Here is a 222,663-nt window from a genome sequence, read left to right on the forward strand (position 1 = left end):
TTTCGCCATCCGCGAAGGCGGCCGTACCGTCGGCGCCGGCGTGGTTGCCAAGATCATTGCCTAATCGCCCTCCGAGGGGCACCAGCCAGTAGGGGTATAGCTCAATTGGCAGAGCGTCGGTCTCCAAAACCGAAGGTTGTAGGTTCGATTCCTACTGCCCCTGCCACCAGACAGAACGCTTGAAACCGGATTTCCGGTGCTGTTCGTCGGGTGGTTTTCAGGCCCACCGAAGTCCCGAGACTTCTGGTGGGCTTGCGTGTCTGGGGTCTTTGTTCCCTGAGACCTCAGAAAGTCAAGAACCGTCTGATATCCATGGCCACTTCCGAAGTTCAAACCGTCAACACCGGCGCCGACAAGGCCAAGCTGGCGGCTGCTGCCGGGCTGCTGCTGGCTGCCTTTGTTGGCTTTTACCTGCTGTCCGGCAAGGGTGCCCTGGCACAGTGGGCAGCACTGATCGTCGGTGTGGTGGCGGCTGTGGCTGTGTTCGGTGTGTCCGAGCCTGGTCGTCAGCTGGTGGCCTTTGGTCGCGAAGCCTGGCGCGAAACGCGCAAGGTGGTCTGGCCTTCCCGCAAGGAGGCCCTCCAGATGACGGCCTACGTGTTCGCCTTCGTGGTCATCATGGCGCTGTTTCTGTGGCTCACCGACAAGACGGTCGAATGGCTGTTCTATGACCTGATCCTGGGCTGGAGAAAGTAATGAGCGAAACGAATAGCCTGTTGGGAACGCCGACCGAAGGCATGCGCTGGTATGTGGTGCATGCCTATTCGGGCATGGAGAAGGCGGCCGAGCGCAATATCGTCGAGCGCATCAACCGCGCTGGCATGCAGGACAAGTTCGGCCGCATCCTGGTACCGACCGAAGAAGTGGTCGAGGTCAAGAACGGCCAGAAGCGCACCACCGAGCGCAAGTTTTTCCCTGGCTACGTGCTGGTGGAAATGGTGATGGACGATGAGTCCTGGCACTTGGTCAAGCACACCAACAAGGTGACCGGTTTCGTTGGCGGCGCCAAGAACCGTCCGGCCCCGATTTCCGAGGAAGACGTTCAGAAGATCGTCAACCAGATGCAGGAAGGCACCGACAAGCCCCGCCACAAGGTGGAGTTCGTGGTCGGCGAGTACATCCGCGTCAAGGAAGGCCCGTTCACCGATTTCAACGGCACGGTCGAAGAAGTCAACTACGAAAAGAACAAGCTGCGCGTGTCGGTGACCATCTTTGGTCGCGCCACGCCGGTGGAGCTCGAATTCAGTCAGGTCGAGAAGACCTGATCCTTTCGGATCTCAGGCGGATCAACCCGGCGCCTGCGATCTCTGTCCTTTCCGGGTTTCAACCGCGAGGAGGCTGCGCAATCCGCAGCCGTTTGCACTCGCAGGAGCTGAAATATGGCGAAAAAAATCGTCGGCTTCATCAAGCTGCAAGTGCCAGCTGGTAAGGCCAACCCCTCTCCCCCGATCGGTCCGGCGCTGGGTCAGCGCGGTCTGAACATCATGGAGTTCTGCAAGGCGTTCAACGCCCAGACCCAGGGCGTCGAGCCCGGTCTGCCGCTGCCGGTGGTGATCACCGCCTTCGCGGACAAGAGCTTCACGTTCATCATCAAGACCCCCCCGGCGACGACCCTCATCAAGAAGGCCATCAAGCTGGACAAGGGCTCTCCGGTGCCCAACAAGCAGAAGGTCGGCAAGATCACCCGCGCTCAGCTGGAAGAAATCGCCAAGACCAAAATGAAGGACATGACCGCTGCCGACATCGACGCAGCCGTCAAGACCATCGCCGGCTCTGCCCGTTCGATGGGCGTGATCGTGGAGGGCGTGTGACATGGCCAAGCTGACCAAGAAACAAAAAGCCTTCGAAGGCAAGGTCGACAGCAACAAGCTGTACGCCCTGACGGACGCTCTGGCGATCGTCAAGGAATGCGCCAATGCCAAGTTCGATGAATCCATCGACGTGGCCATCCAGCTGGGCGTGGACGCCAAGAAGTCCGACCAGGTGGTGCGCGGCGCCGTCGTGATGCCCAACGGCACCGGCAAGACCAAGCGTGTGGCCGTGTTCGCCCAAGGTGCCAAGGCCGAAGAAGCCAAGGCCGCTGGTGCTGACATCGTCGGCATGGACGATCTGGCTGCCGAAATCAAGGCCGGCAAGATGGATTTCGACGTGGTGATCGCTTCTCCGGATGCGATGCGCGTGGTCGGTACCCTCGGTCAGGTGCTGGGTCCCCGTGGCCTGATGCCCAACCCGAAGGTCGGTACCGTGACGCCCGATGTGGCCCAGGCTGTGCGCAATGCCAAGGCCGGTCAGGTGCAGTTCCGCGTGGACAAGGCCGGCATCGTGCACGGCACGATCGGCCGCCGCTCGTTCGACGCCGACAAGCTGCAGGGCAACCTGGCTGCTCTGGTCGACGCCCTGAACAAGGCCAAGCCGGCCACCAGCAAGGGTGTGTACCTGCGCAAGGTGGCTGTTTCGTCGACCATGGGTGTGGGCGTCCGCGTGGACACCCAGTCCATCTCGGCGTAATCGCAAGAGATTCCCGGGCAACTCCGGTTGCCCGGGCGTGGTGGGCCCGCCCGCCGGCCGAAAGGCCAGCAGGTGGGGCCATCCAAGACCGCTGGTGTCGCAAAGGCCTTCGGGCCAAGAGCGGCTTAATGGTGAAACGCCAGCGCAGATGGCGATCCCGCTGCAGATGGAACCCTTTCCTGAACAGTTGGTCGCTGCAATGAAGCGTGTGGAGGGCTCCGGCCCGAAGCACATTGAAGGAGTAGACCTTGAGTCTGAATCGCAGTGAGAAAGAAGCGGTCATTTCCGAAGTGACCAGCCTCGCCGCAAAAGCTCAAACGCTCGTGATGGCGGAATACCGCGGCATCACGGTCGCTGCCATGGACAAACTGCGCGTCAACGCACGCAGCAATGGTGTCAGCCTGAGTGTTCTGAAGAACACCCTGGCCCGCCGTGCTGTGGCTGGCAGCCAGTTCGAAGTGGCCGGCGACCAGATGACCGGTCCGCTGATCTATGGCTTCTCCGAAGACGCTGTGGCCGCCGCCAAGGTGGTGGCCGAGTTCGCGAAAACCAACGACAAGCTGGTGATTCGCGCAGGTGTCTACGGTGGCAAAGTCCTGGACGTCAATGGCGTGAAGCAGCTTGCAAGCATCCCTTCCAAGGAAGTGCTGCTGGCCCAGCTGTGTGGCTTGCTGATGTCGCCGATGTCCCGCACCGCCGTGGTGCTGGGTGCCCTGGCGGCCAAAAAAGGCGAAGGCGCTGCCGCTCCGGCAGCAGAAGCTGAAGCTGCTGCCGCCTGAAGGCGCAGTCAGTTCGTTTAACCAATTGTTAGGAAATCAAAATGGCATTCGATAAAGACGCATTTCTGACGGCGCTGGACAGCATGACCGTCATGGAACTCAATGACCTGGTCAAGGCCATTGAAGAGAAGTTCGGCGTGTCCGCCGCCGCCATGGCCGCTCCGGCCGCTGCTGGTGGTGGTGCCGCTGCTGCCGCCGAAGAGAAGACCGAATTCAACGTCGTCCTGACCGAAGCCGGCGCCAACAAGGTGTCCGTCATCAAGGCCGTGCGCGAAATCACCGGTCTGGGTCTGAAGGAAGCCAAGGACCTGGTCGACGGCGCTCCGAAGAACGTCAAGGAAGGCATTGCCAAGGCCGACGCCGAAGCCGCCGTCAAGAAGCTGGTGGAAGCCGGCGCCAAGGCCGAACTCAAGTAATTCGGTTCTGGTCAGGGGCTGGAGTGCTCGAAAGGGCCTCCAGCCTTTGGTGCTTTCAGAGCGCACCCAAAAGCGCCGTGGCTTCGCAGTGAATCCACCGTGTTTTTGAGTGTCTTCTGACCCCGACTGCAGAAGACCACTTGGTCCGGGCCCGCGTGCAATGCGCGGGTCGTCCGCCAACGGCAGGTAGTGGCCTGCCGCCAAGAACGTCACCCGCCGCCTTGCGCGCCGGAATGGCCGATCAGTCGCCGCAGACCTCAATCCCGGAGATCTCATGGCATCCGCATCGAAATACTCATACACCGAACGCAAGCGCATCCGCAAGAGCTTTGGCAGCCGCGAGAATGTGCTCGCGATCCCCTACCTGCTGCAGATGCAGAAGGACGCGTACACCGCGTTCCTGCAGGCCGATACCGCGCCCAAGAAGCGCACCGCCGAGGGCCTGCAGGCCGCCTTCGAAGCCGCCTTCCCGATCGTCTCGCACAACGGTTTTGTCGAGATGAAGTTCGTCGAGTACAACCTGGCCAAGCCGGCGTTCGACGTGCGCGAGTGCCAGACCCGTGGTCTGACCTTCGCGTCGGCGGTGCGCGCGCGCGTGCAGCTGATCATCTATGACCGCGAGTCGTCGACCTCGCAGTCCAAGGTGGTCAAGGAAGTCAAAGAACAAGAGGTCTACATGGGCGAAGTGCCCCTGATGACCGACAAGGGTTCCTTCATCATCAACGGCACGGAGCGCGTGATCGTGTCGCAGCTGCACCGCTCGCCCGGTGTCTTCTTCGAACACGACAAGGGCAAGACCCACAGCTCGGGCAAGCTGCTGTTCTCGGCGCGGATCATTCCCTACCGCGGTTCCTGGCTCGACTTCGAATTCGATCCGAAGGACGTGCTGTTCTTCCGCGTCGACCGCCGCCGCAAGATGCCGGTCACCATCCTGCTCAAGGCCATCGGCCTGACGCCGGAAACCATCCTGGCGAACTTCTTCGTCAATGACCACTTCCGCCTGATGGACAGTGGTGCCCAGCTGGCCTTCGTGTCCGAGCGCCTGCGCGGCGAAGTGGCCCGCTTCGACATCACCGACAAGTCGGGCAAAGTCGTTGTCGCCAAGGACAAGCGCATCACCGCGCGCCACACCCGTGAACTGGAACAGTCCGGTACCACGCACATCAGCGTGCCCGAAGACTTCCTGATCGGCCGCGTGGTCGCCAAGAACGTGGTGGACGCCGACACCGGTGAAATCATCGCCAAGGCCAACGACGAACTGACCGAGGCGCTGCTCAAGAAGCTGCGCCTGGCCGGCGTGCAGGAACTTCCCTGCATCTATACCAACGAACTCGATCAGGGCGCTTACATCAGCCAGACCCTGCGCGCCGACGAAACCGTCGACGAGTTCGCCGCCCGCGTGGCCATCTATCGCATGATGCGCCCTGGCGAGCCGCCGACCGAAGACGCTGTGCAGGCGCTGTTCCACCGCCTGTTCTACAACCCGGACACGTACGACCTGTCGCGCGTGGGCCGCATGAAGTTCAATGCCCGCGTGGGCCGCGACGAATCCACCGGCCCGATGGTGCTGTCCAACGACGACATCCTGGCCGTGGTCAAGATTCTGGTCGACCTGCGCAACGGCCGCGGTGAAGTCGACGACATCGACCACCTGGGCAACCGCCGCGTGCGTTGCGTCGGCGAACTGGCCGAAAACCAGTACCGCACCGGTCTGGCGCGTATCGAGAAGGCCGTCAAGGAACGTCTGGGTCAGGCCGAGCAAGAGCCGCTGATGCCGCACGACCTGATCAACTCCAAGCCGATTTCCGCGGCGCTCAAGGAGTTCTTCGGCGCGTCCCAGCTGTCGCAGTTCATGGACCAGACCAACCCGCTGGCCGAGATCACCCACAAGCGCCGCGTGTCGGCCCTTGGCCCGGGCGGTCTGACCCGCGAACGCGCCGGCTTCGAAGTGCGCGACGTGCACGTGACACATTACGGCCGCGTCTGCCCGATTGAAACGCCGGAAGGCCCGAACATCGGTCTGATCAACTCGCTGGCCCTGTACGCCCGCCTGAACGAGTACGGTTTCATCGAAACCCCGTACCGTCGCGTGGTCGATGGCAAGGTCACGAACCAGATCGACTACCTGTCGGCCATCGAAGAAGGCAAGTACGTCATTGCCCAGGCCAACGCGGCGCTGGACAAGGAAGGCAAGCTGACCGGTGACCTGATTTCTGCCCGTGAGAAGGGTGAATCCATCCTGACCCCGGCCGACACCATCCAGTACATGGACGTGTCGCCCGCGCAGATCGTTTCGGTGGCTGCTTCGCTGGTGCCCTTCCTGGAGCACGACGACGCCAACCGCGCACTGATGGGCGCCAACATGTCGCGCCAGGCCGTGCCCGTGCTGCGCCCCGAGAAGCCGATGGTCGGCACCGGCATCGAGCGCGTGGCCGCGATCGACTCCGGCACCGTGGTCACCGCCCGCCGCGGTGGTGTGGTCGACTACGTGGATGCGACCCGCATCGTGATCCGCGTGAACGACGACGAAGCCGTCGCCGGTGAAGTCGGCGTCGACATCTACAACCTGATCAAGTACCAGCGTTCCAACCAGAACACCAACATCCACCAGCGTCCGATCGTCAAGAAGGGTGACAAGCTGGGCAAGGGTGACGTGGTGGCCGACGGCGCCTCGACCGACCTGGGTGAAATCTCGATCGGCCAGAACATGCTGATCGCCTTCATGCCCTGGAACGGCTACAACTTCGAAGACTCGATCCTGATCTCCGAACGCGTGGTCGCCGAAGACCGCTACACCTCGATCCACATCGAGGAACTGGTGGTCATGGCACGCGACACCAAGCTGGGCGCGGAAGAAATCACCCGCGACATCCCGAACCTGGCCGAGCAGCAACTCAACCGCCTGGACGACTCCGGCATCATCTACGTGGGCGCCGAAGTGCTGCCCGGCGACGTGCTGGTCGGCAAGGTCACGCCCAAGGGTGAGACCACGCTGACGCCGGAAGAGAAGCTGCTGCGCGCCATCTTCGGCGAGAAGGCTTCCGACGTGAAGGACACCTCGCTGCGTGTGGACCAGGGCTCGCAAGGTACCGTGATCGACGTGCAGGTCTTCACCCGCGAAGGCATCACGCGCGACAAGCGCGCCCAGCAGATCATCGACGACGAGCTCAAGCGCTTCCGCCTGGACCTGAACGACCAGCTGCGCATCGTCGAGGCCGACGCCTTTGACCGTATCGAGAAGCTGCTGACCGGCAAGATCGCCAACGGCGGTCCGAAGAAGCTGTCCAAGGGCACCAAGATCGACAAGGCCTATCTGGACGACGTCGAGAAGTACCACTGGTTCGACATCCGCCCGGCGGAAGATGATGTGGCTGCCCAGCTGGAGTCGATCAAGAACTCCATGGAGCAGACCCGCCACAGCTTCGACCTCGCCTTCGAAGAGAAGCGCAAGAAGCTCACGCAGGGCGACGAGCTGCCCGCGGGCGTGCTCAAGATGGTCAAGGTCTACCTGGCCGTCAAGCGCCGCCTGCAGCCTGGTGACAAGATGGCCGGCCGTCACGGCAACAAGGGTGTGGTCTCCAAGATCACCCCGGTCGAAGACATGCCCCACCTGGCCGACGGTACGCCGGTCGACATCGTGCTGAACCCGCTGGGCGTGCCTTCGCGCATGAACATCGGTCAGGTGCTCGAAGTCCACTTGGGCTGGGCCGGCAAGGGCCTGGGCCAGCGCATCGGTGACATGCTGCAGCGTGAAGCTGCCACGACCGAGATCCGCGGTTTCCTGGAACAGATCTACAACGGCACCGGCCGCAAGGAAGAGCTGTCCAACCTGTCGGACAACGAGCTGCGCGTGATGGCGCAGGAGCTGACCAGCGGCGTGCCGTTTGCGTCGCCCGTGTTCGACGGTGCGTCCGAACAGGAAATCATGGACATGCTCAAGCTGGCCTATCCGGACGACATCGCCAAGGCCAAGGGCCTGACGCCGACGCGCACCCAGGCCCAGCTGTATGACGGCCGCACCGGCGACGCCTTCGAGCGTGTGACCACGGTGGGCTATATGCACTACCTGAAGCTGCACCACCTGGTCGACGACAAGATGCACGCCCGTTCCACTGGCCCGTACTCCCTGGTCACGCAGCAGCCGCTGGGTGGTAAGGCGCAGTTCGGTGGTCAGCGTTTCGGTGAGATGGAAGTGTGGGCGCTGGAGGCGTATGGCGCTTCCTACATCCTGCAGGAAATGCTCACCGTCAAGTCCGACGACGTGCAGGGCCGCACCAAGGTGTACGAGTCCATCGTCAAGGGCGAGCACGCGATCGAGGCCGGTATGCCGGAATCATTCAACGTGCTGGTCAAGGAAATCCGTTCACTCGGTATCGATATCGAGCTGGACCGCTCCTGATTCACTGAAGAAAAGGAAAGCATTTCATGAAATCCTTGCTCGACCTGTTCAAGCAGTTCACGCCCGACGAACATTTCGATGCGATCCGCATCGGCCTGGCCTCGCCGGAAAAAATCCGCTCCTGGTCCTTCGGTGAAGTCAAGAAGCCGGAAACCATCAACTACCGCACGTTCAAGCCCGAACGCGACGGCCTGTTCTGCGCCAAGATTTTTGGTCCCATCAAGGACTACGAATGCCTGTGCGGCAAGTACAAGCGCCTCAAGCACCGTGGCGTGATCTGCGAGAAGTGCGGCGTTGAAGTCACGCAGACCAAGGTGCGCCGCGAGCGCATGGGTCACATCGACCTGGCTGCGCCCTGCGCCCACATCTGGTTCCTGAAGTCGCTGCCGTCGCGTCTGGGCCTGGTGCTCGACATGACGCTGCGCGACATCGAACGCGTGCTGTATTTCGAAGCCTACGTGATCGTCGATCCCGGCATGACCCCGCTGAAGAAGTTCGCGATCATGTCCGAGGAAGACTACGACGCCAAGCGCAAGGAATATGGCGACGAGTTCATCGCCAAGATGGGCGCCGAGGGCATCAAGGAACTGCTGGAGTCGATCGACCTCGACATCGAGATCGAGAAGCTGCGCAACGACCTGACCGGCTCCGAGCTGAAGATCAAGAAGAACGCCAAGCGCCTGAAGGTGCTGGAAGCCTTCAAGAAGTCGGGCATCAAGCCCGAGTGGATGGTGCTGGACGTGCTGCCCGTGCTGCCGCCTGACCTGCGTCCGCTGGTGCCGCTGGACGGCGGCCGCTTCGCGACCTCCGACCTGAACGACCTGTACCGCCGCGTCATCAACCGCAACAGCCGTCTGCGTCGCCTGCTCGAACTCAAGGCCCCTGAAATCATCGCCCGCAACGAAAAGCGGATGCTGCAGGAAGCCGTGGACTCGCTGCTGGACAACGGCCGCCGTGGCAAGGCCATGACGGGCGCCAACAAGCGCGCCCTGAAGTCGCTGGCCGACATGATCAAGGGCAAGAGCGGCCGTTTCCGCCAGAACTTGCTGGGCAAGCGCGTCGACTACTCGGGCCGTTCGGTCATCGTGGTCGGCCCGACGCTCAAGCTGCACCAGTGCGGCCTGCCCAAGCTGATGGCCCTGGAGCTGTTCAAGCCGTTCATCTTCTCGCGCCTGGAGGCCATGGGCATCGCCACCACCATCAAGGCGGCGAAGAAGGAAGTCGAATCCGGCACGCCGGTGGTCTGGGATATCCTGGAAGAGGTCATCAAGGAGCACCCGGTTCTGCTGAACCGTGCGCCCACGCTGCACCGTCTGGGCATTCAGGCCTTTGAGCCGATCCTGATCGAAGGCAAGGCGATCCAGCTGCACCCGCTCGTCTGCGCGGCCTTCAACGCCGACTTCGACGGTGACCAGATGGCTGTGCACGTGCCGCTGTCGGTGGAAGCCCAGCTGGAAGCCCGCACGCTGATGCTGGCCTCCAACAACGTGCTGTTCCCGGCCAACGGCGAACCCTCCATCGTGCCTTCGCAGGACGTGGTGCTGGGTCTGTACTACGCCACCCGCGAGCGCATCAACGGCAAGGGCGAAGGCATGATCTTTGCCGACCTCGCCGAGCTGCAGCGCGCGCTGGACAGCGGCGTGGTCGAGATCACCGCCAAGATCAGCGTCCGCCTGACGCAGTGGAACAAGAACAAGGAAACCGGCGAGTTCACGCCCTACGTGACCCTGGTCGACACGACGGTCGGCCGCGCGCTGCTGTCCGAGATCCTGCCCAAAGGCCTGCCTTTCGAAGTGCTGAACAAGGCGCTGAAGAAGAAGGAAATCTCCAAGCTCATCAACGTGTCGTTCCGCAAGTGCGGTCTGAAGGAGACCGTGGTCTTCGCCGACAAGCTGCTGCAGAACGGTTTCCGCCTGGCCACCCGCGCCGGCATCTCGATCGCCGTGGACGACATGCTGGTGCCCAAGGAAAAGGCCGGCATCATCGAACGCTCCGAAGCCGAGGTGAAGGAAATCGCCCAGCAGTACGCCTCCGGTCTGGTGACCGCCGGCGAGCGCTACAACAAGGTGGTGGACATCTGGGGCAAGGCCGGTGACGAGATCTCCAAGGTCATGATGGCCCAGCTGGCCAAGCAGAAGACCATCGACCGCCACGGCAAGGAAGTGGACCAGGAGTCGTTCAACTCGATCTACATGATGGCCGACTCGGGTGCCCGCGGTAGCGCGGCCCAGATCCGCCAGCTGGCCGGCATGCGCGGCCTGATGGCCAAGCCCGACGGCTCCATCATCGAGACCCCCATCACGGCGAACTTCCGCGAAGGTCTGAACGTGTTGCAGTACTTCATCTCCACCCACGGCGCCCGAAAGGGTCTGGCCGACACGGCGCTGAAGACCGCGAACTCCGGTTACCTGACCCGCCGCCTGGTGGACGTGACGCAGGATCTGGTGGTGAACCAGGACGATTGCGGCACGACCAATGGCACGCTGATGCGCGCCATCGTCGAAGGTGGTGAAGTGATCGAGTCGCTGCGCGACCGTATCCTGGGCCGCACCACGGCCGAAGAAGTGATCCACCCCGAGACGCGCAATCCGCTGATCGCTGCTGGTGTGCTGCTGGACGAAGACATGCTCGACGAGCTGGAAGCGGCTGGCGTGGACGAAGTCAAGGTCCGCACCGCGCTGACCTGCGAAACCCGGTTCGGCATCTGCGCCAAGTGCTACGGCCGTGACCTAGGCCGCGGTGGCCTGGTGAACATCGGCGAAGCCGTCGGTGTGATCGCTGCCCAGTCCATCGGTGAACCCGGCACGCAGCTGACCATGCGTACCTTCCACATCGGTGGTGCGGCGTCGCGTGCGGCGGTGGCCTCCAGCGTGGAAGCCAAGTCGGCGGGCGTGATCGGCTTCAACGCCACGATGCGCTATGTGACCAACAGCAAGGGCGAGCTGGTGGTGATTGCCCGTTCCGGCGAAATCATCATCCACGACGAACACGGCCGTGAGCGCGAGCGCCACAAGGTGCCGTACGGCGCGATCCTGGCGGTCAAGGCAGACCAGTCGATCAAGGCTGGTGCGATCCTCGCCAACTGGGATCCGCTGACCCGACCCATCATCACGGAATTCGCCGGTCAGGTGAAGTTCGAGAACGTGGAAGAAGGTCTGACGGTGGCCAAGCAGGTCAACGACGTGACCGGTCTGTCCTCTCTGGTGGTGATCGATCCGAAGCACCGCGGCTCTGCCAAGGTGGTGCGTCCGCTGGTCAAGCTGCTCGATGCCCAGGGCCAGGAAGTGAAGATCCCCGGCACCGACCACTCGGTGACGGTGGGCTTCCAGATCGGCGCGCTGCTGGAAGTGCGCGACGGCCAGGACGTCGGCCCCGGCCACGTGCTCGCCCGCATCCCGGTCGAAGGCCAGAAGACGCGCGACATCACCGGCGGTCTGCCGCGGGTGGCCGAGCTGTTCGAAGCCCGCAGCCCGAAGGACAAGGGCATGCTGGCCGAGATGACCGGTACCGTGTCGTTCGGCAAGGAGACCAAGGGCAAGGTCCGCCTGCAGATCACCGATCCGGAAGGCAAGGTCTGGGACGAGCTCATCCCCAAGGAAAAGAACATCCTGGTGCACGAAGGCCAGGTGGTCAACAAGGGCGAGAGCGTGGTCGACGGTCCGGCCGATCCGCAGGACATCCTGCGCCTGCTGGGCATCGAGGAACTGTCGCGCTACATCGTGGACGAAGTGCAGGACGTGTACCGACTCCAGGGTGTGAAGATCAACGACAAGCACATCGAGGTGATCGTTCGCCAGATGCTGCGTCGCGTGGTTGTCGACAGCGTGGGCGATTCGAGCTACATCGCCGGCGAGCAGGTCGAGCGTTCGGAGATCCTCAACACCAACGACGCCCTGCGCGCCGACGGCAAGATCCCGGCGACCTACAGCAACGTGCTGCTGGGCATCACCAAGGCCTCGCTGTCGACCGACTCGTTCATCTCGGCCGCTTCCTTCCAGGAAACGACCCGCGTTCTGACCGAGGCCGCCATCATGGGCAAGCGCGACGAACTGCGCGGTCTGAAGGAAAACGTCATCGTCGGTCGCCTGATCCCCGCAGGCACCGGCATGGCCTATCACGAAGCCCGCAAGGTCAAGGAAAAGATGGACGACGAAGAGCGCCGTGCCATCGCCGAGGCCGACGCGCTGTCGCTGGCTGCTGACCAGGCGGAAGCCGCCGGCACCAGCGAATCGGCTGAGTAAGCCTTCGGACCGGACCTCCGTCCGGCCTGCCAGCGCCCCCGGTCGTCAGACCGGGGGCGTTTTTCTTTGTACGCGTGAACTGTGCTGTTGGGTGCGCCGGAGCCTTGGGCTATATTGCCCAGCGCCTGCCGGCGGTGTCCGGTGCCTGTCGTTCGATGGAGGTTGGAAGATGTCACCTGTTTCGTGGATCCTGCTGGTCGTTCTCCTGTTGATGTTGTTCTGGGCCATTGGCGCCTTCAACCGCCTGACGCGGCTCAAGAACGCAATCGCCAACGCCTTCGGACAGATCGATGTGCAGCTCAAGCGGCGCTACGACCTGATTCCCAACCTGGTCGAGGTCGCCCGCAAGTACCTGGCGCACGAAGCCCAGACACTCGAAGCCGTGATCGCCGCGCGCAACCAGGCGCACAGCGCCGAGCAGTCGGCGGCGGCCAGTCCGCTGAGTGCCGGCGCCATCGGTGCGCTCGGTGGCGCCGAGCAGGTGCTCGGTGGCGCGCTCGGTCGCCTGTTCGCCGTGGCCGAGGCCTACCCCGACCTCAAGGCGGACCAGACCATGCGCGAACTCAGCGAAGAGCTCGCCAGCACCGAGAACCGCATCGGTTTCGCAAGACAGGCCTACAACGACCATGTGCTGGAGTTCAACGATGCAGCCGCGCAGTTTCCGGCGCTGATCGTGGCGCGCCTGTTCAATTTCCAGCCCCAGCCCATGCTCGCCTCCACCACCAGCGAAGCCGAGCGGCAACCGGTCAAGGTCGCGTTCTGACGCGCCTGAGCCGCCGTGCTGATCTTTGAGTCGCAGCGGGAGGCACGCGGCCGCACGCTGCGGCTGCTGCTGGCGTTCGGTCTCACGGTGCTGCTGCTGGTGATCGCGGTCAACGCAGCGCTGGCGCTGGCGGTCGGCGTGTGCTGGAGCTTCTGGGTGCCCGGCGCGGGCTACCCGCGCTATTTCTTCGAGGTCAACACAGCGGTCACGCTGCTGTTCGTGCTCGGCGGCTGGTGGGTCGAAACCTCACGCCTGTCCAAGGGCGGGCAGGCGCTGGCCGAACAGATGGGTGCACGTCTGGCGCAGCCGGGCACCCACTTCGAGGAGCGGCGCTTCGCGCACATCGTCGACGAGATGGCGATCGCCGCTGGCATGAAGCGGCCGGCAGCGATGGTGATGGCGCGCGACCTGGGCATCAATGCCTTCGCCGCCGGCTGGGACGAGGATGATGCGGTGGTGGCGGTCACCAGCGGTGCGCTGGAGTTTCTTTCCCGCGAGGAGTTGCAGGGCCTGGTCGCGCACGAGTTCAGCCACATCCGGGAAGGCGACACGCGGTTGAACATGCGGCTGGTGGGCATGGTGTTCGGGCTGGAAATGCTGTTTCGCATGGGGCAGGACCTGGTGCCGTCCGATGTGCGGGAAGACCGCAGCCCGGTGCTGGCGGTGCTGGGGCTGGCCCTGATGGCGGCCGGCTGGCTGGGTTGGGTGGCCGGGCACGCGTTGCAGGCGGCGGTTTCCCGCCAGCGCGAGTTCCTGGCCGACGCGCGCGCGGTGCAATGGACACGCAGCCGCGACGGGCTGGGCGGCGTCCTGCGCAAGGTGATGACCCAGTGGAACGAGGGTGTCGAGTCGCGCCGCGTCGGCTCGGTGGTCCAGCACCTGTTGCTGGTGGGCACCGAGCAGGGCGGCATGGCACACTGGTTCGATTCCCACCCGTCCCTGGAAGAGCGCGTGCGCCGGATCTACGGCCGGCGCATGGAGCCGCTCCCGCTGGAGCGCATCGGCGAACCCGATGCGCCCCGAGGCGACACCACACCACCCGCACCCGCGGGTGTGGTCGCCCCCGGATGGACCCTGGGCTGAACCCGGCGCCTGAACACTTTGAACCACTCTTCTTCATCTTCTTCCGCGCCAGTCCGCCTGGCGCCGCCCCTGTCAGAACAACTGCACCACGTCGCGCGCTGCGTGCTGGCCGTGGAACAGGGCCGTTCCCTGTCCGAGGTCCTGCCGCAAGTGGCGGCGGGTCTGCGTCCCGGCGTGCAGGCTCTGTCGTTCCAGGTGCTCCGGCATCTGGGGACCGCCCGCGTGGTGGCGCAATCCCTGGCCCGACGCCCGCCGGCGCCGCCGGTGCAGGCCCTGTTGCACACGGCGCTGGCGCTGCTGATCGGCGACGGCCAGGGCAGCGATTACCCGGCGCATACCCTGGTCGACCAGGCGATCGAGGCCGCCAAGCGCGACCGCGACACGCGGATGCAGTCGGGGTTCCTCAATGCCTGCCTGCGCCGGTACCTGCGGGAGTCGGTGGCTTTGCTGGCGCAGGCCCAGCGCGAGCCGTCGGCACAGTGGAACCACCCGCGCTGGTGGGTCGAGCGCCTGCAGCGTGACCATCCCGCGCAGTGGGAGGCCATCCTGGCCGCCAACAACCGGCCGGGACCGATGTTCCTGCGCGTCAACCGCCGCCAGGTCGCGCGCGAGGACTACCTTCAGCAGCTGGCCGCCGCAGGCATCGCCGCGACCCCCTCGGGCAGCGATGGCGTGGCACTGGCCGCGGCCCAGCCGGTGGAGCGGCTGCCCGGATTTGCCCAGGGGTTCTGTTCGGTGCAGGACGGGGCCGCGCAACTGGCGGCCGGATTGCTGCTGGATGGACGCGACTGGGCGCCGACCGACCGCGTGCTCGACGCCTGCGCCGCACCCGGTGGCAAGACCGCCCACCTGCTGGAGCGGGCCGATCTCGACTTGCTGGCACTGGACGTGGATCCGCGCCGTTGCGACCGCATCCACGACAACCTGCAGCGCCTGGGCCTGCGCGCCGAGGTCAAGGCGGCCGATGCCGGCGAGCCGCCGGCCTGGTGGGACGGCAGGCTGTTCGACGCCATCCTGCTGGACGCTCCCTGCACTGCCTCGGGCATTGTCCGGCGCCATCCCGACGTGCGCTGGTTGCGCCGCGCCAGCGACGTCGAGCAGCTCGCCGCCGTCCAGCGCCGCCTGCTCGACACGCTCTGGCCGCTGCTCAAACCCGGTGGCCGGCTGCTGTATTGCACCTGCTCGGTATTCAAGGCCGAAGGACAGGACCAGGTCGCCGCGTTCCTTGGGCGCCACACCGATGCCCGGCATGTCCCCGTTGTGGGGCATTTGCTGCCGGGTATTGCCGTGGCCGGCGGGGAGTTCAACGACAATGCCTCGGGTGGATACGACGGCTTCTACTACGCGCGCCTGGACAAGACGCAGGCCTGAGGGCAAGACGCCCGGGGCAGCCGTCCGCCATGCAGTCCGCGCCTGGGCTGCCTGGCTGGTGGGGCTGCTGCTCGCGTTGTCGCTGTTTCCGGCCCTGGCGCGCGAGCCCGAGGTGCTGCAGAGCACCCTGCGGCGGACGGGTGACGGAGCCCAGCTCTCGGTCCGGCTGGGCCTGGAGCCGTCCCCTGCGGTGGAGGATGCCCTGCTCAAGGGCGTGCCGATCTACTTCGTCTGGCAGGCCGACGTGATGCGCGAGCGCTGGTACTGGACCGACAAGCGCATCAGCCAGGCGACCCGGACCGTGCGCCTGGCCTACCAGCCACTGACGCGGCGCTGGCGAGTCAGCTATTCCTCCGACAGCCCCGGCACGCCGGTGGCCGGGATCCAGTACCCCCTGCACCAGAACCACGACACCCTGGCCGACGCACTGGCGGGTGTGAGCCGTGTGGCCGGCTGGCCGATCGCCGAGCCGGGCCGGCTGGAGGACGGTGTGCGCTACACCGCCCAGTGGCGGTTCCGGCTGGATCTGTCGCTGCTGCCGCGGCCGTTCCAGATCGGCATGGCCAACCAGCCTGGCTGGGACGTCGAGGTGCAGCGCTCGCTGGAAGTGCCGTCCCGCAATGAGCCGGAAGGCGCGTCGATGGCGACCGAGGTGCGCTGATGTCGGCCGCCACCGACCTCGGTCCTGACGCGCGCGCCGACCACCGAACGGCCCGCCGGCGACGCTGGGCCCTGGTGGTGGCGCTGGTCTTCATGGCCGGGCTGGGCATGGTGCTGCTGTTCCTGCTTACGCTGGCCACCCGCAACCGCGCGTTCTACGAACAGAACTTCGGCTGGCTGGCGGCGGTTAACGTCGGGGTGGCGGTGCTGCTGGCGCTGATCATCGTCTGGCTGGCGGTGCGGTTGTTCATGCGCTACCGCGTGGGGCGTTTCGGCAGCCGGCTGCTGCTCAAGCTGGCGGCGATCATCGGACTGGTCGGGGTGTTGCCCGGCGTGCTGATCTACGCGGTGTCCTACCAGTTCGTGGCGCGCTCGATCGAGAGCTGGTTCGACGTGCGCGTGGAGTCCGCACTGGCCGCCGGCCTGAACCTGGGGCGCACGACGCTGGACACACTCAGCGCCGATGTCAGCGGCAAGACCCGCGTGGCGGCCGAAGAGCTGGCGCGCATGCCCAACTCGTCGGCGGTGCTGGCGATGGAGCGCCTGCGCAACCAGTTGGGCGCCAGCGACCTCATTCTCTGGAGCGGGGCAGGGCAGGCGCTGGCCACCGCCGGCGCATCGCGCTTTGACTTCACGCCCAACCGGCCGCCGCTGGCGGTGCTGCGCACCGTGCGGGCCAACCGGGTGGTGGCTCAGATCGAAGGCCTGGAAGAGAGTGCCGAGGCCGGCGACGCCGCCAGCGCGGCCCCGGCCTCCGCGCAGGCGCGCATCAAGGTGCTGGCCCTGGTCAGTGCCCCAGGTTTCGGGCTGGACGATGAGCCGCGCTACCTGCAGGTGACGGTGCCGTTGCCCGCGGCGCTGGTGACCGACGCGCTCGCGGTGCAGGTGGCCAACCGCGAATACCAGGAACGGGCGCTCGGCCGCGAGGGCCTGCGGCGCATGTACATCGGCACGCTGACGCTGGCGCTGTTCCTGTCGGTGTTCGGCGCGGTGCTGCTGGCAGTGGTGCTGGGCAACCAGATGGTGCGTCCCCTGCTGGTGCTGGCCGAGGGCATGCGCGAGGTGGCGCAGGGCAACCTCTCGCCCAAGTCCGCGCTGACCTCGAAGGACGAGCTGGCGGGCCTGACGCGCACCTTTGCCAACATGACGCAGGAGTTGTCCGATGCGCGGTCGGCCGTGCAGCGCAGCATGCAGCAGGTCGACGCTGCGCGCGACAACCTGCAGACCATCCTCGACAACCTCACCGCTGGCGTGGCCGTGCTCGACGAGCAGGGGCATCTGCGCAGCGTCAACCCAGGCGCCGCGCGCATCCTGCGCAAGCCGCTGGGCCTGTACCTGGGTTTTGCTTTGCCCGAAGTGCCAGGTCTGGAAACCTTCGGCGCTGGCGTGCTGCAGGAGTTCGAGCGGTTCCTGTCCGACGAGACGCCGCGCGAGGGCGGCCACTGGCAGCAGTCGTTCGAGCTGGGTCTGCCGGGCAGTACGCCGAACAGCGACGGCATCACCCTGATCGCGCGCGGCGCGCTGCTGCCCAACAACGAACGCCTGCTGGTGTTCGACGATGTGTCGGAGATGGTGTCGGCGCAGCGGGCGCAGGCCTGGGGCGACGTCGCGCGCCGTCTGGCGCACGAGATCAAGAACCCGCTGACACCGATCCAGCTCTCTGCCGAGCGGCTGGCGATGAAGCTTGACGGCAAGGTCCCGCCGGCCGAGCAGACCATCCTCAACAAGTCGGTGCGCACCATCGTCGACCAGGTCGACGCGATGAAGCGGCTCGTCAACGAGTTCCGCGACTACGCGCGGCTGCCGGCGGCGCAGATGCTGCCGACCGACCTCAACGCGCTGATCAAGGACATCCTGGTGCTGTACGACCACGCCACGGTGCCGGTGCGCACCGAGCTGGCCGACGACTTGCCACCCGTCATGGCCGACCCGCAACAGGTGCGCCAGATCCTGCACAACCTGGTGCAGAACGCGCAGGACGCGATGGGCGGCCAGCCGGATGCGACGGTGCTGCTGCGCACGCGCCGCGCCGACAGCGGACCCTGGGTGCGGCTGTCGGTGATCGACCAGGGGCCTGGTTTTGCCGAACACATCCTCAAGCGCGCCTTCGAGCCTTACGTCACCACCAAGTCCAAAGGCACGGGGCTGGGCCTGGCCGTGGTGCGCAAGATCATGGAAGAGCACGGCGGACGCGTCGACATCAGCAACCGCGTCAGCGAGAACCGGGTGACAGGGGCCCAAGTGTCGTTATCATTCGCAGTTGCGAATTGACAACATATTCCGAGGGAACCGAACCGCACCATGGCAACTATTCTGGTGGTAGACGACGAGCTGGGCATCCGCGACCTGCTGTCCGAAATCCTCAACGATGAGGGACACACGGTCGAGCTGGCCGAAAACGCCGCGCAGGCCCGAAGCGTCCGCACCCAGTTGCGCCCGGATCTGGTGCTGCTGGACATCTGGATGCCCGACACCGACGGCGTGACGCTGCTCAAGGAGTGGGCCAGCACCGGTCTGCTGACCATGCCGGTGATCATGATGAGTGGCCACGCCACCATCGACACGGCGGTCGAAGCGACACGCATCGGCGCCACGGCGTTCCTCGAAAAACCGATCACGCTGCAGAAGCTGCTCAAGGCGGTGGATGTCGGTCTGAACAAGCCGGCCCTCAAGCCCGCCGCGCCCGTGGCGCAGAAGCCGGGTGGACTGGCGATCGCGCCGGCCGAGCTGACGGTCGAGGCCGCCATGACCGGTGGCACCCTGCCGGAGATGGTGCTCGACATCGGACCGCAGTCGCAGCAGTCGTTCAACCTCGACAGTCCGCTGCGGGAAGCGCGAGACGAGTTCGAGAAGGCCTACTTCGAATACCACCTCGCCAAGGAGTCGGGTTCGATGACCCGCGTGGCCGAAAAAACCGGGCTGGAGCGCACCCACCTCTACCGCAAGCTCAAGCAGCTGGGCGTGGACCTGGCCCGCAGCAAGCGCAACGCACTCTGATCCGCAGCGCAGAAACTGCTGCTATAATCGAGAGCTCTTGGCCCGGTAGCTCAGTTGGTAGAGCAGCGGATTGAAAATCCGCGTGTCGATGGTTCGATTCCGTCCCAGGCCACCAAATCCCAAAACGCCCAGCCCTGCTGGGCGTTTTGCTTTGTGGCTTCACCGCCTCTCTGCCGTGAGATCCTCGATCCACATCGTCGACGTTGACCGCACCGAAACCTGGACGCGTTACCGCGCTGGGCTGTGTGATTCCTGCGTTGCCAACTGCTGCACCATGCCCCTCGAAGTGCGGCTGCCCGATCTGGTGCGGCTGGGCCTCGTCGATCCGTTCGAGGTGGAGCACGAAGCGCCCAAGCAGATTGCCAAACGCCTGGAGAAGGCGGGGCTGATCGACCACTTCAACTTCAAGCGCGAGGTGTTCACGATCGCACGGCGCGCCAGCGGCGACTGCCATTTCCTGGACGCCAAGACGCGCCGCTGCACGGTGTACGAGCAGCGGCCCGACACCTGCCGCAAGCACCCGCTGGTCAGCCCGCGCCCGAACCACTGCCCTTATGGCGCCAAGCGCACCGCGGGGTCTGGTCCTCTGCATGAGCGCTGAGTCTTTGCCACTGCTGTCGGCCGCCGATCTGGTGGTGCTGGCGGCGGTGGAGAGGCGCCCGGAATGTGCGGCTTGTGCGCCGCTGGTGTGTCCAGGCTGGGAGTCGGTGCCCTCGACGTTCGATCTGTCGACGCTGCAGCGCGTGGATACTTTGCGCGGCGAAGACGCCGAGGAGTCCACTCTCCTGGAACACCATCCGCGCGGCACCCACGGCTGGTCGGTCGATGCGCCGATTGCGCCGGCCTTCTTTCCCTACAACCGCTGCGAGGTCTGGACTTGCAAGGCCTGCGCGAGGCCGTTCCTGCGTTACACCGAATACGGCGGCTACTACGAAGACCAGCGCATCCGCGAGATCCGTGCGGAGCGGATCGAGGACGCGCGGCCCTGAGCGCTGGATCCGCGCGTCGCAGCTTCTGGGTGCCGCCGTCCGATGGCGGTCTATGAATGCGCCTCAGCGCCGCACAGCGCTTCGCTGCAGCAGAAATTGCAGCGCCGGGCCGACGGCGTCGCGCCCCTCGGCCGGACGGCGCACACCCCGGATGGTCCGGCCGCAGTCGGTGGGCTGGCCGGTCCAGACCGCGTCCATGGTGCGGCCATCGCCCGACTCGTCAAGATTGAACTCGCCGTCGGTCACGTCGCCGGACACTTCGGCCTCCAGATCGGCGCCGGGTCCCGAGCGCCGCAGGCGCCCCCGCACGCTGCCCGCGTACTCGGGGTGCGGGCCGAACATCACTGCGCCGGTGGAGGCGGGCTCGGCTTCCGTGGCCCCTTCCGGCCACAAGCTGAGTTGCCACAGGCCGAACAGATCGGCCGGGGTCAGGTCGTCGGCCGACGGGCACCGGGGCGACGGCGGTGGCGTGGTCGCCGTCTGCGCACCGGCGGTCGGTGCGAGCACGAACGGAAGGGTCAGGGCAAGGACCAGGGCCAGCGGTTTCATGGTGCCTCCGGCTTGGGGGCGTTGGCGACGCGTTGCGCAAACTCGGCCCGCAGCGCGCGCAGCTTCTCGCGCGGGTCTTCTTTCACGGTGGCCTGGTCCAGCGCCATTTCCTTGATGAAGCGGCTGGGTGTGCCGGGCACGCTTTCGCGGCCCTTCTTGCGGCGCTTGAGCCAGCTCACCGCCAGCGTGCGTTGCGCGCGCGTGATGCCCACATACATCAGGCGCCGTTCTTCCTGCACGCGCAGCGCCAGCAGATCGGCGCTGAGGTCGCTGTCGGCGTCGTCGGTCTTGAACGGCAGCAGGCCTTCGTTCACGCCGACCAGCGTCACGTGTGGCCACTCCAGTCCCTTGGAAGCGTGTAGCGTCGAGAGCGTGACCACATTCTGGTCCTGCTCGCGGTCGGACAGGGTGGAAATCAGCGCGATGGTCTGCACGACTTCCAGCAGCGACTTGCGTTCGGTCTCCACCTGCACGCCGCCGTCGTCTTCCATCTTGCCGCCGCAGCGTCCGGCGACCCAGTCGCAGAAGTCCATCACGTTGGTCCAGCGCGCGGCCGCGATCTTCTCGTTCTCTTCGCTGTCGTACAGGTGCTGCTCGTAGGCGATGTCCTTAAGCCAGTCGGTCAGGAAGGTGCGTGCGGCTTCATGGCCGATGGTGTGGCGAGCGCGGTATTCGAGGTCGTTCACCGCGCGGCCGAACTCGTGCAGCGTGTGGATGGCGCGGCTGTTGACTGCGCTGGGCAGCGAGTGCGAGAACAGGGCGTCGAACAGGCTGAGCTTGTACTGCGTGGCAAAGGTGCCCAGCTGGCCCAGCGTGGTGTGGCCGATGCCGCGCTTGGGCGTGGTCGCCGAACGCAGGAACGCCGGGTCGTCGTTGTTGTTGACCAGAAGGCGCAGCCAGGCGCAGAGGTCTCGGATCTCGGCCTTGTCGAAAAAACTCTGGCCGCCCGAGACTTTGTAGGGAATGTTGGCGCGGCGCAGCGACTGCTCGAACGAGCGTGCCATGTGGTTGGCGCGGTAGAGGATGGCGAAGTCGCGCCACTCCTTGTGCTGGGAGTTCGCGCGCAGGCTCTGGATGCGCGCCACCGCGCGCTCGGCTTCGTGCTCTTCGTTGTCGGCGTCCACCACGCGCACCGGCTCGCCCTCGCCGAGGTCGCTCCACAGGGTCTTGGGGAACAGCTTGGGGTTGGGGCCGATGACGTTGTTGGCCGCGCGCAGGATAGCGCTGGTCGAGCGGTAGTTCTGCTCCAGCTTGATCACGCGCAGCTGCGGGAAATCGATTGGCAGCTTCTTGAGGTTGTCCAGCGTGGCGCCGCGCCAGCCGTAGATCGACTGGTCGTCGTCGCCCACCGCGGTGAAGCGCGCACGCTCGCCCACCAGCAGCTTGAGCAGCTCGTACTGCGTGGCGTTGGTGTCCTGGTATTCGTCGACCAGCACGTGGCCGAGCTTCTTCTGCCACTTCTCGCGCACTTCTTCGTGCTGCCCGAGCAGCTTGAGCGGCAGGCTGATCAGGTCGTCGAAGTCCACGCTCTGGTAGGCCGTCAGGCGCTCTTCGTAGCGCGCCATGATGGTGGCCGTAACACGCTCGTTCTCGTCCTTGGCCAGCTTCAAGGCCTCGGCCGAGGTGAGGCCCGCACTCTTCCAGCTGCTGATGGCCCACTGCCAGCCGCGTGCGGTGTTGGCGTCGGTGGTGCCGCCGCAGTCCTTGAGCAGGCTGGTGATGTCGTCGGTGTCGAGGATGGAAAACTGCTGCTTGAGGCCCAGTACCTGTCCGTCCTCGCGCAGCAGGCGCACGCCCAGCGCGTGGAAGGTGCAGATCAGCACCTTGCGCGCATCGCGCCCGACCAGCTGGGCGGCGCGCTCGCGCATCTCGGCGGCGGCCTTGTTGGTGAAGGTGATGGCGGCGATGCGGTCGGCCGCCAGACCGGCCTGGATCAGGCGTCCGATCTTGTGCGTGATCACCCGCGTCTTGCCCGAACCGGCACCGGCCAGCACCAGGCAGGGACCGCCCAGGTGGTTCACCGCATCCAGCTGCGCAAGGTTGAGGCCGGGACCGGCGGAGGACGACATGGAGGCGGGGAAGGCGGGGGGCGAAGCGGCGAATGATACGGGAGCAACAGGGCAGCCCTCAGGGCATGCGCAGGCCGTATTTCTCCAGGTCGGCCGGGTTGCGTTCGTCGGTGTAGATGCCGCGGGCGGCGGGTTGCCCGCCGGCGTGGCAGGTGACGATCACGTTGGCGTTCGCCTGGGCTTTCTGCAACACCTCGGTGCCGCAACGGCCATAGACGCTTTCGACGGTGTCGAGCACGTGGCGTGCGTAGGGGGAGGCCAGCCTGCTGTCCAGGATCAGGTTGGCCATCAGCACCCCATTGGGGCGCATCACGCGGCGGGAGGCTTGCCAGAACTCCCGGGTGACCAGGTGGCTCGGAATGGCCGCCCGGTCGCTGTAGACGTCGACCACCACGGCGTCGAAGCGCCGCTCGGTGGTCGAGACAAAGTGGCGGGCGTCCTCGGCGATGAACTCGCCGTGCACCGGGCCGCGCAGGAAATGCTGTTCGGCGATGGACCGGATCGAGGGGTCGATGTCGACGTACGTGTAGCGGTTCAGTGGTTCCTGGTGCGACAGGGTGAAGCCGCCGGCGCCGAGGACGAGGATGTCCTTGTCGCGCAGCTGGAGTTCGTCCAGCAGGGTCTGCCGCAGTGCGCGGATGTAGCGGTGGGTGTTGGGCGGGGTGCTGTCGTCGACCTGTGAGGAGCGGGAGCCGTTGGACATGAACAGCCGGGGCTGGATCTGGCCCGGCAGGTCCAGTGGTCTGACCTGGTAGTCGGCATAGGCGGTGTCTGCTGCGGCGATGGGCGTGTGGTTGGCCCAGAGGACCAGCGCAGCGGCAGCCAGTGGAGCCAGTGCGTGAAGCCATCGCCGGTGCTGCAGGATCAGAGCGCCCGCCAGCAATCCCAGGGCACAACTGGCCACAGCGACCGAGACGCCGAACCATTGCATCACCAGCACCGACAGAGAGAGCGATCCGAGGAAGGACCCCAAGGTCGACCAGTACAGTGCCAGGCCGCTGGCCTGACCCACGTGACTGTGTTTCATCAGGTTGCTCAGGATGGGCACGGTCTGGCCCAGCAGCCAGGCGATCGGGCAGAGTACGGCGCCGACAAACACGAGATAGGCCATCAAGGCGGGCTGCAGGTGTGTGAACAGGACATTCACCGTCGGACCAGCCAACCCAACCCCGGCGATCACTCCGGCCAGCAGGAAGTTGCGGGCCACCCGGGGCAGGTGCCCGTCCACCACCTTGCCCCCGGTGGCGTAACCGATGGCCAGCGCGAGCAGAAAGAAGCCGATGGTGGGGGCGGTGACGACGATGGAACTGCCCACGTGGGGCACGAGCCGCCGCAGCGCGATGACCTCTGCGCCCAGTGAACAGAAGCCTTCGATGAAGACGATCAGGTAAATCAGCACGGTGACAGCGGACGCGAATGTTGTTCTGTCATTGAGTGTGCCCGACTTGTCAGAGGGCGGCCGCGCCACCCTGAGACAATCCCCCGCTGTGCTGAACATCCTGCTCGTCACCTTCCCCTTCTTTGCGCTTGTGGCGGCGGGTTATGTCGCCGCGCACCGGCGCATGTTGCCGCTGGAGGCGATCCCGGGGCTCAACGGTTTCGTGCTGTTCTTTGCGCTGCCCTGCATGCTGTACCGCTTCGGGTCGACGACGCCGATCGCGCAGTTGCTGGACCTTTCGGTGGTCGGCGTTTACCTGCTGTGCGGTCTGGTCATGGTGGCGTTTGCCATCGCGATGACCATGAACGAGCGCATCCGCTGGAACGACGCGTCGCTGGGTGCACTGGTGGCGGCGTTTCCGAACTCGGGCTTCATGGGCGTGCCGCTGCTGGTGGCATTGCTCGGGCAGCGCGCGGCAGGGCCGGCCATCCTGACCATGCTGGTGGACATGCTGATCACCAGTTCGCTGTGCGTGGCGCTGTCGCGGCTGGACGAAGGCGAGGGCCACGGCCGTGATGCGATGCTCGACGCCGGCAAGAAAGCGCTCAAGGGCGTGGCGGCCAATCCCATGCCATGGGCTATTCTGGGCGGGGCGCTGGCGTCCTACTGGCAGTTCCGCCTGCCCGGCCCGGTCGAGAAAACGGCCTGGCTGCTGGCCGATGCGGCCTCACCGGTGGCGCTGTTCACCATCGGCGCGGTGCTGGCGCGCTCGCAGATCCAGTCCAGCCACCCGATGCCGGTGAGCGACTACCTGCCGGTGGCGTTGATGAAGCTGCTGTTGCACCCGCTGCTGATCCTGGTGGTGGGCACGGCGGCGCGGCAGCTGGGCGTGCCACTGGACGGTGACGCGCTGACCATCGTGGTGCTGGTCGCGGCCCTGCCCAGTGCCAGCAACGTCTCGCTGCTGGCCGAGCGCCTGGGCGCGGACAACGGGCGCATCGCCCGCATCATCCTGGTGACCACCGTGGCGGCCTTCGTCACGTTTTCGGCCGCCGTTTCGTTGCTGACCTGATCCCTGACCCGTCCAACGCTGCGGTTGCGGCAGGCATTGGCATTGGCTATTTCATCGATTCAATCAATTGAATCGACATATCTATAGTCAAATCCTAAAGTCATGGCTCCCACCCACCAAGGAGCCCGTCATGACGCCGACACCCCCCGCCCGCAACGTCCACAACAGCTGGATGGATGTGCTCGCCGCCCTGGCCGCCACTTTCTAAGTTCCGATTCCGTCCCGGTTCACCGCCCCAACAGGAGATCACCATGAGCAACCCCGCATCCGAAGCCAAGTGTCCGTTCCACGCCGCCGGCGGCGCCCGCGCCACGCACGGCACCCGTTCCAACGCCGACTGGTGGCCCAACCAGCTGAACCTGGCCATCCTCCACCAGCACAGTCCCGCGTCCAGCCCGATGGACCCGGACTTCGACTACGCCCACGACTTCGGCACGCTGGACTACGCCGCCCTCAAGGCCGACCTGGCTGCGCTCATGACCGACAGCCAGCCCTGGTGGCCGGCCGACTGGGGCCACTATGGCGGCCTGTTCATACGCATGGCCTGGCATTCGGCCGGCACCTACCGCACAGCCGACGGTCGCGGCGGCGCCAGCACTGGCAACCAGCGCTTTGCTCCGCTCAACAGCTGGCCCGACAACGGCAACCTCGACAAGGCCCGCCGCCTGCTCTGGCCGATCAAGCAGAAGTACGGCAACGCCATCTCCTGGGCCGACCTGTTCGTCCTCGCCGGCAACGTCGCCATGGAGTCGATGGGTTTCAAGACCTTCGGCTTCGGCGGCGGCCGCCAGGACATCTGGGCGCCGGAAGAAGACATCTACTGGGGCGCTGAAAAAGAGTGGCTGGCCACCAGCGACAAGGCCGACAGCCGCTACAGCGGCGAAAGGGATCTGGAGAACCCGCTGGCCGCGGTGCAGATGGGCCTTATCTATGTGAACCCCGAAGGCCCGGACGGCAAGCCCGACCCGGTCGCCTCAGGCCGCGACGTGCGCGAGACCTTCGCCCGCATGGCCATGAACGACGAAGAAACCGTGGCGCTGATCGCCGGCGGCCACACCTTCGGCAAGGCACACGGCGCCGGCGACCCCAAACTGGTCGGTCCCGAACCCGAAGCCGCGCCGATGGAAGCCATGGGCTTTGGCTGGATCAACCAGCACGGCAGCGGCAAGGGCGGCGACACCACCACCAGCGGCATCGAAGGCGCCTGGAAACCCAACCCCACGACCTGGGACATGGGCTACTTCACCGTGCTGTTCAAGTACGACTGGGAACTGGTCAGGAGCCCGTCGGGTGCCCACCAGTGGCGCGCCAAGGACGTGGCGCCCGAGGACATGATCCCCGACGCGCACGACCCGTCGAAGAAGCACGCGCCGATGATGACCACGGCCGATCTCTCGCTCAAGTTTGACCCGGCCTACGAGAAGATCTCGCGCGATTACCTAGCCCACCCGGACAAGTTCGCCGACGCCTTCGCCCGCGCCTGGTTCAAGCTGACCCATCGCGACATGGGGCCGAAGTCGCTCTACCTTGGCCCCGAAGTGCCGGCCGAAGACCTGATCTGGCAGGACCCGGTGCCGCCGGTCACGCATCCGCTGATCGACGCCGCCGACGCGAAGGAACTCAAGGCGCGCATCCTCGCCAGCGGCCTCTCGGTGAGCGAACTGGTGTCCACCGCCTGGGCCTCGGCTTCCACCTACCGTGGCAGCGACCGGCGCGGCGGCAGCAACGGTGCCCGCGTCCGCCTGGCCCCGCAGAAAGACTGGGAAGTGAACCAGCCGGCCCAGCTGGCCAAGGTGCTGGCCGTGCTCGAAGGCATTCAGAAGACCTTCAACGCTGGCGCCACCAGTGGCAAGCAGGTCTCGCTGGCCGACCTGATCGTGCTGGCGGGCAACGCCGGTGTGGAAAGCGCCGCCCAGGCCGCCGGCCACGCGGTGCAGGTGCCCTTCACGCCGGGCCGCACCGACGCCACGGCCGAGCAGACCGACGCCGAGTCGTTCGCCGTGCTCGAACCGCAGGCCGACGGCTTCCGCAACTACCGCAAGGCGGCCTACCGTGTCTCGCCCGAAGAGATGCTGGTCGACAAGGCGCAGCTGCTCACCTTGAGTGCCCCGGAAATGACGGTCCTGGTCGGAGGTCTGCGCGTGCTCGGCGCCAACCACGGCGGCACGAAGGCCGGCGTCTTCACCCAGCGCCCGGGTCAGCTGATCAACGACTTCTTCACCAACCTGGTGGACATGTCCACCGCCTGGACGCCCAGCGGCAATCCCTCGACGGATGGCGCCTACGAAGGCCGCGACCGCGCCACCGGCGCCGTGAAGTGGACCGCCAGCCGCGTGGACCTGGCCTTCGGCTCCAACTCGCAGCTGCGCGCCATCGCCGAGGTGTACGCGCAGAACGACGGCGGCAAGAAGTTCGTGAAGGACTTCGTCGCGGCCTGGGCCAAGGTGATGGGGCTGTAAGCACCCCCTGCGCGGCGGACGCTGCTTCCCCCTCTCTCGCCTGCGGCGGGAGGGGGACGCACCCTGAGGCCCGGCGGAGCCGGTTCCTCGGGTGTCCTTGAAAACTTCCCCTCTTTTTTGGAGGGAGTTTTTCGTTCCGGGTAGCCGTTTTTGGCAATCGGTGCAGCTTGCGGTCTGGCCGCGACACCTGCTTTGGTGCATCGAATGTCCTGTGCCACCATGTCCTCATGTTCGGCCTGCTTGCTCCGCTGCTGGCACGGCGGCGCCCGGAAAGAGAGCGCCGCCACTGGGCGTGGCTGTTCGGTTTCGTGCGGCCGCGCAGGCGCGCCATGGCGGTGGTGCTGGGGCTCTCCGTCCTTTCGTCGGCGCTGGTGCTGTTGCAGCCGCTGCTGGTCAAACGCCTGATCGACGACGGCCTGATCGCGCGCAACCAGACGGTGCTGTGGACCACGGCGCTGGCCATGCTGGTCGCCGGCCTGGCGGCCACGCTGCTCGCAGGCTTCAACCGCTACCGCCACACCCAGCTGTCGGCGGCGGTGCTGTTCGACCTGCGGCACGACGTGTTCGCGCACCTGCAGCGGCTCTCGCCCGCGTTCTGGGCGCGGCGGCGCACGGGCGACGTGATGTCGCGGCTGGATGGCGATGTGGCCGAGATCCAGCGCTTTGCGGTCGACAGCCTGTTCGCGCTCTGGTCCAACCTGCTGGGCCTGGTCGGCGCGGTGGGCTGGATGCTGTGGCTGTCGTGGAAGCTCTCCCTGGTCGTGGCGCTGCTGCTGCCGCTGGAATGGTGGTGGCTGCGCCGCATGCGCCCGCGCGTGGCCGACGGCACGCGCACGCTGCGCGAGCGCTCGGGCGACGTGTCGAGCTTCTTTGTCGAGGTGCTGCCCGCGCTCAAGTTCGTGCAGGCCAGCCGGCAGGAGGCGCGCGAGGCACGGCGGCTGGACGGTCTGCACGGCGCCTACCTGTCGTCGCTGCTGCGGCTGCAGGTGCTGGAGTTCGCGACCCACGCCGTGCCCGGCCAGCTGACCGCATGGACGCGCGCGCTGGCCTTCCTGGTCGGCGGCGCCTGGGTCATCGACGGGCAGTGGGCGCTGGGTTCGCTGGTCGCCTTCTCGACCTACCTGGGCATGGCCAGCGGGCCGGTCAACAGCCTGCTGGGCTGGTACGTGGGGCTGCAGAAGGTGCGCGTGAGCCTGGACCGCGTGGCCGAGTTGCGCGACGAGCCTGTGGCGGTGAGCGACCCGGCCGAGCCGCGGCCACTGCCCGCGCCGCTGCATGGCGAACTGCGGCTGGACGGCGTGGTGTTCGCCCACCCTGGCAGCGACGGACCGGTGCTGGCCGGTGTGAGCGCGGTGATTCCGGCCGGCCAATGTGTGGCGCTGACCGGCGCCTCGGGCGCGGGCAAGAGCACATTGATCGACCTGCTGCTGCGCCACCACGACCCGCAGGCCGGAATGGTCACGCTCGACGGCATCGACCTGCGGGACCTCGCGCTGGCCGATCTGCGCCGCGTGGTTGCGGTGGTCAGCCAGGACATCGTGCTGTTCCGGGCGCCGCTGCTGGAAAACCTGAGCTACGCCTGCCCAGATGCCGACGAGGTGGCGGTGGCGCAGGCGGCGCAGCGCGCCGGCCTCTCGGACTGGATCGCCTCCCTGCCCGACGGCCTGCACACCACCGTGGGCGAACGCGGCCAGACGCTTTCGGGTGGGCAGCGCCAGCGCATCGCGATTGCGCGCGCGCTGCTGCAGAACCCGGCGGTGCTGATCCTGGACGAAGCCACCTCGGCCGTGGACGAAGCGATGGAGGCGCAGATCCTGGCGCAGATCGATACCTGCTTCGCGGGCCGCACGCGCCTCGTGGTCAGCCACCGGCCCAGCGCCTGGGCGGGCTGTTCGCTGCACCTGCATTTGTCGGACGGGCGCATCGCGGTGCGCGCGGCAGCGGGGGCCAGGCCGGCGGAGGTGGCGCATGGCTGAACCGGTGCGGGTGGGGGTGGTGGACAGCGGCTGGTCGCTGGCGCTGCGGGACCGGGTGGACGCGGCGCTCAGTCTGGTGGTCGAGGGTGGCGACGCGCAGGACCGCATCGGCCACGGCACGCGGACGCTGCAGGCGATGGCCCAGCTCGCGCCGTCCGCGCGCTTCGCTGTGGCCCAGGTGTTCGGCTCCGCGTTGCGCACCGACGGCGTGTCCGTCGCGCGGGCGGTCGACTGGCTGGCCGACCAGGGGGTGGCGCTCATCAACCTGAGCCTCGGTGTGCGGCAGGACCACGCGCCGCTGCGCGCCGCCTGCGAACGCGCGCAGGCGCGCGGCTGCCTGCTGGTGGCGTCCACGCCCGCGCGCGGCGAGCCGGTGTTTCCCGCGGCCTACCAGGGCGTCTTGCGCGTCATGGGCGACGCGCGCTGTGCGCCGGGCCAGCATTCCGCACTGCTGCTGCCGCACGCCGACTTCGGCGCCTGCGTGCTGCCGCCCGATGGCGACCGGGCGCACGCGGGCGCGAGCCTGGGCTGCGCCCATCTGAGCGGTCGCGTGGCGGCGCTGCTGGCGCAAGGCGTGGCGCACGACCGCGCCACCATCTGGCAGGCGCTGATCGACAGCGCGGCCTTCCACGGCCCGGAGCGGCGCAGTGCATGAGCGCCGCCGGGCCGCTCCCAAGGCGCTCAGCCCTGCAATGCGCAGCGCGGAGGGTCATCCGGTGAACGCCGCCGGGCCGCTCCCAAGGCGCTCAGCCCCGCAGTGCGCAGCACGGAGGGTTTTCCAGTGAACCCGCCGCTCGAACGCAGCATCGTGGTCCTGGGCGGCGGTCCGGCCGGCGCCGCCGTGGCGCTGGGCCTGCGGCGGCTGGGGCATGCGGTGACCGTGATCGGCGTGCCGCGCGCCTTCGACGCAATCGAGGGCGTCTCCGACCGCGTGGTGGCGGGCCTGCAGGGCGTGGGCATCCATGCCGCGCTGGCGGCCATCGAGGCGCCGTCGCCGCGCCGCGCCACCTGGGCCGGCCAGACCACCGCGCTCAACAGCGAACGGCTGGTCGATCGCGCCGCCTTCGACCGCCTGTTGTGGCAGGAGTTGCAGGACCACGGCATCGAATGCCTGGCGGCGCGGGTGCTGCGCTGGCAGCCGCAAGACGACGCCCACGTCCTGCAAGTCCAGCGCACGGGTGACGAACGGTCGCTGACCTTGCGGGCGCATTTTGTGGTCGAGGCGCGCGGGCGCCTGGCGCCGCATGTGTCGGCCGGCGTTGCGCGCGGACCGGAGACGGTGGCGCTGCTCTGGCGCGGGCAGGGCGCCCCCGGCGGTGACGCGGCGTCGGCGGTCGAGAGCCTGTGCGACGGCTGGGCCTGGTGCGCGCGCCTGTCAGGCGGTGGCGTCGCGTTGCAGCTGACGGTCGATCCTTCGGCGCTGACGCTGCCACCGCGCGCGCAACTGGGGGCATTCATCCGCGAACGGCTCGCATCGGTCGGGGCGGCCTTGCCGTTTCTGGATATCCCCGCCGACGAGGTGCACGCCTTGGCGCGCACCAGCGGTGCGGTGCTGGCGCCGACGGTGTGCGGCAACCACTGGCTGCGTGTTGGTGATGCGGCCATGGCGGCCGACCCGCTCTCGGGCAACGGCATCTTCCAGTCGCTCTCGTCCGCGCTGCAGGCGCCGATGGTCATTCACACCCTGCTCAATCACCCGGCCGATGTCGTGCATGCGAAGCGTTTCCACCAGGATCGGGTGCATGGCCTGTTCCAGCGTTTCGCCCGCATCGGCCGCGACTTCTACGTGCAGGAGCAGCGCTGGGCCGACGAACCCTTCTGGGCCGCGCGCCGCGCCTGGCCGGACAGCCTGCCCGCGCACGGCACAGCGGGCGCCGCCGCGCCGCGCATCGAGGCGCGGCCGGTGGTCGACCGCGACCGCATCCGCCTGGCCGAGGTGGTGGTGACCGACGAACAGCTGCTGGGGGTGTGGCACGTTGACGGTGTGGCGGTGGCGCCGCTGTGGCGCGCGGTACAGGCCGCGCCGGGGCAAGAGGTCGAAGCGCTGACGCCGCTCATGGGTGGGGCGCACGCGCGGGCGCAGGCGATGCTGCGATGGATGCGGGCGCAGGGCTGGCTTTGAGCCGGCGCACCGGTCTTTGGCTCAGTGCTTCACCGCGGCCTTGAGCGTGGCCGAAGGCAGTTCGCCGAACAGCGACCGGTACTCGGCCGAAAACCGCGAGGGGTGCCAGAAGCCCCAGCGCGCCGCGATGTCGGCCACCGGTGCGCGCTCGTCGGTCTGGCGCCGGATCGCGCGCCGCGCGCCGTTCAGGCGCATGTTGCGCAGGTAGCGCGCCGGGTTCGTGCCCAGCACGTCCTGGAACGAGTACTGCAGCGTGCGCCGGGAGACGCGGATGTGGGCGCACAGCTCGCTCACGGTGATCGGTTCGTCGACGTGTTCGCGCATGTAGTCGCGCGCCTTGTTCACCACATACTGCCGCGTGTTGGCGGTCAGGTCCTTGCCGTCGCGCTCGGTCGGTGCGCAGAGGTTGAGCAGGGTGCTGAACAGGCCTTCTTCCAGACAGCGGCGCATGGTGGCGTGGCGCAGCATGTCGGGTGAGTGACGGATGCTGAGCATCAGGCTGGCCAGCATGCTCGCCAGTTCGTCCTGCGGGTGCTTGCGGATCAGGCCGTTGTCCACGCAGGCGCCGGGCGGTGGCAGCTCGCCCACGCGCTGGCAGTAGGCGCCAAAGCGCTCCATGTCCACGGTGACCGCGGCCAGGGTCACGCGCTGCGGCGTGCGGAAGTGGAACTCCTTGCCGCCGCGCAGGAAGAAGTGGTGGTCGCTGGTGACCGGCGCGCCGCAGAAGCGGCCACCGTCGCCGGCATCGAGCAGCGCGGCCATCGTCATCGTGCCCGGTTGCGGCTGGCCGTACTGCTGCACCACCTGGTTGGTCTCTTCGCGGAACAGCTCGACGCCATCGAAGCAGTAAGACTCGAAGCGCCCGTCGAAGGCCCCGCTGCTCATCTGCTCGTAGCACTGCCCCCAGTCGGTCAGACAGGCCGCCTGCTCGTCGGCGTCGTGCGTGTTGTTCACGCGGATGCTCACGGTCTCGCCGGCCGGTCGTGGCAGTGCCGCCTGTCCTAGGAATCGGTTCATGGAACGCCCCTCGCTCGTGGGAGATGTTGCTCTGCACGCTCGTGGTGCGTGCTTGTTGTGCGGTGCAAAAAACATGCCGTTCGGCAGAGGCTCAAGCGTTTGCCAAAAGTGGATACGGCGCCATCGGGAATCCCCCTAGCATGAATTCACGCCGCCATGGCGCAGGTCATTTGTCGAGGAGAGAACCCCATGAAATGGATGCAGACACTCAGGTCGCTGGCGCCAGTGTGCGCGGCGCTCGCATGGACGGCAGCAGTGCCGGCCGCGGGAGCCGCCACGCTGTCGGCGCAGGACATCATCAACACCAAGTGCGTCACCTGCCACACGAAAAGCGGTGAGCAGGTCAACCGCCTGCAGCAGCGCAAGACGCCCGAAGGCTGGCTCATGACGCTCACGCGCATGCGCATCGTGCACAAGGCCGACCTCTCGCCCGACGAGGTGAAGACGGTGGTGAAGTACCTCGCCGATACGCAGGGCCTGGCCCCTTCGGAATCGCAGCCCGCGCGCTATGCGATGGAGCGGCGGCTCAACACGGTCGAAAGCCTCAAGACCGAACAGTTCACCCAGATGTGCGCGCGTTGCCATTCCGGTGCGCGCGTGATGCTGCAGCGGCGGCCGATGGCCGAGTGGGACAACCTGGTGCATTTCCACGTTGGCCAGTTCCCGACCATCGAGTACCAGGCCCTGGGCCGCGACCGCGACTGGGTCAACATCGCCTTCAAGGAGATGGTGCCGTTCCTGACCAAGAACTTCCCCTACGAGTCCAAGGCCTGGACCGACTGGAAAGCCAGGGCACCGGTGAGCCCGGTGGGTCGCTGGACCGTGGCCGGTCACTGGCCCGGCAAGGGCGACTACGCTGGCGTGATGGAGGTCAAGGCCGGCGAGGCGGCCGATCGCTACGCCGTGAGCATCGATGGCGCCTGGGCCGACGGCAGCGCCTTGAAGGGCAGCGGCTCCGCACTGGTCTACACCGGCTACGAGTGGCGCGCCGATCTCGACATCGGCGGCGTGAAGATGCGCCAGGTGCTGGCCCTCGACGGTGACCGCGCCAGCGGCCGCTTCTTCGAGCGCGAACAGGACGAGGTTGGTGGCGACCTCAGCGCTGCGAGGCAGGGCGCGGGCAGCGCGGTGCTGGCGCTGCAGCCGGCCCACATCCGCGCCGGCGAGACCGCCACGCTGCGCGTGGTGGGCACCGGGCTCGATGGCGACGTGAAGCTGCCCAAGGGTCTGAAGCTGGTCGAGACCGTCTCGCGCGATGCGCAGCAGCTGGTGGTCAAGGTCATGGCATCGAAGTCCGCGGCCACGGGCATGCAGCCGGTCCAGGTCGGCGCCGCGTCCGCGAAGCTGGCGGTGTACGACCGCATCGACTACGTGAAGGTCACCCCCGACTACGCCATCGGCCGCATCGGCGGCAACGGCGGTTCGACCCCGGTGGTCCAGGGCCGTTTCGAGGCCATCGCCCACTCCGCCGGCCGCGACGGTAAGCAGGGCACCAAAGACGACTGGGCCATCGGGGTGGTGCCGGCCAAGTGGTCGGTCGAACCCTTCGACGACACCGCCAAGGCCGAGAAGGACGTCGAGTTCGCCGGCACCATGAACGCCGACACGGGGGTGTTCGTGCCCGGCGCCGCCGGCCCCAACCCGAAACGCCGCATGAGCACCAACAACGCCGGCAACCTCAACGCGGTGGCGACGGTGACCGAGGGCAAGAAGACGCTGACCGGCAAGGGCCACTTCATCGTCACCGTGCAGCGCTGGAACAACCCGCCGCTGCCCTGATGTGCACACCCCAAGGAGCACGACATGAGTGAAACCCTGACATTGCGCGACCACAACCTGCACAAGGTGCGGGTGGGCGAGCGCACCATGATGCTGCACATCCCGACCAACGCGCTGTACGGCATCGACGAGATGACCGACACCGTGCTGGAGCGGGTACGCGCCGAGTCCCTCTCTGCCGATCAGCTGGTGCAGCAACTGCGCGGCCGGTTCGACGAGCAGGACCTGCGCGAGACCGTCGGCGAACTGCTGACGCTGGACCTGCTGAGCGACGGTCGCCCCGTGCCCGCCGCCAAACCGGTCACGACCGTGGGCAACCTGGCGATCAACACCGTGGTGCTGAACGTCAACACCGGCTGCAACCTCAGCTGCACCTACTGCTACAAGGAAGACCTCGACACGCCCGACAAGGGCCGGCGCATGTCGCTGGAGACCGCGCAGCAGTCGATCGAGCTGATGCTGGCCGAGTCGCCCAACGAGAAGCGCTTCAGCGTGGTCTTCTTCGGTGGCGAGCCGCTGTCCAACCTCAAGCTGATCCGCGCGGTGGTGGACTACTGCGAGGCCCGCTTCGCCCAGCTGGGCAAGCAGGTGGATTTCGTGATGACCACCAACGCCACGCTGCTGACCGACGAGATCGTCGACTGGCTGGACGCGCACCACTTCGGCCTCTCGATCAGCATGGACGGACCCGAAGCGATCCACGACCGCAACCGGCGCACCGTGGGCGGCAAGGGCACCTACCGCACCGTCAGCGACAAGGCGCGCAAGCTGCTGGCCCGCTACCACGCGCGGCCCGTCGGCGCCCGCGTCACGCTGACGCACGGTACCACCGAGGTCGAGCGCATCTGGGACCACCTGTTCAACGAGATGGGGTTTGCGGAGGTCGGTTTCGCACCCGTGACCTCGGGCGACATCGACACCTTCAACCTCTCGGTGGACGAGCTGCACGAGGTCTTCGCCGGCTTCAAGCGGCTGGGCGAGCGCTACCTGAGTGAAGCGCTGCAGGGCCGCACCACTGGCTTCTCCAACCTGCACCAGCTCATCACCGACCTGCACGAAGGCCAGCGCAAGGCGCTGCCCTGCGGCGCGGGGCTGAAGATGCTGGCGGTGGACCACGAGGGCGGACTCAACCTCTGCCACCGCTTCACCGGCTCCTCGCTGCCGACCTTCGGCGACGTCAAGACCGGCATCGAGAAAGAGGCCCTGGGCGCGTTCCTCGACCAGCGGCTGGACCGCAGCGGCACCGGTTGCGAGACCTGCCGCATCCGCAACTTCTGCGCCGGTGGCTGCTACCACGAGAGCTACGCCCGCTACCAGGACCCGATCCACCCGACCTACCACTACTGCAACCTGATGCGGGACTGGGTCGACTTCGGCATCGGCGTCTACAGCGAAATCATGGCCAAGAACCCTTCCTTCATCGACCGCTTCATCTCCCCCCGAAAGGTGCACTGACATGAAACACCTCCAAGCCATCAACCAGAAGGCCCAGCTGCTGGACCAGGCGGCCGAGCAGAACAAGGTCGAGGACGTCGTCGCGATGTCCAGCGTCGTCGGATGCGCCAGCACCTTCGACCCCGGCTGGGAAGTCGACGCCTTCGGCGGCGTCGCCTCGCTGTGCCAGCCGATGGAGGCCGACCTCTACGGCTGCGCCGACCCCTGCTGGTGGCCGGCCCAGGTGCCGGACACCATGAACACCTACCCGGACTGGAACAAGAAGGCCGCCAGCACCAAGGACGACTGGCGCAACCTCGGCTCCGTCTTCCCCAACGACTGACCGCCCGGAGAATCCGCATGAAAAACAGCTTTGCCCCCGGGTGGTGCGCGCTCGCGCTGGCCGCCCTCGCACCCGCCGCCGTGCAGGCCGCGCCGCTCAACGCCGACAAGCCGCTGGTCCCGGGCGACGAATACCTCGTCGTTGCCAGCAACCCCGACAACCTGCACGTGGTCGACCTCAAGGCCGACGCGCTCTACAAGAGCTGCGCCGTCCCCGGATCGGTCGCGCCCGGCACCATGGTCATGTCGCCCGACAAGACCACCGCCTACCTCGTGACCAACCACTTCGACGAAGTGCACGGCATCGCGCTCGACACCTGCCAGGTCGTCTTCCACGCAAAGATGGCGCAGAAGCCGGAAGAACGCGCCAAGGCGCTGTTTGCCCTCTCGGTCAGCAACGACAGCAAGCAGCTCTACGTGATCCAGACCCCGACCACGCTGCACAGCGACCATTACCGCATCGGCGAGCCGCGGCTGGCCGTGTACGACGCGAAGGCCGGCGAGGGCGCCAAACCGCTGCGCACCCTGCCCGCGCCGCGGCAGGTGACCGTGATGGCCACCGGCCACGACGGTTCGCTCTACATGGTCGGCCCGGACATCTACAAGTTCGATCCCGTGACCGGCAAGCAGACGGTCGCGATCCCTTCGCGAAACTGGAAGCGGCCGCACTTCGCGCCGCCGGACGTGCTCAGCGTCTGGCCGATGAAGAACGCCAACGACGACTTCACCATCCTCTACACGACGGCGAAGTTCAAGGGCAAGGACGGCGACATGGCCAACGCCGAGTTCCTCTACGGCTACTTCAACGTCAACCTCAAGACCGGCAAGACCGAGACCCGCGACTTCGCGCCGTTCACCGAGATCTACTTCACCGGAACCCGCTCGCCCAAGGATCCGAACCTGATGTTCGGCGTGCTCAACCGGCTGGCCAAGTACGACATCAAGCAGAAGAAGCTGCTCAAGGCGGCCGAGATCCCGTACTCGCACTACACGGTGTCGATGAACCGCGAAGGCAGCAAGGTGTACCTGGGCGGCACCTGGAACAATCTGACGGTCTACGACGCCGCCGAGCTCAAGCCGGTGACGACGATCGCGCTGCCGGGTGGCGACATGGGGGCGGCCTCGCCGCAGACCTTCACGCGCTGAGCGTGTCCTGACAAGGTGTGCGTGCCGGGTTCCCGGCGCATCAGGGCTGGGGTGTGTCCGGTAGGCTCGCCGGCACACCCCTTTTTTTGTGCCCCGGCACCGGACCCATGCCCTTCACCCTGCTGGTGGCCCGCCACGGCCAGACCGACCTCAACATCGACGAGCGCTGGCAGGGCAGGCTCGATCTCCCGCTCAACGCGACCGGCCAGGCGCAGGCGCGGCAGCTCGCGCGCGACCTGCCGGCCGGCATCGATGCCATCGTCGCCTCGCCGATGCAGCGCGCGCGCCAGACCGCCGAACCGGCGGCGCAGCGGTGGGGCCTGCCGGTGAGCTTCGACGCCGACTTCCGTGAGCGCGACTTCGGTGTCTTCGAGGGCCTGACCGAGGCCGAAGCCGCTGTGCAATTTCCCGAACTGATCGCCCGCCCGGCGGCCTACCGCTGGGACGAAGAGCCGCCCGGCGCCGAGTCCACGCGCGCGGTGGTTGACCGCGTGGCGCGCGGCCTGCAGCGCCTGCGCGAACAGCACGAGGGACGCACCGTGTTGTTGGTTTCGCACGGCTTCGTGGTGCGCTGCCTGCGCTTCCTCATCGATGGGGTGAACCCGGCCGACTTCTTCACCGCGCCGCGCATTCCCAACGGCAGCCTGCTCACACGCCAGCTGCCCTGAGTCCTCGGGTGGCGCCTGCTGCGGCGCGGTACGGGCCTGTGCGCTTGCGAACAGACGGCACCTCCGGCAAGTCCTAAAACTATGTTTCGCTGCACGCCGGGTTGTTCCGGCCGTGGGCTTCACACCGAGGACTTGCTCCATGACTTCACGCACTTCGACGGCCCGCGCGGCCGCCTTCATCGTCGCCGCCACCCTGTGCGGCGCCCATCCCGCCTGGTCGCAGGTGGCCGGCGGCAGCACCACGGTTGGCGTCAGCGTGGTCGAGTCGACCCAACTGGCCATGGGCTGGAGCGTCAAGGAGACGCTGCTGGGCAAGCTGATCTACAACGAACAGGGTGACAAGGTCGGCAAGGTCGAAGACCTGATCATCTCGCCCGACCGCAAGCTCTCGTATGTGATCGTGGGCGCGGGCGGCTTCGTCGGCATCGGCCAGCACGATGTGGCCGTGCCGGTGACGCAGATCGAAGACCGGGCCGGCAAGCTGGTCATGCCCGGCGCCACCAAGGTCCAGCTCAAGGCGATGCCCGCCTTTGTCTACGCCAGCGACACCACGCGGCGCGACCAGTTCGTGAGCGCCGCCGAGACCGACATCGCGCACGGCAAGGCCCGCGTGACCGATCTGGAAAAGAAAGCCGGCACGGCCGCCACCGACACCAAGGCCGCGCTCGACCTGCAGATCACCACGCTGCGGCTGGACGTGAAGTCGGCCGAAGGCAAGCTGACCGAACTCAAGCAATCGGGGCTGAACCGCTGGAGAGAGTTCGAAGCCGGCGTGAGCGCCGCCACCGCACGGCTGCGCAAGTCGATCGATTCGGCCGCCGGCTGAACCGCCAACTTCTTACCGACAGGACACCCCATGAACAAGATGCTCGTTGCCATTTTTGATTCCGAAGTCGCGGCCGACGCCGGCCTGCACGCGCTGCGGCGCCTGCACAGCGAAGGCGACATCACGCTCTACGCCACCGGCGTCATCGCCAAGGACGCCTCGGGCCTGGTCAGCGTCAAGTCTTCGCTCGATCACAGCAACGCCGGCGCCGGTCTGGGGCTGGCGGTGGGCAGCCTGATCGGCCTGCTCGGCGGCCCGCTGGGCATGCTGATCGGCGCCTCGACCGGCGCGGTGGCCGGCTCGGTGCGCGACTACTGGGTCGCTGGCGTGGGTCTGGACTTCGTCGAAGAAGCCGAGCGCCAGCTCAAGCCCGGCAAGGTGGCACTGATCGCCGAGGTCGACGAAGAATGGGTGACGCCGGTCGACACCGCCATGGAAGCCACGGGTGGCACCGTGTTCCGCCGCTCGCGCAGCGAGGCCGTCGAGGCGCAGTTCGACCACGACATCGAGGCGTTCAAGGCGGAGATCCGGGATCTGGAAGCCGAATCGGCCCACGCCAGCGACACGGTCAAGCTGCGCCTGCACATCAAGTTGGAAGCCGCAAGCGTCAGCCTCGGCGCGGCGGTGCACCGGGCCCAGCAGCAGGTCGAGATGATCAAGGGCGAGGCCGACGCCAAGGCCGACTCGCTCAAGGCCCAGATGAACGACGCCCGCAGCGACGTGCATGACCGCATCGAGAGCCGCGTGAAGCGGGTCAAGAGCGGCTACCACGCGCGCGGCGCCAAGCTCTCGCACGCCTGGAGCCTGACCAAGGAAGCGCTGAGCGCCTGACGGTGGCCAGAGCGGCCCGGTGGCTAGATCGACACCGGGTCGATGTCGACCGCAAACCGGATCAGGCCGCGCGCCCCCGGGATGCTGCGGCCATCCAGCAGCAGCGGCTGCCAGGCCGCGAGGAAACGCTGCAACGCGGCGCGCGAGGCGGCCTCGACCAGCAGCTGAGCGCGCTCGACGTTCGCCACGCGCTGGATCGTCAGCGGCACCGCCGGGTAGAGCGTCACTTCCTCGCGATGCGGCAATGCGGCGGCGGCTTCGGCGGCAGCGTTGAGGAAGGCCTGCGCGGCTTCCTGCGTGCGCGCGTCGGCGCGCAGCAGCGCCTGGAAGCCGAACGGTGGCATGCCGGCGGCCTCGCGGTCGGCCAGCTGCGCCGCCGCAAAACCCGGAAAGTCGTGTTTGCGCAGCGAGGCGAACAGCGCGTGGTCCGGGTGCCAGGTCTGCACCCACATCTCGCTCGCGCCCGCCTGCGCCGCGTCGCGCCCGGCCCGGCCCGCTGCCTGCATCAGCAGCGCGAACAGCCGCTCGGGCGCGCGGTAGTCGCTGGCGAACAGGGCCGCGTCGGCGTTGATGCTCGCGACCAGGGTGATGCGCCGGAAGTCGTGGCCCTTGGCGACCATCTGCGTGCCGACCAGCACATCGACCTCGCCGCTGTGCAGCGCGGCCAGTTGCTGCTCCAGACTGCCCTTGAGCCGCGTGGTGTCGGCGTCCATGCGCGCGACCTTGGCGGGCTGGCCGTCGGGGCGCTTCACGCTGGAGAGCAGCCCCGCGAGCTGTTCCTCGATCTGTTCGGTGCCGCGGCCCACCGGCGCGATGTCCAGGTTGCCGCAGTCCGGGCAGGCGCGCGGCACGCGCGAGGTGAAGCCGCAGTGGTGGCAGCGCAGCGTACGGTCGAGCTTGTGGAACACACGGAAGGCGCTGCAATTGGGGCACTGGCTTTTCCAGGCGCAGGCGTCGCACGAGAGCACCGGCGCATAACCGCGCCGGTTCAGCAGCACCAGGCACTGCTCGCCGCGCGCGATGCGCTCTTCCATCGCCGCCAGCAGCGGTGGCGCAATGCTCGCGCCCTTGGGCTGGTGGTTCATGTCGACCAGCCGCAGCTTCGGCAACGAACCGCCGCCGATGCGCGCCGGCATCTCCAGCCGCTTGTAGCGGCCCTGATCGGCCGCGTGCCAGCTTTCCAGCGACGGCGTGGCCGAGCCCAGGATCACCTGGCAGCGCTGACCGCGCGCCGCCAGCGCCTCGCTCTCGACCTTGGCGCGGTACACGGCGAGGTCGCGCGCCGAGTAGCGTGCGCCGTCCTGGCTCTTGTAGCTCGGGTCGTGTTCCTCGTCGACCACGATCAGGCGCAGGCCCGGCAGGCTGGCGAAGATCGCCATGCGCGTGCCCAGCACGATGCGCGCCGCGCCGCTGTGCGCCGCCAGCCAGCTGCCCAGCCGCTGCGCCGGCGTCATGCCGCTGTGCATCGACACCACGGCGCCGTCGCCGTATTGCGCCGCGAAGCGCTCGCGAAAGCGCGCCTCCAGCTGCGGCGTCAGGTTGATCTCGGGCACCATGACCAGCACCTGCGCCGCCGGGTCGGACGCCAGCGCGTCTTCGGTCATGCGCAGGTAGACCTCGGTCTTGCCGCTGCCGGTCGCGCCGAACAGCAGCACCGGTTCTGTCGCCGCCGGCAACGCCTGCAGCACGGCCTCCTGCTCCGGGCTCGGTGGCAGGACGGCCACCGGCGTGCCGGTCGGCGCCGGGTGGGCCGCGGCGGCCTTGGCCTGGCGCTTGAGGCGCCGCGCCAGCTGTGCGGCGTCCAGTTCGCGCAGCTGCGGCGGCAGCGCCGCCAGCGCCACCTCGCCCAGGCTGCGCTGGTAGTAGCGCGCGGCGAACGTCACCAGTTGCCGCCATGCAGCATTGAGCGGCGTCAGCCCCTCCAGCGCGCCGAGCACGGGTTTACCCTGTGAGGCGTCCATGCCCGGCGGTGGTCCGTCCGGGCCGTCCCAGGCCACACCCAGCACCTCGCGCGCGCCCAGCGGCACCCGCACCAGCGTGCCCGGCGCGAGCGACAGCTCACTTCGGTAGCTCAGCGTCGGCCCCAGACCGCTGTGGGCCGGGGTCGCCACGACCACGCTGGACCAAGTAGGCATATTTGGCGCTTTTTCCTCAGTTGAAGTGTCGGAAAACCGGGTAAGTCATTGATTTGTCATGTCTTCCACAGCTGTCCTCAAAATCTGTGGATAACTTTGTTGATAGTTGCGTTTTGCCGGGCCGTATCCCTTGTAAATCAAGGGCTTTCTTAAAATGCCCGTTAAAACGGCAAACCACAAACCTCAACAAAATCAACAACTTAACAGACTCACCCAAACAGGGTAGGCGGGGATGGTTACAGAAAGTACCTTCCGCACCGCAGCAAAAATTTTGTGTATAACCAAACCCTGTCAAGCGCCTTTTTTCAGAAAAATTTGAGCCAGGAGCCTTGACAGGGGCTCGCGGGGGCGCTCCGCTAGGCGGGGCGCGGTTTCCAGCGCGATTGTGGTCTTACGACTTCGCCCGCAGGCGCTTCGAATGGGCGTGCACTGCGTCCACCAAGACCTTGACATGGTCCGGTGGCGTGTATTGGCTGATGCCGTGTCCGAGGTTGAAGATGTGCGTCGGGCCGGTGCCCGTGCCCTGGTGCGGTGTGCCGAAACTCTCCAGCACGGCCGCCACTTCGCGGTCGATCGCTTCCGGCGGCGCGAACAGCACATTCGGGTCGATGTTGCCCTGCAGCGCCTTGCTGTCACCCACGGCCGCACGCGCCTTCGCCAGGTTCACCGTCCAGTCCAGGCCCAGTGCTTCGCAGTCCAGGCCCTTCATGTCGTCCAGCCACAGGCCGCCGCCCTTGGTGAAGACGATGCGCGGGATGGTCGCGCCGGAACTGTCGGTGCGCTTGAGTTGCGCCAGCACGCGTTTCGTGTAGGCCAGCGAAAACTCCTGGAACTTGCCGTCGGCCAGCACACCGCCCCAGCTGTCGAACACCATCACTGCCTGCGCGCCAGCGTCGATCTGCGCGTTCAGGTAGGTTGCGACCGAGTCGGCGTTGATCGCCAGGATGCGGTGCATCAGGTCTCGGCGGCTGTACATCAGGCTCTTGACCGCGCGGTAGTCGTCCGAACCACCGCCCTCGACCATGTAGCAGGCCAGGGTCCAGGGGCTGCCAGAAAAGCCGATCAGCGGCACCCGGCCGTTCAGCGCCTTGCGGATGCTGGTCACCGCGTCGAACACATAGCGCAGCTTTTCCATGTCCGGCACGGCCAGCGTGGCCACATCGGCCTCGGTGCGGATGTTGCGCGCGAACTTCGGACCCTCGCCCTGCTGGAACGTCAGGCCCAGGCCCATCGCGTCGGGCACCGTCAGGATGTCGCTGAACAGGATCGCCGCGTCCAGCGCATAGCGCTCCAGCGGCTGCAGCGTGACTTCGGTCGCGTAGTCCACGTTCGTCGCCAGGCCCATGAACGAGCCCGCCTTGGCGCGCGTCGCGCAGTACTCGGGCAGGTAGCGCCCGGCCTGCCGCATCAGCCACACCGGCGTGTGGTCGGTCGACTGGCGCAGACAGGCGCGCAGGAAAGTGTCGTTCTGCAGGGGGGCAAAGCTCATGGGGGGTGTCCGGTGCGGGGCTTCAAAAGGAAGCGGCGATTATCCCGCGCGGACCTTGCGGGCCGGTTTGCGCTGGCGCAGGGTTCAGGCGGGCCGCTGGGCGTACCCGCAAGGCCCTGAGCTGATGCGAGTCACCTGGCACACAAACGCTGTTGTCCACAAGACGCAAGCCTCCTCGGTTTGCAGGCCGTCGTGCAGATGAAAAACCCGTTCGCGCGCTTGGTCCGGCTGCCTGGCAGGCCGAGGAGGAACCCCGTTGGACTTGTCGGATATCCTGCGACTGTCTTTCACGGCATCGATTGGTGTTGTTTGCCGTAATGCGGGTTTTGATCAACGTTGGAGCTCACTTTGACGGGTACGCGAACCACCACTACGCCGGGTGAAGCGGCATCTGTTTCCGCCATCTGCTTTGGCTGGGCGATCCTGTCTTCTACCCAGTCGGTCGCGGCTGGATTCGAAAGCAGCTCTTTCAGCGATAGCAACATGCTCGGCCTCATCGGAATGGAGGTCGTTTTCGGCGCCCTGGCGCTGCTCGTGCTTTATCTGCGGGGCTACTCCCTCTCAAGCCTGTACCCTAGTCCTTCTCTTGCTGGCTTAGGTAAGGGCATCGGCCTGTATATCGCGAGCCTGATCGCGAGCTGGATCGCCATCGCACCATTCATCGCGAGTCAACCGTCGCAGCCCATCGATGCGCTCGTATCTAGCGCTTCCGTCTCTCTTTCTTCAGTGGTTGCCGTTGCCCTGGTCAACGGCGCCTACGAAGAAATCTTCCTGCTTGGGTTCCTATTGAAGGGGCTGCGCGGCTACGGCTTGTCAGTCGCCTTGGGCGTTTCACTGCTTGTGCGCGTGCTCTACCACCTCTATCAAGGCCCGCTGGGTGCAGTGTCAATCCTTGCGTTTGGCCTGGTTCTCAGCCTGTACTACGTCAAGACCAATGCGTTGTTTCCAGCGGTCTTCGCGCACGTGCTCGCTGACATCATTCCTTTCTTGTGAGCCAGTGAACCCGAACCCCTCGCTGGAGTGGACTCGCAAGAGCTTGCAAGTGGCCAGCGAGGCTCCCAGGTTGGGCATGCGACTCGCGGGCCAAGCACTACCCTAGTCTCAAGGCTGGTCCAGATCATGGCAATTGGCAACCGAATCACCTTCGCAATCATCAGCGCCGTGTTCGGCGCTCTGGTCAGTGTCGCGTGCTGGTGGCTTTACGGCCTGTCGCACTCACTCAACTACGACGGTCCGGGCATGGATCCTGTTCTGCGACATTGGCTCACCTATCTCACTGCTGCCTTTGCGGCACTCGGCTTCACCTTGCGCGAGCGGGCGGGAGACATCGCTGGTGACACGCTCAATGCCATCTTTCACTTCGAGATCAACGACACCTCGGGCAACACGTTGGGGGCCGCTGCTGCCAGCATCTACTTGACGATCGTCATAGCCGCCATCTGGTTTGCTGTTCCTTTATGAGCGCATTGCACCCCTGCCAATCCCGGAGAGAGCAGCATGTCTGATGATGAGTTTCAAAATTTTGTCGACGATTGCTTCAATCAGCTTGAGAAGAAGCAAGACTACCTGCAAGAGACCTTCGCCCTGGGTGCTCATGCACGATGGCATGTGGATCAGATCTCTGAGAAACTTCAGTTCTTTGATTCAACTGATCGGTTGGTGGTGCAGGCGACCGTGATCAATATCGGGAGCTTCGCTGCAAACTCCAACACTTGGAAATGGGCTTGGGCCAATGACTCTGTGCCTCCCGGACTCCGCAAGAAGTCGGAGCCCCTTAAGGAGCTTTCCACCGTCACTGGTCTGGACCTCTTTTCGTCAGTCGACCCCGTGTCAGTCGAGGATGAAAACATGGCTTGGGAGGTAGCTGCAATGTGTGTGCATCATCTCAATGCACTGGGAGCATACCGAGCGCCGTCTTCGTCTAGGCCGCTGGCCGTGTTCCTGGCGATTACCTCCATCGAGCACGTCCGAAAGGAGCGCTATGGCAACGCAATTGAATCGCACGAAGGACAACCCTTGGAGGTTGAAGACACCGCCCGGCACGTCGGAGTACACGATGCACATGGACGAGAAGGACGATAGGCCAATCATCGTCTGCACTGTCGGTAGCACGGTCCTGCACTACGACGCTCGATGCATTGAAGATCTCCACGCGATGCTCAAGAAGGCAGGAGACTGGGTCGAACTGGGCGGTGCCGATGGGCAGAAGCCCGCGAAGGAAGGCTCGGTCGAGGCTTGGGGCCGCGCGAGCACAAATCCAGTTGGTGGCTGGTACAGCTTGAAGAAGGGTCTGCGCGGGCGGTTCGGTGTGTATGTGCCGCCGCTCATGGAGGCGCTTGGCCTGTGCGAGCTGGAGCACAACCCGAAAGGCAATCGCATGCGAGCGCGGTGACTTCTAACCCTCCACGTAAACCAAGGGGATACCCATGATCGTTGTGCTCGGAAGTGTCCAGGTTCAAGAAGGCAAGCTTCAAGAAGCGCTCACTCTCAGCCAGGAACACGTCCTTCGCTCGCGTGAAGAACCGGGCTGTATCGAGCATGGCGTCAGCCAAAACGCCGAGAATGCCGGTCGCTTGGTGTTCGTGGAGCGTTGGGATTCCATGCAGTCGCTTCAAGCGCACTTCGCCGTTCCGGCATCTCGCTCGTTCGCCAAAGAATTGGCCGAATTGGCCTCCGCGCCTGCCACCATGGCCTTGTATGAGGCGAGCCAAATCGCGCCCAGCGGCAAGAGGGCGGCCTAGTCCGTCGCCCCGATGAGCGGTCGCACTTCCCGTCGTGTTGACTGGATGCCGTACCCTGCAGATGCGCAGATCATCCGGGACAGTGAAGCCCCTTTCATTCGTTGAGCCTCTCGAGAGCCGCCATGCCGAACCTCCGCGTCACTGAAATCAAGGCTTTCGTTCCGTCGATGGACTTCGAGGTCTCCAAGCAGTTCTACAAAGATCTGGGCTTCACCCAGGCATCCGAAGGGGGCGGCGTCGCTTACTTTCATTTCGGGCATGTGAGCTTCCTGCTCCAGGACTTCTGCGCCGAGGGGCTGGCCGAGAACTTCATGATGCACATCCTCGTAGAGGACGTCGAAGCCTGGTGGAACCATGTCCAGGCCAGTGGTGTCGAGTCGAAGTACGGCGTCGCGTGCACCGGCATCGAGGCGCAGCCCTGGAGAATGAAAGACTTCTGCCTCGCTGACCCGTCGGGCGTTCTGTGGCGTATCGGCCAGAACACCGATTGAACTGTCCACCGCCAGGAGCCGCCAAACCCAGATCCAACGCGAGGCGCCGACTCGAACGTAAGACCGCGCGAAAGCTTCGAAGACTAGCACAGACTCGCCATGAATTCTTCTGCTCTGTTTCCCGTCGAAGGTGGCTGCGACTGCAAGGCCGTCCGCTACCGCATGACTTCAGCTCCGCTCTTCGTGCATTGCTGTCACTGCCGCTGGTGCCAGCGGGAGTCGGGCTCAGCGTTTGCACTCAATGCAATGATCGAGGCCGACCGGGTGGTGAGCCTCGGCATGGACCCAGACCTGGTGCATACCCCGTCCAACAGCGGCCTCGGGCAGAAGATCGCCCGATGTCCTGTCTGCAAGGTCGCGGTCTGGAGCCACTATGCGGGCGCTGGTCCGGTCGTGAAGTTCGTCCGCGTGGGCTCGCTCGATCAGCCGGACCTGTTGCCACCGGATGTCCACATCTTCACGGCGTCCAAACAGCCATGGGTACTGCTGGACCCAGATGTTCCGGCGTTCGAGGAGTACTACGACCGGGATGCGATCTGGCCCGAGGAGAGCCTGGCCCGCCGTGCGGCGCTGCGACTTCAGCCTTGATCCGCCGCTGGCATCGCCGTCGGGTCCATCCAGAAGGTGCCCCACAGATGGCCGTCGGGGTCGGCAATGTCCCGGGAGTACATGAAGCCGTGGTCCTCGGGCGGGTTCGCGTCGGCCTGGCCGCCGTGCGCGGCAGCGGCCACATTCATCGCGTCGACCGCCTCGCGGCTCTCCAGGGCCAGTGAAAGCATCGACGCACTCGTCCCCGCGGGCGGAAACGGCCGCTGCGTGAGCGTGCGCCACTTGGCGTGGCTGAGCAGCATCACGCAGATGGCGTCGCTCCAGCGCATGCAGGCAGTGTCGACGCTGCTGAACTGTGGTTTGTCCTCGAATCCCAGCGCCTTGTAAAAGACGATCGAGGTGTCGAGGTTGCTGACCGGCAGGCTGATGTAGATCGTTTTGGTCATGGGGAGTTGGCGTGGGTGCAGGGTCGGATCAGAATCTCCATTGGCAGGAGTTTCTGCTGTACGACGATCCAACATTGCCGGATTCGACAGCGGTCACCGATACCATGCAGCGTTGTTTCAGCTTTCAAAGGGAGTTCACATGCGCCTTCGTTCTTTCTTCGTCGCCCTGTCTCTCGGTCTGTTGGCATTCGGTGCGTCGTCCGCCGAGGGGCTGATCGCTGTCAAGAGTCCCCGGAACGCCAAAGACACCATGTCCCGCCTCGAAGAGGTGGTCAAGCAAAAGGGTCTCAACGTGTTTGCGCGCATCGACCATGCCGCCGGCGCGGCCAAGATCGGCAAGTCGCTGCGGCCGACCGAGGTGCTCATCTTCGGCAGCCCGCAAGGCGGTACGCCGTTCATGGAGTGCGAGCAGACCGTTGGCATCGACCTGCCGCTCAAGGCGCTGGTCTGGGAAGACGCTTCCGGCCAGGCCTGGCTGGGCTACAACGACCCGGCATTCCTGGCCCAGCGCCACGCCGCCGCGCAGTGTCCGGCGGTCGAGAATCTTCGCAAGGCGCTGGCTGGCATCGCCGAGTCCGCTGTGGCGCAGTGAGCACCCATGTTCATTCGCCGCCAACTCGCGTTCGTCGCGATCACTTTGCTTCTGCTGAATCCGGCCATGGCCGCGCCTGCCCCGCCAGCTGTGCGGGCCGAGATCGACGCGGTCTTCAAGAAGCTGCAAGTGCCCGGGTGCCAGTTCAACCGCAACGGGTCCTGGTACACCGGTGCCGAAGCACAGAGTCACCTGATGAGAAAGCTGGAATACCTGGAAGACAAGGACCTGGTCAAGACCACGGAAGACTTCATCACGCTGGGAGCGTCCACCAGCAGTTCCAGCGGCAAGGCCTACCAGGTCCGTTGCGGGGATGCGGTGGCCGTGGAGAGCAAGGTCTGGTTGCTGGAGCAGCTCAAGTCGGTTCGCCGCGGGAAGTAGTGGTGCTCCCAAATGGCTGACCAACATCCGTCGCGCCATGACGCATGGCGCCATTACCGGGTTGGCTGCCCAGCAAGGGCTGGAAGGGGTCGGGACGGCGATCTCGCTCGTGCCTGGCGGAGGGAAGTGAACCATGGCCGTTGAAATCGAACGCAAGTTCCTGGTCACAGGCGCCGACTGGCGGACCGCCAAAGGTCAGCGCATCGTGCAGGGCTACCTCAACCGCGACAAGCAGCGGACGGTCCGCGTGCGCATGGCGGGGGAGCAGGCTTTTCTCACCATCAAGGGCATGACGTTCGGCGCTACGCGGGCGGAGTTCGAATACCCGATTCCGCTGGCCGATGCAGAGGCGCTGCTGGCCCTGTGCGACGGTCCGCTGATCGACAAGATCCGCCACCGCGTGGATCATGCGGGACTGGTATGGGAGGTCGACGAGTTTTTCGGCGACAACGCGGGACTGGTGGTGGCCGAGGTCGAGCTGTCGAGCGAAGACCAGTCGGTCGCACTGCCACCCTGGGTGGCGGACGAAGTCACCGCCGACAGCCGCTATTTCAACTCGAGCCTCGCGACGCACCCTTATTGCCAATGGCCTAGCCGGTAGCCGTATCCGATACCGGCAGTGGCAAATGTCGGCCCGGACAGTGCATGGCCGCGGTGCTTTGCACCGGTGCCCTGAACATGGCTCCGTCGTGCGCGACACAATCACCGATCAAAGCACTGGAGGAAGAGCGAATGAGCAAGAGCTTGCGACTGTCGGAGAAGTGGTTCCACCGGGGCCTGTGGCTGGTGGCGTTCCTGTTTGCCTGGTTTCTGACCGGTCTGGGCAGCACCATCGTCGGCGACTTGCCCCGGGTAGAGCAGTCGCAGTCGCTGGAGGACTTCATGGACCCGCAGCGCACGCCCGCGCTCAAGGAGTCGATCAAGTCCGCCCAGCGCGTCTCGGAAGAGGCGCAGGCCGCGCTGGAGCAGGCGCAGCTGAAGCTGCAGGCGGCCCGCGCCGACAACCGCGCGGCCCGCGAAACCTTCGACAACTGGCTGGCGACACGCAGCGTCACGCAGCGCTCCGAGCAGGACCAGGAAGTGCTGCAGCGCACCCGCGAGCTCGACGGTCTGCGCAAGCTGGAGCGTGATGCGCTTGCTTCGGTGGAGAAACAGCAGCAGATCGCGCTGGATGCGAAGCAGGAAGAGCAGCGCGCGCAGGCCGAACTGCAGACCCTGCGCAATGCGGCCAGCGACACGTTCGAGCAGGCGCAGCATGCCCAGGAGCTGCGTGTCTTCGGCTACCGGCTGGCGCTCACGCTGCCCTTGCTGGCCGTGGCGGGTTGGCTGTTCCGCAAGTACCGCAAGAGTTCGTCGTGGCCCTTCGTCTGGGGCTTCATCTTCTTCGCGCTGTTTGCGTTCTTCGTCGAGCTGGTGCCCTACCTGCCCAGCTATGGCGGCTATGTGCGCTACATCGTTGGCATCGTGCTCACCGTGATCGGCGGCCGCTACGCGATCCAGGCGCTGCAACGCTACCTGGAGCGCCAGAAGGCGGCCGAAGCGCAGCCGGCCCAGACGCGCCAGCGCGAGATGGACTACGACCTGGCGCAGGCGCGCATGGGCAAGAACATCTGCCCGGGCTGCGAGCGCACGGTGGACATGAAGGACGGCAAGACCGACTTCTGTCCGCACTGCGGGCTCTGTCTGTTCGACCGCTGCGGCCACTGCAGCACGCGCAAGAACGCGTTTGCGCGCTACTGCTTCTCGTGTGGCGCGTCGGCGAAGGAACCGGCGCAAGAGGCAGGCACGGCCGCAACCACCTGACGGTCGGCGGCCAGGCGCGACTTACTCGGCCACTGCGGCGTCGGCGTCCGGGTGCGCCCGGTTGAACTGCGCCACGTCGCGGATGTTCTTTTGCACCGCGACAGCGCCGAACAGCGACAGCAGGAAGGCCATGGCGTAGAAGCCCTTTTCGCTGGCGGCCAGCGTGGCGTTCCACAGGCCCACCGTCAGCAGCGCCACGGAGATGCCCAGCGACACCCAGCACAGGCCGTAGTAGATGCCGGTGACCGGGATGCCCTCGATGCGGTCACGCACCGACTTCTGCAGGGACACGGCGGAGAACAGGCCGTACATCAGCAGCGTGAAGTAGTAGCCCTTTTCGTTGAGCTGCATCTGGGCGTTCCACAGACCCATCAGGTACACCACGGCACCAACCAGCAAGGCAGCCCAGGAGGCTCCGATGAAAGCGCCGGTGGGGCGTTGGGCGACGTAGGCGGGTGCGGGCATGGGGATCCTCCAGGGTGGTTGTTCGGGGAAGGACTTTACCGGATGCCCGTCGCCGCCCGCCGCTCTTCGCGCACGAGCCGCCAGATCGCCCAGACCCCGAGCGCCGGCCCCGGGGCCAGTCCGGTCAGCAGCCAGCCAAGAGGCACGGACTGCGACAGCGAGACGAACAGCAGGATGCTCAGGATCGACAGCGCAAACCCCGCGCTGTTGGTGAGCGTGAGCACGCTGCCGACCGCCTGTGGTGGCGCGTTGCGCGCGGTCAGGGTCGAGAACTGCGGCGAGTCGCCCGAGACGGTGATGCCCCACACCAGCAGCCAGGCGTAGAAGGCGATATCGGGTGCGTGCATGAGCAGCGGCGCCAGCAGGCAGCACAGGCCGCTGGTGCCCAGCTGTGCGGCCGCCACACGTGCACTGCCAAACCGCGGCGCCAGCCAGCCGCCAGCGACGCAGCCGATGGCGCCGACGCCCAGCACCACGAAGGCGGCCCACGACAGGCTGGTGCCCTGCAGCCGCGTCGCCAGGATCAGCGGCATCAGCACCCACAACGTGTACAGCTCCCACATGTGACCGAAGTAGCCGAGCACCGAGCTGCGCACGCGCGCGTCGGTGCCGATGGTCGCCAGCGCGCGCCACTGCAGCGTGCTCACACGGGCCACGGCACCGGGCGGCTCGGGCAGCAGGGCAAACAGCAATACGCCGCCACCAGCTGCCAGCGCGGCCACGCCCAGCATCAGCGATGGCCAGGGCAGGGTGTCGCCGATGGCACGCAGTGCGTGTGCACTGGCCGAGCCCAGCACGAGTGCGCCGATCAGCAGACCCAGCGCCGGGCCCAGCCCGCGCGAATACCACTGCGAGGCGATCTTCATGCCCACCGGATAGATACCGGCCAGGCACACGCCGGTGAGAAAGCGCCAGACCAGCAGCGCTTCGTAGTGCGCCACCATTGCCCAGGCGCCCACGGTGCAGCCCGCCCCGGCCAATGCGCAGAACAGGAACACGCGGCGCGGCGCGAACCGGTCGGCAATGGCCAGCAGCGCGAAAACCAGCGTGCCGAGGATGAAGCCGAACTGGAGGGCCGAGGTCAGGGTGCCGACTGCGGTGGCCGGCCAGCCGAACTCGCGCTGCAGGTCGGGCATGACCGCGTTGACCGCGAACCAGAGCGAGGTGCCGGCGAACTGTGCCATCACCAGCACGGGCAGCACGTGGCGGGGCACGGCGGGCTGGTTCATGACCGGGTCCACCGCGCCCAGCGGTGCTGCTGCTGGCGCTTGAGCACCCGCCCCGCCCGCCACGGCCAGGAGGCGCGCACCTGTGCCAGCAAGGCTTCCTTCCAGACCGACCAGCGTGCCCACAGGCGCGCGAACCAGGCCAGGCGCATGAGGGCCGGCTGCGTCAGTGTGAAGAGGCGCGCCACCAGTGCGGTGCCCACCACCTTGGCGGTCAGGATGATCAGCAGACCGAGCACCGCCTGGCCCTGGCCGATCAGCCACAGCGCCGCCAGCTTGACCGGCAGCAGCAGGAGGGCAGGCAGCGCAAACAGGGCCAGCGCCGCGTAGGGCGGCAGCGAAGTCACCAGTCCTTCGATCCATCGGAAGCCAGGCCAGCGCCCGATGCGCGCCAGCAGACGCTGCAGCGGTTCCCAGCCCCACTCCTCGAACAGGATCAGCAGCGCCAGCAGCCACTGGAACGGCCAGAGCAGGGCGCGCAGCCAGACGGGCCGGGGGCGGCGTGGAGGCGGTGAGTGCATGGCTGCACTGTAGGGCAAGCCCGCGGTATCTCCGGGCAATGCCGCCGGCACCGCTTTACAAGCCTTTGCTTTCGGATGGTGGTTTCTTGACATGGACCGATGACCATGCGCGCACAAGCATGTGCTTGGGCCTTGAGGATCTGTATGGATGTCTTGAATGTGGTTCGTTCTGCACGCCGACCGCTGGCGGTGGCCAGCATGGCCGCGGTGGTCGCTGCGCTGGCAGCTTGTTATGTGGTGCCGATCGATCCGCGCACCGGGCAGGCTGTGCCGGCGCAGACACCGGTGGCGATGCCGGCGCCCGCAGCACCACTGGTGTTCACCGCGCGGCTCTACCCGGCCAACGATCTGGCCAGCGGATTCGGCGTCGTGCACGCCAGTGTCACCAACGACCTGCAGGGACGTGGAACGTTCAATACCGTCATCGGCGGCGAATCGTTCAGCGGAGAGGCAACACGCAAGGCAGGCTCCAGCCGAGAAGGCCTGGCCAACGGTGCCGGCAACCGGGGCGGGTACATCACCTGCGCCTACACGATGAACTCGGCGACCATGGGCTCAGGCACCTGCCGCCTGTCCAGCGGCGCGCTGTTCAGCATGCACGTGGGGAATTGAGCCCCCACGCTCCGCCGCTGGGCGGGGCGCTACTCGGCCTGTCCGACGGTCACTTCGGTGGCTGTCGGCAGGGCTGGTGCCTTGAGGTGGCCGACGTACTGCAGTGCCTGTTCTGTGCGCACCGATGGCACATCGCCTTCGCGCATGTGCAGCAGGTCGGCCGGGCTGATGAGGCGCGGGTCGGCGGAGGTCAGCGGCAATTGGGCGTGGCGGTAGGCTTCGAGCACGAACTGCGAACAGAAGAAGCGGTCGTTCTTGACCGCGCCCAGCTGGATCGCGGCGAGACCGCGGATGCAAAAGTCCCGCACCAGGCCGGGAATCAGCGGCAGCTCGCAGTACTGCCGTCCGATGCTGAACGGTGCCTGCAGCACGATGCCGGCGGTGTTGTACTTCTTGCCCACGTGCATGCGCGTGAATGCGTTCAGTGCCGTCACCTGCGCCTCGCCCATGCCCGGGTGCCGGAATGCCACGATGGTGGTCTCGTCGTCCATGAACTCCTGCGTGCTGCGCGTGCGCACGCCGGAACCCACCGCTTCAACAAAGGTGCCGTCGCCCAGATAGAGCGCGGCGTGGCTGACGGGCGCGAGCGTGATCAGTCGAACGCCCATCGAGACGATGCCGTTGGTCGAGCTGAGCACGATGTCGCCGGGGCGCAGGTCCTGTGGCGTGATCTGCACGCCACCGTTGGCGGGCGTGAGCAGCAGGCGCTGCTGCACGCGCAGGGCCGGCTGGCCGGGCTCGGGCGCGAAATCCACCTGGGTAGCGCAGCCGGTGGCAAGCAGGAGGAGGGCGGCGCCGGCGAGCCGGCACAGCAAGGTCACGAGCCGGGAGTGCATGGGTGTCAGACCCCGTGCGCGCGGTCGGCCTTGAACTGCTGGCGGAAGGCCTCGAAGCGGCCCGCGTCCAGCGCGGCGCGCACTTCCCGCATCAGGTTCAGGTAGTAGTGCAGGTTGTGCACGGTCGACAGCATCGGCCCCAGCATCTCGCCGCAGCGGTCCAGGTGGTGCAGGTATGCGCGCGAGAAACCGTCGCGCCCGCCGTCGGCCCATGGCACGCCGGCCTTGCCGGCGCAGGCGTAGCAGGTGCAGGTCGCGTCCAGCGGCTGGTGATCGGTCTTGTGGCGGGCGTTGCGGATCTTCAGGTCACCGTAGCGGGTGAACAGCGTGCCGTTGCGCGCGTTGCGCGTGGGCATGACGCAGTCGAACATGTCCACGCCGTCGGCCACGCCCTGCACCAGGTCCTCGGGCGTGCCCACACCCATCAGGTAGCGCGGCTTGTGGGCCGGCAGCCGGTGCGGCGTGTGCGCCATGATCTGCAGCATCTGTTCCTTGGGTTCGCCCACACTCACGCCGCCAATGGCGTAGCCGGGGAAGTCCATCTCGACCAGCGCTTCCAGCGACTCCTGGCGCAGGGGCTCGAACATGCCGCCCTGCACGATGCCGAACAGCGCGTTGGGGTTCTCCAGCCGCGCGAATTCTTCTTTGGAGCGCAGCGCCCAGCGGCGGCTCATCTCCATGCTTTTGCGCGCTTCGGCCTCGGTGGTCAGGTGGTCGTTGGTCTCGTACGGCGTGCACTCGTCCAGCTGCATCACGATGTCGCTGTTCAGACCGGTCTGGATCTGCATGCTCACCTCGGGCGACATGAACAGCTTGTCGCCGTTGACGGGCGACGCGAACGTCACGCCTTCTTCGGTGATCTTGCGCATCGCGCCCAGCGACCAGACCTGGAAGCCACCCGAGTCGGTGAGGATGGGCTTGTTCCACTTCTCGAAGCCGTGCAGGCCGCCGAAGCTCTTCATGACGTCCTGGCCGGGACGCATCCAGAGGTGGAAGGTATTGCCCAGAATGATCTGGGCGCCCATGTCTTCCAGGCTCGCGGGCGTGACACCCTTGACGGTGCCGTAGGTGCCCACGGGCATGAAGATGGGGGTCTCAACCACGCCGTGGTTGAGGGTGAGGCGGCCACGGCGAGCGTGGCCCTCGGTCTTGAGAACGTCGAACTGGAGCATCCGGCGATTGTCGCCGAGCGCTCCAGGTGACCTGCCGCCGGGCCGCCCCAAGGCGGGTCGGCCCCACGACCCGGTATTGACCGGGTCCCTCCCCGGTCAAGGGGCCAGCGACCCGCGCAGCGGCGGAGCGTGGGGGCGGCTTTTTATTTCTTGGCTTCCAGGGCCAGGATCCAGGACACCAGCTTGGCCGCGTCGGCTTCGGTGATTGCCACCTTGTTCGGCGGCATGGCCAGACCGCTGACCTTGTCCTTCCAGTGGCTTTCGTACGGGCTGGAGCCGGCGAGCACGGTGGCGGTCAGCTGCTGCTGTGCGCCTTTTTGTGCCTTGTACTTGGCCGACACATCGCGCCAGGCCGGGCCGATCGGTGCCATGCCATTGGGGCCTTTGGCGCCGGGTTCGATGTGGTGGCAGGTCATGCAGCCGGCGCCGGTCGCCAGCTTGATGGCCGCTTCGTCGTCGGCAGGGCCGGCCCAGGCCGACAGCGCCAGCAGGGCGGCCGACAGGGAAATCAGGGTGCGTTTCATGGATGGCTCCTTGGGTTTCTGGGGGAATGTCCTCAGGCTATCAGCCGTCCCGGGCCGCAAATTGATCCTTGTCAAGGCGGCGGGCGCTCCGTCTCAACATGAGACGGGCGGTGGCCGGTGCGCCACAGATGGCGCCAACCGGAGCTCAGGAGCCGCTTTTCTTCGGGGTCTCGGGGGCGACGACCAGCACGCTGCGGTTGCGGTCCTCGACGATCCACAGCCGCCCCTGCCGGTCGACCGTGATGCCTGCCGGTGTGCCCTGCGGGCGCAGGCCGGGCATCCCCAGCCAGCCGGACACGATGTTTTCTGCCGCGCCCGTTGGGCGGCCGTCGGGGCCGATGCGCCAGCCGACGACGCGGTGGCCCTGTGTGCGGTAGCCGTGCCAGACCGACAGCAGGCGCCCGCTCCAGGGCCGCGCAGCCTGTCCTTCTCCTGCAGGCGGGACGGCCAGCAGCTGCAATGGCGCGACATGGGCCGGCAGGGCCAGGAATGGCGGATGCTGGGCTGGGCGCTGGCAACGGCCCCGGTTTTCGTAGCCGCGCGCCAACACACTGCGGCCGCGCGCGTCGCTCACGCAATACGGCCAGCCGTAGCGCGCGCCGCGCGCCAACTCGTTCAGCTCTTCGGCGGGCGCGCTGGCGTCGGTGTAATCGATCGAGTTTTCAGCCTGCCAGACCCGCTCGGTGCCGCTGGCGTCCAGCGTCACGGCCAGCCCCAGCGAATTGCGCAGGCCGGTCGCGAACGGACGCAGGTGCTGGATCTTCTGTTCAGTGCCCTGCAGCGTCGCTTCATAGACTGCCGCCCGGGGTCGGTCGCCCTCGGTTTCCGGGCAGGGCAGTGGCTGTTCCTGCCGCTCGTTGCGGCAGGCATCGCTGGCCGAACCCAGGTTGAGATAGAAATTCCCCTTGCGGCCGAACGCGAGCTCCTTGAGCGGGTGGGCGCCGTCGGCTGGCAGGTCGCGAAGCAGGTCCTCGCGTGCCAGGGCAGCGGTGGGTGTGCGCCAGATGGTGCCGGCCTCGCCTACATAGACCTTGCCGTCGGGGCCTTGCACCAGGCCGTGCGGACGGTCGAGGCCCCTGGCCAGCACCTTGATCCGGCCAGCGTCGCCGGCCTGGCCGGCGGTATTCAGCTCCAGCAGGCGGCCGCGCTTGGGCTCCCAGTTGCCCATGTCGGTGATCCAGAAGCGTCCCGGGGCAATTTCGAGCAGGCGCCGCGGCATCTGCAGACCGTCGCGCGCATCGGCCACCAGGCCGACGCACCAACCCTTGGCCACGGTCAATGCGACACGCGGGTAACCGGCGCACAGCCCCTGGGTGGCGTAACGGGAGCTTTCTTCGGCGAACGCGGCAGGGACGAAGAAAGACAGCAGCGCCCCCAGACCGAGGGCGCGGGCTTTCCAGAAAAGCGGGGCGCGCATGGCGCCATTGTGGTCCGACTTTGGGCCGGCGAAGTCGCCGGCGCCGGATCAGCGCAGCGGCGCTGGCGTCGCTGCGGAGGGCTGCGGAGCGTCCGTCACCACGGCCGTCCGCTCGTCCGAACTGGACCATCCCCAGGCCAGCAGCAGGGCCAGGCCCACAGACAGCAGCAGGGCAAATCCCAGGCGGAACAGCATTTCGATCACAGAGAACTCTCGGCGGTGGTGACAGGTGGCCGCTATTGTGCCTGCTCGGTCCATTGCATTTGGGTGGCTCTTAGGTCTCAGGTGCTCAAACGTCACAAATTTCACCGAATCTGTAGCGCTTTAGTGCCAGAACAAACACGCGATGACGCGACTGTTGCCAGCGCTGACAGTTGCACGAACGCTACGGAGCGCCGAAACACTGCGCAATCAGCCCGCGCAACCACTGGTGGCCGGGGTCGCGATGCAGGTGGGCGTGCCACAGCTGGGCGATGGTGCTGGTCGGCAGGCGCAGCGACAGCGGACGCGCGACCAACTGGTGCGGGCCAGCCAGGCGCTCGGCCAGGCGCTGCGGCACGGTCGCCACCAGGTCGGCGCTGCCCAGCACATGGCCCAGTGCGACGTAGTGGGGCACCGTCAACTGCACCGTGCGCACCATGCCGAGTTTGTGCAATGCATCGTCGACCTGACCGTGCGCGGTGCCGGCCGAGACCACGCGCACATGGGCGGCTTGCCGGTACTGTGCGGCCGTGATCTGCGTGCGTGCCGCCAGCGGGTGGCCGGCGCGCATCAGGGCCACGTAGTGCTGGCGAAACAGCGCCTGCTGGAAAAAGCCCGCCTGCAGCTTGGGCAGCGATCCGAGGGCGATGTCCACCCTGCCAGCCGCCATGTCCTCGCCCAGGGCGGCGTCGGCCACGGTGACGGCCTGCAGCGTCACACCCGGCGCCTGCCGGGCCAGCGCGTCCATCAGCACCGGCAGGAAGTAGATCTCGCCCACGTCGGTCATGGCCAGCGTGAAACAGCGCTCGCTGCGGGCAGGATCGAACGCGGCGCGCACGTTCAGCGCGCCCTGCAGGGCCTGCAGTGCCTGCGCCACCGGTCCGGCCAGCTGCTGCGCATACGGCGTGGGCGCCATGCCCGTGGGAGTGCGCACGAACAGCTCGTCGCCCAATGCATCGCGCAGGCGGCGCAACGCGTTGCTCACCGCCGGCTGGCTCAGCCCCAGCGCGTCGGCCACGCGCGACACACGGCCGTCCTGCACCAGGCGGTCGAACACCAGCAGCAAATTGAGATCAAGGTCGGTGAGCTTCACAGCGCTTCCCATTCATGCGGTGAATAAAGCGTATCACTGGAATTCACTTGCCGGATGGGATTGCGCTCCCCATGATCCGGGTTCACAAGAACAGGAGACAACGCATGAACCCAGCCACGGGGCCCGACACCCTGCAGTGGGAAGGAGGCGGCACCAGCCGCATTCCCTTCGCCGTCTACACCGACGAACAGCGCCACCAGCGCGAACTTGACCGCTTCTTCTACCAGGGCCACTGGTGTTACGTGGGCCTGGAGGCCGAGATCCCCAACCCCGGCGACTTCAAACGCACCGTGGTCGGCGAGCGCTCGGTCATCATGACCCGCGCCTCCGACGGCCAGATCCACGTGGTCGAGAACGTCTGCGCGCACCGCGGCATGCGTTTCTGCCGCAAGCGCCATGGCAACCAGACCGAGTTCGTCTGCCCCTATCACCAGTGGAGCTACGCCCCCAACGGCGACCTGCAGGGCGTGCCGTTCCGGCGCGGCGTGCGGCAGGACGGAAAGGTCAACGGCGGCATGCCGGCCGACTTCAATCCCAAGGACCATGCGCTCACCAAGCTCAAGGTGGCGGTGCGCGGCGGCGTGGTGTTCGCGTCCTTCGACCACGAGGTCGAGTCGCTGGAGGACTACATGGGGCCGACGATCCTGCAGTACTTCGACCGCCTGTTCAACGGCCGCAAGCTGACCATCCTGGGCTACAACCGCCAGCGCATTCCGGGCAACTGGAAGCTGATGCAGGAGAACATCAAGGACCCGTACCACCCGGGCCTGCTTCACACCTGGTTCGTCACCTTCGGTCTCTGGCGCGCGGACAACAAGAGCGAGCTGCGCATGGACGCCCACCACCGCCACGCGGCCATGGTGTCCACCCGCGGCAGCATGGGCCAGGCCAGCGGCCAGGCGGCGCAGGTGACGCAGGTGTCCAGCTTCAAGGCCGCGATGGAACTGGAAGACAAACGCTTTCTGGACATCGTTCCCGAGCCCTGGTGGCAGCTGGGCGAGCAGATGCCCACCGCCGTGATGACCACGCTGTTCCCCAGCGTCATCTTCCAGCAGCAGGTCAACAGCGTGAGCACGCGCCACATCCAGCCCGACGGTCACGGCGCCTTCGACTTTGTGTGGACGCATTTCGGCTTCGAGGACGACACGCCAGAGATGACCGAGCGCCGCCTGCGCCAGGCCAACCTGTTCGGCCCAGCCGGCTTCGTGAGCGCCGACGACGGCGAGGTGATCGAGTTCTCGCAGCAGGCCTTTGAAAGCAAACCGCAGCACCGCGCGCTGGCGGAGCTGGGCGGGCGCGAGGTGGGCGAGACGGATCACATGGTGACGGAGACCCTGATCCGCGGCATGTATGAATACTGGCGGAAAGTCATGGAAGCCCCTCGGGAGAACGCAGGGGGTGCCGCATGAGCGCGCTCGTCAAAGTGGACTTCGAGACCTGGCAGGCGCTGCAGGCGCTCTACAGCGATTACGCGTCGGCGGTCGACAGCGGCCAGTGGGAACTCTGGCCCAACTTCTTCACCACCGACGGCGTCTACAAGCTGCAGCCGCGCGAGAACCATGAGCGGGGCTTTCCGCTGTCGACGCTGGCCTTCGACAGCCAGGCCATGCTGCGCGACCGCGTCTACGGCATCCAGGAGACGCTGTTCCACGACCCGTACTACCAGCGGCATGTGGTGGGCGCGCCGGTCGTGCGCGAGGTCGATGCGCAAGGTCGCTGGCACTGCGAAGCCAACTACGCGGTGTTCCGCACCAAGCTCGACGGCGCGAGCAGCGTGTTCAACGTGGGTCGCTATCTGGACATCGTGGTAAGCACGCCCGAAGGGTTCAAGTTCTCGCAGCGTCACTGCATCTACGACAGCGAGATGATTCCCAACTCCATCATCTACCCCATCTGAACAGGACAGCACTCATGAGCAACTGGACCGACGTGGCCGCCGAGGCCGATCTGTTCGAAGGGGCGGGCATTCCGGTGGCACCGGGCGGGCGCGACATCGCGCTGTTCTCCGTCGACGGCGAGGTGTTCGCCACCGACAACCTCTGCACCCATGGCAACGCCAAGCTGTGCGACGGCTTCGTGGAAGGCCACGAGATCGAATGCCCGTTCCACCAGGGGCGCTTCGACCTGCGCAGCGGTGCACCAACCTTCGCACCCTGCACCGAGGCCATCAAGACCTGGCCGGTGAAGATCGAGGCTGGTCGCGTCTTGCTGGATCTCGGCGCCTGAACGTCAGCTGGAGCTGCGCTCCAGCAGCATCGCGTCGCCGTAGCTGAAGAAACGGTAGCCCTGCGCCACCGCGTGGCGGTACAGCGCCATCACGCGCTCGTACCCGGCGAACGCGCTGACCAGCATCATCAGCGTGCTCTTGGGCAGGTGGAAGTTGGTGACCAGCACATCGACCACACGGAACTCGAAACCTGGCGTGATGAAGATGTTGGTGTCGCCCTGCACCTCGCCGCTGCGCGCCCAGCTCTCCAGCGTGCGCACCGTGGTCGTACCGACTGCCACGACGCGGCCGCCGCGCGCGCGGCAGTCGGCGATGGCCTGCAGCGTCTCGGGTGGGATCGCGTAGCGCTCGTGGTGCATCACGTGTTCTTCGATGCGCTCGGTCTTCATCGGCGCGAAGGTGCCGGCGCCCACGTGCAAGGTGACGTTCGCGCGGCGCACGCCGTGCGCGTCCAGCGCGGACAACACGCCTTCGTCGAAATGCAGCGCTGCGGTGGGTGCGGCCACTGCGCCGGGGACGCGCGCGAACACGGTCTGGTAGCGGCGCTCGTCGTCGGCGTCGTCCCCGTGCGTGATGTAGGGCGGCAGCGGCACGTGGCCGTGGCCCGCCATCAATTCGTAGGGTGTTTCGCCCGCCGGGCCTTCGAGGCGCAGGCGGAAAAGTTGTCCCCGCTCGTCGGGCCAGCGGCCCAGGAACACCGCGTCAAAACCGCCGCCATTCAACCCGCCGGCCAAGTGGAGCAGGCCACCCGGCTGGGGTTTCTTGCTCACGCGGATGTGGGCCACGACTTCCTGCCCCGAACCATCCAGCGCCTCGTGCGGCAGCAGCACGCGCTCGATCAGGATCTCGAACTTGCCACCGCTGGCCTTCTCGCCAAACAGACGTGCCTTGACCACCTGCGTGTCGTTGAACACCAGCAGGTCGCCGCTGCGCAGCAGGCCGGGCAGCGCGCGGAAGATGCGGTCAATTGGCTGTGGCCCGGTGCCGTCGAGCAGGCGCGAGGCGCTGCGTTCGGCGGCGGGGTGCTGAGCGATCAGGGATTCGGGAAGCTGGAAATCGAAGTCGGCGACGGTGAAGACGCGGGTCGGGGCAGGGCTGGATTCGGGCATGCTGCTTGAGGGCCGGACAAGGCCCGTTCCAAGTGGAAACAGGGAGGGGTGGATAAAAATACAGGCAGAATTCTCCCATGCCCGACGCTGCGCCGCCCACAGCCCCACGCAAGGAACTGTCCGCCCCGCAGAAGGCGATGCACAAGCTCGGGCTGGTGCGGGACATTGACCTGGCGCTGCACCTGCCACTGCGCTACGAAGACGAGACCCGCATCGTCACGCTGCGCGAGGCGCGCGATGGCGAAGTCGTGCAGGTCGAAGCCACAGTCACGAAACAGGAGATCACCTATCGCCCGCGCCGCCAGCTGCTGGTGACGATCGACGACGGGTCGGACACCTGCGCCTTGCGCTTCTTCAGCTTCTACCCCGCGCACCAAAAGACCCTGGCAGTCGGCGCACGGGTGCGGGTGCGCGGCGAGGTGCGTGGCGGCTTCATGGGCAAGACCATGATGCACCCGGCCTTTCACGCGGCTGGCGGCGAACTGCCCGACGCACTGACGCCGGTGTATCCGACCAGCGCCCAGCTGCCGCAGGCCTACCTTCGCAAGGCGGTGGTCGGCGGCTTGCGGCGCGCCGATCTGAGCGAGACCTTGCCGCTGCCGTTGCTGACTTCGCTGCAGGACGCGCTGCGCGGCCTGCGCGCTCCGCTCATGTCGCTGCGCCAGGCACTGGAGTACCTGCACCACCCGGGGCCGGACGTGTCGCTGGGGGCGCTGGAAGACCGCAGCCATCCGGCCTGGCAGCGCCTGAAGGCCGAAGAACTGCTGGCACAGCAACTCTCGCAGCTGACCGCCAAACGCGAACGCGATGCGTTGCGCGCACCCGCGCTGAGGACCACGGACGGTGGCCTGCACGAACAGCTGCTGGCGGTGCTGCCGTTTGCGCTGACCGGTGCCCAGTGCCGCGTGAGCGAGGAGATCGCGCACGACCTGGCGCGCGCCGTGCCGATGCACCGCCTGCTGCAGGGCGATGTGGGTTCGGGCAAGACCGTGGTCGCCGCGCTGGCCGCAGCGATCGCCATCGACAGCGGCTGGCAATGCGCGCTGATGGCGCCGACCGAGATCCTGGCCGAGCAGCACTTCGCCAAGCTCATCGGCTGGCTGGAACCGTTGCTTGCGCCCCTGGGCAAGCGCGTGGCCTGGCTGACCGGCAGCCAGAAGAAAAAGCAGCGCGCCGAGATGCTGGCCCTGATCGCCAGCGGCGAGGCCGCGCTGGTGGTCGGCACCCACGCCGTGATCCAGGACCAGGTGCAATTCAAGAACTTGGCCCTGGCGATCATCGATGAGCAGCACCGCTTCGGCGTCGCGCAGCGTCTGGCGCTTCGCAGCAAGTTGGGGGAGGGCATCGCCGCCGGGCCGCCCCAAGGCGATGCAGCCCCCCCGGGGGGCAGCGACCCGCGAAGCGGTGGAGCGTGGGGGCAGCCCGTATCTGAGCCGCATCTGTTGATGATGTCGGCCACGCCGATTCCCAGGACCCTGGCAATGAGCTACTACGCCGACCTCGACGTCTCGACCATCGACGAACTGCCACCGGGCCGGACGCCCATTGTCACCAAGGTGCTGTCCGACAGCCGCCGCCACGAGGTGATCGAGCGCATCCAAGCCCAGGTCTCCGAAGGCCGGCAGGTCTACTGGGTCTGCCCCCTGATCGAGGAAAGCGAGGCGATCGATCTCTCCAACGCCACCGAGACGCACGCCGAGCTTTCGCAGCTGTTGCCCGGTGTGCTGGTCGGGCTGCTGCACTCCCGCATGCCGGTGGCCGAGAAGAAGGCGGTGATGAGCCTGTTCAGCGACGGGCACATGGGCGTGCTGGTGTCGACCACGGTGATCGAAGTGGGGGTGGATGTGCCCAATGCTTCGCTGATGGTGATCGAGCACGCCGAACGCTTCGGCCTGAGCCAGTTGCACCAGCTGCGCGGCCGGGTGGGCCGCGGCGCTGCGGCGTCGGCCTGTGTGCTGCTCTTCACCCCGAACGAAGGGGGCCGTCTGGGCGAGACAGCGCGCGAACGCCTCAAGGCCATGGCGGAAACCAACGACGGCTTCGAGATCGCGCGCCGCGACCTGGAGATCCGCGGCCCGGGCGAATTCCTCGGCGCCCGCCAGTCCGGCGCCGCGCTGCTGCGTTTCGCCGACCTCGCGACCGACACCCACCTGCTGGAATGGGCGCGCGGGGCGGCCGCTGACATGCTGGCCCGCTTTCCGGAAGCGGCCGAGCGGCATGTCGGCCGATGGCTCGGGACCAAGGCCGAATACCTCAAGGCTTGACCCCCCCGCGCCGCCTGCGGCGCGGGGGGAGCAAAATATCCTCATGACGCTCACCGAACTCAAATACATCGTGGCAGTGGCGCGCGAGAAGCACTTCGGAAAGGCCGCCGAGGCCTGCTTCGTGTCGCAGCCCACGCTGTCCGTTGCGATCAAGAAGCTCGAAGAGGAGCTGGAGCTCAAGATCTTCGAGCGCAATGCCAGCGAGATCGCGGTGACGCCGCTGGGCGAGCAGATCGTGCGCCAGGCGCAGACTGTGCTGGAGCAGGCCGCGGCGATCAAGGAGATCGCCAAGCGCGGCAAGGACCCGCTGGCCGGGCCACTCAAGCTGGGCGTGATCTACACGATCGGCCCCTACATCCTGCCTTCGCTGGTGCGCCAGGTCATCGAGCGCACGCCGCAGATGCCGCTGATGCTGCAGGAGAACTTCACCGTCAAGCTGCTGGAGCAGCTGCGTCTGGGCGAGATCGACTGCGCGATCCTGGCCGAGCCCTTCCCCGACACCAACCTGGCCATCGCGCCGCTGTACGACGAGCCCTTCATGGCCGCCGTGCCGGCCAACCACCCGCTGGCGCGTCGCAAGACCATCACCACCGACGAGATCAAGAACGAGACCATGCTGTTGCTGGGCAACGGGCACTGCTTCCGCGACCACGTGCTGGAAGTCTGTCCCGAGTTCGCACGTTATTCGAGCGACACCGAAGGCATCCGCAAGAGCTTCGAGGGCTCGTCGCTGGAGACGATCAAGCACATGGTCGCCGCCGGCATGGGCGTGACCCTGGTGCCGCGGCTGTCGGTGCCGCGCTCGGCGCTGGACGGCTCCGCCGACAACTCGCAGGACATGGGCGACGCCGCCTTCGTGCATTACCTGCCGTTCGACGGCGACCCGCCGACGCGGCGCGTGGTGCTGGCCTGGCGCCGCAGCTTCACGCGCTATGAAGCCATCGCCGAACTGCGCAATTCCATCTACGCCTGCGAACTGCCAGGCGTCAAGAGACTTTCATGAATTCCGCTGCCTTGCCCGACCCGCGCCCGTCGAAGCTGGCGCTCTACCTTGACCTGATCCGATGGAACCGGCCTGCTGGCTGGCTGCTGCTGCTGTGGCCCTCGCTGTCGGCGCTGTGGATCGCGGCGCAGGGCTTCCCGGGTCTGCACCTGCTGGCCGTCTTTGTGGCCGGCACCGTACTCATGCGCAGCGCCGGCTGTTGCGTCAACGACGTGGCCGACCGCGAGTTCGACAGGCACGTCAAACGCACGGCACAGCGGCCGGTGACCAGCGGGCGGGTGGGCGTGAAAGAGGCGCTGACGGTCGGCGCCGTGCTGGCTTTCGTGGCCTTCCTGCTGGTGCTGACCACCAATGCCGCGACCATTGCCTGGTCCTTCCTCGGGCTGGTGCTGTCGCTGATCTACCCCTATGCCAAGCGCCACGTGTCGATGCCGCAGGCGGTGCTGGGCGTGGCCTTCAGCTTCGGCATTCCGATGGCGTTTGCCGCCGTGACGGAAAACGTGCCCTGGCAGGCCTGGGCACTGATGGCGGGCAACCTGTTCTGGGTGGTGGCCTACGACACCGAGTACGCCATGGTCGACCGCGACGATGACCTGCGCATCGGCATGAAGACCTCGGCCATCACGCTGGGCGACGCCGATGTGCCGGCGGTCACCGCGTTCTATCTGGTGTTCCTGGGCCTCTGGACCGCGGTGCTGTGGGGGCAGGTGAGTCCGTCGGTCTGGAGCGCGACGCTGCTGGTGGCGCTGGCCCAGGTGGTCTGGCACTGGCGGCTCGTCAAGGATCGCACGCGCGACGGCTGCTTCAAGGCCTTCCGCCTGAACCACTGGCTGGGGTTCACGGTGTTCGTCGGCGTCGTGCTGGGCATTGCCCTGCGCTGAGCCCTATTTGCCGAACTCGGCGCCCAGTTCGGCGGCGCGCGTCTGAGCGGCGACCAGGGCCTTCTCGAACAGCGCCTTCATGTCTGACGCTTCCATCGACGTGATGGCCGCGTAGGTCGTGCCGCCCTTGGAGGTGACGCGTTCACGCAGGGTCTGCAGCGGGTCGGTGGATCGCTGGGCCAGTGTGGCGGCGCCGATGAAGGTGCCGATGGCCAGCTGCTGCGCCACCTCGGGCGCCAGGCCCATGCGGGCGCCGGCGTCGCGCATCGCTTCCAGGAAGAAGAACACGTAGGCGGGGCCGGAGCCCGAGAGCGCGGTCACGGCATCCAGGTCCGCTTCCACATTCACCCACACCATCTCGCCAGTGGTGCGCACCACGCGCTCGATCAGGGTCTTGTCGTCGGCCGTCACGGCGGCGCGCGCCATCAGACCGGTCATGCCCAGGCCGACCAGGGCGGGTGTGTTGGGCATGGCCCGCACGATGCGTTCACTGCCCAGCCAGCGGGCAATGCTCTCGCTGGTGATACCGGCGGCCACGCTCAGATGCAGGGCGCCAGCGACAAAGAGGTTGGTGGCGGCCGCAGCGTCCTTGAAGGTCTGTGGCTTGACGGCCCACACGACCAGCTCTGACGGCTGCAGCTCGGCACTGGCAGCGCCCAGCACGGCCATGCCCGGGAACTGCTGCGCCAGCTTCGCGCGCTGCTCGTCCCAGGGTTCGACCACCTGCAGGGCGCTGGCGGGATGGCCCTGGCGGACCAGGCCGCCGATGATGGCGCTGGCCATGTTGCCGCCGCCGATGAAGGTGATGAGGGGATGGGTGGACGTGTTCATGCCGGAATTGTCGCCGCCCGCGGTGCTCAGGGCGCGGTGGTCTGCCTGACCGCGTGCTCCCATTCGGCCATTTTTTCGGCGGCCCGCTCGCGCGACAGCGTCGGGTGAAACGTGCGCTCGGCGCGCCACTGCTTCGACAGCTCGTCCAGCCCGGCGTAGACCCCGGCGTGCAGGCCGGCGAGGTAGGCCGCGCCCAGCGCGGTGGTCTCGATCACGGCCGGCCGCACCACCGGAATGCCCAGCAGGTCGGCCTGGATCTGCATCAGCAGGTCGTTGACGCAGGCGCCGCCATCCACCCGCAGCTCGTTGACCGGCACGCCGCCGCTGGCCACTGCGTCGCGGCTCATGGCGTCGAGCAGGGCGGCGCTCTGGAAGGCGATGCTTTCCAGCGCTGCGCGCGCGATGTGGGCAATGGTGCTGCCGCGCGTGAGGCCAACAATGCTGCCGCGGCTGTCGGGCTGCCAGTAGGGCGCGCCCAGGCCGGTGAAGGCCGGCACCAGCACCACGCCGCCCGCGTCGGGCACGCTCTCGGCTAGGGCCTGCACTTCGCTGCTGGACTGGATGGCGCGCAGGCCGTCGCGCAGCCACTGCACGACCGCGCCGCCGATGAAGACGCTGCCTTCGAAGGCGTACTGCGGCTTGCCGGGCGGCTGCGCGGCGGCGGTGGTGATCAGGCCGTTCTGGCTGGTCTGGAAGCGCTCGCCGTTGTGCATCAGCATGAAGCAGCCGGTGCCGTAGGTGTTCTTGGCCATGCCGGCCTGGAAGCAGGCCTGGCCGAACAGCGCGCTCTGCTGGTCACCCGCGACCCCGCCGATCACCAGCGGGCCGCCCAACCATTCGGGACGCACCTCGCCGAAGTGGGCGCTGGAGGGCAGGACGGTCGGCATCATGGCGGCCGGGATATTCATCGCCGCCAGCAGCTCCTCGTCCCATCGCTGCGTGTGGATGTTGAACAGCATGGTGCGCGCGGCGTTGCTGTGGTCGGTCACATGGGCCGCGCCGCCGGTGAGCTGCCAGATCAGCCAGCTGTCGACCGTGCCGAAGGCCAGCTCGCCGGCCTCGGCCTGGGCGCGCGCACCGGGCACGTGATCCAGGATCCACTGCAGCTTGGTGCCGGAGAAATAGGCGTCGATGCGCAGCCCGGTTTTCTGCAGCACGCTGTCGGTGAGGCCGCGTTCGCGCAGCGCCACGCAGGTGCTTTCCGCGCGGCGATCCTGCCAGACGATGGCGTTGTAGACCGGTTCGCCCGTCTTTCGGTTCCATACCACCGTGGTCTCGCGCTGGTTGGTGATGCCCACGGCGCGGATGTCGCCGGCCTTCAGCCCGGCCTTGGCCAGCGCTTCGCGCGCGGTCTCCAGTTGCGTGTTCCAGAGGTCGCGCGGGTCGTGCTCGACCCAGCCGGGTTGCGGGTAGATCTGGCGGAACTCGCGCTGCGCCATCGCGACCACACGGCCGGCCTGGTCGAACACGATGCTGCGCGAACTGGAGGTGCCCTGGTCCAGGGCCAGCAGATAGCTCATGGGATGTCTCGCCTCTTGTTTTGTCGAAAGGATCAGGCGGCGTCGCGGCCGGCGACCACGCACTCCACATCGCCCTGCGCCAGCAGGTCGTCGAACGGCGGCGGCGGCGGCTCGTCGGTGAACAGCACGTCCACGTCGTCCAGCCGCGCCAGCTCCACCATCGCCGGACGGTTGAACTTGCTGCGGTCGGCCGCGAGCCAGACCTCGCGCGACTGCTCGATGATGGTTCGCGCGACCTTCACTTCGCGGTAGTCGAAGTCGCGCAGCGTGCCGTCGGCCTCGATGCCGCTGATGCCGATCAGGCCGATGTCGACCTTGAACTGGCGCATGAAGTCCACCGTGGCTTCGCCCACGATGCCCTGGTCGGCGCCGCGCACCTGGCCGCCGGCCACGATCACTTCGCAGTCCGGGTTGGCGCTCAGCAGGGCGGCCACGTGCAGGTTGTTGGTGATCACGCGCAGGCCACGGTGCTGCATCAAGCCGTGGGCGACGGCTTCAATGGTGGTGCCGATGTTGAGGATCAGCGAGCAGCCGTTGGGCACGCGCTGCGCAATCGCCCGGGCGATGCGCATCTTGGCTTCCGACTCCATCGCCTGGCGCTGGCGGTAGGCGATGTTCTCGGTGGTGGAACCCGGAAGCCGCACACCGCCGTGGAAACGCGAGAGCAGACCGGCTTCGGCCAGGCGCTGCACGTCGCGGCGCACCGTCTGCAGCGTGACGCCGAAGCGCTCGGCCAGGGCGTCGATGGTCTGCGGTCCGTGGGTGCGCACCACGTCCAGCAGATGGGTGTGTCGGGGGGCCAGGTTCATGGACAGCGGGCGGTCGGAAATCGGATGGCTCCGAACATAACGGAAAAAGAAAACCGTTCGTTAAGGGTAAATACCGAACTTAGAAGAACAAAAACGAACAATAAAATCGCCAAAACGAAAACGCTCGAAAACAGAGCGTGTGCTTTCCTTCACGCTTCATCCTCGAAACCAGACATGCAACTTTCCCTGGAGCAAGTGGGCAAAACGGTCGGGCCGGCGGTCCACCTGTACCCCATGAGCCTGATTCCGGCGCCTGACGCAGTCACGGTGCTGCTGGGCGCGACGCAGGCGGGCAAGACCAGCCTGATGCGGATCATGGCCGGCCTCGATGTGCCGTCGACCGGGCGCGTGCTGGTCGACGGGCGCGACGTGACCGGCACGCCGGTGCGCGAGCGCAACGTGGCGATGGTCTACCAGCAGTTCATCAACTACCCGTCTATGACGGTGTTCGACAACATCGCCTCGCCGCTCAAACTGAGCGGCCAGTCCAAGGGCGACATTGACCGCCGCGTGCGCGAACTCGCCGAAAAGCTGCACATCGACATCTTCCTGAACCGCCTGCCGGCCGAGCTCTCGGGTGGCCAGCAGCAGCGCGTGGCCCTGGCCCGCGCCCTGGCCAAGAACGCACCCCTGATGCTGCTCGACGAGCCGCTGGTGAACCTGGACTACAAGCTGCGTGAAGAGCTTCGCGAGGAACTGACCCAGCTGTTTGCAAACGGCGATTCGACCGTGGTCTACGCCACCACCGAGCCGGGCGAGGCATTGCTGCTGGGCGGCTACACCGCGGTGATGGACGCGGGCGAGCTGCTGCAGTACGGGCCGACGGCCGAGGTGTTTCACCGCCCGCAGTCGCTGCGTGTGGCGCGCGCCTTCAGCGACCCGCCGATGAACCTGCTGGCGGCCGAGGTGGCCGACGGCGGCGCGCGCCTGAACGGCGGGCCGCTGCTGGCGGTGGCTCTGCCGCGGCATGCGACCCGTGCGCTGACGCTGGGCGTGCGCGCCAGCGCCGTGCGTGTGACGCCGCGTCCGGGCGACGTGGCCTTGCCGGGCAGTGTGGAGCTGGCCGAAATTTCCGGTTCCGACACCTTCGTCCACGTGCACACGGCGGTCGGCGAGATCGTCGCCCAGCTGACCGGCGTGCACGACTTCGCCCTGGGCAGCGCGATCACGCTGCATGTGAACCCTGCGCAGGTCTACGCCTTCGACCAGTCCGGCGACCTGCTGGTCGCCCCCGAGCGCCTCGAGGTGACTGCATGAGCCGCATCGATCTCGACCTTGCCCACTCGTACAAGCCAAACCCGAAGGAAGACGGCGACTATGCGCTGCTTCCCTTGAAGATGAGCTTCGAGGACGGTGGCGCCTACGCGCTGCTCGGTCCCTCGGGCTGCGGCAAGACGACCATGCTCAACATCATGTCCGGCCTGCTGGTGCCCTCGCACGGCACGGTGAAGTTCGACGGCAAGGACATGACCCGCGCCACGCCGCAGGAACGCAACATCGCGCAGGTATTCCAGTTTCCGGTCATCTACGACACCATGACCGTGGCCGAGAACCTGGCGTTCCCGCTGAAGAACCGCAAGGTGCCGGCGGACCAGATCAAGGCCCGCGTGGGACAGATCGCCGAGATGCTGGAGATGAGCCACCAGCTGGACATGCGCGCGGCCGGCCTCTCCGCCGACCAGAAGCAGAAGATCTCGCTGGGCCGCGGCCTGGTGCGGCCGGATGTATCGGCGGTGCTGTTCGATGAGCCGCTGACGGTGATCGACCCGCACCTGAAGTGGCAGCTGCGGCGCAAGCTCAAGCAGATCCACCATGAGCTCAAGCTCACGCTGATCTACGTGACCCACGATCAGGTGGAGGCCCTGACCTTCGCCGATCAGGTGGTGGTGATGACGCGCGGCAAGGTGGTGCAGCTGGGCACGCCCGACGCGCTGTTCGAGCGTCCGGCCCACACCTTCGTCGGCCACTTCATCGGTTCGCCCGGCATGAACTTCCTCGAAGCGCAGGCCGAGGGCGGACAGTTGCGGGTCGGTGGGCAGGCGCTGACTGCGCAGACATCGTTGCCCGACGGCGCGCTGCGCGTCGGCATCCGTCCCGAGTACCTCTCGCTGGCGCCGCAAGGGGCCGCTTCGACCCTGCCGGCCACGGTGCAGAAGGTGCAGGACATCGGCACCTATTTCCTGGTGACGCTGGACGCGGCAGGGCAGTCCCTCAAGGCCCGTCTCGCGCCCGATGCCCAGCTGCCCGCGGTCGGCGAGGCCGTGGGCGTGCAGGTGCTGGGTGAGCACACCTGTTTTTACAAGAACGAGGAGCTGGTGGCATGAGCCAGACAACCAAGCCCGTCAACCAGAAAGCCTGGTTCCTGATCCTGCCCGTCTTCATCTGCGTGGCCTTCTCGGCCATCCTGCCGCTGATGACGGTGGTCAACTACTCGGTGCAGGACATCATCTCGCCCGAGCGCCGCGTCTTTGTCGGCACCGAATGGTTCGCCAGCGTCATGCGCGACGAAGACCTGCACGCCGCACTGTGGAACCAGATGCGCTTCTCGCTGGCCGTCCTGCTGGTCGAACTGCCGCTGGGCATCCTGCTGGCGCTGGCCATGCCGGCCGAAGGCTGGAAGGCCTCGGCCACGCTGGTGATCGTCGCGCTGTCGCTGCTGATTCCATGGAACGTGGTCGGCACCATCTGGCAGATTTTCGGCCGCGCCGACATCGGACTGATGGGCCACGCCCTGCAGAACCTCGGCATCGAATACAGCTACACCGGGGACGCGACCCACGCCTGGCTGACCGTGCTGCTGATGGACGTCTGGCACTGGACGCCGCTGGTGGCGCTGCTGGCCTACGCCGGCCTGCGCTCGATCCCCGATGCCTACTACCAGGCCGCGCGCATCGACGGCGCCAGCAAGCTGGCGGTGTTCCGCTACATCCAGCTGCCCAAGATGCGCGGCGTGCTGATGATCGCGGTGCTGCTGCGCTTCATGGACTCGTTCATGATTTACACCGAGCCCTTCGTGCTGACCGGCGGCGGCCCCGGCAATGCGACGACCTTCCTGTCGCAGTACCTGACACAGAAGGCCGTGGGCCAGTTCGACCTCGGCCCGGCGGCGGCGTTCTCGCTGATCTATTTCCTCATCATCCTGCTGTTCTGCTTCGTGCTCTACAACTGGATGCAGCGCCTGGGCGAAGCCGAGAAAGAGGTGCAGTCATGAACGACAAGCGTTTCCAGAAGCGGTCCCTGTTCCTGATCGCGTATCTGGTCTTTGCCCTGTTGCCCATCTACTGGATGGTCAACATGAGTTTCAAGACCAACGAAGAGATCCTCAGCAGCTTCAGCCTCTGGCCCCAGGCCTTCACCTGGGACAACTACAAGCTGATCTTCACCGACGAGAGCTGGTATTCGGGCTACATCAACAGCCTGATCTACGTGGGCATCAACACGGTAATCTCGATCACCGTCGCGCTGCCGGCGGCCTATGCGTTCAGCCGCTACAGCTTCCTGGGCGACAAGCATGTGTTCTTCTGGCTGCTGACCAACCGCATGACGCCGCCGGCCGTGTTCCTTCTGCCCTTCTTTCAGCTCTACACGACGGTGGGCCTGATGGACACGCACATCGCGGTGGCGCTGGCGCACCTGCTGTTCAACGTGCCGCTGGCGGTGTGGATTCTCGAAGGCTTCATGTCGGGCATCCCGCGCGAGATCGACGAGACCGCCTACATCGATGGCTACAGCTTCCCGCGGTTCTTCCTGACGATCTTCCTGCCGCTGATCAAGGCCGGCGTGGGGGTGGCGGCGTTCTTCTGCTTCATGTTCAGCTGGGTCGAGCTGCTCATGGCCCGCACGCTGACCAGCGTGAACGCCAAACCCATCGTCGCCACCATGACGCGCACGGTGAGCGCCAGCGGCATGGACTGGGCGACGCTGGCGGCGGCGGGCGTGCTGACCATCGTGCCGGGTGCGATCGTGATCTGGTTTGTGCGGCACTACATTGCCAAGGGTTTTGCGATGGGGAGGGTGTGATGTTCGAGTGGATGGCCTGGACCACGCCGGTCGCTGTTTTCTTCATCTGCATTGCGCTCATGCTCGCGGGCATGACGGTGTGGGAGATCCGTTCTCCCACCACCCTGCGCAAGGGCTTCCTGCCGATCGCCACCACGCGAGGTGACCGGCTCTTCATCGGCCTGCTCAGTGCGGCCTACATCAACCTGGCTTTTGTCGGTCTGGCGGGCCACTTCGCGGAGTGGTTCTCGCTGGAGAACGAGCCCAGCATCTGGATCAGCTTCGTGCTGTCCATGGGCTTTCTCGCGCTGGTGATGCGCAAGGGCTGAACGTTTTCGAGGGAATACGGCCCGGCGCTGCCCCGGGGCCGTGGTCACCCAACCGCCATGAGGGGCAGCACCTGGTTCAACCATCCAAGAGGAGACATTCATGAAGTTCCGTTACACCACCCTCGCGCTGGCTGTTGCCTGTGCCGTGGGTTCCCATGCGGCATGGGCCGACGAGGCTGCCGCCAAGAAATGGGTCGAGAGCGAATTCCAGCCCTCGACCCTGAGCAAGGACCAGCAGCTGGCAGAGATGAAGTGGTTCATCGACGCCGCCGCCAAGCTCAAGGCCAAGGGCGTGAAGGAAATTTCGGTGGTGTCGGAGACCATCACCACGCACGAGTACGAATCCAAGACGATGGCCAAGGCCTTCAGCGAGATCACCGGCATCACCGTCAAGCACGACCTGATCCAGGAAGGCGACGTGGTCGAGAAGCTGCAGACCTCGATGCAGTCGGGCAAGTCGATCTACGACGGCTGGATCTCCGACTCCGACCTGATCGGCACCCACTACCGCTACGGCAAGGTCCTGAACCTGACCGACTACATGAGCGGCGCGGGCAAGGACTTCACCAATCCTGGCATCGACATCAAGGACTTCATCGGCACCAAGTTCACCACCGCGCCCGACGGCAAGCTCTACCAGCTGCCCGACCAGCAGTTCGCCAACCTGTACTGGTTCCGCGCCGATCTGTTCGAGCGCAAGGACATCAAGGACAAGTTCAAGGCCAAGTACGGCTATGACCTCGGCGTGCCGCTGAACTGGAGCGCCTACGAGGACATCGCCGAGTTCTTCACCAATGATGTGAAGACCATCGACGGCAAGGCGATTTACGGCCACATGGACTACGGCAAGAAGGACCCGTCGCTGGGCTGGCGTTTCACCGACGCCTGGCTGTCGATGGCCGGCACCGCCGACATCGGAGCACCGAACGGACTGCCGATCGACGAGTGGGGCATCCGCGTGGCCGACGACAAGTGCACGCCCGTGGGCGCCTCGGTCGAGCGTGGCGGCGCCACCAACTCGCCGGCCGCCGTCTACGCGCTGACCAAGTACGTCGACTGGATGAAGAAGTACGCGCCCAAAGAGGCCACCGGCATGACCTTCGGGGAAGCCGGCCCGGTGCCCGCACAGGGCCAGATCGCCCAGCAGATCTTCTGGTACACGGCCTTCACCGCCGACATGACCAAGAAGGGCCTGCCAGTCGTCAACGCCGATGGCACGCCGAAGTGGCGCATGGCCCCTGGCCCCAACGGCCCGTACTGGAAGCAGGGCATGCAGAACGGCTACCAGGACGTGGGCAGCTGGACCTTCTTCAAGGACCACGACGCCAACAAGACCGCCGCCGCCTGGCTGTACGCCCAGTTCGTGACCGCCAAGACCACCTCGCTGAAGAAGACGATGGTCGGCCTGACCCCGATCCGCGAGTCCGACATCCAGAGCAAGGCCATGACCGACATGGCGCCCAAGCTGGGCGGTCTGGTCGAGTTCTACCGCAGCCCCGCCCGCGTGGCCTGGTCGCCCACCGGCACCAACGTGCCCGACTACCCCAAGCTGGCGCAGCTGTGGTGGAAGAACGTGGCCCAGGCCGTCACGGGTGAAAAGACCCCGCAGGGTGCCATGGACAACCTGGCCAAGGAAATGGACGACGTGATGGGGCGCCTGGAGCGCGCGGGAATGGCCAAGTGCGCGCCCAAGCTCAACAAGAAAGAAGACCCCAAGAAGTGGCTGTCGGACAAGCAGGCTCCCTGGGCCAAGCTGGCCAACGAGAAGCCGAAGGGCGAGACCATCGCCTACCAGACCCTGCTGGACGCCTGGAAGGCCGGCAAGGCGCGCTGATGCGTCCCTGCTGAGCTGAGTTGTTGAACCCACCGCATGCGCCTCGCGGCGCATGCGGTCACCCCCCGATTCATGACACGCGCAGAACTGCTCCAATCGCTCGTCCGGCAGCCCGTCTACGACCTGGTGGTGGTCGGTGGCGGCGCCACCGGTCTGGGCGTTGCGCTCGATGCAGCGCTGCGCGGCTTTTCCGTTGCCTTGCTGGAGTCGCAGGACTTCGCCGGCGGCACCTCTTCCCGTTCGACCAAGCTGCTGCACGGCGGCGTGCGCTACCTGGCGCAGGGCAACGTGGCCCTGGTACGCGAGGCGTTGGCCGAACGCGCCACCGTGCTGCGCATCGCCCCCCACCTGGCCCAGCCGCTGCCCTTCGTGATGCCGTCCTACGGCTGGTGGCAGACGCCGTTCTACGGCATGGGCCTCAAGCTGTACGACCTGATGGCCGGGCGTGCCGGCCTCGGGCGCACGGCTTTTCTTTCCAGGGCCGAAACCCTGGCCGCGCTGCCGGGTGCCAACCCCGAGGGTCTGCATGGCGGCGTGCGCTACTGGGACGGGCAGTTCGACGACGCGCGCCTGGCGCTGGCACTGGCCCGCAGTGCGGAGGCCGCCGGTGCACGCGTGCTCAACTACATGCAGGTCACCGGCATCCGCCGCGTGTCCGATGCGCCTGGAGCGCTGACCGAGCTGGACCTGCGCGACACCCTGAATGGGGTGGCGCACCGACTGCAGGCGCGCTGTGTCGTCAACGCCACGGGCGTCTGGGTCGACGATCTGCGCGCGCGCGCCCGGCGCGAGGGGCAAGACCCGGTGCCCGAACGCATGGTCAGCCCGAGCCAGGGTGTGCACGTGGTCGTCGATCGCGAGTTCATGCCCGGCGACCACGCCCTGCTGGTACCCAAAACGCGCGACGGCCGGGTGTTGTTCGCCGTTCCCTGGCTGGGCAAGCTCATTCTCGGAACGACCGACACCCCACGGCAGGACCTGCCGCGCGAGCCCGAGGCGTTCGCCGAGGAGCTGGACTTCATCCTCGGGGAGGCCGGCCGGGTGCTGAGCCGCGCGGTACGCACGGAAGACATCCGCAGCATCTGGGTCGGCCTGCGCCCGCTGGTGGCGCCGCCGTCGACCGCCGAAGGCGGCACCAAAGTGCTGTCCCGCGAACACACCATCGTGGTCGACGGCAACGGACTGGTCACGGTCACCGGCGGCAAATGGACGACCTACCGGGCCATGGCAGAAGATGTGCTGGACCGGTGTTTCTCCAGTGGTCTGCTGCCGCGGCGCGATGGTGGCTTGAGTGAGGATCACCGGCTGATCGGCGCTCCCGCCAGCGCCGATGGCGCGGTACCGCTGCACCTTGCACCCGGCATGCATATTTATGGCAGCGAAGCGCCACAGGTGCGGCAATGCCAGGGCGCCGACCGCCCAATCGGCCTGGGGCTCACCGAGGGCATGGTGCGCCATGCCGTACGAAGTGAGCATGCGCACACTGTCGAGGATGTGCTGGCCCGCCGGTGGCGCGCACTGTTCCTGGATGCCCGGCTGGCGGCCGAGATGGCGCCCGATGTGGCAGCCATCCTGTCGGACGAAGGGGTTCCGGAACCGGCGCTCGGCCACTTTCTGCAGCTTTGCCACCACTATTTGCCGCACCGGGCGGCAAATTGATCGCAGCAAGCTGTTGACACGCCGCTTTCGCGGTGCAATAATCTGCGGCTTCGCTCTAAAAGGCGAAGCTATCTGCCCAGCGACGCGGGCTGATTCCTGAGGGAAGCAGCAAGCTACGACGGGCCCAAGACTGATCACTTCCGGCCGTGGTGGCTGGCAGGATTCAAGTTGGGACTTAAATCAAATGATCCAAACGCAATCTCGACTCGATGTTGCTGACAACACGGGTGCCAAGTCCGTGATGTGCATCAAGGTGCTCGGCGGCTCCAAGCGCCGCTACGCCAGCGTGGGTGATGTCATCAAAGTCAGCATCAAGGAAGCAGCGCCCCGTGGCCGCGTCAAAAAAGGCGAGGTTTACAACGCTGTGGTGGTCCGCACCGCCAAGGGCATCCGCCGCCAGGACGGCGCCCTGATCAAGTTTGACGGCAATGCCGCCGTGCTGCTCAACGCCAAGCTGGAGCCCATCGGCACCCGCATCTTCGGCCCGGTCACGCGTGAACTGCGTACCGAGAAGTTCATGAAGATCGTGTCCCTGGCCCCCGAGGTTCTCTGAGGATTCACCATGAACAAGATTCGTAAGGGCGACGAAGTCATCGTCATCGCCGGTCGCGACAAAGGCAAGCGCGGCAAGGTGTTGGATCGCGCTACCGAAGACCGCGTTGTGGTCGAAGGCGTGAACATCGTCAAGAAGCACGCCAAGCCGAACCCCATGAAGGGTGTGACTGGCGGCATCGTCGAAAAGACCATGTCCATCCACCAGTCCAATGTGGCCATCTTCAATGGCGCCACGGGCAAGGCCGATCGCGTGGGTATCAAGCAGCTGGCTGACGGCAAGAAAGTGCGCGTCTTCAAGTCCAGCGGCGAAGAAATCAAGGTGGCCTGACCATGACACGCTTTCAAGAAATCTACCGCGACAAGGTCGCGCCCGAGCTGATCACGAAGTTCGGCTACAAGTCCCCGATGCAGGTGCCCCGCATCACCAAGATCACCCTCAACATGGGTGTGAGCGAGGCTGTGGCCGACAAGAAGGTCATGGACAACGCTGTGGGCGACCTGACCAAGATCGCTGGCCAGAAGCCGGTTGTGACCAAGGCCAAGAAGGCCATCGCCGGTTTCAAGATCCGCGAACAGCAGCCCATCGGCTGCATGGTCACCCTGCGTGGCGCCCAGATGTACGAATTCCTGGACCGTTTCGTCACCGTGGCTCTGCCCCGCGTGCGTGACTTCCGGGGTATCTCGGGCAAGGCGTTTGACGGCCGTGGCAATTACAACATCGGCGTCAAAGAACAGATAATCTTCCCCGAGATCGAATACGACAAGGTCGATGCCCTGCGCGGCCTGAACATCAGCATCACGACAACCGCCAAGACCGACGAAGAGTGCAAGGCTCTGCTGGCTGGTTTCCGTTTCCCGTTCAAGAACTGAGGTGGCGCGTGGCTAAACAAGCACTACTCCAACGTGAACTCAAGCGCGAGAAGCTCGCCGCCAAGTTCGCCAAGAAATACGCTGAGCTGAAGTCGATTTCGACCAGCGCCAAGCACTCTGATGAAGAGCGCGACGCTGCTCGTCAGGCGCTGCAAAAGCTGCCCCGCAACTCGAACCCGACCCGTCAGCGCAACCGCTGCGAGATCACCGGTCGTCCGCGTGGCACGTTCGCCTATTTCGGCCTGGCCCGTGCCAAGGTCCGCGAAATGGCCTTTGCCGGCGAGATCCCCGGCATCACCAAAGCCAGCTGGTAAGCACTAGGAGAACCACAAATGAGCATGAGTGATCCTATTGCCGACATGTTGACCCGCATCCGCAACGCGCAGATGGTCGAGAAGTCCACCGTGTCGATGCCGGCCTCCAAGGTCAAGGCTGCGATTGCCCAGGTCCTGAAGGACGAGGGCTACATCGACGGTTTCAAGGTGACCAACGAAGCCGGCAAGAGCCAGCTGGAAATCGCCCTGAAGTACTACGCTGGTCGTCCTGTGATCGAGCGCATCGAGCGCGTGAGCAAGCCTGGTCTGCGGATCTACCGCGGCCGTGATGCACTGCCGCAAGTCCAGAACGGCCTGGGCGTCGCCATCGTCACCACCCCCAAGGGCGTGATGACCGACCGCAAGGCCCGCGCCACTGGTGTCGGCGGCGAAGTCCTGTGTTACGTCGCCTGATGCGGGCATTGAGGAGTAACTGAAATGTCGCGTATTGGTAAGCAGCCGGTTGCCGTCCCCGCTGGGGTCGAAGTGGCCGTCAAAGACGACCTGATCAACGTCAAGGGTGCCCTGGGCGCCCTGGCCCTGGCGCAAAACGCCCTGGTCAAGGTCGAAAACAACGCTGGCTCGCTGTCGTTCACCCCGGTGAACGAATCCCGCGAAGCCAATGCCATGTCCGGCACCATGCGTCAGCTGGTGAACAACATGGTCAACGGTGTGAGCAAGGGCTTCGAAAAGAAGCTGACCCTGATCGGCGTGGGCTACAAGGCCCAGGCACAGGGTGCCAAGCTGAACCTGAACGTCGGTTATTCGCACCCGGTCGAAATCGAGATGCCTGCCGGCATCAAGGTCGAGACCCCGTCGCCGACCGAAGTGATCATCAAGGGCGCTGACCGTCAGCGCGTGGGCCAGATCGCCTCCGAAGTGCGCGCCGTGCGCCCTCCCGAGCCCTACAAGGGCAAGGGCATCCGTTATTCGGATGAAAAGGTCGTGATCAAGGAAACCAAGAAGAAATAAGGACCAGGATCATGTTGACCAAAAAAGAGCAACGTCTCCGTCGGGCCCGTCAAACGCGCATCCGCATTGCGCAACAGGGCGCCGTTCGCCTGACCGTGAACCGCACCAACCTGCACATCTACGCCAGCGTCATCTCCGGCGACGGCTCCACGGTGCTGGCGTCTGCCTCCACCGCCGAAGCCGAAGTCCGCAAGGAACTGGGCGCGTCCGGCAAGGGTGGCAACACTGCCGCTGCCACGCTGATCGGCAAGCGCATTGCCGAGAAGGCCAAGGCCGCCGGCATCGAGAAGGTCGCCTTCGATCGCTCCGGTTTTGCCTATCACGGCCGTGTCAAGGCCCTCGCCGACGCAGCCCGTGAAGCCGGTCTGCAGTTCTGATCAAGCGGAATACTCAAAATGGCTAAATTTACGGCGAATGTAAAGAACGAAGCGAACGACGACGGCCTGCGCGAGAAGATGATCGCGATCAACCGTGTGACCAAGGTGGTCAAGGGTGGTCGTATCCTCGGTTTCGCAGCGCTGACCGTGGTCGGTGACGGCGATGGTCGCGTTGGCATGGGCAAGGGCAAGGCCCGTGAAGTGCCGGTGGCTGTGCAGAAGGCTATGGAGCAGGCCCGCCGCAACATGGTGAAGGTCGCTCTCAAGAACGGTTCGCTGCACCATGCGGTGCACGGCGAACACGGCGCTTCCAATGTCATGATGCTGCCGGCCGCCAAGGGTACCGGCATCATCGCTGGCGGCCCGATGCGTGCTGTCTTCGAAGTGCTGGGCATCACCGACGTCGTGGCCAAGAGCCATGGCTCGAGCAACCCCTACAACCTGGTGCGTGCCACGCTGGACGCACTGAAGAACTCGACCACCCCTGCCGAAGTCGCTGCCAAGCGCGGCAAGTCGGTGGAAGAGATCCTCGGCTGATTGGAACGATCATGACCACCCAAAACACCGTCAAGGTCCAACTGGTGCGCAGTCCCATTGGCACCAAGCAATCTCACCGCGACACCGTGCGTGGCCTGGGTCTGCGCAAGCTCAACAGCGTGAGCGAGCTGCAGGACACCCCCGCTGTGCGCGGAATGATCAACAAGATCGCCTACCTGGTGAAGGTGCTGTAAGCACCCGACCGAAGAGGACTCATTCGTCATGGAACTCAACACCATTCAACCCGCAGCGGGCGCCAAGCACGCCAAGCGTCGCGTCGGTCGTGGCATCGGCTCCGGCCTGGGCAAGACCGCTGGTCGTGGCCACAAGGGTCAAAAGTCGCGCTCCGGCGGTTACCACAAGGTCGGCTTTGAAGGCGGTCAGATGCCGCTGCAACGCCGTCTGCCCAAGCGTGGTTTCAAGTCTGCCCAGCTGCAGTTCAACGCCGAAGTCACGCTGGCCGATCTGAACACGGTCGACGCCGCCGAGATCGACATCCTCGTGCTCAAGCAAGCGGGTCTTGTTGCCCAGCTGGCCAAGCGCGTGAAGGTCGTCAAGACCGGTGAAGTCACCCGCGCTGTTGTGCTCAAGGGTGTCGCTGCCACGGCTGGTGCCAAGGCTGCGATCGAAGCTGCCGGCGGCTCGCTGGCCTGATCGGCATTCGACAAAGGCATCCTGTGGCAACTGGCTCCACGACCCTGGCCAAGACCGGAAAATTTGGCGACCTGCGTCGCCGTCTCGTTTTCCTGTTGCTGGCACTGGTGGTGTACCGGATCGGGGCACACATTCCCGTTCCGGGAATCGACCCTGCGCAGCTTGAGCAGATGTTCAAGGGGCAGGCCGGCGGTGGTGGCATCCTCGGCCTGTTCAACATGTTCTCGGGTGGCGCCCTCAAGCGCTTCACGGTGTTCGCTCTGGGGATCATGCCGTACATCTCGGCATCGATCATCATGCAGCTGATGACCTATGTGATTCCTACCTTCGAGCAGTTGAAGAAGGAAGGCGAAGCCGGTCGCCGTAAGGTCACCGCCTACACCCGTTACGGAACGCTGGGCCTCGCAATCTTCCAAGCCATGGGCATCGCTCTTGCGCTGGAAAGCCAGGCGGGTCTGGTGATCAGTCCGGGCATGGGTTTCCGCTTGACTGCTGTCGTCAGCCTGGTGGCCGGCACAATGTTCCTGATGTGGCTGGGTGAACAGATCACCGAGCGTGGACTGGGCAACGGCATCTCGATCCTGATCTTCGCCGGTATCGCTGCGGGCCTGCCCAATGCGGTTGGTGGTCTTCTGGAGTTGGTGCGTACCGGCGCCATGAACATTCTGGTGGCGCTGTTCATCATCGTGCTGGTGGGTCTGGTGACCTTCGCCGTGGTGTTCGTCGAACGCGGTCAGCGCAAGATCCTGGTGAACTACGCACGCCGTCAGGTGGGCAACAAGGTGTACGGCGGTCAGTCGTCCCACCTGCCGCTCAAGCTGAACATGGCTGGCGTGATTCCGCCAATTTTCGCCTCGTCCATCATCCTTCTGCCAACGACCATTGTGAGCTGGGTGAGCACCGGGGACTCGACCCGCTGGTTGCGCGACATCGCTTCGGCGCTGTCTCCCGGTCAGCCGATCTATGTGGCTCTCTATGCCGCAGCCATCGTATTTTTCTGCTTCTTCTATACGGCGCTGGTTTTCAACAGCCGCGAAACCGCCGACAACCTGAAGAAGAGCGGTGCCTTCATTCCCGGGATCCGTCCTGGTGACCAGACGGCCCGCTACATTGACAAGATCCTGCTGCGTCTGACGCTGGCTGGAGCGGTTTACATCACGGCAGTCTGCCTGTTGCCCGAATTCCTGATCCTGAAGTACAACGTGCCGTTTTATTTCGGTGGCACCTCGTTGCTGATCATTGTGGTTGTGACCATGGATTTCATGGCCCAGGTCCAGAACTACATGATGTCCCAGCAGTACGAATCACTGTTGAAAAAGGCAAACTTCAAGTCCTAAGTTCCGGTTCTGTCGTATGTCAAAAGACGATGTAATTGAAATGCAGGGCGAGGTGGTAGAGAACCTACCTAACGCAACCTTCCGGGTCAAACTGGAAAACGGACATGTGGTGCTCGGGCACATCTCCGGAAAGATGCGGATGCATTACATCCGGATCCTGCCCGGCGACAAGGTCAAGGTGGAGTTGACTCCCTATGACCTGACCCGGGCGCGTATCGTGTTTCGGGCGAAGTGACCTGTCGGCATTGAATGTTTTGAATATCTAGGAGAAGACTATGAGAGTTTCGGCTTCGGTCAAGAAAATGTGCCGCAACTGTAAGATCATCAAGCGCAAAGGCGTCGTGCGAGTCATCTGCACCGACCCGCGCCACAAGCAGCGTCAAGGCTGATTCGGAAGTTCAGAGGAACCAACATGGCTCGTATTGCAGGCATCAACATCCCGCCTCACAAGCACGCCGAGATCGGCCTGACGGCGATCTTTGGTATCGGTCGCACCCGCGCCCGCAAGATCTGCGAAGCGTGTGGCATCGACTACGCCAAGAAGATCAAGGATCTGAGCGACGCGGAACTTGAAAAAGTCCGTGACCAAGTCGGCACGTTCACCATCGAAGGTGACCTGCGCCGCGAGACCACGATGAACATCAAGCGTCTGATGGACATCGGTTGCTACCGTGGCTTCCGCCATCGCCGTGGTCTCCCCGTGCGTGGTCAGCGCACCAAGACCAACGCCCGTACGCGCAAGGGTCCCCGTAAGGCCGCCCAGTCGCTCAAGAAATAATCGGTTGAAAGAGAAACATGGCTAAAGCTCCCAGCAGTTCGGCAGCGGCCCGCGTCCGCAAGAAGGTCCGCAAGAACGTGGCGGACGGCATTGCGCACGTGCACGCTTCGTTCAACAACACCATCATCACCATCACGGACCGTCAGGGCAACGCTTTGTCCTGGGCTTCGTCGGGTGGCCAGGGCTTCAAGGGCTCGCGCAAGTCCACGCCGTTCGCCGCGCAGGTCGCGTCCGAAGTGGCTGGTCGTGCTGCCATCGAACAGGGTATCAAGAACCTGGACGTCGAGATCAAGGGCCCCGGTCCTGGTCGTGAGTCTTCGGTGCGCGCTTTGGGTGCCCTGGGCATCCGCATCACGTCGATCTCCGACGTGACGCCAGTGCCGCACAACGGCTGCCGCCCGCAAAAGCGTCGCCGCATCTGACCCTCCGTCAGGAGGTACCGCGCAAGCGGTACAATCAAAAGCTTTTTTGAGCGCCACCGCAGTCGCCTGCGGTGGCATTTTTGCTAAGCCCACCGCTTTTCCTCGCCAGGAAAAGCTCCCGCAATGACACCGTCTGGTGTGGGTTGCGGCAGATATTTTCAAGGAACCCAACGTGGCACGTTACCTCGGCCCCAAGGCCAAACTTTCCCGCCGTGAAGGCGCCGACCTGTTGCTCAAGAGCGCCCGCCGCTCTATCAGCGACAAGGCCAAGTTCGACTCCAAGCCTGGCCAGCATGGCCGCACCTCTGGTCAGCGCACCTCCGACTTCGGTCTGCAGCTGCGTGAAAAGCAGAAGGTCAAGCGCACCTATGGCGTGCTGGAGCGCCAGTTCCGCCGCTACTTCGCTGAAGCCGACCGCCGCCGTGGCAACACGGGTGCTAACCTGCTGTTCCTGCTGGAATCGCGCCTCGACAACGTGGTGTTCCGCATGGGCTTTGCCTCGACGCGCGCCGAAGCGCGCCAGATCGTGTCGCACAAGGCCATCACGGTCAACGGCAAGCCGGTCAACATTCCGTCGTACTCGGTCAAGGCCGGCGATGTGGTTGCCGTGCGCGAAAAGTCCAAGAAGCAGGCCCGCGTGATCGAGGCCCTGGAACTGGCCAAGCAGATCGGCTTCCCCGCCTGGGTGGAAGTATCGGCCGACAAGGCCGAAGGCGTCTTCAAGAAGACCCCTGACCGCGATGAGTTCGGCGCCGAGATCAACGAATCTCTGATCGTCGAACTGTACTCGCGTTAATTTCGTTCCCGGTCGTCGTCGCTTCTGGCGCGGCCGGGCCATGCTCCGTCTGCCTTATCGGTGTAACGAGCCGAGGGAACTGAAGGAAGTTTGAATGCTGAACAATCTGCTCAAGCCCAAAACCATCAATGTCGAGCAACTCTCGACCAACCGTGCCAAGGTGACTCTGGAGCCTTTTGAGCGCGGTTATGGACACACCCTGGGCAATGCCCTGCGCCGTGTGCTGCTGTCGTCCATGGTCGGTCATGCACCGACCGAGGTGACCATCGCTGGTGTGGTGCACGAGTACTCCTCCATCGACGGCGTCCAGGAAGACGTTGTCAACATGCTCCTGAACCTCAAGGGCGTGGTTTTCAAGCTGCACAACCGCGATGAAGTCACCCTGAGCCTGCGCAAGGATGGCGAAGGCATGGTCACGGCTGCCGATATCCAGACGCCGCACGACGTCGAGATCGTCAACCCCGGCCACGTGATTGCCACGCTGTCTGCCGGCGCCAAGCTGGACATGCAGATCAAGGTCGAAAAGGGCCGCGGCTATGTGCCCGGCAGCCTGCGCCGCAACGACGATGCTTCGCGTTCGCTCGGCCGCATCGTCCTCGATGCCTCCTTCTCGCCGGTCAAGCGCGTGAGCTACACGGTCGAAAGCGCCCGTGTGGAGCAGCGTACCGACCTGGACAAGCTGGTGCTGGAGATCGAGACCAACGGGTCGATCGGTCCGGAAGAAGCCGTGCGTGCCTCCGCCAAGATCCTGGTGGAACAGCTGGCCGTGTTCGCGCAGCTCGAAGGTGTGGAACTGTCGGCGTTCGATCAGCCCGCTCAGCGCAGCTCGCAGCAGTTCGACCCGATCCTGCTGCGTCCGGTGGACGAGCTCGAACTCACCGTTCGTTCGGCCAACTGCCTCAAGGCAGAAAACATCTATTACATCGGTGACCTGATCCAGCGCACCGAGAACGAGCTTCTCAAGACCCCCAACCTGGGTCGCAAGTCGCTCAACGAAATCAAGGAAGTGCTCGCCTCGCGCGGCCTGACCTTGGGCATGAAGCTCGAAAACTGGCCGCCGGCTGGTCTCGACAAACACTGAACCGTCATCAACGTCTGACGAACCCCCAGTACCTGATCCGGCTGGGGGCAAAACACTGAAAGGAAATCACCATGCGTCACGGACACGGACTTCGCAAACTCAACCGCACCAGCGAGCACCGCCAGGCGATGCTGCGCAACATGATGAACTCGCTGCTGACGCACGAAGTCATCAAGACCACCCTGCCGAAGGCCAAGGAACTTCGCCGCGTGGTCGAACCCATGATCACCCTGGCCAAGGAAGCCACTGTGGCCAACCGCCGCCTGGCTTTCAACCGCCTGCGCGACCGCGACGTGGTCGTGAAGCTGTTCGACGAACTGGGCCCGCGCTTCAAGGCACGTCCCGGTGGGTACACCCGCATCCTGAAGATGGGCTTCCGCGTGGGCGACAACGCTCCGATGGCGCTGGTCGAACTGGTGGATCGTGCAGAAGATGCTGCACCGGCCGCAGATGACGCGAAAGCGTGATAGAATATATGGCTTGACGCGGAGTGGAGCAGCCTGGTAGCTCGTTGGGCTCATAACCCAAAGGTCGCAAGTTCAAATCTTGCCTCCGCAACCAATCCGGAACTGACCAGAGTTCCTCAAAAAAGCCCGCCGAAGTTGTCTTCGGCGGGCTTTTTTGTTTCTGGCCTCCGTTGGTGCTGCGCTTCAGTCGGGCAGCACCGCCGTGACCTCGATCTCCACCTTCGCACGTACTTCCACCAGGCGGCTGACCTCCACGCAGGTCATGGCGGGGAAACACTTGCCCATCACTTCACGGTAGGCGGCGCCGAGCTCCCGCAGGCGCGCGTTGTACTCGTCGCGGTCGGTGATGTACCAGGTCATGCGCACCATGTGCTCGGGGCCTGCGCCAGCGCTGGCGAGCACGGCGTGCACGTTCTGCAACGCCTGCTTGGTCTGGGCAATGAAATCGTCGGATTCGAACACCTGATCGCCGTTCCAGCCGATCTGGCCACCGACGAAAACGAGGGTGCCTTTGGCAGCGACGCCGTTGGCGTAGCCCTTGGGGGTGGCCCAGCCGGGCGGTTGCAGGAATTGCATGGGGGTCTTTCTTGGGGTCTTCAGGCCAGGCCGTCGGTGGCCATCTTGCGCAGCGCAAAACGCTGCAGCTTGCCGGTTTCGGTGCGCGGCAGGGCGCTCACAAAGCGCACCTCGCGCGGGTACTTGTAGGGCGCAAGAGTGTGTTTGACGTGGTCCTGCAACGCCTTGGTCTGCGCTGTATCGCCTTGCTGCCCGGGTTTGAGCACGATGTACGCGAGGATGACCATGCCCCGCTCGTCGTCGGGCTTGCCGACCACACCGCATTCGGCCACCGCCGGGTGTTGCAGCAACGCAGCCTCCACCTCCGGGCCGGCCACGTTGTAGCCGGCGGTGATGATCATGTCGTCGGTGCGGGCCTGGTAGACGAAGTAGCCGTCTTCGTCCTGAAGGAAAGCGTCGCCAGGGAAGTTCCAGCCGCCCTGCACGTAGTTGGCCTGGCGGGCGTCCTCGAGGTACTTGCAACCCGTCGGGCCCTTGACCGCAAGCCGGCCGACCTGGCCGCGGGGCAGACCCTTGCCCTGCTCGTCGACGATCTTGGCCTGGTAGCCAGGCACAACCCGGCCGATGGCGCCGCGCTTGACCTCTTCGGGAGAAGCCGAAATGAAGATGTGGAACATCTCGGTCGCCCCGATGCCGTCGAGCATTTCCAGGCCGCTCGCCTCTTTCCAAAGCTGTCGCGTCGCGTCGGGCAGACCTTCTCCCGCGCTGACGCTGAGGCGCAGCTTCCCGATGCCGTGCTGCTTCGCGAACGCAGCCATCTGGCGGTAGAAGGTGGGCGCGGTGTAGCAGATGGTGGCGCCGACCTGGCCGATGAGGCGGACCATGGCTTCTGGCGTGTAAGGGATGCTCGGGAAATACACCGACGCGCCGGCCCACATGGGGAACACCAGAAGACCGCCGAGGCCAAAGGTGAAGGCCAGTGGGGGCGAGCCCATGACGATGTCGTCGGGCGTGGCGCGCAGCACATGGCGCGGCCAGGTTTCGCACGCGGCCAACACGTCGCGGTGGGTATGCACAGCGGCCTTCGGGCTGCCGGTGGTGCCGGAGGTGAAGGCCAGCAGGGCGATGTCGTCCGCGCTGGTGGGGCAGGGGGTGACCCGCTTGCCGGCGTGGCGCGCCAGTGCTTCGAGAGAGTCGGTCAGCACCACTGCGGCGTCGCCGGTGTTGAACAGGCGCAGCGGCAGGGCCGCTGTCACCGGGCGCTGTCCCAGCGCGGCCTTGAGTTCGTCCTGCAACTTCACGTCGCACAGCGCGGCCGAGGGCTCGGCCTTGTCGATGATCGCCTTGAGTTCTGTGGCACGCAACAGCGGCATGGTGGCCACCGCGATCAGACCACTCTGCACCACCGCCAGCCAGGCCAGCGCCATCGCGATCGAATTGCCGCCGCGCAGCAGCACACGGTTGCCGGGCTGCAGGCCCATCCCGGCCAGTACGCTGGCGAAACGGTCCACCTCGGCACGGGTCTGCGCGTAGGTGAGGGTGCGCTCGTCGCTGCGCAGGAACGGTCGGTCGGCATGGCCATTGGCCAAGGCGCGGTCAAACAGCGCCTGCACCACGTTGAGCTGCGCGGGCAGCGCCTGCAGCTCGGGCAGGTCGTAACGCAGCTCGGGCCACTGATCGGGTGGGGGAAGCCGGTCGTGCACGAAGCGGTCGGTCTGGGCGGATGGGTGCTGGGCCATGAATGTCTCCGTGTCAGGCCTTCAAGGCGTGTTTGCCCAGGATGAGCAGCTGCACTTCGCTGGCGCCTTCGTAGATGCGGAGCGAGCGGATGTCGCGGTAGAGGTGTTCGACCACATTGCCCACCTGCACGCCGCGCCCGCCGAACATCTGCAGCGCCATGTCGATGACCTTCTGGGCGTTCTCGGTGGCGGTGAGCTTGGCGCTGGCGGCCGCTGCGGTGTAGGCCGGGGTGCCGGCGCCGCTGATGGCGCTGCCATCGCGCATCCAGGCCGCGCGGTAGGTCAGCATTGCGGCAGCATCGATGAGCGCGCTCATCTCGCCCAGCCGGGCCTGCGTGAGCTGGAAGTCGGCCAGGGTCTGGCCGAACATCCTGCGGCTCTTCGCGTGCACCACGGCTTCGGCGAAGGCACGGCGCGCCATGCCCAGCGCGGCAGCGGCCACCGAAGCACGGAAGATGTCCAACGTCTGCATGGCGAGCTTGAAGCCACCGTTGACATGGCCGACGAGCGCTTCCTGGGCCACCGAGCAGTCGCTGAACGTGAGCGTGGCCAGCGGGTGCGGTGCCATCACCTGGATGTGCGCGCTGCTGTCCAGTCCGGGTGCATCGGCGTCGACGATGAAGGCGCTGATGCCGCGCGCGCCGGCGTCAGGATCGGTCTTGGCGAACACCACATAGAAGTCCGCCATCCCGCCGTTGCTGATCCAGGTCTTCTGGCCGTTGAGTTGCCAGCCGGTGGCGGTCTGCGTGGCGCGCAGTGCCATGGCCGCGACGTCGGAGCCCGCGTCGGGCTCGCTCAGCGCAAAGGCGGCGATCTTCTTGCCCGCAGCGACGGCGGGCAGGTAACGCGATTGCTGTCCGGGTGTTCCGGCCAGGGTGATGGCGCCGCTGCCCAGGCCCTGCATGGCAAAAGCAAAGTCGGCCAGCGGCGAATGGAAGGCCAGGGTCTCGCGCAGGATCACCAGTGCGCGCGAATCGAGCGCGGGCAGGGCTCCGCCGTGCGCTTCGGGCACGCAGTAGCGCAGCCAGCCGGCAGCACCCAGGCGTTGCACCCAGTCCTTGCAGGCGGCGCGGTCGTCGCTTTCGTCCACGCGCTGCTCGCGGGTCCAGGCCACCAGGCCGGTGGCCAGCGCGCGGTGCGCATCGTCAAAGAAGGGCAGTTCCAGGTGGGCGGTCGGCGCCAGCGCGCCGTGAGGATGGGGGTGTTCGAAGGCGACCATTGGCGTGCTCTCAATCGCCTTCGAAGACCGGCCGCTGCTTGGCCGCAAAGGCTTCGTAGGCGCGGCGGAAGTCCTGCGTCTGCATGCATAAGGCCTGGGCCTGCGCCTCAGCCTCGATGGCCTGGTCCAGCGTCATGGCCCATTCCTGGTGCAGCATCGTCTTGGTCATGCCGTGCGCGAACGTCGGGCCTTGGGCCAGTTGCGTCGCCAGCTTGTGCGCGGCCGGCAGCAAGGCGTCGCTCTCGTGCAGCGCGTTGAAGAAGCCCCAGGCATGGCCTTCTTGCGCGCTCATGGCGCGACCGGTGAACAGCAGCTCGCTCGCGCGGCCCTGGCCGATCATGCGCGGCAGGAGGGCACAGGCGCCCATGTCGGCACCGGCCAGACCCACGCGGGTGAACAGGAACGCGACGGTGGCCGCGGGTGTGCCGAGACGCAGGTCGGAGGCCAGCGCCATCATCGCGCCAGCGCCGGCGCAGACGCCGTCCAGCGCGGCCACGATGGGCTGCGGGCAGGCGCGCATGGCGCTCACCAGAGCACCGGTCATGCGGGTAAACGCCAGCAGCTCGGGCATGGTCATCTTCGTCAACGGGCCGATGATTTCGTGCACGTCGCCGCCCGAGCAGAAGTTGCCGCCCGCACCGGTCACCACCACGGCCTTGATGTCGGTGGCGCGTTGCAGGCCGAGGAACCAGTCGCGCAACTCGGCATAGGAATCAAAGGTCAGCGGGTTCTTGCGCTCCGGGCGGTTGAGCGTGACCGTCGCGACACCGTCGGCCACGCTGAGCGCGAAGTGTTCGGGCGTGCGGTCGGCCATGGTGCTGTACTGGCCGCGCATGGGGTTGTGATCGGGGATGGGGTGTTTCATGTGGGTTTACTCGCCGACGTCGCCCATGCGCTGGTTAATGTCGAGTTGGTGTTGTTTGACCTTGCCCAGCAGCTTGTGCAGGCTGTCCAGGTCCTTGGCGCTCAGCCCTTCGAAGGCATCGACGATCCATTGCTCGTGCCGCGCCGCCATGTGTTCGAAAGCGCTGCGGCCTTCGGGCGTGAGGCGCACCAGAAAAGCCCTGCGGTCGCCTTCGACCGCCATGCGCTCCACCAGGCCTTCGGCCACCAGCTGGTCGGTGATGCCGGTGACGTTGCCACCAGTGACCATGAGCCGCTGCGACAGCTCCTTCATCTTCAGGCCCTCGGGGTGGCGTTCCAGCTGGGCCATCAGGTCGAAGCGGGGCAGCGTGGTGTCGAACTGCTCGCGCAGGCCGGCACGCACGCGCTTTTCGATCAGTTGCGAGCAGGCCAGCAGGCGCAGCCAGAGGCGCAGCTCCTGCGCATGTTCGCTGTGGGCGCGGGCTTCGAGGTCGAGAGTGTCGGGGGGTGTGGTCATTGGGTTTCCGCGGGGTCTTGTCTGGCGATGGTGCCCTGCAGGGATTGCTGGCGCGCGATCTCGCGGTAGAGCTGGTCGCGGCCACTCTCGTAGGGTTGCGGCCATTGCACCGCGCGGGTCTGCAGCCTGGCGGCCTCGTGCAGGGTCCAGGCGGGGTCGGCCAGGTGCGGGCGCGCCACGGCGCAGAGGTCGGCACGGCCGGCGCCGATGATGCTGTTGGCGTGGTCGGCCTCGCTGATGGCGCCGACGGCCATGGTCAGGATGCCGGCCTCGTTGCGCACACGGTCGGCAAACGGGGTCTGGTACATGCGGCCATAGACCGGCTTGGCCTGCCGCGTGGTCTGACCCGAGGACACGTCGATGACGTCGCAACCTGCGGCCTTGAACAGGCGCGCGATGGCCACCGCGTCGTCGGGCGTGTTGCCGCCGGGCGCCCAGTCGTGCGCCGAAATGCGCACGCTCATGGGCCGCTCGGCCGGCCACACGGCGCGCATGGCCGCAAACACTTCCAGCGGGTAGCGGCAACGGTTCTCCAGCGAGCCGCCGTAGTCGTCGGTGCGCTGGTTGGTGAGCGGGCAGATGAAGGCCGAGAGCAGGTAGCCGTGGGCCGCGTGCAGTTCCAGCCAGTCGAAGCCCGCGGCGGCGGCGCGCTGCGTGGCGGCGACGAAGGCTGCGGTCATCGCGTCCATGTCGGCGCGGGTCATGGCCTTGGGCACCTGGTTCTGTTCGCCATAGGGCACGGCGCTGGCCGAGAGCAGCGGCCAGTTGCCGCTCACCAATGGCTCGTCAATCGCTTCCCAGCCCAGTTGTGTCGATCCCTTGGCGCCACTGTGACCCAGCTGGATGCCCATCTTCGCGCTGCTCTGCTGGTGGGCAAAGTCCACGATGCGTGCCAGGGCCGCCTGCTGCGCGTCGTTCCAAAGGCCCGGGCAGCCGGGGGTGATGCGGCCTTCCGGTGTCGGGCTGGTCATCTCGACCATCACCAGGCCGGCGCCACCGACGGCACGCGCGCCCAGGTGCATCAGGTGCCAGTCGCCGACCACGCCATCGGTGGCCTTGTACTGCGCCATGGGCGAGACCACGATGCGGTTCTTCAGCTCGACACTGCGCACCTTCAGCGGCAGCAGCATGGGCGGCGTCGGGTGCTTCTTCGGCGCGCTGCCCGGCGCGGCCTGGGCTTCCAGCCAGCTTTCATACCCTTCCAGCCATTTGGCATCGCGCAGGCGCAGGTTCTCGTGGCTGATGCGCTGGCTGCGCGTGAGCAGCGAATAAGCGAACTGCTGGATCTCCATGCCGGTGTAGCGGTCCACATGCTCGAACCATTCGGTGGAGTTGCGCGCCGCGTTCTGGATCTTGAGCACCTCGACACTTCGGCGCGCCTCGTAGCCCTGCAGCACGGCTTCCATGTCCGCGCTGGTGCCTGCCTCGACATGGCGGCTGAACTCGTCGGCCAGGTCGATCGCATCTTCCAGCGCCAGCTTGGTGCCGCTGCCGATGGAGAAGTGCGCGGTGTGGGCGGCGTCGCCCATCAGCACGATCGGCGTATTCCTGCTGTTGATGTCTTGCCAGTGCACCCAGGTGTTGCAGATCACGCGCGGGAAGCGGATCCAGTTGGCCGAGCCGCGCAGATGCTTGGCGTTGCTGATCAGGGCGTTGCCGTCGAGGTACTTCGCGAACAGCTTCTCGCAGAACGCCACGCCGTCTTCCTGGCTCATGTCTTCGAGGCCGTGCGCCTTCCAGACTGGCTCGGGCGTCTCGACGATGAAGGTCGAGGTCTCATCGTCGAACTTGTAGGCGTGGGCCTGGAACCAGCCGTGTTCGGTCTGTTCGAAGGCGAAGGTGAAGGCGTCAAAGGTCTTCTTCGTGCCCAGCCAGACGAAGCGGCACAGGCGGGTGTCGATGTCGGGCTGGAAGGTGCTTTCGTAGCGCGTGCGGATGCGGCTGTTGAGGCCGTCGCTGGCGATCACGAGATCCGCGTTGTACTGCTGCGCGAGCGCCTGGTCGTCGGTCACATCGGTCTCGAACACCAGATCGACGCCGAGTGCGATGCAGCGCTCCTGCAGGATGTTGAGCAGGCGCTTGCGGCCGATGCCGATGAAGCCGTGCCCGGTGGAGCGCACGCTGCCACCTTTGTAGAACACCTCGATGTCGTCCCAGTGGTTGAAGGCGTCCTGCATGGACTGCGCGGTCTCGGGGTCGGCACGGCGCAGGTTCTGCAGTGTCTGGTCGGAGAACACCACGCCCCAGCCGAAGGTGTCGAACGGCCGGTTGCGCTCGACCACCGTCACCTGCAGGTGCGGGAAGCGGCGTTTCATGAGCAGGCCGAAATAGAGGCCCGCCGGGCCGCCACCGATGCACAGGATGCGCTGCAGCGCCAGAGTTGGAGTGTTCATGTCTGATTAGTTTAAGCATGAACTAAAGGCGGCCAACCGGGTAAACCCGTACCGCATTGACCGAACCGGTGTCGCCGGCCTGTGCAAGGTGCAAGAATGGGCAACCAACCAAGGAGGAACCATGTCTCTGTACCGATTTAAATCCCGCGAAACTGGCGACCTGGTGATGCTGGAGCCCAGCGGCAAGCGGATTCTGCAAATCCTGGGCAAGGACCCGGTGAACGCCGGTGTCATCCGACACGAGGAAATGGCCGGCGCCATCGAGGCCCTGAACACGGCGGCGAAGGCCGACGAGCTGGCGCAGCAGAAGATGAAGGATGAGGCCGCGGCCAACGGAGAGCCGGTGCCGCAGTTCGACGCGATCAGCCTGCGGATGCGCTGCGCGCCGTTCATCGAGATGCTGCAGCGCTGCCTCAAGGCCGAGGTCGAGGTGGTCTGGGGCGTCTGAAGACGAAAACAAAAAGGCCCGCAGAAGCGGGCCTTTTTGCGGGGAGCGGTGACACTCAGTCTGCAAATTCGCCGGCAGCGTCGATCGCGGCCTTGAGCTTGGTGATCTCGCTGGCCACGAAGGCCTTGTGCCCGGCCGGGGTGACGCGCTTGTCGCCCGCAGGAGCGACGACGGCACCCAGGTCGCCCTGGCGCTTGATGAACTCGGGGTCCTTGAGGGCCACCATCAGGGCGTCGTTGACTTTCTTCAGCACGTCGGCCGGCGTGCCCTTGGGGGCGTAGAGGCCGTGCCAGATGGTCAGGTTGAAGCCCTTGAGACCCAGACCGTCGAGCGTGGGCAGGTCACCCAGCTGCTTGTTGCCGGTCAGCGGCTTGGCGGTTGTGACGGCATAGCCGCGCACGCGGCCCGATTCGATCTGCGACGCGGTGTTGGTCGTCTGGTCGCACATCATGTCCACCTGGCCGCCGATCAGGTCGTTCATGGCCGGGCCCGTGCCCTTGTAGGCGATGGTGGTCAGCGGCTTGGGCAGCTTCATGGCCGATTGCCACATCAGCGAACACAGGTGCGAGGCGGAACCCAGACCGGCGTGTGCCAGGTTGACCTTGTCGGAGTTGGTGCGGACGTAGTTCTCGAAGTCTCGGTAGCGGCGGTTCTGCGCCAGCTTGTTGGAGCCGACGATGGTCATGGGCACGTCGTTGATGATGCCCAGGTACTCGAAGTCGTCCAGCGGCTTGAAGGTCTGCTTGCGGTAGAGGCTGGTGGTGGCTGCCATGCCGATGTGCCAGACCAGCAGCGTGTAGCCGTCGGGTGCGGCGCGGGCGACCTTGGCCGCACCGATCGTGCCGCCAGCGCCAGCGGCGTTGTCGACCACGATGTTGGCGCCGCCCAGGGGCTTGCGCATGGCCTCGGCCAGCTGGCGGGCCACGAGGTCGGTCGGGCCACCGGCAGCGAACGGCACGACCAGGGTGATCGGCTTGCTGGGGTAGGCCTGGGCGAAGGCGCCGGCGTAGACGGCGGCGGTCACGGCAAAAGCCAGGATTTTTTTCATGCAGGTGCTCCTTGGGGATGATCAGCGCTGCATGGTAGCCCTCGCCGGTGGCGGCGAAATGGCGGAAATTACTTAGCGGGCACCACGGGGAAACCCTTCATTTGCGCATCTTTCGCCGAACTTACTTGTAGCTGCGGGCGTCTTCGATCACTTTGCCGTCATTGGGCAGGCTGCCGGGGCGCACCACCTGCACCTGACCACGCAGCTTGGTGATGTCGCGCATGGCTTCCTCGATGCGCTCGCGCAGGCCGTCGGCCACGTCGGTGGCTTCGACCTGCAGGCACATGCTGTCGTTGGCCATCTCGCCACTCACCACCAGGCGTGCGCGCTGGACTTCGGGGAACCGCCTGGAAATCTCGGCGACCTGCGAGGGATGCACGAACATGCCCTTGATCTTGGTGGTCTGGTCGGCGCGGCCCATCCAGCCCTTGATGCGCGGCGCGGTCCGACCGGTCGGGCACTGGCCGGGCAGGATGGCCGACAGGTCACCGGTGCCGAAGCGGATTAGCGGGTAGGCGCTGTTGAGCGTGGTCACGACCAGCTCGCCGACCTCGCCGTCATCCACCGGCGTGCCGGTGCCGGGCCGCACGATCTCCACGATCACGCCTTCGTCCAGCACCAGGCCTTCACGGGCAGCGGTTTCATACGCCACCAGGCCCAGATCGGCCGTGGCGTAGGTCTGGTACACATCGACGCCGTGATCCTTGAACCAGGCCGTCAGGCTGGGCGGGCAGGCTTCGCCACCGACAGATGCCTTGGTCAGGCTGGGAAGCGCGATGCCGGACTCCGCCGCCTTCTCCAGCAGGATGCGCAGGAAGCTGGGCGTGCCGGTGTAGGCGTCGGGTTGGAGGTCGACCATGGCTTCAAGCTGCTGCTCGGTCTGTCCGACGCCGCCCGGGAACACGGTGCAGCCCACGGCGTGCGCGCCCGATTCGAGGATGAAGGCGCCCGGGGTCATGTGGTAGCTGAAGCTGTTGTGCACCAGTTCACCGGCGCGAAAGCCCGCCGCGAACAGCGCGCGGCCGGCGCGCCAGTAATCCTTGGTACTGCCTTCGGGCTCGTAGATCGGGCCGGGGCTGGCAAAGATGCGCGACATCGCCGGACCGCGCACCAAGGCAGAGAAGCCGCCGAAGGCGTCGTGCTGCCGCTTGGCCTTCTGACGCTCCAGCAGCTCGCTTTTGCGGGTGACAGGAATGCGGGTGAGCGCGGCACGGCTGTCGACGCCGGCCACATCGATCTCGCGCAGGATGTCGGCAAACGCCGCGCTGTTCTGCTTCGCATGGGCCAGCTGGCCCGGCAGCGCAGCCATCTGCGCCGCTTCGCGGTCAGCAGGCGATCGGGTTTCCAGGGCGTCGAAGTGTTCGGTCATGGTGAAAGCCACAGAGGTGCGATTGAGATGACTGGTTCGAGAACACCGCGGAACCGGCTTTGCCGGGCCGCAGGTGTTGCCCCCTTGAGGGGGTGACGCCGCAGGCGGCGCGGGGGTGGGCCAGCAGAAGCTGTTGGCTCGCTACGCGAGCCAACGCTTCCTGCGCTTGTAGGACTTCACATCCTTGAACGACTTTCTTTCGCCGCCACCCATGCCCAGGTAGAACTCCTTGACGTCCTCGTTGTTGCGCAGGTCGCTGGCGACGCCGTCCATCACGATGCGGCCGCTTTCCATGATGTAACCGTAGTCGGCGTACTTCAGCGCCATGTTGGTGTTCTGCTCGGCGATCAGGAAGGTCACCTTTTCCTTGGTGTTGAGGTCCTTCACGATCTCGAACACCTCCTCCACGATCTGTGGCGCCAGGCCCATCGAGGGTTCGTCGAGCAGCACCACGCTGGGGTTGGCCATCAGCGCGCGGCCGATGGCGCACATCTGCTGCTCACCGCCCGAGGTGTAGGCCGCCTGCGAGGTGCGGCGCGTCTTCAGGCGCGGGAAGTAGTTGTAGACCTTCTCCAGGTTGCGCGCGATCTCGGCCTTGTCGGTGCGCGTGTAGGAGCCGGTCATGAGGTTGTCCTCGATGGACAGGTGGGCGAAGCAGTGCCGGCCTTCCATCACTTGCACCACACCCTTCTGCACCAGGTCGGCCGGCGAGAGGTTTTCGATGCGCTCGCCGCGCAGCTCGATGCTACCCTTGGTGACTTCTCCGCGCTCACCCTTGAGCAGGTTGGAGATGGCGCGCAGCGTGGTCGTCTTGCCGGCGCCATTGCCGCCCAGAATGGCCGCGATCTTGCCTTCGGGCACGTTCAGCGACACGCCCTTGAGCACGAGGATCACGTGGTTGTAGATGACCTCGATGCCGTTGACGTTGAGAACGATGTTGGGAGTGGTACTCATGGTGTTTCCTCGTGGACCATTTGCAAGACCCCGCGAGGGTCTTGCAAATGGCCGCTGGCAAGCCAGCGGCCCGGGCTACATCAAGACTGGCAATCGGCGCCAGCACGGCGCGTCAGCTTCTTCTCGGCCGCGTACTTGTCGGCCGCAGCCTTCACCAGCGGCTTGAGGATCTGCTCGTCGGCCTGCAGCCAGTCGCTGCTGAACTGCCACTTGCTGCCGTCCCACGTGTGGATGCGAGCCCAGTTGGCGCCCATGTGGTCCTGGCAGCTGGTGGAGATCGGGCGCAGCACGCCCTTGAAGCCCAGCGCATCCAGCTTGGGCTGTGTCAGGTTCAGGTTCTCGAAGCCCCAGCGGGCCTGCTCACCGGTCACGACCTTGCCCTTAGCAAAGCGTTCCTGGGCGGCGCGCACGCCTTCGACGGCGAACATGGCGCTCATCAGACCGCGCATGTACAGCACTTCGCCGACTTCTTCCTTCGGACCGGTGCCCTGGCCCTTGTCGTGCAGCTTGGCCAGCACTTCCTTGACCACGTCGGCGCCCTTTTCGGTGCCGTGCTGCATGGTGACGGCGTTGTAGCCCTTGGCACCCGCGCCGACGTCCTTGACGTCAGGCTCGGCACCGGCCCACCACACGCCGTACATCTTCTCGCGCGGGTAGCCGGTGGCCTGGGCTTCCTTCAGGGCGGTGGAGTTCATCACGCCCCAGCCCCACAGCACGACATAGTCGGGCTTGCTCTGGCGCACTTGCAGCCAGGTGGCCTTCTGCTCGACGCCAGGGGCGGTCACAGGCAGCAGGCTCAGCTGGAAGCCCAGCTGCGCAGCGCGTTCCTGCAGCAGGGGAATCGGCTCCTTGCCGAACGGGCTGTCGTGGTAGACCAGCGAAATCTTCTTGCCCTTGAGGTTGGCCAGGCCGCCTTCCTTCTTGCCGATCTGCTGGATGATCGCGTCGGCCGCCACGAAGTAGGTGCCGGCGATCGGGAAGTTCCACTTGAACACGCCGCCATCGGACGACTCGCTGCGGCCGTAGCCGGCGGTGATCAGGGGGATCTTGTCGACCGGAGCCTTTTCGGTCAGCGCGAAGGTGATGCCGGTGGACAGCGGCTGGAACACGGTCGCGCCCTTGCCCTTGAGGCGCTCATAGCACTCCACGCCCTTGTCGGTGGCGTAGCCGGTCTCGCACTCTTCGTAGGAGATCTTCACGCCGTTGATGCCACCGCGCGCATTGACCAGCTTGAGGTAGTCCACGTAGCCGTTGGCGAACGGCACGCCGTTGGGGGCGTAGGCGCCGGTGCGGTAGACCAGCACGGGGAAGAACTGCTCCTTGGCTTGCGCCATGGCAGCGGTGGAGACCAGGGCGCCCGAGAGAGCTGCACAGGCCATCGACACGGAAAGAACCAGGTTACGCACTTTCATCGCTTTGTCTCCTAAGGAAAGAGTCAGACACACACAAAAAAACAGGACCGAAATCAGTGAGGGAAAGGCCAGAGGCGCAGCTTCTGCTTGCCAATGCTCCAGAGCTTGGCCAGGCCGTGGGGTTCCACGATCAGGAACCAGACGATCAGCGCGCCGAACACCATGAAGGTCATGTGCGAGGCGGCGGCGGTCGACAGCCCCACCAGCAGGCTGATGCGCTCGATGAAGATGGGCAGCAGCACGATGAAGGCGGCGCCGAAGAAGCTGCCCATGATCGAACCCATGCCGCCGATGATCACCATGAACAGCAGCTGGAACGAGCGGTCGATCGAGAAGGCGGCCGGCTCCCACGAACCCAGATGCACAAAGCCCCAGAGCGCGCCGGCCACGCCGACGATGAAGGAGCTGACGGCGAACGCGCTGAGCTTGGCGTACATCGGGCGGATGCCGATCACGGCGGCGGCGACGTCCATGTCGCGGATCGCCATCCACTCGCGGCCGATGGCCGAACGCACCAGGTTCTTGGCCAGCAGAGCGAACACCACCAGGAAAGCCAGGCAGAACAGGTATTTTTCCATCGGGGTGTCGATGGTCCAGCCCAGCACCGACAGGCCGGACACCGAGACCGAACCCGAGGCGTTGTTGTTGGTGAACCAGCCCACGCGCAGGAACGCCCAGTCGCAGAAAAACTGCGCCGCCAGCGTCGCCACCGCGAGATACAGGCCCTTCACGCGCAGGCTGGGAATGCCGAAGAAGATCCCGACGAGCGTGGCGAAGAAGCCGCCCGAGAGCAGGGCCAGCACCAGCGGCATGCCATCGATGCGGATGTAGGTGTTGTAGGCCATGTAGGCGCCGACCGCCATGAAGGCGCCCGAGCCCAGCGAGATCTGTCCGCAGTAGCCGACCAGGATGTTCACCCCCAGCGCAGCCAGCGACAGGATCAGGAACGGAATCAGGATGGCGCGGTAGAGGTACTCGTCGACCAGGAAGGGCACGCCGATGAAGGCGAACGCCACGAGGGCGAGGATGGCCCAGCGGTCCTGCGCGATCGGGAAGATCTGCTGGTCGGTGCGGTAGGAGGTCTTGAACTGGCCGTTTTCGCGATAGAACATGTTCTTGTCTCCTTACACGCGGTCGATGATCTTTTCGCCGAACAGACCTTGCGGGCGGAACAGCAGGAACACGAGCGCCAGCACATACGCAAACCAGATCTCGATGCCACCACCGACCATGGGGCCGAGGTAGACCTCGGAGAGCTTCTCGCCCACGCCGATGATCAGTCCGCCGATGATGGCGCCGGGCACCGAGGTCAGGCCGCCCAGGATGATCACTGGCAGCGCGCGCAGGGCCACCGTGGTCAGCGAGAACTGCACACCGAGCTTGGAGCCCCAGATCATCCCGGCCACCAGCGCGGTGATGCCGGCCACGCACCAGACGATGACCCAGATGCGGTTGAGCGGAATGCCGATGGATTGCGCCGCTTGGTGGTCGTCGGCCACGGCGCGCAGCGCGCGGCCGGTGCTGGTCTTCTGGAAGAACAGCGAGAGCAGGGTCACCAGCGCAGCAGCGACCACGGCGGCGATCACGTCTTCCTGGTTCACCAGCACGCCACCTTCGAACACGCTCTCGAACAGGAAAATCGGGTCCTTGGGCATGCCGATGTCGATCTGGTAGATGTCGCTGCCGAAGATGGTCTGGCCCAGGCCGTCCAGGAAGTAGGTGATGCCCAGCGTGGCCATCAGCAGCGTCACGCCCTCCTGGTTCACCAGATGCCGCAGCACCAGCCGTTCGATCAGCCAGGCCAGCACGAACATCACCACCGCCGCCAGCGCGAACGCGATCAGGTTACCCACGATCTTGTTCTCGATGCCCAGCCAGTGCGGAATCCATTCAGAGAAGCGCGCCATCGCCAGCGCCGCGAACAGCACCATCGCGCCCTGCGCGAAGTTGAAGACGCCCGAGGCCTTGAAGATCAGCACGAAGCCCAGCGCGACCAGCGAATACAGCATGCCTGCCATCAGGCCGCCCAACAGTGTTTCGAGAAATGGTCCCATGTCTTTTCCTCAGTGGCTCGTACCGAGGTACGCGCTGATGACTTCCTCGTTGGTGCGCACTTCTTCGGGCGTGCCGTCACCGATCTTCTTGCCGTAGTCCAGCACCACCACGCGGTCCGAGATGTCCATCACCACGCCCATGTCGTGCTCGATCAGCACGATGGTGGTGCCGAACTCGTCGTTCACGTCCAGGATGAAGCGGCTCATGTCCTGCTTCTCTTCCAGGTTCATGCCGGCCATGGGCTCGTCCAGCAGCAGCACCTGCGGCTCCATCGCCAGCGCGCGGCCCAGGTCGACGCGCTTTTGCAGGCCATAGGGCAGTTGGCCCACCGGCGTCTTGCGGAAGGCCTGGATTTCGAGGAAGTCGATGATGTGCTCGACGAACTCGCGGTGCTTCTCTTCCTCCTTCTGGGCCGGGCCGATGCGCAGCGCCTGCAGGAACAGGTTGCTCTTCATGCGCAGGTTGCGGCCGGTCATGATGTTGTCGATCACGCTCATGCCCTTGAACAGCGCCAGGTTCTGGAACGTGCGCGCGATGCCCATCTCGGCCACCTGCCGGCTGTTCATGTGCCGGAAGTGTTCGCCGCGGAAGGTGATCTGGCCTTCCTGCGGCTGGTAGACGCCATTGATGCAGTTGAGCATCGAGCTCTTGCCGGCGCCGTTGGGGCCGATGATCGCGCGGATCTCGTGTTCCTTGACGTTGAACGAGATGTCGGTCAGCGCCTTGACGCCGCCGAAGCGCAGGCTGATGTTCTGGACGTCGAGGATGACGTCGCCAATCTTTTTGGTCATGCTGCAGCTTTCACGGGAGCGAAGGTCTTGGCGTCGCGGACCTGCAGCGTGGCACTCACGCTGCCGGTGCGGCCGTCTTCGAACTTGACCTGGGTTTCGATGTACTGCTCGGTCTTGCCGCTGTAGAGCGCATCCACCAGGGCGCTGTACTTCTCGGCAATGAAGCCGCGACGGACCTTGTTGGTGCGGGTGAGTTCGCCGTCGTCGGCGTCCAGTTCCTTGTGCAGCACCAGGAAGCGGCTGATCTGGCTGCCCGCCAGCAGGGTGTCGCGGCTGAGGTCGGCGTTGACCTTCTCCACGCATTCGCGGATCAGCTCGTACACCTCGGGCTTCTGCGCCAGGTCGGTGTAGCCGGCATAGGGCAGGTTGCGGCGCTCGGCCCAGTTGCCCACGGCCTCGAAGTCGATGTTGACCATCACGCAGACCTTCTCGCGCTGGTCGCCGTAGGCCACGACTTCCTTGATCTGCGAGAAGAACTTGAGCTTGTTTTCCACGTACTTGGGCGCGAACATGGCGCCGTCGTTGGAGCCGCCCTTGATGCGGCCCACGTCCTTGACGCGGTCGATGATCTTGAGGTGGCCCGAGGCGTCGATGAAGCCGGCGTCGCTGGTGTGGTACCAGCCGTCGGCGGTCAGCACCTCGGCGGTGGCGGCGGGGTTCTTGTAGTACTCCTTGAGCAGGCCCGGCGACTTCACCAGGATCTCGCCGGTGTCGCTGAGCTTGATCTCCACGCCCTCGCAGGGCACGCCCACGGTGTCGGCGCGGGCTTCGTGGTCCGGCTGCAGGCAGACGAACACGGCGGTTTCGGTCGAGCCATAGAGCTGCTTGAGGTTGATGCCGATGGAGCGGTAGAAGCTGAACAGGTCGGGGCCAATGGCTTCACCGGCCGTGTAGGCCACGCGCACGCGGCTCATGCCCAGGCTGTTGCGCAGCGGGCCATAGACGAAGAAGTTGCCCAGCGCGTACTTGAGGTTGTCGATCAGGCCGACCGACTTGCCATCCATCCGGTCGGGGCCGACGCGGCGCGCCACGTCCATGAAGGCGTGGAACATCTTGCGCTTGATCGCGCCCGCGTCTTCCATGCGGATCATCACCGTGGTCAGCAGGCCTTCGAACACCCGGGGCGGAGCGAAGTAGTAGGTCGGGCCGACTTCCTTCAGGTCGATGGTGACCGTGGCGCCGGACTCGGGGCAGTTCACCACGTAGCCAGCCACCAGCCACTGCGCGTAGCTGAAGATGTTCTGGCCGATCCAGGCGGGTGGCAGGTAGGCCAGCACCTCGTCCTTGTCGGACAGCTTGTCGAAGCGTGCACCCACGGACGCTCGGTCGATCAGCGTGCTGTGCGTGTGCACCACGCCCTTGGGATTGCCGGTGGTGCCGGAGGTGAAGAACATCGCGGCCACGTCGGCCGGCTGGGCCTTCTCGATTTCCTCCCTGAAGAAATCGGGGTGGGCCTTGGCAAACGCTTGCCCGCCGCCGACCAGTTCTTCCAGACCGCCCAGACCGGGCTGGTCGTAGTTGCGCAGGCCGCGCGGGTCGTCGTAGAAGATGTGCTGCAGCTGCGGGCAGCGGTCCTGGATTTCCAGCATCTTGTCGACCTGCTCCTGGTCTTCCACCACCGCGAAGCGCACCTCGGCGTTGTTGATGGGGAACACGCATTCGGCGCCGACCGCATCCTGGTACAGGGGAATCGGGATCGCGCCCAGCGACTGCGCGGCCAGCATGGTGGCGTACAGGCGGGGGCGGTTGGCGCCGATCACCACCATGTGTTCGCCGCGCTGCAGGCCGGCCTGGTGCAGGCCGCAGGCGATCGCCTCGACCAGATGGGCCATGTCGGCCCAGCTGGTGGTCTGCCAGATGCCGTATTCCTTCTCACGCATGGCCGGCCCGGTCGGGCGCCGGGTGGCGTGGTCCAGCAGAAGCCGGGGGAAGGTCGTTTGCATGTGCTTGTCTCCTGAAGCGCCCCACACCCCTGGGGCCATGAAGGCGCTGTTCGATGGAATGCGATGGCTGGATCGTAGGCAGATGTTTGACGTTATGTTGTCGGTGCGACGACAATTGAGGGGTCATCCCTGCTAGGACTTTCCCTAGGGAGCTGCAAAAGAAAAGCCAGCCAGGGAACCGTAAGCGCTCAAGAAACGAACGGCCCTGTCGAACCAAGTGCCACATCGACATGGCGTGACAATCGTCAAGCACAACAACAAGCCGGGGTAGGCTGCTCAAGCAGTCCCATTGGTACAGGGGGCGGGCAAACACCACGCAATCCGCGCATGCTTTTTTTGATTTCCCTGCTGCTCTTTGTCTGGGTTGGGTTGCGATGGGCTGTGCGCCTGTCGGGTTCTGCGGCAGATGGTTTCTGGATTTTTGTGGCTGTCCTGATGCTGGAGGTCGGTGCGACCACCGGCCTGACGTCGCAGGTCCGTCAGATGTCACCGATGGGGTGGCTGTCGGTCCAGCTGCTGCTGGCGGCCGCAACCTTGCCATTGACCGGCGGTTGGCGGCCACCAACCGCCAGCGGCTTGTTTGGCGCGTGGCAGCGGGTACGGGCTGGTGTGTCGTCGTTCCTGGACCGGCAGACTGTCTGGGGGCTCTTGCTGCTGTGCCTGAGCGGTGTGGCCATTGGAGCTTCCCTGTTGTTGGCGGTGGCGCAGCCGCTGCAAAGGTCGGACGACTGGCTCTACCACGCTTCCAGGGTCATCTACTGGATCCAGAACGGCGCTGCCTTTCCCTATGACAGCCACGTCATCCAGCAGGTCATCACTCCATTCGGCAGCGAATTGTTTTTCCTCTGGCCGGTGTTGCTGACGAAGACTGAGGTGGCCGGGCGGGTGATGTTCAGCATGGCCTTGGTCTTGGCCGCAGTCGGCCTGTTCCTGGTCGGACGGGCGATGAAGCTGGGACAGACAGCTTCGCTGGTTGTGGTGGCGATCTTCGTGTCGACACCGTTGGTGATGGCCAGTGCCGTGGGGCTCAGGCCCGAGCTGTGGGCGACCTTGGCGCTGCTGGGGATGGCCTACTGGGCGATCCAGGTCTTCTGCGAAAACAGGCGGGGGGCGGTGCCTTGCCTGTTTCTAGGAGCGTTTTTTGTCTTGGCGGTCAACGTCCGCCCATTTCCCCTCGCCGTGCTGCCAGGGCTGTTGTTGATGCTCTGGTGGTCGACCCGTCCGCACGGTTTCTGGTCCAGCTTCAGGCCTTTTTTCATGGGGCTGGTGATCGCATTCATGATGAGCGGCCTGTGGATCCCATTGGCATTCAATACGGAGCGCTACCAACATCCATTGGGACCTCCAGAAGCCCGGCAAGTTGTGAAGGCCGAACCTTCGGCGAAGGTCGTCTACACCCACGCGATCCGCACATGGTTTCTGTTGTGGGAGCTGCCAGATCTTCCGATGCCCGTGGAAGTCAGGGATCGGTTCAGCGGCGCCGTCAACAGTCTGATCAATGTCGTGGGGGCGGGCGTGCCTCTGGGAGGTGAGGCCGATGGCCCCAGGCTGGGTCGCTATGCCTATGTCCTGCAGGAGCAATCGGGCCGGTTTTCGCTGTGGGGCATGTTCTGGATGCCGGTCTTGCTGGTGGCCAGCTGGCGTTTGGCCCGCCGCGTGGCACCTCAGTGGCGTCGGCCGCCATTGACCGCTGAATCGGTGCTGACCTTGATCGCGCTGCCGATCTTCATGGCGATCATCTTTGGCGCCCGCTGGAATGTGCACGCGGAAGTGCCGGGGCGCTTTTTGGTCAGTTCGTTTGCATTGGCGCTGCTCCTCGGTGCGAGTCTGCTGGCCGGCAGGGTGTCAGGAAGAAAGCTCGCCCCAGCGTTGGTTGCCGCTGCGGTGGGCTACGCTGCGTATGCACCGATTCGCGCTCAGACACAGGAAGCGTTGCGTGTGGTGTTCGGCACCAAGCCGAATATCGACAACACAGAACCCTTCAATGAACTCACAGGGTCACTGTTGCCGCCGGGTTCGCGCATCCTGCTGGTGGCCAATACTTCGACGCACGACTATCCGTTGTTCTCGCCGCAGACTGGTTACTCAAATACGGTTGTTCCCTGGGGTAGCGGGCCGTTCGAGCCTGCGCGGATGGATCAATTGATTGCCTCGAATCGGGTTACACACATTCTCATCACCGACGATCAGCGGGAACGGGTGGTGGGCCGCCCGCCCATCGATACCCGCGAGATGGTGACATGGCTCAATGCCGAGCCAGGGCTGCGGTCGGTCCCCCTGCGTGTTCCCACCATGCGCCTTTACGAGGTGGCCGGCGCCACCGCGATGAACGAGCGCCCCTTCCAGGTCACCGCAATTCCTGCCTCGGCTCCCCTGATCCGGATGTCCGACCAGCTGCATGGTCGGGTGGGGCTCGATCCTGTCGTGCTGCAGACACCCTGGCCCATCGAAAAACTGGAGGACGGCCCGAACGGAACACTGTGGTTGGGGCAAGGCCGGGACGAAGGACTCGAGTTTGGACTATGGGCTCGCCAGACGCAGTTCGTGAACCTGATGTTCCGGGTGTCTCCCGGCCCTGGTATCCCGACGCCTCGTCGGCGGATCCTGTTGCTGCAGGATGGTATGCCGGTCGCGGGAGAGGTGTCCTTTGAAGGCAACGCATCGGTCCAGCTTCCTGTGCGGCTGCACCCCGGCCGGAACATCATGAGTTTCTTTGGTGTGGACGCAGCGACCGTCAACCCCTTGCCCAACGGTGACGCGCGCGACCTGGTGTTCCTGCTCAAGCAAGTCCGGATCGAGCCTGGTGCCGAAAGCGCATCGCCGGAAGTCGCCGAGATGGCTGGTATGGCGCGACTCGCGTCCGGGCTGGTCGCGAGCCACCAGCGCCCGGATGGCTATTGGCTGACCACCCACACCGCGGGCACCCGGTTTGAGGCTCCGGCCGGTGAAATGAATACGTACCTCACGGCATTGATGGTCGACTTGTTGCAGCCCGGTGCTGACGCGTCCGGTTTGGGTGGCAGCTTGGACCGGGCCAGGTTCCACTTGCGCAGCCAGATCGAGCACGGTGGGCTAGTGCGGTATCACGGCAAACCCGGTGGACGGGCCAACACCGAAAACGGCATGTGCACCATCTCGCCCGACAGCGACGACACTGCGCTGACCTGGCGCATTGCTCCCGGTGACGCCGCAGGGCGGCTGGCTGCACTGGAGACGCTGCAGCACTATCGCACCGCCGAGGGTCTGTACCAGACCTGGCTGGCGCAACCTGGCCACACCCAGTGCCTCAACCCCGGGTCCGATCCGAATCCGCCCGATGTCGCCATCCAGATGCACTTGCTGATGTGGCTGACGCAAGTCGATCCGCCCGAAGCCCGGGCGCTTTGCAATGCGCTGCGCAAGTCCATTGGCGAGGAACGCCTGTGGGTGTACTACCGCCGCGCGCCACTCGTTCCGGTGCTGCGGCAACCCGACCTAAAAGCCGCAGGCTGCGAACTCCCGCTGCCGGCGGCCCGTGTGCAGACCGACGTGCCCGGACAGCAGACATGGCTGGATGCTGTTCGCATGTTGGTGCAGCTGGAAGAAGGCAACGGACCCGCCAGGAGAGAGGTGCTTCACTTGTTGCAGGAGTTGTCGAAAGACCGGTTCGCGCCTGTGCGCCAGAACCCTCCAATGCTCTATCACAACGACCTCACGGCCTCGGTGTCCCGTTTCTACTGGTCGGAAGATGTGGGGTACGCGATTTGGCTGCGCCTGTACCAGCTTGGCGTGGAGGCGCAGCCATGATGCTGGAGCGACCCAGTGGTGCGCGATGGGCGTTGCGGCTGCTGTCGTGCATCCGTTACGACGAAGTCCTGGTGCTGCAGGGAGCACCGCTGCTGGGCGCGGTATTCGCCGTGGGACCACTGGCGGGCGACAGCCTGTGGGCACTCACCTTGCTGACGGTCGGCAACGCCTTGCTGGTGGCCCACGTGTTTCTGCTCAACGACTGGGCCGGCGTCCATCAGGACCTGCTGGATCCGGCGCGGACCGCGGGCGTGTTCCTCAACCGTGGCATCCGGCGCCACGAGATCGGCGTGCTGACGATGCTCACCCTGCTGCTGGGGTTGGCGATGCTGGCCCGATTGGGGCCGGCGACGCTGTCGCTCGGGCTGCTCATTGCAGCAGCCAGTGCCCTGTATTCCATGCCCGGGGTTTCCGTCAAGGGCGTTCCGCTGGCCAGCTCGCTGCTGCATCTGGTCAGCGGGGTGCTGCATTTCCTGATGGGTTATTCGGTGTTCCGGGATCCCGACCTCAACGGCCTGCAGATTGGCCTGTTCTTTGCCGTGGTGTTCAGCGCAGGCCACCTGACGCAGGAGGTGCGCGATGGCGATGCCGACGGGCGCAACGGTATCCAGACCAATGCGGTGCGGTTCGGCAAGCGGCGCAGCTTCGTCGCCGGTTTCGCGCTGTTCACGCTGGCCGATGCGCTGCTGGTCGGGTTGGCCTGGAGCGGTGCGGTGCCGCAGGTGCTGGGTCTGCTCATTGCCGCGATCTATCCCCTGCATGCGTACTGGACGCTGCAGGCCCTGCGGGAAGGCTTGCCGTTTGCGAGCGTGCGGCGGCTGCAGGTACGCTATCGTCTGCTGTACGCGGGCATCGGCATGGTCATGATCGTGTCCGTGCTGCTGGCGTGAAGAGCGCCGTTTGTTGAGGAGTGACGGGGCCCGCTGGCCTCCGACTGTGACACCCACCGTGACAGGACCATCGCCATGGCTCCCCTGACTGCCCTGCGCTCCGGTGCCGCGCTGCGCGCCACCGCCCGGCCGCCGTCGAAAGACGAGCTGTCGGAAATCCCCTGGCTGGAAGGCCTGACCGAGTCCGAGCGCCACCGTGCGCTCGATACGCTGGTCGTCAACGAGGTGCAGGTCGGCGAACTGATCTGCCGCATCGGCCGGCCGGCAACCTACTGGTTCGGCCTGCTCGACGGCCTGCTCAAGATGAGCAACGACGATTCGCAGGGTGCGGTGATCACCTTCACCGGCGTGGCGCCGGGCGGCTGGTTCGGCGAAGGCACCGTGCTCAAGCGCGAGCAGTACCGCTACAACATCCAGGCACTGCGCAAGAGCCGGGTGGCCGGTCTGCCGGTCGACAACTTCCACTGGCTGCTGGACCACTCGATCGGTTTCAACCGCTTCGTGATGAACCAGCTCAACGAGCGCCTGGGCCAGTTCATCGCGGCGCGCGAGATCGACCGCATTTCCAGCCCCGACCTTCGGGTGGCGCGCAACCTGGCCGCGCTGTTCCATCCGCTGCTCTCGCCCAATGTCGGCGGGATCCTGCGCATCACCCAGCAGGAGCTGGCCTACCTGGTGGGCCTGTCGCGCCAGCGGGTGAACGAGGCACTCACCACGCTCTCGGCCAAAGGCTGGATCCGGGTCGAATACGGTGGCCTGAGGGTGCTGGACCTGAAGGCGCTGCGCTCGGGCGAGCTGTAGCACCCCAGACCTTGGCGTGGGATCATTGGGGGATGACCGACACACCGAAGAAAACGCTGCAGCTCAAGGCCAAGCCCGCTGCCGACAAGTTCGCCCCGCCCCGCGGCCCTGTGCGCCCGCGTGGCCCGGCGCGGGCCCGACCCCTGGCCGAAGTCCAGGCCGAGCGCGCCAAGCGCGAAGCCGCCTGGGCGGCACAGCACCCGGCCGGTGCCGAGCGCTCCGAACGGGGTGAAGCGCCCAGAGGCGCAGCTCCCCGCCGCCGCGACGACGCACCGCGCGGCAATGCTTCATGGGGTGCAGGCCAGCGCGGCGATGCCCCCCGGCTGAGCAATGCAGACCAACGCCCCACGCCGCCGTCCGGCCCCCGTTCGTCCGGCGCGGCCCGGCCTGCCCGCCCGCCGCGCGACGCCCGTCCCGACCTCGCCCGCGTGGGCAACGCCAACGGCGAAGTGCGGCTGAACAAGCGCATGGCCGATCTCGGCCTGTGTTCGCGCCGTGAGGCCGACGAGTGGATCGCCCGCGGCTGGGTGCTGGTCAACGGCCAGCCGGCGGTGATGGGCCAGCCCGTGCCGCCCGACGCGCAGGTCGAGGTGTTGCCGCAGGCGCGCCACCAGCAGGCCGGACAGGTGACGATCCTGCTGCACAAACCCGTGGGCTATGTCAGCGGTCTGCCGGAAGACGGCCACGAGACCGCCGCTGTGCTGGTCACCGGGCCGAACCACTGGCGCGAGGACCGCAGCGGCCGCCGCTTCGAGCCCGCCCACAGCCGCAACCTCGCGCCAGCCGGTCGGCTCGACATCGATTCCACCGGCCTGCTGGTGTTCACGCAGGATGGTCGCGTCGCGCGCACCCTGATCGGCGAAGACTCGGAGGTGGAAAAGGAATACCTGGTGCGCGTGCACTGGGCACCGGAAGGCCCCAAGGGCGGCGGCGTGGTGACGCAGAACGTGCAGGCGGTGTTTCCGCCCGATCGGCTGGCGCTGCTGCGCCACGGCCTGAGCCTGGACGACCATCCGCTGCGACCCGCGCAGGTCGACTGGCAGAACCCCGAGCAGCTGCGCTTCGTCCTCAAGGAAGGCAAGAAGCGCCAGATCCGCCGCATGTGCGAGCAGGTCGGCCTGCACGTGGTGGGCCTCAAGCGCATCCGCATCGGCCAGGTGGTGCTGGGCAACCTGCCGGTGGGGCAGTGGCGGTATCTCGGGCCGAGCGAGGGCTTCTGAGTTCGTGTCCGCCTGCTGCGGATCTCCAATTTAGGGAGCGGAGCCAAGGCACGGTGGGGCGCGCCACCCACAATGGCCCATGACCGCCCGCACACCGCCCCGCCCTCCCAAAGCCACTGTCCTTCGCCACGTCCGCCCGGCAGACCTGCAGGCCGCCGCGCAGCTCGCCGCACAGGCGACGCATGGCGTCATCAACATCACCGAGGGCGTGCACCAGGCGGTGCGGCGGCGGCTGGGGCTTTCAGCCGGTGCATCGGCCGAACAGGCCAGCGGCCTGACCGGGCAGATCTACCAGGTGGTGCGCGGGGTGACGCGGCTGGTGGGCTGGGGGACCGACGCGGCGCTGGGTGCCCTGCTGCCCCTGGTCGATGACCCGGCCACCCACCCGGACGCTTCGCCCGAGCGTGAGGCGGTGCTGGCGGCGCTCAACGGCGTGCTGGGCGACCGGCTGCAGCTCACCGGCAATGCGCTGGCACAACCCATGCTGCTGCGCCACGGCGGCCAGACGCTGGCGCTGAACCCGCCGTCGGCGCTTTCGGCGTCACTGGGCGGTCAGGTCGGTCCGCACTTGCTGCTGCTGGTCCACGGCCTGTGCATGAACGATGCACAGTGGCTGCGCGACGGGCATGACCATGGGACGTTTCTTGCGCAGGCGCTGGGCTGCACACCGGTCTACCTGCGCTACAACACCGGCCTGCACACCTCGACCAACGGCCGCGAGCTGGCTTCGGTGCTGGAGCGGTTGGTGGCCGCCTGGCCGGTGCCGCTGGAGCGCATCAGCATCGTGGGCCACAGCATGGGCGGTCTGGTGTCACGCTCGGCGGTACAGGTCGCCCGCGAGGCCGGTCAGCAATGGCCGGCGCTGCTGCGTGAGATGGTGTTCCTGGGCACGCCGCACCACGGCGCGCCGCTGGAGCGCGCGGGCCACGGGGTGGACCTGCTGCTGGCCGCCACGCCGTTCACGGCACCCTTCACCCGGCTGGGGCAGCTGCGCAGCGCGGGCATCACCGACCTGCGCCACGGCCATGTGCAGGACGCCGACTGGCAGGGGCGCGACCGCTTCGCGGCGTCCGACGACCACCGCGTGGCACTGCCGCTGCCGGATGGCGTGGCCTGTTTCGCCGTGGCGGCGACCCTGGCCGGACAGCGCGGCTTGCTGGCGGACCGGCTGACCGGCGACGGTCTGGTGCCACTGCGCAGCGCGCTGGGGCAGCACGACAAACCGTCGCGGCAACTGGCGTTTGCGCCTGACCACCAGCAGGTCGCCTGGCGCACCGGTCACCTTGACCTGCTCTCCAGCCGGCCGGTGGCCGAGCGGTTGCTGGCTTGGCTGAAGGCCGATCGCGCTCCGGCTTGAAAAGCCGCCGGGCGCCCATAATTGCGCCCTCGCGAGCGCCGCACGCCCGTTGTCGGGCCGGGCGGTGTCGCCCCCTTTCCCGACCTTCTGACCTTCTGACCTCGAACGAAGCATGAGCAAACAAACCCTGAACTTCCAGGCCGAAGTGGCCCAGTTGCTGCACCTCGTCACCCACTCGCTGTATTCCAACCCCGAGATCTTCCTGCGCGAGCTGGTCTCCAACGCGTCGGACGCGTGCGACAAGTTGCGCTTCGAAGGCCTGAACGACGCCGCGCTGTTCGAAGACGCGCCCAACCTCGATGTGCGTGTGGCCTTCGATAAGGATGCCAAGACCATCACCATCACCGACAACGGCATCGGCATGAGCCAGGCCGAGGCGGTCGAGCACCTGGGCACCATCGCCAAGAGCGGCACCAAGGACTTCATGGGACGCCTGAGCGGCGACCAGAAGAAGGACGCGCAGCTGATCGGCCAGTTCGGGGTCGGCTTCTATTCAGGCTTCATCGTCGCCGACCAGATCGTGGTCGAGTCGCGCCGCGCCGGCCTGCCGGCGTCCGAAGGCGTGCGCTGGACCAGCGGCGGCACCGGCGACTTCGAGGTCGAGACCATCGAGCGCGCCGCCCGCGGCACCACCATCACGCTGCACATCCGCGACGACAAGACCGAGTTCCTGAGCCACTGGAAGCTCAAGTCGCTGATCTCCAAGTACTCCGACCACATCAGCCTGCCGATCCTGATGCGCAAGGAGGAGTGGGACGCCGAGAAGAGTGAGTACGTGCAACAGGACGAGTGGGAAGCCGTCAACTCCGCCAACGCGCTCTGGGCCCGCAGCAAGAAGGACATCACCGACGAGCAGTACGCCGAGTTCTACAAGAACCTCAGCTACGACCAGGAAGCTCCGCTGGCCTGGAGCCACAACCGCGTCGAAGGCAGCACCGAATACACCCAACTGCTTTACATCCCGGCGAAGGCGCCGGGTGACCTGTGGAACCGCGACCGCAAGGCCGGCATCAAGCTTTACGTCAAGCGCGTCTTCATCATGGACGAGGCCGAGAGCCTGATGCCTTCGTACCTGCGCTGGGTCAAGGGCGTGGTCGACTCGGCCGACCTGCCGCTGAACGTCAGCCGCGAGCTGTTGCAGGAAAGCCGCGACGTGAAGGCCATCCGCGAAGGCAACACCCGCCGTGTGCTGTCCCTGCTGGACGACCTGTCCAAGGACGCCGACAAATACACCGCGTTCTACGGCGAGTTCGGCGCCGTGCTCAAGGAAGGCCTGGGCGAGGACTTCGCCAACCGTGACAAGCTTGCCAGACTGCTGCGTTTCGCGTCGACCCATGGCGATGCGGTGACCACCGGTTTCGCCGACTACAAGGCCCGCATGAAGGAGGGCCAGGCCGCGATCTACTACATCACCGCCGACAGCGCGGCCGCCGCGCGCAACAGCCCGCAGCTGGAGGTGTTCCGCAAGAAAGGCATCGAGGTCCTGTTCATGACCGACCGGGTCGACGAGTGGGCGCTGTCCTACCTCAACGAGTTCGACGGCACGCCGCTGCAGAGCGTGGCCAAGGGTGCGGTGGATCTGGGCGAGCTGCAGGACGAGGAAGAAAAGAAGGCGGCCGAGCAGGCGGCCGAGACCTTCAAGCCGGTGCTGGAGAGGCTCAAGGAAAGCCTCAAGGACAAGGCCAAGGACGTGCGCGTGACCACGCGCCTGGTCGATTCGCCCGCCTGCCTGGTGGTGGAAGACGGCGAGTATTCGACCCAGCTGGCACGGCTGTTGAAGTCGGCCGGGCAGAAAGCCCCCGAGGTCCGGCCGATCCTGGAAATCAATGCCGAACATGCCCTGGTGAAGAAGCTCGACGGTTCGGCACACTTCGACGACCTGGCCCACATCCTGTTCGACCAGGCGCTGCTCGCCGAGGGCGGACTGCCGGACGACCCGGCGGCTTATGTGCGGCGCGTCAACGCGCTGCTGGCCTGACCACTGCGGCGCAAAGACCACAGTCAAAAGCCCGGACGGGTATTCCGCCCGGGTTTTTTTTCGTTCGGGCGGCGCGGCCGCGACACCGGCTCCGTGAAACCCGTCACAGATGACTACACTGGCAGATTGGGAGTTTTCAATTGGGGTGAAAAGCCCCACCACCGTTGACAGCCACCCGCCGTGCATCCCCAGCGTCCGTTTGATCCCGTAGTTACCTTTCGCAACAGTCAGGGCGAAGCCGCGCGCGGCACGCTGACCAGTCTCCAGCGCCGGTCGCTGGTGCTCGAGATCTACAACCCCTATTCGATCGTCCAGGTCAGCGAGGTCCTCAGCGATCTCGTGATCCGCTCGGGCGAGCGGGCCATCTACCAGGGCAAGGCCGTGGTGGTCAGCCTGCTCAACACCGGGCTGATGGCGGTGGTCTCGCTGGCCCTGATCGACGAGTGGTCGGACCTCAACCTGACGCGCGGCAATGTGCGCGAGGTCGGCCTTGAAGCCACCCGTTTTGTCGAGGACTGGCAGCAACGCTTCCGCGTCAAGGAAAGCTACCAGGTCGCGGTCAGCGAGTTCCGGGCCTTTCTGGCCGAGACGGCCCGATGGATCGACCAGGCCGACATGCTGGACTCCCTCCCCAAGGACCGCGACGGCCGGCTGGCCGATGCGGTGTTCTGGGCCATGGCCGAGCCGCTGATGATCAAGGGCAAGAGCTTTCTGGTCCGGCTGGAGGGAGAGGCGGCGAGCGTGCCGCCCGAAGACGCGCTGCTGCACCGCAGCTATGCGCAGGCGGCCCTGCATCCGCTGGTGCTGCGGGCGCCCTTTGTCTACCGAACGTTTGCCAAGCCGCTGGGGTATGCGGGCGACTACGAGATGGTCAACCAGCTGCTGGGCGATCCCCGCCAGGGCAGCAGCACCTACATCCAGCTGGTCAACGCGACGTTCCTGCGCGCTGCGGTGGCTCAGGCGCACCGCAACCGCATCGACATCCTGGTCAAGTTCCTGCAGCGTGCGGTGGCGCTGGGCGAAAAGGAAGGGCGCCAGATCCGCATCCTGAACATCGGTTGCGGCCCGGCGGTCGAGGTGCAGCGCCTGATCGCATCTGGCGCGGACCTGCGCCGGCTGAGCTTCACCCTGCTGGACTTCAGTGGCGAAACCCTGGACTACACGCGCGGGCGCATTGCCGACAGCCTGGCGCAGCACGGGCGCCAGCTGGACGTGAACTACGTGCAGGAATCGGTGCACGACCTGCTCAAGCGGCCGTCCCGCGCGCCGTCTCCCGTGGGCGCGGAGGGGTATGACTTTGTCTACTGCGCCGGTCTGTTCGACTACCTCTCCGACAAGGTCTGCACGCGCCTGATCCGCTACTTCATGAGCCGGGCCAACACCGGCGCACGCATGCTTCTGACCAACGTGCACTCAAGCAATCCCGAGCGCCACGGCATGGAGCACCTGCTGGAGTGGCACCTGATCTACCGCGACGAAGCGCAGATGGCCGCGGTCATGTCCGAGGTCGGAGCCGCGGTGGAGATGTACACCGACGCCACCGGCGTCAATCTCTTTGCCGAGACGACGCTGCCCGCGCGTGCGGCCGCAGGTGCGATGGCGGAATGAGGGCGCGCGACACCTCGCCCTACGAGCAGCAGCTCTCGGCGTTCCGCCTCGCTTACAGCAAGGCGGGCGGCATCACCTCGATCGTGCTGGTGCTGGCCGGGGTGGGGCTCGATTTCTTTTCGTACCCGGAGCAGCTGGGCAACTTCCTGATGCTTCGGGTGACGGTCGCGATGCTGACCGGCGGTGTGCTGGCCCTGCTGTTCACGCCGTTCGGCCGCTCGCAGGTCCGCACGCTGACCATGTTCTGGCTGCTGCTGCCGCAGATGATGATCGCCTGGATGATCTGGCTCACCAGCGGCGTGGAGTCGATCTATTTCGTCGGGCTGCACCTGGCGATGTACGCGGTCGGCATCATCCTGCCCATCACCTTCTACGAAGGCATCGGGTTCGGTGTGGTGACGCTGGCGCTGTACCTGATGGCCTGCCTGCTCCATCCCGAAGGGGCGACGGACACCGGCAAGCTCTACACCAACAGCCTGTTCATCATCTTCTCCGGCATCGCCAGTGCGGTCTGCACCTGGTTCAACGAACGGGCACGGCTGCGCCTGTTCCAGCTGCAGCACGAAGTGGCGCAGAACAACGAGAAACTGCAGGAAACCAACCGGACGCTGGCCGAGGTCAAGGGCCAGCTGCTGCAGCGCGAGAAGATGGCCGCGATCGGAACGCTCTCGGCCGGGCTGCTGCACGAATTGAACAACCCGGTGAACTACAGCCTGATGGCGGTCAACATGGGCTTGAGCGTGCCGGCGGCCAAGACCGACGAGATGCTCAAAGAGAGCCTGGAGGACGCGCGCGAAGGCCTGACGCGGGTGCAGAACATCGTCTCCGACCTCAAGACCTTCGCCTACCAGAAGCCGGGCGAGGACAGCCAGCGGCCTTTCCTGCTGGAGCATGCGGTGCGCTCCGCGGTGCGGCTGGCCGGCTACGAGATCAAGGGCATCGAGATGGTGATCGACCTGCCGCAGGACACCCACGTGATGGGCGACGAGCCGGCCATCATCGGTGTGCTGATCAACCTGCTGAGCAATGCCGGCAGCGCGCTGCAGAAGGTCCAGCGCGCGCAGCCGAAGATCGAGATCCGCGTGACGCCGCTGGGCGAGCGGCTGCGGGTGGCCGTGTGGGACAACGGGCATGGCATCGATCCCGACAACATCGGCCGTGTGTTCGAGCCCTTTTTCACCACGCGCGACGTCGGCGCCGGGCTGGGGCTGGGGCTGAGCGTCAGCTACGGCATCGTCCAGCGCCATGGGGGCACGCTGTCGGTCGACAGCGTCCAGGGTGAATGGACCGAGTTTGTCTTTGATCTTCCGAGGCCTCCGCGATGACGCTGGCCGGTCCGTCCACCACCCTGTCTCCGCAGGAGATTCGGGTGGTCCTGCTGGTCGACGACGAGCCGCAGGCGCTCAAATGGTTTGTGCGTCTGTACGGCGACGAGTTTGTGGTGCTGACCGCCGGCGGGGTGGACGAGGCGCTGGCGGTGCTGCGCGAGCGGGGGAACGAGGTGGCGGTGCTGCTGACCGACTACCGCATGCCACAGCAGGACGGTGTGCGGCTGCTGGCGACCGTGAGCCGCGAGTACGAACACATTTCACGGCTGCTGATGTCGGCCTACGCCGACAAGGATGTGGCCCTGGCCGCGGTCAACCAGGGGCGGGTGGAGCAGATCCTCGAAAAGCCCCTGGACGAAGCGGTGACCCGGCAGGCGCTGCGCGATGCCAGTGCGGCCAGCCGCCGCCGGCTGCGCGACCAGGTGCTGCTGCGTCGGCGCGACGAGAACCTGCGCGAAACGCTGGGCTTTCTGGCCCATGAGGTGAGAACCCCGCTGGCGACCGTCGGCGGCTACCTGCACGCGCTGCGTGACCGGCAGCAGGCACCGGCCTGCGGCAGTGCCGAGCTGGCCTGTCTGGCCCTGCGCCGGCCGGGCGAGGTCCGGACCATGCTGGACGCTGCGTTGCGCCGCACCGACTATGCCCAGTCGCTTGTAACAAGCTTTGTGCGCACCGCGCGGGACGCTTACCATGCCGACGAAGCCGCGTCGGAACTGGCCAGTGATCTGGTGAAGTCGGTGCGCGACGGCTATCCGTTCGAAGCGGACGAGGCTGGCTGGTTGTCGTGCGATCTCGCGCAGGACTTCACGTTGCCGGGCCAGCGCGATCTGCTGTATCTGGTGTTGTGCACGCTGGTCAAGAACGCTTTGCTGGCCCTTCATGCTGCGCCTCCGCCACTGCCGGCGATCCGCATCGTGCTGGACACCGAAGCGGGCGAACCGGTGATGCGGGTCGCCGACAACGGCCCGGGCATAGCGCCGGAGGTGCTGGCACGGCTCACGCGGGAACCTGTCACGACCCGCGCCGAGCAAGGTGGTCATGGCATGGGGCTGGTGTTCTGCCGGCGCGTCATGCAGTCGCTGGGAGGCGACATCGAGGTGTTGTCACCGCCTGGCGGCGGCGTCCACATCTGTCTGTATTTCAAGTTCAGGGAAGAAGAAAAACACCATGAGGTATCCCGATGAAACCCGAGAAGATCCTGTACGTCGACGACGAAGCCATCGCCCTGAAATACTTTGAGCGGCTGGTGGGCCCGCTGGCGCCGGTGCTGACCGCCATCTCTGTGGAGGAGGGGCGCGCGGTGCTCAGCACACACGGGTCCGAAATCGCGGTGCTGGTCTGCGACCAGCGCATGCCCGGCGAGCGGGGCAACGAATTGCTGCGCCATGCGCGCCTGCACTACCCCCACATCGTCCGCATGCTCACCACGGCGTACTCGGAGATCGGCGAGGCGATCGACGCCATCAACACCGGCGAGATCTACCGCTACATCGCCAAGCCCTGGGAGCTGGAGGGTCTGCGCGCCGACCTGCGCAATGCGCTGGAGCTGGCGGCACTTCGCCATGAGCGCGACGAGCTGATGCGCGACCGCATGGTGGCGCAGCAGGGGCAACTGGTGGCCGCGCGCCTGGGCTCCTTGCTAGTCGCCTGTGCCGCCCTCAGCGAACACGCCCACGAACTCGCCCTGTACCGGTTTGCAAAAGCGGCGCAGACCGTCGGCAGCCGGGAGGCCGTGATCGACTGGAATCAGTGGGACCATGCGGACCTGCAGCAGGCCGAGGCGCATCGCAGTGTCGCGATTGCCGCCCACCTGCGGCGCTGGTTGCAGCGATGGGGGGCATTCGGTGGGGAAGGGTCGGCGCAAGATGTGCTGGCGCACGCGCTGGGTGGCGAGCGTCGGCCAGACGGTGTGCTGCTGAGGCATGCCAGGGGCCTCACAGAGCTGCTGTCGGCGCCCGCCGGTCAGGTGGTGACGGCCGAAGACTGTGTCTGGCTGGCCTGGCAGCTGTGGACCGAAGGGCGCTTTGCGGTCGCGGGGTCCGCAGGTGCCTGGCGTGTCGCGCCGGCCGCCGCCGAACCGTTGCCGGCGGACTGGCTGGCCGACGCGATGGAGCGCTTGCGCGGCTGAGGCCGGTCAGACCAGTGTCAGGCCCACTTCGATGTTGCCGCGGGTGGCGTTCGAGTACGGGCAGACCTGGTGGGCGGTGTCGACCAGGTCCTGCGCCACGGCGCGGTCAATACCGGGCAGGCTGATCGCCAGACGGGCGGCAATGCCGAAGCCGGCCGGGATCGGGCCGATGTCCACTTCCGCGTCGATCGAGGCGTCGGCCGGAATGGCGACCTTTTTCATCGCGGCCACGTGCTTGAGCGCGCCCATGAAACAGGCCGAGTAGCCGGCAGCAAACAGCTGCTCGGGATTGGTGGCCGTGCCGGCGCCGCCCATGGCTTTGGGCGGCGTGAGCTTGACGTCGAGCAGGCCGTCGTCGCTGCGCGAGCTGCCTTCGCGACCGCCGGTGGTGTGGGCGCGGGCGGTGTAGACAACTTTCTGGAGAGGGGTGGTCATGGTCGTTCCTTTCAGGTGGGTTGCTTCGGACTGAAGCGGGTGGAAAACGGGTCAGGCGGTCAGGCGGTTGCGCAGGGTCTGGATCTGCCGGGTGAGCGTCATGGCCTCCGCCACATCGCATTGCGCAGCCTGCAGCACGCAGCCTGGAATGCTCAGGGCGCGGGCCTTGAGCTGGCGACCGTCGGCGGTGAGGCGGATCAGCACGCGGCGCTCGTCGGCCGCATCCCGCAGCCGCGACACCAGCCCGGCCGCTTCCATGCGCTTGAGCAGGGGGGTGAGCGTGCCGGAGTCGAGGTAGAGCTTCTCGCCGAGGTCGGAGACGGTCACGCCGTCCTGTTCCCACAGCACCAGCAACGCCAGGTACTGCGGATAGGTCAGGCCGAGTTCGTCGAGCAGCGGCTTGTAGAGCTTGGTCATCGCCAGCGAGGCCGAATACAGCGCAAAGCAGAGCTGGTGGTCCAGTCGCAGGGCCTGCTCGGACAGTGCGGTGTTTCGGGGGGTGTTGCGGGAAGCCATGGAACGAACTGTAGGCGGCAATTAAATTGTGTGCAATTTAATTGCCAATAACCTTTTTGCGCAAAGGGTGGCGCACTGGTCGCGTTGACAAGCGGCAGCGAGCCGTGTTCAGGCCACCAGCGGCTCGTTCTGCATCTCTTCAATCTGTTCGACCAGCATGTCCACCTGGCCCTGCCAGTAATCGCGGCTGCCAAACCAGGGGAAGTTGATCGGGAACGCGGGATCGTCCCAGCGGCGAGCGATCCAAGCGCTGTAATGGATCAGGCGCAGGGTGCGCAGGGGCTCGATCAGGGCGAGTTCGCGCCGGTCGAAGGCGCGAAACTGCTCGTAGCCGTCGACCAGCGCGCCCAGTTGCTGCGTCTGCTGGCGCCGGTCGCCCGAGAGCAGCATCCACAGGTCCTGCACCGCCGGGCCGGTGCGTGCGTCGTCCAGGTCCACGAAGTGCGGACCAGCACCCGGCTGGCCCTCGGGCGTCCAGAGGATGTTGCCCGGGTGGCAGTCGCCGTGCAGGCGAATGCGGGCGATGCCGTCCGGGTCGGCGGGCGACTCCGCACGCAGCGCCGGGTGCAACTCGATCAGCGCCAGTGCCTCGCTCAGCGCGGCAGCCCAGGCGGTCTGCACCTCGGGCGCGATCATGCGGTGCTGCAGCAGCCAGTCGCGTGGTTCGAGGGCGAAGGCCGCCACATCCAGCGCCGGACGGTGCGTGAACGGACGCGCTGCGCCCACGCTGTGGATGCGCGCCAGAAAGCGGCCAATCCACTCCAGCACATCGAAGTCGTCCAGCTCGGGTCGGCGTCCGCCGCGCCGCGGGCTGACCGAGAAGGCAAAGCCGCCGAAATGGTGCAGGGTGTGGCCGCCGATGGCCAGCGGAGGCACGGCGGGGATCTCCGCCGCCACCAGCTCGGCCGCGAAGGCGTGTTCTTCGGCGATCTGGGCGTCGCTCCAGCGGCCTGGCCGGTAGAACTTGGCGACCACCTGCTCATGGCCGTCGAACGGCGATTCGAGGTGGATCTGGTAGACCCGGTTCTCGAAGCTGTTGAGCGCGCTCAGGCGCCCGTCGCCCCAAAGACCGATGGCACCCAGGGCGTCCTGCACCACGTCAGGGGTGAGGGCGGCATAGGGGTGCAGCGCAGAGGCGGGCGTAGAGGTCATGGCTCAATTGTCGCCCTGCGGGCCGTGACAGAATCGAATCATGGAACGTTCAAGACAACGTCGGCTGCACATCATTCGCCGCGGCCTCTGGTATTCGCTCGCGCTGTGCCTGGTGATCATGCTGTTTGGCGGATTCGGTTTCTGGGTGCTCGAGCCTCAGGTGATCACGCTGCAGGATGGCCTGTGGCTGGCCTTCACCACCGCCGCCACCGTGGGATACGGGGACATGGTGCCCCACACCCACGCCGGGCGGGTGTTTGCCGCGCTGATGGTTCTGCTGGGCCTGTCGGTGCTGTCGCTGGTCACGGCGTCGCTGGCGGCCATCTTTGTCGAGCAGGAAGTGGAAGAAGAGGTCCAGGCCGAAGAGCGGCAGATCGAGCGCGAGCTGCGGCACGAGATCCGCTCGCTGCGCGAACAGCTGCAGGCCCTGGACGCGCGGCTGGACAAGGCCTTGCCCGTGAAAACCGACATTCCCAAACAGGGCACCCATTGAAAACCGCCAGAACCTCCCACAAGCCGCCACAGAAAACCCTGCAGGAGCAACTTCCCGAGCTGCGCGAAGGCCAGTCGGTCGAGCTGCTCAAGGAGCTGCACATCCTCACCCGTGAGGGCAAGCTCAACCAGGACACGCGGCGCAAGCTCAAGCAGGTCTACCACCTGGTCCAGTTCATCGAGCCATTGCTGGACGAGGTGCTGAAAGACCGCGGTGACGTGACCCTGGCCGACCACGGCGCAGGCAAGTCCTATCTGGGCTTCATCCTGTACGACCTGTTCTTCAAGTCGAAGCCGGTGGGCTCGGTCTACGGCGTCGAGACCCGGGCCGAACTGGTCGAGAAGTCCCGCGACCTGGCGCAGCGACTGGGTTTTGCGCGCATGGGCTTTCTGGCGACCACGGTGCAGCAGGCGCTGGACCACCCCGACCTGCCGGCGAAGATCGATCTGGTGACGGCGCTGCACGCCTGCGACACCGCGACCGACGACGCGATCGCCTTCGGGCTGGCGCGGCAGGCGCGTTTCATGGTGCTGGTGCCCTGCTGCCAGGCCGAGGTGGCCTCCGTGATGCGGCAGCACAAGGCGCTGTCGCTCTCACGCACGCCGTTGGCCGAGCTCTGGCGGCACCCGCTGCACACGCGCGAGTTCGGGAGCCAGATCACCAATGTGCTGCGCTGCCTGCAGCTCGAAGCGCACGGCTACCAGGTGACGGTGACCGAGCTGGTCGGCTGGGAGCACTCGATGAAAAACGAGCTGATCCTGGCGCGTCGCCAGGACGGCGGGCAGGCCCAGCGCCAGCGCGCGCATGAGCGGCTGGGGCAGATCCTCGACGAACTGGGCCTGCAGCCCCTGCGCGAGCGCTTCGCGGCCTGAGCGGGCTTATTTCGTGGCGGGTTTGGCGGCGGCCTTCGGCGCTGCCTTGGGCGCCGCCGAAGCTGCACCGGTGGCGGCACTCAGGCGCTCACCGACGGCCTTTTCGAGCGCCTGGACGCGCGGCTCGACGGTGCCGCGGGTGTCGGCCACCAGTTTGGCCTGCAGGGCCTGCTGCATTTCGCCGCTGAGCTGCTGGTACTTGGCGTAGGCCGGCGACTCCAGCAGCGCCACGACCTGGCGCAGTTCTTCTTCGCTGAACTTCGATTCGAGCATCGGGCCGATGGTCACCGGTGCCAGCTGCTGCGCGCTCTTGCGCACCTGCGGCACGGTGTCCTTGAGGTACTTCTGCATCTCGGCCTGGATTTCCTTGGCCACGGCTTCTTGCTTGTCCTTGGGCACCTTGGCCGCAATGATCTCGGAGGCGCGGCCACCCAGCACCACGGCGGGGTCTTCGGTCATGGCGGTGGCCAGGCGTTCGATGCCCGGCTGCTGCAGCTTGAGGATGCGCTGGACCAGCTCCTTCTTGGCGGGGCTGGACGGTGCCGCGGCAGCCTCGGGTGCTGGCGTGGCGGCGGGGGTGGACTGCGCGAAGGCGGAAGAGGCGGCGATCGACAGGACGAGCGCGGCCACGGAAGGGGATGAGAGTCGGAAAGTCATGGTCATGAGGCATGGTAACGCCGCCGTGTGAAGCGTTTGTAACGACCGCCGCAGGGCCATCCAGGCGCCGCTACCATGCGCCGATGACCATTGCATCACCTTTGCAGCGCCTGATGCTTCGCGCCGCGGCGCTGGCGGCAGCGCTGACGCTGGCCGGTTGTGTGGTGGCACCGGTGGAGATCCGGTCCGGGGATAGCGACGGGTGCCGGCGCTGGTTCGAGCGGCTGGATGAACAGGTCGATGCGTACGCGGTGCGCGATGGCGGTGCCGCGCGTGTGCCGGGCGTGCGCTTCCTGCGGGTTGACCGCCTGCTGGCGTCGTTTGCTGGAGAAGCCGCTGCGAGTGAGGCCGCCTGGGCCGCCTGGGGCCGACGCCTGGTGGCGCTGGACGATGCGGCCCGCAACGCGGAGATGGCCAACCTGCCGCCTGCGGCGCTGCGTGCGCTGGATGTCCCGGATGGGGCTGCGGCGATGGGCCGGGTGCGCGCCTGTGCGCCGCGTCTGTGGGATGCGCTGTCGGCCGATGCCACGGCGCGGGAGCGTCTGCGCCGGGCCGCCGTGGTGCCGGATGACTACAGCACGACCTTGCGCGGCCTCGGGCTGTACCCGCTGACGCGCTGGCCCTTCTTTTCCGGCGTGGCGCGCGAGTTGCGCCAGTGGCAGGCGCGCTGGGACGCTGCGGCCATCACCAACGGCTTGCCGGCGGGATGGATGCGCTACCGGCCTGGTCTCGCCGAAGCCACCGCAACGCTGGACAACGACCGCTCGACACCCTGGCCGCGCGATGCGCTGGGCATGGTGGCGCTGGACGACACCGCGGCGCGTCGACTGCTCGCCGCCCACGCACCCGTGATCGACATCGAGACCACCGCAGACCATGACCGCCCCGGTCGTCTGGGCTGGGGCTCGTCGCCCGCCCCCGAGGTCGACGTCCGCGCGCCGGTGGTCTACCAGCGCATCGCGCACACCCGCTGGGGCGGGCGCACGCTGCCGCAGCTGGTCTACAGCGTGTGGTTCACCGAGCGACCGGCGCGCGGGCCGGCCGACCTGCTGGCCGGGCGGGTGGACGCGGTGGTGCTGCGGATCACGCTGGACGAGGCGGGCAGGGTGCTGCTGCTCGACAGCATCCACGGCTGCGGCTGTTACCACGTCTTTGTGCCCACGCCCTCCCTGGTGCCGCGCGCGCCGCCCGAACCGGACATCGAATGGGCCTTCGTGCCGGTGCGGCTTCCGCCGCTGTCGCCGGGCCAGCGCTTGCGTGTGCGCATCAGCGCCGGCGATCACCAGCTGGTGGGCGTGTCGGTCGATGATGCTGCTGGCAGTGCCTTGACCTATGCGCTGCTGGAGGAAGACGGCTTGCGCAGTCTGCCGACCACCAGTGGCGCGCGCCGCAGCGCCTTCTGGTCCAGCGGCATCATGCCCGGCACCGAACGGGGCGAGCGCGCGCTGTTCTGGCCCATGGGCATCGAAAGCCCGGGGGCGATGCGTCAGTGGGGCCGGCACCCGACAGCCTTTGTCGGACGGCGCCACTTCGACGATCCGTTCCTGCTGGAGCAGCGGTTCGAGCGCCGTCAAGTGACCGCCGCCCCCTGAGGGCTTTGCGTCTTGTTACACGGTGCGGCCCAAGGTCGGTGGTACACACGGTGCCCCGGGCCGTGTCCCGTCACCGGTGTTGCCAGTTGTGACCGACCTGTCATTCCTTCTCCAATCGATGGCCTGGCCGCTGGTGCTGCTGCTGGCCTGGTACCTGGGCGAGCGGCTGCATGAGCTGGCTTCGCTGCCGCGCGTGTGCAGCTACGTCGCAGTGGGGCTGGTGGCCAGCCTCGTCAACCTGCCGGGCCTGACCGACGCGGTGCCTGGCCTGCCCTTCCTGGCCAACGTCGCGCTGTCGCTGGTCCTGTTCGAGCTGGGCTACCGCATCCACCTGCGCTGGTTCCGCCACAACCCCTGGGTGCTGGCACTGGGCCTTGGCGAGTCGGTGGTCACCTTCTGCGCGGTGTACCTGGTGACCGGATTCTTCTCGCTGCCGACCGACACGCGCCTGATCATTGCGGCGCTGTCGGTGTCGGCATCGCCGGCGGGCATCGTGCGCGTGGCCAACGAGTTGCGCAGCGCCGGGCAGGTGACCGAGCGCGTGCTGCACCTGTGTGCGATCAACTGCCTGGTGGCGGTGCTGGCGCTCAAGCTGGTGGTCGGCTACTGGTATCTGTCGACCTCGGGCGATCTGGTGATGGCCGCCTTTGGCAGCGTGCACGTGCTGGCGACGTCGGTGGCCGTCGGCGCCTTGCTGGGCGTGGCGATGCCGGCCCTGCTGCGCGCGCAGCGCATCCAGGAGCGGGACGCGACGCTGGTGTTTGCGCTGGCGGTGGTGCTGCTGACGACCATGGCCTACGGGCTCAAGCTCTCGCCGCTGCTGGCGGCGCTGACCTTCGGCATCGTGGCGCGCGAGCGCCGTGTGCATCTGACCAACGCGCAGCGCGGCTTCGGTACGGCGGGCGATCTGATGACGCTGTTCCTGTTCGTCTACATCGCGGCGCTGCTGGACTGGAGCGACCTGCACCACGGCGTCTGGCTGGGCCTGGCACTGATCCTGGTGCGCACGGCCAGCAAGGTGCTGTGCAATGTGGCGGCGGCGCGGCTTTCGGGCAGCACCGAACGCAAGGGCCTGCTGACCGGGCTGGCGCTGACGCCGATGTCTGCCTACGCGATCCTGCTGCTGGAGCAGAGCCGGCTCTATGGCTTCGCGCCGGCTCAGCAGATCCTCACGGTGCTGGCTTTCATGATGCTGCTGCAGGAACTGTTCGGACCGCTGGTGACGCAGCGCGCGCTGCAGGCCGCGCGCGAAACCCATGTGACCCGGGAGTGAGCGATGCCGCTGGAAACCTTCAAAGCCTCCAAGTCGCTCACGCTGGGCGTCGAGCTCGAACTGCAGCTGGTCAACACCTACGACATGGACCTCTCCAGCAGCGCCAACGACCTGCTGGAACTGCTCTCGCGCAAGCCCTTTCCGGGCACGGTCACGCCCGAGATGACGCAGAGCATGATCGAGATCGCGACCGACGTGCAGACCGGCCATGGACCGCTGCTGACGCAATTGCGCGAGATCCGCAACACGCTGGTGAAGGCGGGTGACCGGCTCAACGTGGCGTTGGCTGGCGGTGGTACGCACCCGTTTCAGCGCTGGTTCGAGCAGCGCATCTTCTCCAAGCCGCGCTTCGAGCAACTGTCGGGCCTCTACGGCTATCTCGCCAAGCAGTTCACCGTGTTCGGCCAGCACGTGCACGTGGGCTGCAGCTCGCCCGACGAGGCGCTGTTCCTGCTGCATTCGCTCAACCGCTATGTGCCGCACTTCATCGCGCTCTCGGCCTCCTCGCCCTATTTCCAGGGCGTGGACACGCTGTTCGACTCGGCGCGGCTGAACTCGGTGTTTGCGTTTCCGCTCAGCGGCCGCGCGCCCTTCCTGCTGCGCTGGGACGAGTTTGCCGATGGTTACTTTGCCAAGATGGAGAGCACGGGCGTGGTCAAGTCGATGAAGGACTTCTACTGGGACATCCGGCCCAAACCCGAGTACGGCACCATCGAACTGCGGGTCTGCGACACGCCGCTGACGGTGGAGCGCGCTGCGGCGCTGGCCTGTTACCTGCAGTGCATCTGCCGCCACCTGTTACAGCGCGACGAGCCGCCGCCGGTCGAAGACGATTACCTTGTTTACACCTACAACCGCTTCCAGGCCTGCCGTTTCGGTCTCGACGGCACCATGGTCAACCCCCGCACGCGCGAACAGATCGGCATCCGCGAAGACATCCTCGCGACCCTGCGCGTGATCGGACCACACGCCGATGCGCTGGGTGCACACGCTGCCCTGGATGAAATCGAACGTACTGCCGCGAAAGCCGGCAACCACGCCAGCTTCCTGAGAAAGTCTTACGAAGAGAGTGGAAGCGTGCAGGGTGTGGTGGCTTCTGCGGTCGAAGCCTTGCGCACCTGAAGAGCGTGCGGGAGGCCTTGCAGGCGGCGCTGGCGCAAGGGAAACAGGGCGGCTTTTCCCGTTCTTCTCACCCCTTGTCAGGCAACTTCCTACAACGCGAATGGTGGTGCGCCGACTTAACGCCTTGAAACAGGATGAATACAGTTTGTCACATCGACAAACAACTTTGTTTTCACCCTTTTCTCCTCAGGACAGCATCATGAACTCCACCGCCAGCCGCCTCAACCCCTTCGTCCTCATGCTCGATCCGGAAGCCGTGATCAGCGCCATGGAAAGCAGCCGCAACCTGCGTGGCCTGCGCCACCGTGTGTGCCGTCCGCTGGACAAGCCCCTGATCCCGATCACCCACCCCACGACCCGCGCCTACGACGCCGCGATCGACGAAGAAGACTTCATGGATTCGGGCATCGAGTACTACGCCGCCGCCCAGCCCGCCCTGCAGCACGCCGTGCACTGATCACTTCGCGAACCGCTTTCTGGTCAGCGCCAGCGCGGCCCAGAATGCAGCCACCGCGAAGAACGCCAGCACCGACAGGTGCACCAGCGGCCGATCGGGCCACTGGTCCATGAAAAGGGGGCGAACGAGAGCCACCGCATTGGTCAGCGGCAGCCACTCGGAAATGGTCCGCACGACACCCGGCAGTTGCTCCCGCGGAAAAAAGATTCCCGAGAGAAACATCATCGGGGTCAGGAACAGCGTGAAGTAGTAGGTGAAGAAGTCGTAGCCCGTGGCCAGGGCATTGAAGACCAGGGCGATGCACGAGAAGGTGATCCCCACACCCAGCAGCACCGGCAGCGCCAGCAAGAGCTTGGGGGAATGGCTGATGCCCAGCGCGAGCATCACGCCCATGATGGCCGTCACCGTGAACAGGGCCTTGAAGGCAGCCCACAGCATTTCGGCGAGCACCACATCGTCCAGCCGCACCGGCGCGTTCATGATGCCGTCCCAGGTCTTCTGCACATGCATGCGCGAGAAGGCCGAATACAGCGCTTCGAAGCTGGCCGCGTTCATCGCGCTCATGCAGATGCTGCCGCTGGCCAGGAACAGGATGTAGGGCACTGCCACGCTGCCTTGCGCGGTCGGCAGGTTCACCTGGCCGACGAGGGTGCCCATGCCGTAGCCGAAGGCCACCAGCCACATCAGCGGTTCGGCGATGTTGCCGACCAGGCTGGGGATGGCGAGCTTCTTCCACACCAGCAGATTGCGCCGGAAGACCGGCCACCAGCGCATGGACAGGCGGGGCGGAGCCCAATGGGAAGCAGTGGTCGTCATGTTCAGCCGTCCTCGCGGATCTGGCGTCCGGTGAGTTTCAGGAAAAGGTCTTCCAGGTTGGCCGGCCGGTGCAGGGTGCGCAGCTGTGGTTGTTGCCCCAGTGCAGCCAGCAACGGTTGCGCCTGTGCGGTGTAGAAGAACACGGTCTCGCCGCTGACCTCGACCCGCGCCGCCAGCGCCCGCAGGGCTTCGTGTTCCGGCGCCGTGGCCAGCGCCAGTGCACCCTGGCCGTACACCTCGACCACGTCGGGTTCGAGGTGCTGTGCGATCAGCTCGCGCGGCCGGCCCTCGGCAATCTTGCGGCCATGGTCCAGCACCAGCAGGCGCGAGCACAGGCGCTCGGCCTCGTCCATGAAGTGGGTGGTCAGCAAAATGCTCTTGCCCTGCTGCAGCAACAGTTGCAACCGTTCCCACATCAGGTGCCGGGCCTGCGGGTCCAGCCCGGTCGTGGGTTCGTCCAGCAGCAACAGCTGCGGGTCGTTCACCAGCGCGCGCGCCAGCGAGAGCCGCCGCTTCATGCCGCCCGAGAGCTCGCCCGGTTTGGCATCGGCCTTGTGGGTGAGCGCAGCGAATTCCAGCAGCCGCGGAATGCGGGGACGGATGTCACTGTCTTTCATGCCGAAGTAGCGGCCATAGACCAGCAGGTTCTCGGCGCAGGAAAAGTCCGGGTCCAGCGTGTCCATCTGGCTGACCACGCCCAGGCGCTGCTTGACCGCCAGCGCCTCCTGCGGCATCGGCAGACCGAACGCCGTGACCTCGCCGCTGTCCGGGGCCGTCAGGCCCAGGCAGATGCGGATGGTGGTGGTCTTGCCGGCGCCGTTGGGACCGATCACGCCCAGGCACTCGCCCGGTGCGATGCCGAAAGAAAGGTCGTCGACCACGGTCTGGCCGCCGTAGCGCTTGACCAGCTGGCGGCACTCGAACAGAAATTCACTCATGGAGCGCGATTGTGCCCGGGCGGCGCAGCTGCGGTGGTGCCGAAATGGGCCGGAAAAAGGGTCGACCTACAATGGCGCTTCCCGACCGGCTGGTCGATTTTTGCCGCCCCGCGCGCGCCCCGAAGTGTCCGTTCCTCCCGCCGTCGCCCTGCAATACCTGCTGCCCAAGACCGCGCTGACCCAGTTCGCCGGCTGGTGCGCCAATTCCCGTGCCACCTGGTGGACGCACAACGTGATCCCCTGGTTCATCAAGCGCTACGGCGTGGACATGGACGAGGCGGCGAACGCCGACCCAAGGGCTTACTCGACCTTCAACGAGTTCTTCACCCGACGGCTGCGCCCCGGCGTGCGGCCCCTGGCGCCCGAAGGATTTGTCTGCCCGGTCGACGGGGCGATCAGCCAGTTCGGTGACATCCGGGAAGACCAGATCTTCCAGGCCAAGGGCCATTCGTACAGCACCCGCGCCCTGGTCGGTGGCAACGCCGGGCTGGCGGCGCAGTTCCGCGGCGGCGCCTTCGCGACCATCTATCTCAGCCCCAAGGACTACCACCGCATCCACATGCCCTGCGAAGGTCGGCTGCGCAGCATGGTCTATGTGCCCGGCGAGCTGTTTTCGGTCAACCCGCTCACGGCCGAACATGTGCCCGGCCTGTTCGCGCGCAACGAGCGCGTGGTCTGCGTGTTCGACGTGCCGCACGGCAGTTCGGGTCAGACCCGGCCCTTCGTGCTGGTGCTGGTCGGGGCGACCATCGTCGGCAGCATGGCCACCGTCTGGCACGGCGTGGTCAACCCGCCGCGTTCGCGCGAAGTCCGCGAATGGACCTACGACGACGAACCCTGCCTGCTCAAGCGCGGTGAAGAAATGGGCTGCTTCCTCCTTGGCTCCACGGTCGTGATGCTCTGGCCCAAGGACACCATTGATTTCCACCCGCGCTGGGCCGCCGCCCGCCCGGTGCGCATGGGCGAAGCCATGGGCATCGCCGCTCCCTGACCATTTTTTGAGGATTTCCATGACGACGCTCGGCACCCCCCTGTCTCCCAAGGCCACGCGCGTGATGCTGCTGGGCAGCGGCGAACTCGGCAAGGAGGTGCTGATCGCCCTGCAGCGGCTGGGCGTGGAGACCATCGCGGTCGACCGCTACGAGCATGCGCCGGGCCAGCAGGTCGCGCACCACGCGCGCACCATCACCATGAGCGACCCGGCGCAACTCAAGGCGCTGGTCGAGGCCGAGCGCCCGCACCTGGTGGTGCCCGAGATCGAGGCCATCGCGACGCCGATGCTGCAGGAGCTCGAAGCCGCCGGTACCGTGACCGTGATCCCGACCGCCCGCGCCGCGCGCCTGACCATGGACCGCGAAGGCATCCGCCGCCTGGCCGCCGAGACGCTGGGCCTGCCGACCAGCCCATACAAATTCTGTGACTCCCAGCAAGAGCTGCAATCCGCGATCGACGCCGGCATCGGCTACCCCTGCATCGTCAAGCCGGTGATGAGTTCGTCCGGCAAGGGTCAGAGCAAGATCGACGGCCCGGCCGACGTGCAGAAGGCCTGGGACTACGCCATGGCCGGTGGCCGCGTCAGCCACGGCCGCGTGATTGTTGAAGGTTTCATCGACTTCGACTACGAGATCACCCAGCTGACCGTGCGCGCCAAAGACGCCAATGGCGAGACCGGCACCCACTTCTGCGACCCGATCGGCCACGTGCAGGTCAGCGGCGACTACGTGGAGAGCTGGCAGCCGATGGCGATGCACGCGTCCGCCATCGAGAAGTCGCGCCAGATCGCCAAGGCCGTGACCGACAACCTCGGCGGCCTGGGCCTGTTCGGCGTGGAGCTGTTCGTCAAGGGTGAGCAGGTCTGGTTCAGCGAAGTCAGCCCACGCCCGCACGACACCGGCCTGGTGACCCTGTGCACCCAGCACCAGAGCGAGTTCGAACTGCACGCCCGCGCCATCCTGGGCCTCCCGGTCGATACCTCGCTGCGCAACCCGGGCGCCAGCGCCGTGATCTACGGCGGCGTGGACGCGGAGGGAATCGTGTTCGACGGCGTCGACGAAGCGCTGCGCGTGCCGGGCTCCGACCTGCGACTGTTCGGCAAGCCTGAGAGCTTCGTCAAGCGCCGCATGGGTGTGGCGCTCGCGAGGGCCACCGACACCGACACCGCGCGCGCCAACGCCAAGCTGGCAGTGTCCAAGGTCAAGCCCCGCAAGGCCTGAGTCACTGCCCGGGTTTCAGGGGCGCGCCGTGAGCCGCGCCAGTTGCGCGTCGTGCCAGCGCGGCAGCAACAGCTGCGCCACCAACGCGCCGACAAAGGCCAGCGCCATGTCTTTCTGCGTGTCCCACGGGTCGCCCTGGGTGCCGAGGAAGGCGTCTGCGCCCGCACCCATCGCGACCGCGGCGCCCCATTCGATCAGCTCGTAGAGCGCGCTGATGCCACCGCAGGCCAGCACCACAATCACGAACAGCCAGCGCCCCGGGCGCAGCGCGGTCTGGCGCAGCAGCAGCTCGCGCGCGGCCATCGCAGGCACAAAGCCCTGCGCGAAATGGCCGACGCCGTCGTAGGGGTTGCGGGCTAGGCCGAACAGGTCCTGCATCCAGAAGCCCAGCGGCACCTTGGCGTAGGTGTAGTGGCCGCCCAGCATCAGGATCAGGGCGTGCACGAAGATCAGTCCGTAGAGCAGGGGCGTCAGCGGGAAGCGCCGCCAGCTCAGCCAGAGCAGGGGCAGGACGATGAACACGGGCGCGACCTCGATCGCCCAGGTGTCCAGCTCCAGCGGGTGCCAGGCCGACAGGCCCAGCAGCACGATCAGGGCCACGGACCAGAGCGTCAGGCCGCGCGCGTCGAGGGTGTTCGTTGGCATCGCCGGATCATATCGGTCCGCCGAAGCTTGGCTCACTCGTGGCGCAGCGCGTCGATCGGGTTCAGCTGGGCCGCGCGCCGGGCCGGGAAATAACCGAACAGCACGCCGATGCCGGCCGAGAACAGGAACGACAGCAGGTTGACGCCGAGGTTGAACTGGTAGGGCACGTCCATCACCGCCGACAGGGCGATCGACGCGCCGGTCGCCAGCACGATGCCCACCAGACCGCCCAGCGCGGCGAGCACCACGGCCTCGATCAGGAACTGCAGCAGCACCTCCCGCTCCAGCGCGCCGATGGCCAGCCGCAACCCGATCTCGCGGGTGCGTTCGGTCACGCTGACCAGCATGATGTTCATGATGCCGATGCCGCCAACCAGCAGGCTCACCGCCGCGACCGCGCCGAGCAGCATGGTCATGATCTTGGTCGTGCCCGAGAGGGTTTCGGCCAGTTGCTTGGTGTCGAGCACGTTGAAGTTGTCTTCGTCGGTCTCGGCCAGCTTGCGGCGCTCGCGCAGCAGCTGCGTGATGGCTGCGGTCACGCGCGAAGCGTCGGCGCCGTCGTTCATCGACACCAGCAGGGTGTTGACGCGGGTGTTGCCGGTGATGCGCCGCTGCAGCGTCTTGATCGGCACCAGCACCATGTCGTCCTGGTCGTTGCCGAACGCGCCCTGGCCTTTGGAGGTCAGCACGCCGATCACTTCGCAGCTCATCGCCTTGACCCGCAGCTGGCCGCCGACCGCGCTGGTGCCGCCGAACAGCTCGCGCTGCACGGTCTGCCCGATCACGCAGGCTGCGCCACCGGCGCGCAGCTCGTCGTCGCTGAAGTTGCGGCCGTCGGCGATCTTCCAGTTGCCCGTCACCAGCCAGTCGTTGGTGCTACCGATGACGCTGGAGCTCCAGTTGCGGCCGTTGGCCACCAGGGTCGTGCCGCTGCGCGCCTCGGGCGCGACCGCGACGATGCCGCCGACCTGGCTCATGATGGCTTCACCGTCGACTTCCTTGAACGAGGGCGCGACCGAGCCGCTGCCGCCGGGGCCCATGCGCTGGCCGGGCCGGATCTGCAGCAGGTTGGTGCCCAGGCCGGCGATCTGGTTCTGCACCGCCATGGTGGCGCCATTGCCGACAGTGACCATGGTGATCACCGCGCTGACGCCGATCACGATGCCAAGGATGGTGAGGAAGGAGCGCAGCAGGTTGCGCCGGATCGAGCGCAGCGCCAGGACCAGGGTGTTAAGCCACATGCGCCGTCTCCGTCGCCGCCGCGCCGCGGCCGGTGTCGCTCTGCGTGGCGTGGGCCGCCTGCAGGGCAACCGGGTGCGGGTTGCGTTCGTCGCTGGCGACCACGCCGTCGACAAAGCGCACGATGCGCTTGGCGTAGGCCGCCATGTCGGGCTCGTGCGTGACCATCAGGACGGTGATGCCCTGCTCGGCGTTCAGGCGCCAGAGCAGTTCCATGATTTCCTGGCTGCGGTGGGTGTCGAGGTTGCCGGTCGGCTCGTCGGCCAGCAGCACCCGCGGCTCGGTCACGATCGCGCGCGCGATCGCCACGCGCTGCTGTTGTCCGCCCGAGAGTTCGCCCGGGGTGTGGTGTTCCCAGCCCTTGAGGCCAACCTGTTCGAGTGCGCGGGCGGCGGCCGCGTGCCGGGTGGCGGCGGGCTCGCCGCGGTAGACCAGCGGCAGTTCGACGTTCTCCTGCGCCGAGGTGCGCGCGAGCAGGTTGAAGCCCTGGAACACGAAGCCCAGGTAGCGACGGCGCAGACGTGCGCGCTGGTCACGGCTGAGCGACTGCACCTGCACGCCCTGGAACTCGTAGGTGCCGGTGGACGGTACGTCCAGACAGCCCAGGGTGTTCATCGCGGTCGACTTGCCCGAGCCGCTGGGACCCATGATGGCCACGAAGTCACCCTGTTCGATGTCGAGGTCGACGCCCTTGAGCGCCTGGAAGGCGGTATTGCCTTCGCCATAGGTCTTGGTGATGCCGCGCAGACGGATCAGTGGCGCGTCCATGGTCAAGAGCCCGATCCTGCCGCACGCTGCTCGGTGATCACCGCCATGCCCTCGCTCAGGCCTTCGCCGCTGACTTCGGTGTTGCGGCCGTCGCTGATGCCGGTCGTGACCGGCTTGGCCACGGGCTGGCCGTTTTCCAGCACCCAGATCTGGCGCGGGCCGCCGCCTCGGCGGTCGGTGCCGGCGGTTTTCGGTCGCGCGTTGCCAGGTGGGCGCGGCATCATTTTCGAGAGAATGCTGCCGCCCGAAGGCGCTGCCACTGCACCGGCCGTGGCCGGCGAGAAGCGCAGCGCGGTGTTGGGGATCATGAAGACGCCCTTGGCCTCGCGCGCCACGATGGTCGCTGCTGCCGTCATGCCCGGGCGCAGGCTGAGGTCGCTGTTGTCGACGTTGAGCGTGGTGGTGTAGGTGACGACGTTGTCGGTCTTGGTCGAGCCGAAGGCCACGCGCTGGATCGTCGCGGGGTAGCGGCGCGCCGGGAACGCACTGACGGTGAAGGTGGCCTTCTGGTCGACCTTCACGTTGCCGACGTCGGCTTCGTCGACCGCGACATCGAGCTTGAGCTGCGTCAGGTCTTCGGCCACGGAGAACAGCGTCACGGCCTGCAGCGAGGCGGCGACCGCGTTGCCCGGATCGACCGAGCGCGACAGCACGACGCCGTTGATCGGTGAACGGATCGACGCCTTCGACAGGTTGGTTTCATCGGTCGACAGCGCGGCACGGGCCTGGGTCACCGCCGCCTGCGCGGCCGCTTCGGCGGCCACGGCACGTTCCAGCGCCGCCTTGGCGCTGTCGATCTCGGTCGCCGATGGCACCTTGCCGCCCGACAGGCGCGAAACCTCTTCGAAGCGCGCCAGCGTGGCGCGGGCTTCCTTGGCGGTGGCGGCGGCCTGCGCCACCTGGGCCCGCGCCGAGTTCACGCCCGCCCGTGCCTGCGCCACCTGGTCCTGCAGCTTGGCGGTGTCCAGCTCGACCAGCACCTGGCCGGCCTTGATGCGGTCGTTGACATCGACCAGCACCCGCTTGACCGTGCCGGAGAGCTCGCTGCCGATGTTGACCGAGCGGGTGGGCTGCAGCGTGCCGTTGGCGGCGACCGACAGGGTGATGTCGCCCTTCTTCAGCGCTTCCGTGATGTAGACCGGCGCTGCCTTGGCGCTCTGCTGCGATCGCCAGTAGACGTAGCCGCCAACGCCCAGCGCGATCGCGGCGACCACGATCCATGTCGTGGTGCGTCGCCACCAGCGCGGAGGCTGGTCGTTGCCGAGCAGGTTCTGCAGGTCGGCAGGCGTGGATTCTTTGTTCTTGTTCATGGCGATGGTGTGTCGGTGTTCAACGTGGGGTGGCGCTGTCGGCTTCATCCGGCGTCCAGCCGCCGCCCAGGGCCTTGTAGAGGCGCACGTGATCGGTGGCGAGCGCGGCCTGCAGGCTGGCGACGCTGTCCTGCGCCGAGAGCAGGGTGCGCTGGGTGTCGAGCACGGTGCGGAAATCGATCAGACCGCTCTGGTAACGCTGGCGCGCGAGAAGTTCGGCGTTCACCGCTGCGGACGCAGCGGTCTGCAGGCGGACCAGCCGTTCCTGGTCGCCCTGGATGGCCACCAGCGCGTCTTCCACGTCCTTGAGCGCGGTCAGCACGGTGCTGGCGTAGCTGGCGCGGGCCTGTTCCAGCGCGGCTTCCTGCGACCGGACCTGCGCCCGCGCCGCGCCGCCGTCGAACAGCGGCACCGAGATGCTCGCCAGCAGCGAGCGCACCACAGATGCGCCATCGGTCAGCGCGCCCAGCGTGAGCGACGACAGGCCCAGCGAACCGCCCAGCTTGAAGCTCGGGTAACGGGCGGATTCCGCCGCGCTCACGCGCGCCAGCGCCGCGCTGATGCGGTGTTCGGCGGTGCGCACGTCGGCGCGCTGGCGCAGCGTCTCGGCCGGCAGCGACAACGCGATAGCTGCGGGTGCCTGCGGGATCGGAGACACGCGGGAGAGTGTGTCGCGCAGCGCCAGCGGCGGCTGGCCGGTCAGCACCGACAGCGCGTTCATGGACTGGGCCAGACTGGTCTGCAGCGCAGGAATCTGCGACTGGGTCTGCGCGTGCGCCGCGATGGCCTGCTCCAGGTCGAGCGAGGAGGCCAGCCCGGCCTGCACCCGCCAGCGCGTGATCTGCAGCGTGTCGCCCTGGGTGGCGAGGTTGCGCTGGGCAATGTCCAGTCGCGCCTGCAGGCCGCGCAGCTCGATCAGGCCGGCGGCGACTTCGGCGGCCAGAGAGACCTGCACGTCGGCCAGGCTGGTCTCGGCCGCGCGGGCCTCGGCCTCGCTGGCGTCCAGGCTGGCGCGGTTGCCGCCGAAGATGTCCGGCTCCCAGCTGGCGTCAAAGCCGGCCTGGAAACGGTTGCTGCCGGCCGCGCTGCCGGTCTGGCTGCGCTGTGCCGAGCCGGATACGCCGACCGACGGGCCGTTGCCCGCCTGCTGCACATCGCGCTGCGCGCGGGCCTGGCGAAGGGCCGCCTGGGCGCTCTGCACGCTGGGGTTGGCCTGCAGCGCCCGGGTGACCAGGTCACCGAGCACAGGGTCGTTGAAGCGGCTCCACCAGCTGGCCAGCGCCGTCGCGCGGCCTTCGCCCGAAGGCAGGCTCCAGGCGGCGGGAATGTCCGGTGCGACACCGGCGGTGCTGGCGGAACGGGGAGCAGAGGCACAGGCGGACAGTGCCAGGACCACCGCCAGCGACAGTGCTGGCAGGGTCCGAGGGTGCATGGGAGGTGTCGGCTGGCGCATCGTCTCATTGTGCGAGAGGAAGGCGCCGGCAGGGTTGCCAACCGGTTAATGTTTGGTAAAGCCCTCCCTAGCGGCTGCTGTTGGCCACCCGCAGGCGTGGCCGGACCAGCCCGATCAGGTAGTCGGCAAACGCATCCACCAGCCTCAGGTCCGACATGCCCTCCAGGAACAGGAACTGGCCCTGCGGATTCACTTCCAGCCAGACCGGATCACCTTCCGGGTCCAGCTTGAGGTCGAAGATGCCCATGTTCAGCCCCATCAGCGACAGGAAATGCCGCAGACGGCGCTGCAGGTCCGCCGCCAGCGTGTGCCGCTCCACCCTGAGCTTGTCCAGGTGGATGCGCCAGTCGAGCTCGTCGCAGGTCATCAGGGCCGCGTGAATGTCGGCGCCGAAGGCGTGCACCCGCAGGTGGCGGTGGCCTTCGATCCGCGCCTGGTAGATCGCCGGCGACAAGCGCAGCGACTCGTCCGAGGCCAGCAGTTCCTCGTTCACCGTGTGCGCCATCAGGGGCGTCTTGTTGGTGCCCGCCACCGCCTTGACGATGGTGGGTTGCCGGGCGCAGAAGGCGCGGATCGCTGCCGGGTTCTGGCTGACCAGGGTCTGCGGGATGCGCAGTCCGGCCTGCCGCGCGGCGTGCAGCTGCCGCAGCTTGTTCTCCGCGTGCCGGTGCGCGTCGGGGTCGCTGACCCAGACGCCCCGGAATGCGGTCGCCACGATGCCCAGGAAGGTCGCCAGACAGTCGTTGCGCACCAGGTCGATCACCGCCTCGTCCGACAGTTGTGGCAGCACGGGCGCAGCGCGGTTCCACGAGTTGCCGCTCGGGCGTCGCCACCAGATCGCCCCGAGCGAGGCGACCTCGACGGCACTCCCGGTGTGGTCGGGCAGCACCGCGCGCTCGGGCGCGGTGGTGGTCCAGTCCATCACCCCCGAGTCGGCCAGGCGGTCGGTCTCGAAGATGTGGCACGGGACGCCATGCCGGTCCAGCAGGTTCTGCCGGACGACATGGGCGTGCAGATCGCCCGCAACGGTCACGATGCCGATGCGGGCGCCGCTGCGGTCACATGCAGTCGCTGTCATCCCAGCCTCGGTCGCTGCCGGAGATGGTCGCGCAGTGTGTCGGATCGGGGTCCTCGTCCCATGGCCACCAGCGCATCATCGCGACCTGCTCGAACTTTTCCTTGGTGTAGCGCGATAGGCTCTCGGGCACCGGGTAGGTGCCGGGTGGCAGCTTCTTCATCACGGCCGGGGTGACGCCCGCGGTCTGGGGCGGCGTGTCGGCGCGTGGGGTCACGGGCTCCTGTGGCGCGACCCGGGCCAGTGCGGCGCCGGACAGGGCCGCGCCGCTCAGGGCGGTGGTGAGCATGACCGCCGGCAAGAGTCTGGGTTTGGTTGACATGGCTTTCTCCTGAAGGGTTGCAGAACGTGTCCCGCGAGGGGACGCCTGCAAGATAGGCGCGGCGTTGCCGGCCGATCAGTGCCAAAAGTCATGGTGCCCGGGGATGCGTCCCCCGGGCAGAGGATCACTGGAACGCCACCTCGGCGAAGCTGCGCAGCTTGCGGCTGTGCAGCTGGGCAATGCCGCCTTCGCGCAGCCGTTCGACCGCGCGGATGCCGATGCGAAGGTGTTGGTCGACGCGCTCGCGGTAGAAATGGTTGGCCATGCCAGGCAGCTTGATCTCGCCGTGCAGCGGCTTGTCGCTCACGCACAGCAGGGTGCCGTAGGGCACGCGGAAACGAAAGCCATTGGCGGCGATCGTCGCGCTCTCCATGTCCAGCGCCACGGCGCGGCTCTGCGAGAAGCGCCGCTGTGGCGTGCTCGGCGCGTTCTGTGACGGCAGCAGTTCCCAGTTGCGGTTGTCGGTGCTGGCGACGGTGCCGGTGCGCATGATGCGCTTGAGTTCCTGTGGCGGCACGCCGGTCACGTCCGCCACGGCGGCTTCCAGGGCGACCTGGATCTCGGCCAGCGCCGGGATCGGCACCCACAGCGGCAGCTCTTCGTCCAGCACATGGTCTTCGCGCACATAGGCGTGCGCCAGCACGTAGTCGCCCAGTTGCTGGCTGTTGCGCAGGCCGGCGCAGTGGCCGAGCATCAGCCACGCGTGGGGCCGCAGCACGGCGATGTGGTCGGTGATGGTCTTGGCGTTCGCCGGGCCGACACCGATGTTGACCATGGTGATGCCACTGCGGTCGGCGCGCATCAGGTGGTAGGCAGGCATCTGCGGCAGGCGCGGTGGGGCATGGCCCAGCGCATCGCCCGCTTCGGCAGGCATGCCGGCGCGCCGCGTCACCACGTTGCCGGGCTCGACGAAGGCGATGTACTCGCTGTCGGGTTTCGCCATCTCGGCGTGACCCAGCTTGATGAACTCGTCGATGTAGAACTGGTAGTTGGTGAACAGCACGAAGTTCTGGAACCACTCGGGTGCGGTGCCGGTGTAGTGGCGCAGGCGCTGCAGCGAATAGTCGACCCGCGGACCGGTGAACAGCGACAGCGGCTGGGCATCGCCGGGGCCGGGTTCGTGGGTGCCGTTGGCGATGCCGTCGTCCATCACCGACAGGTCGGGCAGGTCGAACACGTCGCGCATCAGGGCGCGGCGGTCGACGCCCAGGTCGCCCTCGACGTGGTCGTGTTCGGCGAACGAGAAATGGATCGGGATCGGCTGCGCACTGGTGCCGACCTCCAGCTCGCCGCCGTGGTTGGCCAGCAGCAGCTCGAACTGCCCTCGCAGGTAATCGCCGTACAGGTCGGGGCGCGTGATCGTGGTCTCGTAGCGGCCCGGTCCGGCCACGAAGCCATAACTCAGGCGCCCGGTGATGCGGTGCGAGACGCTGTGGGTGTGCAGCCGCACGAAGGGATAGCAGGCCCGGACCCGGGCCTGCCCGAAGTCGTTGCCGGCGACGAAGTCGCGCATGGACTGGCGCAGGAAAGCGATGTTGTCCTGGTAGATGCGCTGCACCTGGGCCAGGGCGGCGTCGGGGTCGGTGAAAAACAGGGGGGCGGTGAAAGGCGGCGTGTGGTGCATGGAGCTATTTTGGCCAGCTTTTGTTACAGGAGCGGAACCAGGGCGGTGGCACACTGCGTCGCAACGGCTTTTCCGGCCAGCACCGAGCCCGACCGACCATGTTCCCGCACCCCTCTCTGCGCCTGTTCGCCAGCGCCGCTTGCCTGCTCACCGTCCTCGCGCTGTCCGGCTGCGGCGGCGCTTCACAGGACTCCAGTTCGGCTGCCGCCCGGCAGCCCAAGCTTTCCGCGATGGATGGCGCGACCGAAAAGGCCTACGCCACCACCCCGGTCTACCGCTTCTACAACCTCAACACGGGGGCGCACTTCTACACCATCAGTGCTACCGAAAAGGCGCAGGTGCAGGCCAGCCTGCCCTTCATGCAGTACGACGGTCCGGCCTTCGAGGCCAGTGCCGTCGCCGCATCGGGGCTGAGCCCGGTCTACCGCTTCTACAACCGCCAGACCGGGGTGCACTTCTATACCATCAGCGCCACGGAAAAGGCGCAGGTGCAGGCCAACCTGCCGCAGTTCAACTACGAGGGCATTGCCTACTACGCGAGCACCGCGGCAGGATCGGGCCTGCGCCCGCTCAGCCGCTTCTACCTGGCGGGCAAGGGCTTCCACTTCTATACGGTCACCCCGACCGAGGTCGCCTACCTGCCGCAGTACGGGTACGAGGGGTCGGCGTACTACGTCTTCGGCAGCGAGCCGGCGACCACGCTGACCTACGGCAACCTCGCGCGCGCCGCGCTCGGCCCGGGCGCGCCGCTGTACGGCGCCGTTTCCTTCCCGTCCGACAACGCGTGGAACCGCGACGTCTCGGGATTGCCGGTCGATCCCAACTCGGACGCCATCATCGCCAGCATCGGGCTGAATACCGGTCTGCACCCGGATTTCGGTTCCGGTTTCTGGGAAGGCGCACCGATCGGCATTCCCTACGTGGTGGTGTCGGGCACGCAACCCAAGGTGCCGATGGTCTGGACCGCCTATGGCGACGAGAGCGATCCGGGGCCATACCCGGTGCCTCAGGGCGCGCCAATTGAAGGCGGGCCGTCCAGCAACGGCGACCGGCATGTGCTGGTGATCGACCGGGACAACAACCGCCTTTACGAACTGGGGCGTGCGTTCCCGCAGAGCAACGGATCGTGGTGGGCCGACGTCGGTGCGCTGTTCCACCTGGACAGCAACAACGTGCGGCCCGGCGGCCAGGCCGGCTGGACCAGCGCGGATGCCGCGGGTCTGCCGATCTTCCCGGGCCTGGCGCGCTACGAAGAAGCCTCGCGCGGGCCCGGCGGCATCGCGCACGCGCTGCGCTTCACCGTGCAGCGCAGCCGCCGCGCCTATGTGCCGCCGGCCACGCACTGGGCTTCGTCGAACACCGACGCCAACCTGCCGCCCATGGGCATGCGGGTGCGCCTCAAGGCCGGCTATGTGATTCCCTCGAACTTCAGCACCGAAACCAAAGCCCTGCTGACCGCGATGAAGACGCACGGCATGCTGATGGCCGACAACGGCAGCAACTGGTATGTCAGCGGCGCACCCGATCCGCGCTGGAACAACGATGTGCTCAACAGCGAGCTGGGGCAGGTCAAGGGCAGCAACTTCGAGGTGGTGCGCATGGACGGGCTGGTCACGCCGTGAGGTGCCGGCGCTACAGTGGCGGGAGCCGGGCTTTCCCCGGCGCACCATGTCGCTGACCGATCCCTGGACCTCATCTCCCGACGCGCCTGCTGCCGCTGTGCTGGCGGTGGCGCTGGGCTGCGGCCTGCTGGTCGGGATCGAGCGTGAACGCCGCAAGGGGCAGGGGCCGCAGCGCGGCTTCGCCGGGGTGCGGACCTTTGCCGTGGCCTGTGTGGCCGGCGCGGCGGCAGCGCTGACGCAGGTCACGGGGCTGGTGGTGGCCGGGGCCCTGCTGGTCGCGGGACTCGCCTTGCTGGCCTACCAGCGCGACCGCTCGGACGATCCCGGCGTGACCACGGAGCTGGCGCTGATGCTGGTGTACCTCGACGGTGTGCTGTGTGCATGGAGCCTGCCGGTGGCCGCCTGGCTGGCCGTGGGGCTCACCGCCTTGCTGGCCGGCCGCGATCGCTTGCACCGCCTGTCACGGCAGTGGCTGCGGCCCGGGGAGGTGCGCGACGGCATCGTGCTGGCGGCCCTGGCGCTGATGGCACTGCCCCTGGTGCCCGACCGCGCGCTGTTGGACGGGCTGGTGAACCCGCACGCGGTGCTGCGCCTGCTGGTGGTGCTGCTGGCGGTGCAATCGCTGGCCCATCTCGCGGGCCGTCTGCTGGCGTCCCGCCATGCCGTGGCGCTGTCCGCGCTGGCGTCGGGATTTGTGTCGAGCACTGCGGCGATTGCGTCGATGGGGCTGGCGGTGCGGGAGCAGGGACGCGACGCCCGTCGCATGGCGGGCGGTGGACTGGTGTCCTGCGTGGCGACGCAATTGCAACTGCTGCTGGTGGCCTCGGTGACGCAGCCGGCCTGGTTGCGGGTGTTGTGGGCACCGGTGCTGATCGGCGCGCTGATCGCTGCGGTTTGGGGCTGGCTGGCGGTGCGTGAGGAACCGGCCGATGGGTCGCTGGCGGTGTCTTCGCCGAGGACCGAAGGACCGGGCGGCGGTGGCGAGGACCGCATGTTCAGCCTGCCGGGGGCTGCCGTGGTGGTGTTGCTGCTCAGCGGTGTTCAGATGCTGGTGCATCTCCTGCAGCGCTGGCTGGGCGATGCAGGCCTGCTGGCCGGTGTGCTGCTGGCGGCGCTGGCCGACCTGCATGCGGCCATGGCCGCGGTGTTCTCGGCTGCGCCCCCGGCCCCGGGGTCGGTGGCGGTGTGGGCGGTGGCGCTGGCGTTGCTGGTGCACGCGGGCAGCAAGAGCCTCACCGCGGCGCTGACCGGCGGTTGGCCCTACCTGCGTGCGCTCGCGCCGGGGCTGTGGCTGCACACGCTGGTGGTGGCGGCAGGGGTGGTGTGGATGGGCAGCGCCTGAGCGCGCGGTGGGAAGCGGCGGAGCGTGGGGCCGATGGGCCAGCCGCCGGGCCGCCCCAAGGCAGGCCCAGCCCCCTCGGGGGGCAGCGACCCGCGCAGCGGCGGAGCGTGGGGGCTTCAGTTCCTCCTGACCGGCTCGCGCATGGTCACGAACTCTTCGGCTGCGGTCGGGTGGATGCCGATGGTGGCGTCGAAGACGGCCTTGGTTGCACCGGCCTTCATGGCCACCGCGAAGCCCTGCACGATCTCGCCAGCCTCGGCGCCGACCATGTGCAGGCCGACCACGCGATCGCTCGCGGTGTCGACCACCAGCTTCATCAGCGTGCGTTCGCTGCTGCCCGAGAGCGTGTGGCGCAGCGCCTTGAATTCACTGCGGAAGATGGTGACGTCGCCGAAGCGTTCCCGCGCCTGCGCTTCACCCAGGCCCACCGTGCCGATGCTGGGGTGGGTGAACACGGCCGTCGGAATGAAGTCGTAGCTCATGCTGCGCGGCGGTTTGCCAGCGGCGGGGCCGAAGAGCTGGTCGACCACCACCATCGCTTCGCCCAGCGCGACCGGCGTGAGCTGCACTCGGTTGGTCACGTCGCCGACCGCGAACACGTGCGGCACATTGGTCCGGTAGTGTTCGTCGACCAGCACCTCGCCCTGCGCGCCCTGCGCCACACCCGTCGCGTCCAGACCCAGCCCCTGCACGTTGGGCGTGCGGCCGGTGGCGTAGAGCACCGCGTCGGCCAGCACCACGTTGCCGTCCTCAAGCTCGGCGCGCAGGCCCTCATCTGTCTTGCGGATGTCGACCACGCCCGCGTTCAGCCGCAGGTCGACGCCGGTCTTGACCATCTCGCCGGCCACGAAGTGCCGGATCTCGTCGTCGAAACCGCGCAGCACTTGTTCGCCGCGGTAGAGCTGGGTCACCTTGGCCCCCAGGCCGTTGAAGATCGAGGCGAATTCGCAGGCGATGTAGCCACCGCCCACGATCAGCAGGCGCTGCGGGAAGGGCTCCAGATCGAACACCTCGTTGGAGGTGATGACATGCTCGCGGCCAACGAAGTGCGGCACATGCGGCGTGCCGCCGGTGGCGATCAGGATGTTCGCCGCGGTGAAGCGCTGATGGCCGGGTGACCCGTCGGCGTTCAGCGTGGCCAGGTTGATGCGGTGCTCGCCGTCCAGGCGCGCAAAGCCGTTGAACACCGTGACGCCAGCGCCGCGCAACAGGTTGCCGTAGACGCCGTTGAGCCGCGCAATCTCCTTGCGGCGGTTGTCCTTGAGCGTGGTCCAGTGGAAACGGGGCGCGGTGTCCATCTCCCAGCCGAACCCGCGCGACTCCTCGAACGCCTCGTGGTAGTGCGCGGCGTAGCTGTAGAGCTTCTTGGGGATGCAGCCGACGTTGACGCAGGTGCCACCCAGGCCGTCGGTGCCCAGGGCCTCGGCCAGGGCGACGCGGGCACCGCGCTGTGCGGCCATGCGGGCAGCGCGCACACCGCCGCTGCCGCCGCCAATGACAAAAAGATCGAAGTCGTGGCTGCTCATGAATCACCGTCCTGTTCGGGAACGGGGCAGTGTACGGGCAGCCATCCGCCGAGGCGGCGGCAGGGTTTACGTCAGACCTCAGGCCCGCGCACGCACCTCATCGCGCTCCAGCGCTCGTCGCTTGGCCATCTCGCGGCCCATGCCCAGGGTATTCAGGCCCTGCAGGCGCTTCCTGGCTTCGGGATAGGCGATCGACTCTTCGATCAGGATGTGGTCGAGGTACAGCGCCTCGAACACCTCCAGCGCGTGGCGCAGCTCGGCGGTGTCGAACCAGAGGTTGCCACTGGTGGCGGCTTCCAGCGACGGCGCGATCTGGATCCAGTTCTCTTCCAGCCAGCCGTGGTCCTGGATCAGGTGCTCGGCGGCCTGCACGATGTCGGCATCCTGGCTGGCCAGCAGGGTGGGGAAGATGTGCTTTTCTTCGTCGAGGTGGTGCTGGCGCGCTTCGTGGCTGAAATAGTCGAGCACGCGCCGCGCCTGGGCGCGGTTGGCCTGGCTCAGACCATCGGCCTCGATGGCGTCAACCAGCGCATGCAGCTGGCGCACCTGCGCCTGGATGTCCTGGTGGGTGCTGTCGAGAAAGTCGAAGACGGCGATGGAGACTGGTGCGGCACTCATGGTGAACTCCTCAATGACGATGAAGCCATTCTGGAGATGCTGCGCCGCCGCAAATTGATCTTGCTCAACAAGAAAGCCCGCTGGAGCGGGCTTTCGGCGGACTGCGACAAGCGGGGCCTGTCGCGCGCACGCGTCTGGTGCAAGGATGCCGCGGAACCGGCTTTGCCGGGCCGCCAGTGCCGCCCCCTGGGGGGTGACGCCGCAGGCGGCGCGGGGGGAACTCAGTACGTATACACGCCGCGACCGGTCTTGCGACCCAGCCAGCCTGCAGCCACCATCTCCTTGAGCAGCGGAGCCGGGCGGTATTTGCTGTCGTTGAACTCGGCCATGTAAACGTTCATCACCGCCAGGCACACGTCCAGTCCGATCATGTCTGCCAGCGCCAGCGGGCCGATCGGCTGGTTGGTGCCAAGCTTCATGCCGGCGTCGATGTCTTCCGGCGTGGCGATCCCTTCGGCCAGCACGAAGAAGGCCTCGTTGATCATCGGCACCAGGATGCGGTTGACCACGAAGCCCGGGGCGTTCTTTACCGTGATCGGCGTCTTGCCCAGGGCCTCGGCCAAAGTCTTGACGGCGTCGTGCGTGGCGTCGCTGGTCTGCAGGCCGCGGATGATCTCCACCAGCGCCATCATCGGCACCGGATTGAAGAAGTGCATGCCGATGAAGCGGTCGGAGCGCTGCGTGACGGCGGCCAGCTTGGTGATGCTGATCGAGCTGGTGTTGGTGGCCACAATCACGTCGGGCGCGAGGATGCCGTCGAGCTGCTGCAGGATCTTGACCTTCAGGCCTTCGTTCTCGGTCGCGGCCTCGATCACCAGTTGCGCACCTTTGAGGTCGTCGTAGCTCGTGGAGCCGGTGATCAGCGCCAGCGCGGCAGCCTTGCCTTCGGCGGACAGCTTCTCTTTCTTGATCAGTCGGTCCAGGCTGCCGGCCACGGTGGCCAGGCCCTTGTCCACCGCGGCCTGGGCCACGTCGACCATGACGACGCGGATGCCGCTGACGGCGCAGGCCTGCGCGATGCCGTTGCCCATGGTGCCGGCGCCGATGATGCCGACGGTCTGGATGCTGCTCATTGGGAAATCACTCCTGAAAGATGAGGGAAAAAGCGGAGGCGCTCTAGGCGGGCCAGCCTACTGTGGCGAAAGGGCCTGTGCTACCTTGCCCGGCATTGTCGCGCAGCGTCTTGCACCGGCATGACAGGCACGCGACGCCAGGAGACATCATGTTCGATTACATCGTCGTCGGCGGAGGGTCCGCGGGCAGTGTGCTGGCCGGACGGCTGAGCGAAGACCCGGCGATCCGGGTGGTCCTGCTGGAGGCCGGGCCGGCCGACCACAGCGTGCTGATCCACTGCCCTGGAGGGCTGGCGGTCATGGCCAAGTACCAGCTCAACGGCTGGGACTATTCGACCGTGCCGCAGCCGGGGCTGCACGGGCGGCGCGGTTACCAGCCTCGCGGCAAGGTGCTGGGTGGTTCAAGTTCGATCAACGCCATGATCTATGCGCGTGGCCACGCGAGCGATTACGACGGCTGGGCGGCCCAGGGCAATCCGGGCTGGTCGTTTGCCGACGTGCTGCCGTACTTCAAGCGCGCAGAGCACAACGAACGCGGTGCCGATGCCCTGCATGGCACGGGTGGACCGCTGAACGTGATGGACCTGCGTTCACCCAATCCGGTGCTGCCCGACTTCATCGAGGCCGGGCGCCAGGCCGGCTACCCGGTCAACCGCGACTTCAACGGGCGCGAGCAGGAAGGCGTCGGCGCCTACCAGGTGACGCACAAGAACGGCGAACGCTTCAGCGCCGCCAAGGCCTACCTCACGCCGCACCTGGGCCGGCCCAACCTGCAGGTGATCACCGGTGCGCTGACGACCCGCGTGCTGACGGAGTTGCGCGAAGGGCGCCACTGTGCGGTCGGGGTGGAGTACCGACCCGACGGCGGGCGCGGGCCACTGCAGACGCTCATGCTCAAGCCTGGCGGCGAGGTGCTGCTCAGCGCCGGGGCCTTCGGCTCGCCGCAGCTGCTGATGCTCTCGGGCATCGGGCCGGTGTTGCACCTGCAGGAGCACGGCATCCCGGTGGTGCACCCGCTCGAAGGCGTGGGGCAGAACTTGCACGACCACCCGGACGTGGTGATGGTGGTGAATGCGCCACGCCTGACCGACCTGTTTGGCATCTCATTGCGTGGCGTGGCCAGCATGGTCAAGGGTGTGTTCGAGTGGCGGCAGCAGCGCAACGGCATGCTGACCACCAACTTTGCCGAGGCCGGCGGCTTCATCAAGAGCGCGCCCGAGGAAGCCATCCCGGACCTGCAGCTGCACTTCGTGGTCGGCAAGCTGGTCGATCACGGCCGCAAGACGGTGCTGGGTCACGGCTATTCGTGCCACGTCTGCCTGTTGCGACCAAAGAGCCGGGGCACGCTGAGGCTGGCCAGCAGCGACCCACAGGCGGCGCCGCTGATCGACCCGGCCTTCCTGCGGGACTCAGACGACGTGGCGCGGCTGGTGCGCGGCTTCAAGCGCACGCGCGAACTGCTGCTGCAGCCGGCGCTGGCCCGCCACGGCGGGGTGGAGTCTCGCGCGTCGCGCGATGCGCAGAGCGACGCGCAGATCGAGCAGTTCGTCCGCCACCACACCGACACGATCTATCACCCGGTTGGTACCTGCCGCATGGGGCCATCGGCTGAGGCTGGCGCCGTGGTCGACGCGCGGCTGCGTGTGCACGGCGTGGGCAATCTTCGTGTGGTCGATGCCTCGGCCATGCCGGCGGTCGTCGGCGGCAACACCAATGCCCCGGTGATCATGATGGGAGAGAAGGCGGTCGACATGATCAAACAGGACCACCCCCTGCGCCGCGCCTAGTGGCGCGTCACCCCCCAGGGGGCAACACCTGCAGCCCGGCGAAGCCGGTTCTGCGGTGTTCTCGGTTACGCTTCAAACCCCTTCCACCATCAACCCGGCGTGCGATGTCCCGTCCAGGATGCCGCGGAACTGGCTCTGCCAGGCCGCAGGCATCGCCCCCTCGGGGGTGACGCGAAGCGGCGCGGGGGAGCCTGTTTCCATGATTCTTGAACACGCCGACATCCGCATCGACCCTGCCAGGGCCGCCGACTTCGAGGCAGCGATCCTGCGTGGTGCGACCACCGTGATCGCCCAGGCCAAGGGCTTCCAGGGTTTCAAGGTCAACCGCAGCATCGAGTCGCCGGGCCGCTACATCCTCAACATCTACTGGGACACGCTGGAAGACCACACCGTGGGCTTCCGCGAGTCGCCTGCGTTCGCCGAATGGCGCGCCATCGTCGGCCCGTTCTTTGTCCAGCCCCCGGTGGTGGAACACCTGGAGCTGGTGGGCAAGTCCGCCTGAGGCCGCTCAGAGCGGTGCGAACTGTGCGGTGACGGCCTTGTCGCCGCTCATCGTCACCGTGCAGGCGCCGGTGCCCGTGCAGGCACCGAGCCACTTCACAAAGCGCCAGCCGGTGGAGGCGGTGGCGGTCAGCGCGGGCTTGCTGGTGTTCTCGAACACCTTCTGGCAGGTGCCTGTGCAGTCAAGCCCCGTGGTCGTGATGTGACCGCCACCCGTGCCTTGCACCGTGGTGGTCAGGGTGTAGCGCACCCGCTTGAAGTTGGCCGTGACCTTCTTGATGTTGTCCATGGCCACCAGGCAGGACCCGGTGCCGCTGCAGGCGCCGGACCAGCCGGTGAAGTTCGAATAGGCGTCGGGTGACGCGGTCAGGCGCACCAGCGTGCCACTGAGGAAGCTGGTGCTGCAGGCGGCGCCGCAGACCGCTCCCGTATTGACCACGGTCACGCTGCCGCCGCCGGTGCCGGCCTTCGCATAGCTCAGGGTGTAGGGCAGTCGTTCGAACTTGGCTCCCACCGAGACGGCCGCATTCATCGCCACCGTGCAGGTGCCGGTGCCGGCGCAGGCGCCGGTCCAGCCGGTGAACTTCGAACCTTTGGCCGCGGCCGCAGTGAGTCTGACCGTGGCGCCAGCCACCATGCTGGCGCTGCAGGTGGTGCCGCAGCTGATGCCGGCCGGACTGGAGGTCACGGTGCCGGTGCCATCGCCCGGCTTGGTGACGCTCAGGGTCTGGCGCGTGGCCGTGAAGGTGGCGGTCACGCTGCGCGGCAGCGCCATGCTGACGGTGCAGGCGCCGGTGCCGCTGCAGGCGCCCGACCAGCCCGAAAACACCGAGCCGGCGGAGGCGGTCGCGACCAAGGCGACGCTGGTGCCAGCCGAATAGGTTTCGCTGCAGTCGCCGCCACACAGGATGCCCGAGGGAGTGGAGGAGACGATGCCGCTGCCGGTGCCGTTGCGCTGTATCGACAGGGTGGTGTCGGCGGTCGACAGGAAGCCAGTCTGCAGCCGTTTGAGGCCGCTGACCGAGCCGCCGGAACGGGTGTCGTTCACCGAAACCGCTTGCTGGCGCAGCAGGGCCAGGCCTTCGGTGACCGAGATCGCCGGCTGGGCCTGGCGCAGCAGCGCCCAGGCGCCGGCCACGTGCGGGGTGGCCATCGAGGTGCCGTTGTAGGTGGCGTAGGCGTTGCCCGGCACCGACGAGCGGATGTAGCTGCCCGGCGCAACCAGCGACACGAACGACGTGATGTTGGAGTAGGAGGCGATGCCTCCGACGCCTGTGCCGCAGGCGCTGCCGTCGGGGCCGGCGTCGCAGTGCGCACCCACGCTGACCGCGGTCGAGATGCAGGCCGGCGCCGACATGGCGTTGGTCCAGCCGTTGTTGCCGCTGGCGATCACGGTCGCGATGCCGACCGCGCGCAGATTGTCGATCGCCGCCTTCAGGGCCTGGTTGCTGGCGTCGCAACTGGCGGTGTACTGGCCGCCGCCCAGGCTCATGTTGACCGAGGCGATCTTCAGCGCGTCCTTGAGTGCGTACACCCGCTCCAGCCCCTTGATCTGGTCGCTGGTGTAGGACATCACGCTGCCGTAGGACGGGAAATGGCTGAACACCTGGACAGCGATGATCTGCGCGCCAGGCGCGACACCGTAGGTGCCGGTGGTGCCGCCGTTGCCGGCCACGATGCCGGCCACGTGCGTGCCGTGGCTGCAGCCGGAGATGCTGGTGGCGCAGTTCACGCCCGAACCGCTGGCCGTGCTGTCGGTGACGCCGCCAGGGCAGACCGAATGGGACTGGGTGGTGTTGGACGAATAACAGGCCTCGGCCACCACCTTGCCCGCGAGCATCGGGTGCGTCTTGTCGACACCGGTGTCGAGCACGGCGACGGTTTGCCCGGCACCGGTCACCCCGTTGCTCCAGGCCTGCACGGCGCCGATCTGTGGCGTGCTTTCGGCCAGCGTCAGCGGCACGGGCACGTCTTCTTCGATGCTGACCACCAGCGGCGACAGCTTCAGGTGCTCCAGCGTGAGCGCGTCGATGTCTGCGGCCAGGTGCGGCTGCAGGTTGAATCGGGCCAGAATCTTGGTGTTGCCACCGCGCAGCAGTTGTGCCTCCAGCTTGTTCTGGGCGGCGGTTGCGCGCTTGTGCAGATCGGTGCCGCTGGTGGCGCTCGCGCCGGTCGCGGGATCGGCCTTCATGCCAATGATGACGCGCACCCGGCCTTGCGTTGCCGCCAGTTCGGTGAGCCGGTCGAGCTCGGCAGATGGCACCGGCTGGGCATGAAGCGAAGTGCTGGCGGCCAGGGCCAGCCAGAAGGCCCACAGGCCCCCTTGGCGCAGGAAAGAAACGGACATGACGTACCCCAGTGGCACGACCCGCCAGCATGGCGGTCAGTCGGCCCTCGGGTTGCTATCGGCGTGCCCTGGCCGATCTTGAGGCCGCCCGTCGCCGGTCAGGCGCGGGCGGCGCTCTGCCGCATCAGGGTGGACTTGCCGAACAGGCTTTCGATCAGGTCTACCGCCAGTTCCGCCGTGCGGTTTCTCACATCCAGTGCCGGATTGAGCTCCATCACGTCCAGCGAGGCCAGGCGCCCCGTGTCCGCGATCATTTCCATGCACAGCTGTGCTTCGCGGTAGGTCGGTCCGCCGGGCACGGTGGTGCCCACGCCCGGCGCGATGTCGGGGTCGAGAAAGTCGACGTCGAAGCTCACGTGGAGATGGGTGTAGTCGTCCAGCCCCATGAGTGCCTGCTCCATGGTGTGGCGCATGCCCATCTCGTCGATGTAGCGCATGTCGAACACCTCCAGCCCGACCTCATGCACGAAGCGCTTTTCGCCCGGGTCGACGCTGCGGATGCCGATCTGCCGCACCACGTCGGCGCCGATGGCGGGCGTGTGACCGCCGATGCCGGTCAGCTCGGCCGGACCGTGGCCGCACAGGCAGGCCACCGGCATGCCGTGGACGTTGCCGCTGGGGGTGAGTGCCGCGGTGTTGAAGTCGGCGTGGGCGTCGAGCCAGAGCACGCGCAGCTTCTTGCCGCTCTCGCGGCAATGGCGCGCCACCGCACTGATCGACCCCATGCCCAGACAGTGGTCGCCGCCAAGCACGATGGGCAGGCGCTTCATCCGCAGTTCGGCCAGCACCGCCTCGTGCAGCGCGCTGTTCCAGGCAACCACTTCAGGCAGGTGCCGGTAACCGTTGACCGGAGGTTGCCACGGGTTGGACGGGCCGGACAGGTTGCCCCGGTCCGCCACCTGCAGGCCGTGGCTTTCGAGAACCTGCTGGATGCCGGCCACGCGCAGGGCTTCGGGCCCCATGGAGGCGCCGCGTGCACCGGCACCGATGTCGGTGGGCACGCCAATGAGGGAGATGGGACTGTGCATCGCGCTATTGTGGCGCGAACCGCCTCACATGCTGCGCCGGTACTGCCCGCCGACCTCGAACAGCGCATTGGTGATCTGGCCCAGCGAGCAGCAGCGCACCGCGTCCATCAGCACCTCGAACACGTTCCTGTTCTCGATCACGGCCTGCTTCAGACGCGCGAGCTGGGCCGGTGCCTCGTTCGCATGGCGCGTGTGGAAGTCGGCCAGGCGCGACAACTGCGACTGCTTCTCTTCTTCGGTCGAGCGCGCCAGTTCGATGGTCTCTGGCGTGGTGTCGCCGTGCGGGTTGCGGAAGGTGTTGACGCCGATGATGGGGTACTCGCCGGTGTGCTTGAGCATCTCGTAGTGCATGCTCTCTTCCTGGATCTTGCTGCGCTGGTAGCCGGTCTCCATCGCACCCAGCACGCCGCCACGCTCGGCGATCTTCTCGAATTCGCTCAGCACCATTTCTTCCACCAGCTCGGTCAGCTCGTCGATGATGAAGGCGCCCTGGTTGGGGTTCTCGTTCTTGGCCAGGCCCCACTCGCGGTTGATGATCAGCTGGATCGCCATGGCGCGGCGCACGCTGTCCTCGGTGGGCGTGGTGATGGCTTCGTCAAACGCGTTGGTGTGCAGCGAGTTGCAGTTGTCGTAGATCGCGATCAGCGCCTGCAGGGTGGTGCGGATGTCGTTGAACTGGATCTCCTGCGCGTGCAGGCTGCGACCGCTGGTCTGGATGTGGTACTTGAGCTTCTGGCTGCGCTCGTTGGCACCGTACTTCTCCTTCATCGCCACGGCCCAGATGCGGCGCGCCACCCGGCCCAGCACGGTGTATTCCGGGTCCATGCCGTTGCTGAAGAAGAAGCTCAGGTTGGGCGCGAAGTCATCGATGTGCATGCCGCGCGCGAGATACGCTTCGACGAAGGTGAAGCCGTTGCTGAGCGTGAAGGCGAGCTGACTGATCGGGTTGGCGCCGGCTTCGGCGATGTGATAACCGCTGATCGAGACCGAGTAGAAGTTGCGCACGTCGTGGTGCACGAAGTACTCGGCGATGTCGCCCATGACCTTGAGCGAGAACTCGGTCGAAAAGATACAGGTGTTCTGGCCCTGATCTTCCTTCAGGATGTCGGCCTGCACCGTGCCGCGCACATTGGCCAGCACCCATTCGCGGATCTTCTGCGCTTCGGTGTCGGTCGGTTCGCGGCCGTTGTCGGTCTTGAACTTCTCGATGTTCTGGTCGATGGCGGTGTTCATGAACATCGCCAGGATGGATGGCGCCGGGCCGTTGATGGTCATCGACACCGACGTGGTCGGGTTGCACAGGTCAAAGCCGCCGTACAGCACCTTCATGTCGTCCAGCGTCGCCACGTTCACACCGCTGTTGCCCACCTTGCCGTAGATGTCCGGGCGCGGGTCGGGGTCGTTGCCGTACAGGGTGACCGAGTCGAACGCGGTCGACAGGCGCTTGGCCGGCAGGCCTTCGCTGACCAGCTTGAAGCGGCGGTTGGTGCGGAAGGGATCGCCTTCGCCGGCGAACATCCGTGTCGGGTCTTCGCCTTCGCGCTTGAAGGCGAAGGTGCCAGCGGTGTAGGGGAAGCTGCCAGGCACGTTGTCCAGCATCAGCCACTTCAGGATCTCTCCGTGGTCTTCGTACTGCGGCAGTGCGACCTTGCGGATGGTGGTGCCGGACAGCGACTTCGTGGTGAGCGCGGTGCGGATTTCCTTGTCGCGGATCTTCACCACGTACTCGTCGCCCGCGTAGGCCTTCTGCATGTCGGGCCACTGGGCCAGCAGCTTGCGTGCGGCCGGGTCCTGCGTCAGCTCGCGCGACTGTGCAAGGTCGATGGCGGCTTCGGACGCCTTGGGCCGGTTGGGCTTGTCCACGGCGAGCATCTCAGCCGCGGCACGCAGTTGCTGGATCTCGCGAGCCAGCCTCGCCTGCTCGCGCGCTTTCTTCTTGTAGCCGCGCACGGTGTCGCTGATCTCGGCCAGGTAGCGGGTGCGGGCTGGCGGCACGATGGGCGTCTGGTTGGTGCTGTGGCGCACATGCACCAATGGCAGCTTGCCGCTGGCCAGCTTCAGCCCCTTTTCAATCAGCCGGGCCTTGATGGCCTGGTACAGCGCGGTCACGCCGTCGTCGTTGAAGCGCGCGGCCATGGTGCCGAACACCGGCATCTGGTCGGGCATGACGGTGAAGGCTTCGCGGTTGCGCTGCACCTGCTTGGCCACGTCGCGCAGCGCATCGGCGGCGCCCTTGCGGTCAAACTTGTTGATCGCCACGAACTCGGCGAAGTCGAGCATGTCGATCTTTTCCAGCTGGCTGGCGGCGCCGAACTCGGGCGTCATCACGTACATCGGGATGTCCACGTGCGGCACGATGGCCGCGTCGCCCTGGCCGATGCCCGAGGTCTCGACCACGATCAGATCGAAGCCCGCCACCTTGCATGCCGCGACGACATCGGGCAGGGCTGCGCTGATCTCGCTGCTGGTGTCGCGCGTGGCGAGGCTGCGCATGTAGATGCGCGGACCGCTCTGCCAGGGAACGATGGCGTTCATGCGGATGCGGTCGCCCAGCAGCGCGCCGCCGCTCTTGCGGCGCGAGGGATCGATCGAGATGACCGCCACGCGCAACGCGTCGTCCTGGTCGAGCCGGATGCGGCGGATCAGCTCGTCGGTCAGGCTGGACTTGCCAGCGCCGCCGGTGCCGGTGATGCCCAGCACGGGCACCGTCTTGCTGGCGGCAGCGCTGCGAACGGCGTCCACCAGCGCGACATCGGCCTTGCCGTTCTCCAGGGCGGTGATCAGCTGCGCCAGCGCGCGCCAGTGCATCTCGCTGTGGCCCTGGATCGACTCCAGCGCCTTGGGAGCATGGCCGCTGGTGTCGATGTCGCAGCGCATCACCATCTCGCCGATCATGCCGGCCAGACCCATGCGCTGGCCGTCTTCCGGGCTGTAGATGCGGCCCACGCCGTAGCTGTGCAGCTCGCGGATCTCGGCCGGCACGATCACGCCGCCGCCGCCGCCGAAGACCTGGATGTGCTCACCGCCACGCTGGCGCAGCAGATCGACCATGTACTTGAAGTACTCGACGTGGCCGCCCTGGTAGGAGCTGATCGCGATGCCCTGCACGTCTTCCTGCAGTGCCGCGGTGACGACTTCGTCGACCGAGCGGTTGTGGCCCAGGTGGATCACTTCGGCACCCATGCCCTGCAGGATGCGCCGCATGATGTTGATGGCGGCGTCGTGGCCGTCGAACAGGCTGGCGGCGGTGACGAAGCGCACCTTGTTCGTGGGGCGGTAGCTGGCCAGGGCTTTGAAGTCGGCGGACAGGTCGGTCATGGTCTTGTCTCTGGGTGGTTCTTGTCGGAAGCGGGAGTCATTCGATGCGCAGGCCCTGGAGCGCGGGGTCCGGCGGCGGGAAGCGCAGGTCCAGCGCCTTGAGCGTGTCGCGCACCACGGTGGCGATCATCAGGTTGCGGTGCGTCTTGGAATTGGCGGGCACCACGGTCCAAGGCGCCCACGGTGTGCTGGTGGCTTCAAGCAGGTTCTCGTAGGCCTTCTGGTAGTCGGCCCACTGCTTGCGGACCTCCAGGTCGCCGAGGCTGAACTTCCAGTGCTTGGTCACGTCGTCCACCCGCTCCTGCAGGCGCTCGCGCTGCTCGTCGAAGCTGATGTGCAGCATGAACTTCAGGATCACGGTGCCGGTTTCGGTCAGCAGGCGCTCGAAGTCGTTGATGTGGGCGAAACGCTGTCGGGTCTGCTCGGCGGTGATCCAGTGGTTGACCGTCGGCACCAGCACGTCTTCGTAATGGCTGCGGTTGAAGACCGTGATGTGGCCCGCGGCCGGCACCTGCTGGTGGATGCGCCAGAGATAGTCGTGCGCGCGTTCCGGTTCGGTCGGCGCCTTCCAGCCCACGGTCTGCACACCCAGCGGGCTGGTCTGGCCGAACACGCCGCGGACGGTGCCGTCCTTGCCGGAGGTGTCGGTGCCCTGCAGCAGCACCAGCAGCTTGTAGCGGCCGTCGGCGTAGAACAGGTTCTGCAGCGCGTCGATTTCCTGTGCGAGTGCCAGCACCTGGGCCTGGTCTTCGGCCTTGCTGCCGGCGGACCATGGCTTGGCGCCGGGGTCGAGCTTGGCCAGCGTCACCGGGTCTGACGGGGCGAGCACCCAGCCGCGGGCACGGCGATCGCGTGCCGACGGCAGCGCGGCTTCTGGAAACGGCAAACGGGCGTCGGACGATCGGGGCATGGCGTGTCTCCGGACGGTGGCGCGTCCATCCTGCCACGGCGGGCGCAGATTGACGTTTACGTAAACGTCAATGATAACGGGTTTCCTGTCTGCCGTGGTGCTCCGGTCTGCCTACAATACCTGCCGGGGTATGGGTTGCCTGCCCCGGAACCACGACCGAGGAGTCTTCATGACCACCGTTCACGACCCTCAGCGCCAGCGGGCGCTGGTGCTTCGCCTCAAACGTGTCGAAGGGCAGTTGCGCGGCATCCAGAAGCTGCTGGAGAACGACGCCGACTGCGAAAAGGTGGCGCAGCAGATGGCTGCTGCGCGCAAGGCGCTGGACAAGACGTTTTTCGCCATGGTCGGCTGCGTCATCGCCCAGGGCGACGTGCCACCGGACGACGTCGCGGATATGCTCGCGCGATTCTCCTGACCCCACGCGCCGAGGAACCCGATGAAACCGATCCAGCTGTTCGATCCCGCCTCCAGCACCTACACCTACGTGTTGTTCGACCAGACCACGCGCGAGGCCGTGATCATCGATCCGGTCGAGGAGCAGATCGAGCGCGATCTGGCGGCGCTGCGCGAATACGGGCTGCGGCTGGTGTGGACGATCGAGACCCACGCCCACGCCGACCACATCACCAGCGCCGGCAAGCTGGCCGAACTGGCGGGCGCGAAAACGGCGGCACCGGCCGGCTGCGGCATCGGCACCGCCGGCCGCCAGTTGCAGGACGGCGACGAACTGGCGTTCGGCGGCGAGAGCCTGCGCGGCCTGCACACCCCGGGTCACACCGCTGGCAGCATGAGCTACCTCTGGCGCGGGCACGTGTTCACCGGCGACGCGCTGCTGATCGGCGGCTGCGGCCGCACCGATTTCCAGTCGGGCAGCGCCCCCGACCTCTACCGCAGCCTGACCCAGGTGCTGTTTGCGCTGCCCGATGACACCGTGGTGTGGCCCGGACACGACTACCAGGGTCGCACTTCGTCGACCATCGGACATGAAAAAGCCAGCAATCCGCGGGTGGCCGGCAAGTCCGAAGCCGAGTTCGTCGCGATCATGGACGGACTCAATCTGCCCAGGCCTCGCCGCATCGACGAAGCCGTGCCGGCCAACCTGAGCTCCGGCCTGCGGCACGACGTCGACGGTGTCCTGCTCATGGCGCCGCGCGCGGGACAGGGTGGCTATGCGGGCGACGTGTCGCCCCAGCTGGCGTGGCGCTGGGTGGAGGCGGGTGAAGCGGTGATGGTGGACGTGCGCACCGACGCCGAACGCGAATGGGTTGGCTTTGTGCCGGGTGCGGTTCCGGTGGCCTGGAAGCAGTGGCCGGGCATGGCGATGAATGCGCAATTCGACGACGCGGTGCGCGCGGCGGCCGAGGGTGGCCGCAAGCTCGTGATGCTGTGCCGCAGCGGGGTGCGTTCGGTGGCCGCGGCCAAACGGGCGACCGAGTTGGGCATCGAGGCCTACAACATCCTCGAAGGTTTTGAAGGCGATCCCGATGCCCAAGGCCAGCGGGGAAAAAAAGGCGGCTGGCGATTGCACGGCCTGCCATGGCGCCAGAATTGAAAAAGCGCCGCTTATCGGATCAATTTGTCCAAACTTGAGAAGAAAGCTTCATAACCCCTGCGAATACTGACAGGGAGTGTGAGCCAGTTGGCATCGGGGTTTCTTCAATGGGTTCTTCCATTCACCGGAGAACCCCATGGAATTACTGGAAAACACCCGCAATGCACCGCCCCGTTTCCCCAGCCTGACTCCAGCCCTGGAGGCCCGCATCCGGCAGGATTTCCTGCCGCGATGGAACGATCTCTGGCAGGGACGGTTTGCTGTCCAGGGCGCGCGGCCCGGCCCCAATTCAGTGCGACTCGATGGCAATGACTATTTGGCCGTTTCAGGTCATCCGGACATTGTTCGCGCGCAAGTGCAGGCACTGACCCATTGCGGCAATTTCGCCGTGCAATCGGGCGTGTTTATGCACGACGAACATCCAACCCGCAATCTTGAATTGAAATTGGCTCATTGGGTGGGCAAAGACGACGGATTTGTATGTCAATCGGGTTATGCTGCCAATGTTGGCCTGATCCAGTCGGTGGCCAATCCGGACACGCCGGTCTACATCGACGGTCAGGCCCATGCTTCGCTTTGGGAAGGCGCCCACGCGGCACGGGCACCCGCCCACGCCTTCCGGCACAACGACCCGCAGCACCTGGACAAGCTGATGTCGCGCACCGGCCCCGGGCTGGTGGTGGTCGATTCGGTGTACAGCACGACTGGTGCCGTGTGCCCGCTGGTCGACATCCTGGAAGTCGTCGAACGCCACGGCTCGATGATCCTGGTCGATGAATCGCATTCGCTGGGAACCCACGGACCTTCGGGTGCAGGCCTGTGTGCCCAGCTGGGGGTCACAGACCGCGTGCATTTCCTCTCGGCCAGCCTGGCCAAGGCGATGGCGGGACGGGCCGGCTTCTTCACGGCGCCAGCCCGGCTCAGGTACCACATCCTCACCTCCAGCTTCCCCAACATCTTCAGCTCCTGCGTGCTGCCGCACGAGGCGGTCGCGCTCGCGGCCACGGTCGATGTGCTGCAGCAGGCCGACCCGGCACGGGAAAACCTGCGGAGGGTGACGGGCCGCATCCGAGCCTCGCTGACCGACATGGGCTACCCGATCGCACAGGGCACCGAACAGATCATTGCGCTGGAAGCTGGCCCCGAGCCGGACACCATCCGCGTGCGCGACGAGCTCGATGCCCTGGGCGTGCACACGGCCTTCTTCGGCGCACCTGCCACCAGCCGCAACCGCTCGCTGGCGCGCATGACGCTGCACTCGGCATTGACCGATGCCGAACTGGACCACGTCGAGGCGGCCGCGCGTGAGGTCGCGCAGCGTGTGAAGCCTTGGGAATGGGCAGCCGCGCGCCGTCAGCGCGTGGGCACCCAGGTGTCCTGAATCGTGCGAAGTCCCTGCATGTCCAGGAAATGGCGGTAGGGATAGATCGCCTGGGGCAGGTCGGCCTCGCCGAGGCGGAACTGGGCGCCGATCAGCAGGCCTTCGTCGCCAATGGCGAAGGCCTTTTCGGTGCGGATCGGCCCGCTCAGACCCAGCTGCTGGTGCAGCTCCACGGCCGGCAGCAGCGCGCCTTCCTGGATACAGCGCACCGCATCGAAGCCGAGCCCGGCCGAGCGGGCCAGATCCCCCACGTCCCTGAGACCGGCGGTGGGTTCGAGCTGCAGCCAGTCGCACTGGCCGTCCGCGGTCAGGCCCAGCAGACCGAACGGCTCGCCCAGCACCACGTATTCGATCCATTGTTCCTGCACCATGGCGTGCAGCGTCGCCGCCACCGACGGCGCCTCCAACATGGCCTGGTGCTGGGATTGCAGCGCGGTTCGCCAGACGGTGTTGAGGCGCGGGTGCGCCGTTTCCGCGAGCTTGACGATGGTGGTCAGGAGGCGGCCGGCAATGTCGGCCGTCTGCTTGGGAATGAATTGGTCAATCAGTCCCTTGTTGAAGGCCTTGATCGCGAGCAGTTCATCGGCCTGGCCGGTCAGCAGGATGCGCGAGCCAGGCCAGTCGAGCAGGGTTTCCAGCACCTTGAGGCCGTCGATGCCCGGCATCGCAAAGTCGACCACGCAGGTCTGCGCCAGCTGGTAGCGCGCCGGGTTCGAACCCCAGTAGCGCAGCACCTGCGGGAGCAGCGGATGCCCCAGCCGCCAGCGGTCGATCAGTTGCAGCTGCAGGCCGGCGTCTGCTTCCCAGCGTGCCGGTTCTTCGTCCATCCGGGCCAGGAAGGCCGACGGCCGCGAGAACAGCTCGACCTGCAGCGTCGCCGGAACGACCATGCCCAGCATCTCCAGATAGTCGACGTCGTCGTCAAGGAAGATCAGGCTGCCTGAACGGCGATACAGGGGGAACTTGAAAGCCATGGCTATAGGGAACTCGATGGGGGGACGAACGGCGTAGACGCGTCCCACACAGGCAGGGTGATCGTGAACGTGGCTCCCTGACCCGGAACGGACTGCAAGGACAGCTTCCCTTCGGACGCTTCCACGACGTTCTTGCAGAAAGTCAGTCCCAGGCCATTGCCCACGGTGCTCTGCAGCGAATAGAAGGGTTCGAAGATGCGTTGCTGTTTCTGCAACGGCACCCCAGTGCCCTTGTCCGCGACCGAAATCAGACCGTAGCCGTCGACCAGATGCACCGCAATGCGCAGATCACCGGCCTGCAAGGGCCGGTCCGTCGCGGCCAGCGCATGCAGCGCGTTCTTGATCAGATTGTCCAGCACACGGGAAAACTGGGCCTGAGAGCCCAGAAATGCAAAGTCCTGCGCCAGCACCAGATCGACGCATCCTCGCTCCTTGCCCGTGCGGAACGGGTACTGGGCCACCACTTCCTGGGCGATCTCGAAGGCCGACAGGACGGTGCTCGGCTTGGGCAGGCGCAGCAGCTGCGCGTTCGAGATCTGCGTGTCGATCTGCCGGTTCATGCTTCGCACCAGCGTCTGCAGCTTCTGCGCCAGCTCCTCGAGCTTCATGCGTTTGGGCACCGGCAGGTCCGGCTGCGCCAGCCCGCGCAGGGCGTCGCCGACGAGGTTCACCGTCGCCAGCGGCGTGCGCAGTTCGTGCGCCATCACCCCCATGGTGCTCAAGGTGTGCATCAGCCGCGCCCGGCGCAAGTTGGCGCCCGACATGCCGAGCATCAGGCTCATCACCAGCGAGAACGACATCAGCGTGAGGTTCAGCAGGTCGAAGCCGACCCACGCCTGGTCGCTGCGGGTCCACCAGAACAGCAAGCTCGCCACCAGAAACCCGGTCGCTGTCCCCAGCGACGCCAGGCGCCAGTCGGTGATGTGGAAGTAAATCAGGATCATGCAGCACAGGCTGGCCAGCCAGGCCTTGTTGCCTTCGTTCATCAGGAACATCCAGCCGAAGAACAGCGGCAGCTGCAGCCAGAAGACGATGCCGAACACCCAGACGCTGGTTCGGGAGGTCAGGTCCCGGTTGACCCGCGGCAGCAACAGCAGCAGACCGGACAGGGCCAGCAGGATGCGCACCCAGAACACGTCATACGGTTGGGGCAGGGCGTACCCCCAGATCCAGCCGAACAGGAAATGGCCGCCAACGGTGAACACGCCCAGCCATTGGAGGCGCGTGGTCGAAGGGTGCAAAATAGGCTCCAGCGGTGCATGGACGATTTCGTCCATCACCCAGCGCCAGAGCCTGAGCCTGGCGTTGTGAACCCTGAACCGGTCCCACGGCAACATGTATTCCTTCCAGCCAAGTCCGAACCTGCCCGTCGGCAGCCACCGGACGCGCATGGCGATTGTCACCGTTTGGCGACGCAACGCACCATGACCCTGCCTGTCAACTTCGACAGCGTCGGGGTCGACGCGATTCTGGCCGATTGGGTGCGGGCCCTGCGTGACTCGGCCGTGGAGGCCGTCATGGTGCTGGGGCCCAACCCGACCGGCGGTCGCGACGAGCGCCAGGTGCTGGCGGTGCACCCGCCGCGCATGCTGAATGCGGCCGAGGCGCTGGCCGCGAGCCGGGACTTCGGGGCCAGCTGGCGCGACAGCGATGCGCCTCTGGTGGCATGGCAGGACATCACCAAGGCAGCGTACGCTGAAACGGCCGAGCGCTGGCGCCGTCTCTGGCTGGCGCACGGGTTCCAGACGCTTGTGCGGGTGGCTTTCAGCCTGCCCGCCGGCCGAGCCTTCGAATGCTTCATGTTCAGCCCCCGGGCGTTTGCGGACCGCTCTGAAGCCGCGGCGCTGGCCTGGTCGGCCTACAACATCTGGCCGACATTGCGCCGGGCCATTGCCGAGCAGCGCGTGACCCTCAGTCCCCGCGAATACGAAAGCCTGAACTTCGCCTTCGAAGGACTGACGGCGCGCGAGTCCGCGCAGCGCATGGACTGCTCGGAACGCACGGTCAACTACCACCTGGCCAACGCCATGGCCAAGCTGCAGACCGACAACAAACTCTCGGCGGTACAGCGGGCCTGCTGGCTGGGTCTGATCTGATGCTTCGGGCCAGGTCGTGTCGCAATGCTGCGATGCGGCAAGAACGCCCGGGCCGCTTGTTCATAATTCACCCATGACCCTTCTGGCGCTGGACGTAGGCAATACGCGATTGAAGTGGGCGCTGTACGACGCGCCGCGGGTGGGTGGCCAGCCGCTCGCGCACGGCGCCCAGTTCCTGGAAAACATCGAGAAGCTCGCCGAAGGTGACTGGAGCGCGCTGGCGTCTCCGCGCTGGATCCTGGGCTGCATCGTCGCCGGCAACGCGGTCAAGCGCCGGGTCGAGGAGCAGCTCGAGCAGTGGGACGTGACCCCGCAGTGGGTGGTGTCCAGCGCCGCCGAGGCCGGCCTGACCAACGGCTATGACCATCCGGCGCGGCTGGGTTCCGACCGATGGGTGGCGATGATCGGCGCGCGGCAGCGGCTGATGCAACAGGGCCAGGCGCGGCCCTGCATCGTGGTCATGGTCGGGACGGCGGTGACGGTGGAAGCCATCGACGCCGAGGGCCGCTTCCTCGGCGGCATCATCCTGCCGGGTCACGGGATCATGCTGCGCGCGCTGGAATCGGGCACGGCCGGCCTGCATGTGCCAACCGGCGAGGTCCGCGACTTCCCCACCAACACCAGCGACGCGCTCACCAGCGGCGGCACCTTCGCGATCGCCGGCGCCGTCCAGCGCATGGTGGAAAACCTGCAGAAGCACTGCGGCGAGACGCCGGTGGTCTACATGACCGGCGGCGCGGGCTGGAAGATGGCACCGAGCATGTCTTCGCCCTGCGAACTGGTGGACAGCCTGATCTTTGACGGCCTGCTGGAAATCGCCCACCAGCGATTTGGATAGCCTCCCGCGCCCTTTAGGGCGGGCTACACGTCTCCCCACGGAAGCATGAGGGTGACCGCCAGCAACTGAGCAAACTCAGGCTCGAACGCATCGATGATCTGCTGCGGGTCGGGGCAGAGCGCGCTGTCGGCGATGACGCCGAACTGCACGCCGCCGCCGTAGCTCAGGATCGACACGCCCAGGCCGACGGTGCCGGTCTGCGGCACCCAGAACATGGTCTGTTCCAGCGTTGCGCCGCAGAACTTCAGCTTCTCGCTGGGCCCTGGCACGTTGGTCATCACGGCCGTGGTCTTGCGGCCAAACAGGCTGAGCATCGCGTCCTGCGCCGGCTTGACCAGCAGGCCAGCGACCGACAGCAGACCAAAGGTCAGCAGCGGTTGCAGGCTGCCCTTGAGCGCGCTCATGCGCGTGCGCACCACGTACACGCGCTCGATCGGATTGTCGATGCCGATCGGCAGCACCAGCGGAATCAGGCCGAAGCGGTTGCCCAGCTTCCAGGCCTCCTCCATGGGCCGCAAGTTGATCGGCACCATGGCGCGGATCTCCTTGCCCGCCGGGTCCTCACCATGGCGGCGCAGGTAGCTGGCGATGGCGCCGGCCACGCAGCTGAGCAGCACGTCGTTGACCGAACAGTTCAGTGCCTTGCCAATGGCCTTGACCTCGTCCAGCGGAATCGGCTCGCACCAGGCCACGTGTTTGTGGCCCACCGGTTGACCCTTGAGTCGGGTCGGCGAGTCGTCGGGCATGAGGGCGAGCGCAGCAAGGTCGCTGGCGAGCTGGCCGCCCAGCCGCGCGACTTCCATTGCCTGGCCGAGCGATTCACCCAGGCCTTGCTGGGGCGACGCCAGCATCGCCAGCGATTTCGCGGCGCCGCCACCGGCAGCGTCCAGCGCCCGGGCTGCGATGTCGCCGAACGGGCGGATCAGGGTGTCGGCCACCCAATCCTCGGCCGCCTCCAGCCCGGCGCGGTGGGGCTTGGCCTTGCGCTTGGGCGGCTCGCTGCCGCCGTCGACCAGGCTCATCATCACGCCGATGAGCGCGATGCCGTCGGCGATGCAGTGGTGGATGCGGGCGATCAGTGCCGATCCTCCCTCGTAGTCTTCGATCAGTTCGAACTGCCACAGCGGATGCGCCGGGTCCAACGGTTCCATCGCCAGCGCGCCGGCGCGCGCCTGCAGGGCGGCGCGTTCGCTTTGTCCTTTGCGGCGCTCCAGCCGGTGGCTGACCACGTGGCGGTCGAGCAGAAAGTCGGTGTCTTCGGCCCAGTGGGCGCCGGTGGCGTCCTGGCGCGGAGACTGCAGGAAGCGCCGGTAGGGCAACAGCTTCTCCTGCACCCGCTGCGCCAGCGCCTCGCGCGTGATGCCGGGGCGCAGGATCCAGACACCCACGATCATCATCAGGTTGACTGACGAATCCATGCGCAGCCAGGCCGTGTCGACCTTGCTCATGCGTTCGCCTTCCAGGCCAAGGGCGCCGGCCAGGGCCTGCGCTGCCGTCCTGCCCGTGTCACTCCGACCATCGTTTTGCGAAGCCTTGGGGATGCGCGTGACCATGCTGTCTCCTGCCTCACCGGTGGCCGGGCGGGCGTGTGTTGATTGGGTGCCAGCGTCTATTCTGACGCCAGACGCGACCGTAAGATACCGGGCCACCCCTAGCCCGGCCGGGCTGGAAACCTTTCAACACGGAGCCTGCCCATGTCCGATCTCAAGTCCCGCTTCGACGCCGCCGTCGCACAGTCCAAGAACCTCAGCGAGCGTCCGGACAACGCCACCCTGCTCAAGATCTACGGCCTGTACAAGCAGGGAACCGTGGGCGACAACACCGAGAAGAAGCCCGGCTTCGGCGACATGGTCGGCCGTGCCAAGTGGGATGCCTGGAACGGCCTGAAGGGCACGTCACAGGACGAGGCCCAGCAGCAGTACATCGACCTGATCTCGTCGCTGAGCTGACCCCCACGCTCCGCCGCTGCGCGGGTTGCTGCTTATTTCTTCTTCGAGCCGGTGGCCGACTTGGTCGCCGGCTTTTTCTTTTTCTCCAGCAGTTCGTCGAGGTTCTTGACGATCTCGCTTTCGATGCGGTCCTTGAAAGCGCCCAACAGGAAGCCCAGCTGGGCGTCGAGATCGAAGTGGTCGGCCGCGACGCGCAGTGTGCCTTTGGCGCCGGTGCGGTTGAAGTGCACCACGTCGGTGTCGTCGCCTTCTTCGTAGGCGCACTGCATGTCGAACTCAGACTCGGCGTGCTCGGCCCATTTCCAGGCCACCTTGCGCGCGCCGTCCAGGCCCAGTTGGTGATCTCGCCGGATGTGGATGTTGGCCATGGTCGGTCCTGTGTGGCTGTGAAGGTTATGGGGTGGTGTCGGTGGCGGTCGCCGCTGTTGGTGCCAGCGCCTGCAGGGCCGCCTGGCGCTGCCCGGCCGGCTGTTCGGCCAGCCGCCGCACCGCATCATAGAAGCGCCCGAAGTCGCGCCCCTCGCGTTCGAACAGTGCCTCGAAGGCCGGCACCCACTGGTCGTAGGCGGCCTGGGCGCCGAAGCTGGCGTTGTTGGCCTGCGCGACCCAGGCGTCGTAACCCTTGTAGCCGTTCCAGCGTTGCTTCAGCGTCTCGAAGCGTTCGCGGAAGCTGCGAAGGATCTGGTCCTTGCGTTCGCGCTTGGTCCCCTCGTTCACCGAATCATCCGCGTAGAGTGCCTGCAGCTGCTGTCGGATGTCGCGGGTGAGGGCGCGGAACGCCTGGCGGCGGCCATCGAACTCGGCGTAGGCGCTTTGCGTGGCGGGATCGGTCTGTGCCAGCCAGCGCGCGCCGCCGATGCGTTCGACGGCGGTCGCGAACGATTCGTTGAACTGCGTGTCGCCGTTGGCGTAGACCACCTGATGCGCCAGCTCGTGGAAGATCAGCCGCGCCAGCTCGCCTTCGGGGTAGCCGATGAAGGTGTTGAGCAGTGGGTCACCGCCGGCCCAGTTCATCCAGCCCAGCGTCGAATACGCCGGCACCGGGTAGACCGCCACATCGAGGTCGCTGCCCAGCGTGCCGGCGAAGGCCCGTGCTTCTGCTTCGTCGAAGTACCCGCGGTAGCCGACACAGCCAGTCACCGGGAAGCACCAGCGGTGCAGTTCCAGCGAGAGCGCGGGTGCCGCGACCACGTTATAGACCGCGGCCTTGCGGTGCAGGTCGGCGTAGCGCCGGTAGCTGGCGTTGTCGGGCAAGCCGAGTTCGGAGACCGCAAAGCTGCGGATGCGCTGGGTGAGCTGCAGCCTGGCCTGGAGCGGGGGCGGGGTCGCCGGATCGTCGATCCACTCCTGCACCGGCCGTGCCGCCTGCATCAGCTTCAGGTGGCCGGTGACCGACTGCCAGTAGTAGCCGGGGCCGGCGTCGGTCGCAGCGCAACCCGAGAGCAAGGCAGCAAAGACAGACAGGATGGCCGCTTTGGGGATCATGCCTTCTCGACATCCACCAGACAGTCGTAGAACACCGGCGCCCGACCGAGGTCGGTCAGCTTCTGGCTGGTCAGCTGGTTGACGTTGGTGTCGTCCAGGCCGAGCTTGCGCCACCAGATGCCCAGGCCGTTGACCACACCTTCGCGGGCGCGGGGCGAGACCCTGGCCTTGCAGCGGTAGCTGCCGCGCTGGTTGAAGACGCGCACCACGTCACCGTCGGCGATGCCGCGCGGGACGGCGTCCGCTGCGCTGATCTCCAGCAGCGGCTCGCCCTCGATGTCGCGCAGGCTCTTGACGTTGACGAAGCTGGAGTTGAGGAAGTTGCGCGCCGGCGGCGAGATCATGGCCAGCGGGTGGCGCGGGTCGCTGCCGGCCGCTTCGTGGTTGGGCAAGTGGTCGGGCAGGCCATCCAGACCCTGCGCCGCCAGCCGTGCGCTGAAGAACTCGCATTTTCCCGACGGCGTCTGGAAGCCACCGTCGGCAAACGGCGCCTCGGGCACAGGCAGGGTGGCGAAACCCTGGTCGAGCAACTGCTGGAAATCCACCTGGTCGCCGAACGCCTGGCGGCACAGCGTCTCATCGCTGTCGGCGAAACATGGATCGTCGAAGCCCATGCGCTCGGCAAGTTGGCGGAACACCTCGGTGTTGGGCCGGGCTTCGCCCACCGGCGCGATGGCCGGGCGGTTGAGCAGCACATCGGTGTGGCCGTAACTGGTGTGGATGTCCCAGTGTTCGAGCTGGGTGGTCGCGGGCAGCAGGATGTCGGCGTGGTCGGCGGTGTCGGTCTGGAAATGTTCGAGCACGACGGTGAACAGGTCCTCGCGCGCGAAGCCCTGCACCACCTTGGCCGACTCGGGCGCGACCGCGACCGGGTTGCTGTTGTAGACGATCAGTGCCTCGATCTTCGGGCCGAAGTCGGGTGAGGATTCGCGCAGCAGGTCGTCGCCGATGGTGACCATGTTGATGGTGCGCGGCGTCTTTCCAGCGAGCAGGTCGGGGCGGTGCAGCGTGGCGCGGTCCACCGGGAAATGCCCCGATGCCGAGAGCAGCAGGCCGCCCGCGCGGTGGCGCCAGGCGCCGGTCAGGGCCGGCAGGCAGGCGACCGCGCGCACCGCGTTGCCGCCGCCCTTGACCCGTTGCATACCGTAGTTCAGGCGGATTGCGGCGGGCTTGGTCGTGCCGTAAGCGCGTGCCAGATCGGTGATCTGCTGCGCCGGCACGCCGCAGATCTCGGCCGCACGTTCGGGTGACCACAGGAGGGCGCGTTCGCGCAACGCGTCCCAGCCCAGGGTGTGCCGGGCGATGTAGTCGTGGTCCAGCCAGTCGTTCTGGATCAGCTCGTGCATCAGCGCCAGCGCCAGTGCAGCGTCGGTACCGGGGCGCAGGGCGATGTGTTCGTGGCACTTGTCGGCGGTTTCGCTGCGGCGCGGGTCGATGCAGACCAGGCGCGCGCCGTCGCGTTTGGCCTGCTGCGCCAGGCGCCAGAAGTGCAGGTTGCTGGCGATCGAGTTGCTGCCCCAGATCAGGATCAGCTTCGCTTCGGCGAAGTGCTCGACCTTCATGCCCAGCTTGCCGCCCAGGGTCTGCACCAGCGCTTCACCTCCGGCGGCCGCGCAGATGGTGCGGTCCAGGAAGGATGCGCCGAGCTGGTGGAAGAAGCGTGCGGCCATGCCTTCGCTCTGCACCTGGCCCATGGTGCCGGCGTAGCTGTAGGGCACGATGGCCTGCGGGTTGCGCGCGGCGATGTCTTTCAGCCGTGCCGCGATTTCGTCGAGTGCCTCGTCCCAGCCGATCGGCTCGAACTGGCCGCTGCCCTTGGGGCCGCTGCGGCGCATCGGCGTCAGCAGCCGTTCGGGGTGGTAGGTGCGCTCGGTGTAGCGCGAGACCTTGGTGCACAGCGCGCCGTCGGTGTGGCGGTGCGCCGGATTGCCCGCGACGCGGATGGCGCGACCGTCCTCCACCGTGGTCAGCAAGGCACAGGTATCGGGGCAGTCGTGCGGACAGGCGCCACGGACCGTGAATTCGTTGGTGTGATCGGCCATGAAATGCGGTGAATGGCGTATAGGCAGGTTGGAACCTATGTAGTAGGCTGCGTGCCTTCGGTGACGTTCTGTTACGGGCAGTGTGACACCGGAGATCTAAAAAAAGCATATCAGGAGTCTCTGGATGCAACGTCGTCGGGTTCTTTCATCGCTGGGCGCTTGGCTCGGCACCACCACGCTGTCGGGCTGGAATGCGGATGCTCTGGCGCAGGCAGACAACCGCATCGTGCTCGGACAATCGGCTCCGTTCAGCGGGCCGGCCGAGCAACTGGGGGTGCAGTACCACCTGGGTGCCAAGCTCTACTTCGACGATCTCAATGCCAAGGGTGGTGTGAACGGTCGCCAGATCGAGATCCGGCGCCTGGACGATGGCTACGAACCCGAACGCTGCGCGGCGAATACCCGGCAACTGATCGCAGACGGTGTGTTCGCGCTGTTTGGCTACGTCGGCACCGCCACCGGCCTGGCCGCGCTACCACTCGCGACGGAGGCCAAGGTGCCGTTCTTCGCCCCGCTGTCCGGAGCGCAGGGCTTGCGCGAACCGTTCAACCGCTATGTGATTCACGTGCGGGCTTCGTACTTCGACGAGACGGCCGCCATCGTGCGGCAGACCGCTTCCACCGGCATCCGCAAGATCGCGGTGTTCCACCAGAACGACGCCTACGGGAAGTCGGGTCTGGAGGGCGTGGTTCGGGCGCTCAAGGAGCGCGAGCTGGCACCGGTGGCGACGGCGACGGTGGAGCGCAACTCGACCGACGTCGGCCAGGCGGTGACGGACATCCTGGCGGCACGTCCCGAAGCCATTGTGCAAATCGGCGCCTACAAGGCCTGTGCGAGCTTCATCCGCGTGGCGCGGCAGAAGGGCTACTCGGGAACGTTCTACAACGTGTCGTTCGTCGGCACGCAGGCGCTGCTCGAGGAACTCGGTGCGCAGGCCAAGGGCGTGGTGGTCAGCCAGGTGATGCCGTTCCCCTACGCGGCGGCGACCAACCTGTCGCGCGAATACATTGCACTGCACAAGGACCAGCAAGGCATCGCGCCCAACTATTCCGGCATGGAGGGCTTCGTGGCCGCCAAGGTCTTCGTCGAGGCCCTGCGCCGCGCGGGTCGCACGCCGAACCGGGAGGCGTTCATTGCGGCGGTTGAATCGATGAAGGGCGTTGACCTCGGAGGCTTTCCCGTCGACTTCGGCCCGGATCGCCACATGGGGTCTCACTTTGTCGAGATGACCCTGCTGACGGCCGACGGCAAAGTGCGCCGCTGACCGGGCGCAGACACCCCCGGCGCCGGTCCGGGTGTTGCGGATGGACCGGACGGAAGGTCGTGGCTTGGTTACCATGGTCATTTGCGAGCGAGACCCGAAAGAGCCCCATGCAACTGATCGACTCCATCGTCACCCAGGCCGCGTCCATCGCCGCCGTGCGGCGCGACATCCACGCCCACCCCGAACTCTGTTTTGAGGAGGTGCGCACGGCCGACATCGTCGCCGCCAAGCTGGCCGAGTGGGGCATCCCGGTGCACCGCGGCATGGGCACCACCGGCGTGGTCGGCATCGTGCATGGCCGCGATGGCGGCGCCAGTGGCCGCGCCATCGGCCTGCGCGCCGACATGGACGCGCTGCCGATGCAGGAGCACAACCACTTCGAACACACCAGCCGCCACGCCGGCAAGATGCACGCCTGCGGCCACGACGGCCACACCGCGATGCTGCTGGCTGCAGCGCAGCATTTCGCGAAGCACCGCAACTTTGATGGCACGGTCTACCTGATCTTCCAGCCGGCCGAAGAAGGCGGCGGCGGTGCGCGCGAGATGATCAAGGACGGCCTGTTCGAGCAGTTCCCGGTCGAGGCGGTGTTCGGCATGCACAACTGGCCGGGCATGCCGGTCGGCACCTTCGCCGCCAGCGCCGGCCCGGTGATGGCGTCGAGCAACGAGTTCCTGATCACGATCCGTGGCAAAGGCGCGCATGCGGCGATGCCGCATTTCGGCATCGACCCGGTACCCGTGGCCTGCCAGATGGTGCAGGCCTTCCAGACCATCATCACGCGCAACAAGAAGCCGGTCGACGCTGGCGTGATCAGCGTGACCATGATCCACACCGGCGAGGCCACCAACGTGGTGCCCGACAGCTGCGAGATCCAGGGCACGGTGCGCACCTTCACCTTCGAGGTGCTGGACATGATCGAACGGCGCATGCAGGAAGTGGCCGAGCACACCTGTGCGGCTTTCGGTGCGACCTGCGAGTTCGAGTTCCACCGCAACTACCCGCCCACCGTCAACCATCCCGCCGAATCGGCGTTTGCCCGCGAGGTGCTGGCCGGCATCGTTGGCGCCGAGCGCGTGCTGGCGCAGGAACCGACCATGGGCGCCGAAGACTTTGCCTACATGCTGCAGGCGCGGCCCGGCTGCTATGTGTTCATCGCCAACGGCGAGGGCGACCACCGCGAGATGGGTCACGGCGGCGGCCCCTGCACGCTGCACAACCCCAGCTACGACTTCAACGACGACCTGATTCCGCTGGGCGCCACCTACTGGGTGCGGCTGGCCGAACAGTGGCTGTCCCGGCCGCGCAAGGAAGCGACCCCATGATCAATCCCCAGTTGGCGTTCGCGCCGTCGTATGCCCGCGCGCGGGTGCAATTCCTCGAAGGCGCGGCCGCGGCTGGCATGGCCATCCGCAGCCACAACCACCCGCTGCCCGGGCGCGACGGCGAGACCCTGGCCATGGACGTGGCGCTCGATGGCGATCCGGACGCCGAGCGGCTGCTGATCGTCAGCAGCGCCTGCCACGGCGTCGAGGGGTTCTGCGGCTCGGGCATCCAGGTGTTTGCGACCCACGACGCCGACTGGCGCGCCCACGCGAAAGCGGCCGGCGTGGCGGTGCTCTACATCCATGCGCTCAACCCGCACGGCTTCTCGCACCTGCGCCGGGTGACCGAAGACAACGTCGACCTCAACCGCAACTTCCAGGATTTCACCAAGCCGCTGGCCGCCAACCAGCCTTATGAAGAGCTGCACCCTTTCCTGCTGCCGCAGGCCTGGCCACCCGGCGCGGAGAATGAAGCAGTGATCGCACACTACATTGGCCGCAACGGTCTGGGCGCGTACCAGACCGCGGTGTCGCAGGGCCAGCACAGCCACCCGGACGGCATGTTCTTTGGCGGCACGGCGCCGACCTGGAGCCACCGCACCCTGCGCGAGGTGCTGCGCCAACATGGCGGGAAGGCCCGGCACCTGGCCTGGATCGACCTGCACACCGGCCTGGGTCCGAGCGGGCTGGGCGAACGCATCTTCGCCTGCCGCGACGACGAGCAGGCGCTGCAGCGGGCGCGCGCGTGGTGGGGTGGCGACGGGCAGACACCGGTCACTTCGATCTACGACGGCAGCTCCACCTCGGCACGCCTCACCGGACTGATGTGGACCGCGATCTACGAGGAATGCCCGCAGGCCGCGTACACCGGCATCGCACTGGAATACGGCACGCTGCCGCTGCTGGATGTGCTCAATGCATTGCGGGGCGATCACTGGGTGCGCCTGCACCCGGAAGCACCCGCCGGTTTGCAGGCGGTGATCCGCAAGCGGGTCAAGGATGCGTTCTACGTCGACACCGACGACTGGCGCGCCCAGGTGGTGTCACAGGCCCGGCAGGCCATGTTTCAGGCGGTTGACGGCCTGCGCCGCAGCACTTGAGGGCAGGGCGGGCGCTCAGCGATCGCCAGCGGCTTGCACCGCGCGCAGATAGAGTTTCTCCATCGCGTCCAGCGGCGCCATGCGCTGCGCGCGCTCCAGCAACTCGGCTGCGCGTGCCTGTTCCAGCTCGCCACCCAGCATCAGCAAGCCTTCGGCGGCTTCGCTCAGCACGACCAATGAGTCGGGGGCCAGCATGAGGGCGGCTTCATAGAGCTGCAGACCCTGGTCCTTGCGCGCACCGTGGACCATGCCGCCAATCAGCTCGCCAACCTGGTCGATGGTTTCGGCGTGGAAGCGGGCCAGTGCGAGATGGGCGTCCACATGCTGCGGCGCCAGGTGCAGTGCGGTCTGCAGGGCCTCGCGCACTTGCCGTCCCAGGCCCCGCGCCAGTGCCTTGGCCACGCTGATGCCCTGGCTGTAGCGCCCCAGCGCGTAGCCCCTCCAGTACAACGGTGCAGCGGCATCGGGTGCCGAGGCCTGCTGGCGCGCGGCGCGTTCGGCGATCTCGAGAAGGCGCATGAATCGCACGGCGTCTTGCAGCTCCACATAGGTGGCGTGCATGCAGGTGGCCTTGAAGGCCAGCGGCAGGCCGGTCTCGCCGAGCGCGAATCCGGCTGCGGCGGCAGCTTCGAACGCGCCTTCGTGGTACATGCGCCAGCCTTCCTGCAGTGCCGGGCTCTCGGGCCAGGGTTCGCCATCGCCGCTGTGCAGTCGGGCCCAGTGCTGGCGCAGGCTGCCCGCGTCGAAGCGGCTCAGGCAGCGGTCCGGGCAGGGGGTCCAGGCGGCCATGGCGCGTCGCTCGCGTGGCGTCAGGGGGCGGTGCGGTAGGCGCCGGTCAGTTGCAGCAGGTGCTGCCGCTGTCCGGCTTCCAGGTAGGGGGCCAGCACGTTGAGCACGTGGTGGGCGCCGCGCAGCAGGGCTGTCTGTGCGTTGTCCGGTTCCAGCGCGTTGCGCGGATCGCGCACGTACTCGAAGCTCAGCCAGTAGGTCAGCAGCACCACCATGCAATTGGCGGTCGGTTCCAGCTCGCGCGCGTCCAGGTCGATGGCACCGGCACGCGACATGCCGGTGAGCATCGCCCGAATCGAGCGGATCTTGTTCTTGAGCACGGCCTGGAAACGGGTCTCCAGCAACCGGTTCTTGGACAGCAGGTCGTTGAGGTCGCGGTAGAGGAACCGGTATTCCCAGACGATCTCGAACAGCGAGTGCAGGAAGAACCAGGCGTCTTCGACATTGCGCACACCGTCGCTGGCCTGCAGCAACTCGTTGAGCGCTTTCTCGTAGCGCTCGAACAGCGAGTTGATCAGCTCGTCCTTGGCCGGGTAGTGGTAGTAGAGGTTGCCCGGACTGATGCCGAGTTCGGACGAGATCAGCGTGGTCGAGACATTGGGCTCGCCGAAGCGGTTGAACAGCTCCAGCGTCACTTCCAGGATGCGTTCGGCCGTGCGACGGGGGGCTTTGCGGGTCATGTCAGGCGCGTTGCGGTTGGTACCGTTGTTCCAGAGTGTCGAGCGCGCCTCGCAGGCGGTCGAGCGCCGTCTCGCGCTGCACCGGCTCGACCGGCAGCAGGCGCCGGTCCGGGTCGTTCAGCGCGACTTCATCGAGCGAGATGCCGTGGCGCGCCAGTGTCGGGCCCAGCGTGTTCGCGCGGTCGCGCAGCAGGCGCCGGGTCTGCTGGAAGGCATGTTCGGCCAGCTCTCGCCGCTGGCGGTAGCTGAACGTGTTGGCGAAGAACAGCTTGGCGTCGCGCTGGTCGGGCTCGATCAGCACGATGTCGGTGTCGGGGTAGGCGCGCTCGTAGTGCTTGAAGCCCAGCGCCAGGCGCGAGTGGATCATCGAGCGGAAGGTCTGGCTCATCACCGCTGGCAGCCCGCCCTCGACCAGCGAGGGGATGCGTCCGCTGCCGGAGCCGGCATGGAACGGCACCAGCGGGTTGAGGCACAGCAGCAGGTCCACGCCTTCGTCGAGCGCGACCGTCGCATGCACCGTCTTCTTCAGCGCACCGTCGACATAGTGTTTGCCCTCGATGACCACCGGCGGAAACAGGCCGGGCAGGGCGGCGCTGGCCTGGATCGCGCGCGAGATCGGCACGTGGTCCCAGCCGGGCTGGCCAAAGGGTGCGGCCTCGCCGGTGTCCAGCTCGGTCGCGACCAGCGTGAGGCGCGCGCGCAGCCGGCGAAAGTCGTTGCTGCGACCGGGCTTGCTGAACAGGCGCTCGATCTGCTGGTGGATGCCTTCGTTGTCGAGCACACCCGTGGGCAGCGCGGCGCCCATGCGCTCGAAGGCGTTGGTGGCACTCTTGCCTTCAGCGGCCCATGCCCACAGGGCGCCGCCCAGCAGTCCAGGCAGCCGCGCGGCGCGGTCGAGGAACTCGCCCCAGGCGGGCTTCATCAGCCAGGCGGGATCGAACTGGTCGTCGCCCTGTCGGTCTTCGATGAAGGCCTCGCACAGCTGGCGCGGCGTGAGGCCGTTGACCAGGCCTGCGGCGATGAAGCCGCCGGCGGACACGCCGACATAGTGGTCGCAGCCGTTGAAGTCCAGTCCGCGCAGGCAGTCGTCAAGGGCGCACAGCGCGCCGATCTCGTAGATCGCACCCAGCGGGCCGCCGCCGGCAAACGCCAGCGCAACGCGGGGCGGTTGCGCCGAACGCCGTGGCGATGGAGTGCGGGAGGGCGTCATGCGTTCGAGTGTAGACCGCCCGCCGGTACCGGCATGTTGCGATGCAGCAGCATCGACGGACGAAAAAAAGGGGCGCTGGGCGCCCCGGTCTGCTCATGCAAGCAGTGTTGCACGGGCGTGCCGCTCAGGCGGCCTTCTTGGCACGGGCCGGTGCCTTGCGGGCGGGCTTGGCCGCGGCTTTGGCTGCGGGCTTCGCCGCCGCGGTCTTCGCGGCAGCCTTGCGCGGTGCCGCCGCCTTCACGGGCTTGCCACCGGCGACGGCAGCGCTGAGTGCGTCGATGCGCTCGATCAGCGCGTCGATGTCGCGTGCCGAAGGCACACCCAGCTTGTTCAGGGCCTTGGCCACGCGGTCTTCAAAGATGTTTTCCAGCTTGTCCCACTGGCCGGCGGCCTTGCTGCCGATGTCGTTGGCCATGCTGCTCATGCGCTGAGTGGCTTCGCTGATGCGCTCTTCGGCCACGGCCTGGGTCTTGCGCTGGATCGAAAGGCCTTCCTTGACCAGCGTTTCAAAGGCCTTGCCGCCTTCGGCCTGGGCCTTGGAGAAAGCACCGAGGCCAGCCAGCCAGATCTGCTGTGCGGAATCCTTGATCGCGCCGGACAGGGGCGATGCGGCGGCGGTGGGGCCGGCCTTGGACGCGCCGGATTTGTGTGTCTTGGTGACCATGGAAACTCCGTAAACTGGTTGGGCGTTTGGAAGGGCCGGGAGCCGTCCCAGCCGAACCTTCACTGTACGTCCGGCAGGCGCCCGCTGTGTAGGGGCCGGCGACTAAATCGGACACGGCCTTCGCGGGTTTGTGCGGAAGCCGGTGCCGTCGCCGGTGGTGAACAATGCCCGTTTGATCGCGACCCCGAACGACCTCAGGAGAACCTCGATGCACTACTTCGTCACTGGCGCCACCGGCTTCATCGGCAAACGGCTGGTCAAGAAACTGCTGGAGCGCAAAGGCGCCGTCGTGCACTTCCTTCTGCGCAAGGAAAGCGAAGGCAAGGTGGCCGAGCTGCGCGAATTCTGGGGCGCGACTGCGGCGCGTGCGCAGCCGGTCTTCGGAGACCTGACGGCCAAGAAGCTGGGTGTTTCCTCTGACGACGTCAAGGCACTCAAAGGCCAGATCGACCACTTCTATCACCTGGCCGCGGTGTACGACCTCGAAGCCGACGCCGAGAGCCAGATCGCGGTAAACGTCGACGGCACGCGCAACACGGTCGAGTTCGCCAAGGCGATCGGTGCAGGTCACTTCCACCACGTCTCGTCGATCGCGGCCGCCGGTCTGTACGAAGGCGTTTTCCGCGAAGACATGTTCGAGGAGGCCGAGAATCTCGATCACCCCTACTTCAGCACCAAGCACGAGAGCGAGAAGATTGTTCGTCAGGAGTGCAAGGTGCCGTGGACGGTCTATCGCCCGGCGGCGGTGGTCGGTGACAGCCGCACCGGCGAGATGGACAAGATCGACGGCCCGTATTACTTCTTCAAGCTGATCCAGCGCATGCGCCAGATCCTGCCGCCCTGGATGCCCAGCGTGGGCCTCGAAGGCGGTCGCATCAACATCGTGCCGGTGGATTTCGTGGTCAATGCGCTGGACCACATCAGCCACCAGAAACGCGGCAGCGGCTGCTGCTTCCACCTGGTCGACCCGATGGGCTACCGCGTCGGCGACGTGCTCGACATCCTGAGCAAGGCCGCGCACGCACCGAAGATGAATCTGTTCGTCAACGCGGCGTTGCTGGGGTTCATTCCAAAGAGTGTCAAGAAGGGCCTGATGGCGCTGGCACCGGTGCGCCGCGTCTACCGCGCGGTGATGCAGGACCTCGGCTTGCCCGAGGACATGATGACCTTCGTCAACTACCCGACGCGCTTCGATTGCCGGGACACCACGGCCGCGCTCAAGGGCAGCGGCATCGCCTGTCCCGACCTCAAGGACTACGCCTGGCGCCTGTGGGACTACTGGGAGCGCCACCTCGACCCCGACCTGCACATCGACCGCAGCCTGCGTGGCACGGTGGGCGGCAAGGTGGTGCTGGTCACCGGCGGCAGTTCGGGCATCGGTCTGGCGGCGGCGCACAAGTTCGCCGAGGCCGGCGCGATCACCATCATCTGCGGCCGCGACCAGGACAAGCTGGACGAGGCCTGCAAGGAGGCCAAGGACAAGGGCTACCAGTTCATCGCCTACCCGGCCGACATTGCCGACATGGCCGACGCCGACCGCTTCGTGCAACTGCTGGTCGCCAACCACGGTGGCGTGGACTTCCTGATCAACAATGCCGGCCGCTCGATCCGGCGCGCCATCGAGGGCAGCTACGACCGCTTCCACGACTACGAACGCACCATGCAGCTGAACTACTTCGGCTGCCTGCGCGTCACCATGGGCTTCCTGCCCGGCATGGTGGCCAAACGCAAGGGCCACATCGTCAACATCAGTTCCATCGGTGTGCTGACCAACGCACCGCGCTTCTCGGCCTATGTGGCGAGCAAGGCGGCGCTGGATGCCTGGACCCGTTGCGCGTCCAGCGAGTTCGCCGACCAGGGCATCTCGTTCACGACGATCAACATGCCGCTGGTGCGCACGCCCATGATCGCGCCGACGCAGATCTACAAGAACGTGCCGACGCTCTCGCCCGAAGAGGCCGCCGACATGATCGCGCAGGCCTGCATCTTCAAGCCGGTGCGCATCGCCACGCGCCTCGGTGTCACGGGACAGGTGCTGCACGCATTCCTGCCGCGCATCGCGCAGATCGTGATGAACACCAGCTTCCGCATGTTCCCGGACTCTGCAGCGGCCAAGGGCGAGAAGGGCGCGAAACCGCAGCTCTCCCCCGAAGCCATCGCGATGCAGCAGATGATGCGCGGGATTCATTTCTGACCCACCCCTGCGGCGCTGCGCGCCTCCCCCTCGAGGGGGCAACACCTGCGGACCGGCAGAGCCGGACCAGCGGTGTTCTGGACTGAGGGCCGCGTTCCCTCATCCTCCTACAATTTCGGGCATCCCCCATCCATACACGTGCCCGCCATGAACAGCCCCAACCACACCCCCGTCGACCTGTCTCACGTCCAGCCGCGCGAGAAGGCTGAGCTGCTCGCGCAAGCGCTGCCGTACATCCGCAAGTACCACGGCAAGACCATGGTCATCAAGTACGGCGGCAACGCCATGACCGACCCGGCCCTGCAGCAGGACTTTGCCGAGGACGTGGTGCTGTTGAAACTGGTCGGCATCAACCCGGTGGTGGTGCATGGCGGCGGTCCGCAGATCGAGACACTGTTGCAACGCCTGGGCAAGAAGGGCGAGTTCATCCAGGGCATGCGCGTGACCGATGCCGAGACCATGGAAGTGGTCGAGTGGGTGCTGGGTGGCGAGGTGCAGCAGGACATCGTCGGTCTGATCAACGCCGCTGGCGGCAAGGCCGTGGGTCTGACCGGCCGCGACGGCGCGATGATCCGCGCGCAGAAGCTGCGCCTGGCCGACTCGCAGAATCCGGACAAGGAACACGACGTTGGCCAGGTTGGCGACATCGTCAGCATCGACCCGTCGGTGGTGCAGGCGCTGCAGGACGACCAGTTCATTCCCGTGGTCAGCCCGATCGGCTTTGGCGAGAAGAACGAAAGCTACAACATCAACGCCGACGTGGTGGCCGCCAAGCTGGCCACCGTGCTGAAGGCTGAGAAGCTCCTGATGCTGACCAACATCCGCGGCGTGCTGGACAAGGACGGCAACCTGATGACCGAGCTGACGCCGCGCCGCATCGACGAGCTGTGCGAAGACGGCACCATCAGCGGCGGCATGATCCCCAAGATCGCCGGTGCGCTCGACGCGGCCAAGAGCGGCGTGAACGCAGTGCACATCATCGACGGCCGGGTCCCCCATGCCCTCCTTCTCGAAGTGCTGGGCGACCAGCCTTTCGGCACCATGATCAAGAGCCACTGACCTTATGCGGTTGCTGTTGGTCGAAGACGACGTGATGGTCGCCAGCGGCATCAAGCTGGGGCTGACCAACGCCGGTTACACGGTCGACTGGGTCGGCAGTGCCGAGCGCGCCGAGCAGGCGGTCGACAAGGACAGCTTCGACCTCGCCATCGTCGACATCGGTCTGCCCGGCATTGACGGGCTGGCGCTGACACAGCGGCTGCGCGGGCGCGGCCTGACCATGCCGGTGCTCATCCTGACCGCGCGCGACGCGTTGCACGACCGCGTGCAGGGCCTGGATCTGGGGGCCGACGACTACATGCTCAAGCCCTTCGAGCTGCCCGAGCTGCTGGCACGCCTGCGCGCGCTGCTGCGCCGTTCGCAGGCGGCAACCTCGGCGGTGCTGGGCCTCGGGCCGCTGGAGATGGACACCGCGCAGCGGCGCGTCACGCTGGCCGGCCAGCCCATGGACCTTGGTCCGCGCGAATGGACGGTGCTCGAATACCTGCTGCTGCAGGCTCCCAAGCCGGCGGCCAAGGACAAGCTGCTGGCTGCGCTGACCGGGTGGGACAAGGAGATCACGCCCAACGCCATCGAGGTCTACGTCTCGCGCCTGCGCGCCAAGCTCGAACCTGCGGGCGTGGCGTTGCGTTCGATCCGCGGCTTCGGCTACCGCCTAGAACTGGTGGCGCCGCCGGCCCATGCGCGCGAGCCCTGAAGACCGCGCGCCGGCCGGTCTGATCTGGGGTCTGCAGCGGCGCCTGCTGGTGCTGCTGTTCCTGCCGTTGGGCCTGGTCGGCCTGGTCAGCGTCTTTTTCCACTACCAGGGTGCCGGCACCGCAGCGCTGCAGCAGGACCAGCAGCTGTTGCGGCTGGTGCCGCTGCTGGCCGATTCGGTCGTGGTCACACAACCCCGGGACGCGCCCCGGCCGATCGACATCGATGCCGACCCGGGCCTGGCTCTCCTGCTGGCGCCGACGGTGGAGGAGTTTCTCAAGGCCCGAGAGGGATACGCCGGCTACGGCGTCATGGACGCCAATGGCCGCCTGCTGCTGGGCGAACGCTGGCTGCCGACCGTGTTGCCCACCACCAGCGATGCCGAGTTCCTCAGTGTGGTGGAGGGCGGCATCACCTACCGTGTGGTGGCCCAGCGCAGCCGCACGGCGGCGGGCGACCTGATCGTGATGCTGGCCGACGGATCGGATGCGCGGCAGCACTGGCTGGACACCGTGCTGGTCCGGGTGTTGCTGCCCAACCTGCTGCTGATGCTGGTCGCGGCGGTGGCCGTGACCTGGGCGGTGTCGCGCGCATTGCGGCCCCTGATCGACCTGAAGGAAGCGGTCGAGCGTCGCTCGCCGCGCGATCTCAGCCCGATCGATGCCCAGGCCGCGCCGGCCGAAGTGCGGCCGCTGGTGTCTTCACTCAACCGTCTCTTCTCGCTGGTGAACGACCAGACCGAGAGCCAGCGGCGCTTCGTGGCCGATGCCGCCCACCAGCTTCGCACGCCACTGGCCGGTCTGCAGGCGCAGGTCGAGGCCTGGGCGCAGGTGACGCGCTCGATGGGCTCGAACGAATTGCTGAGCCTGCGGGTCGAGCAGGTCCTGCGCCTGCGCGATGCCACCCGGCGCACCTCGCAGCTGGCCAACCAGCTGCTCGCGCTCTCGCGCGCCGACAGCATCGGCATCGACACGCAGCCCATGGAGCAGGTCGATCTGCTGGAGCTGTGCGAGAACATCCTGGCCCTCTATCTCGACGCGGCGGCGGAGCGCCAGATGGATCTGGGTGTGGAGACCGCTCCGGCCCAGACCCGCGGCCACACCTGGTTGCTGCGCGAGCTGTTGATCAACCTCGTGGACAACGCCGTCAAGTACACGCCAGCCGGTGGACGCATCACCCTGCGCTGCGGGCAGGACGAGAGCCAGACACCGCCTCAGGCCTGGATCGAGGTCGAGGACGATGGCCCGGGTATCGCGGCGGCCGAGCGCCGTCGCGTGCTCGAACGCTTTTACCGGCTGCCGGGGATGGTGGCCGAAGGCAACGGGCTGGGGCTGGCGATTGCCGAGGAAATCGCGCGCGCCCACCGGACCCAGCTGCGCCTGTCCGACGGGGCGACCGGGCGTGGATTGCGGGTGCGGGTGGCGTTTGAAGCGGTCCGGGCGCCGGCCGGGGCTGTGCGAGAATCGTTCGAGGGATGAGACACCAAGGGCCAGCCACCCGCCCGCTTGCTGAACACCAACGGACCTGATCACCCATGAGCTCCAGCGCTTCCACTTCCACGGACACCGCGTCCTCCGAAGCCGTTTCCGAGGTGGCTGGAGGCTCAGAAAATGGCGGCCGCAAGCGACCCAAGCCGGGCGAGCGCCGGGTCCAGATCCTGCAGGCCCTGGCCACCATGCTGGAGCAGCCCGGCGCCGAACGCGTGACCACTGCGGCCCTGGCGGCCCGGCTGGCGGTCAGCGAGGCTGCTCTCTACCGCCACTTCGCCAGCAAGGCCCAGATGTTCGAGGGTCTGATCGAATTCATCGAGCAGTCGGTGTTCGGCCTGGTCAACCAGCTGGGCGAACGCGAGCCTGATCCGATCCAGCGCTCGCGCAAGCTCGTGGGACTGTTGCTGCAGTTCGGCGAAAAGAATCCCGGCATGGCGCGGGTCATGGTGGGGGACGCGCTGGTGTTTGAGAATGAGCGCCTGCAGCAGCGCATGAACCTGTTCTTCGACAAGATCGAAGCCGCGTTGCGACAGAACCTGCGCGAAGTGGCCGTGCTGTCCTCGGCCGCGACGCCGACGGTCGATGCTCAGGCCGATGCCTCGGTGGTCACCGCCTTCTGCATGGGGCGGCTCCAGCGCTTTGCCCGCAGCGGCTTCAAACGCTCGCCCAACGAGAGCCTCGAACACAGCCTGCGCCTGCTGCTGCCCGACGGCCGGCTGTGAGGTGGAACGGGTTCCGAGGGTTTACCCTTGGTGCTTGGCGGCAGCGGGGGGCCTTTAGGGCACAGCCTCTAGACAAATTCCCGTTCTGATTGAAACGGCCGCACATGCGGCCTTTCTTTTGCGGTAAAAATAGCACGACCGTTCGATTTGCGAGCGGTCGCTTTTTTTCACCCATCCCATCGCATGAGCGCCACACCACTTCCCAAGCGAAGCCGCAGCGACGCCTCGCTGACGCGATCCCTGCAGAAAGGCCAGCAGACCAAGGCCGCCATCGTCGACGCCGCCCTGGGACTGGCGACGCAGATCGGCCTCGAAGGCCTGTCGATCGGCGCACTGGCCGAGGTCATGCAGATGAGCAAGTCGGGCGTGTTCGCCCACTTTGGCTCGCGCGAAGAGCTGCAGATCTCGGTGGTGCGCGAGTACCACCACCGCTTCGAGGAAGAGGTGTTCTACCCGGCCATGTCGACGCCGCGCGGCCTGCCGCGACTGCGCGCGATGTTCGACAACTGGATGAAGCGCACCTCGGTCGAAATCGATTCGGGCTGCATCTACATCAGCGGCGCGATCGAGTTCGAGGACCGGCCCGGCCCGGTGCGCGATGCGCTCGCTGGTTCTGTCGGCACCTGGCTGGCGGCCATGAAGCGCGCGATCGACATCGCGGTCGAAGAGGGGCATCTGCGTGCCGACACCGACGCCAACCAGATGCGCTTCGAGATCCATTCGCTGATCCTGGCCCTGCACTACGAGGCCCGCTTCCTCAGGGCACCCGACTCGCTGCAGAGCGCCGTCACCGCCTTCGACGGCATCGTGCGCCGCTACAGCGCAGACGATGGCGCCAGTTCCACCCCGACACGCAAGACGACCGCCCGCAAGCTGCGTCCTGTCTGACCCATTCTTCACAAACCCCCACAGGAGTTCTCCATGCCCGTCTACAACCCGCCCCTGCGCGACATGCAGTTTGTGATGCACGAGGTGCTGAACGTCAGCGCCGACTTCCAGACCATGCCGCAGCACGCCGAGATGGACGCCGACACCATCAACGCCGTGCTCGAAGAGGCCGGCAAGTTCGCCTCGCAGGTAATCTTCCCGCTCAACATCAGCGGCGACACCGAAGGCTGCCAGCTCGACCGAACCACGCACGAGGTGAAGACCCCGGCTGGCTTCAAGGAAGCCTACAAGACCTATACCGACGGTGGCTGGTCGGCGCTCAGTTGCGATCCCGAGTACGGCGGCCAGGGCTTGCCGCTGGTGGTCAACCAGTGCCTGTACGAGATGATGAACTCGGCCAACCAGGCCTGGACCATGTACCCCGGCCTGAGCCACGGCGCCTACGCCGCACTGCATGAGCACGGCACGCCCGAGCAGAAGGCCCTGTACCTGCCCAAGCTGGTCAGCGGCGAATGGACCGGGACCATGTGTCTGACCGAACCCCACTGCGGCACCGACCTGGGCCTGATGCGCACCAAGGCCGAACCGCAGGCCGACGGCACCTACAAGATCACTGGCAACAAGATCTTCATCAGCGCCGGTGAACACGACATGGCCGCCAACATCGTGCACCTGGTGCTGGCCCGCCTGCCTGATGCGCCCGTCGGCATCAAGGGCATCAGCCTGTTCGTGGTGCCCAAGTTCCTGGCCAGTGCCGACGGCACGCTGGGCGCGCGCAACGGCATCCACTGCGGCGGCCTTGAACACAAGATGGGCATCCACGGCAACGCCACGGCGCAGATCGTCATCGACGGCGCCATCGGGACCCTGGTGGGCCAGCCACACAAGGGCATGCAGGCCATGTTCGTGATGATGAACGCCGCCCGCCTGGGCGTGGGCAACCAGTCGCTGGGCCTGACCGAGGTGGCCTACCAGAACGCGCTGGCTTATGCCAAGGACCGCATCCAGATGCGCAGCCTGTCGGGCGCCAAGGCCAAGGACAAGCCGGCCGACCCGATCATCGTGCACCCCGACGTGCGCAAGATGCTGCTGACCGCCAAGGCCTATGCCGAGGGCGGGCGGGCGCTGGCGATGTACAGCTCGGTGCTGCTGGAGAAGGTGCACAACCATCCGGACGAGAAGGTGCGCAAGGACGCGGACGAGATGCTGTCGCTGCTGACGCCCATCGTCAAGGCCTTCCTGACCGACAACGGCTACCAGGCCGCCACCATGTGCCAGCAGGTCTTCGGCGGCCACGGCTACATCAAGGAATGGGGCATGGAGCAGTTCGTGCGAGATGCCCGCATCAACATGATCTACGAAGGCACCAACACCATCCAGTCGCTGGACCTGCTGGGTCGCAAGGTGCTGGGCAACAACGGCGCCACGCTCAAGAAGTTCGGCAAGCTGGTGACCGCGCTGGTGATGGAAGAGGGCGTCAACGAGAAGATGGCCGAGTTCGTCAACCCGCTGGCGGTGCTGGGCGAGCAGATCACGAAGTTCACGATGGAGATCGGCTTCAAGGGCCTGCAGAACCCCGACGAAGTGGGCGCTGCCGCGGTGGACTACCTGCGCGTGGCCGGTCACCTGGTATTCGGCTACTTCTGGGCCCGCATGGCTCAGGTGTCGCTGCAGAAGATCGCCGAAGGCAGCACCGACCCGTTCTACACCGCCAAGCTGCAGACCGCGCGCTTCTACTTCGCCAAGCTGTTCCCCGAGACGGCGACGCTGATGCGGACCGCGCGCTCTGGCAGCAAGGTGCTGATGGACACCGACGCAGCCCTGGCCTGACGGACCATTGCCTTCCCACCCACAACGACATCCGGAGACACCCATGAGCAAAAGCACCGTTGCATTCGTTCTGTCCATGGTTTCGACCATGGCCATGGCCCAGATGACCCCCGAAGGCCTCTGGCGCAACATCGACGACAAGACGGGCGAAGCCAAGGCCGAGGTCCGCATTGCGGCCACAGCCTCGGGTGCGCTCCACGGCAAGGTCGAAAAGGCGCTCACGCAAAGTGGTGAGCCCAATTGCACGGCCTGCACCGACGACCGCAAGGACAAACCCAAGGTCGGCATGGAGATCATCCGCGGCGCGAAGAAGTCGGCCACCGAAGCGGTGTGGGAAGGCGGAAAGATCCTCGACCCCGAGAATGGCAAGGAATACACCTTGCGCATGACGCCGATCGAAGGGGGCAAGCAGCTGCAGATTCGCGGCTACATCGGCCCCTTCTACCGGACCCAGATCTGGCAACGCGTGCAGTGATGGCCCACCCCCGCCGAGGGAAGTGAAGCACCCCCGCCGCGCTTTGCGCGACCCCCTCAAGGGGGCGGCACTGGCGGCCCGGCAAAGCCGGTTCCGCGGTGCCCCTTGATGACTCCCCCTCCGGTGTTGCGCAGTGAGTGACCCATAAAGGAAACCAAGCAATGAAACGATTCCAAGTGAAGAAAGTCGCCGTGCTCGGCGCGGGCGTGATGGGTGCGCAGATCGCGGCGCACCTGGTCAACGTCAAGGTGCCGGTGGTGCTGTTCGACCTGCCTGCGAAAGAGGGTGCCAAGAACGGCATTGTCACCCGCGCCATCGACAACCTCAAGAAGCTCAAGCCGTCGCCGCTGGGTGTGGCGTCCGACGCCGACCTGATCGGCCAGGCCAACTACGAAGAGCACCTGGAACAGTTGCGCGGCTGCGACCTCATCATCGAGGCGATCGCCGAGCGTATGGACTGGAAGCTGGATCTGTACAAGAAGATCGCGCCCTTCGTCGCCGAACACGCGATCGTCGCGTCGAACACTTCGGGCCTGTCGATCACGAAGCTGAGCGAAGGCCTGCCCGAGGCGATCAAGCCGCGCTTCTGCGGCATCCACTTCTTCAACCCGCCGCGCTACATGACGCTGGTGGAGCTGATCAACACGCCGACCACCGAGCCCAAGATCCTCGACGACCTGGAAGCTTTTGTCACCAGCGGTTTGGGCAAGGGCGTGGTGCGCGCCAAGGACACGCCCAACTTCGTGGCCAACCGCATCGGCATCGCCGGCATGCTGGCGACGATGAAGGAGGTCGAGAACTTCGGCCTGACGTATGACGTGGTCGACGACCTGACCGGCAAGCGCCTGGGCCGCGCGTCCAGCGGCACGTTCCGCACCGCCGACGTGGTGGGCCTGGACACCATGGCCCATGTCATCAAGACGCTGCAGGACAACCTGAACGAACAGACCGACCCGTTCTACGGCAGCTTCGGTACGCCGCCGGTGCTGGCCAAGCTGATCGAGATGGGCAACCTGGGCCAGAAAGCCAAGGCCGGCTTCTTCAAGAAGGTCGGCCGCGACATCCTGCGCTTCGATCTGGACAGCGGCGAGTACGTTCCCGCGGGTGAGAAGGCTGACGAGGTGTACGGCCGCATGCTCAAGCGCCCGGCCGCCGAGCGCCTGAAGCTGCTGCGCAACAGCGAAGGCCCGCAGGGCCAGTTCCTCTGGGCGATCCTGCGCAACGGTTTCCACTATGCCGCCGTGCACCTGGCCACCATCGCCGAGACCGCGCGCGATGTGGACCAGGCCATGCGTTGGGGCTTCGGCATGAAGCAGGGCCCCTTCGAGCTGTGGCAGGAAGCTGGCTGGCTGGAAGTGGCGAAGATGGTCCAGGAGGACATCGACGCCGGCAGGGCACTGAGCAAGGCTCCGCTGCCCGACTGGGTGTTCAAGGGTCCCGTGGCCGACGCCGGTGGCGTGCACACCGCCCAGGGGTCGTGGAACCCGAGCAAGGGCGTATTCGAAGCGCGCCGCTCGCTGCCGGTCTATGAGCGCCAGCACTTCCCCGAGCTGCTGCTGGGCGAGGCCGGTCCGAAGTTCGAGACCGCCGGCACCACCATCGAAGAGAACGATTCGATGCGCGTCTGGACGCTGGACGGCGATGTGCTGATCGCCAGCATCAAGACCAAAATGCACGCCATCAGCCCCGAGGTCTGCGAAGGCCTGATGGCCGCCATTGATCTCGCCGAATCGGAGTACCAGGGCCTGGTGATCTGGTCGGGCGACGAGCCCTTCAGCGCCGGCGCCGACCTGCAGGCCATGTTGCCGGCCTTCATGGCCGTGGGCGTGGCCGCGATCGAAGACGCCGAAGGCTTCATGCAGCAGGTGATGCTGCGCCTGCGTTATGCCAACGTGCCGGTGGTCAGTGCCGTGCGTGGTCTGGCGCTGGGTGGTGGCTGCGAGCTGGCGGTGCACAGCGCGCGCCGTGTGCTGCACATGGAAAGTTACGTCGGTCTGGTGGAAGTGGGCGTGGGCCTGGTGCCTGGCGCTGGCGGCCTGACCTACATCGCGCGCCGCGCGGCCGAGAACGCCGAAACCTCGACGGGCAAGGACCTGCTGCCTTTCCTGACCGAGGGCTTCACCGCCGCGGCCATGGCCAAGGTCGGCACCAGCGCCATCGAGTCGCGCCAGCTGGGCTACGTGCTGCATTCCGACCTGATCGTGCCGCACAAGGACGAGTTGCTGTTCGTCGCCATCAACGAAGCCAAGGCCCTGTTCGCGGGCGGCTACCGTGCGCCGCACAAGCGCCTGTTCCCGGTCGCCGGGCGCGACGGCAAGGCCACCATCCTGGGTAGCCTGGTCAACATGCGCGACGGCGGCTTCATCAGCCAGCACGACTTCCACATCGCTTCGCTGATTGCCAATGTGGTCACCGGCGGCGACGTCGAGCCGGGCACACTGGTCAGCGAGGAATACCTGATGACGCTGGAGCGCCAGGCCTTCTGCTCGCTGATCGTCCACCCCAAGACCCAGGAACGCATCCTCGGGATGCTCAACACCGGCAAGCCCGTGCGGAACTGAGGAATCCAACATGAAACAAGTTCAAGACGCCTACATCGTCGCCGCCACCCGCACGCCCATCGGTCGTTCGCACAAGGGTTCGTTCAAGCACCTGCGGCCGGACGACCTGCTGGCCCACGCACTGCGCGCTGCCATGGCCCAGGTGCCCAACCTGGACCCCAAGGCCGTGGAAGACGTGATCGCCGGTTGCGCGATCCCCGAAGCCCAGCAGGGCCTGAACGTGGCGCGCATCGGCGCCATCCTGGCTGGTCTGCCCAACTCGGTGGGTGGCATCACGGTCAACCGCTTCTGCGCCTCCGGCCTGTCGGCCGTGGCCATGGCGGCCGACCGCATCCGCGTCGGCGAGGCCGACGTGATGATCGCCGCTGGCACCGAGAGCATGAGCATGGTGCCCATGATGGGTAACAGCCCCAGCCTCTCTCCCACCATCTTCCGCAACACCGACGACATCGAGAGCTACGGCATCGCCTATGGCATGGGCCTGACGGCCGAGAAGGTGGCGCAGCAGTGGAAGGTCTCGCGCGATGCACAGGACGCGTTCGCCGTGCAGTCGCACCAGCGCGCCGTGATCGCGATGAAGAATGGTGAGTTCACGGACGAGATCACGCCGGTAGAAGTGACCGACCGCAGTGTGAACCTGGAGACCGCCGAAGTCTCGACCAGTAGCCGCATCATCAGCCTCGACGAAGGCGCACGACCCGACACCACGCTGGAAGGTCTCGCCAAGCTGCGCACGGTCTTTGCCGCGCGCGGTTCGGTGACCGCCGGCAACAGCTCGCAGACCAGCGACGGCGCGGGCGCGCTGATCCTGGTGAGCGAGGCTGCTCTCAAGCGCTACAACCTCACGCCGCTGGCCCGCTTCGTGAGCTACGCCAGCCGCGGCGTGCCGCCGCACATCATGGGCATCGGCCCGATCGAGGCGATTCCGGCGGCGCTCAGGTACGCCGGCCTGAAGCAGGACGACATCGACTGGTTCGAGCTCAACGAAGCCTTTGCTGCGCAGTCGCTGGCCGTGATGAACACCCTGGGCCTCGACCCGGCCAAGGTCAACCCCATGGGCGGCGCCATCGCACTGGGCCACCCGCTGGGCGCCACCGGCGCCATCCGCTCGGCCACCGTGGTGCATGCGCTCAAGCGCCACAACAAGAAGTACGGGATGGTGACCATGTGCGTCGGCATGGGTCAAGGGGCTGCGGGCATCTTCGAGCGGGTGTGAGGCGATGGGCGCTCACGTGTTTGACCAGGCCATCGCGCTCACCGCTGCCGGCGATGGTCAGTACACCGGCGCCACCTCGCCGGCCTACGCCAACATGGTCGGCCCGTTCGGCGGCGTCACGGCCGCCACCGCGCTGAACGCGGTGATGCTGCACCCGGCGCTGCTGGGCGAACCTCTGTCCCTGACGGTGAACTTCTGCGCGGCGCTGGCGGACGGACCGTTCGCGGTGTCGGCGCAGCCGGTTCGCACCAACCGCTCGACCCAGCACTGGGTGGTCGCGATCACGCAGACCGGGGCTTCTGGCGAGGCCGAAACGGTGGTCACGGCATCGGTGGTCACCGCCGCGCGCCGCACCACCTGGAGCGTGGACGACGAGTCCATGCCGGCGGTGCCCGTGCCCGGCGAAGTCGCGCCATATGCAGTGCCTTCCCCGGTGGAATGGATCCGGCGCTACGAAATGCGGCCCATCGAAGGTGCGATCCCCCACACCTGGGACGGCAGCGGCAGCCACAGCCAGTCCCGGTTGTGGATGCGTGAAGCCAAGCCACGGTCACTGGACCTCTGTGGTCTGGCCGCGCTGGCCGACGTCTTCTTTCCGCGCGTCTGGTTGCGCCGCGCGACCCGCGTGCCGGCCGGCACGGTGTCGATGACGGTGTATTTCCACGCCGGCTCGGCGCAGCTGGCCGAGGTGGGGAATGGATGGGTGCTGGGCCAGGCGCGCGCCCAGGCCTTCCGCAACGGCTTCTTCGACCAGACCGCGCTGCTCTGGAACGAGGCCGGACACCTGCTGTGCTCCAGCCACCAGGTTGTGTACTACAAGGAATAACGGCGTTGCGTTGGGGCAGCCCTGTTCAGGGGCGCCCCAAGAAAAGGTACAGCCCGGAGTAGCCACGCGGCGCGCTGACCACGCTCAGGTACAGCGGACCCAGTGCGGTGTCCGCACCGACGAACAGGCTTCGGCCGACCAGCAGGTCGCGCAGGCTGGCACTGCCCGGCTTGAGCCAGGCGTTGCCCAGTTCCAGCGAGCCACCCGCAAACATCGCGCGGGCCAGTGGCGACGAGGCCACCGGCAGACGGTAGTAGTAGGTCATGCGGCCGAAGGCCAGCGTGCTGCCGCCGACCTGCCCGATGCGGAACCCCGAGAGCTGCTGAAAGCCGCCGAGAGAGAACTCGTCGATCGCACCGACCGCCAGCCGGTTGGTGCGGGCCAGCCGCGCACCAAGGTTCAGCGTGTGTGGTCCTGAGCTGGTCACGCCGGTGGCGCTGAGGTCCCAGCGCAGGAAGCCGTTGGTGTCGCCGCCGTTGATGTGCCGCACGCCGCCCACCACCTCGCCGCGCAGGCGGTGGCCCGAGGTCGGGAAGTTCGCGTAGTCCAGCTGGTCCGAAGCCAGGGCGAAGCGCAGGCCCGAGTCGTTCCAGCGCTGGGTGAGCAGCTTGGGGTCCAGCCCGGTGAGCGAGCCGCCGATCAGTTCGGGCGTGGTGCGGTTCCAGGTCGACACAAGGCCCACGCGCGCTTCGCCCAGGTGGCCCAGCAGGCCCAGAGGCCAGCCGTAGTCCACGCCCACGCTCAGGTTCGAGCGTGTCACGACCGCGGCCTGCCCGCTGCTGGTGTAGAGGTTCACGCGGCGGTTGCCGCCGCCGATGTGGGCCGAGACGAACTGGTCGCCGTGTGCGCCCAGCGGCTGGTAGATCTCGGTCGAGGCGGCCGTGTTCTCACCCAGCTGCAGCCGGTTTCGCCACTCGGCCCCCGAGCCGTTGAGCCAGCGCCGGTTGTGGCTCAGGCGCAGGTTGAACGCCGACTGCCCCTCGAAGTCTGTGCGCAGGTCCAGGCCCATGCGCAGGTAGTTCGGCCCCCAGTCGTTCTCGCGCAGCCGCACCACCAGCGCCTCCGAGCCGTCGGCACCCTGGCGTTCGAGGTGGTAGTCCACACGCTCGTAGTCGCCGGTGGCCGCGAGCAGCCGCAGGTCCTGCTCGACACGCGGAACGTCCAGGGGCTGCCCCGCCTCGCTGTCGATCAGCTGCCCGATGCGTTCGACGCGTGCCTTGTCCACACCGTCGAAGCGGATCTCCGACACCCAGCCGCCGCGGCTCTGTGCGCTGGTGAGCTGCACATGGCGCTGCTGTTTCCACTGCGCGTAGTCGGCCGGCGACACGGCGAAGCGTTCGAACTCCCGGCGTTGCGAGTGGGCGTAGCCGTAGCCAATGTCCATCAGTTCCTTGCCACGGCCGAAGTCGGCGGAACTGATCGTGCCCAGCGGCGGTGCGATCAGCAGGTCCTTCGGCGTCAGCGATTCGATGCTGCGCTTCACGTTCTGCTCGGTCAGGATGTTGACCATCTGCGTCGTCACGCCCAGCAGCGTGCCCAGCGTGTCGCGGCCGGCCAGCGGTGTGCCGATGTTGACGGCGATCACCACGTCGGCGCCCATGCGCCGCGCGACGTCGACCGGCAGGTTGTTCACCAGGCCGCCGTCGCCCAGCAGCCGGCCGTTGATCTCCAGCGGCGAGAACACGCCGGGCACCGACATGCTGGCGCGCAGCGCACCCGCGAGGTCGCCGTGGTCCAGCACCACGCCTTCGCCGGTTTCCATGTCGGTGGCCACGGCGCGGAACGGCGTCGGCAGGCCATCGAAGGTTGCCATGTGGCGCGACGCGAGCGTGTAGCGGCGCAGCAGTACTTCCAGCGACCGGGTCGAGACCGCTCCCGTGGGCAGGCGGAACTCGCCGTCGCGAAAGCCCAGCTCAATCAGCGGGGCCATCTCGAAGTCTTCTTCCTTGAGCCGCTGCGACAGGTTCTGCCGCGGCTCGCTGCGCTGGAACAGGCCGCCCCAGTCCAGCGCTCCGACCTCGTCGGCCAGTTCCTTCGGGTCCATGCCGGCGGCGTAGAGGCCGCCGACGATGGCGCCCATCGAGGTGCCGACCACGATGTCCACCGGCACCCGGGCTTCTTCCAGCACCTTGAGCACGCCGATGTGCGCCAGGCCGCGCGCCCCGCCGCCCGATAGCACCAGCGCGATGCGCGGACGTGCCGTTGGTGCCGGGTCGGCGGCCTGCGCGGTCGCCGGGGAAAACGTGAGCGAAGCGAACGCGGTCAGCAGAACAAAGGCCCAGCCTCCCGGCCGTCGGAACATGCGCATGCAACACCCTTGATGTTGTGTGGTCTGGCGGCAGTGTAGAGCGCTCCGTGCGGCTGTCGCACACTGGGCAAGCGCCCTCACACGGCGTGCGCCAACCGTGGTAGTTTCCCTGCCTTCCGACCTCCGATTTCAACCACCATGTCCGACATCCTCGTCCACACCGAAGCCGGCATCACCACGCTGACCTTCAACCGCCCCGACAAGAAGAACTCCATCACCGCCGCCATGTACGGTGCGCTGGCCGATGCGATCGCCGCCGCGGCCGCCGACCCCGCCGTGCGCGTGGTGGTGTTCCAGGGCAACGAAACCACCTTCAGTGCCGGCAACGACATCGGCGACTTCCTCAACAACCCGCCCGCGACCGAAGACTCGCCGGTGTTCCGCTTCCTGCGCGGCATCGCGCAGTTCCCCAAGCCGTTGGTGGCGGCGGTCTGCGGCCCGGCGGTGGGCATTGGCACCACGCTGCTGTTCCACTGCGACCTGGTCTACGCGGGCGACAACGCCGCGTTCTCGATGCCCTTCGTGAACCTGGGCCTGTGCCCCGAAGCAGCGTCGAGCCTGCTGGTGCCGCAAATGATGGGCTATCACCGCGCGGCCGAAGCGCTGCTGCTGGGTGAGCCGTTCATGGCCGAGGCCGCACTGGAAGTGGGCCTGGTCAACCGCGTGCTGGCGCCCAGCGAAACCACCGGCTACGCACAGGCCGTGGCCCGCAAGCTGGCGGCCAAGCCCCTGGCCTCGCTGGTCGAGACCAAGCGCCTGATGAAGAAGGCCAACACCGCGCAGGTGATGGCGACCATGGCGGAAGAGGGCGCGAGCTTCGGCCGCATGCTCGGTGAACCGGCCGCGAAGGAAGCCTTTGGCGCCTTCATGGAACGCCGCAAGCCGGACTTCTCGAAGGTCTGACCAGCGTCCTGCGCAGCGCCGGAGCAGGCGGCGCCGGGCGCTGCGCGAGGACTAGCGGTGGGCGAGTTTGAACACCGCCACCGCAGCCACCAGTTGCTGCGCCTGCAGCTTCAGACCTTCGGTGGCGGCGGCACTCTCTTCCACCAGCGCGGCGTTCTGCTGCGTCGCCTGGTCCATCTGGACCACTGCTTGACCGACCTGCGACACACCAGCGCTCTGTTCGACGCTGGCTGCCGTGATCTCGCTCATGATGTCGGTCACCCGGCGGATGCTGCTGACGACCTCGGACATGGTCGCGCCAGCCTTGTCGACCAGTGTGGTGCCTTGCTCCACCCGCTCGACGCTGGCGTTGATCAGGGTCTTGATTTCTTTGGCCGCCTCCGCGCTGCGCTGTGCCAGATTGCGCACCTCGGCGGCCACCACCGCGAAGCCGCGGCCCTGCTCACCGGCCCGCGCCGCTTCCACCGCTGCGTTGAGTGCCAGGATGTTGGTCTGGAACGCAATGCCGTCGATCACGCTGATGATGTCGGCGATCTTCTTGCTCGATTCGTTGATCCCCTTCATGGTGTCGACCACCTGGGCGACGACGTCACCACCCTGGACGGCCACCGTCGACGCGCTCTGCGCGAGCTGGTTGGCCTGCTTGGCGTTCTCGGCATTCTGCTGGACCGTGGACCCAAGTTCTTCCATGGATGCTGCGGTTTCTTCGATGGCGCTGGCCTGCTGTTCGGTGCGCTGGCTCAGGTCGTTGTTGCCCTGCGCGATCTGCGTGCTGGCGGTGGCCACGCTGTCGGCGTTGGCCTGCACGCCACGCACGATGCGAGAGAAATTGGTCTGCATGCGCGCCATGGCTTCGAGCAGGCGCACGGTTTCGTCGTTGCCGACCGCGCGAATCTCGGCGGTGAGATCGCTCTGCGCGAGGCGATCGGCGACATCCACCGCGTGCCCAATCGGCTGTGCGATCCGGCGGGCGACCCAGAGTGCCACCACCACCATCGCTGCCGTGGCCAGGAGCAGGCCCGCGACGATCGCCAGCTGCACCTGCCTGACGCTGGCCTTGGCCTGCGCATCCAGCAACTCGCCAGAATTTTCGATGACGCCGGACAGCTCCGCCATGCGGTCTTCGAGCTCGGCGAATGCGGTCTGCAGGGCGGGCATGGCGTCGCGCGCAACGCCCACGTCGTTGCCCGATGCCTTGACGACCCGTTCGGCCGCCGCGATGTATTTCGTGACCAGCGGGCGCGCGGCGGCTTCTGCCTCGCGCGAAGCAGGGCCCAGCGGCAGGCCGCGAAGCTTGTCCAGTGCAGCGATGAAGGTCTGGGCGTGATCCTCAAGTCCCTTCTCGGCCTCGGCGATCCGCGCCTTGTCGTTCTCCAGCGCCCCCAGGTAAGCCAGCTGTGCGTCGCCACGGATGGCGTCGTGCATCATGTCCGCTTCCTGGCTGGACTGCAGCGCGACACTGGCCAACACCGCCTCGTCAATCGACCCGGCGAGCTTGTTTGATTCGACAAGGCCAATGCCACCGACCAACGCCGCGAGGACGGCGCCGGTCAGGCCCAAAGCAAGGATCTGGGTGCGCAGTTTCATGGGAACGGTCCTTTTTTTCAGGCGGCGGTCGCGCTCGTGCCAACATCGTCCTTGACCAGTCGATGGCGCTGGCAGGACAGGAATGATCGATCGCCCTGTGTCTGAGCAGTATCGACGTGTGGCGCGAAGCTCTTGAGGGGATTACCGGCGCGAACCCGGCCCAGTTTGTGGCTTCACCCGACGACGGTGCCGTCGAGGCAGGCAACGCCTTGCCTCAGTTGAGCCGGGCGACCCAGTACGTTGCGCCTTCGGGACCGTAGCGCTCCGCGTGCGGCACTGCGTGGTCGAGCGAGAACATCTCGCCGCGCTTCAAGTGCTGGGTTTCGTTGCCCACCGTCAGCCACATCTCGCCCTGCACCACCAGGGCCTTGACGGCAAATGGATGGGTGTGCGTGTCCAGCACGGTGTCCGGCGCCCAGACGCGCTCCAGCACCTCGTCGAAGCCCTCGGCCAGGGCGGCGCTCTTGAATGTGTCGAAGCTGTTGGGCATGGCGATCTCCTTCGGCGGGTCGGATGCGCATTGCATCACGGTCGCCGAGGCATTGCCAGTGTGTGGGTTTGCCGGCGGGGCTCAGCCGCCGCAAAGGAAGTCGTCGCGCATCGAGAGCATCAGCTTCTTGCCGGTCGAGTCCGCAGGCGCTGTGCCCAGTCCCTTGTCGAGCAGGTCCTGGTAACCCGGCTTGCTGCGAAGGTCCAGCCTGTCCGGCGCCACAAAGGCCATGCCCCAGTCGGAAAAGCCGCGCTCGCGGATCGGGCCGTCCCAGAGCTTGCGCACCTGCTGGTGCCGCGGGTCGGCCGCGATGTGGTCGTACAGCGCCATGACTGCGTCGTGCTCGCCCTCGAGCAACTGCATGAACTCGCGGCGGTGGTAGACCATCATGCCGGTGATGCCCTGGGAGGCGTTGTGCACCCGGGCCTTGTCCAGCAGCTGTGCGAGCTCCTCGGGCGGGAAGTCGCGCGTGGCCAGACTGACGTAGATGATTTCGTAGAGTGCCATGGTGGGCTGACGTGGGTGGACGTCCGATCCTAGTGTCCGGGGGTGGGGACTGAACGCCGGAACTGACCGGCCAATCCGGCGCTTTTCGATGAAGGCGCTCCTGTGTAGCATCGGCGCCTGTCTCACGCAAGGTGCTTCCATGTCCTACATGCTCCTGATCCACGAACCCGTCGGCCAGCGCGCCACCCGCACCGAGGCCGAAGGCCGCGCCGCCTATGCCGCGATGGTGGACTTCGGCAAAGGGCTGGCCGCCAAAGGCAAGCTCAAGGCGGTCGAGTCGCTGTCTGGCCTGGACAGCGCGGTGCGCGTGAGCCATGCGGGTGGCCAGGCGCAGACGCTGGACGGACCGTTCGCCGAGGTCAAGGAAATGATCGGTGGCTTCTTCCTGCTGCAGGACGTGACCCGCGACGAAGCGGTCGCCCTGGCCCACGAATGCCCGGCCGCCCAGTGGTGCACCGTCGAGGTGCGGGCCCTGGCGCCCTGTTTCATGTAGTCAGGGTTTTCCCTTGGGTGTGTCCTGTCGAAACGCCGCGGGCCACTTCGTCGTACCGGTATGACCACCCAGCACCATGAGATCCTGATCGACGCGCCGCGCGAACACGTCTGGCACACCATGCTGTACACGCCCGGCTACGAGCGCTGGGCCGCGACCTTCTTCGAAGGCTCGCGCTACGAAGGCTCCTGGGAAGCCGGGTCGAAGATGCGGTTCTGCGGGCCCAACGGCGACGGCATGGTCGCCGAGATTGCCGAACACCGGCCGGCCGAGTTCGTGTCCATCCGCCACCTTGGCATGGTCACGGACGGTGTCGAAGACACCACCAGCCAGGCCGTGCGCGCCTGGGCCCCCTGTTTCGAGAACTACACCTTCACCGACGAAGCCGAAGGAACCCGCGTGCGCGTCGACGTCGACGTGTTCGGCAGCTTCGACGACTGGATGAACGAGACATGGCCCAAGGCCTTGCTGTCGCTGAAGTCTCTGTGTGAAACCCCAGCCTGAGGAGAACCCCATGAATGCTGTCACCACCGCCGTCCCCATGTGTGCCGTCGTGCACTTCGAGATGCCCTACAAGGACCGCGAGCGCGCCGCGCGCTTCTACGCGGCGGCCTTCGGCTGGACCCACCAGTTCCTCGGCCCCGACATGGGCGACTACATGCTCGTCAACACGGCGCCGCCGGGCGCCCGCCCTCACGTGCCGCCCGAGGCCGCGCTCGGCTCGATCAACGGCGGCCTGTTCCCGTTCAAGGCCGACTGGCCGATGCAGCACCCTTCGGTGGTGGTCGGTGTGCCCGACATCCGCGCAGCGATGCAGCGCATCAAGGCTGCCGGCGGCGAGGTGATTGGCGAGCCGATGGCGATTCCCGGCGTGGGTGAGTACGTGGTCTTCCGCGACACCGAGGGCAATCACAACAGCATGATGCAGCCCAACATGGCGCCGCCCGAGTGCAAGAGCTGATCCCGCGGGAGGACACCATGCGCTTCATGATCATCGTCAAGTCCTGCGCCGAGTTCGAGTCTGAAGACCGGCCCGGGGGACCGGACGCCGCCATGATGGCCGCGATGGGCGCTTACAACGCCGAGCTGGCGCGCGCGGGTGTGCTGCTCGACGCCAACGGCCTAAGGCCCAGCCGCGACGGCTGGCGCATCCACTATCAGGGCGAGCAGCGGACGGTGGTCGATGGCCCCTTCGCCGAGACCAAGGAGCTGGTCGCCGGCTACACGCTGATCCAGGTGCGCTCGCGCGAAGAGGCACTCGAATGGAGTCGGCGCTTTCCCAACCCCGTGCGCGAAGGCGCCGAGGCCGTCATCGAGGTGCGCCCGCTGTACGAGCTGAGCGACTTCCAGCCCTGAAAGAACCCCCATGATCAAGACCGTGCTGCTGGTGCTGGTGGCAGCGATTGCCCTGCTGCTGATCTACGCGTCGACCCGCCCCGACACCTTCCGCGTCGAGCGCTCGACCACCATCGCGGCGCCGGCCGAGAAGCTGTTTCCGCTCATCCGCGACCTTCAGGCCTTCAACACCTGGAACCCCTACGCCTTGAAAGACCCGGCGATCAAGATCGACTTTGCGGGCGGGCCGACCGCCGGCCCCGGCGCACGCTACGACTTCGCCGGCAACAAGGAAGTGGGCAGGGGCCGCATCACGTTGACCGGCGAGAAGGCGCCGTCGGAAGCGACGATGCAGCTGGACATGTTCGAGCCCTTCGAAGGCCACAATACGGTCGTGTTCAGCCTGGTGCCCGAAGGCGCCGGCACGCGGGTGACCTGGGCCATGCATGGGCCGAGCGCCTTCATCACCAAGCTGATGGGCATCTTCTTCAACATGGACCAAATGATCGGCAAGGACTTCGAAGCTGGTCTGGCCAACCTCAAAAAGCTCGCCGAAAAGGCCTGAGCCCCACGTTCCGTTTCATTCAGGAGACCACCATGTTCCGCCAGATCTTCATCAACCTGCCCATCCGGGACATGGCCCGCTCGCAGGCCTTCTTCAAGGCCCTGGGCCTCACGTTCAACCAGCGCTTCACCAACGACAAGGGCGCCTGTCTGGAGATCGGCGAGAACTTCTTCGCCATGCTGCTGGTCGAGCCCTTCTTCCAGGGCTTCACCAAGAAGCCGATCAGCGACGCGCACAAGAACACCGAAGTCATCCTGGCCCTGTCGGTCGACAGCCGCGCCGAGGTCGAAGCCGTGATCGCCAAGGCGGTGGCTGCCGGCGCGACCAGGATCGAAGAACCCAAGGACTACGGCTTCATGGTCCAGGACGGTTTCGCTGATCTCGATGGCCACCAGTGGGAAGTGTTCTGGATGGACGAAACCGCCGCGCCCGAGCAGATGTAATCTGCGCGCGTGCATTCCGCTGTCCACGACACCATTGCCGCCGTCTGGCGCATCGAGTCCGCCCGCATCGTTGCGGCGGTGGCGCGCCGCGTGCGCGATGTGGGCGTGGCGGAGGAGCTGGCGCAGGACGCGCTGGTCGCGGCACTCGAGCGCTGGCCGCGCGACGGTCTGCCCGACAAGCCCGGCGCCTGGCTCATGACCACCGCCCTGAACCGCGCCCTTGACCACCTGCGACACCGCCAGATGGCCGACGCGCGGCACGGCGACATCGCCAGCGATCTCGAAGCGATGGAGGCGCACGTGGTGCCCGACTTCAGCGACACGCTCGACCAGCAACGCGAACACGCCACCCTCGGCGACGATCTGCTGCGCCTGATCTTCACCGCCTGCCACCCGGTGCTCAACCCCGAGGCGCGCGTGGCGCTCACGCTCAAGCTGCTGGGCGGGCTGACCACCGGCGAGATCGCGCGCGCCTACCTCGTGCCCGAACCCACCGTCGCGCAGCGCATCGTGCGCGCCAAGCGCGCGCTGGCCGACGCGCAGGTGCCCTTCGAAGTGCCGCAGGGCGAACAGCTCGCGCAGCGCCTGGGCTCGGTGCTCGAAGTCGTCTACCTGATCTTCAACGAGGGCTACACCGCCACCAGCGGCGCTGACTGGATGCGCCCTGCGCTGTGCGACGAAGCCCTGCGCCTTGGCCGCATGCTGGCCGAACTGGCGCCGCGGGAGGCCGAGGTGCTGGGCCTGCTCGCGCTGATGGAGATCCAGGCCTCGCGGACGGCCGCGCGCACCGACCGCGAAGGCAACCCCATCCTGCTGGCCGACCAGGACCGAGGGCGCTGGGACCATCTGCTGATCCGCCGCGGCCTCGCTGCACTCGACCGCGCACAGGCGCTGGGCCAGCCGGCCGGTCGCTATTGCTTGCAGGCCCAGATCGCCGCCTGCCACGCGCGCGCGGCGAGTACCGAAGACACCGACTGGCCGCGCATCGCCGCGCTCTACGCCGAGCTCATGCGCATCGCGCCCTCGCCTGTGGTCGAACTCAACCGCGCGGTCGCCGTCAGCATGGCCGCCGGACCGGCCGCCGGGCTGGCCATCGTCGACACCCTGCTGCAGGACAAGGCCCTGCAGCGCTACCACTGGCTGCCGGCGGTGCAGGGCGATCTGCTGGAGAAGCTGGGGCGGCGTGAGGAAGCCAAGGCGGCGTTCCTGCGGGCGGCGAAGCTGGCGGGGAATGAGAGGGAGAAAGAGCTTCTTGGGGCTCGCGCGTCAAGTAACTGGATTTGAAGGACCAGAGAAGGCAAGCCGCATCTGAGCTTCGATCGCGATTGAGACTCAGGCGCGTGTGCTTTTCCCGATTGGCTCTCCGGGGCCATAGCTGCTTGGAAATTGGTAGCCGGTGGCTGTGACGGAGTCGATCACGTCGCAGGCCAAGTCCAGAGTCGCTGCCCGGAGCTGTTTCAGCCAGGGAATGTCAATCCGGGTCTCGAATTTCTGAAGATTGGAGACCTTTTTGCCAGGCCTACTGAAGTAGAAGAGGGTTGATGCGCCAGAACTGTCGGGCTTTCCCCACGACCCGTGACAGACCGCGTTTCGAATTTTGGCGATTGCTTTGAGAGAGTCTTCAAGGGCGCCTATTCCCGAAAAATTTGCGGCGGTGCTTCGACGCACGGCAGCGGCATATTTTTCTGCGAGGGGTGTGAGGGTGTCTGCCATCGCCAGTGCGAGTTGCTCGCTCCAGTTCTCTACCGCAGCCGCTGCTTCCTCATCAGTATGTAGCTCGCATGAGGTCGTGCCAGTGATTGCAAAGTATGCCTTCACGAGCACTTCTTCCAGAAATCCAAACGTTGCGACAGTACGCCCCAATTCAACCCAGAACTCCGCAGAGTGTGTGTGGGTTGGGAAGTCGGTTGGAAGGGCCTTGCGATCAATCTTGTGAGGTGGCATTGGCATATTGCTGCGACGGAAATGAGTGCTGGCATCGTAGCTTTGGAATCCGTCACACCCTCTACACAAACCCTCCCGATGATCCGCCGGTCGGGCGCCCGCTTTCGGACGCACCGGCCCACGCCGATCATTCGTTCATCCCACCGGAGGGAATCCCCATGTCGTTCTTGCCCCGTTTTCTGGGTCTGGCCTTGCTTGGCCTGGCTTCCTCAATGGTCTTCGCGCAGTCTTCGTCCGACGCCCACCACAGCCGGCGCATGGGTGGCGTCGAGCGTCCTTCGCATGTCCAGCTTGGCCCGCGTCCGTTCTTCCTGGTCGACGACATGGTCGACAGCCCGCTCAAGCGCGAGCTGCAGCAGTGCGCGCGCCGCGGTGAGTTCAACACGCGCGATTTCTCCATCGGTCACCGTGGCGCCGCGCTGCAGTTCCCCGAGCACACGGTGGAGTCGTACACCGCAGCCGCGCGCATGGGCGCGGGCATCGTCGAGTGCGACGTGACCTTCACCAAGGACAAGGAGCTGGTCTGCCGCCACGCGCAGAACGACCTGCACACGACGACCAACATCCTGGTCACGCCGCTGGCATCCAAGTGCACGCAGCCCTTCGTGCCGGCTGTGCTGGACGCCGACGGCAAAGTGGTGACGCCGGCCAAGGCCGAATGCCGCACCAGCGACATCACGCTGGCCGAGTTCAAGACCCTGCGCGGCAAGATGGACGCCTTCAACCCTGCCGCGCGCACCCCCGAGCAGTACCTGGGCGGCACGGCCAACTGGCGCACCGACCTGTACGCCGGCCCGACCAGCGGCACGCTGGTGACGCACGCCGAGTCGATCGAGCTGTTCAAGAAGCTGGGCGTGAAGATGACGCCCGAGCTCAAGAGCGCCAGCGTGACCATGCCGTTCGAAGGTTTCACGCAGCAGGCCTACGCGCAGAAGATGATCGACGAGTACAAGAAGGCCCGCGTGAACCCGCGCAACGTGTTCGCGCAGTCGTTCAACATCGACGACGTGCTGTACTGGGTGAACAACGAGGCCGCGTTCGGCAAACAGGCCGTCTATCTGGATGACGCCAACACCGTGGCCGACCTGCCGGACTACAACACCCTGGTGGGCTACAAGACCAAGGGCATCAACATCTGGGCACCGCCGATCTTCGCGCTGCTGGCGGCCGACAACGGCAAGATCGTGCCCTCGCAGGCCGCGAAGGACGCCAAGGCTGCAGGTATGGGCCTGATCACCTGGTCGTTCGAGCGCTCGGGCATCCTGGCCGACGGCAACAACGGTTCCTACTACCAGACCTTCGACAGCGCGGTGAAGACCGAGGGCGACATGCTCAACGCGCTGCACGTGCTGGCCAAGGAAGTGGGCGTGATGGGTGTGTTCTCCGACTGGCCGGCGACCACGACCTTCTACGCCAACTGCATGGGCCTGCGCTGAGCGGGGAGGGCGGATTTCGACGGGGGCAGCAGACCGGGCGTAAGATTTATGCGTCCTTTGCTGTCACCCTGAGGAAACCATGAAGCCCTTCGTCCGCAGTCTCATCCTTCTGGCATTCAGCGCGCTTGGCACGCTGGCCAGTGCACAAGACACCGCGCCTCTCTGGATGCGCCATCCGGCGGTGTCCCCCGACGGCAGTGCCATCGCGTTCTCCTACGCGGGGCAGATCTGGAAGGTGCCGAGCACCGGCGGCGAGGCGGTCGCGTTGACCAGCGGCGACTTCTACAGTACGCGGCCGGTCTGGGCCCCCGACGGCAAGACCCTGGCCTTTGCCAGCAAGCGGCACGGCAATTTCGATGTCTTCGTGATGCCGTCGTCGGGCGGGCTCATCCGGCGCCTGACCCAGCACTCGGCCAACGATCTGCCTTACGCCTTCTCTCCGGACGGTTTGCAGATCTACTTCGCCTCCCCCCGTGCGGGCACCGTGAACACGGTGCGGACCGGCAGCTACGCAGGCAGCGACCAGCTCTACACCGTGCCGGTCACCGGCGGCAGCAGCCGGCTGGTGCTGCCGACGCCGGCGCTCGATGTGGCGGTCAGTGCCAGTGGCAAACAGCTGCTCTATGACAACCGGCCGGTCTATGAAAACGAGTTCCGAAAAGGGGCGACGTCGGACGGCACGCGCGACATCTGGCTCTACGACGCGGACACAAAAAAGCACCGCCAGCTCACGACGCATCGCGGCGAAGATCGCGACGCCACCTGGGCGCCCGACGGCAAGAGCTTTTACTTCCTGAGCGAGCGCGGCAGCAGTTTCAACGTGTGGCAGCAGCCGCTGGAAGGCAATGCGTCAGCGGTGCAGATCACGCAGCACAAGGGCCAGCCCGTGCGCTTCCTGAGCGTGGCGGCCAACGGCACGCTGGTGTACGGCTTCGAGGGCGAGATCTGGCGCCGTGGTCCCGGCGAAGCGCAATCCAGCAAGGTGTCGGTGCACATCAGCCAGGCCTCGCTGGTGGCGGGCACCTTCCCCGCCAGCGCCAACGAGCACGTGAGCGAGATTGTGGTGTCGCCGGACGGCTCTGAGGTCGCGACCGTGGCCCGGGGCGAGGTGTTCGTCACCTCCCTCGTCAACGGCCGCACCCGGCGCATCACGTCCACACCCGCGTTCGAGCACCACGTCAGTTTTGGCCCCGACGGTCGCACCCTGCTGTACTGCAGCGAGCGCGGCGGGGATTCGGACATCTACGAAGCCTCGGTGCCGGCCGATCGCCCGGCGTCCTTCACCCAGGCCGGCCCGGTGCTGGAGAAGAAGCTGATCGGGACCGAGGGTGACGCGCTGCTCCCGGCCTACTCGCCCGATGGCAAACGCGTCGCCTACTTCGACAACCGCAGCAGCATCAAGGTCTACGACCGCACGACCGGCAAGACCACGACCTTGCTGCCGCCCGGAAAGATCTACAGCTACTCGGACGGCGACGTCAGCATGACCTGGTCGCCTGACGGCCGCTGGATCGTGGCCACCACAGGCTCGCCGGTGGAAGACACCGACATCACCCTGCTGGACACCACCGGCAAGAATGAACCGTTGAACCTGTCGCAGAGCGGCTTTCCCGACAAGGCACCGATCTTCACGCCCGACAGCCAGGCGGTCATCTGGGAAAACGACCGCGACGGCCTGCGCACGGCCGATGCGAACGGCGGCCAGACGGATGTGTACATCGTCCACCTGACGCAGGAAGGCCACGACGCGTTCCTGCAGAAGGGAGCGGGTGTGCCAGTGGCCAAGCCAACGGCCCAGGCTGGCGCGGCCCTGCAACCCCAGGTGCGCGGCCTGCGCCACCGCACGGTGCGCCTCACGCCGTATTCGTTACCGAGGATCCTGTACAAGCAGGTGCAGCCGGACGGCGAGAACCTGATCCTGGTGAGTGCCGAAGACCCGGGGCTGTTGACAGGCTACCGGCTGAACCTGCGCACACGCGCGATGGACAAGGTGTTCTCCCGGCCGTTCACCACGCCCATCCTCAGCGCGGATGCCAAGGTGGAAACGCTGCTGAGCGTGAGCCCGGCGGCGATCGAGCGTATCCAGGTGGCCAGCGGTGAGGCCGCCGCCATTCCCTACAACGCCCAGATCGACTTCGATCCGCGCGGCGAGATCGCCTATCTGTTCCAGTACTTCTGGCGGATGACGAAGCTCAAGTTCTATCAGGCCGACATGCACGGCCGGGACTGGAACGCGATTGGCGCCGCCTATGCGCGCTACCTGCCGCACATCAGCCAGTGGGAAGACTTTGCCGACCTGCTGGGCGAGATGGCGGGCGAGCTCAATGCGTCGCACATGGCGGGCACCTTCCTGGGCGAGTCGCCGCAGGCCGATACCACGGCCTCGCTGGGCATCCACGAAGACACCAGCTTCCAGGGGCCTGGCCTGCGCGTGGCCGCCGTCATGGCAGGCGGCCCCGCCGACAGCGCCCGGTCTCTGCTGCAGCCGGGTGCGGTGATCCAGGCGATCAACGGCCAGGCCGTCACCAGCAACGAGCAGTTCCACGCCCTGCTCAACCACAAGGACGGCATGCCGGTCGAGCTCACGGTCGTGCCCGCGCCTGGCGGCAAGCCGGGAACCCAGACCATCACGCCCGTCACGCAGGAGAAGGAGCTGGACCTGGCGTACGACGAATGGATCGACCAGCGCAAGGCATTGACCGCCAAGCTGTCCAACGGGCGCCTGGGCTATGTGCACATCAACGAAATGGACGCCGCGAACTACCAGCGCGCGGTCGACCAGGTGTTCGGCGAGTTCCGGAACAAGGAAGGCCTGGTGATCGATGTGCGCTACAACAAGGGCGGCTTCCTGCACGACCAGCTGGCGACGCTGTTCACCGGTCAGGTGGTGGGCGGATTCGTCACCCGCGAGGGCGTGTCGCAGGGCAACATCCCGCTCAACCGGTGGGCCAAACCCAGTGCCCTGCTGGCCAACGCCAGCAGCTATTCCGACGGCAGCATCTTTCCCCACCTCTACAAGCGCCTGGGCATCGGCCCGGTGGTTGGCGACCGCGTGCCGGGCACCGGCACGGCGGTCTGGTGGATCGCGGTGCTGGACCTGATCAAGTACGGGATTCCCCAGCTCGGTGCCAAGGACTCGAAGAGTGGCTGGTTCGAGAACGACGAAACCGTGCCCGACGTGCAGGTCTACAACGACCCCAACGTAATCGCGGCCGGGCGGGATGCGCAGCTGGAAGCGGCGGTGCAGGAACTGCTCAAGTCGAAGTGACGCCCAGCCAGGCGTCCAGCTGTTCGGCGGTGACGAACCCCAGCGCCAGTGCCGCCTCGCGCAGACTCAGGTCGTGGGCCAGCGCGTGTTTCGCGATCTGGGCTGCGCGGTCGTATCCGATGTGCGGCGCCAGTGCCGTGACCCGCATCAGAGAGCGCTGCAGCAGCTCGTCGATGCGCCGCCGGTCCGGGGTCATTCCGCGGGCGCAGTGCTCGTCGAAGCTGGCCATCGCGTCCGTCAGCAGGCGGATGCTCAGCAGCAGGTTGTGCACGATCAGCGGCTTGTAGGCGTTGAGTTCGAAATGGCCCGACGCGCCGGCCATCGTGACCGCCGCGTCATGGCCCACCACCTGGCAGCAGACCATGGTCAGCGCTTCGCACTGGGTCGGGTTGACCTTGCCCGGCATGATCGAGCTGCCCGGTTCGTTCTCGGGCAGGTGCAACTCACCCAGGCCGCAGCGAGGCCCTGAAGCCAGCCAGCGCACGTCGTTGGCGATCTTGGTGAGGACCACGGCGAGCGTCTTCAAGGCAGCGTGGGCCTGGACCATGGCGTCGTGCGCGGCCATGGCGGCATAGCGGTTGGGCGCGCAGCGCAGGGGGAGGCCAGTCTCTTGCGCGAGCCGGGCGGCCACGAGATCGCCGAACTGCGGATGCGTGTTGATGCCGTTGCCGACTGCGGTGCCGCCAATCGCCAGTTCGTGCAGCGCCGGCAGGGCACTGTCAATCGCGCGCTCGGCGTGGTCGAGCTGCGCCACCCAGCCCGACATTTCCTGGCCCAGGGTCAACGGTGTCGCGTCCTGCAGGTGCGTGCGCCCGACCTTCACGATGTCTGCGCAGCGCGCCGACTGGTCCGCCAGCGTGGCGCGCAGTGCGCGCAGGGCAGGCAGCAGCGCGGCCTGCAGGCTGGCCGAGGTGGCCATGTGCATCGCCGTCGGGAAGACGTCGTTGGACGACTGCCCGAGGTTGACCTGGTCGTTGGGGTGCACGTTGCGCAGCGCACCCCGACCGGCGCCCAGCAGTTCGGACGCGCGGTTGGCCAGCACCTCGTTCATGTTCATGTGGGTCTGCGTGCCGGAGCCGGTCTGCCAGAGCGAGAGCGGGAAGGACTCGTCGTGCTGGTGCGCCAGCACCTCGTCGGCGGCCGCAGCGATGGCGTCGGCCACGCGCCGGTCCAGCAGGCCCAGGTCGGCGTTGACCCGGGCGGCGGCGCGTTTGATGCGGGCCAGCGCCATCAGCAGGTCCGGCGGCATCTTTTCGTCGGAGATGCGAAAGAAGTGCAACGAGCGCTGGGTCTGCGCGCCCCAGAGGGCGTCCGCCGGTACCAGCACCTCGCCCAGCGTGTCGTGTTCGATGCGTGTCGGGTGTGTCATGGGGGCTCCTCGGCCCATCCTGCGCGCCCGATCCGGCGGTGTCAAACCCGCCAAGCCTGGCTTCACGTCATGTGGCGCGGCTCGCCGGCGTGGAGGCTGGCCTGTTGCGTTTCACCCGGCACGTGGCCGAGCGAGTAGGGGATGCTGACGAACGCGACGGTGGCGACGATGAACAGCGCCGGCAACGCGACGCGCAGCATGGAGAGGATGAGTTGCTTGACTTCGGTGGGCATGTGGGGCTCCTGGGCTCGGATCAGGTCCGGGGTGGGCCTGTGGGGATATGTTGATGCCCGGGCCTTGAACGGGGGGTGAACGCGGCGTTCACCCAGGTGCAGCCTTGCCCGGTCTCCGGGCCGGCTACAGTTTTGGCCCGCCCGACCGAAAAGGCGGTATTTCGCGAAAGAACTCTCCCATGCGCCTTCTGCTGACCGTCCCGTTGTCTGTTGCCTTTCTCCTGACCGGCTGTGCCCTTCCTGTGGACCGCGGATCGTCCCCGGAGGCCGGCATCGACGGGGTGGCCTGCGAAGGGCGTGCGCCCGATGCCGTGCCGGGTTTGATGCCATCGGACAACCCGGCCCTGTTGCGACAGGCGCGGCTGGCGTCCGGCAAGGGTGGCACCTGCACGGCGAAGGTGTATGCGGTGCAGGAGCCGGTCGTGCTTTACCGGGTGTTCGATTCGACCGTGCCGTATTCGCGGCTGGGCGGCTGGTGGTCGCTGGTCCCGCCGTCCGGCACGCAGGAAAGCTACCGCAGCGCCTTCGCGATCTGCCCGGCCTGGAGCCGGCTCGACCGCGTGGTGTCTTGCGAAGTGCAGCCGGGCACACAGGTGGTGGTCGGCACCACGCAGAGCGTCAGCTGTGGCGATGGCTTGGAGTTCCCCAAGACCGCCGAGATCCAGGTCTTTGTTCCCAACAACGGCGAAAAAGGCATCTTCCACGTCGGCGCCTGCAAGCCGCCGGCGGTCTGGCCGTAGGCTGCAGCGTCGATTCCTGCCCAGGCCCGTTCAGAGTCGAAACAGAGCCACGGCCTGCACCAGCTGCTGCGCCTGGGATTTCATGCTGTCGGCGGCCGCGGCGCTTTCTTCGACGAGTGCCGCGTTCTGCTGCGTGGCCTGATCCATCTGGGTCACGGCTTCGCCCACCTGGCTCACGCCCGAGCTCTGCTCACTGCTGGCCGAGCTGATCTCGCCCATGATGTCTGTGACCCGCTTGATCGAGTCGACCACTTCCGCCATCGTCGCCCCTGCCTTGTCCACCAGCGCGGTGCCCTGTTCGACCCGGTCGACGCTCGCACCGATCAGCAGCTTGATTTCCTTGGCAGCCTCGGCCGAGCGACCGGCGAGGTTGCGCACCTCGGATGCCACCACCGCAAAGCCGCGGCCCTGTTCGCCCGCGCGAGCCGCTTCGACCGCGGCATTCAGCGCCAGGATGTTGGTCTGGAAGGCGATGCCATCGATGACGCTGATGATGTCGGCGATCTTGCGGGAGCTGTCGTTGATCCCCTTCATGGTTTCCACGACTTCGCTGACGACGTCGCCACCCTTGATGGCCACGGCACTCGCGTTCTGCGCCATCTGGTTGGCCTCGCGGGCGTTTTCGGCGTTCAGCTTGACCGTCGAGCTGAGCTCTTCCATGGACGCGGCGGTTTCCTCCAGCGCCGAGGCCTGTTCTTCGGTGCGGCCGGAGAGATCGTTGTTGCCCTGGGCAATCTGGGCACTGGCGGTGGCAATGCTGTCGGCCGAGCGACGCACCTGGCCGATCAGGGTGACCAGCTGCTGCTGCATCGTCCCCATCGAGGCCAGCACGCTGCCGGCGGGTGCCCTCTCCGCGCCCTGGACCGGACCGAGATTGCCCTCGGCAATGCGCTGGGCGGTCCCGCTGAGATCGGCGGGCTCCGCGCCGAGCGCGTTCACGAGGCGGCGGGTGATCAGCCAGCCCAGCGCAAAGGCCACCACCGCGGCGAGCGCGCTGATGGTGAGCAGCAGGGTTCGCTGGGCCTCGTAGGCGGCGGCTGACTCTGCAACGTTGGCTCGGGCTTCCTCTTTGCTGACGTCGACGTATTCTTTGGCGGCTGCCAGGAGCGCCGCCAGCAGAGGGCGGCATTCGTTGTTCATCTTGTCGATGGCCTCATCGCGCTGGCCCGCTGCGGCCAGTTCGACGATCGACAGTGCGATCGGCCCGTATTTGGACTCGACCTTGTTGATGGCGGCGATCAGAGTGCGATCACGTTCGCCGGTGTCGCTCGCGCTTTCAACGGCCGCGTTGAGCGCCTTGAGGCTCTTCTGCAGGCCTTCGTGTCCGGTGACCGCCATGGTCTTCGCAGAGCCTCGGTCGGCGTCCGATTTGACGAGCACCATGTCGCGCACGCCGATCGCGCGCTGGCTGGCAAAGTCGAGCACGTCGTTGGCGAGGATCTCGCGTTCGCCCGGCCCGCTGACAAAACCGGAGAAACGGTCGTGGGATTCGCTCAGGTCGTGCAGAGACAGGAGGCTGACCCCAAGCACCACGACGGACAGCGCCCCGAACGCCAGCGAAAGCTGCTTCTTGACGGAAAAGGTCTTCATGTTCTTGGGTCCAGACGGGTTCGGTTGACGGAGTTCGTGGCTCGAAGGCACACGCCAGGTTCGCGCTGTCGACAGGCTTGCATGGTGTTTCGACGCGAATAAGATTTTTCTTGAGCAAACAAATTCGCAGTTCAAGAAAGTGACCCTGTAAGACCTGTCAAATCGGGTGCTGCGGCCTCGCCTGTTGTGGTTGAATCTTGAATCCACGCCATGTAGTCCAACCCTTTCCGATGCTTCCAAGTACCCTGGCGTTGATCGATGACGACCGGCCGTTTGCAGATGGTCTGTCGGCCCATCTGCGCGATCTCGGCATCGATGTGGCCGCTTTTGCGGACAGCAGTGATCTCCTGGCCTCTGCCGATCCCTACGCCTTCGAGTTTTATGTGACCGACCTGATGCTTCCCGGCGTGGACGGCGTCGACCTCATCAAGGTGTTGCGACGGCGCACCAGCGCGGGGATCCTGGTGGTGTCCGGCCGGCTGGCGGCCGATACGTTCAAGCAGGTGGTCAAGGCCGGTGCGGACATGTACCTGGCCAAGCCGGTGCAGTTCGACCAGGTGGAACTGGCCATCGAAGCCGTGCAGCGCCGCGTCGGGGCCAGCGACCCGCTCCAGAACACCTGGCGGCTCGACCAGCGGATTGCGCAACTGGTGGCGCCCGACGGTGCCCGCGTCGATCTGAGCGAACGTGACCTGGCCTTGCTCGCCTGTTTCGTCGAGGCCAACGGCGAAGTGGTGCCGCGTGAAACCTTGCTGCGGCGCCTGGGTGCCGTCGGTGAGAGCGAGGTGTCCGGCGGTCTGAACGGCACCGTGTTCCGGCTTCGCCGACGCATCGAACGGGCCACTCCAGCGGCGGTGCCTTTGCAGGCGAAATCGGGGATTGGCTACGCTTTCCGAGCCCCGCTGAAGGCGATCTGAGGCTGGCGCCGGCTATTCGCCGGAATCGGCCTGCGTGATGGCCAGTCGCATGGTCGTGCCATCGGGACCAGAGCGCACGAGTTCGACGGTCCCTTTGTGCAGAGACATCACCCGCTCGACGATGTAGAGACCCAGTCCAAGACCATGACCTTCGCTCCCTTCGCCACCGTGCCCCCCTCGTGTGAACAGGCGGGGCACCAGGGCTGCTGGGATGCCTCTGCCTGAGTCGCTCACCTCGATCAGCAGGGCGGGTGGTTCTTCCGAATCCGCGACGCGGACAACCACTGGCATTTCAGCGGAGCTGAATTTCAGTGCATTGGACAGGACGTTGCGCAGCGCCAGGCGCATCAGGCTCATGTCCATGAGCGCCGTGCGCGTGGTGGTGTCGCGCAGCACCTGGATGCGGCTGCGCTCGGCAGCCGGCATGTCGCCGATGGCCACGGCAATCAAGGTCGCGATATCGGTGTCATCGCGGTGGATCGGGTCGGGTCTGGCCAGCAAGGACGCCACGGTCAGCGTGTTGTCGATGCTGCTCAGCACCTCGCCAAGAACGACCTGCGCCCGCACGACCCTTTCCGATGCGAACTGGTCGCCCTTGGCCTTCAGCGAACCTTGAGCGCTTTGCAGCGCGGCCGAGGCGTTGTTCAGGGGCTGCCGCACCTCGTGCGCCAGCACATTGAGCATCTCGGTTCTCTCCTGCAGCAAGGCCTCGAGCTTTGCCGCATGTTCCTCAATCTCTGCGCGAAGCTCGCTTTCCTTGCGCAAGGCGGCGCGCGTTTCCTTCAACTCGGTCACGTTGGTGACCTGCACCATGAAGCCAGGTACCTCGCCATCCACAACGTGCGGGATGTACTCGGCAAGGCTGGGGCGCTGGACGCCATCCGGCCCGGGAACGACGCGCTCGAACACCTGGTGCTCGCCGGCCAGGGCTTTGCGCATGAGGGGTTCGTTCAAGGCGAACAGGTCTGGGCCGAGCAGGTCCTGGGCCGACGTTCCGATGAGATGGTCGGGGTTGACGCCGAACCATGTCTCGTAGGCCCGGTTGGCAAACCTGCACTTCAGATCGCGGTCCCAATATCCCAGCATCGTGGGAACGCGATCGACCAGAAGGCGCATGTAGTGGGTGGAGTCTGCGTGGCGATCGTCCATCATGCGGTGTGTTCCAGTGGCAGCCTGCTCACGTGTTCCGGCGACGCTACCCACACCCGTGAGCGCTGGGGGGTGGGTGCGCAATGAGCGTAGCACGGCCGGATGCCCGGCAGGGCGGAGGAGACCGTTGCCCGGCCCATGCGCCCTTGGTGCGATGGAGCGTGATGGAGTGTGTAGTCAGCCCCCCAGCCGTCCCGCCACCTCGGCCAGCCGCGGCTTGAGCCACTCGCGCAGCGCGCGCGCCGCCGGCGTGATCTGCGCGCGACCAGGGACCACCAGGAACAGCGGCGAGGGCTCGCCGACCCAGTGCGGGTTCAGCCGTTGCAGGCGCCCGTCGGCGACCTCGGCGGCCACGTCGAGCCACGACTTGTAGGCGACGCCCAGCCCGGCGAGCGCCCAGCGCTTGACGACCTCACCGTCGTTGGCCGAGCGCCGTCCCTGCACCGGGGCGTCGACCCACTGTCCGTCGATCTGGATGCGCCAGTGCTTCGGCACCTCGTCGCGCAGCATGAAGCGCAGCGCCTCGTGCTGCTCCAGGTCGGCCGGGGTCCTGGGCACCCCGTGGCGCCGCACGTAGCCCGGCGCCGCGACCAGCACGCGCCGGTTGCCCGGTGCCAGCGGCAGGGCGACGTGGGTGGAGTCGGGCGGTTGGCCATAGCGCAGCGCCAGATCCAGCGGCGTGCGCATCAGGTCGGAGTTGCGGTCCGACAGGTGCAGCCGCAGCGCCAGCCTCGGGTGCGCTTCCTGGAACTGCTCCAGCCAGGGCAGCAGCACGCTGCGCCCGAGGTCGGACGGCATCGCGACCTGCACCTCGCCCGTGATTGCCTTGCGCCGCGAGGAGGCCGCGTCCTGCGCGTCGCGCAGCGACTGCAGGGCCTGCCGGATGTGCGGCAGCATCCGTTCGCCTTCTGTTGAAAGCCGCAGGCTGCGGGTGCTGCGCACGAACACCGGCGCTCCCCACTCCGCCTCCATCCGCTTGATTGCCGCGCTGGCTGCGGCCGGTGACCAGTCCAGCGCCTTGGCGGCGCCGGTCAGGCTGCCCAGTTCGGCGGTACGCACCAGCAGTTCGAGGTCGGTCATTCGGGTCATTGTTCGATTTTCTTTGAAAATGAATCGTCCGTCAGCCCCTCCAAAATTCAGGGGTGATTTCGCAGACTCGGTGTCGTGTTCCACCACTGCCACCCTCTGTGAATCCGCTGTTTGAACCCCTGCATTGCGGCGCCTGGACCCTGCCCAACCGCATCGTGATGCCGCCGATGACCCGGTGCCGCACCAGCCAGCCGGGCGACGTACCGACCCCGCTGATGGCCGAGTACTACGCGCAGCGCGCCAGTGCCGGTCTGATCGTGGCTGAAGCGACGCAGATTTCGCGGCAGGGCCAGGGCTATTCGTTCACGCCCGGCGTCCACACACCGGCGCAGATCGAAGGCTGGCGCATGGTGACGCAGGCGGTGCACCGCGCGGGCGGGCGCATCCTGCTGCAGCTCTGGCACGTGGGTCGCATGAGCCACGAAAGCTTTCACGCCGACGGCACGCCAGTGGCGCCTTCGGCCATCCGTGCCCCGGCGCAGGTGTGGGTCGCGGACCCGGAAACCGGCGAGGGCCGGATGCTCGACTGCGCCACCCCGCGCGCGCTCGATCTGGACGAAATCCGCGCCATCGTCGACGACTACCGCCGCGCGGCGCTCAACGCGGTCGCCGCGGGCTTTGACGGCGTGGAGATCCACGCTGCCAACGGTTATCTGATCGACCAGTTCCTGCGCAGCACCTCGAACCACCGCAGCGACCGCTATGGCGGGAGCATCGGCAACCGCGGGCGCTTCCTGCTCGAAGTGGCGGACGCGGTGTGCGATGCGATCGGAGGCGACCGAACAGGCGTGCGCCTGTCGCCAGGCATCGCGGCGCGCGGCATGGACTGCCCCGACATCCTGCCCACCACGCTGCAGACCGCGCGCGCCCTGTCGGTGATCGGCGTGGCCTACCTGCACCTGTCCGAAGCGGACGGCGAGGCCGACGGAAGTCTTTCTCCCGCCTTCCGCGACCGGCTGCGCGGCGACTTCATCGGCCACATCGCCGTGACCGGCCGCTACACCGCCGAGCGCGCGGCGCTGGCGCTGGGTTCCGGCCAGGCCGATCTGGTCGGTTTCGGTCGCCCCTTCATCGCCAACCCCGACCTGCCGCGCCGCCTGCGCGAAGGCCTGCCGCTGGCCGAGCTTGATCCGTCGACCCTGTTCGGCGGCGACGCCCGCGGCTACACCGATTACCCCAGCCTGCCCCTGCCACCCCAGAGAAAGAAAGGAACCCACCGATGAAAGCCGTCGCGTACCAGAAGAACCTGCCGATCACCGATCCCCTGGCGCTGCAGGACACCGAGCTGCCCGAACCGGTGCCGCAGGCACACGACCTGCTGGTTGAGGTGAAGGCCATCGCGGTCAACCCCGTCGACACCAAGATCCGTGCCGGCGTGGCGCCCGAGGCAGGGCAATGGAAGGTGCTGGGCTGGGACGCGGTCGGCACGGTGCGCGCCGTCGGTCCGGCGGTCACGCGTTTCCGGCCCGGTGACCGCGTCTGGTACGCGGGTGCGATCCACCGCGCGGGTGCCAACAGCGAGCGGCACCTGGTGGACGAGCGCATCGCTGCGCTGGCGCCGACCTCGCTGGACGACGCCCAGGCGGCTGCCTTGCCGCTGACGTCGATCACTGCCTGGGAGCTGTTGTTCAATCGGCTGCAGGTGCCGCGTGGAAATGCCGCCAATGGCCAGGTCCTGCTGGTCGTGGGCGCGGCGGGCGGCGTTGGCTCCATCCTTGTGCAACTGGCCCGTCAGCTCACCGGCCTGACGGTGGTGGGCACGGCCTCGCGCGCGGAAACCCGCGACTGGATTCAAGCCCTGGGTGCACACGCAGTGATCGACCACCGCGAACCGCTGGCCGAGGCCTACAGGAAGACGGGACTGCCCGCGCCCGCGTACGTGGTGAGCCTGACCCAGACCGACCAGCACTTCGCCCAGATCGCCGAGCTGATCGCGCCGCAGGGCCGCTTTGGTCTGATCGACGACCCGGCGCCCGGCAGCATCGACATCGGCAAACTCAAGCGCAAGAGTGTTTCCCTGCACTGGGAACTGATGTTCACCCGTTCGCTGTTCGAGACGCCAGACATGGTGGCGCAGCACCAGCTGCTGACCGAGGTCGCGGCGCTGGTCGACGCGGGCCGCCTGCGCAGCACACTCGGCGAACACTTCGGCGCCATCAACGCCACCCACCTGCGGCGAGCGCACGCGCTGCTCGAAAGCGGTCAGGCCCGCGGCAAGATCGTGCTCGAAGGCTTCTGAGCCGTACGCCGAAAGCCCGGGCTCAGGGCACGAAGGTCAGGAACAGGAAGGCCGCGAACACCACCAGGTGGATCGCCCCCTGCATCAGGTTGGTCCGGCCCGAGCCCAGCGTGATCGTGCCGACGATGAAGGTCAGCGTCAGGAGGGCCATGTTCTTGGGGTCGACGCCCAGCGTCAGCGGCAGGCCCAGCCACACGGCCGCGATCACCACCACCGGAATCGTCAGGCCGATCGAGGCCAGCGCCGAGCCGAAAGCCAGGTTCATGCTGGTCTGCAGGCGGTTGGCGCGCGCTGCGCGGATCGCGGCCCAGGTCTCGGGTGCGAGCACGACGATGGCGATCAGCGTGCCGACCACCGCGGTCGGCGCCTGCCACTGCTGCACCAGCCGCTCCAGCGAAGGCGAGAGCAGCTTGGCCAGCCCGACCACGCCCACCAGCGCCACCAGCAGCAGCACGAAGCTGACCATGGCCTCGCGGCTCGACGGCGGCTCGGCGTGCACCGTCTCGTCGGCGGTCTCGTCTTCGGGCAGGAAGTAGTCGCGGTGGCGCACGGTCTGGATGAAGACGAACACCAGCCAGAGCAGCAGCGAGCCGGCCGCCACGAACACCAGTTGTGAGGCGGTATAGCTGGCGCCGGGTGCGCTGGTGGTCAGCGACGGCATCACCAGCACCAGCGCCGACATCACCACCAGTGCCGCGAGCCCCGAACCGGTGCCTTCGATGCGGAAGACCTGCACGCGGTGGCGCAGGCCGCCCACCAGCAGGCAGACCCCGACCACGCCGTTGCAGATGATCATGACCGCCGAGTAGATGGTGTCGCGCGGCACGGTGGCCGCGTTCGCGCCGCCGGCCAGCATCATCGACAGCACCAGCGCCACTTCGATGACGGTGACCGCCAGCGCCAGCACCAGCGTGCCAAAGGGCTCACCCACCTTGTGCGCGATCACCTCGGCGTGGTGCACGGCGCTGGTCACGGCCAGCACCAGTGCGGGTACCGCCACCAGCAACAGCGCGGTGTGCGCGGGCAGCAGGAGGCCGGCAGCAAGCACGCCGACCGCGAAGAGGGGAAAGATCACAAACCGGTCCATGAACCCATTGTGGGGTCTCCGGCTTTCGGACAAGATGGCGCCGGGCGATAGACCCACAAACATCCACCCAGGAGACAGACATGCAGAACCGCGCCACCTTCAAGCGCATGGAAGAAAGCACCCGTGAAGACTGGGCCTGCATTCTTCCCGAAGCCATGGCGATGGCGAAATCACTGCCCGACCGGGTGCTCGACCACCTGAAGCTGCTCGACGGCGACCATGGCGGTTTTCCTGTCGATCGGCTGACCCACAGCCTGCAGGCGGCGACGCTCGCCCTCAGGGACGGGCGCGACGAGGAGTACGTGATCTGCGCGCTGCTGCACGACATCGGCGACACGCTCGGTTCGTTCAACCACCCCGACATCGCCGCCGCCATCCTCAAGCCCTTCGTGAGCGAGGAAAACTTGTGGATGGTGCAGCACCACGGCATTTTCCAGGGCTACAACTTCTTCCACCACATCGGTCTGGACCGCAACATGCGCGACCTGTTCAAGGACCACCCGCACTACCAGCGCGCAGCCGAATTCGTCGAGCGCTACGACAACCCGGCCTTTGATCCCGCCAACGAGACACTGCCCCTGAGCCACTTCGAGCCCATGCTGCGCCGGCTCATGGCTGCGCCGAAGAACTCGGTCTACAAGGCGGCGCTGCCGGGAGAGAAGCAGGCCGCCTGACGCGCCTGCTCAACCGTAGCGCGCGACCGTCAGCCCTTCCATGCTGATCTCCGGCTTTCTGCCGGCGATCAGATCGGCCATCACGCGGCCGGTGCCGGTGGCCATGGTCCAGCCCAGCGTGCCGTGGCCGGTGGAGAGCAGCAGGTTGTCGTATTTGCAATCGCCGACGATGGGCGTGCCATCGGGCGTCATCGGGCGCAGGCCGGTCCAGAACTCGGCCTTGGCCACGTCGCCCGCCCGCGGGAACAGGTCGGTGACGACGAACTCCAGCGTCTTGCGCCGGCCTTCGTTGAGCTGCAGGTCAAAGCCCGAGAGCTGCGCCGTGCCGCCGACCCGGATGCGGTCGCCCAACCGCGTGACGGCGACCTTGTGGGTCTCGTCCATGATGGTCGACTCGGGTGCCTTGTGGGCGTTGGTGATGGGCACGGTGATCGAGAAACCCTTGACCGGGTAGACGGGGACGCGGATGCCCAGCGGCGCGAGCATGGCGGTCGAGTAGCTGCCCAGCGCAAGCACATAGCGGTCGGCGGTCTTGAGGCCTTCGCTGGTGCGAACGCCGGTGATCTTGTTGCCGCTGCGCTCCAGCGCGTCGATGCCCACGCCGAAGCGGAACTTCACACCCAGGGCCTTGGCCTTCTCGGCCAGCGCGTTGGTGAACTTGAAGCAGTCGCCGGTTTCGTCGCCCGGCAGGCGCAGCGCGCCGACGAACTTCTCCTTCACGTCCACCAGCGCGGGTTCGTGCTTCAGGTAGCCGGCCTGGTCGAGCACCTGGTAGGGCACACCGTATTCCTTCAGGATCTCGATGTCCTTGGCCGTTCCGTCGAGCTGCTTCTGGGTGCGGAAGAGTTGCAGCGTGCCTTGCTCGCGGTGGTCGTACTCGATGCCGATGTCGGCGCGCAGTTCCTTGAGGCAGTCGCGGCTGTATTCGGCCAGCCGCACCATGCGGCCCTTGTTGACCTGGTAGCGCGCCTCGGTGCAGTTGCGCAGCATGGACAACCCCCAGCGCCACATCGCCGGGTCGAGAATGGGTTTGATGACCAGCGGGCTGTGGTGCATCAGCAACCAGGTGATGGCCTTGCGCGGCACGCCCGGGCCGGCCCAGGGCGCGGAGTAGCCGGGCGAGACCTCGCCAGCGTTGGCATAGCTGGTTTCCAGCGCGGGGCCGGGTTGGCGGTCGACGACCTCGACCTCGTGGCCGTCGCGCGCCAGGTAATACGCGATCGTCGTGCCGATCACTCCGCTGCCCAGAACCAGTACCCGCATCGTCGTGCTCCGTGAGGCCTGCGCCGCGATGGCGGTACTTGTTGGCCCGGTGCTTCCCTTTTGCAAGCGCCGTGCCACCGGCCGCACCACTGCAAGTGCTTGATCTGGAAAGGGAAAGCCCCATTGGTTTTGGGTCGGTGTATTGAAGTCGTTACGTGACGCGACTTTGGTTGGACTGAAATCCATACAATGGAACAAATTCAATACACCATGCGCATCGACGTCCACTTCACCGACCGGGTCGGCATCGCCCAGGAAATCCTCGCCGCGCTCGCCAGCCGTGCGCTCAACGTGTCGGCGGTCGAGGTCGAACCACCCCACATCTATATCGAAGCGCCTGCGCTCGGTGCGCAGGATCTGGCGGCGCTGCGCGAACCGCTGATGCGGGTGTCGGGCGTGCTGTCGGTGGATGAGCTGGAAATGCTGCCGGGTGCGCGGCGGCGCCTCTACCTGGATGCGCTGATGACGTCACTGACCGACCCGGTGCTGGCGGTCGACGGACGTGGCGTGGTGGTGCTGGCGAATGCGGCCGCGGTCGCTGTCTGCGGCATGCCCGAGGCCGAGCTGGCCGGGCGCTCCTTGCGTGAGCTGACCGGCGACCAGGCCCTGGTCGACGCGCTGGTGGCGCAGGGCGCGCGGCTGCCGGTGAGCGAAGTGCAGATCGGCGGGCAGCGTTTCCTGATGGAAACCGTGGCACTGCACGACGCGGGCGGAAATGTGGCGGGAGCCGTGCTGACGCTGCACGCGCCGCAACGCTTGGGCGAGCGCATCAGCGCGCTGCAGAACCACGGCGCGGGTGGCTTCGACGCCATCCTCGGCCAGTCACCGGCGATCCGCGCGCTCAAACAGCGCGCCGTGCGCATGGCGCAGGTGGATGCGCCACTGCTGATCCGCGGCGAAACCGGCACCGGCAAGGAACTGGTGGCGCAGGCGTGCCACGCCGGCAGTCCGCGCCGCGACCAGCCGTTCTTTGCACTCAACTGTGCGGCCCTGCCCGAGAGCCTGGCCGAGAGCGAGCTGTTTGGCTACGCCAGCGGTGCCTTCACCGGCGCGCTGCGTGGCGGCCGGCCGGGCCTGCTGGAGCTGACCGACGGTGGCACGCTGTTCCTTGACGAGGTGGGCGAGATGTCGCCCTACCTGCAGGCCAAGCTGCTGCGTTTTCTCAACGACGGCAGCTTCCGTCGCGTCGGCGGCGAGCGCGACCTCAAGGTGAACGTGCGCGTCATCAGCGCGACGCACCGGGCGCTGGAAGAGATGGTGACCACCGGTGCGTTCCGGCAGGACCTGCTGTTCCGGCTCGACGTGCTGCAGCTGAACCTGCCGCCGCTGCGCGAGCGCACCGAAGACATCCTGCCGCTGGCGCAGGTGTTTCTCGAACGCGCCTGCGCGCAGACCGGGCGACCCAAGGCGCGCCTGAGCCGCGCGGCGGGTGAGGCGTTGTTGGCCAATCCCTGGCGTGGCAACGTGCGGCAGTTGCAGAACGTGATCTTCCGGGCGGTGACGCTCAGCGAATCGCCGGTGATCGATGTGGCCGCGCTGGAGTTGGCAGGCGCCGACGTGAGCGTGGTGCCGGCGGCCGTCGAGGAGGTGGGGACGCTGGACGAAGCGGTTGGCGGTTTCGAGCGTGCGCTGCTGGAGCGCCTCCTGCCCGAGTACCCGAGCACCCGCAAGCTCGCTGAGCGGCTGGGTACCTCGCACTCGGCGATCGCGGCCCGCCTGCGCCGCTACGGCCTCAAGGCCTGAAGCAACAAGCTGGAGGCAAAAAAAAGCCCCGGCACAGGGCCGGGGCAAGCGAGGAGCTCTCTAGGAGCGACAAGAAACAGTGCGGTGCGGCGATCAGTTGCCTTGCTGGATGCCCGCGAGCGTCCAGCCACCGTTGCCCTGGCGCGGCTTGGTCAGGTGCCAGATCTCGTTGATCGGGCCGACCACGCCGTCTTCGCGCAGTTCACCGGTGAAGCGCACGCTGACGATGTACATGGCGCCTTCTTCGGCGACTTCAAGGACCTGCGCGTTCAGCTGCATCACGTCGGTCTGCTGCGTGGCGCCGTTGCGGTCGCGGATGTCCATCTGCAGTTCGGCGAACATCTCGGGCGAGGTGAACTGGCGGATGTCGTCCAGGTTGCCCGTGTCGTTGGAAGCCTGCAGGCGGATGAAGTTGACCTTGGCGTTGCGCTCGAAAGCCGCGACGTCGAAGTCGGCCGGAATGCGCGGCTGGGCGCCTTGCAGGTTCGCTCCGATCATCGAGCCGCCAGCGGCCGGTGCCGTGCCGTTGCCGGCGGGTGGCATGCGGAACACGTTGCCCGGGTTGGACTGGCCAGCGCCTGCCCCCGCGCCGGCATAGGCCATGCCACCACCCTGCGAAGCTGCGCGTTTGGCCATGAAGAAGCGGAACGCGGCGAACGCAACCATGACCAGCAGGCCGATCATCAGCATGTTGGCAAAGCCTTCACCGAAGCCCAGGTGCGAAGCCAGCGCGGCCAGGCCCAGGCCGGCGGCCAGACCGGCGAGCGGGCCCATCCAGTTGCGCTTGGGCGCGGCCGCCGCGGCACCGGCTGTAGCAGCCGTACCGGCGGCTGGAGCGGCAACGCTGGGCGTTGCGTCGGGCGCTTTGGCCGGCGGCGTGGCCTGGCGTTGCATGCCCACCGAACGCGACCCGCCCAGGCGCTTGGCCTCGGCGTCCATGTGGGCGGTGCCCAGGCCCAGCGTCAGCACGACGGCCAACAGGGACAGCAGTTTTTTCATGTGATTCTCCAGCGAGAGGAAAAGAAAGGACTCTGAAGATAGCGGAAACGAATCGCTTAAAAAATCAGATATTCAATGATGTTATTTCCTGTTTTTATGGTTGTTTTCCGGTTTCTGACGGAATCCCTTCGGCTGCGCCATGCGCCCGATGAAAAGCCTGCCCGGGGTGTGCGCTGCAGTACAGACCGGTGGGCGGGTGCTGCCTAAGCTGGCGTTCCGGCATCGGGTGCATGCACTTCGCACCACCGCCTTGCTGGCATCGAAAGGATCACCATGAACTACCAAGAGCAGGACACCTTCGGCATGTACAAGAGCCGTTCCAGTGGCGGACCCGGCCCGGGCCTGATGGGCGCCAACACGCTGGACGGCAACGACGTCTTCAACCGCCAGGACGAAGACCTGGGCGACATCAAGGAAATCATGCTGGACATGAGCAACGGCCGGGTCGCCTATGCGGTGCTCTCGCACGGCGGCTTCCTGGGCATGGGCGACAAGCTCTTTGCCGTGCCATGGAGCGCCCTGACGCTGGACACGGTGAACAAGCGCTTTGTGCTGGACGTGTCCAAGGACCGTCTGGAAAACGCGCCCGGCTTCGACAAGGATCAGTGGCCTGACATGGCTGACACCGTGTGGACAAAGAAGATCCACGACTACTACGGTGTGACGCCGTACTCGGATGGTCATATCTGATCCTGTGAGATGGTCCCGGGCAAGGGCTGCAACCTAGGGGTTGCAGCCCTTGTTCATGTCCGGGCAGCAGCAGCCAAGCCCGGGAGCCGTGCCGCTGTTGGCGTTCAGGCCGCGCGCGCCAGAAAGGCGAGCAGGTCGCCGTTTAGCCGCTGCTTGTCGGTGGCGAACAGGCCGTGGGAAGCGCCGTGGTATTCGATCAGCGTGCTTTGGGCGATGCCTTGCGCAGCGACCCGACTGGAGGCCGCGATCGGCACGGTCTTGTCCTCGGTCCCGTGGATGAGCAGCGTGGGCACGGTGAAGGCCTTCAGATCGGTCCGGAAGTCGGTCGACGAGAACGCGCGCATGCAGGCGATGCTGGCCTTCAGGCTGGCCTGCAGCGCAACGCCGCGGGCCCATTCCCGCAATTCGGCGCTGACGGGGCGCTCGGTCGAATCTTCGCCAAAGAAGGTCTTGAAGAAGCCGGTGTAGAACTGTGCGCGGTCTGTTTCCAGGGCCAGTGCCGTCTTGTCGAAGGCGGCCTGTTCGGTGCCGGACGGGTTGTCGCCGGTCTTCAGGCGGAAGGGCAGGATGGACGACAGCAGTGCGCACTTGGCCACCGACTTCCCGCCGTGGCGTGCCATGTAGCGCGCCACCTCGCCGCCGCCCATCGAGAAGCCCACCAGGGTCGCGTCCTGCGCGCCGGTCTGCTGGACCACAGTGGCCAGGTCGTCGGCCAGAGTGTCGTAGTCGTAGCCGCTCCAGGGCTGGGTGGAGCGGCCGAAGCCGCGCCGGTCGTAGGCGATCACGCGGTATCCCGCCTGGGCAATCGCCATCGCCTGGTCGTCCCAGCTGTCGGACGAGAGTGGCCAGCCGTGGATCAGGACCACCGCAGGGCCTTCGCCCCAGTCCTTGACATAGAGGCGTGTCTTGTCGTGGGTCGTGACGGTGTGCATGGTGCGGCCTTTCGATGGGGCAAAGCGGCAGTGTTGTCGTGCCTGCGGGCAGCGTCTGTCTGCTGACGAACAGTCAGTGCCTTCGGGTGTTCGCTGGCGCACCGACGCGCGGCGTCCCGGGTGGGAGATTGCTCCCCCGATCGCGCCCACGCGCCAGCCCAACCGAGGACCGTTTCATGTCCAAGACACACCCCCAAAGCTCCCGCAGCGTGCCCGTGAAGACCGCTCCGGCGAAGACACTGGCCGCAGCGCAGTCCGACTTCACCGCCGAAGGCTCTCCGCCGCCGGGCATGGTCTCGACCGCGGAGCCGGTCGGCATCGAGCTCCCCGCCGAGACCGTGGAAGCGCCGCGCCAGGGCGTGAAGCAGGCGGCGATGGCGCCGGCGCTGGACACGCCATTGGACCGCCTCACCACCAACCAGGGGCTCTTGCTGAGCGACAACCACAACTCGCTCAAGGCCGGTGCGCGCGGGCCGACACTGCTGGAAGACTTCATCCTGCGCGAGAAGATCACGCACTTCGATCACGAGCGCATTCCCGAGCGCGCGGTGCACGCGCGCGGCGCGGGTGCGCACGGCTTTTTCGAGGTCTACCAGAGCGAATCGGCGATTACCCGCGCCGGCTTCCTGTGCGACCCAACGGTGCAGACGCCGGTGTTCGCCCGCTTCTCCACGGTGGCCGGTTCGCGCGGCTCGGCCGACACGGTGCGCGATGCACGCGGCTTCGCGGTGAAGTTCTACACGCCCGAGGGCAACGTCGACCTGGTGGGCAACAACATCCCGGTGTTCTTCATCCAGGATGCGATCAAGTTCCCCGACCTGATCCACGCCGTCAAGCCCGAACCCGACAGCGAGATGCCACAGGCGGCCAGCGCGCACGACACCTTCTGGGACTTCGCCACGCTCATGCCCGAGACCACGCACATGCTGATGTGGGTGATGTCGGACCGCGGCATTCCGCGCAGCCTGCGCATGATGGAAGGCTTCGGCGTGCACACCTTCCGCTTCGTGAACGCGCATGGCGTGTCGAGCTTCGTCAAGTTTCACTGGAAGCCCAAGCTCGGCGTGCATGCGCTCACCTGGGACGAGGCGCAGGCGCTGGCCGGCCAGGATGTCGACTTCCACCGACGCGACCTCTGGGAAGCCATCGCCAGCGGGCAGTTTCCCGAATGGGAACTGGGCGTGCAGGTGGTGCCCGAGGCCGACGAGCACCGTTTTTCTTTCGACCTGCTCGACCCCACCAAACTGATCCCCGAGGAACTGGTGCCGGTGCGCCGCATCGGGCGCATGGTGCTCAACCGCAACCCCGACAACTTCTTTGCAGAAACCGAGCAGGTGGCGTTTCACCCGGGCCATCTCGTACCGGGCATCGACTTCTCCAACGACCCGCTGCTGCAGGGCCGGCTGTTCTCGTACACCGACACCCAGCTCTCGCGCCTGGGCGGCGCGAATTTCCACGAGCTGCCGATCAACAGGGGCGTGTGCCCGATGCACAACTTCCAGCGAGACGGCATGCACCGCCAGTCCATTGGCGCCGGTCGCGTGGCCTACGAGCCCAACACATTGGCCAACGGCGAGGAGTTCCGCGTCGATGGCCGCAGCTTCGACCCGGTCGGACCGGCCGGTTTCACCAGCTATCCCGAAGCCTTGGAGCCGCCCAAGTTGCGCGCGCGCAGCGCCTCGTTCGACGAGCACTATGCGCAGGCCCGGCTGTTCTGGGTCAGCCAGTCGGCACCGGAGAAAGACCATCTGGTCGCTGCGTTC

Annotated in this window: 211 protein-coding genes, 3 tRNA genes and 3 pseudogenes (1 of these 217 only partly in view); 137 read left to right on the forward strand and 80 right to left on the reverse strand. The window is 66.5% G+C overall.

Translation table 11 applies throughout. The annotated features are described in order from the left end of the window. The 19 genes and pseudogenes from ACLIJ1_RS07020 to ACLIJ1_RS07110 form a co-directional block, all read left to right on the forward strand. Positions 1-64 (forward strand): annotated as a pseudogene (locus ACLIJ1_RS07020) (elongation factor Tu); the annotation flags it as partial. A 26-nt stretch (positions 65-90) separates the two neighbouring features. After that, positions 91-166, forward strand: a tRNA-Trp gene (locus tag ACLIJ1_RS07025). 146 nt (positions 167-312) lie between these two features. Then, the gene (gene secE, locus ACLIJ1_RS07030) at positions 313-696 is read left to right on the forward strand and encodes a preprotein translocase subunit SecE (protein WP_411364800.1); all 384 of its coding nucleotides are present in this window, start codon (positions 313-315) and stop codon (positions 694-696) included. Further along, complete coding sequence (gene nusG, locus ACLIJ1_RS07035) at positions 696-1,265, forward strand: transcription termination/antitermination protein NusG (RefSeq protein ID WP_411364801.1); 570 nt, start codon at positions 696-698, stop codon at positions 1,263-1,265. The genes secE and nusG overlap by 1 nt, the downstream gene beginning before the upstream one ends. Before the next feature lie 114 nt (positions 1,266-1,379). Beyond that, a complete protein-coding gene (rplK, locus tag ACLIJ1_RS07040; protein WP_066160539.1) occupies positions 1,380-1,811 on the forward strand; it encodes a 50S ribosomal protein L11 in 432 nt (143 codons plus the stop codon). A gap of 1 nt (position 1,812) precedes the next feature. Further along, on the forward strand, positions 1,813-2,508 hold the full coding sequence (gene rplA / locus ACLIJ1_RS07045; RefSeq protein ID WP_411364802.1) for a 50S ribosomal protein L1: 696 nt from the start codon (positions 1,813-1,815) through the stop codon (positions 2,506-2,508). A gap of 248 nt (positions 2,509-2,756) precedes the next feature. Continuing rightward, complete coding sequence (gene rplJ / locus ACLIJ1_RS07050; protein ID WP_411364803.1) at positions 2,757-3,287, forward strand: 50S ribosomal protein L10; 531 nt, start codon at positions 2,757-2,759, stop codon at positions 3,285-3,287. Between the two features lie 41 nt (positions 3,288-3,328). Further along, positions 3,329-3,703 carry a 50S ribosomal protein L7/L12 gene (gene rplL / locus ACLIJ1_RS07055; RefSeq protein WP_411364804.1) on the forward strand — a complete coding sequence of 125 codons (375 nt, stop codon included), beginning with the start codon at positions 3,329-3,331 and terminating at the stop codon, positions 3,701-3,703. A gap of 274 nt (positions 3,704-3,977) precedes the next feature. Further along, the gene (rpoB, locus tag ACLIJ1_RS07060) at positions 3,978-8,102 is read left to right on the forward strand and encodes a DNA-directed RNA polymerase subunit beta (protein WP_411364805.1); all 4,125 of its coding nucleotides are present in this window, start codon (positions 3,978-3,980) and stop codon (positions 8,100-8,102) included. 26 nt (positions 8,103-8,128) lie between these two features. Then, the gene (gene rpoC, locus ACLIJ1_RS07065) at positions 8,129-12,343 is read left to right on the forward strand and encodes a DNA-directed RNA polymerase subunit beta' (protein WP_411364806.1); all 4,215 of its coding nucleotides are present in this window, start codon (positions 8,129-8,131) and stop codon (positions 12,341-12,343) included. Between the two features lie 169 nt (positions 12,344-12,512). Continuing rightward, the gene (locus ACLIJ1_RS07070) at positions 12,513-13,106 is read left to right on the forward strand and encodes a LemA family protein (protein WP_411364807.1); all 594 of its coding nucleotides are present in this window, start codon (positions 12,513-12,515) and stop codon (positions 13,104-13,106) included. 15 nt (positions 13,107-13,121) lie between these two features. Then, positions 13,122-14,189: a M48 family metalloprotease gene (locus ACLIJ1_RS07075; protein ID WP_411364808.1), complete on the forward strand. Its 1,068-nt coding sequence runs from the start codon at positions 13,122-13,124 to the stop codon at positions 14,187-14,189. Between the two features lie 9 nt (positions 14,190-14,198). After that, positions 14,199-15,560: a 16S rRNA (cytosine(967)-C(5))-methyltransferase RsmB gene (gene rsmB, locus ACLIJ1_RS07080; RefSeq protein ID WP_411365728.1), complete on the forward strand. Its 1,362-nt coding sequence runs from the start codon at positions 14,199-14,201 to the stop codon at positions 15,558-15,560. A 58-nt stretch (positions 15,561-15,618) separates the two neighbouring features. Next, positions 15,619-16,221: a DUF4390 domain-containing protein gene (locus ACLIJ1_RS07085; protein ID WP_411364809.1), complete on the forward strand. Its 603-nt coding sequence runs from the start codon at positions 15,619-15,621 to the stop codon at positions 16,219-16,221. Next, positions 16,221-18,491: an ATP-binding protein gene (locus ACLIJ1_RS07090; RefSeq protein WP_411364810.1), complete on the forward strand. Its 2,271-nt coding sequence runs from the start codon at positions 16,221-16,223 to the stop codon at positions 18,489-18,491. The genes ACLIJ1_RS07085 and ACLIJ1_RS07090 overlap by 1 nt, the downstream gene beginning before the upstream one ends. Positions 18,492-18,521: 30 nt before the next feature. After that, a complete protein-coding gene (locus ACLIJ1_RS07095; RefSeq protein WP_411364811.1) occupies positions 18,522-19,217 on the forward strand; it encodes a response regulator in 696 nt (231 codons plus the stop codon). 39 nt (positions 19,218-19,256) lie between these two features. Then, positions 19,257-19,332, forward strand: a tRNA-Phe gene (locus tag ACLIJ1_RS07100). A 60-nt stretch (positions 19,333-19,392) separates the two neighbouring features. Beyond that, positions 19,393-19,818, forward strand: a complete 426-nt coding sequence (locus ACLIJ1_RS07105) for a YkgJ family cysteine cluster protein (protein ID WP_411364812.1) — start codon at positions 19,393-19,395, stop codon at positions 19,816-19,818. Continuing rightward, positions 19,808-20,206, forward strand: coding sequence for a hypothetical protein (locus tag ACLIJ1_RS07110; protein WP_411364813.1), 399 nt, complete (start codon positions 19,808-19,810; stop codon positions 20,204-20,206). Before ACLIJ1_RS07105 ends, ACLIJ1_RS07110 begins: the two co-directional genes overlap by 11 nt. Positions 20,207-20,269: 63 nt before the next feature. Here ACLIJ1_RS07110 and ACLIJ1_RS07115 read toward each other — a convergent pair whose 3' ends face one another. Genes ACLIJ1_RS07115 through ACLIJ1_RS07125 form a run of 3 tightly spaced genes read right to left on the reverse strand, consistent with a single transcriptional unit; the run spans position 20,270 to position 24,223 of the window. Further along, positions 20,270-20,755 (reverse strand): hypothetical protein, encoded by a 486-nt coding sequence (locus tag ACLIJ1_RS07115; RefSeq protein ID WP_411364814.1) that lies wholly within the window; start codon positions 20,753-20,755, stop codon positions 20,270-20,272. After that, positions 20,752-22,824, reverse strand: coding sequence for an ATP-dependent helicase (locus ACLIJ1_RS07120; protein ID WP_411364815.1), 2,073 nt, complete (start codon positions 22,822-22,824; stop codon positions 20,752-20,754). The genes ACLIJ1_RS07115 and ACLIJ1_RS07120 overlap by 4 nt, the downstream gene beginning before the upstream one ends. A 58-nt stretch (positions 22,825-22,882) precedes the next feature. Further along, positions 22,883-24,223 (reverse strand): fused MFS/spermidine synthase, encoded by a 1,341-nt coding sequence (locus tag ACLIJ1_RS07125; protein ID WP_411364816.1) that lies wholly within the window; start codon positions 24,221-24,223, stop codon positions 22,883-22,885. Between the two features lie 88 nt (positions 24,224-24,311). On the opposite strand from ACLIJ1_RS07125, the gene ACLIJ1_RS07130 reads away from it, so the two are divergent. The 5 genes from ACLIJ1_RS07130 (at position 24,312) to ACLIJ1_RS07150 (ending at position 31,831) form a co-directional block, all read left to right on the forward strand. Beyond that, the gene (locus tag ACLIJ1_RS07130) at positions 24,312-25,274 is read left to right on the forward strand and encodes an AEC family transporter (RefSeq protein WP_411364817.1); all 963 of its coding nucleotides are present in this window, start codon (positions 24,312-24,314) and stop codon (positions 25,272-25,274) included. A gap of 251 nt (positions 25,275-25,525) precedes the next feature. Then, a complete protein-coding gene (gene katG, locus ACLIJ1_RS07135) occupies positions 25,526-27,733 on the forward strand; it encodes a catalase/peroxidase HPI (protein WP_411364818.1) in 2,208 nt (735 codons plus the stop codon). Between the two features lie 227 nt (positions 27,734-27,960). Continuing rightward, positions 27,961-29,709, forward strand: coding sequence for an ABC transporter ATP-binding protein (locus ACLIJ1_RS07140; RefSeq protein ID WP_411364819.1), 1,749 nt, complete (start codon positions 27,961-27,963; stop codon positions 29,707-29,709). Further along, positions 29,702-30,364, forward strand: coding sequence for a S8 family serine peptidase (locus tag ACLIJ1_RS07145; RefSeq protein ID WP_411364820.1), 663 nt, complete (start codon positions 29,702-29,704; stop codon positions 30,362-30,364). The genes ACLIJ1_RS07140 and ACLIJ1_RS07145 overlap by 8 nt, the downstream gene beginning before the upstream one ends. A gap of 126 nt (positions 30,365-30,490) precedes the next feature. Then, positions 30,491-31,831 (forward strand): FAD-dependent oxidoreductase, encoded by a 1,341-nt coding sequence (locus ACLIJ1_RS07150; protein WP_411364821.1) that lies wholly within the window; start codon positions 30,491-30,493, stop codon positions 31,829-31,831. Positions 31,832-31,852: 21 nt separating this feature from the next. On the opposite strand, the gene ACLIJ1_RS07155 is transcribed toward ACLIJ1_RS07150, so the two are convergent. Next, positions 31,853-32,848 carry a helix-turn-helix domain-containing protein gene (locus ACLIJ1_RS07155; protein ID WP_411364822.1) on the reverse strand — a complete coding sequence of 332 codons (996 nt, stop codon included), beginning with the start codon at positions 32,846-32,848 and terminating at the stop codon, positions 31,853-31,855. A gap of 189 nt (positions 32,849-33,037) precedes the next feature. On the opposite strand from ACLIJ1_RS07155, the gene peaA reads away from it, so the two are divergent. The 7 genes from peaA (at position 33,038) to ACLIJ1_RS07190 (ending at position 39,874) form a co-directional block, all read left to right on the forward strand. After that, entirely contained in the window at positions 33,038-34,627 is a 1,590-nt protein-coding gene (peaA, locus tag ACLIJ1_RS07160; RefSeq protein WP_411364823.1) for a quinohemoprotein amine dehydrogenase subunit alpha, read from the forward strand. Between the two features lie 24 nt (positions 34,628-34,651). Then, positions 34,652-36,082, forward strand: coding sequence for a quinohemoprotein amine dehydrogenase maturation protein (gene peaB / locus ACLIJ1_RS07165; protein ID WP_411364824.1), 1,431 nt, complete (start codon positions 34,652-34,654; stop codon positions 36,080-36,082). Between the two features lies 1 nt (position 36,083). Beyond that, a complete protein-coding gene (gene qhpC, locus ACLIJ1_RS07170; protein WP_411364825.1) occupies positions 36,084-36,404 on the forward strand; it encodes a quinohemoprotein amine dehydrogenase subunit gamma in 321 nt (106 codons plus the stop codon). A 17-nt stretch (positions 36,405-36,421) separates the two neighbouring features. Then, a complete protein-coding gene (peaD, locus tag ACLIJ1_RS07175) occupies positions 36,422-37,549 on the forward strand; it encodes a quinohemoprotein amine dehydrogenase subunit beta (protein WP_411364826.1) in 1,128 nt (375 codons plus the stop codon). Between the two features lie 107 nt (positions 37,550-37,656). Next, a complete protein-coding gene (locus tag ACLIJ1_RS07180) occupies positions 37,657-38,217 on the forward strand; it encodes a histidine phosphatase family protein (protein ID WP_411364827.1) in 561 nt (186 codons plus the stop codon). Between the two features lie 139 nt (positions 38,218-38,356). Next, positions 38,357-39,043, forward strand: a complete 687-nt coding sequence (locus ACLIJ1_RS07185) for a PRC-barrel domain-containing protein (protein WP_411364828.1) — start codon at positions 38,357-38,359, stop codon at positions 39,041-39,043. Between the two features lie 30 nt (positions 39,044-39,073). Next, the gene (locus tag ACLIJ1_RS07190) at positions 39,074-39,874 is read left to right on the forward strand and encodes a DUF1269 domain-containing protein (RefSeq protein ID WP_411364829.1); all 801 of its coding nucleotides are present in this window, start codon (positions 39,074-39,076) and stop codon (positions 39,872-39,874) included. Positions 39,875-39,897: 23 nt separating this feature from the next. On the opposite strand, the gene priA is transcribed toward ACLIJ1_RS07190, so the two are convergent. From priA to ACLIJ1_RS07205, 3 genes are all read right to left on the reverse strand, one after another. Further along, complete coding sequence (gene priA / locus ACLIJ1_RS07195) at positions 39,898-42,009, reverse strand: primosomal protein N' (protein ID WP_411364830.1); 2,112 nt, start codon at positions 42,007-42,009, stop codon at positions 39,898-39,900. A gap of 391 nt (positions 42,010-42,400) precedes the next feature. After that, entirely contained in the window at positions 42,401-43,498 is a 1,098-nt protein-coding gene (hemE, locus tag ACLIJ1_RS07200) for a uroporphyrinogen decarboxylase (protein WP_411364831.1), read from the reverse strand. Between the two features lie 287 nt (positions 43,499-43,785). Further along, positions 43,786-43,983: a hypothetical protein gene (locus ACLIJ1_RS07205; protein WP_411364832.1), complete on the reverse strand. Its 198-nt coding sequence runs from the start codon at positions 43,981-43,983 to the stop codon at positions 43,786-43,788. Here ACLIJ1_RS07205 and ACLIJ1_RS07210 point away from each other — a divergent pair. The 7 genes from ACLIJ1_RS07210 to ACLIJ1_RS07240 all read left to right on the forward strand — a co-directional run bounded on the left by ACLIJ1_RS07210 (position 43,982) and on the right by ACLIJ1_RS07240 (position 47,318). Beyond that, on the forward strand, positions 43,982-44,491 hold the full coding sequence (locus tag ACLIJ1_RS07210; protein WP_411364833.1) for a CPBP family intramembrane glutamic endopeptidase: 510 nt from the start codon (positions 43,982-43,984) through the stop codon (positions 44,489-44,491). The two genes, ACLIJ1_RS07205 and ACLIJ1_RS07210, sit on opposite strands and share 2 nt — an antisense overlap. Positions 44,492-44,617: 126 nt before the next feature. Then, positions 44,618-44,959, forward strand: coding sequence for a hypothetical protein (locus ACLIJ1_RS07215; RefSeq protein WP_411364834.1), 342 nt, complete (start codon positions 44,618-44,620; stop codon positions 44,957-44,959). Positions 44,960-44,995: 36 nt separating this feature from the next. After that, positions 44,996-45,580 (forward strand): DUF6882 domain-containing protein, encoded by a 585-nt coding sequence (locus ACLIJ1_RS07220; RefSeq protein ID WP_411364835.1) that lies wholly within the window; start codon positions 44,996-44,998, stop codon positions 45,578-45,580. Further along, positions 45,555-45,890 carry a DUF6855 family protein gene (locus ACLIJ1_RS07225; protein ID WP_411364836.1) on the forward strand — a complete coding sequence of 112 codons (336 nt, stop codon included), beginning with the start codon at positions 45,555-45,557 and terminating at the stop codon, positions 45,888-45,890. The genes ACLIJ1_RS07220 and ACLIJ1_RS07225 overlap by 26 nt, the downstream gene beginning before the upstream one ends. Positions 45,891-45,924: 34 nt before the next feature. Next, positions 45,925-46,239 (forward strand): putative quinol monooxygenase, encoded by a 315-nt coding sequence (locus ACLIJ1_RS07230; protein WP_411364837.1) that lies wholly within the window; start codon positions 45,925-45,927, stop codon positions 46,237-46,239. A gap of 122 nt (positions 46,240-46,361) precedes the next feature. Further along, a complete protein-coding gene (locus ACLIJ1_RS07235) occupies positions 46,362-46,730 on the forward strand; it encodes a VOC family protein (RefSeq protein ID WP_411364838.1) in 369 nt (122 codons plus the stop codon). A gap of 99 nt (positions 46,731-46,829) precedes the next feature. Further along, positions 46,830-47,318 carry a GFA family protein gene (locus ACLIJ1_RS07240; protein WP_411364839.1) on the forward strand — a complete coding sequence of 163 codons (489 nt, stop codon included), beginning with the start codon at positions 46,830-46,832 and terminating at the stop codon, positions 47,316-47,318. On the opposite strand, the gene ACLIJ1_RS07245 is transcribed toward ACLIJ1_RS07240, so the two are convergent. Continuing rightward, positions 47,309-47,725 carry a VOC family protein gene (locus tag ACLIJ1_RS07245; protein WP_411364840.1) on the reverse strand — a complete coding sequence of 139 codons (417 nt, stop codon included), beginning with the start codon at positions 47,723-47,725 and terminating at the stop codon, positions 47,309-47,311. The two genes, ACLIJ1_RS07240 and ACLIJ1_RS07245, sit on opposite strands and share 10 nt — an antisense overlap. Before the next feature lie 139 nt (positions 47,726-47,864). On the opposite strand from ACLIJ1_RS07245, the gene ACLIJ1_RS07250 reads away from it, so the two are divergent. The 4 genes from ACLIJ1_RS07250 to ACLIJ1_RS07265 all read left to right on the forward strand — a co-directional run bounded on the left by ACLIJ1_RS07250 (position 47,865) and on the right by ACLIJ1_RS07265 (position 50,501). Then, positions 47,865-48,317, forward strand: a complete 453-nt coding sequence (locus tag ACLIJ1_RS07250) for a DUF302 domain-containing protein (RefSeq protein ID WP_411364841.1) — start codon at positions 47,865-47,867, stop codon at positions 48,315-48,317. 6 nt (positions 48,318-48,323) lie between these two features. Further along, positions 48,324-48,698, forward strand: coding sequence for a DUF5329 family protein (locus tag ACLIJ1_RS07255; RefSeq protein ID WP_411364842.1), 375 nt, complete (start codon positions 48,324-48,326; stop codon positions 48,696-48,698). A 133-nt stretch (positions 48,699-48,831) separates the two neighbouring features. Continuing rightward, positions 48,832-49,299 carry a CYTH domain-containing protein gene (locus ACLIJ1_RS07260; protein WP_411364843.1) on the forward strand — a complete coding sequence of 156 codons (468 nt, stop codon included), beginning with the start codon at positions 48,832-48,834 and terminating at the stop codon, positions 49,297-49,299. A gap of 131 nt (positions 49,300-49,430) precedes the next feature. Continuing rightward, entirely contained in the window at positions 49,431-50,501 is a 1,071-nt protein-coding gene (locus ACLIJ1_RS07265; protein ID WP_411364844.1) for a serine endopeptidase, read from the forward strand. A gap of 21 nt (positions 50,502-50,522) precedes the next feature. Here ACLIJ1_RS07265 and yiaA read toward each other — a convergent pair whose 3' ends face one another. From yiaA to ACLIJ1_RS07280, 3 genes are read right to left on the reverse strand one after another with little or no spacing between them, the layout of a single operon-like run. Continuing rightward, positions 50,523-50,966, reverse strand: a complete 444-nt coding sequence (yiaA, locus tag ACLIJ1_RS07270; RefSeq protein WP_411364845.1) for an inner membrane protein YiaA — start codon at positions 50,964-50,966, stop codon at positions 50,523-50,525. 35 nt (positions 50,967-51,001) lie between these two features. Continuing rightward, positions 51,002-52,195, reverse strand: a complete 1,194-nt coding sequence (locus ACLIJ1_RS07275) for an MFS transporter (RefSeq protein ID WP_411364846.1) — start codon at positions 52,193-52,195, stop codon at positions 51,002-51,004. Next, positions 52,192-52,713 carry a hypothetical protein gene (locus ACLIJ1_RS07280; RefSeq protein WP_411364847.1) on the reverse strand — a complete coding sequence of 174 codons (522 nt, stop codon included), beginning with the start codon at positions 52,711-52,713 and terminating at the stop codon, positions 52,192-52,194. Before ACLIJ1_RS07280 ends, ACLIJ1_RS07275 begins: the two co-directional genes overlap by 4 nt. A gap of 144 nt (positions 52,714-52,857) precedes the next feature. Between ACLIJ1_RS07280 and ACLIJ1_RS07285 the strand changes: the two genes are divergently transcribed. Beyond that, entirely contained in the window at positions 52,858-53,325 is a 468-nt protein-coding gene (locus ACLIJ1_RS07285; protein WP_411364848.1) for a hypothetical protein, read from the forward strand. 29 nt (positions 53,326-53,354) lie between these two features. Here ACLIJ1_RS07285 and ACLIJ1_RS07290 read toward each other — a convergent pair whose 3' ends face one another. The 6 genes from ACLIJ1_RS07290 to ACLIJ1_RS07315 form a co-directional block, all read right to left on the reverse strand. Continuing rightward, entirely contained in the window at positions 53,355-54,161 is an 807-nt protein-coding gene (locus ACLIJ1_RS07290; RefSeq protein ID WP_411364849.1) for a YiiX/YebB-like N1pC/P60 family cysteine hydrolase, read from the reverse strand. 5 nt (positions 54,162-54,166) lie between these two features. Then, positions 54,167-55,333: a tRNA guanosine(34) transglycosylase Tgt gene (gene tgt, locus ACLIJ1_RS07295; protein WP_411364850.1), complete on the reverse strand. Its 1,167-nt coding sequence runs from the start codon at positions 55,331-55,333 to the stop codon at positions 54,167-54,169. Between the two features lie 143 nt (positions 55,334-55,476). Next, positions 55,477-55,857 carry a c-type cytochrome gene (locus tag ACLIJ1_RS07300; RefSeq protein WP_411364851.1) on the reverse strand — a complete coding sequence of 127 codons (381 nt, stop codon included), beginning with the start codon at positions 55,855-55,857 and terminating at the stop codon, positions 55,477-55,479. A gap of 145 nt (positions 55,858-56,002) precedes the next feature. Further along, the gene (locus ACLIJ1_RS07305) at positions 56,003-57,274 is read right to left on the reverse strand and encodes a PQQ-dependent sugar dehydrogenase (RefSeq protein ID WP_411364852.1); all 1,272 of its coding nucleotides are present in this window, start codon (positions 57,272-57,274) and stop codon (positions 56,003-56,005) included. A 48-nt stretch (positions 57,275-57,322) separates the two neighbouring features. After that, positions 57,323-57,469, reverse strand: a complete 147-nt coding sequence (locus tag ACLIJ1_RS07310; RefSeq protein ID WP_411364853.1) for a hypothetical protein — start codon at positions 57,467-57,469, stop codon at positions 57,323-57,325. Between the two features lie 190 nt (positions 57,470-57,659). After that, the gene (locus ACLIJ1_RS07315) at positions 57,660-58,568 is read right to left on the reverse strand and encodes a LysR family transcriptional regulator (RefSeq protein ID WP_411364854.1); all 909 of its coding nucleotides are present in this window, start codon (positions 58,566-58,568) and stop codon (positions 57,660-57,662) included. Positions 58,569-58,672: 104 nt separating this feature from the next. On the opposite strand from ACLIJ1_RS07315, the gene ACLIJ1_RS07320 reads away from it, so the two are divergent. The 3 genes from ACLIJ1_RS07320 to ACLIJ1_RS07330 are packed head-to-tail and all read left to right on the forward strand — an operon-like array spanning position 58,673 to position 60,794. After that, positions 58,673-59,977, forward strand: coding sequence for an aromatic ring-hydroxylating dioxygenase subunit alpha (locus tag ACLIJ1_RS07320; RefSeq protein ID WP_411364855.1), 1,305 nt, complete (start codon positions 58,673-58,675; stop codon positions 59,975-59,977). Continuing rightward, a complete protein-coding gene (locus ACLIJ1_RS07325; RefSeq protein WP_411364856.1) occupies positions 59,974-60,465 on the forward strand; it encodes an aromatic-ring-hydroxylating dioxygenase subunit beta in 492 nt (163 codons plus the stop codon). Before ACLIJ1_RS07320 ends, ACLIJ1_RS07325 begins: the two co-directional genes overlap by 4 nt. A gap of 14 nt (positions 60,466-60,479) precedes the next feature. Further along, positions 60,480-60,794, forward strand: coding sequence for a non-heme iron oxygenase ferredoxin subunit (locus ACLIJ1_RS07330; protein ID WP_411364857.1), 315 nt, complete (start codon positions 60,480-60,482; stop codon positions 60,792-60,794). A 3-nt stretch (positions 60,795-60,797) separates the two neighbouring features. Here the strand turns inward: ACLIJ1_RS07330 and queA are convergent, their stop codons facing one another. Next, positions 60,798-61,904: a tRNA preQ1(34) S-adenosylmethionine ribosyltransferase-isomerase QueA gene (gene queA / locus ACLIJ1_RS07335; RefSeq protein WP_411364858.1), complete on the reverse strand. Its 1,107-nt coding sequence runs from the start codon at positions 61,902-61,904 to the stop codon at positions 60,798-60,800. Positions 61,905-61,981: 77 nt separating this feature from the next. Here queA and recG point away from each other — a divergent pair, with 77 nt between their 5' ends. From recG to ubiA, 3 genes are read left to right on the forward strand one after another with little or no spacing between them, the layout of a single operon-like run. Beyond that, complete coding sequence (recG, locus tag ACLIJ1_RS07340; protein WP_411364859.1) at positions 61,982-64,168, forward strand: ATP-dependent DNA helicase RecG; 2,187 nt, start codon at positions 61,982-61,984, stop codon at positions 64,166-64,168. 43 nt (positions 64,169-64,211) lie between these two features. Continuing rightward, the gene (locus ACLIJ1_RS07345; protein ID WP_411364860.1) at positions 64,212-65,171 is read left to right on the forward strand and encodes a hydrogen peroxide-inducible genes activator; all 960 of its coding nucleotides are present in this window, start codon (positions 64,212-64,214) and stop codon (positions 65,169-65,171) included. Continuing rightward, entirely contained in the window at positions 65,168-66,052 is an 885-nt protein-coding gene (gene ubiA / locus ACLIJ1_RS07350; RefSeq protein WP_411364861.1) for a 4-hydroxybenzoate octaprenyltransferase, read from the forward strand. Before ACLIJ1_RS07345 ends, ubiA begins: the two co-directional genes overlap by 4 nt. Before the next feature lie 3 nt (positions 66,053-66,055). On the opposite strand, the gene proC is transcribed toward ubiA, so the two are convergent. Genes proC through ACLIJ1_RS07365 form a run of 3 tightly spaced genes read right to left on the reverse strand, consistent with a single transcriptional unit; the run spans position 66,056 to position 69,212 of the window. Next, positions 66,056-66,883: a pyrroline-5-carboxylate reductase gene (gene proC / locus ACLIJ1_RS07355; RefSeq protein ID WP_411364862.1), complete on the reverse strand. Its 828-nt coding sequence runs from the start codon at positions 66,881-66,883 to the stop codon at positions 66,056-66,058. 26 nt (positions 66,884-66,909) lie between these two features. Next, on the reverse strand, positions 66,910-68,403 hold the full coding sequence (glpK, locus tag ACLIJ1_RS07360) for a glycerol kinase GlpK (protein WP_411364863.1): 1,494 nt from the start codon (positions 68,401-68,403) through the stop codon (positions 66,910-66,912). Between the two features lie 32 nt (positions 68,404-68,435). Continuing rightward, a complete protein-coding gene (locus ACLIJ1_RS07365; RefSeq protein WP_411364864.1) occupies positions 68,436-69,212 on the reverse strand; it encodes a DeoR/GlpR family DNA-binding transcription regulator in 777 nt (258 codons plus the stop codon). Between the two features lie 174 nt (positions 69,213-69,386). Here ACLIJ1_RS07365 and ACLIJ1_RS07370 point away from each other — a divergent pair, with 174 nt between their 5' ends. The 26 genes from ACLIJ1_RS07370 to ACLIJ1_RS07495 all read left to right on the forward strand — a co-directional run bounded on the left by ACLIJ1_RS07370 (position 69,387) and on the right by ACLIJ1_RS07495 (position 86,287). After that, entirely contained in the window at positions 69,387-70,469 is a 1,083-nt protein-coding gene (locus ACLIJ1_RS07370; protein WP_411364865.1) for an ABC transporter ATP-binding protein, read from the forward strand. Continuing rightward, entirely contained in the window at positions 70,466-71,536 is a 1,071-nt protein-coding gene (locus ACLIJ1_RS07375; protein ID WP_411364866.1) for an ABC transporter ATP-binding protein, read from the forward strand. The genes ACLIJ1_RS07370 and ACLIJ1_RS07375 overlap by 4 nt, the downstream gene beginning before the upstream one ends. Continuing rightward, a complete protein-coding gene (locus tag ACLIJ1_RS07380) occupies positions 71,533-72,423 on the forward strand; it encodes a carbohydrate ABC transporter permease (RefSeq protein WP_411364867.1) in 891 nt (296 codons plus the stop codon). Before ACLIJ1_RS07375 ends, ACLIJ1_RS07380 begins: the two co-directional genes overlap by 4 nt. Further along, entirely contained in the window at positions 72,420-73,232 is an 813-nt protein-coding gene (locus ACLIJ1_RS07385) for a carbohydrate ABC transporter permease (RefSeq protein WP_411364868.1), read from the forward strand. Before ACLIJ1_RS07380 ends, ACLIJ1_RS07385 begins: the two co-directional genes overlap by 4 nt. Continuing rightward, entirely contained in the window at positions 73,232-73,540 is a 309-nt protein-coding gene (locus ACLIJ1_RS07390; RefSeq protein ID WP_411364869.1) for a DUF2160 domain-containing protein, read from the forward strand. Before ACLIJ1_RS07385 ends, ACLIJ1_RS07390 begins: the two co-directional genes overlap by 1 nt. A 100-nt stretch (positions 73,541-73,640) precedes the next feature. Then, positions 73,641-75,374, forward strand: coding sequence for an ABC transporter substrate-binding protein (locus ACLIJ1_RS07395; RefSeq protein WP_411364870.1), 1,734 nt, complete (start codon positions 73,641-73,643; stop codon positions 75,372-75,374). A 72-nt stretch (positions 75,375-75,446) separates the two neighbouring features. Beyond that, the gene (locus tag ACLIJ1_RS07400; protein ID WP_411364871.1) at positions 75,447-77,033 is read left to right on the forward strand and encodes an FAD-dependent oxidoreductase; all 1,587 of its coding nucleotides are present in this window, start codon (positions 75,447-75,449) and stop codon (positions 77,031-77,033) included. Between the two features lie 184 nt (positions 77,034-77,217). Next, the gene (gene rplN, locus ACLIJ1_RS07405; protein WP_009514936.1) at positions 77,218-77,586 is read left to right on the forward strand and encodes a 50S ribosomal protein L14; all 369 of its coding nucleotides are present in this window, start codon (positions 77,218-77,220) and stop codon (positions 77,584-77,586) included. Positions 77,587-77,595: 9 nt separating this feature from the next. Then, entirely contained in the window at positions 77,596-77,916 is a 321-nt protein-coding gene (rplX, locus tag ACLIJ1_RS07410) for a 50S ribosomal protein L24 (protein ID WP_411364872.1), read from the forward strand. Positions 77,917-77,918: 2 nt separating this feature from the next. After that, on the forward strand, positions 77,919-78,458 hold the full coding sequence (gene rplE, locus ACLIJ1_RS07415) for a 50S ribosomal protein L5 (protein WP_411364873.1): 540 nt from the start codon (positions 77,919-77,921) through the stop codon (positions 78,456-78,458). A gap of 8 nt (positions 78,459-78,466) precedes the next feature. Continuing rightward, positions 78,467-78,772 carry a 30S ribosomal protein S14 gene (gene rpsN, locus ACLIJ1_RS07420; RefSeq protein ID WP_411364874.1) on the forward strand — a complete coding sequence of 102 codons (306 nt, stop codon included), beginning with the start codon at positions 78,467-78,469 and terminating at the stop codon, positions 78,770-78,772. A gap of 18 nt (positions 78,773-78,790) precedes the next feature. Then, positions 78,791-79,186 carry a 30S ribosomal protein S8 gene (gene rpsH / locus ACLIJ1_RS07425; protein ID WP_411364875.1) on the forward strand — a complete coding sequence of 132 codons (396 nt, stop codon included), beginning with the start codon at positions 78,791-78,793 and terminating at the stop codon, positions 79,184-79,186. Positions 79,187-79,210: 24 nt separating this feature from the next. Next, a complete protein-coding gene (rplF, locus tag ACLIJ1_RS07430) occupies positions 79,211-79,744 on the forward strand; it encodes a 50S ribosomal protein L6 (RefSeq protein WP_411364876.1) in 534 nt (177 codons plus the stop codon). An 11-nt stretch (positions 79,745-79,755) separates the two neighbouring features. Next, positions 79,756-80,121, forward strand: coding sequence for a 50S ribosomal protein L18 (gene rplR / locus ACLIJ1_RS07435; RefSeq protein ID WP_411364877.1), 366 nt, complete (start codon positions 79,756-79,758; stop codon positions 80,119-80,121). Positions 80,122-80,139: 18 nt separating this feature from the next. Further along, positions 80,140-80,658: a 30S ribosomal protein S5 gene (rpsE, locus tag ACLIJ1_RS07440; RefSeq protein ID WP_411364878.1), complete on the forward strand. Its 519-nt coding sequence runs from the start codon at positions 80,140-80,142 to the stop codon at positions 80,656-80,658. Positions 80,659-80,669: 11 nt separating this feature from the next. Beyond that, positions 80,670-80,852, forward strand: coding sequence for a 50S ribosomal protein L30 (gene rpmD, locus ACLIJ1_RS07445; protein WP_066157720.1), 183 nt, complete (start codon positions 80,670-80,672; stop codon positions 80,850-80,852). 28 nt (positions 80,853-80,880) lie between these two features. Then, complete coding sequence (gene rplO / locus ACLIJ1_RS07450; RefSeq protein ID WP_411364879.1) at positions 80,881-81,312, forward strand: 50S ribosomal protein L15; 432 nt, start codon at positions 80,881-80,883, stop codon at positions 81,310-81,312. A gap of 23 nt (positions 81,313-81,335) precedes the next feature. Next, positions 81,336-82,649: a preprotein translocase subunit SecY gene (gene secY, locus ACLIJ1_RS07455; RefSeq protein ID WP_411364880.1), complete on the forward strand. Its 1,314-nt coding sequence runs from the start codon at positions 81,336-81,338 to the stop codon at positions 82,647-82,649. 16 nt (positions 82,650-82,665) lie between these two features. After that, on the forward strand, positions 82,666-82,884 hold the full coding sequence (gene infA / locus ACLIJ1_RS07460; RefSeq protein WP_411364881.1) for a translation initiation factor IF-1: 219 nt from the start codon (positions 82,666-82,668) through the stop codon (positions 82,882-82,884). 40 nt (positions 82,885-82,924) lie between these two features. Beyond that, positions 82,925-83,038 carry a 50S ribosomal protein L36 gene (gene rpmJ / locus ACLIJ1_RS07465; protein ID WP_066157211.1) on the forward strand — a complete coding sequence of 38 codons (114 nt, stop codon included), beginning with the start codon at positions 82,925-82,927 and terminating at the stop codon, positions 83,036-83,038. Between the two features lie 23 nt (positions 83,039-83,061). Further along, on the forward strand, positions 83,062-83,427 hold the full coding sequence (gene rpsM / locus ACLIJ1_RS07470; protein WP_411364882.1) for a 30S ribosomal protein S13: 366 nt from the start codon (positions 83,062-83,064) through the stop codon (positions 83,425-83,427). A 17-nt stretch (positions 83,428-83,444) separates the two neighbouring features. After that, on the forward strand, positions 83,445-83,849 hold the full coding sequence (gene rpsK / locus ACLIJ1_RS07475) for a 30S ribosomal protein S11 (RefSeq protein WP_308328656.1): 405 nt from the start codon (positions 83,445-83,447) through the stop codon (positions 83,847-83,849). A gap of 172 nt (positions 83,850-84,021) precedes the next feature. Next, positions 84,022-84,645: a 30S ribosomal protein S4 gene (gene rpsD, locus ACLIJ1_RS07480; protein WP_411364883.1), complete on the forward strand. Its 624-nt coding sequence runs from the start codon at positions 84,022-84,024 to the stop codon at positions 84,643-84,645. A 94-nt stretch (positions 84,646-84,739) separates the two neighbouring features. Next, complete coding sequence (locus ACLIJ1_RS07485; protein ID WP_411364884.1) at positions 84,740-85,726, forward strand: DNA-directed RNA polymerase subunit alpha; 987 nt, start codon at positions 84,740-84,742, stop codon at positions 85,724-85,726. A gap of 71 nt (positions 85,727-85,797) precedes the next feature. Next, entirely contained in the window at positions 85,798-86,193 is a 396-nt protein-coding gene (gene rplQ / locus ACLIJ1_RS07490; protein ID WP_066157198.1) for a 50S ribosomal protein L17, read from the forward strand. Between the two features lie 17 nt (positions 86,194-86,210). Then, positions 86,211-86,287: transfer RNA gene (locus ACLIJ1_RS07495), tRNA-Met, on the forward strand. Positions 86,288-86,376: 89 nt separating this feature from the next. On the opposite strand, the gene ACLIJ1_RS07500 is transcribed toward ACLIJ1_RS07495, so the two are convergent. Genes ACLIJ1_RS07500 through ACLIJ1_RS07525 form a run of 6 tightly spaced genes read right to left on the reverse strand, consistent with a single transcriptional unit; the run spans position 86,377 to position 93,441 of the window. Continuing rightward, on the reverse strand, positions 86,377-86,769 hold the full coding sequence (locus tag ACLIJ1_RS07500) for a RidA family protein (protein WP_411364885.1): 393 nt from the start codon (positions 86,767-86,769) through the stop codon (positions 86,377-86,379). Positions 86,770-86,789: 20 nt separating this feature from the next. Further along, entirely contained in the window at positions 86,790-88,448 is a 1,659-nt protein-coding gene (locus ACLIJ1_RS07505; RefSeq protein ID WP_411364886.1) for an AMP-binding protein, read from the reverse strand. Between the two features lie 13 nt (positions 88,449-88,461). Beyond that, a complete protein-coding gene (locus ACLIJ1_RS07510) occupies positions 88,462-89,667 on the reverse strand; it encodes an acyl-CoA dehydrogenase family protein (RefSeq protein ID WP_411364887.1) in 1,206 nt (401 codons plus the stop codon). A gap of 10 nt (positions 89,668-89,677) precedes the next feature. After that, positions 89,678-90,532 (reverse strand): enoyl-CoA hydratase family protein, encoded by an 855-nt coding sequence (locus ACLIJ1_RS07515; RefSeq protein WP_411364888.1) that lies wholly within the window; start codon positions 90,530-90,532, stop codon positions 89,678-89,680. 6 nt (positions 90,533-90,538) lie between these two features. Beyond that, the gene (locus tag ACLIJ1_RS07520) at positions 90,539-91,048 is read right to left on the reverse strand and encodes a MarR family winged helix-turn-helix transcriptional regulator (protein WP_411364889.1); all 510 of its coding nucleotides are present in this window, start codon (positions 91,046-91,048) and stop codon (positions 90,539-90,541) included. Next, the gene (locus ACLIJ1_RS07525; protein ID WP_411364890.1) at positions 91,045-93,441 is read right to left on the reverse strand and encodes a bifunctional salicylyl-CoA 5-hydroxylase/oxidoreductase; all 2,397 of its coding nucleotides are present in this window, start codon (positions 93,439-93,441) and stop codon (positions 91,045-91,047) included. Before ACLIJ1_RS07525 ends, ACLIJ1_RS07520 begins: the two co-directional genes overlap by 4 nt. A 121-nt stretch (positions 93,442-93,562) precedes the next feature. On the opposite strand from ACLIJ1_RS07525, the gene ACLIJ1_RS07530 reads away from it, so the two are divergent. Further along, the gene (locus ACLIJ1_RS07530) at positions 93,563-93,889 is read left to right on the forward strand and encodes a DUF1840 domain-containing protein (RefSeq protein WP_411364891.1); all 327 of its coding nucleotides are present in this window, start codon (positions 93,563-93,565) and stop codon (positions 93,887-93,889) included. 55 nt (positions 93,890-93,944) lie between these two features. Here the strand turns inward: ACLIJ1_RS07530 and ACLIJ1_RS07535 are convergent, their stop codons facing one another. From ACLIJ1_RS07535 to ACLIJ1_RS07570, 8 genes are all read right to left on the reverse strand, one after another. Then, complete coding sequence (locus ACLIJ1_RS07535; protein WP_411364892.1) at positions 93,945-94,937, reverse strand: tripartite tricarboxylate transporter substrate-binding protein; 993 nt, start codon at positions 94,935-94,937, stop codon at positions 93,945-93,947. Between the two features lie 121 nt (positions 94,938-95,058). Next, positions 95,059-96,306: a phenylacetate--CoA ligase family protein gene (locus ACLIJ1_RS07540; RefSeq protein WP_411364893.1), complete on the reverse strand. Its 1,248-nt coding sequence runs from the start codon at positions 96,304-96,306 to the stop codon at positions 95,059-95,061. A 141-nt stretch (positions 96,307-96,447) separates the two neighbouring features. Next, entirely contained in the window at positions 96,448-97,260 is an 813-nt protein-coding gene (locus tag ACLIJ1_RS07545) for an ABC transporter ATP-binding protein (protein WP_411364894.1), read from the reverse strand. 80 nt (positions 97,261-97,340) lie between these two features. After that, positions 97,341-98,672, reverse strand: coding sequence for an ABC transporter substrate-binding protein (locus ACLIJ1_RS07550; RefSeq protein ID WP_411364895.1), 1,332 nt, complete (start codon positions 98,670-98,672; stop codon positions 97,341-97,343). A gap of 53 nt (positions 98,673-98,725) precedes the next feature. Then, positions 98,726-99,784, reverse strand: coding sequence for a branched-chain amino acid ABC transporter permease (locus ACLIJ1_RS07555; RefSeq protein ID WP_411364896.1), 1,059 nt, complete (start codon positions 99,782-99,784; stop codon positions 98,726-98,728). A gap of 12 nt (positions 99,785-99,796) precedes the next feature. Next, positions 99,797-100,726 carry a branched-chain amino acid ABC transporter permease gene (locus ACLIJ1_RS07560; RefSeq protein WP_411364897.1) on the reverse strand — a complete coding sequence of 310 codons (930 nt, stop codon included), beginning with the start codon at positions 100,724-100,726 and terminating at the stop codon, positions 99,797-99,799. Positions 100,727-100,735: 9 nt separating this feature from the next. Then, positions 100,736-101,518, reverse strand: coding sequence for an ABC transporter ATP-binding protein (locus tag ACLIJ1_RS07565; RefSeq protein WP_411364898.1), 783 nt, complete (start codon positions 101,516-101,518; stop codon positions 100,736-100,738). Beyond that, entirely contained in the window at positions 101,515-103,461 is a 1,947-nt protein-coding gene (locus ACLIJ1_RS07570) for an AMP-dependent synthetase/ligase (protein ID WP_411364899.1), read from the reverse strand. The genes ACLIJ1_RS07565 and ACLIJ1_RS07570 overlap by 4 nt, the downstream gene beginning before the upstream one ends. 327 nt (positions 103,462-103,788) lie before the next feature. Here ACLIJ1_RS07570 and ACLIJ1_RS07575 point away from each other — a divergent pair, with 327 nt between their 5' ends. The 10 genes and pseudogenes from ACLIJ1_RS07575 (at position 103,789) to ACLIJ1_RS07620 (ending at position 118,557) form a co-directional block, all read left to right on the forward strand. Continuing rightward, complete coding sequence (locus tag ACLIJ1_RS07575) at positions 103,789-107,247, forward strand: ArnT family glycosyltransferase (protein WP_411364900.1); 3,459 nt, start codon at positions 103,789-103,791, stop codon at positions 107,245-107,247. After that, a complete protein-coding gene (locus ACLIJ1_RS07580; RefSeq protein WP_411364901.1) occupies positions 107,244-108,137 on the forward strand; it encodes a UbiA family prenyltransferase in 894 nt (297 codons plus the stop codon). The genes ACLIJ1_RS07575 and ACLIJ1_RS07580 overlap by 4 nt, the downstream gene beginning before the upstream one ends. Positions 108,138-108,212: 75 nt before the next feature. Next, complete coding sequence (locus tag ACLIJ1_RS07585; protein WP_411364902.1) at positions 108,213-108,938, forward strand: Crp/Fnr family transcriptional regulator; 726 nt, start codon at positions 108,213-108,215, stop codon at positions 108,936-108,938. Between the two features lie 251 nt (positions 108,939-109,189). Further along, positions 109,190-110,158: pseudogene (locus ACLIJ1_RS07590) on the forward strand (pseudouridine synthase); the annotation flags it as partial. A gap of 79 nt (positions 110,159-110,237) precedes the next feature. After that, a complete protein-coding gene (locus ACLIJ1_RS07595; protein WP_411364903.1) occupies positions 110,238-111,515 on the forward strand; it encodes a lipase family alpha/beta hydrolase in 1,278 nt (425 codons plus the stop codon). Positions 111,516-111,627: 112 nt separating this feature from the next. Further along, on the forward strand, positions 111,628-113,493 hold the full coding sequence (htpG, locus tag ACLIJ1_RS07600) for a molecular chaperone HtpG (RefSeq protein WP_411364904.1): 1,866 nt from the start codon (positions 111,628-111,630) through the stop codon (positions 113,491-113,493). 180 nt (positions 113,494-113,673) lie between these two features. Next, positions 113,674-115,101 carry a class I SAM-dependent methyltransferase gene (locus ACLIJ1_RS07605; RefSeq protein ID WP_411364905.1) on the forward strand — a complete coding sequence of 476 codons (1,428 nt, stop codon included), beginning with the start codon at positions 113,674-113,676 and terminating at the stop codon, positions 115,099-115,101. Beyond that, positions 115,098-116,426 (forward strand): sensor histidine kinase, encoded by a 1,329-nt coding sequence (locus ACLIJ1_RS07610; RefSeq protein ID WP_411364906.1) that lies wholly within the window; start codon positions 115,098-115,100, stop codon positions 116,424-116,426. The genes ACLIJ1_RS07605 and ACLIJ1_RS07610 overlap by 4 nt, the downstream gene beginning before the upstream one ends. After that, a complete protein-coding gene (locus tag ACLIJ1_RS07615) occupies positions 116,423-117,613 on the forward strand; it encodes a hybrid sensor histidine kinase/response regulator (protein WP_411364907.1) in 1,191 nt (396 codons plus the stop codon). Before ACLIJ1_RS07610 ends, ACLIJ1_RS07615 begins: the two co-directional genes overlap by 4 nt. Then, a complete protein-coding gene (locus tag ACLIJ1_RS07620) occupies positions 117,610-118,557 on the forward strand; it encodes a response regulator (RefSeq protein ID WP_411364908.1) in 948 nt (315 codons plus the stop codon). The genes ACLIJ1_RS07615 and ACLIJ1_RS07620 overlap by 4 nt, the downstream gene beginning before the upstream one ends. 6 nt (positions 118,558-118,563) lie before the next feature. Here the strand turns inward: ACLIJ1_RS07620 and ACLIJ1_RS07625 are convergent, their stop codons facing one another. From ACLIJ1_RS07625 to ACLIJ1_RS07635, 3 genes are all read right to left on the reverse strand, one after another. Then, positions 118,564-118,992 carry an organic hydroperoxide resistance protein gene (locus ACLIJ1_RS07625; RefSeq protein WP_411364909.1) on the reverse strand — a complete coding sequence of 143 codons (429 nt, stop codon included), beginning with the start codon at positions 118,990-118,992 and terminating at the stop codon, positions 118,564-118,566. A 51-nt stretch (positions 118,993-119,043) separates the two neighbouring features. After that, positions 119,044-119,508 (reverse strand): MarR family winged helix-turn-helix transcriptional regulator, encoded by a 465-nt coding sequence (locus ACLIJ1_RS07630; protein ID WP_411364910.1) that lies wholly within the window; start codon positions 119,506-119,508, stop codon positions 119,044-119,046. 108 nt (positions 119,509-119,616) lie between these two features. Next, positions 119,617-120,660: a serine/threonine protein kinase gene (locus ACLIJ1_RS07635; protein WP_411364911.1), complete on the reverse strand. Its 1,044-nt coding sequence runs from the start codon at positions 120,658-120,660 to the stop codon at positions 119,617-119,619. A gap of 40 nt (positions 120,661-120,700) precedes the next feature. Here ACLIJ1_RS07635 and ACLIJ1_RS07640 point away from each other — a divergent pair, with 40 nt between their 5' ends. Both ACLIJ1_RS07640 and ACLIJ1_RS07645 read left to right on the forward strand, forming a co-directional pair. Next, entirely contained in the window at positions 120,701-121,153 is a 453-nt protein-coding gene (locus ACLIJ1_RS07640) for a potassium channel family protein (RefSeq protein WP_411364912.1), read from the forward strand. Then, the gene (locus ACLIJ1_RS07645) at positions 121,150-122,025 is read left to right on the forward strand and encodes a class I SAM-dependent methyltransferase (protein WP_411364913.1); all 876 of its coding nucleotides are present in this window, start codon (positions 121,150-121,152) and stop codon (positions 122,023-122,025) included. The genes ACLIJ1_RS07640 and ACLIJ1_RS07645 overlap by 4 nt, the downstream gene beginning before the upstream one ends. A gap of 6 nt (positions 122,026-122,031) precedes the next feature. Here the strand turns inward: ACLIJ1_RS07645 and ACLIJ1_RS07650 are convergent, their stop codons facing one another. Next, positions 122,032-122,655, reverse strand: coding sequence for a hypothetical protein (locus ACLIJ1_RS07650; protein WP_411364914.1), 624 nt, complete (start codon positions 122,653-122,655; stop codon positions 122,032-122,034). A 110-nt stretch (positions 122,656-122,765) separates the two neighbouring features. On the opposite strand from ACLIJ1_RS07650, the gene ACLIJ1_RS07655 reads away from it, so the two are divergent. The 4 genes from ACLIJ1_RS07655 to ACLIJ1_RS07670 all read left to right on the forward strand — a co-directional run bounded on the left by ACLIJ1_RS07655 (position 122,766) and on the right by ACLIJ1_RS07670 (position 127,126). After that, positions 122,766-124,274 carry a hypothetical protein gene (locus ACLIJ1_RS07655; protein ID WP_411364915.1) on the forward strand — a complete coding sequence of 503 codons (1,509 nt, stop codon included), beginning with the start codon at positions 122,766-122,768 and terminating at the stop codon, positions 124,272-124,274. Positions 124,275-124,362: 88 nt separating this feature from the next. Beyond that, a complete protein-coding gene (locus ACLIJ1_RS07660) occupies positions 124,363-125,547 on the forward strand; it encodes a cation:proton antiporter (protein ID WP_411364916.1) in 1,185 nt (394 codons plus the stop codon). Positions 125,548-125,550: 3 nt separating this feature from the next. Continuing rightward, entirely contained in the window at positions 125,551-126,669 is a 1,119-nt protein-coding gene (locus ACLIJ1_RS07665; RefSeq protein ID WP_411364917.1) for a YbdK family carboxylate-amine ligase, read from the forward strand. Positions 126,670-126,868: 199 nt separating this feature from the next. Then, a complete protein-coding gene (locus ACLIJ1_RS07670; protein ID WP_411364918.1) occupies positions 126,869-127,126 on the forward strand; it encodes a hypothetical protein in 258 nt (85 codons plus the stop codon). Here ACLIJ1_RS07670 and ACLIJ1_RS07675 read toward each other — a convergent pair whose 3' ends face one another. Both ACLIJ1_RS07675 and ACLIJ1_RS07680 read right to left on the reverse strand, forming a co-directional pair. Further along, positions 127,127-127,942, reverse strand: a complete 816-nt coding sequence (locus ACLIJ1_RS07675; RefSeq protein ID WP_411364919.1) for an ABC transporter permease — start codon at positions 127,940-127,942, stop codon at positions 127,127-127,129. A gap of 2 nt (positions 127,943-127,944) precedes the next feature. Beyond that, the gene (locus ACLIJ1_RS07680) at positions 127,945-128,880 is read right to left on the reverse strand and encodes an ATP-binding cassette domain-containing protein (RefSeq protein ID WP_411364920.1); all 936 of its coding nucleotides are present in this window, start codon (positions 128,878-128,880) and stop codon (positions 127,945-127,947) included. Positions 128,881-129,004: 124 nt separating this feature from the next. On the opposite strand from ACLIJ1_RS07680, the gene asd reads away from it, so the two are divergent. Then, positions 129,005-129,871, forward strand: a complete 867-nt coding sequence (asd, locus tag ACLIJ1_RS07685) for an archaetidylserine decarboxylase (protein WP_411364921.1) — start codon at positions 129,005-129,007, stop codon at positions 129,869-129,871. A 19-nt stretch (positions 129,872-129,890) separates the two neighbouring features. Further along, on the forward strand, positions 129,891-131,093 hold the full coding sequence (purT, locus tag ACLIJ1_RS07690) for a formate-dependent phosphoribosylglycinamide formyltransferase (RefSeq protein ID WP_411364922.1): 1,203 nt from the start codon (positions 129,891-129,893) through the stop codon (positions 131,091-131,093). A 15-nt stretch (positions 131,094-131,108) separates the two neighbouring features. Here purT and ACLIJ1_RS07695 read toward each other — a convergent pair whose 3' ends face one another. The 8 genes from ACLIJ1_RS07695 to ACLIJ1_RS07730 all read right to left on the reverse strand — a co-directional run bounded on the left by ACLIJ1_RS07695 (position 131,109) and on the right by ACLIJ1_RS07730 (position 139,529). Further along, positions 131,109-131,738, reverse strand: a complete 630-nt coding sequence (locus tag ACLIJ1_RS07695) for a DUF2238 domain-containing protein (RefSeq protein WP_411364923.1) — start codon at positions 131,736-131,738, stop codon at positions 131,109-131,111. Positions 131,739-131,770: 32 nt separating this feature from the next. Next, positions 131,771-132,979 carry an ABC transporter permease gene (locus ACLIJ1_RS07700; protein ID WP_411364924.1) on the reverse strand — a complete coding sequence of 403 codons (1,209 nt, stop codon included), beginning with the start codon at positions 132,977-132,979 and terminating at the stop codon, positions 131,771-131,773. Then, on the reverse strand, positions 132,969-133,745 hold the full coding sequence (locus ACLIJ1_RS07705) for an ABC transporter ATP-binding protein (RefSeq protein WP_411364925.1): 777 nt from the start codon (positions 133,743-133,745) through the stop codon (positions 132,969-132,971). Before ACLIJ1_RS07705 ends, ACLIJ1_RS07700 begins: the two co-directional genes overlap by 11 nt. Before the next feature lie 2 nt (positions 133,746-133,747). Beyond that, the gene (locus ACLIJ1_RS07710) at positions 133,748-135,055 is read right to left on the reverse strand and encodes an efflux RND transporter periplasmic adaptor subunit (protein ID WP_411364926.1); all 1,308 of its coding nucleotides are present in this window, start codon (positions 135,053-135,055) and stop codon (positions 133,748-133,750) included. A 19-nt stretch (positions 135,056-135,074) separates the two neighbouring features. Further along, complete coding sequence (locus ACLIJ1_RS07715; RefSeq protein WP_411364927.1) at positions 135,075-136,487, reverse strand: efflux transporter outer membrane subunit; 1,413 nt, start codon at positions 136,485-136,487, stop codon at positions 135,075-135,077. 88 nt (positions 136,488-136,575) lie between these two features. Then, positions 136,576-137,586 carry a hypothetical protein gene (locus ACLIJ1_RS07720; RefSeq protein ID WP_411364928.1) on the reverse strand — a complete coding sequence of 337 codons (1,011 nt, stop codon included), beginning with the start codon at positions 137,584-137,586 and terminating at the stop codon, positions 136,576-136,578. Continuing rightward, complete coding sequence (locus ACLIJ1_RS07725) at positions 137,567-137,905, reverse strand: hypothetical protein (protein WP_411364929.1); 339 nt, start codon at positions 137,903-137,905, stop codon at positions 137,567-137,569. Before ACLIJ1_RS07725 ends, ACLIJ1_RS07720 begins: the two co-directional genes overlap by 20 nt. A gap of 124 nt (positions 137,906-138,029) precedes the next feature. Further along, on the reverse strand, positions 138,030-139,529 hold the full coding sequence (locus ACLIJ1_RS07730; RefSeq protein WP_411364930.1) for an AMP nucleosidase: 1,500 nt from the start codon (positions 139,527-139,529) through the stop codon (positions 138,030-138,032). A gap of 98 nt (positions 139,530-139,627) precedes the next feature. Here ACLIJ1_RS07730 and ACLIJ1_RS07735 point away from each other — a divergent pair, with 98 nt between their 5' ends. Both ACLIJ1_RS07735 and ACLIJ1_RS07740 read left to right on the forward strand, forming a co-directional pair. Beyond that, positions 139,628-141,151 carry a hypothetical protein gene (locus ACLIJ1_RS07735; RefSeq protein ID WP_411364931.1) on the forward strand — a complete coding sequence of 508 codons (1,524 nt, stop codon included), beginning with the start codon at positions 139,628-139,630 and terminating at the stop codon, positions 141,149-141,151. Between the two features lie 46 nt (positions 141,152-141,197). Then, positions 141,198-142,493 carry a DUF4010 domain-containing protein gene (locus ACLIJ1_RS07740; RefSeq protein ID WP_411364932.1) on the forward strand — a complete coding sequence of 432 codons (1,296 nt, stop codon included), beginning with the start codon at positions 141,198-141,200 and terminating at the stop codon, positions 142,491-142,493. Between the two features lie 116 nt (positions 142,494-142,609). Here the strand turns inward: ACLIJ1_RS07740 and gorA are convergent, their stop codons facing one another. The 3 genes from gorA to ACLIJ1_RS07755 all read right to left on the reverse strand — a co-directional run bounded on the left by gorA (position 142,610) and on the right by ACLIJ1_RS07755 (position 145,710). After that, positions 142,610-144,019: a glutathione-disulfide reductase gene (gorA, locus tag ACLIJ1_RS07745; RefSeq protein ID WP_411364933.1), complete on the reverse strand. Its 1,410-nt coding sequence runs from the start codon at positions 144,017-144,019 to the stop codon at positions 142,610-142,612. Between the two features lie 78 nt (positions 144,020-144,097). Further along, the gene (locus tag ACLIJ1_RS07750) at positions 144,098-144,637 is read right to left on the reverse strand and encodes a hemerythrin domain-containing protein (RefSeq protein ID WP_411364934.1); all 540 of its coding nucleotides are present in this window, start codon (positions 144,635-144,637) and stop codon (positions 144,098-144,100) included. Between the two features lie 221 nt (positions 144,638-144,858). Continuing rightward, positions 144,859-145,710, reverse strand: a complete 852-nt coding sequence (locus ACLIJ1_RS07755) for a 3-hydroxybutyryl-CoA dehydrogenase (RefSeq protein ID WP_411364935.1) — start codon at positions 145,708-145,710, stop codon at positions 144,859-144,861. Between the two features lie 149 nt (positions 145,711-145,859). Here ACLIJ1_RS07755 and ACLIJ1_RS07760 point away from each other — a divergent pair, with 149 nt between their 5' ends. Further along, positions 145,860-147,497: a GMC family oxidoreductase gene (locus tag ACLIJ1_RS07760; RefSeq protein ID WP_411364936.1), complete on the forward strand. Its 1,638-nt coding sequence runs from the start codon at positions 145,860-145,862 to the stop codon at positions 147,495-147,497. A 199-nt stretch (positions 147,498-147,696) separates the two neighbouring features. Further along, positions 147,697-147,999, forward strand: coding sequence for an antibiotic biosynthesis monooxygenase family protein (locus tag ACLIJ1_RS07765; protein ID WP_411364937.1), 303 nt, complete (start codon positions 147,697-147,699; stop codon positions 147,997-147,999). Between the two features lie 6 nt (positions 148,000-148,005). Here ACLIJ1_RS07765 and ACLIJ1_RS07770 read toward each other — a convergent pair whose 3' ends face one another. The 4 genes from ACLIJ1_RS07770 to ACLIJ1_RS07785 form a co-directional block, all read right to left on the reverse strand. Continuing rightward, positions 148,006-150,345 carry an InlB B-repeat-containing protein gene (locus ACLIJ1_RS07770; protein ID WP_411364938.1) on the reverse strand — a complete coding sequence of 780 codons (2,340 nt, stop codon included), beginning with the start codon at positions 150,343-150,345 and terminating at the stop codon, positions 148,006-148,008. A 98-nt stretch (positions 150,346-150,443) separates the two neighbouring features. Then, positions 150,444-151,373, reverse strand: a complete 930-nt coding sequence (rocF, locus tag ACLIJ1_RS07775) for an arginase (RefSeq protein WP_411364939.1) — start codon at positions 151,371-151,373, stop codon at positions 150,444-150,446. A gap of 24 nt (positions 151,374-151,397) precedes the next feature. Next, a complete protein-coding gene (gene icmF, locus ACLIJ1_RS07780; protein ID WP_411364940.1) occupies positions 151,398-154,691 on the reverse strand; it encodes a fused isobutyryl-CoA mutase/GTPase IcmF in 3,294 nt (1,097 codons plus the stop codon). Positions 154,692-154,728: 37 nt separating this feature from the next. Next, positions 154,729-155,601 carry a PPK2 family polyphosphate kinase gene (locus ACLIJ1_RS07785; protein WP_411364941.1) on the reverse strand — a complete coding sequence of 291 codons (873 nt, stop codon included), beginning with the start codon at positions 155,599-155,601 and terminating at the stop codon, positions 154,729-154,731. A gap of 169 nt (positions 155,602-155,770) precedes the next feature. Here ACLIJ1_RS07785 and ACLIJ1_RS07790 point away from each other — a divergent pair, with 169 nt between their 5' ends. The 4 genes and pseudogenes from ACLIJ1_RS07790 (at position 155,771) to cqsA (ending at position 158,534) form a co-directional block, all read left to right on the forward strand. After that, entirely contained in the window at positions 155,771-156,016 is a 246-nt protein-coding gene (locus ACLIJ1_RS07790) for a metal-sensitive transcriptional regulator (RefSeq protein WP_411364942.1), read from the forward strand. A gap of 21 nt (positions 156,017-156,037) precedes the next feature. Further along, positions 156,038-156,718: pseudogene (locus ACLIJ1_RS07795) on the forward strand (MBL fold metallo-hydrolase); the annotation flags it as partial. Positions 156,719-156,742: 24 nt separating this feature from the next. Next, entirely contained in the window at positions 156,743-157,153 is a 411-nt protein-coding gene (locus ACLIJ1_RS07800) for a rhodanese-like domain-containing protein (protein ID WP_411365729.1), read from the forward strand. Between the two features lie 136 nt (positions 157,154-157,289). Then, positions 157,290-158,534 (forward strand): alpha-hydroxyketone-type quorum-sensing autoinducer synthase, encoded by a 1,245-nt coding sequence (cqsA, locus tag ACLIJ1_RS07805; RefSeq protein WP_411364943.1) that lies wholly within the window; start codon positions 157,290-157,292, stop codon positions 158,532-158,534. On the opposite strand, the gene ACLIJ1_RS07810 is transcribed toward cqsA, so the two are convergent. Continuing rightward, positions 158,507-159,508, reverse strand: coding sequence for a response regulator (locus ACLIJ1_RS07810; protein ID WP_411364944.1), 1,002 nt, complete (start codon positions 159,506-159,508; stop codon positions 158,507-158,509). The genes cqsA and ACLIJ1_RS07810 overlap by 28 nt on opposite strands. Before the next feature lie 2 nt (positions 159,509-159,510). Continuing rightward, positions 159,511-160,785, reverse strand: a complete 1,275-nt coding sequence (locus ACLIJ1_RS07815; RefSeq protein ID WP_411364945.1) for a sensor histidine kinase — start codon at positions 160,783-160,785, stop codon at positions 159,511-159,513. 147 nt (positions 160,786-160,932) lie between these two features. On the opposite strand from ACLIJ1_RS07815, the gene ACLIJ1_RS07820 reads away from it, so the two are divergent. Both ACLIJ1_RS07820 and ACLIJ1_RS07825 read left to right on the forward strand, forming a co-directional pair. Beyond that, positions 160,933-161,604, forward strand: a complete 672-nt coding sequence (locus ACLIJ1_RS07820; protein ID WP_411364946.1) for a LuxR C-terminal-related transcriptional regulator — start codon at positions 160,933-160,935, stop codon at positions 161,602-161,604. Between the two features lie 73 nt (positions 161,605-161,677). Beyond that, positions 161,678-162,442 carry a type III pantothenate kinase gene (locus ACLIJ1_RS07825; RefSeq protein WP_411364947.1) on the forward strand — a complete coding sequence of 255 codons (765 nt, stop codon included), beginning with the start codon at positions 161,678-161,680 and terminating at the stop codon, positions 162,440-162,442. Positions 162,443-162,465: 23 nt separating this feature from the next. Here the strand turns inward: ACLIJ1_RS07825 and ACLIJ1_RS07830 are convergent, their stop codons facing one another. Next, positions 162,466-163,995: a wax ester/triacylglycerol synthase family O-acyltransferase gene (locus ACLIJ1_RS07830; RefSeq protein WP_411364948.1), complete on the reverse strand. Its 1,530-nt coding sequence runs from the start codon at positions 163,993-163,995 to the stop codon at positions 162,466-162,468. A gap of 141 nt (positions 163,996-164,136) precedes the next feature. On the opposite strand from ACLIJ1_RS07830, the gene ACLIJ1_RS07835 reads away from it, so the two are divergent. Further along, positions 164,137-164,391: an acyl-CoA-binding protein gene (locus tag ACLIJ1_RS07835; RefSeq protein ID WP_411364949.1), complete on the forward strand. Its 255-nt coding sequence runs from the start codon at positions 164,137-164,139 to the stop codon at positions 164,389-164,391. A gap of 32 nt (positions 164,392-164,423) precedes the next feature. Here ACLIJ1_RS07835 and ACLIJ1_RS07840 read toward each other — a convergent pair whose 3' ends face one another. Genes ACLIJ1_RS07840 through ACLIJ1_RS07850 form a run of 3 tightly spaced genes read right to left on the reverse strand, consistent with a single transcriptional unit; the run spans position 164,424 to position 167,918 of the window. Next, positions 164,424-164,759: a polyhydroxyalkanoic acid system family protein gene (locus ACLIJ1_RS07840; protein ID WP_411364950.1), complete on the reverse strand. Its 336-nt coding sequence runs from the start codon at positions 164,757-164,759 to the stop codon at positions 164,424-164,426. A gap of 25 nt (positions 164,760-164,784) precedes the next feature. Then, a complete protein-coding gene (locus tag ACLIJ1_RS07845) occupies positions 164,785-165,876 on the reverse strand; it encodes an aminopeptidase (RefSeq protein WP_411364951.1) in 1,092 nt (363 codons plus the stop codon). Next, positions 165,873-167,918, reverse strand: coding sequence for a molybdopterin-dependent oxidoreductase (locus ACLIJ1_RS07850; protein WP_411364952.1), 2,046 nt, complete (start codon positions 167,916-167,918; stop codon positions 165,873-165,875). Before ACLIJ1_RS07850 ends, ACLIJ1_RS07845 begins: the two co-directional genes overlap by 4 nt. A 124-nt stretch (positions 167,919-168,042) precedes the next feature. Between ACLIJ1_RS07850 and ACLIJ1_RS07855 the strand changes: the two genes are divergently transcribed. From ACLIJ1_RS07855 to ACLIJ1_RS07865, 3 genes are all read left to right on the forward strand, one after another. After that, a complete protein-coding gene (locus ACLIJ1_RS07855; RefSeq protein WP_411364953.1) occupies positions 168,043-169,182 on the forward strand; it encodes an ABC transporter substrate-binding protein in 1,140 nt (379 codons plus the stop codon). 107 nt (positions 169,183-169,289) lie between these two features. Further along, the gene (locus ACLIJ1_RS07860) at positions 169,290-170,507 is read left to right on the forward strand and encodes a M20 aminoacylase family protein (protein ID WP_411364954.1); all 1,218 of its coding nucleotides are present in this window, start codon (positions 169,290-169,292) and stop codon (positions 170,505-170,507) included. Then, the gene (locus tag ACLIJ1_RS07865; RefSeq protein WP_411364955.1) at positions 170,504-171,607 is read left to right on the forward strand and encodes a M14 family metallopeptidase; all 1,104 of its coding nucleotides are present in this window, start codon (positions 170,504-170,506) and stop codon (positions 171,605-171,607) included. The genes ACLIJ1_RS07860 and ACLIJ1_RS07865 overlap by 4 nt, the downstream gene beginning before the upstream one ends. Before the next feature lie 15 nt (positions 171,608-171,622). Here the strand turns inward: ACLIJ1_RS07865 and ACLIJ1_RS07870 are convergent, their stop codons facing one another. The 4 genes from ACLIJ1_RS07870 to ACLIJ1_RS07885 all read right to left on the reverse strand — a co-directional run bounded on the left by ACLIJ1_RS07870 (position 171,623) and on the right by ACLIJ1_RS07885 (position 174,950). Then, positions 171,623-172,396, reverse strand: coding sequence for a hypothetical protein (locus tag ACLIJ1_RS07870; protein ID WP_411364956.1), 774 nt, complete (start codon positions 172,394-172,396; stop codon positions 171,623-171,625). 20 nt (positions 172,397-172,416) lie between these two features. Further along, on the reverse strand, positions 172,417-173,076 hold the full coding sequence (locus ACLIJ1_RS07875) for a TetR/AcrR family transcriptional regulator (RefSeq protein WP_411364957.1): 660 nt from the start codon (positions 173,074-173,076) through the stop codon (positions 172,417-172,419). Position 173,077: 1 nt separating this feature from the next. Next, positions 173,078-174,286, reverse strand: a complete 1,209-nt coding sequence (locus tag ACLIJ1_RS07880; RefSeq protein ID WP_411364958.1) for a patatin-like phospholipase family protein — start codon at positions 174,284-174,286, stop codon at positions 173,078-173,080. A 124-nt stretch (positions 174,287-174,410) separates the two neighbouring features. Further along, complete coding sequence (locus ACLIJ1_RS07885) at positions 174,411-174,950, reverse strand: phasin family protein (RefSeq protein WP_411364959.1); 540 nt, start codon at positions 174,948-174,950, stop codon at positions 174,411-174,413. 208 nt (positions 174,951-175,158) lie between these two features. On the opposite strand from ACLIJ1_RS07885, the gene ACLIJ1_RS07890 reads away from it, so the two are divergent. The 11 genes from ACLIJ1_RS07890 (at position 175,159) to ACLIJ1_RS07940 (ending at position 188,907) form a co-directional block, all read left to right on the forward strand. Beyond that, positions 175,159-177,144 (forward strand): SDR family oxidoreductase, encoded by a 1,986-nt coding sequence (locus tag ACLIJ1_RS07890; protein ID WP_411364960.1) that lies wholly within the window; start codon positions 175,159-175,161, stop codon positions 177,142-177,144. 147 nt (positions 177,145-177,291) lie between these two features. Further along, positions 177,292-178,203 (forward strand): acetylglutamate kinase, encoded by a 912-nt coding sequence (gene argB / locus ACLIJ1_RS07895; protein WP_411364961.1) that lies wholly within the window; start codon positions 177,292-177,294, stop codon positions 178,201-178,203. A gap of 4 nt (positions 178,204-178,207) precedes the next feature. Beyond that, the gene (locus ACLIJ1_RS07900) at positions 178,208-178,900 is read left to right on the forward strand and encodes a response regulator (RefSeq protein ID WP_411364962.1); all 693 of its coding nucleotides are present in this window, start codon (positions 178,208-178,210) and stop codon (positions 178,898-178,900) included. Continuing rightward, positions 178,884-180,377: an ATP-binding protein gene (locus tag ACLIJ1_RS07905; protein WP_411364963.1), complete on the forward strand. Its 1,494-nt coding sequence runs from the start codon at positions 178,884-178,886 to the stop codon at positions 180,375-180,377. The genes ACLIJ1_RS07900 and ACLIJ1_RS07905 overlap by 17 nt, the downstream gene beginning before the upstream one ends. A gap of 56 nt (positions 180,378-180,433) precedes the next feature. Further along, positions 180,434-181,111: a nucleoid occlusion factor SlmA gene (gene slmA, locus ACLIJ1_RS07910; protein ID WP_411364964.1), complete on the forward strand. Its 678-nt coding sequence runs from the start codon at positions 180,434-180,436 to the stop codon at positions 181,109-181,111. 183 nt (positions 181,112-181,294) lie between these two features. Continuing rightward, positions 181,295-181,999 (forward strand): TetR/AcrR family transcriptional regulator, encoded by a 705-nt coding sequence (locus ACLIJ1_RS07915; RefSeq protein WP_411364965.1) that lies wholly within the window; start codon positions 181,295-181,297, stop codon positions 181,997-181,999. 33 nt (positions 182,000-182,032) lie between these two features. Further along, positions 182,033-183,829 (forward strand): acyl-CoA dehydrogenase C-terminal domain-containing protein, encoded by a 1,797-nt coding sequence (locus ACLIJ1_RS07920; RefSeq protein ID WP_411364966.1) that lies wholly within the window; start codon positions 182,033-182,035, stop codon positions 183,827-183,829. Positions 183,830-183,872: 43 nt separating this feature from the next. Next, a complete protein-coding gene (locus ACLIJ1_RS07925; protein WP_411364967.1) occupies positions 183,873-184,304 on the forward strand; it encodes a DUF2147 domain-containing protein in 432 nt (143 codons plus the stop codon). A 161-nt stretch (positions 184,305-184,465) separates the two neighbouring features. After that, positions 184,466-186,865 carry a 3-hydroxyacyl-CoA dehydrogenase NAD-binding domain-containing protein gene (locus tag ACLIJ1_RS07930; RefSeq protein ID WP_411364968.1) on the forward strand — a complete coding sequence of 800 codons (2,400 nt, stop codon included), beginning with the start codon at positions 184,466-184,468 and terminating at the stop codon, positions 186,863-186,865. A gap of 10 nt (positions 186,866-186,875) precedes the next feature. Next, positions 186,876-188,081 carry an acetyl-CoA C-acyltransferase gene (locus ACLIJ1_RS07935; protein WP_411364969.1) on the forward strand — a complete coding sequence of 402 codons (1,206 nt, stop codon included), beginning with the start codon at positions 186,876-186,878 and terminating at the stop codon, positions 188,079-188,081. A gap of 4 nt (positions 188,082-188,085) precedes the next feature. Continuing rightward, positions 188,086-188,907 (forward strand): acyl-CoA thioesterase, encoded by an 822-nt coding sequence (locus tag ACLIJ1_RS07940; protein ID WP_411364970.1) that lies wholly within the window; start codon positions 188,086-188,088, stop codon positions 188,905-188,907. A 25-nt stretch (positions 188,908-188,932) separates the two neighbouring features. On the opposite strand, the gene ACLIJ1_RS07945 is transcribed toward ACLIJ1_RS07940, so the two are convergent. Further along, positions 188,933-191,215: a patatin-like phospholipase family protein gene (locus tag ACLIJ1_RS07945; protein ID WP_411364971.1), complete on the reverse strand. Its 2,283-nt coding sequence runs from the start codon at positions 191,213-191,215 to the stop codon at positions 188,933-188,935. Between the two features lie 138 nt (positions 191,216-191,353). Here ACLIJ1_RS07945 and ACLIJ1_RS07950 point away from each other — a divergent pair, with 138 nt between their 5' ends. Then, positions 191,354-192,118, forward strand: a complete 765-nt coding sequence (locus tag ACLIJ1_RS07950) for an enoyl-CoA hydratase (RefSeq protein ID WP_411364972.1) — start codon at positions 191,354-191,356, stop codon at positions 192,116-192,118. 51 nt (positions 192,119-192,169) lie between these two features. Here ACLIJ1_RS07950 and ACLIJ1_RS07955 read toward each other — a convergent pair whose 3' ends face one another. The 3 genes from ACLIJ1_RS07955 to ACLIJ1_RS07965 all read right to left on the reverse strand — a co-directional run bounded on the left by ACLIJ1_RS07955 (position 192,170) and on the right by ACLIJ1_RS07965 (position 194,702). After that, positions 192,170-193,705: a methyl-accepting chemotaxis protein gene (locus ACLIJ1_RS07955; RefSeq protein ID WP_411364973.1), complete on the reverse strand. Its 1,536-nt coding sequence runs from the start codon at positions 193,703-193,705 to the stop codon at positions 192,170-192,172. 214 nt (positions 193,706-193,919) lie between these two features. Further along, positions 193,920-194,195 carry a cupin domain-containing protein gene (locus ACLIJ1_RS07960; protein ID WP_411364974.1) on the reverse strand — a complete coding sequence of 92 codons (276 nt, stop codon included), beginning with the start codon at positions 194,193-194,195 and terminating at the stop codon, positions 193,920-193,922. Positions 194,196-194,276: 81 nt separating this feature from the next. Continuing rightward, positions 194,277-194,702 carry a BLUF domain-containing protein gene (locus ACLIJ1_RS07965; protein ID WP_411364975.1) on the reverse strand — a complete coding sequence of 142 codons (426 nt, stop codon included), beginning with the start codon at positions 194,700-194,702 and terminating at the stop codon, positions 194,277-194,279. Positions 194,703-194,841: 139 nt separating this feature from the next. On the opposite strand from ACLIJ1_RS07965, the gene ACLIJ1_RS07970 reads away from it, so the two are divergent. From ACLIJ1_RS07970 to ACLIJ1_RS08000, 7 genes are read left to right on the forward strand one after another with little or no spacing between them, the layout of a single operon-like run. Next, a complete protein-coding gene (locus ACLIJ1_RS07970) occupies positions 194,842-195,195 on the forward strand; it encodes a YciI family protein (RefSeq protein ID WP_411364976.1) in 354 nt (117 codons plus the stop codon). 60 nt (positions 195,196-195,255) lie between these two features. Continuing rightward, positions 195,256-195,699: an SRPBCC family protein gene (locus ACLIJ1_RS07975; protein ID WP_411364977.1), complete on the forward strand. Its 444-nt coding sequence runs from the start codon at positions 195,256-195,258 to the stop codon at positions 195,697-195,699. Positions 195,700-195,709: 10 nt separating this feature from the next. Further along, positions 195,710-196,156: a VOC family protein gene (locus tag ACLIJ1_RS07980; RefSeq protein ID WP_411364978.1), complete on the forward strand. Its 447-nt coding sequence runs from the start codon at positions 195,710-195,712 to the stop codon at positions 196,154-196,156. 17 nt (positions 196,157-196,173) lie between these two features. Continuing rightward, on the forward strand, positions 196,174-196,551 hold the full coding sequence (locus ACLIJ1_RS07985; RefSeq protein ID WP_411364979.1) for a YciI family protein: 378 nt from the start codon (positions 196,174-196,176) through the stop codon (positions 196,549-196,551). Positions 196,552-196,561: 10 nt separating this feature from the next. Beyond that, complete coding sequence (locus ACLIJ1_RS07990) at positions 196,562-197,095, forward strand: SRPBCC family protein (protein WP_411364980.1); 534 nt, start codon at positions 196,562-196,564, stop codon at positions 197,093-197,095. A 32-nt stretch (positions 197,096-197,127) separates the two neighbouring features. Then, the gene (locus ACLIJ1_RS07995) at positions 197,128-197,538 is read left to right on the forward strand and encodes a VOC family protein (protein ID WP_411364981.1); all 411 of its coding nucleotides are present in this window, start codon (positions 197,128-197,130) and stop codon (positions 197,536-197,538) included. A 9-nt stretch (positions 197,539-197,547) separates the two neighbouring features. Continuing rightward, a complete protein-coding gene (locus tag ACLIJ1_RS08000) occupies positions 197,548-198,822 on the forward strand; it encodes an RNA polymerase sigma factor (RefSeq protein WP_411364982.1) in 1,275 nt (424 codons plus the stop codon). 48 nt (positions 198,823-198,870) lie between these two features. On the opposite strand, the gene ACLIJ1_RS08005 is transcribed toward ACLIJ1_RS08000, so the two are convergent. Then, positions 198,871-199,482, reverse strand: a complete 612-nt coding sequence (locus ACLIJ1_RS08005) for a hypothetical protein (protein WP_411364983.1) — start codon at positions 199,480-199,482, stop codon at positions 198,871-198,873. A gap of 158 nt (positions 199,483-199,640) precedes the next feature. Between ACLIJ1_RS08005 and ACLIJ1_RS08010 the strand changes: the two genes are divergently transcribed. Beyond that, positions 199,641-200,918, forward strand: coding sequence for a glycerophosphodiester phosphodiesterase family protein (locus ACLIJ1_RS08010; protein WP_411364984.1), 1,278 nt, complete (start codon positions 199,641-199,643; stop codon positions 200,916-200,918). A 79-nt stretch (positions 200,919-200,997) separates the two neighbouring features. After that, a complete protein-coding gene (locus ACLIJ1_RS08015; RefSeq protein ID WP_411364985.1) occupies positions 200,998-204,186 on the forward strand; it encodes a S41 family peptidase in 3,189 nt (1,062 codons plus the stop codon). On the opposite strand, the gene fumC is transcribed toward ACLIJ1_RS08015, so the two are convergent. Next, positions 204,173-205,555 (reverse strand): class II fumarate hydratase, encoded by a 1,383-nt coding sequence (gene fumC, locus ACLIJ1_RS08020; protein WP_411364986.1) that lies wholly within the window; start codon positions 205,553-205,555, stop codon positions 204,173-204,175. The genes ACLIJ1_RS08015 and fumC overlap by 14 nt on opposite strands. A gap of 62 nt (positions 205,556-205,617) precedes the next feature. Then, positions 205,618-205,788 carry a hypothetical protein gene (locus ACLIJ1_RS08025; protein WP_411364987.1) on the reverse strand — a complete coding sequence of 57 codons (171 nt, stop codon included), beginning with the start codon at positions 205,786-205,788 and terminating at the stop codon, positions 205,618-205,620. 179 nt (positions 205,789-205,967) lie between these two features. Between ACLIJ1_RS08025 and ACLIJ1_RS08030 the strand changes: the two genes are divergently transcribed. Beyond that, positions 205,968-206,528 carry a hypothetical protein gene (locus tag ACLIJ1_RS08030; RefSeq protein ID WP_411364988.1) on the forward strand — a complete coding sequence of 187 codons (561 nt, stop codon included), beginning with the start codon at positions 205,968-205,970 and terminating at the stop codon, positions 206,526-206,528. A 30-nt stretch (positions 206,529-206,558) separates the two neighbouring features. On the opposite strand, the gene ACLIJ1_RS08035 is transcribed toward ACLIJ1_RS08030, so the two are convergent. Continuing rightward, positions 206,559-208,118, reverse strand: a complete 1,560-nt coding sequence (locus ACLIJ1_RS08035) for a methyl-accepting chemotaxis protein (RefSeq protein ID WP_411364989.1) — start codon at positions 208,116-208,118, stop codon at positions 206,559-206,561. A 230-nt stretch (positions 208,119-208,348) separates the two neighbouring features. Between ACLIJ1_RS08035 and ACLIJ1_RS08040 the strand changes: the two genes are divergently transcribed. Beyond that, positions 208,349-209,035, forward strand: a complete 687-nt coding sequence (locus ACLIJ1_RS08040) for a response regulator transcription factor (protein WP_411364990.1) — start codon at positions 208,349-208,351, stop codon at positions 209,033-209,035. 12 nt (positions 209,036-209,047) lie between these two features. Here ACLIJ1_RS08040 and ACLIJ1_RS08045 read toward each other — a convergent pair whose 3' ends face one another. Next, positions 209,048-210,184 carry a PAS domain-containing protein gene (locus ACLIJ1_RS08045; protein WP_411364991.1) on the reverse strand — a complete coding sequence of 379 codons (1,137 nt, stop codon included), beginning with the start codon at positions 210,182-210,184 and terminating at the stop codon, positions 209,048-209,050. A 177-nt stretch (positions 210,185-210,361) separates the two neighbouring features. After that, positions 210,362-211,264, reverse strand: coding sequence for a LysR family transcriptional regulator (locus tag ACLIJ1_RS08050; protein ID WP_411364992.1), 903 nt, complete (start codon positions 211,262-211,264; stop codon positions 210,362-210,364). Positions 211,265-211,371: 107 nt separating this feature from the next. Here ACLIJ1_RS08050 and ACLIJ1_RS08055 point away from each other — a divergent pair, with 107 nt between their 5' ends. Both ACLIJ1_RS08055 and ACLIJ1_RS08060 read left to right on the forward strand, forming a co-directional pair. Next, entirely contained in the window at positions 211,372-212,496 is a 1,125-nt protein-coding gene (locus ACLIJ1_RS08055) for an alkene reductase (protein ID WP_411364993.1), read from the forward strand. Continuing rightward, positions 212,493-213,512 (forward strand): zinc-binding alcohol dehydrogenase family protein, encoded by a 1,020-nt coding sequence (locus ACLIJ1_RS08060; protein ID WP_411364994.1) that lies wholly within the window; start codon positions 212,493-212,495, stop codon positions 213,510-213,512. The genes ACLIJ1_RS08055 and ACLIJ1_RS08060 overlap by 4 nt, the downstream gene beginning before the upstream one ends. A gap of 22 nt (positions 213,513-213,534) precedes the next feature. Here the strand turns inward: ACLIJ1_RS08060 and ACLIJ1_RS08065 are convergent, their stop codons facing one another. Then, complete coding sequence (locus tag ACLIJ1_RS08065) at positions 213,535-214,599, reverse strand: calcium:proton antiporter (RefSeq protein ID WP_411364995.1); 1,065 nt, start codon at positions 214,597-214,599, stop codon at positions 213,535-213,537. A gap of 80 nt (positions 214,600-214,679) precedes the next feature. Between ACLIJ1_RS08065 and ACLIJ1_RS08070 the strand changes: the two genes are divergently transcribed. Further along, entirely contained in the window at positions 214,680-215,273 is a 594-nt protein-coding gene (locus tag ACLIJ1_RS08070; protein ID WP_411364996.1) for an HD domain-containing protein, read from the forward strand. 9 nt (positions 215,274-215,282) lie between these two features. Here the strand turns inward: ACLIJ1_RS08070 and ACLIJ1_RS08075 are convergent, their stop codons facing one another. Then, complete coding sequence (locus ACLIJ1_RS08075) at positions 215,283-216,536, reverse strand: D-amino acid dehydrogenase (RefSeq protein WP_411364997.1); 1,254 nt, start codon at positions 216,534-216,536, stop codon at positions 215,283-215,285. A 189-nt stretch (positions 216,537-216,725) separates the two neighbouring features. On the opposite strand from ACLIJ1_RS08075, the gene ACLIJ1_RS08080 reads away from it, so the two are divergent. Continuing rightward, on the forward strand, positions 216,726-218,279 hold the full coding sequence (locus tag ACLIJ1_RS08080) for a sigma 54-interacting transcriptional regulator (RefSeq protein WP_411364998.1): 1,554 nt from the start codon (positions 216,726-216,728) through the stop codon (positions 218,277-218,279). Positions 218,280-218,372: 93 nt separating this feature from the next. Here ACLIJ1_RS08080 and ACLIJ1_RS08085 read toward each other — a convergent pair whose 3' ends face one another. After that, a complete protein-coding gene (locus ACLIJ1_RS08085; protein WP_411364999.1) occupies positions 218,373-219,278 on the reverse strand; it encodes a Tim44 domain-containing protein in 906 nt (301 codons plus the stop codon). Positions 219,279-219,551: 273 nt separating this feature from the next. Between ACLIJ1_RS08085 and ACLIJ1_RS08090 the strand changes: the two genes are divergently transcribed. Beyond that, complete coding sequence (locus ACLIJ1_RS08090; protein WP_411365000.1) at positions 219,552-219,968, forward strand: PRC-barrel domain-containing protein; 417 nt, start codon at positions 219,552-219,554, stop codon at positions 219,966-219,968. 104 nt (positions 219,969-220,072) lie between these two features. Here the strand turns inward: ACLIJ1_RS08090 and ACLIJ1_RS08095 are convergent, their stop codons facing one another. Further along, positions 220,073-220,900: an alpha/beta fold hydrolase gene (locus tag ACLIJ1_RS08095; protein ID WP_411365001.1), complete on the reverse strand. Its 828-nt coding sequence runs from the start codon at positions 220,898-220,900 to the stop codon at positions 220,073-220,075. A gap of 290 nt (positions 220,901-221,190) precedes the next feature. Here ACLIJ1_RS08095 and ACLIJ1_RS08100 point away from each other — a divergent pair, with 290 nt between their 5' ends. Continuing rightward, positions 221,191-222,663, forward strand: the 5' portion of a protein-coding gene (locus tag ACLIJ1_RS08100; RefSeq protein WP_411365730.1) for a catalase. The gene runs 678 nt beyond the window's last position; 1,473 of the gene's 2,151 nt are visible here — the first part of the coding sequence; the start codon lies at positions 221,191-221,193; the stop codon falls past the right edge of the window.

The sequence above is a fragment of the Hydrogenophaga sp. RWCD_12 genome (assembly GCF_046604225.1).
Classification (GTDB): domain Bacteria; phylum Pseudomonadota; class Gammaproteobacteria; order Burkholderiales; family Burkholderiaceae_C; genus Hydrogenophaga.

Coding starts and splice junctions, on each gene's coding strand:
- rpsK (WP_308328656.1), top strand. CDS start 83,445: ATGGCTAAAGCTCCCAGCAGTTCGGCAGCGGCCCGCGTCCGCAAGAAG.
- rpmD (WP_066157720.1), top strand. CDS start 80,670: ATGACCACCCAAAACACCGTCAAGGTCCAACTGGTGCGCAGTCCCATT.
- rpsE (WP_411364878.1), top strand. CDS start 80,140: ATGGCTAAATTTACGGCGAATGTAAAGAACGAAGCGAACGACGACGGC.
- ACLIJ1_RS08075 (WP_411364997.1), bottom strand. CDS start 216,536: ATGCGGGTACTGGTTCTGGGCAGCGGAGTGATCGGCACGACGATCGCG.
- ACLIJ1_RS07520 (WP_411364889.1), bottom strand. CDS start 91,048: ATGACCACACCCCCCGACACTCTCGACCTCGAAGCCCGCGCCCACAGC.
- ACLIJ1_RS08065 (WP_411364995.1), bottom strand. CDS start 214,599: ATGGACCGGTTTGTGATCTTTCCCCTCTTCGCGGTCGGCGTGCTTGCT.
- rplL (WP_411364804.1), top strand. CDS start 3,329: ATGGCATTCGATAAAGACGCATTTCTGACGGCGCTGGACAGCATGACC.
- infA (WP_411364881.1), top strand. CDS start 82,666: ATGTCAAAAGACGATGTAATTGAAATGCAGGGCGAGGTGGTAGAGAAC.
- ACLIJ1_RS07180 (WP_411364827.1), top strand. CDS start 37,657: ATGCCCTTCACCCTGCTGGTGGCCCGCCACGGCCAGACCGACCTCAAC.
- ACLIJ1_RS08035 (WP_411364989.1), bottom strand. CDS start 208,118: ATGAAGACCTTTTCCGTCAAGAAGCAGCTTTCGCTGGCGTTCGGGGCG.
- ACLIJ1_RS07985 (WP_411364979.1), top strand. CDS start 196,174: ATGCGCTTCATGATCATCGTCAAGTCCTGCGCCGAGTTCGAGTCTGAA.
- ACLIJ1_RS08010 (WP_411364984.1), top strand. CDS start 199,641: ATGTCGTTCTTGCCCCGTTTTCTGGGTCTGGCCTTGCTTGGCCTGGCT.
- ACLIJ1_RS07865 (WP_411364955.1), top strand. CDS start 170,504: ATGATCAATCCCCAGTTGGCGTTCGCGCCGTCGTATGCCCGCGCGCGG.
- ACLIJ1_RS07925 (WP_411364967.1), top strand. CDS start 183,873: ATGAGCAAAAGCACCGTTGCATTCGTTCTGTCCATGGTTTCGACCATG.
- ACLIJ1_RS07275 (WP_411364846.1), bottom strand. CDS start 52,195: ATGAACCAGCCCGCCGTGCCCCGCCACGTGCTGCCCGTGCTGGTGATG.
- ACLIJ1_RS07700 (WP_411364924.1), bottom strand. CDS start 132,979: ATGTGGCTTAACACCCTGGTCCTGGCGCTGCGCTCGATCCGGCGCAAC.
- ACLIJ1_RS07845 (WP_411364951.1), bottom strand. CDS start 165,876: ATGATCCCCAAAGCGGCCATCCTGTCTGTCTTTGCTGCCTTGCTCTCG.
- ACLIJ1_RS07635 (WP_411364911.1), bottom strand. CDS start 120,660: ATGACCTCTACGCCCGCCTCTGCGCTGCACCCCTATGCCGCCCTCACC.
- ACLIJ1_RS07190 (WP_411364829.1), top strand. CDS start 39,074: ATGAACAAGATGCTCGTTGCCATTTTTGATTCCGAAGTCGCGGCCGAC.
- ACLIJ1_RS07960 (WP_411364974.1), bottom strand. CDS start 194,195: ATGCCCAACAGCTTCGACACATTCAAGAGCGCCGCCCTGGCCGAGGGC.
- ACLIJ1_RS07550 (WP_411364895.1), bottom strand. CDS start 98,672: ATGAAAGTGCGTAACCTGGTTCTTTCCGTGTCGATGGCCTGTGCAGCT.
- ACLIJ1_RS07830 (WP_411364948.1), bottom strand. CDS start 163,995: ATGGTCACGCGCATCCCCAAGGCTTCGCAAAACGATGGTCGGAGTGAC.
- ACLIJ1_RS07890 (WP_411364960.1), top strand. CDS start 175,159: ATGCACTACTTCGTCACTGGCGCCACCGGCTTCATCGGCAAACGGCTG.
- rpmJ (WP_066157211.1), top strand. CDS start 82,925: ATGAGAGTTTCGGCTTCGGTCAAGAAAATGTGCCGCAACTGTAAGATC.
- rpoB (WP_411364805.1), top strand. CDS start 3,978: ATGGCATCCGCATCGAAATACTCATACACCGAACGCAAGCGCATCCGC.
- hemE (WP_411364831.1), bottom strand. CDS start 43,498: ATGAGCTTTGCCCCCCTGCAGAACGACACTTTCCTGCGCGCCTGTCTG.
- ACLIJ1_RS07575 (WP_411364900.1), top strand. CDS start 103,789: ATGCTTTTTTTGATTTCCCTGCTGCTCTTTGTCTGGGTTGGGTTGCGA.
- ACLIJ1_RS07840 (WP_411364950.1), bottom strand. CDS start 164,759: ATGGCCAACATCCACATCCGGCGAGATCACCAACTGGGCCTGGACGGC.
- ACLIJ1_RS07970 (WP_411364976.1), top strand. CDS start 194,842: ATGTCCTACATGCTCCTGATCCACGAACCCGTCGGCCAGCGCGCCACC.
- ACLIJ1_RS07850 (WP_411364952.1), bottom strand. CDS start 167,918: ATGGCCGATCACACCAACGAATTCACGGTCCGTGGCGCCTGTCCGCAC.
- ACLIJ1_RS08095 (WP_411365001.1), bottom strand. CDS start 220,900: ATGCACACCGTCACGACCCACGACAAGACACGCCTCTATGTCAAGGAC.
- ACLIJ1_RS07400 (WP_411364871.1), top strand. CDS start 75,447: ATGACACGCGCAGAACTGCTCCAATCGCTCGTCCGGCAGCCCGTCTAC.
- ACLIJ1_RS08030 (WP_411364988.1), top strand. CDS start 205,968: ATGCGCCTTCTGCTGACCGTCCCGTTGTCTGTTGCCTTTCTCCTGACC.
- ACLIJ1_RS07070 (WP_411364807.1), top strand. CDS start 12,513: ATGTCACCTGTTTCGTGGATCCTGCTGGTCGTTCTCCTGTTGATGTTG.
- ACLIJ1_RS08090 (WP_411365000.1), top strand. CDS start 219,552: ATGAACTACCAAGAGCAGGACACCTTCGGCATGTACAAGAGCCGTTCC.
- slmA (WP_411364964.1), top strand. CDS start 180,434: ATGAGCTCCAGCGCTTCCACTTCCACGGACACCGCGTCCTCCGAAGCC.
- ACLIJ1_RS07225 (WP_411364836.1), top strand. CDS start 45,555: ATGCACATGGACGAGAAGGACGATAGGCCAATCATCGTCTGCACTGTC.
- ACLIJ1_RS07310 (WP_411364853.1), bottom strand. CDS start 57,469: ATGCTGTTCCGCCTGGGATTTGCCCTGCTGCTGTCTGTGGGCCTGGCC.
- rplR (WP_411364877.1), top strand. CDS start 79,756: ATGTTGACCAAAAAAGAGCAACGTCTCCGTCGGGCCCGTCAAACGCGC.
- ACLIJ1_RS07090 (WP_411364810.1), top strand. CDS start 16,221: ATGTCGGCCGCCACCGACCTCGGTCCTGACGCGCGCGCCGACCACCGA.
- ACLIJ1_RS07510 (WP_411364887.1), bottom strand. CDS start 89,667: ATGGTCGCCTTCGAACACCCCCATCCTCACGGCGCGCTGGCGCCGACC.
- ACLIJ1_RS07625 (WP_411364909.1), bottom strand. CDS start 118,992: ATGACCACCCCTCTCCAGAAAGTTGTCTACACCGCCCGCGCCCACACC.
- ACLIJ1_RS07370 (WP_411364865.1), top strand. CDS start 69,387: ATGCAACTTTCCCTGGAGCAAGTGGGCAAAACGGTCGGGCCGGCGGTC.
- ACLIJ1_RS07935 (WP_411364969.1), top strand. CDS start 186,876: ATGAAACAAGTTCAAGACGCCTACATCGTCGCCGCCACCCGCACGCCC.
- ACLIJ1_RS07885 (WP_411364959.1), bottom strand. CDS start 174,950: ATGGTCACCAAGACACACAAATCCGGCGCGTCCAAGGCCGGCCCCACC.
- ACLIJ1_RS07285 (WP_411364848.1), top strand. CDS start 52,858: ATGGATGTCTTGAATGTGGTTCGTTCTGCACGCCGACCGCTGGCGGTG.
- ACLIJ1_RS07695 (WP_411364923.1), bottom strand. CDS start 131,738: ATGCCAACGAACACCCTCGACGCGCGCGGCCTGACGCTCTGGTCCGTG.
- purT (WP_411364922.1), top strand. CDS start 129,891: ATGACGACGCTCGGCACCCCCCTGTCTCCCAAGGCCACGCGCGTGATG.
- ACLIJ1_RS07095 (WP_411364811.1), top strand. CDS start 18,522: ATGGCAACTATTCTGGTGGTAGACGACGAGCTGGGCATCCGCGACCTG.
- ACLIJ1_RS07670 (WP_411364918.1), top strand. CDS start 126,869: ATGAACTCCACCGCCAGCCGCCTCAACCCCTTCGTCCTCATGCTCGAT.
- tgt (WP_411364850.1), bottom strand. CDS start 55,333: ATGCTCCAGTTCGACGTTCTCAAGACCGAGGGCCACGCTCGCCGTGGC.
- ACLIJ1_RS07835 (WP_411364949.1), top strand. CDS start 164,137: ATGTCCGATCTCAAGTCCCGCTTCGACGCCGCCGTCGCACAGTCCAAG.
- glpK (WP_411364863.1), bottom strand. CDS start 68,403: ATGAGCTATCTGCTGGCCCTGGACCAGGGCACCTCCAGTTCGCGCAGC.
- priA (WP_411364830.1), bottom strand. CDS start 42,009: ATGCCTACTTGGTCCAGCGTGGTCGTGGCGACCCCGGCCCACAGCGGT.
- secE (WP_411364800.1), top strand. CDS start 313: ATGGCCACTTCCGAAGTTCAAACCGTCAACACCGGCGCCGACAAGGCC.
- ACLIJ1_RS07675 (WP_411364919.1), bottom strand. CDS start 127,942: ATGACGACCACTGCTTCCCATTGGGCTCCGCCCCGCCTGTCCATGCGC.
- ACLIJ1_RS07215 (WP_411364834.1), top strand. CDS start 44,618: ATGGCAATTGGCAACCGAATCACCTTCGCAATCATCAGCGCCGTGTTC.
- ACLIJ1_RS08085 (WP_411364999.1), bottom strand. CDS start 219,278: ATGAAAAAACTGCTGTCCCTGTTGGCCGTCGTGCTGACGCTGGGCCTG.
- ACLIJ1_RS07235 (WP_411364838.1), top strand. CDS start 46,362: ATGCCGAACCTCCGCGTCACTGAAATCAAGGCTTTCGTTCCGTCGATG.
- ACLIJ1_RS07950 (WP_411364972.1), top strand. CDS start 191,354: ATGTCCGACATCCTCGTCCACACCGAAGCCGGCATCACCACGCTGACC.
- ACLIJ1_RS07485 (WP_411364884.1), top strand. CDS start 84,740: ATGCTGAACAATCTGCTCAAGCCCAAAACCATCAATGTCGAGCAACTC.
- rplN (WP_009514936.1), top strand. CDS start 77,218: ATGATCCAAACGCAATCTCGACTCGATGTTGCTGACAACACGGGTGCC.
- ACLIJ1_RS07330 (WP_411364857.1), top strand. CDS start 60,480: ATGAGCAACTGGACCGACGTGGCCGCCGAGGCCGATCTGTTCGAAGGG.
- ACLIJ1_RS07630 (WP_411364910.1), bottom strand. CDS start 119,508: ATGGCTTCCCGCAACACCCCCCGAAACACCGCACTGTCCGAGCAGGCC.
- ACLIJ1_RS07905 (WP_411364963.1), top strand. CDS start 178,884: ATGCGCGCGAGCCCTGAAGACCGCGCGCCGGCCGGTCTGATCTGGGGT.
- ACLIJ1_RS07720 (WP_411364928.1), bottom strand. CDS start 137,586: ATGACAGCGACTGCATGTGACCGCAGCGGCGCCCGCATCGGCATCGTG.
- ACLIJ1_RS07975 (WP_411364977.1), top strand. CDS start 195,256: ATGACCACCCAGCACCATGAGATCCTGATCGACGCGCCGCGCGAACAC.
- ACLIJ1_RS07615 (WP_411364907.1), top strand. CDS start 116,423: ATGACGCTGGCCGGTCCGTCCACCACCCTGTCTCCGCAGGAGATTCGG.
- ACLIJ1_RS07390 (WP_411364869.1), top strand. CDS start 73,232: ATGTTCGAGTGGATGGCCTGGACCACGCCGGTCGCTGTTTTCTTCATC.
- yiaA (WP_411364845.1), bottom strand. CDS start 50,966: ATGCCCGCACCCGCCTACGTCGCCCAACGCCCCACCGGCGCTTTCATC.
- qhpC (WP_411364825.1), top strand. CDS start 36,084: ATGAAACACCTCCAAGCCATCAACCAGAAGGCCCAGCTGCTGGACCAG.
- ACLIJ1_RS07380 (WP_411364867.1), top strand. CDS start 71,533: ATGAGCCAGACAACCAAGCCCGTCAACCAGAAAGCCTGGTTCCTGATC.
- ACLIJ1_RS07385 (WP_411364868.1), top strand. CDS start 72,420: ATGAACGACAAGCGTTTCCAGAAGCGGTCCCTGTTCCTGATCGCGTAT.
- recG (WP_411364859.1), top strand. CDS start 61,982: ATGCCCGACGCTGCGCCGCCCACAGCCCCACGCAAGGAACTGTCCGCC.
- ACLIJ1_RS07530 (WP_411364891.1), top strand. CDS start 93,563: ATGTCTCTGTACCGATTTAAATCCCGCGAAACTGGCGACCTGGTGATG.
- ACLIJ1_RS07115 (WP_411364814.1), bottom strand. CDS start 20,755: ATGAAACCGCTGGCCCTGGTCCTTGCCCTGACCCTTCCGTTCGTGCTC.
- rpsH (WP_411364875.1), top strand. CDS start 78,791: ATGAGCATGAGTGATCCTATTGCCGACATGTTGACCCGCATCCGCAAC.
- ACLIJ1_RS07740 (WP_411364932.1), top strand. CDS start 141,198: ATGTCGCTGACCGATCCCTGGACCTCATCTCCCGACGCGCCTGCTGCC.
- ACLIJ1_RS07155 (WP_411364822.1), bottom strand. CDS start 32,848: ATGAACCGATTCCTAGGACAGGCGGCACTGCCACGACCGGCCGGCGAG.
- ACLIJ1_RS07640 (WP_411364912.1), top strand. CDS start 120,701: ATGGAACGTTCAAGACAACGTCGGCTGCACATCATTCGCCGCGGCCTC.
- ACLIJ1_RS07245 (WP_411364840.1), bottom strand. CDS start 47,725: ATGACCAAAACGATCTACATCAGCCTGCCGGTCAGCAACCTCGACACC.
- ACLIJ1_RS07280 (WP_411364847.1), bottom strand. CDS start 52,713: ATGCACTCACCGCCTCCACGCCGCCCCCGGCCCGTCTGGCTGCGCGCC.
- ACLIJ1_RS07930 (WP_411364968.1), top strand. CDS start 184,466: ATGAAACGATTCCAAGTGAAGAAAGTCGCCGTGCTCGGCGCGGGCGTG.
- ACLIJ1_RS07610 (WP_411364906.1), top strand. CDS start 115,098: ATGAGGGCGCGCGACACCTCGCCCTACGAGCAGCAGCTCTCGGCGTTC.
- ACLIJ1_RS07755 (WP_411364935.1), bottom strand. CDS start 145,710: ATGAGCAGCATCCAGACCGTCGGCATCATCGGCGCCGGCACCATGGGC.
- ACLIJ1_RS07555 (WP_411364896.1), bottom strand. CDS start 99,784: ATGTTCTATCGCGAAAACGGCCAGTTCAAGACCTCCTACCGCACCGAC.
- ACLIJ1_RS07395 (WP_411364870.1), top strand. CDS start 73,641: ATGAAGTTCCGTTACACCACCCTCGCGCTGGCTGTTGCCTGTGCCGTG.
- rpoC (WP_411364806.1), top strand. CDS start 8,129: ATGAAATCCTTGCTCGACCTGTTCAAGCAGTTCACGCCCGACGAACAT.
- peaA (WP_411364823.1), top strand. CDS start 33,038: ATGAAATGGATGCAGACACTCAGGTCGCTGGCGCCAGTGTGCGCGGCG.
- htpG (WP_411364904.1), top strand. CDS start 111,628: ATGAGCAAACAAACCCTGAACTTCCAGGCCGAAGTGGCCCAGTTGCTG.
- ACLIJ1_RS07870 (WP_411364956.1), bottom strand. CDS start 172,396: ATGGCCGCCTGGACCCCCTGCCCGGACCGCTGCCTGAGCCGCTTCGAC.
- rplQ (WP_066157198.1), top strand. CDS start 85,798: ATGCGTCACGGACACGGACTTCGCAAACTCAACCGCACCAGCGAGCAC.
- ACLIJ1_RS08080 (WP_411364998.1), top strand. CDS start 216,726: ATGGAACAAATTCAATACACCATGCGCATCGACGTCCACTTCACCGAC.
- ACLIJ1_RS07560 (WP_411364897.1), bottom strand. CDS start 100,726: ATGGGACCATTTCTCGAAACACTGTTGGGCGGCCTGATGGCAGGCATG.
- ACLIJ1_RS07665 (WP_411364917.1), top strand. CDS start 125,551: ATGCCGCTGGAAACCTTCAAAGCCTCCAAGTCGCTCACGCTGGGCGTC.
- ACLIJ1_RS07730 (WP_411364930.1), bottom strand. CDS start 139,529: ATGCACCACACGCCGCCTTTCACCGCCCCCCTGTTTTTCACCGACCCC.
- ACLIJ1_RS07725 (WP_411364929.1), bottom strand. CDS start 137,905: ATGTCAACCAAACCCAGACTCTTGCCGGCGGTCATGCTCACCACCGCC.
- queA (WP_411364858.1), bottom strand. CDS start 61,904: ATGCCCGAATCCAGCCCTGCCCCGACCCGCGTCTTCACCGTCGCCGAC.
- ACLIJ1_RS07540 (WP_411364893.1), bottom strand. CDS start 96,306: ATGACCGAACACTTCGACGCCCTGGAAACCCGATCGCCTGCTGACCGC.
- ACLIJ1_RS07500 (WP_411364885.1), bottom strand. CDS start 86,769: ATGCAATTCCTGCAACCGCCCGGCTGGGCCACCCCCAAGGGCTACGCC.
- ACLIJ1_RS07980 (WP_411364978.1), top strand. CDS start 195,710: ATGAATGCTGTCACCACCGCCGTCCCCATGTGTGCCGTCGTGCACTTC.
- icmF (WP_411364940.1), bottom strand. CDS start 154,691: ATGACCGACCTGTCCGCCGACTTCAAAGCCCTGGCCAGCTACCGCCCC.
- ACLIJ1_RS07880 (WP_411364958.1), bottom strand. CDS start 174,286: ATGACGCCCTCCCGCACTCCATCGCCACGGCGTTCGGCGCAACCGCCC.
- ACLIJ1_RS07945 (WP_411364971.1), bottom strand. CDS start 191,215: ATGCGCATGTTCCGACGGCCGGGAGGCTGGGCCTTTGTTCTGCTGACC.
- ACLIJ1_RS07320 (WP_411364855.1), top strand. CDS start 58,673: ATGAACCCAGCCACGGGGCCCGACACCCTGCAGTGGGAAGGAGGCGGC.
- ACLIJ1_RS07220 (WP_411364835.1), top strand. CDS start 44,996: ATGTCTGATGATGAGTTTCAAAATTTTGTCGACGATTGCTTCAATCAG.
- ACLIJ1_RS07875 (WP_411364957.1), bottom strand. CDS start 173,076: ATGACCCGCAAAGCCCCCCGTCGCACGGCCGAACGCATCCTGGAAGTG.
- ACLIJ1_RS07825 (WP_411364947.1), top strand. CDS start 161,678: ATGACCCTTCTGGCGCTGGACGTAGGCAATACGCGATTGAAGTGGGCG.
- rplX (WP_411364872.1), top strand. CDS start 77,596: ATGAACAAGATTCGTAAGGGCGACGAAGTCATCGTCATCGCCGGTCGC.
- cqsA (WP_411364943.1), top strand. CDS start 157,290: ATGGAATTACTGGAAAACACCCGCAATGCACCGCCCCGTTTCCCCAGC.
- fumC (WP_411364986.1), bottom strand. CDS start 205,555: ATGACACACCCGACACGCATCGAACACGACACGCTGGGCGAGGTGCTG.
- ACLIJ1_RS07655 (WP_411364915.1), top strand. CDS start 122,766: ATGACCATTGCATCACCTTTGCAGCGCCTGATGCTTCGCGCCGCGGCG.
- peaD (WP_411364826.1), top strand. CDS start 36,422: ATGAAAAACAGCTTTGCCCCCGGGTGGTGCGCGCTCGCGCTGGCCGCC.
- ACLIJ1_RS07815 (WP_411364945.1), bottom strand. CDS start 160,785: ATGGACGAAATCGTCCATGCACCGCTGGAGCCTATTTTGCACCCTTCG.
- ACLIJ1_RS08060 (WP_411364994.1), top strand. CDS start 212,493: ATGAAAGCCGTCGCGTACCAGAAGAACCTGCCGATCACCGATCCCCTG.
- ACLIJ1_RS07260 (WP_411364843.1), top strand. CDS start 48,832: ATGGCCGTTGAAATCGAACGCAAGTTCCTGGTCACAGGCGCCGACTGG.
- ACLIJ1_RS07585 (WP_411364902.1), top strand. CDS start 108,213: ATGGCTCCCCTGACTGCCCTGCGCTCCGGTGCCGCGCTGCGCGCCACC.
- rocF (WP_411364939.1), bottom strand. CDS start 151,373: ATGCACAGTCCCATCTCCCTCATTGGCGTGCCCACCGACATCGGTGCC.
- ACLIJ1_RS07365 (WP_411364864.1), bottom strand. CDS start 69,212: ATGAACCTGGCCCCCCGACACACCCATCTGCTGGACGTGGTGCGCACC.
- ACLIJ1_RS07535 (WP_411364892.1), bottom strand. CDS start 94,937: ATGAAAAAAATCCTGGCTTTTGCCGTGACCGCCGCCGTCTACGCCGGC.
- ACLIJ1_RS07120 (WP_411364815.1), bottom strand. CDS start 22,824: ATGTCGTCCTCCGCCGGTCCCGGCCTCAACCTTGCGCAGCTGGATGCG.
- ACLIJ1_RS07515 (WP_411364888.1), bottom strand. CDS start 90,532: ATGAAACACCCCATCCCCGATCACAACCCCATGCGCGGCCAGTACAGC.
- ACLIJ1_RS07680 (WP_411364920.1), bottom strand. CDS start 128,880: ATGAGTGAATTTCTGTTCGAGTGCCGCCAGCTGGTCAAGCGCTACGGC.
- ACLIJ1_RS07205 (WP_411364832.1), bottom strand. CDS start 43,983: ATGTTGCTATCGCTGAAAGAGCTGCTTTCGAATCCAGCCGCGACCGAC.
- ACLIJ1_RS07765 (WP_411364937.1), top strand. CDS start 147,697: ATGATTCTTGAACACGCCGACATCCGCATCGACCCTGCCAGGGCCGCC.
- ACLIJ1_RS07290 (WP_411364849.1), bottom strand. CDS start 54,161: ATGCACTCCCGGCTCGTGACCTTGCTGTGCCGGCTCGCCGGCGCCGCC.
- rplF (WP_411364876.1), top strand. CDS start 79,211: ATGTCGCGTATTGGTAAGCAGCCGGTTGCCGTCCCCGCTGGGGTCGAA.
- ACLIJ1_RS08015 (WP_411364985.1), top strand. CDS start 200,998: ATGAAGCCCTTCGTCCGCAGTCTCATCCTTCTGGCATTCAGCGCGCTT.
- ACLIJ1_RS07750 (WP_411364934.1), bottom strand. CDS start 144,637: ATGAGTGCCGCACCAGTCTCCATCGCCGTCTTCGACTTTCTCGACAGC.
- ACLIJ1_RS07705 (WP_411364925.1), bottom strand. CDS start 133,745: ATGGACGCGCCACTGATCCGTCTGCGCGGCATCACCAAGACCTATGGC.
- ACLIJ1_RS08070 (WP_411364996.1), top strand. CDS start 214,680: ATGCAGAACCGCGCCACCTTCAAGCGCATGGAAGAAAGCACCCGTGAA.
- ACLIJ1_RS07230 (WP_411364837.1), top strand. CDS start 45,925: ATGATCGTTGTGCTCGGAAGTGTCCAGGTTCAAGAAGGCAAGCTTCAA.
- ACLIJ1_RS07265 (WP_411364844.1), top strand. CDS start 49,431: ATGAGCAAGAGCTTGCGACTGTCGGAGAAGTGGTTCCACCGGGGCCTG.
- ACLIJ1_RS08050 (WP_411364992.1), bottom strand. CDS start 211,264: ATGACCGACCTCGAACTGCTGGTGCGTACCGCCGAACTGGGCAGCCTG.
- ACLIJ1_RS07145 (WP_411364820.1), top strand. CDS start 29,702: ATGGCTGAACCGGTGCGGGTGGGGGTGGTGGACAGCGGCTGGTCGCTG.
- ACLIJ1_RS07250 (WP_411364841.1), top strand. CDS start 47,865: ATGCGCCTTCGTTCTTTCTTCGTCGCCCTGTCTCTCGGTCTGTTGGCA.
- ACLIJ1_RS07325 (WP_411364856.1), top strand. CDS start 59,974: ATGAGCGCGCTCGTCAAAGTGGACTTCGAGACCTGGCAGGCGCTGCAG.
- ACLIJ1_RS07790 (WP_411364942.1), top strand. CDS start 155,771: ATGACCACCGTTCACGACCCTCAGCGCCAGCGGGCGCTGGTGCTTCGC.
- ACLIJ1_RS07595 (WP_411364903.1), top strand. CDS start 110,238: ATGACCGCCCGCACACCGCCCCGCCCTCCCAAAGCCACTGTCCTTCGC.
- ACLIJ1_RS08045 (WP_411364991.1), bottom strand. CDS start 210,184: ATGGACGATCGCCACGCAGACTCCACCCACTACATGCGCCTTCTGGTC.
- ACLIJ1_RS07580 (WP_411364901.1), top strand. CDS start 107,244: ATGATGCTGGAGCGACCCAGTGGTGCGCGATGGGCGTTGCGGCTGCTG.
- ACLIJ1_RS07255 (WP_411364842.1), top strand. CDS start 48,324: ATGTTCATTCGCCGCCAACTCGCGTTCGTCGCGATCACTTTGCTTCTG.
- ACLIJ1_RS07305 (WP_411364852.1), bottom strand. CDS start 57,274: ATGCGCGCCCCGCTTTTCTGGAAAGCCCGCGCCCTCGGTCTGGGGGCG.
- ACLIJ1_RS07940 (WP_411364970.1), top strand. CDS start 188,086: ATGGGCGCTCACGTGTTTGACCAGGCCATCGCGCTCACCGCTGCCGGC.
- ACLIJ1_RS07860 (WP_411364954.1), top strand. CDS start 169,290: ATGCAACTGATCGACTCCATCGTCACCCAGGCCGCGTCCATCGCCGCC.
- ACLIJ1_RS07915 (WP_411364965.1), top strand. CDS start 181,295: ATGAGCGCCACACCACTTCCCAAGCGAAGCCGCAGCGACGCCTCGCTG.
- rpsM (WP_411364882.1), top strand. CDS start 83,062: ATGGCTCGTATTGCAGGCATCAACATCCCGCCTCACAAGCACGCCGAG.
- ACLIJ1_RS08005 (WP_411364983.1), bottom strand. CDS start 199,482: ATGCCACCTCACAAGATTGATCGCAAGGCCCTTCCAACCGACTTCCCA.
- ACLIJ1_RS07525 (WP_411364890.1), bottom strand. CDS start 93,441: ATGAACACTCCAACTCTGGCGCTGCAGCGCATCCTGTGCATCGGTGGC.
- ACLIJ1_RS07240 (WP_411364839.1), top strand. CDS start 46,830: ATGAATTCTTCTGCTCTGTTTCCCGTCGAAGGTGGCTGCGACTGCAAG.
- ACLIJ1_RS07570 (WP_411364899.1), bottom strand. CDS start 103,461: ATGCAAACGACCTTCCCCCGGCTTCTGCTGGACCACGCCACCCGGCGC.
- ACLIJ1_RS07545 (WP_411364894.1), bottom strand. CDS start 97,260: ATGAGTACCACTCCCAACATCGTTCTCAACGTCAACGGCATCGAGGTC.
- ACLIJ1_RS07810 (WP_411364944.1), bottom strand. CDS start 159,508: ATGGCTTTCAAGTTCCCCCTGTATCGCCGTTCAGGCAGCCTGATCTTC.
- ACLIJ1_RS07955 (WP_411364973.1), bottom strand. CDS start 193,705: ATGAAACTGCGCACCCAGATCCTTGCTTTGGGCCTGACCGGCGCCGTC.
- argB (WP_411364961.1), top strand. CDS start 177,292: ATGAACAGCCCCAACCACACCCCCGTCGACCTGTCTCACGTCCAGCCG.
- ACLIJ1_RS07620 (WP_411364908.1), top strand. CDS start 117,610: ATGAAACCCGAGAAGATCCTGTACGTCGACGACGAAGCCATCGCCCTG.
- katG (WP_411364818.1), top strand. CDS start 25,526: ATGAGCAACCCCGCATCCGAAGCCAAGTGTCCGTTCCACGCCGCCGGC.
- ACLIJ1_RS07110 (WP_411364813.1), top strand. CDS start 19,808: ATGAGCGCTGAGTCTTTGCCACTGCTGTCGGCCGCCGATCTGGTGGTG.
- ACLIJ1_RS07505 (WP_411364886.1), bottom strand. CDS start 88,448: ATGGCCCAGCACCCATCCGCCCAGACCGACCGCTTCGTGCACGACCGG.
- gorA (WP_411364933.1), bottom strand. CDS start 144,019: ATGAGCAGCCACGACTTCGATCTTTTTGTCATTGGCGGCGGCAGCGGC.
- ACLIJ1_RS07710 (WP_411364926.1), bottom strand. CDS start 135,055: ATGAACAAGAACAAAGAATCCACGCCTGCCGACCTGCAGAACCTGCTC.
- ACLIJ1_RS07820 (WP_411364946.1), top strand. CDS start 160,933: ATGACCCTGCCTGTCAACTTCGACAGCGTCGGGGTCGACGCGATTCTG.
- ACLIJ1_RS07345 (WP_411364860.1), top strand. CDS start 64,212: ATGACGCTCACCGAACTCAAATACATCGTGGCAGTGGCGCGCGAGAAG.
- ACLIJ1_RS07760 (WP_411364936.1), top strand. CDS start 145,860: ATGTTCGATTACATCGTCGTCGGCGGAGGGTCCGCGGGCAGTGTGCTG.
- rplK (WP_066160539.1), top strand. CDS start 1,380: ATGGCGAAAAAAATCGTCGGCTTCATCAAGCTGCAAGTGCCAGCTGGT.
- rplA (WP_411364802.1), top strand. CDS start 1,813: ATGGCCAAGCTGACCAAGAAACAAAAAGCCTTCGAAGGCAAGGTCGAC.
- ACLIJ1_RS08040 (WP_411364990.1), top strand. CDS start 208,349: ATGCTTCCAAGTACCCTGGCGTTGATCGATGACGACCGGCCGTTTGCA.
- ACLIJ1_RS07965 (WP_411364975.1), bottom strand. CDS start 194,702: ATGGCACTCTACGAAATCATCTACGTCAGTCTGGCCACGCGCGACTTC.
- proC (WP_411364862.1), bottom strand. CDS start 66,883: ATGAACACGTCCACCCATCCCCTCATCACCTTCATCGGCGGCGGCAAC.
- ACLIJ1_RS07995 (WP_411364981.1), top strand. CDS start 197,128: ATGTTCCGCCAGATCTTCATCAACCTGCCCATCCGGGACATGGCCCGC.
- ubiA (WP_411364861.1), top strand. CDS start 65,168: ATGAATTCCGCTGCCTTGCCCGACCCGCGCCCGTCGAAGCTGGCGCTC.
- ACLIJ1_RS07855 (WP_411364953.1), top strand. CDS start 168,043: ATGCAACGTCGTCGGGTTCTTTCATCGCTGGGCGCTTGGCTCGGCACC.
- ACLIJ1_RS07300 (WP_411364851.1), bottom strand. CDS start 55,857: ATGAAACGCACCCTGATTTCCCTGTCGGCCGCCCTGCTGGCGCTGTCG.
- ACLIJ1_RS07990 (WP_411364980.1), top strand. CDS start 196,562: ATGATCAAGACCGTGCTGCTGGTGCTGGTGGCAGCGATTGCCCTGCTG.
- ACLIJ1_RS07375 (WP_411364866.1), top strand. CDS start 70,466: ATGAGCCGCATCGATCTCGACCTTGCCCACTCGTACAAGCCAAACCCG.
- rplE (WP_411364873.1), top strand. CDS start 77,919: ATGACACGCTTTCAAGAAATCTACCGCGACAAGGTCGCGCCCGAGCTG.
- nusG (WP_411364801.1), top strand. CDS start 696: ATGAGCGAAACGAATAGCCTGTTGGGAACGCCGACCGAAGGCATGCGC.
- ACLIJ1_RS07140 (WP_411364819.1), top strand. CDS start 27,961: ATGTTCGGCCTGCTTGCTCCGCTGCTGGCACGGCGGCGCCCGGAAAGA.
- ACLIJ1_RS08025 (WP_411364987.1), bottom strand. CDS start 205,788: ATGCCCACCGAAGTCAAGCAACTCATCCTCTCCATGCTGCGCGTCGCG.
- ACLIJ1_RS07900 (WP_411364962.1), top strand. CDS start 178,208: ATGCGGTTGCTGTTGGTCGAAGACGACGTGATGGTCGCCAGCGGCATC.
- ACLIJ1_RS07210 (WP_411364833.1), top strand. CDS start 43,982: ATGCTCGGCCTCATCGGAATGGAGGTCGTTTTCGGCGCCCTGGCGCTG.
- rplO (WP_411364879.1), top strand. CDS start 80,881: ATGGAACTCAACACCATTCAACCCGCAGCGGGCGCCAAGCACGCCAAG.
- ACLIJ1_RS07715 (WP_411364927.1), bottom strand. CDS start 136,487: ATGCACCCTCGGACCCTGCCAGCACTGTCGCTGGCGGTGGTCCTGGCA.
- ACLIJ1_RS07770 (WP_411364938.1), bottom strand. CDS start 150,345: ATGTCCGTTTCTTTCCTGCGCCAAGGGGGCCTGTGGGCCTTCTGGCTG.
- ACLIJ1_RS07800 (WP_411365729.1), top strand. CDS start 156,743: ATGGCGCCGCGCGCGGGACAGGGTGGCTATGCGGGCGACGTGTCGCCC.
- ACLIJ1_RS07735 (WP_411364931.1), top strand. CDS start 139,628: ATGTTCCCGCACCCCTCTCTGCGCCTGTTCGCCAGCGCCGCTTGCCTG.
- ACLIJ1_RS07185 (WP_411364828.1), top strand. CDS start 38,357: ATGACTTCACGCACTTCGACGGCCCGCGCGGCCGCCTTCATCGTCGCC.
- peaB (WP_411364824.1), top strand. CDS start 34,652: ATGAGTGAAACCCTGACATTGCGCGACCACAACCTGCACAAGGTGCGG.
- ACLIJ1_RS07565 (WP_411364898.1), bottom strand. CDS start 101,518: ATGACCAAAAAGATTGGCGACGTCATCCTCGACGTCCAGAACATCAGC.
- ACLIJ1_RS07920 (WP_411364966.1), top strand. CDS start 182,033: ATGCCCGTCTACAACCCGCCCCTGCGCGACATGCAGTTTGTGATGCAC.
- ACLIJ1_RS07785 (WP_411364941.1), bottom strand. CDS start 155,601: ATGCCCCGATCGTCCGACGCCCGTTTGCCGTTTCCAGAAGCCGCGCTG.